Source organism: Enterococcus sp. DIV0436a, from assembly GCF_051711605.1.
Taxonomy (GTDB): Bacteria; Bacillota; Bacilli; order Lactobacillales; family Enterococcaceae; genus Enterococcus_B; species Enterococcus_B faecium.
In genome coordinates, this window is record NZ_JBIONA010000001.1 from 695,686 (window position 1) to 926,371 (window position 230,686).

Annotated in this window: 212 protein-coding genes, 2 tRNA genes, 25 pseudogenes, 1 riboswitch and 2 other annotated features (2 of these 242 running past the window's edge); of the genes and pseudogenes, 178 read left to right on the forward strand and 61 right to left on the reverse strand. The window is 36.7% G+C overall.

Annotated features, from left to right (window positions below):
- Window positions 1-107, reverse strand: partial view of an IS30 family transposase gene (locus IGL15_RS03240; protein ID WP_002333767.1) — the 5' end (the start) only. The gene continues 847 nt to the left of window position 1, outside the view; the window shows 107 of its 954 coding nt (coding positions 1-107); its start codon is at window positions 105-107; the stop codon falls past the left edge of the window.
- Window positions 108-253: 146 nt separating this feature from the next.
- On the opposite strand from IGL15_RS03240, the gene IGL15_RS03245 reads away from it, so the two are divergent.
- The 8 genes from IGL15_RS03245 (at window position 254) to IGL15_RS03280 (ending at window position 7,564) form a co-directional block, all read left to right on the forward strand.
- On the forward strand, window positions 254-958 hold the full coding sequence (locus IGL15_RS03245; RefSeq protein ID WP_002336879.1) for a Crp/Fnr family transcriptional regulator: 705 nt from the start codon (window positions 254-256) through the stop codon (window positions 956-958).
- A gap of 227 nt (window positions 959-1,185) precedes the next feature.
- Window positions 1,186-1,524, forward strand: a complete 339-nt coding sequence (locus IGL15_RS03250) for a hypothetical protein (RefSeq protein WP_002300938.1) — start codon at window positions 1,186-1,188, stop codon at window positions 1,522-1,524.
- Window positions 1,509-2,363 (forward strand): prolipoprotein diacylglyceryl transferase, encoded by an 855-nt coding sequence (lgt, locus tag IGL15_RS03255; protein WP_002300937.1) that lies wholly within the window; start codon window positions 1,509-1,511, stop codon window positions 2,361-2,363. The genes IGL15_RS03250 and lgt (IGL15_RS03255) overlap by 16 nt, the downstream gene beginning before the upstream one ends.
- Window positions 2,364-2,509: 146 nt before the next feature.
- A complete protein-coding gene (locus tag IGL15_RS03260; RefSeq protein WP_002301447.1) occupies window positions 2,510-2,743 on the forward strand; it encodes a heavy-metal-associated domain-containing protein in 234 nt (77 codons plus the stop codon).
- A gap of 197 nt (window positions 2,744-2,940) precedes the next feature.
- Window positions 2,941-4,845, forward strand: coding sequence for a heavy metal translocating P-type ATPase (locus IGL15_RS03265; protein ID WP_096705483.1), 1,905 nt, complete (start codon window positions 2,941-2,943; stop codon window positions 4,843-4,845).
- Between the two features lie 310 nt (window positions 4,846-5,155).
- Window positions 5,156-5,518, forward strand: coding sequence for an ArsR/SmtB family transcription factor (locus IGL15_RS03270; protein WP_002341318.1), 363 nt, complete (start codon window positions 5,156-5,158; stop codon window positions 5,516-5,518).
- A 16-nt stretch (window positions 5,519-5,534) separates the two neighbouring features.
- On the forward strand, window positions 5,535-6,152 hold the full coding sequence (locus IGL15_RS03275) for a CadD family cadmium resistance transporter (protein ID WP_047389834.1): 618 nt from the start codon (window positions 5,535-5,537) through the stop codon (window positions 6,150-6,152).
- A gap of 249 nt (window positions 6,153-6,401) precedes the next feature.
- A protein-coding gene (locus tag IGL15_RS03280; RefSeq protein WP_086956687.1) for an IS3 family transposase occupies window positions 6,402-7,564 on the forward strand; the annotation gives its coding sequence in 2 pieces (ribosomal slippage) (window positions 6,402-6,678 and window positions 6,678-7,564; 1,164 coding nt in all).
- A gap of 478 nt (window positions 7,565-8,042) precedes the next feature.
- On the opposite strand, the gene IGL15_RS03285 is transcribed toward IGL15_RS03280, so the two are convergent.
- The gene (locus IGL15_RS03285; RefSeq protein ID WP_002307637.1) at window positions 8,043-8,579 is read right to left on the reverse strand and encodes a class A sortase; all 537 of its coding nucleotides are present in this window, start codon (window positions 8,577-8,579) and stop codon (window positions 8,043-8,045) included.
- 154 nt (window positions 8,580-8,733) lie between these two features.
- Entirely contained in the window at window positions 8,734-10,233 is a 1,500-nt protein-coding gene (locus tag IGL15_RS03290) for a peptidoglycan DD-metalloendopeptidase family protein (RefSeq protein WP_096705372.1), read from the reverse strand.
- A gap of 271 nt (window positions 10,234-10,504) precedes the next feature.
- Between IGL15_RS03290 and IGL15_RS03295 the strand changes: the two genes are divergently transcribed.
- The 3 genes from IGL15_RS03295 (at window position 10,505) to IGL15_RS03305 (ending at window position 14,635) form a co-directional block, all read left to right on the forward strand.
- Window positions 10,505-10,912, forward strand: coding sequence for a NusG domain II-containing protein (locus IGL15_RS03295; RefSeq protein WP_002307641.1), 408 nt, complete (start codon window positions 10,505-10,507; stop codon window positions 10,910-10,912).
- A gap of 178 nt (window positions 10,913-11,090) precedes the next feature.
- Entirely contained in the window at window positions 11,091-12,374 is a 1,284-nt protein-coding gene (locus tag IGL15_RS03300) for a type II restriction endonuclease (protein WP_096705371.1), read from the forward strand.
- 710 nt (window positions 12,375-13,084) lie between these two features.
- A complete protein-coding gene (locus tag IGL15_RS03305) occupies window positions 13,085-14,635 on the forward strand; it encodes an IS1182 family transposase (RefSeq protein ID WP_002328849.1) in 1,551 nt (516 codons plus the stop codon).
- Window positions 14,636-14,748: 113 nt separating this feature from the next.
- Here IGL15_RS03305 and IGL15_RS03310 read toward each other — a convergent pair whose 3' ends face one another.
- From IGL15_RS03310 to lgt (IGL15_RS03320), 3 genes are read right to left on the reverse strand one after another with little or no spacing between them, the layout of a single operon-like run.
- A complete protein-coding gene (locus IGL15_RS03310) occupies window positions 14,749-14,934 on the reverse strand; it encodes a DUF2933 domain-containing protein (RefSeq protein WP_002307645.1) in 186 nt (61 codons plus the stop codon).
- Window positions 14,931-15,155: a DUF2933 domain-containing protein gene (locus tag IGL15_RS03315; RefSeq protein ID WP_002307648.1), complete on the reverse strand. Its 225-nt coding sequence runs from the start codon at window positions 15,153-15,155 to the stop codon at window positions 14,931-14,933. Before IGL15_RS03315 ends, IGL15_RS03310 begins: the two co-directional genes overlap by 4 nt.
- Window positions 15,139-15,942 carry a prolipoprotein diacylglyceryl transferase gene (gene lgt / locus IGL15_RS03320; protein ID WP_002328340.1) on the reverse strand — a complete coding sequence of 268 codons (804 nt, stop codon included), beginning with the start codon at window positions 15,940-15,942 and terminating at the stop codon, window positions 15,139-15,141. Before lgt (IGL15_RS03320) ends, IGL15_RS03315 begins: the two co-directional genes overlap by 17 nt.
- Before the next feature lie 155 nt (window positions 15,943-16,097).
- Between lgt (IGL15_RS03320) and IGL15_RS03325 the strand changes: the two genes are divergently transcribed.
- The 3 genes from IGL15_RS03325 to IGL15_RS03335 are packed head-to-tail and all read left to right on the forward strand — an operon-like array spanning window position 16,098 to window position 19,527.
- Window positions 16,098-16,712, forward strand: coding sequence for a TIGR01906 family membrane protein (locus IGL15_RS03325; RefSeq protein ID WP_002319974.1), 615 nt, complete (start codon window positions 16,098-16,100; stop codon window positions 16,710-16,712).
- A 15-nt stretch (window positions 16,713-16,727) separates the two neighbouring features.
- Window positions 16,728-17,093, forward strand: a complete 366-nt coding sequence (locus tag IGL15_RS03330) for a BlaI/MecI/CopY family transcriptional regulator (protein WP_002307652.1) — start codon at window positions 16,728-16,730, stop codon at window positions 17,091-17,093.
- The gene (locus IGL15_RS03335) at window positions 17,077-19,527 is read left to right on the forward strand and encodes a heavy metal translocating P-type ATPase (protein WP_096705370.1); all 2,451 of its coding nucleotides are present in this window, start codon (window positions 17,077-17,079) and stop codon (window positions 19,525-19,527) included. Before IGL15_RS03330 ends, IGL15_RS03335 begins: the two co-directional genes overlap by 17 nt.
- Window positions 19,528-20,092: 565 nt before the next feature.
- On the opposite strand, the pseudogene IGL15_RS03340 reads toward IGL15_RS03335, so the two are convergent.
- Window positions 20,093-20,212: pseudogene (locus IGL15_RS03340) on the reverse strand (transposase); the annotation flags it as partial.
- 181 nt (window positions 20,213-20,393) lie between these two features.
- On the opposite strand from IGL15_RS03340, the gene IGL15_RS03345 reads away from it, so the two are divergent.
- Together IGL15_RS03345 and IGL15_RS03350 are read left to right on the forward strand one after the other, a co-directional pair.
- Window positions 20,394-20,591, forward strand: a complete 198-nt coding sequence (locus IGL15_RS03345; RefSeq protein WP_002346517.1) for a heavy-metal-associated domain-containing protein — start codon at window positions 20,394-20,396, stop codon at window positions 20,589-20,591.
- 65 nt (window positions 20,592-20,656) lie between these two features.
- On the forward strand, window positions 20,657-21,616 hold the full coding sequence (locus tag IGL15_RS03350; RefSeq protein ID WP_002324287.1) for an IS30-like element IS6770 family transposase: 960 nt from the start codon (window positions 20,657-20,659) through the stop codon (window positions 21,614-21,616).
- A gap of 96 nt (window positions 21,617-21,712) precedes the next feature.
- Here the strand turns inward: IGL15_RS03350 and IGL15_RS03355 are convergent, their stop codons facing one another.
- Window positions 21,713-22,621 (reverse strand): IS982-like element ISEfm1 family transposase, encoded by a 909-nt coding sequence (locus IGL15_RS03355; RefSeq protein WP_002295743.1) that lies wholly within the window; start codon window positions 22,619-22,621, stop codon window positions 21,713-21,715.
- 123 nt (window positions 22,622-22,744) lie between these two features.
- On the opposite strand from IGL15_RS03355, the gene IGL15_RS03360 reads away from it, so the two are divergent.
- The 5 genes from IGL15_RS03360 to IGL15_RS03380 are packed head-to-tail and all read left to right on the forward strand — an operon-like array spanning window position 22,745 to window position 27,268.
- Window positions 22,745-24,328 (forward strand): multicopper oxidase family protein, encoded by a 1,584-nt coding sequence (locus IGL15_RS03360; RefSeq protein ID WP_002375819.1) that lies wholly within the window; start codon window positions 22,745-22,747, stop codon window positions 24,326-24,328.
- A 27-nt stretch (window positions 24,329-24,355) separates the two neighbouring features.
- Entirely contained in the window at window positions 24,356-25,036 is a 681-nt protein-coding gene (locus tag IGL15_RS03365; RefSeq protein WP_002294790.1) for a response regulator transcription factor, read from the forward strand.
- Window positions 25,036-26,430, forward strand: a complete 1,395-nt coding sequence (locus IGL15_RS03370) for a sensor histidine kinase (protein ID WP_002307657.1) — start codon at window positions 25,036-25,038, stop codon at window positions 26,428-26,430. Before IGL15_RS03365 ends, IGL15_RS03370 begins: the two co-directional genes overlap by 1 nt.
- 14 nt (window positions 26,431-26,444) lie before the next feature.
- Window positions 26,445-26,651 (forward strand): hypothetical protein, encoded by a 207-nt coding sequence (locus tag IGL15_RS03375; RefSeq protein WP_002307659.1) that lies wholly within the window; start codon window positions 26,445-26,447, stop codon window positions 26,649-26,651.
- A 20-nt stretch (window positions 26,652-26,671) separates the two neighbouring features.
- On the forward strand, window positions 26,672-27,268 hold the full coding sequence (locus IGL15_RS03380; RefSeq protein WP_079993992.1) for a YdhK family protein: 597 nt from the start codon (window positions 26,672-26,674) through the stop codon (window positions 27,266-27,268).
- Between the two features lie 105 nt (window positions 27,269-27,373).
- Here IGL15_RS03380 and IGL15_RS03385 read toward each other — a convergent pair.
- A protein-coding gene (locus tag IGL15_RS03385; RefSeq protein WP_094850654.1) for an IS3 family transposase occupies window positions 27,374-28,500 on the reverse strand; the annotation gives its coding sequence in 2 pieces (ribosomal slippage) (window positions 27,374-28,272 and window positions 28,272-28,500; 1,128 coding nt in all).
- Window positions 28,501-28,577: 77 nt separating this feature from the next.
- Here IGL15_RS03385 and IGL15_RS03390 point away from each other — a divergent pair.
- The 12 genes and pseudogenes from IGL15_RS03390 to IGL15_RS03445 all read left to right on the forward strand — a co-directional run.
- Window positions 28,578-29,576, forward strand: a pseudogene (locus IGL15_RS03390) (heavy metal translocating P-type ATPase); the annotation flags it as partial.
- Window positions 29,577-29,660: 84 nt separating this feature from the next.
- Window positions 29,661-29,867: a copper chaperone TcrZ gene (gene tcrZ / locus IGL15_RS03395; RefSeq protein ID WP_002335389.1), complete on the forward strand. Its 207-nt coding sequence runs from the start codon at window positions 29,661-29,663 to the stop codon at window positions 29,865-29,867.
- Window positions 29,868-30,005: 138 nt separating this feature from the next.
- Window positions 30,006-32,138 (forward strand): copper-translocating P-type ATPase TcrB, encoded by a 2,133-nt coding sequence (gene tcrB / locus IGL15_RS03400; RefSeq protein ID WP_002346660.1) that lies wholly within the window; start codon window positions 30,006-30,008, stop codon window positions 32,136-32,138.
- A gap of 224 nt (window positions 32,139-32,362) precedes the next feature.
- A complete protein-coding gene (locus IGL15_RS03405) occupies window positions 32,363-33,043 on the forward strand; it encodes an IS6-like element IS1216 family transposase (RefSeq protein WP_002346958.1) in 681 nt (226 codons plus the stop codon).
- A gap of 53 nt (window positions 33,044-33,096) precedes the next feature.
- Window positions 33,097-33,210, forward strand: a pseudogene (locus IGL15_RS03410) (Txe/YoeB family addiction module toxin); the annotation flags it as partial.
- A 76-nt stretch (window positions 33,211-33,286) separates the two neighbouring features.
- A complete protein-coding gene (locus IGL15_RS03415; protein WP_002292678.1) occupies window positions 33,287-33,616 on the forward strand; it encodes an AbrB/MazE/SpoVT family DNA-binding domain-containing protein in 330 nt (109 codons plus the stop codon).
- The gene (locus IGL15_RS03420) at window positions 33,606-33,893 is read left to right on the forward strand and encodes a type II toxin-antitoxin system RelE/ParE family toxin (RefSeq protein ID WP_002311051.1); all 288 of its coding nucleotides are present in this window, start codon (window positions 33,606-33,608) and stop codon (window positions 33,891-33,893) included. Before IGL15_RS03415 ends, IGL15_RS03420 begins: the two co-directional genes overlap by 11 nt.
- 285 nt (window positions 33,894-34,178) lie before the next feature.
- A complete protein-coding gene (locus IGL15_RS03425; RefSeq protein WP_002292680.1) occupies window positions 34,179-35,036 on the forward strand; it encodes a ParA family protein in 858 nt (285 codons plus the stop codon).
- Window positions 35,037-35,585 (forward strand): hypothetical protein, encoded by a 549-nt coding sequence (locus tag IGL15_RS03430; RefSeq protein WP_002292681.1) that lies wholly within the window; start codon window positions 35,037-35,039, stop codon window positions 35,583-35,585.
- Between the two features lie 373 nt (window positions 35,586-35,958).
- A pseudogene (locus IGL15_RS03435) lies at window positions 35,959-36,174 on the forward strand (thermophilic serine proteinase); the annotation flags it as partial.
- A gap of 186 nt (window positions 36,175-36,360) precedes the next feature.
- Window positions 36,361-37,712: pseudogene (locus IGL15_RS03440) on the forward strand (S8 family serine peptidase).
- Window positions 37,685-38,194 (forward strand): annotated as a pseudogene (locus IGL15_RS03445) (IS30 family transposase); the annotation flags it as partial. The pseudogenes IGL15_RS03440 and IGL15_RS03445, both read left to right, overlap by 28 nt.
- Before the next feature lie 11 nt (window positions 38,195-38,205).
- Here the strand turns inward: IGL15_RS03445 and IGL15_RS03450 are convergent.
- The 3 genes and pseudogenes from IGL15_RS03450 to IGL15_RS03460 all read right to left on the reverse strand — a co-directional run.
- Window positions 38,206-38,604, reverse strand: a pseudogene (locus tag IGL15_RS03450) (transposase); the annotation flags it as partial.
- A gap of 362 nt (window positions 38,605-38,966) precedes the next feature.
- Window positions 38,967-39,338 (reverse strand): annotated as a pseudogene (locus IGL15_RS03455) (transposase); the annotation flags it as partial.
- Window positions 39,339-39,374: 36 nt separating this feature from the next.
- A complete protein-coding gene (locus IGL15_RS03460; RefSeq protein ID WP_043921381.1) occupies window positions 39,375-40,742 on the reverse strand; it encodes an ISL3 family transposase in 1,368 nt (455 codons plus the stop codon).
- A 157-nt stretch (window positions 40,743-40,899) separates the two neighbouring features.
- On the opposite strand from IGL15_RS03460, the gene IGL15_RS03465 reads away from it, so the two are divergent.
- On the forward strand, window positions 40,900-41,166 hold the full coding sequence (locus tag IGL15_RS03465; protein ID WP_002328812.1) for a hypothetical protein: 267 nt from the start codon (window positions 40,900-40,902) through the stop codon (window positions 41,164-41,166).
- A 130-nt stretch (window positions 41,167-41,296) separates the two neighbouring features.
- On the opposite strand, the gene vat(E) is transcribed toward IGL15_RS03465, so the two are convergent.
- The gene (vat(E), locus tag IGL15_RS03470; protein WP_089143697.1) at window positions 41,297-41,941 is read right to left on the reverse strand and encodes a streptogramin A O-acetyltransferase Vat(E); all 645 of its coding nucleotides are present in this window, start codon (window positions 41,939-41,941) and stop codon (window positions 41,297-41,299) included.
- A gap of 110 nt (window positions 41,942-42,051) precedes the next feature.
- Complete coding sequence (locus IGL15_RS03475) at window positions 42,052-43,227, reverse strand: IS256-like element IS1310 family transposase (RefSeq protein WP_002328814.1); 1,176 nt, start codon at window positions 43,225-43,227, stop codon at window positions 42,052-42,054.
- Window positions 43,228-43,338: 111 nt separating this feature from the next.
- On the opposite strand from IGL15_RS03475, the pseudogene IGL15_RS03480 reads away from it, so the two are divergent.
- The 5 genes and pseudogenes from IGL15_RS03480 to IGL15_RS03500 all read left to right on the forward strand — a co-directional run.
- Window positions 43,339-43,986: pseudogene (locus IGL15_RS03480) on the forward strand (conjugal transfer protein); the annotation flags it as partial.
- 313 nt (window positions 43,987-44,299) lie between these two features.
- Window positions 44,300-44,347: pseudogene (locus tag IGL15_RS03485) on the forward strand (hypothetical protein); the annotation flags it as partial.
- Window positions 44,348-44,362: 15 nt separating this feature from the next.
- Window positions 44,363-46,282: a tetracycline resistance ribosomal protection protein Tet(M) gene (tet(M), locus tag IGL15_RS03490; protein ID WP_000691727.1), complete on the forward strand. Its 1,920-nt coding sequence runs from the start codon at window positions 44,363-44,365 to the stop codon at window positions 46,280-46,282.
- A gap of 162 nt (window positions 46,283-46,444) precedes the next feature.
- Window positions 46,445-47,374, forward strand: coding sequence for an IS30-like element ISLpl1 family transposase (locus IGL15_RS03495; protein WP_002328816.1), 930 nt, complete (start codon window positions 46,445-46,447; stop codon window positions 47,372-47,374).
- Between the two features lie 73 nt (window positions 47,375-47,447).
- Window positions 47,448-47,609 (forward strand): cysteine-rich KTR domain-containing protein, encoded by a 162-nt coding sequence (locus tag IGL15_RS03500; protein ID WP_096709348.1) that lies wholly within the window; start codon window positions 47,448-47,450, stop codon window positions 47,607-47,609.
- Here the strand turns inward: IGL15_RS03500 and IGL15_RS03505 are convergent.
- The 3 genes and pseudogenes from IGL15_RS03505 to IGL15_RS03515 form a co-directional block, all read right to left on the reverse strand.
- A complete protein-coding gene (locus IGL15_RS03505) occupies window positions 47,606-48,973 on the reverse strand; it encodes an ISL3 family transposase (RefSeq protein WP_043921381.1) in 1,368 nt (455 codons plus the stop codon). The two genes, IGL15_RS03500 and IGL15_RS03505, sit on opposite strands and share 4 nt — an antisense overlap.
- Before the next feature lie 104 nt (window positions 48,974-49,077).
- Window positions 49,078-49,887: pseudogene (locus tag IGL15_RS03510) on the reverse strand (IS256-like element IS256 family transposase); the annotation flags it as partial.
- A 268-nt stretch (window positions 49,888-50,155) separates the two neighbouring features.
- Window positions 50,156-50,941, reverse strand: coding sequence for a SinI family restriction endonuclease (locus tag IGL15_RS03515; RefSeq protein WP_002326540.1), 786 nt, complete (start codon window positions 50,939-50,941; stop codon window positions 50,156-50,158).
- 124 nt (window positions 50,942-51,065) lie between these two features.
- Between IGL15_RS03515 and IGL15_RS03520 the strand changes: the two genes are divergently transcribed.
- Both IGL15_RS03520 and IGL15_RS03525 read left to right on the forward strand, forming a co-directional pair.
- On the forward strand, window positions 51,066-52,661 hold the full coding sequence (locus IGL15_RS03520) for a type I restriction-modification system subunit M (RefSeq protein WP_010718348.1): 1,596 nt from the start codon (window positions 51,066-51,068) through the stop codon (window positions 52,659-52,661).
- Window positions 52,651-53,505: pseudogene (locus IGL15_RS03525) on the forward strand (restriction endonuclease subunit S); the annotation flags it as partial. The gene IGL15_RS03520 and the pseudogene IGL15_RS03525, both read left to right, overlap by 11 nt.
- A gap of 565 nt (window positions 53,506-54,070) precedes the next feature.
- Here the strand turns inward: IGL15_RS03525 and IGL15_RS03530 are convergent.
- Window positions 54,071-54,595, reverse strand: a pseudogene (locus tag IGL15_RS03530) (recombinase family protein); the annotation flags it as partial.
- An 86-nt stretch (window positions 54,596-54,681) separates the two neighbouring features.
- On the opposite strand from IGL15_RS03530, the gene IGL15_RS03535 reads away from it, so the two are divergent.
- Window positions 54,682-55,838 (forward strand): IS3 family transposase gene (locus tag IGL15_RS03535; RefSeq protein ID WP_096541010.1). Its coding sequence is split into 2 segments (ribosomal slippage): window positions 54,682-54,961 and window positions 54,961-55,838, totalling 1,158 coding nucleotides; the frame shifts between segments, so codons are not numbered across the junction.
- A gap of 138 nt (window positions 55,839-55,976) precedes the next feature.
- Here IGL15_RS03535 and IGL15_RS03540 read toward each other — a convergent pair.
- The 8 genes and pseudogenes from IGL15_RS03540 to IGL15_RS03575 form a co-directional block, all read right to left on the reverse strand.
- Window positions 55,977-56,552, reverse strand: a pseudogene (locus tag IGL15_RS03540) (recombinase family protein); the annotation flags it as partial.
- Window positions 56,553-56,586: 34 nt separating this feature from the next.
- Window positions 56,587-56,748, reverse strand: coding sequence for a hypothetical protein (locus IGL15_RS03545; protein ID WP_002326548.1), 162 nt, complete (start codon window positions 56,746-56,748; stop codon window positions 56,587-56,589).
- Between the two features lie 569 nt (window positions 56,749-57,317).
- Window positions 57,318-57,740 carry an RNA polymerase sigma factor gene (locus IGL15_RS03550; protein ID WP_002326549.1) on the reverse strand — a complete coding sequence of 141 codons (423 nt, stop codon included), beginning with the start codon at window positions 57,738-57,740 and terminating at the stop codon, window positions 57,318-57,320.
- Window positions 57,741-58,165: 425 nt separating this feature from the next.
- On the reverse strand, window positions 58,166-58,996 hold the full coding sequence (bcrD, locus tag IGL15_RS03555; RefSeq protein WP_104765563.1) for a bacitracin resistance undecaprenyl-diphosphatase BcrD: 831 nt from the start codon (window positions 58,994-58,996) through the stop codon (window positions 58,166-58,168).
- Window positions 58,996-59,745, reverse strand: coding sequence for an ABC transporter permease (locus tag IGL15_RS03560; protein ID WP_000933358.1), 750 nt, complete (start codon window positions 59,743-59,745; stop codon window positions 58,996-58,998). The genes bcrD and IGL15_RS03560 overlap by 1 nt, the downstream gene beginning before the upstream one ends.
- Window positions 59,738-60,655 (reverse strand): bacitracin ABC transporter ATP-binding protein BcrA, encoded by a 918-nt coding sequence (bcrA, locus tag IGL15_RS03565; protein WP_104765562.1) that lies wholly within the window; start codon window positions 60,653-60,655, stop codon window positions 59,738-59,740. Before bcrA ends, IGL15_RS03560 begins: the two co-directional genes overlap by 8 nt.
- Before the next feature lie 182 nt (window positions 60,656-60,837).
- A complete protein-coding gene (bcrR, locus tag IGL15_RS03570) occupies window positions 60,838-61,452 on the reverse strand; it encodes a bacitracin resistance transcriptional activator BcrR (RefSeq protein WP_000395511.1) in 615 nt (204 codons plus the stop codon).
- Window positions 61,442-61,768, reverse strand: coding sequence for a DNA-binding protein (locus tag IGL15_RS03575; protein ID WP_002367753.1), 327 nt, complete (start codon window positions 61,766-61,768; stop codon window positions 61,442-61,444). Before IGL15_RS03575 ends, bcrR begins: the two co-directional genes overlap by 11 nt.
- 229 nt (window positions 61,769-61,997) lie before the next feature.
- Between IGL15_RS03575 and tnpA (IGL15_RS03580) the strand changes: the two genes are divergently transcribed.
- From tnpA (IGL15_RS03580) to IGL15_RS03620, 9 genes and pseudogenes are all read left to right on the forward strand, one after another.
- Window positions 61,998-62,402 carry an IS200/IS605-like element ISEfa4 family transposase gene (gene tnpA / locus IGL15_RS03580; protein WP_002287522.1) on the forward strand — a complete coding sequence of 135 codons (405 nt, stop codon included), beginning with the start codon at window positions 61,998-62,000 and terminating at the stop codon, window positions 62,400-62,402.
- Between the two features lie 16 nt (window positions 62,403-62,418).
- The gene (gene tnpB / locus IGL15_RS03585) at window positions 62,419-63,567 is read left to right on the forward strand and encodes an IS200/IS605 family element RNA-guided endonuclease TnpB (protein ID WP_002287525.1); all 1,149 of its coding nucleotides are present in this window, start codon (window positions 62,419-62,421) and stop codon (window positions 63,565-63,567) included.
- A 176-nt stretch (window positions 63,568-63,743) separates the two neighbouring features.
- Window positions 63,744-64,055 carry a helix-turn-helix domain-containing protein gene (locus tag IGL15_RS03590; RefSeq protein ID WP_425277603.1) on the forward strand — a complete coding sequence of 104 codons (312 nt, stop codon included), beginning with the start codon at window positions 63,744-63,746 and terminating at the stop codon, window positions 64,053-64,055.
- Window positions 64,012-64,236, forward strand: coding sequence for a hypothetical protein (locus IGL15_RS03595; RefSeq protein WP_243199930.1), 225 nt, complete (start codon window positions 64,012-64,014; stop codon window positions 64,234-64,236). The genes IGL15_RS03590 and IGL15_RS03595 overlap by 44 nt, the downstream gene beginning before the upstream one ends.
- A gap of 206 nt (window positions 64,237-64,442) precedes the next feature.
- A pseudogene (locus tag IGL15_RS03600) lies at window positions 64,443-64,739 on the forward strand (restriction endonuclease subunit S); the annotation flags it as partial.
- Between the two features lie 28 nt (window positions 64,740-64,767).
- Complete coding sequence (locus IGL15_RS03605) at window positions 64,768-65,745, forward strand: toll/interleukin-1 receptor domain-containing protein (protein ID WP_002326554.1); 978 nt, start codon at window positions 64,768-64,770, stop codon at window positions 65,743-65,745.
- A gap of 180 nt (window positions 65,746-65,925) precedes the next feature.
- The gene (locus IGL15_RS03610) at window positions 65,926-66,759 is read left to right on the forward strand and encodes a GIY-YIG nuclease family protein (RefSeq protein WP_002326555.1); all 834 of its coding nucleotides are present in this window, start codon (window positions 65,926-65,928) and stop codon (window positions 66,757-66,759) included.
- Between the two features lie 5 nt (window positions 66,760-66,764).
- Window positions 66,765-67,355: a site-specific integrase gene (locus tag IGL15_RS03615; RefSeq protein WP_002326556.1), complete on the forward strand. Its 591-nt coding sequence runs from the start codon at window positions 66,765-66,767 to the stop codon at window positions 67,353-67,355.
- A gap of 118 nt (window positions 67,356-67,473) precedes the next feature.
- Window positions 67,474-68,154, forward strand: a pseudogene (locus IGL15_RS03620) (IS6-like element ISS1N family transposase).
- A gap of 55 nt (window positions 68,155-68,209) precedes the next feature.
- On the opposite strand, the pseudogene IGL15_RS03625 reads toward IGL15_RS03620, so the two are convergent.
- Window positions 68,210-69,170, reverse strand: a pseudogene (locus tag IGL15_RS03625) (IS256 family transposase); the annotation flags it as partial.
- A 129-nt stretch (window positions 69,171-69,299) separates the two neighbouring features.
- Between IGL15_RS03625 and folE the strand changes: the two are divergent.
- From folE to IGL15_RS03640, 3 genes are all read left to right on the forward strand, one after another.
- The gene (folE, locus tag IGL15_RS03630) at window positions 69,300-69,959 is read left to right on the forward strand and encodes a GTP cyclohydrolase I FolE (RefSeq protein WP_002295193.1); all 660 of its coding nucleotides are present in this window, start codon (window positions 69,300-69,302) and stop codon (window positions 69,957-69,959) included.
- A 13-nt stretch (window positions 69,960-69,972) separates the two neighbouring features.
- Window positions 69,973-70,917 carry an SDR family oxidoreductase gene (locus tag IGL15_RS03635; protein ID WP_002326559.1) on the forward strand — a complete coding sequence of 315 codons (945 nt, stop codon included), beginning with the start codon at window positions 69,973-69,975 and terminating at the stop codon, window positions 70,915-70,917.
- 179 nt (window positions 70,918-71,096) lie between these two features.
- Window positions 71,097-72,266, forward strand: coding sequence for an IS256 family transposase (locus IGL15_RS03640; protein ID WP_002343733.1), 1,170 nt, complete (start codon window positions 71,097-71,099; stop codon window positions 72,264-72,266).
- Between the two features lie 120 nt (window positions 72,267-72,386).
- Here the strand turns inward: IGL15_RS03640 and IGL15_RS03645 are convergent, their stop codons facing one another.
- The gene (locus tag IGL15_RS03645; protein WP_002324630.1) at window positions 72,387-73,577 is read right to left on the reverse strand and encodes an IS256-like element ISLgar5 family transposase; all 1,191 of its coding nucleotides are present in this window, start codon (window positions 73,575-73,577) and stop codon (window positions 72,387-72,389) included.
- A gap of 146 nt (window positions 73,578-73,723) precedes the next feature.
- Here IGL15_RS03645 and IGL15_RS03650 point away from each other — a divergent pair, with 146 nt between their 5' ends.
- The gene (locus IGL15_RS03650; RefSeq protein WP_002336899.1) at window positions 73,724-74,812 is read left to right on the forward strand and encodes a hypothetical protein; all 1,089 of its coding nucleotides are present in this window, start codon (window positions 73,724-73,726) and stop codon (window positions 74,810-74,812) included.
- Between the two features lie 725 nt (window positions 74,813-75,537).
- Window positions 75,538-76,035 (forward strand): annotated as a pseudogene (locus IGL15_RS03655) (peptidylprolyl isomerase); the annotation flags it as partial.
- A 123-nt stretch (window positions 76,036-76,158) separates the two neighbouring features.
- On the opposite strand, the gene IGL15_RS03660 reads toward IGL15_RS03655, so the two are convergent.
- From IGL15_RS03660 to tnpA (IGL15_RS03670), 3 genes are all read right to left on the reverse strand, one after another.
- Complete coding sequence (locus IGL15_RS03660; protein ID WP_016251538.1) at window positions 76,159-77,019, reverse strand: aldose 1-epimerase; 861 nt, start codon at window positions 77,017-77,019, stop codon at window positions 76,159-76,161.
- Window positions 77,020-77,163: 144 nt separating this feature from the next.
- Window positions 77,164-78,312 (reverse strand): IS200/IS605 family element RNA-guided endonuclease TnpB, encoded by a 1,149-nt coding sequence (gene tnpB, locus IGL15_RS03665; protein ID WP_002323589.1) that lies wholly within the window; start codon window positions 78,310-78,312, stop codon window positions 77,164-77,166.
- A 16-nt stretch (window positions 78,313-78,328) separates the two neighbouring features.
- Entirely contained in the window at window positions 78,329-78,733 is a 405-nt protein-coding gene (gene tnpA / locus IGL15_RS03670; protein ID WP_002287522.1) for an IS200/IS605-like element ISEfa4 family transposase, read from the reverse strand.
- 358 nt (window positions 78,734-79,091) lie between these two features.
- Between tnpA (IGL15_RS03670) and IGL15_RS03675 the strand changes: the two genes are divergently transcribed.
- On the forward strand, window positions 79,092-79,346 hold the full coding sequence (locus IGL15_RS03675; RefSeq protein WP_002323399.1) for an AbrB/MazE/SpoVT family DNA-binding domain-containing protein: 255 nt from the start codon (window positions 79,092-79,094) through the stop codon (window positions 79,344-79,346).
- Window positions 79,347-79,664: a type II toxin-antitoxin system RelE/ParE family toxin gene (locus IGL15_RS03680; protein WP_002290394.1), complete on the forward strand. Its 318-nt coding sequence runs from the start codon at window positions 79,347-79,349 to the stop codon at window positions 79,662-79,664.
- A 633-nt stretch (window positions 79,665-80,297) separates the two neighbouring features.
- Here IGL15_RS03680 and IGL15_RS03685 read toward each other — a convergent pair.
- The gene (locus tag IGL15_RS03685) at window positions 80,298-81,206 is read right to left on the reverse strand and encodes an IS982-like element ISEfm1 family transposase (protein ID WP_002326174.1); all 909 of its coding nucleotides are present in this window, start codon (window positions 81,204-81,206) and stop codon (window positions 80,298-80,300) included.
- A 218-nt stretch (window positions 81,207-81,424) separates the two neighbouring features.
- Here IGL15_RS03685 and IGL15_RS03690 point away from each other — a divergent pair, with 218 nt between their 5' ends.
- Window positions 81,425-82,795, forward strand: a complete 1,371-nt coding sequence (locus IGL15_RS03690; RefSeq protein ID WP_002324486.1) for a DUF4357 domain-containing protein — start codon at window positions 81,425-81,427, stop codon at window positions 82,793-82,795.
- A 20-nt stretch (window positions 82,796-82,815) separates the two neighbouring features.
- Complete coding sequence (locus IGL15_RS03695) at window positions 82,816-83,100, forward strand: YjcQ family protein (RefSeq protein ID WP_002303603.1); 285 nt, start codon at window positions 82,816-82,818, stop codon at window positions 83,098-83,100.
- 275 nt (window positions 83,101-83,375) lie between these two features.
- Here IGL15_RS03695 and IGL15_RS03700 read toward each other — a convergent pair.
- The 4 genes and pseudogenes from IGL15_RS03700 to IGL15_RS03715 form a co-directional block, all read right to left on the reverse strand.
- Window positions 83,376-83,939: pseudogene (locus IGL15_RS03700) on the reverse strand (IS30 family transposase); the annotation flags it as partial.
- Window positions 83,940-84,221: 282 nt separating this feature from the next.
- Window positions 84,222-84,419, reverse strand: coding sequence for a cold-shock protein (locus IGL15_RS03705; protein WP_002293041.1), 198 nt, complete (start codon window positions 84,417-84,419; stop codon window positions 84,222-84,224).
- A gap of 195 nt (window positions 84,420-84,614) precedes the next feature.
- Window positions 84,615-85,568: an IS30 family transposase gene (locus IGL15_RS03710; protein WP_010722054.1), complete on the reverse strand. Its 954-nt coding sequence runs from the start codon at window positions 85,566-85,568 to the stop codon at window positions 84,615-84,617.
- A gap of 161 nt (window positions 85,569-85,729) precedes the next feature.
- A complete protein-coding gene (locus IGL15_RS03715; protein ID WP_001015311.1) occupies window positions 85,730-86,410 on the reverse strand; it encodes an IS6-like element IS1216 family transposase in 681 nt (226 codons plus the stop codon).
- 409 nt (window positions 86,411-86,819) lie between these two features.
- Between IGL15_RS03715 and IGL15_RS03720 the strand changes: the two are divergent.
- From IGL15_RS03720 to IGL15_RS03765, 10 genes and pseudogenes are all read left to right on the forward strand, one after another.
- Window positions 86,820-88,190: pseudogene (locus IGL15_RS03720) on the forward strand (primase C-terminal domain-containing protein); the annotation flags it as partial.
- 251 nt (window positions 88,191-88,441) lie between these two features.
- Window positions 88,442-88,858, forward strand: a complete 417-nt coding sequence (locus IGL15_RS03725; RefSeq protein WP_000323438.1) for a recombinase — start codon at window positions 88,442-88,444, stop codon at window positions 88,856-88,858.
- A 1-nt stretch (window position 88,859) separates the two neighbouring features.
- Window positions 88,860-90,422: a recombinase family protein gene (locus IGL15_RS03730; protein ID WP_000136908.1), complete on the forward strand. Its 1,563-nt coding sequence runs from the start codon at window positions 88,860-88,862 to the stop codon at window positions 90,420-90,422.
- A 142-nt stretch (window positions 90,423-90,564) separates the two neighbouring features.
- Window positions 90,565-90,789, forward strand: coding sequence for a helix-turn-helix domain-containing protein (locus IGL15_RS03735; protein ID WP_000205227.1), 225 nt, complete (start codon window positions 90,565-90,567; stop codon window positions 90,787-90,789).
- A 14-nt stretch (window positions 90,790-90,803) separates the two neighbouring features.
- Window positions 90,804-91,673, forward strand: coding sequence for a nucleotidyltransferase domain-containing protein (locus IGL15_RS03740; RefSeq protein ID WP_000233000.1), 870 nt, complete (start codon window positions 90,804-90,806; stop codon window positions 91,671-91,673).
- Complete coding sequence (locus tag IGL15_RS03745; RefSeq protein ID WP_000662263.1) at window positions 91,654-92,388, forward strand: class I SAM-dependent methyltransferase; 735 nt, start codon at window positions 91,654-91,656, stop codon at window positions 92,386-92,388. Before IGL15_RS03740 ends, IGL15_RS03745 begins: the two co-directional genes overlap by 20 nt.
- Before the next feature lie 32 nt (window positions 92,389-92,420).
- Window positions 92,421-93,284 (forward strand): aminoglycoside nucleotidyltransferase ANT(6)-Ia, encoded by an 864-nt coding sequence (locus tag IGL15_RS03750; RefSeq protein WP_002294505.1) that lies wholly within the window; start codon window positions 92,421-92,423, stop codon window positions 93,282-93,284.
- A 43-nt stretch (window positions 93,285-93,327) separates the two neighbouring features.
- Complete coding sequence (locus IGL15_RS03755) at window positions 93,328-93,855, forward strand: phosphoribosyltransferase family protein (protein WP_002294507.1); 528 nt, start codon at window positions 93,328-93,330, stop codon at window positions 93,853-93,855.
- A gap of 131 nt (window positions 93,856-93,986) precedes the next feature.
- A complete protein-coding gene (locus IGL15_RS03760) occupies window positions 93,987-94,796 on the forward strand; it encodes an ANT(9) family aminoglycoside nucleotidyltransferase Spw (protein ID WP_002294509.1) in 810 nt (269 codons plus the stop codon).
- A 178-nt stretch (window positions 94,797-94,974) separates the two neighbouring features.
- Window positions 94,975-95,265, forward strand: coding sequence for a hypothetical protein (locus tag IGL15_RS03765; RefSeq protein WP_010733534.1), 291 nt, complete (start codon window positions 94,975-94,977; stop codon window positions 95,263-95,265).
- Between the two features lie 50 nt (window positions 95,266-95,315).
- Here IGL15_RS03765 and IGL15_RS03770 read toward each other — a convergent pair whose 3' ends face one another.
- Window positions 95,316-95,774, reverse strand: coding sequence for a hypothetical protein (locus IGL15_RS03770; protein WP_002325145.1), 459 nt, complete (start codon window positions 95,772-95,774; stop codon window positions 95,316-95,318).
- Window positions 95,775-95,841: 67 nt separating this feature from the next.
- On the opposite strand from IGL15_RS03770, the gene IGL15_RS03775 reads away from it, so the two are divergent.
- From IGL15_RS03775 to IGL15_RS03850, 16 genes and pseudogenes are all read left to right on the forward strand, one after another.
- Window positions 95,842-96,420, forward strand: coding sequence for a recombinase zinc beta ribbon domain-containing protein (locus IGL15_RS03775; protein WP_088186203.1), 579 nt, complete (start codon window positions 95,842-95,844; stop codon window positions 96,418-96,420).
- Between the two features lie 442 nt (window positions 96,421-96,862).
- Complete coding sequence (gene lsa(E), locus IGL15_RS03780; RefSeq protein ID WP_002294513.1) at window positions 96,863-98,347, forward strand: ABC-F type ribosomal protection protein Lsa(E); 1,485 nt, start codon at window positions 96,863-96,865, stop codon at window positions 98,345-98,347.
- 53 nt (window positions 98,348-98,400) lie between these two features.
- Window positions 98,401-99,204 carry a lincosamide nucleotidyltransferase Lnu(B) gene (lnu(B), locus tag IGL15_RS03785; protein WP_002294514.1) on the forward strand — a complete coding sequence of 268 codons (804 nt, stop codon included), beginning with the start codon at window positions 98,401-98,403 and terminating at the stop codon, window positions 99,202-99,204.
- Window positions 99,205-99,984: 780 nt separating this feature from the next.
- Window positions 99,985-100,713, forward strand: a pseudogene (locus IGL15_RS03790) (recombinase zinc beta ribbon domain-containing protein); the annotation flags it as partial.
- Between the two features lie 142 nt (window positions 100,714-100,855).
- On the forward strand, window positions 100,856-101,080 hold the full coding sequence (locus IGL15_RS03795; RefSeq protein WP_002303393.1) for a helix-turn-helix domain-containing protein: 225 nt from the start codon (window positions 100,856-100,858) through the stop codon (window positions 101,078-101,080).
- Between the two features lie 14 nt (window positions 101,081-101,094).
- Window positions 101,095-101,964, forward strand: a complete 870-nt coding sequence (locus IGL15_RS03800; protein WP_002303392.1) for a nucleotidyltransferase domain-containing protein — start codon at window positions 101,095-101,097, stop codon at window positions 101,962-101,964.
- Window positions 101,945-102,679 carry a class I SAM-dependent methyltransferase gene (locus tag IGL15_RS03805; protein ID WP_000662263.1) on the forward strand — a complete coding sequence of 245 codons (735 nt, stop codon included), beginning with the start codon at window positions 101,945-101,947 and terminating at the stop codon, window positions 102,677-102,679. The genes IGL15_RS03800 and IGL15_RS03805 overlap by 20 nt, the downstream gene beginning before the upstream one ends.
- 32 nt (window positions 102,680-102,711) lie before the next feature.
- Window positions 102,712-103,575 carry an aminoglycoside nucleotidyltransferase ANT(6)-Ia gene (locus IGL15_RS03810; protein ID WP_002294505.1) on the forward strand — a complete coding sequence of 288 codons (864 nt, stop codon included), beginning with the start codon at window positions 102,712-102,714 and terminating at the stop codon, window positions 103,573-103,575.
- Between the two features lie 43 nt (window positions 103,576-103,618).
- Window positions 103,619-104,146: a phosphoribosyltransferase family protein gene (locus IGL15_RS03815; RefSeq protein ID WP_002294507.1), complete on the forward strand. Its 528-nt coding sequence runs from the start codon at window positions 103,619-103,621 to the stop codon at window positions 104,144-104,146.
- A gap of 227 nt (window positions 104,147-104,373) precedes the next feature.
- The gene (locus IGL15_RS03820) at window positions 104,374-105,693 is read left to right on the forward strand and encodes an IS1380-like element ISSsu5 family transposase (RefSeq protein ID WP_002338419.1); all 1,320 of its coding nucleotides are present in this window, start codon (window positions 104,374-104,376) and stop codon (window positions 105,691-105,693) included.
- 151 nt (window positions 105,694-105,844) lie between these two features.
- A complete protein-coding gene (locus tag IGL15_RS03825; RefSeq protein ID WP_226061412.1) occupies window positions 105,845-107,371 on the forward strand; it encodes a type IA DNA topoisomerase in 1,527 nt (508 codons plus the stop codon).
- Window positions 107,372-107,473: 102 nt separating this feature from the next.
- Window positions 107,474-108,370 (forward strand): ParA family protein, encoded by an 897-nt coding sequence (locus IGL15_RS03830; protein WP_002387620.1) that lies wholly within the window; start codon window positions 107,474-107,476, stop codon window positions 108,368-108,370.
- A 91-nt stretch (window positions 108,371-108,461) separates the two neighbouring features.
- Window positions 108,462-108,677 (forward strand): peptide-binding protein, encoded by a 216-nt coding sequence (locus tag IGL15_RS03835; protein ID WP_001835296.1) that lies wholly within the window; start codon window positions 108,462-108,464, stop codon window positions 108,675-108,677.
- Between the two features lie 16 nt (window positions 108,678-108,693).
- Window positions 108,694-108,966 (forward strand): antitoxin, encoded by a 273-nt coding sequence (locus IGL15_RS03840; protein ID WP_005237730.1) that lies wholly within the window; start codon window positions 108,694-108,696, stop codon window positions 108,964-108,966.
- 1 nt (window position 108,967) lies between these two features.
- Window positions 108,968-109,831, forward strand: coding sequence for a zeta toxin family protein (locus tag IGL15_RS03845; protein WP_104765522.1), 864 nt, complete (start codon window positions 108,968-108,970; stop codon window positions 109,829-109,831).
- 130 nt (window positions 109,832-109,961) lie between these two features.
- Window positions 109,962-110,450, forward strand: a complete 489-nt coding sequence (locus tag IGL15_RS03850; protein ID WP_074603863.1) for a molecular chaperone DnaJ — start codon at window positions 109,962-109,964, stop codon at window positions 110,448-110,450.
- Between the two features lie 84 nt (window positions 110,451-110,534).
- On the opposite strand, the gene IGL15_RS03855 is transcribed toward IGL15_RS03850, so the two are convergent.
- Entirely contained in the window at window positions 110,535-111,131 is a 597-nt protein-coding gene (locus IGL15_RS03855; protein WP_002326773.1) for a TetR/AcrR family transcriptional regulator, read from the reverse strand.
- A gap of 311 nt (window positions 111,132-111,442) precedes the next feature.
- Here IGL15_RS03855 and narA point away from each other — a divergent pair, with 311 nt between their 5' ends.
- Window positions 111,443-112,324 (forward strand): ionophore ABC transporter ATP-binding subunit NarA, encoded by an 882-nt coding sequence (narA, locus tag IGL15_RS03860; RefSeq protein WP_074626908.1) that lies wholly within the window; start codon window positions 111,443-111,445, stop codon window positions 112,322-112,324.
- 23 nt (window positions 112,325-112,347) lie between these two features.
- Window positions 112,348-113,961 (forward strand): ionophore ABC transporter permease subunit NarB, encoded by a 1,614-nt coding sequence (gene narB, locus IGL15_RS03865; RefSeq protein WP_104765523.1) that lies wholly within the window; start codon window positions 112,348-112,350, stop codon window positions 113,959-113,961.
- Window positions 113,962-114,032: 71 nt separating this feature from the next.
- On the opposite strand, the pseudogene IGL15_RS03870 reads toward narB, so the two are convergent.
- Together IGL15_RS03870 and IGL15_RS03875 are read right to left on the reverse strand one after the other, a co-directional pair.
- Window positions 114,033-114,545, reverse strand: a pseudogene (locus IGL15_RS03870) (IS30 family transposase); the annotation flags it as partial.
- A gap of 199 nt (window positions 114,546-114,744) precedes the next feature.
- Window positions 114,745-115,425, reverse strand: coding sequence for an IS6-like element IS1216 family transposase (locus IGL15_RS03875; protein WP_438766636.1), 681 nt, complete (start codon window positions 115,423-115,425; stop codon window positions 114,745-114,747).
- Between the two features lie 75 nt (window positions 115,426-115,500).
- Between IGL15_RS03875 and IGL15_RS03880 the strand changes: the two are divergent.
- The 11 genes and pseudogenes from IGL15_RS03880 to IGL15_RS03930 all read left to right on the forward strand — a co-directional run.
- Window positions 115,501-116,742 (forward strand): annotated as a pseudogene (locus tag IGL15_RS03880) (PRD domain-containing protein); the annotation flags it as partial.
- Between the two features lie 64 nt (window positions 116,743-116,806).
- A complete protein-coding gene (locus IGL15_RS03885) occupies window positions 116,807-117,307 on the forward strand; it encodes a PTS sugar transporter subunit IIA (RefSeq protein ID WP_256664972.1) in 501 nt (166 codons plus the stop codon).
- Between the two features lie 11 nt (window positions 117,308-117,318).
- Window positions 117,319-117,813, forward strand: a complete 495-nt coding sequence (locus IGL15_RS03890; protein ID WP_002287026.1) for a PTS sugar transporter subunit IIB — start codon at window positions 117,319-117,321, stop codon at window positions 117,811-117,813.
- 20 nt (window positions 117,814-117,833) lie between these two features.
- Window positions 117,834-118,643: a PTS sugar transporter subunit IIC gene (locus IGL15_RS03895; protein ID WP_002287024.1), complete on the forward strand. Its 810-nt coding sequence runs from the start codon at window positions 117,834-117,836 to the stop codon at window positions 118,641-118,643.
- Entirely contained in the window at window positions 118,640-119,461 is an 822-nt protein-coding gene (locus IGL15_RS03900; RefSeq protein WP_002287022.1) for a PTS system mannose/fructose/sorbose family transporter subunit IID, read from the forward strand. Before IGL15_RS03895 ends, IGL15_RS03900 begins: the two co-directional genes overlap by 4 nt.
- A 50-nt stretch (window positions 119,462-119,511) precedes the next feature.
- Window positions 119,512-121,611: a glycoside hydrolase gene (locus IGL15_RS03905; RefSeq protein ID WP_002287021.1), complete on the forward strand. Its 2,100-nt coding sequence runs from the start codon at window positions 119,512-119,514 to the stop codon at window positions 121,609-121,611.
- The gene (locus IGL15_RS03910) at window positions 121,608-122,726 is read left to right on the forward strand and encodes a glycoside hydrolase family 172 protein (protein ID WP_002287020.1); all 1,119 of its coding nucleotides are present in this window, start codon (window positions 121,608-121,610) and stop codon (window positions 122,724-122,726) included. Before IGL15_RS03905 ends, IGL15_RS03910 begins: the two co-directional genes overlap by 4 nt.
- 38 nt (window positions 122,727-122,764) lie before the next feature.
- Window positions 122,765-123,643, forward strand: a complete 879-nt coding sequence (locus IGL15_RS03915) for an ROK family protein (protein ID WP_002304270.1) — start codon at window positions 122,765-122,767, stop codon at window positions 123,641-123,643.
- A 145-nt stretch (window positions 123,644-123,788) separates the two neighbouring features.
- The gene (locus tag IGL15_RS03920) at window positions 123,789-123,986 is read left to right on the forward strand and encodes an accessory gene regulator B family protein (protein WP_071868827.1); all 198 of its coding nucleotides are present in this window, start codon (window positions 123,789-123,791) and stop codon (window positions 123,984-123,986) included.
- A pseudogene (locus tag IGL15_RS03925) lies at window positions 123,970-124,199 on the forward strand (hypothetical protein). The gene IGL15_RS03920 and the pseudogene IGL15_RS03925 overlap by 17 nt, the downstream one beginning before the upstream one ends.
- Before the next feature lie 243 nt (window positions 124,200-124,442).
- Window positions 124,443-124,634, forward strand: coding sequence for a hypothetical protein (locus IGL15_RS03930; RefSeq protein WP_002304272.1), 192 nt, complete (start codon window positions 124,443-124,445; stop codon window positions 124,632-124,634).
- A 373-nt stretch (window positions 124,635-125,007) separates the two neighbouring features.
- Here the strand turns inward: IGL15_RS03930 and IGL15_RS03935 are convergent, their stop codons facing one another.
- A complete protein-coding gene (locus tag IGL15_RS03935; protein WP_002300745.1) occupies window positions 125,008-125,820 on the reverse strand; it encodes a helix-turn-helix domain-containing protein in 813 nt (270 codons plus the stop codon).
- Between the two features lie 161 nt (window positions 125,821-125,981).
- On the opposite strand from IGL15_RS03935, the gene IGL15_RS03940 reads away from it, so the two are divergent.
- The 5 genes from IGL15_RS03940 (at window position 125,982) to IGL15_RS03960 (ending at window position 131,741) form a co-directional block, all read left to right on the forward strand.
- Window positions 125,982-127,214, forward strand: coding sequence for a replication initiation factor domain-containing protein (locus tag IGL15_RS03940; RefSeq protein WP_002300746.1), 1,233 nt, complete (start codon window positions 125,982-125,984; stop codon window positions 127,212-127,214).
- A 141-nt stretch (window positions 127,215-127,355) separates the two neighbouring features.
- Window positions 127,356-127,559: a DUF3173 domain-containing protein gene (locus IGL15_RS03945; protein WP_002296936.1), complete on the forward strand. Its 204-nt coding sequence runs from the start codon at window positions 127,356-127,358 to the stop codon at window positions 127,557-127,559.
- Between the two features lie 59 nt (window positions 127,560-127,618).
- Window positions 127,619-128,821 carry a site-specific integrase gene (locus tag IGL15_RS03950; protein WP_002287015.1) on the forward strand — a complete coding sequence of 401 codons (1,203 nt, stop codon included), beginning with the start codon at window positions 127,619-127,621 and terminating at the stop codon, window positions 128,819-128,821.
- 361 nt (window positions 128,822-129,182) lie between these two features.
- Window positions 129,183-129,410 (forward strand) — a binding site (T-box leader).
- A gap of 59 nt (window positions 129,411-129,469) precedes the next feature.
- Window positions 129,470-130,600, forward strand: a complete 1,131-nt coding sequence (locus tag IGL15_RS03955; RefSeq protein WP_002287014.1) for a 5-methyltetrahydropteroyltriglutamate--homocysteine S-methyltransferase — start codon at window positions 129,470-129,472, stop codon at window positions 130,598-130,600.
- 187 nt (window positions 130,601-130,787) lie between these two features.
- The gene (locus tag IGL15_RS03960) at window positions 130,788-131,741 is read left to right on the forward strand and encodes an IS30 family transposase (protein ID WP_000222572.1); all 954 of its coding nucleotides are present in this window, start codon (window positions 130,788-130,790) and stop codon (window positions 131,739-131,741) included.
- A gap of 576 nt (window positions 131,742-132,317) precedes the next feature.
- Here IGL15_RS03960 and IGL15_RS03965 read toward each other — a convergent pair.
- Together IGL15_RS03965 and IGL15_RS03970 are read right to left on the reverse strand one after the other, a co-directional pair.
- Window positions 132,318-133,931: an FAD-dependent oxidoreductase gene (locus tag IGL15_RS03965; RefSeq protein WP_002300747.1), complete on the reverse strand. Its 1,614-nt coding sequence runs from the start codon at window positions 133,929-133,931 to the stop codon at window positions 132,318-132,320.
- 140 nt (window positions 133,932-134,071) lie between these two features.
- On the reverse strand, window positions 134,072-134,980 hold the full coding sequence (locus tag IGL15_RS03970) for a helix-turn-helix transcriptional regulator (protein WP_104765534.1): 909 nt from the start codon (window positions 134,978-134,980) through the stop codon (window positions 134,072-134,074).
- Between the two features lie 182 nt (window positions 134,981-135,162).
- Here IGL15_RS03970 and IGL15_RS03975 point away from each other — a divergent pair, with 182 nt between their 5' ends.
- The 6 genes from IGL15_RS03975 (at window position 135,163) to IGL15_RS04000 (ending at window position 142,567) form a co-directional block, all read left to right on the forward strand.
- Window positions 135,163-136,287 (forward strand): ABC transporter substrate-binding protein, encoded by a 1,125-nt coding sequence (locus IGL15_RS03975; RefSeq protein ID WP_104765533.1) that lies wholly within the window; start codon window positions 135,163-135,165, stop codon window positions 136,285-136,287.
- Between the two features lie 226 nt (window positions 136,288-136,513).
- The gene (locus tag IGL15_RS03980) at window positions 136,514-137,431 is read left to right on the forward strand and encodes a carbohydrate ABC transporter permease (RefSeq protein WP_002287755.1); all 918 of its coding nucleotides are present in this window, start codon (window positions 136,514-136,516) and stop codon (window positions 137,429-137,431) included.
- Window positions 137,424-138,257 carry a carbohydrate ABC transporter permease gene (locus IGL15_RS03985; protein WP_002287754.1) on the forward strand — a complete coding sequence of 278 codons (834 nt, stop codon included), beginning with the start codon at window positions 137,424-137,426 and terminating at the stop codon, window positions 138,255-138,257. Before IGL15_RS03980 ends, IGL15_RS03985 begins: the two co-directional genes overlap by 8 nt.
- Before the next feature lie 82 nt (window positions 138,258-138,339).
- Window positions 138,340-139,458 carry a glycoside hydrolase family 88 protein gene (locus IGL15_RS03990; RefSeq protein ID WP_002287753.1) on the forward strand — a complete coding sequence of 373 codons (1,119 nt, stop codon included), beginning with the start codon at window positions 138,340-138,342 and terminating at the stop codon, window positions 139,456-139,458.
- A gap of 20 nt (window positions 139,459-139,478) precedes the next feature.
- Complete coding sequence (locus tag IGL15_RS03995) at window positions 139,479-141,350, forward strand: DUF2264 domain-containing protein (RefSeq protein WP_258077713.1); 1,872 nt, start codon at window positions 139,479-139,481, stop codon at window positions 141,348-141,350.
- Window positions 141,344-142,567, forward strand: coding sequence for a glycoside hydrolase family 88 protein (locus IGL15_RS04000; protein WP_002321414.1), 1,224 nt, complete (start codon window positions 141,344-141,346; stop codon window positions 142,565-142,567). Before IGL15_RS03995 ends, IGL15_RS04000 begins: the two co-directional genes overlap by 7 nt.
- A gap of 85 nt (window positions 142,568-142,652) precedes the next feature.
- Here IGL15_RS04000 and IGL15_RS04005 read toward each other — a convergent pair whose 3' ends face one another.
- A complete protein-coding gene (locus IGL15_RS04005) occupies window positions 142,653-144,587 on the reverse strand; it encodes an ABC-F family ATP-binding cassette domain-containing protein (protein WP_002287747.1) in 1,935 nt (644 codons plus the stop codon).
- Window positions 144,588-144,812: 225 nt separating this feature from the next.
- Between IGL15_RS04005 and IGL15_RS04010 the strand changes: the two genes are divergently transcribed.
- Window positions 144,813-145,469: a redox-sensing transcriptional repressor Rex gene (locus IGL15_RS04010; protein ID WP_002287746.1), complete on the forward strand. Its 657-nt coding sequence runs from the start codon at window positions 144,813-144,815 to the stop codon at window positions 145,467-145,469.
- Window positions 145,470-145,542: 73 nt separating this feature from the next.
- Here the strand turns inward: IGL15_RS04010 and IGL15_RS04015 are convergent, their stop codons facing one another.
- Window positions 145,543-145,896, reverse strand: coding sequence for a thioredoxin family protein (locus tag IGL15_RS04015; protein ID WP_002287745.1), 354 nt, complete (start codon window positions 145,894-145,896; stop codon window positions 145,543-145,545).
- Between the two features lie 192 nt (window positions 145,897-146,088).
- On the opposite strand from IGL15_RS04015, the gene IGL15_RS04020 reads away from it, so the two are divergent.
- The 5 genes from IGL15_RS04020 (at window position 146,089) to IGL15_RS04040 (ending at window position 151,381) form a co-directional block, all read left to right on the forward strand.
- A complete protein-coding gene (locus tag IGL15_RS04020; RefSeq protein WP_002287744.1) occupies window positions 146,089-147,018 on the forward strand; it encodes a permease in 930 nt (309 codons plus the stop codon).
- Window positions 147,019-147,028: 10 nt separating this feature from the next.
- Window positions 147,029-147,865, forward strand: a complete 837-nt coding sequence (locus IGL15_RS04025; protein WP_002287743.1) for a TIGR03943 family putative permease subunit — start codon at window positions 147,029-147,031, stop codon at window positions 147,863-147,865.
- Window positions 147,866-148,112: 247 nt separating this feature from the next.
- A complete protein-coding gene (locus IGL15_RS04030) occupies window positions 148,113-148,889 on the forward strand; it encodes a LytR/AlgR family response regulator transcription factor (protein WP_002287742.1) in 777 nt (258 codons plus the stop codon).
- A 175-nt stretch (window positions 148,890-149,064) separates the two neighbouring features.
- Window positions 149,065-149,808, forward strand: a complete 744-nt coding sequence (locus IGL15_RS04035) for an ABC transporter ATP-binding protein (protein ID WP_002300761.1) — start codon at window positions 149,065-149,067, stop codon at window positions 149,806-149,808.
- Entirely contained in the window at window positions 149,801-151,381 is a 1,581-nt protein-coding gene (locus IGL15_RS04040) for a hypothetical protein (RefSeq protein WP_002300762.1), read from the forward strand. The genes IGL15_RS04035 and IGL15_RS04040 overlap by 8 nt, the downstream gene beginning before the upstream one ends.
- Before the next feature lie 250 nt (window positions 151,382-151,631).
- Here IGL15_RS04040 and IGL15_RS04045 read toward each other — a convergent pair whose 3' ends face one another.
- Both IGL15_RS04045 and IGL15_RS04050 read right to left on the reverse strand, forming a co-directional pair.
- On the reverse strand, window positions 151,632-152,111 hold the full coding sequence (locus tag IGL15_RS04045; RefSeq protein ID WP_002289868.1) for a threonine/serine exporter family protein: 480 nt from the start codon (window positions 152,109-152,111) through the stop codon (window positions 151,632-151,634).
- Window positions 152,112-152,126: 15 nt separating this feature from the next.
- A complete protein-coding gene (locus IGL15_RS04050; RefSeq protein ID WP_002289867.1) occupies window positions 152,127-152,879 on the reverse strand; it encodes a threonine/serine exporter family protein in 753 nt (250 codons plus the stop codon).
- Between the two features lie 116 nt (window positions 152,880-152,995).
- Between IGL15_RS04050 and IGL15_RS04055 the strand changes: the two genes are divergently transcribed.
- The 5 genes from IGL15_RS04055 (at window position 152,996) to IGL15_RS04075 (ending at window position 155,431) form a co-directional block, all read left to right on the forward strand.
- Window positions 152,996-153,066, forward strand: a tRNA-Gly gene (locus tag IGL15_RS04055).
- Window positions 153,067-153,426: 360 nt separating this feature from the next.
- Entirely contained in the window at window positions 153,427-154,152 is a 726-nt protein-coding gene (locus IGL15_RS04060; RefSeq protein WP_002300763.1) for a DNA/RNA non-specific endonuclease, read from the forward strand.
- Window positions 154,153-154,406: 254 nt separating this feature from the next.
- A complete protein-coding gene (locus IGL15_RS04065) occupies window positions 154,407-154,673 on the forward strand; it encodes an IreB family regulatory phosphoprotein (protein WP_002290885.1) in 267 nt (88 codons plus the stop codon).
- Complete coding sequence (gene ruvX / locus IGL15_RS04070) at window positions 154,670-155,101, forward strand: Holliday junction resolvase RuvX (RefSeq protein WP_104765531.1); 432 nt, start codon at window positions 154,670-154,672, stop codon at window positions 155,099-155,101. Before IGL15_RS04065 ends, ruvX begins: the two co-directional genes overlap by 4 nt.
- Window positions 155,102-155,125: 24 nt before the next feature.
- Complete coding sequence (locus IGL15_RS04075) at window positions 155,126-155,431, forward strand: DUF1292 domain-containing protein (RefSeq protein ID WP_002290887.1); 306 nt, start codon at window positions 155,126-155,128, stop codon at window positions 155,429-155,431.
- A gap of 84 nt (window positions 155,432-155,515) precedes the next feature.
- On the opposite strand, the gene IGL15_RS04080 is transcribed toward IGL15_RS04075, so the two are convergent.
- Both IGL15_RS04080 and IGL15_RS04085 read right to left on the reverse strand, forming a co-directional pair.
- Window positions 155,516-156,661, reverse strand: a complete 1,146-nt coding sequence (locus IGL15_RS04080) for a site-specific integrase (RefSeq protein ID WP_010729031.1) — start codon at window positions 156,659-156,661, stop codon at window positions 155,516-155,518.
- Window positions 156,662-156,714: 53 nt separating this feature from the next.
- Window positions 156,715-157,446, reverse strand: coding sequence for a helix-turn-helix domain-containing protein (locus IGL15_RS04085; protein WP_010729032.1), 732 nt, complete (start codon window positions 157,444-157,446; stop codon window positions 156,715-156,717).
- 156 nt (window positions 157,447-157,602) lie between these two features.
- On the opposite strand from IGL15_RS04085, the gene IGL15_RS04090 reads away from it, so the two are divergent.
- The 11 genes from IGL15_RS04090 (at window position 157,603) to IGL15_RS04140 (ending at window position 168,036) form a co-directional block, all read left to right on the forward strand.
- Complete coding sequence (locus IGL15_RS04090; protein ID WP_010729033.1) at window positions 157,603-157,809, forward strand: helix-turn-helix transcriptional regulator; 207 nt, start codon at window positions 157,603-157,605, stop codon at window positions 157,807-157,809.
- A 50-nt stretch (window positions 157,810-157,859) separates the two neighbouring features.
- Window positions 157,860-158,141, forward strand: a complete 282-nt coding sequence (locus tag IGL15_RS04095; protein ID WP_104765530.1) for a helix-turn-helix domain-containing protein — start codon at window positions 157,860-157,862, stop codon at window positions 158,139-158,141.
- A gap of 203 nt (window positions 158,142-158,344) precedes the next feature.
- Window positions 158,345-159,358 (forward strand): replication initiator protein A, encoded by a 1,014-nt coding sequence (locus IGL15_RS04100; protein ID WP_104765529.1) that lies wholly within the window; start codon window positions 158,345-158,347, stop codon window positions 159,356-159,358.
- A gap of 75 nt (window positions 159,359-159,433) precedes the next feature.
- Window positions 159,434-159,652 (forward strand): hypothetical protein, encoded by a 219-nt coding sequence (locus IGL15_RS04105; RefSeq protein WP_025481104.1) that lies wholly within the window; start codon window positions 159,434-159,436, stop codon window positions 159,650-159,652.
- On the forward strand, window positions 159,639-162,329 hold the full coding sequence (locus IGL15_RS04110; protein WP_081186238.1) for a pLS20_p028 family conjugation system transmembrane protein: 2,691 nt from the start codon (window positions 159,639-159,641) through the stop codon (window positions 162,327-162,329). Before IGL15_RS04105 ends, IGL15_RS04110 begins: the two co-directional genes overlap by 14 nt.
- 13 nt (window positions 162,330-162,342) lie before the next feature.
- Complete coding sequence (locus tag IGL15_RS04115; RefSeq protein ID WP_002331596.1) at window positions 162,343-162,540, forward strand: hypothetical protein; 198 nt, start codon at window positions 162,343-162,345, stop codon at window positions 162,538-162,540.
- 3 nt (window positions 162,541-162,543) lie between these two features.
- Window positions 162,544-163,155: a plasmid mobilization protein gene (locus tag IGL15_RS04120; protein ID WP_081186237.1), complete on the forward strand. Its 612-nt coding sequence runs from the start codon at window positions 162,544-162,546 to the stop codon at window positions 163,153-163,155.
- Window positions 163,140-164,531: a relaxase/mobilization nuclease domain-containing protein gene (locus IGL15_RS04125; RefSeq protein WP_002321375.1), complete on the forward strand. Its 1,392-nt coding sequence runs from the start codon at window positions 163,140-163,142 to the stop codon at window positions 164,529-164,531. Before IGL15_RS04120 ends, IGL15_RS04125 begins: the two co-directional genes overlap by 16 nt.
- A 167-nt stretch (window positions 164,532-164,698) precedes the next feature.
- A complete protein-coding gene (locus IGL15_RS04130) occupies window positions 164,699-165,697 on the forward strand; it encodes a hypothetical protein (protein ID WP_104765528.1) in 999 nt (332 codons plus the stop codon).
- Window positions 165,698-166,700: 1,003 nt separating this feature from the next.
- Window positions 166,701-167,537, forward strand: a complete 837-nt coding sequence (locus IGL15_RS04135; protein ID WP_005874373.1) for a sulfite exporter TauE/SafE family protein — start codon at window positions 166,701-166,703, stop codon at window positions 167,535-167,537.
- Between the two features lie 64 nt (window positions 167,538-167,601).
- On the forward strand, window positions 167,602-168,036 hold the full coding sequence (locus IGL15_RS04140; RefSeq protein ID WP_002306155.1) for a GNAT family N-acetyltransferase: 435 nt from the start codon (window positions 167,602-167,604) through the stop codon (window positions 168,034-168,036).
- A gap of 67 nt (window positions 168,037-168,103) precedes the next feature.
- On the opposite strand, the gene IGL15_RS04145 is transcribed toward IGL15_RS04140, so the two are convergent.
- On the reverse strand, window positions 168,104-169,426 hold the full coding sequence (locus IGL15_RS04145) for a 2-hydroxycarboxylate transporter family protein (protein ID WP_002301062.1): 1,323 nt from the start codon (window positions 169,424-169,426) through the stop codon (window positions 168,104-168,106).
- A gap of 153 nt (window positions 169,427-169,579) precedes the next feature.
- On the reverse strand, window positions 169,580-171,220 hold the full coding sequence (locus tag IGL15_RS04150) for a malolactic enzyme (protein ID WP_002301064.1): 1,641 nt from the start codon (window positions 171,218-171,220) through the stop codon (window positions 169,580-169,582).
- Between the two features lie 329 nt (window positions 171,221-171,549).
- Between IGL15_RS04150 and IGL15_RS04155 the strand changes: the two genes are divergently transcribed.
- The 12 genes and pseudogenes from IGL15_RS04155 to IGL15_RS04210 all read left to right on the forward strand — a co-directional run bounded on the left by IGL15_RS04155 (window position 171,550) and on the right by IGL15_RS04210 (window position 185,220).
- Entirely contained in the window at window positions 171,550-172,020 is a 471-nt protein-coding gene (locus tag IGL15_RS04155; protein WP_002301065.1) for a DUF4809 family protein, read from the forward strand.
- A 383-nt stretch (window positions 172,021-172,403) separates the two neighbouring features.
- Window positions 172,404-173,507 carry an alpha-hydroxy-acid oxidizing protein gene (locus tag IGL15_RS04160; protein WP_002301066.1) on the forward strand — a complete coding sequence of 368 codons (1,104 nt, stop codon included), beginning with the start codon at window positions 172,404-172,406 and terminating at the stop codon, window positions 173,505-173,507.
- A gap of 284 nt (window positions 173,508-173,791) precedes the next feature.
- Complete coding sequence (locus tag IGL15_RS04165) at window positions 173,792-174,472, forward strand: WxL domain-containing protein (protein WP_002301067.1); 681 nt, start codon at window positions 173,792-173,794, stop codon at window positions 174,470-174,472.
- 89 nt (window positions 174,473-174,561) lie between these two features.
- Window positions 174,562-175,596 (forward strand): DUF916 and DUF3324 domain-containing protein, encoded by a 1,035-nt coding sequence (locus tag IGL15_RS04170; RefSeq protein ID WP_104765527.1) that lies wholly within the window; start codon window positions 174,562-174,564, stop codon window positions 175,594-175,596.
- A 13-nt stretch (window positions 175,597-175,609) separates the two neighbouring features.
- Window positions 175,610-175,945, forward strand: a complete 336-nt coding sequence (locus tag IGL15_RS04175) for a hypothetical protein (protein ID WP_002301068.1) — start codon at window positions 175,610-175,612, stop codon at window positions 175,943-175,945.
- Window positions 175,929-178,408: pseudogene (locus IGL15_RS04180) on the forward strand (hypothetical protein). The gene IGL15_RS04175 and the pseudogene IGL15_RS04180 overlap by 17 nt, the downstream one beginning before the upstream one ends.
- 55 nt (window positions 178,409-178,463) lie before the next feature.
- Entirely contained in the window at window positions 178,464-180,023 is a 1,560-nt protein-coding gene (locus IGL15_RS04185) for a helix-turn-helix domain-containing protein (RefSeq protein WP_025477608.1), read from the forward strand.
- On the forward strand, window positions 180,020-181,384 hold the full coding sequence (locus IGL15_RS04190; protein ID WP_002331581.1) for an NAD(P)/FAD-dependent oxidoreductase: 1,365 nt from the start codon (window positions 180,020-180,022) through the stop codon (window positions 181,382-181,384). The genes IGL15_RS04185 and IGL15_RS04190 overlap by 4 nt, the downstream gene beginning before the upstream one ends.
- Before the next feature lie 171 nt (window positions 181,385-181,555).
- Complete coding sequence (locus tag IGL15_RS04195) at window positions 181,556-182,626, forward strand: ABC transporter permease (protein ID WP_002296464.1); 1,071 nt, start codon at window positions 181,556-181,558, stop codon at window positions 182,624-182,626.
- 14 nt (window positions 182,627-182,640) lie between these two features.
- Entirely contained in the window at window positions 182,641-183,309 is a 669-nt protein-coding gene (locus IGL15_RS04200; RefSeq protein ID WP_002295078.1) for an ABC transporter ATP-binding protein, read from the forward strand.
- Window positions 183,310-183,328: 19 nt separating this feature from the next.
- Window positions 183,329-183,907 carry a TetR/AcrR family transcriptional regulator gene (locus IGL15_RS04205; protein ID WP_002341642.1) on the forward strand — a complete coding sequence of 193 codons (579 nt, stop codon included), beginning with the start codon at window positions 183,329-183,331 and terminating at the stop codon, window positions 183,905-183,907.
- A 401-nt stretch (window positions 183,908-184,308) separates the two neighbouring features.
- Window positions 184,309-185,220 carry an N-acetylmuramoyl-L-alanine amidase family protein gene (locus tag IGL15_RS04210; protein ID WP_002300433.1) on the forward strand — a complete coding sequence of 304 codons (912 nt, stop codon included), beginning with the start codon at window positions 184,309-184,311 and terminating at the stop codon, window positions 185,218-185,220.
- Between the two features lie 87 nt (window positions 185,221-185,307).
- Here IGL15_RS04210 and rnhC read toward each other — a convergent pair whose 3' ends face one another.
- Window positions 185,308-186,225, reverse strand: coding sequence for a ribonuclease HIII (rnhC, locus tag IGL15_RS04215; RefSeq protein WP_002296459.1), 918 nt, complete (start codon window positions 186,223-186,225; stop codon window positions 185,308-185,310).
- Between the two features lie 201 nt (window positions 186,226-186,426).
- Here rnhC and zapA point away from each other — a divergent pair, with 201 nt between their 5' ends.
- The 8 genes from zapA to IGL15_RS04255 all read left to right on the forward strand — a co-directional run bounded on the left by zapA (window position 186,427) and on the right by IGL15_RS04255 (window position 196,665).
- A complete protein-coding gene (gene zapA, locus IGL15_RS04220) occupies window positions 186,427-186,864 on the forward strand; it encodes a cell division protein ZapA (protein WP_002295087.1) in 438 nt (145 codons plus the stop codon).
- A 58-nt stretch (window positions 186,865-186,922) separates the two neighbouring features.
- Complete coding sequence (locus IGL15_RS04225) at window positions 186,923-187,471, forward strand: CvpA family protein (protein WP_002295088.1); 549 nt, start codon at window positions 186,923-186,925, stop codon at window positions 187,469-187,471.
- Between the two features lie 114 nt (window positions 187,472-187,585).
- Complete coding sequence (locus IGL15_RS04230) at window positions 187,586-189,946, forward strand: endonuclease MutS2 (RefSeq protein WP_002341640.1); 2,361 nt, start codon at window positions 187,586-187,588, stop codon at window positions 189,944-189,946.
- Between the two features lie 86 nt (window positions 189,947-190,032).
- Window positions 190,033-190,347, forward strand: a complete 315-nt coding sequence (gene trxA, locus IGL15_RS04235; RefSeq protein WP_002290803.1) for a thioredoxin — start codon at window positions 190,033-190,035, stop codon at window positions 190,345-190,347.
- Window positions 190,348-190,528: 181 nt separating this feature from the next.
- On the forward strand, window positions 190,529-192,307 hold the full coding sequence (gene uvrC, locus IGL15_RS04240) for an excinuclease ABC subunit UvrC (RefSeq protein WP_002295090.1): 1,779 nt from the start codon (window positions 190,529-190,531) through the stop codon (window positions 192,305-192,307).
- Window positions 192,308-192,451: 144 nt separating this feature from the next.
- Window positions 192,452-193,351 (forward strand): ABC transporter ATP-binding protein, encoded by a 900-nt coding sequence (locus IGL15_RS04245; RefSeq protein WP_002295091.1) that lies wholly within the window; start codon window positions 192,452-192,454, stop codon window positions 193,349-193,351.
- Entirely contained in the window at window positions 193,344-194,606 is a 1,263-nt protein-coding gene (locus tag IGL15_RS04250; RefSeq protein WP_002296456.1) for an ABC transporter permease, read from the forward strand. The genes IGL15_RS04245 and IGL15_RS04250 overlap by 8 nt, the downstream gene beginning before the upstream one ends.
- Before the next feature lie 160 nt (window positions 194,607-194,766).
- A complete protein-coding gene (locus IGL15_RS04255) occupies window positions 194,767-196,665 on the forward strand; it encodes a fructose-bisphosphatase class III (protein WP_002295093.1) in 1,899 nt (632 codons plus the stop codon).
- 329 nt (window positions 196,666-196,994) lie between these two features.
- Here IGL15_RS04255 and IGL15_RS04260 read toward each other — a convergent pair whose 3' ends face one another.
- Window positions 196,995-197,714 carry a gamma-glutamyl-gamma-aminobutyrate hydrolase family protein gene (locus IGL15_RS04260; RefSeq protein WP_002300438.1) on the reverse strand — a complete coding sequence of 240 codons (720 nt, stop codon included), beginning with the start codon at window positions 197,712-197,714 and terminating at the stop codon, window positions 196,995-196,997.
- A 189-nt stretch (window positions 197,715-197,903) separates the two neighbouring features.
- Window positions 197,904-197,951: a sequence feature (sodium ion sensor (DUF1646 type); this cis-regulatory element may regulate processes involved in with the transportation of sodium ions), on the forward strand.
- A gap of 99 nt (window positions 197,952-198,050) precedes the next feature.
- On the opposite strand from IGL15_RS04260, the gene IGL15_RS04265 reads away from it, so the two are divergent.
- Genes IGL15_RS04265 through IGL15_RS04310 form a run of 10 tightly spaced genes read left to right on the forward strand, consistent with a single transcriptional unit; the run spans window position 198,051 to window position 207,968 of the window.
- Window positions 198,051-198,383: a hypothetical protein gene (locus IGL15_RS04265; protein WP_002349065.1), complete on the forward strand. Its 333-nt coding sequence runs from the start codon at window positions 198,051-198,053 to the stop codon at window positions 198,381-198,383.
- Window positions 198,370-200,373: a V-type ATP synthase subunit I gene (locus IGL15_RS04270; protein WP_002295096.1), complete on the forward strand. Its 2,004-nt coding sequence runs from the start codon at window positions 198,370-198,372 to the stop codon at window positions 200,371-200,373. Before IGL15_RS04265 ends, IGL15_RS04270 begins: the two co-directional genes overlap by 14 nt.
- Before the next feature lie 18 nt (window positions 200,374-200,391).
- On the forward strand, window positions 200,392-200,862 hold the full coding sequence (locus IGL15_RS04275) for a V-type ATP synthase subunit K (RefSeq protein WP_002292848.1): 471 nt from the start codon (window positions 200,392-200,394) through the stop codon (window positions 200,860-200,862).
- A gap of 20 nt (window positions 200,863-200,882) precedes the next feature.
- The gene (locus IGL15_RS04280; protein ID WP_002295097.1) at window positions 200,883-201,467 is read left to right on the forward strand and encodes a V-type sodium ATP synthase subunit E; all 585 of its coding nucleotides are present in this window, start codon (window positions 200,883-200,885) and stop codon (window positions 201,465-201,467) included.
- Window positions 201,468-201,481: 14 nt separating this feature from the next.
- Window positions 201,482-202,468 carry a V-type ATPase subunit gene (locus IGL15_RS04285; protein ID WP_002295099.1) on the forward strand — a complete coding sequence of 329 codons (987 nt, stop codon included), beginning with the start codon at window positions 201,482-201,484 and terminating at the stop codon, window positions 202,466-202,468.
- A complete protein-coding gene (locus tag IGL15_RS04290) occupies window positions 202,458-202,769 on the forward strand; it encodes a V-type ATP synthase subunit F (protein WP_002292844.1) in 312 nt (103 codons plus the stop codon). The genes IGL15_RS04285 and IGL15_RS04290 overlap by 11 nt, the downstream gene beginning before the upstream one ends.
- Before the next feature lie 21 nt (window positions 202,770-202,790).
- Window positions 202,791-204,572, forward strand: coding sequence for a V-type ATP synthase subunit A (locus tag IGL15_RS04295; RefSeq protein WP_002295101.1), 1,782 nt, complete (start codon window positions 202,791-202,793; stop codon window positions 204,570-204,572).
- On the forward strand, window positions 204,565-205,941 hold the full coding sequence (locus IGL15_RS04300; protein WP_002292842.1) for a V-type ATP synthase subunit B: 1,377 nt from the start codon (window positions 204,565-204,567) through the stop codon (window positions 205,939-205,941). Before IGL15_RS04295 ends, IGL15_RS04300 begins: the two co-directional genes overlap by 8 nt.
- A 6-nt stretch (window positions 205,942-205,947) precedes the next feature.
- On the forward strand, window positions 205,948-206,583 hold the full coding sequence (locus IGL15_RS04305; RefSeq protein WP_002295103.1) for a V-type ATP synthase subunit D: 636 nt from the start codon (window positions 205,948-205,950) through the stop codon (window positions 206,581-206,583).
- Window positions 206,584-206,612: 29 nt separating this feature from the next.
- Entirely contained in the window at window positions 206,613-207,968 is a 1,356-nt protein-coding gene (locus tag IGL15_RS04310; RefSeq protein ID WP_002295106.1) for a TrkH family potassium uptake protein, read from the forward strand.
- 191 nt (window positions 207,969-208,159) lie between these two features.
- On the opposite strand, the gene IGL15_RS04315 is transcribed toward IGL15_RS04310, so the two are convergent.
- Window positions 208,160-209,554, reverse strand: coding sequence for a PLP-dependent aminotransferase family protein (locus IGL15_RS04315; RefSeq protein ID WP_002296450.1), 1,395 nt, complete (start codon window positions 209,552-209,554; stop codon window positions 208,160-208,162).
- Window positions 209,555-209,645: 91 nt separating this feature from the next.
- On the opposite strand from IGL15_RS04315, the gene IGL15_RS04320 reads away from it, so the two are divergent.
- On the forward strand, window positions 209,646-210,617 hold the full coding sequence (locus IGL15_RS04320) for an ornithine cyclodeaminase family protein (RefSeq protein WP_002296449.1): 972 nt from the start codon (window positions 209,646-209,648) through the stop codon (window positions 210,615-210,617).
- Window positions 210,614-211,396 carry a PhzF family phenazine biosynthesis protein gene (locus IGL15_RS04325; RefSeq protein WP_002295114.1) on the forward strand — a complete coding sequence of 261 codons (783 nt, stop codon included), beginning with the start codon at window positions 210,614-210,616 and terminating at the stop codon, window positions 211,394-211,396. The genes IGL15_RS04320 and IGL15_RS04325 overlap by 4 nt, the downstream gene beginning before the upstream one ends.
- Window positions 211,397-211,564: 168 nt before the next feature.
- Here IGL15_RS04325 and gloA read toward each other — a convergent pair whose 3' ends face one another.
- Window positions 211,565-211,936, reverse strand: a complete 372-nt coding sequence (gene gloA, locus IGL15_RS04330; RefSeq protein WP_002295115.1) for a lactoylglutathione lyase — start codon at window positions 211,934-211,936, stop codon at window positions 211,565-211,567.
- 133 nt (window positions 211,937-212,069) lie between these two features.
- Between gloA and IGL15_RS04335 the strand changes: the two genes are divergently transcribed.
- Complete coding sequence (locus IGL15_RS04335; protein WP_002295117.1) at window positions 212,070-212,513, forward strand: NUDIX domain-containing protein; 444 nt, start codon at window positions 212,070-212,072, stop codon at window positions 212,511-212,513.
- Between the two features lie 42 nt (window positions 212,514-212,555).
- Here IGL15_RS04335 and yidA read toward each other — a convergent pair whose 3' ends face one another.
- The 3 genes from yidA to IGL15_RS04350 are packed head-to-tail and all read right to left on the reverse strand — an operon-like array spanning window position 212,556 to window position 215,565.
- Window positions 212,556-213,365: a sugar-phosphatase gene (yidA, locus tag IGL15_RS04340; RefSeq protein ID WP_002295119.1), complete on the reverse strand. Its 810-nt coding sequence runs from the start codon at window positions 213,363-213,365 to the stop codon at window positions 212,556-212,558.
- Between the two features lie 18 nt (window positions 213,366-213,383).
- The gene (locus IGL15_RS04345) at window positions 213,384-214,751 is read right to left on the reverse strand and encodes an HD domain-containing protein (RefSeq protein WP_002295121.1); all 1,368 of its coding nucleotides are present in this window, start codon (window positions 214,749-214,751) and stop codon (window positions 213,384-213,386) included.
- Complete coding sequence (locus tag IGL15_RS04350; protein ID WP_002295123.1) at window positions 214,735-215,565, reverse strand: lipoate--protein ligase family protein; 831 nt, start codon at window positions 215,563-215,565, stop codon at window positions 214,735-214,737. Before IGL15_RS04350 ends, IGL15_RS04345 begins: the two co-directional genes overlap by 17 nt.
- A 162-nt stretch (window positions 215,566-215,727) precedes the next feature.
- Here IGL15_RS04350 and IGL15_RS04355 point away from each other — a divergent pair, with 162 nt between their 5' ends.
- The 5 genes from IGL15_RS04355 to IGL15_RS04375 all read left to right on the forward strand — a co-directional run bounded on the left by IGL15_RS04355 (window position 215,728) and on the right by IGL15_RS04375 (window position 219,443).
- Complete coding sequence (locus tag IGL15_RS04355; protein WP_002295125.1) at window positions 215,728-216,165, forward strand: DUF1934 domain-containing protein; 438 nt, start codon at window positions 215,728-215,730, stop codon at window positions 216,163-216,165.
- Between the two features lie 75 nt (window positions 216,166-216,240).
- Window positions 216,241-216,861, forward strand: a complete 621-nt coding sequence (rpoE, locus tag IGL15_RS04360) for a DNA-directed RNA polymerase subunit delta (RefSeq protein WP_002292825.1) — start codon at window positions 216,241-216,243, stop codon at window positions 216,859-216,861.
- A 188-nt stretch (window positions 216,862-217,049) separates the two neighbouring features.
- A complete protein-coding gene (locus tag IGL15_RS04365; protein WP_002295126.1) occupies window positions 217,050-217,556 on the forward strand; it encodes an RNA polymerase sigma factor in 507 nt (168 codons plus the stop codon).
- A 16-nt stretch (window positions 217,557-217,572) separates the two neighbouring features.
- A complete protein-coding gene (locus IGL15_RS04370; protein ID WP_104765422.1) occupies window positions 217,573-218,472 on the forward strand; it encodes an RsiV family protein in 900 nt (299 codons plus the stop codon).
- 86 nt (window positions 218,473-218,558) lie between these two features.
- Entirely contained in the window at window positions 218,559-219,443 is an 885-nt protein-coding gene (locus IGL15_RS04375; protein WP_002295129.1) for a polysaccharide deacetylase family protein, read from the forward strand.
- Window positions 219,444-219,634: 191 nt separating this feature from the next.
- On the opposite strand, the gene IGL15_RS04380 is transcribed toward IGL15_RS04375, so the two are convergent.
- A tRNA-Arg gene (locus tag IGL15_RS04380) sits at window positions 219,635-219,706 on the reverse strand.
- Window positions 219,707-219,765: 59 nt separating this feature from the next.
- Between IGL15_RS04380 and rpoN the strand changes: the two genes are divergently transcribed.
- The 7 genes from rpoN (at window position 219,766) to IGL15_RS04415 (ending at window position 228,493) form a co-directional block, all read left to right on the forward strand.
- Window positions 219,766-221,100 carry an RNA polymerase factor sigma-54 gene (gene rpoN, locus IGL15_RS04385; protein ID WP_002295132.1) on the forward strand — a complete coding sequence of 445 codons (1,335 nt, stop codon included), beginning with the start codon at window positions 219,766-219,768 and terminating at the stop codon, window positions 221,098-221,100.
- Window positions 221,101-221,248: 148 nt separating this feature from the next.
- Complete coding sequence (locus IGL15_RS04390; RefSeq protein WP_002321448.1) at window positions 221,249-222,340, forward strand: sugar-binding transcriptional regulator; 1,092 nt, start codon at window positions 221,249-221,251, stop codon at window positions 222,338-222,340.
- Window positions 222,341-222,380: 40 nt separating this feature from the next.
- The gene (gap, locus tag IGL15_RS04395; RefSeq protein WP_002292818.1) at window positions 222,381-223,382 is read left to right on the forward strand and encodes a type I glyceraldehyde-3-phosphate dehydrogenase; all 1,002 of its coding nucleotides are present in this window, start codon (window positions 222,381-222,383) and stop codon (window positions 223,380-223,382) included.
- Window positions 223,383-223,491: 109 nt separating this feature from the next.
- Complete coding sequence (locus IGL15_RS04400) at window positions 223,492-224,682, forward strand: phosphoglycerate kinase (protein ID WP_002295135.1); 1,191 nt, start codon at window positions 223,492-223,494, stop codon at window positions 224,680-224,682.
- 103 nt (window positions 224,683-224,785) lie between these two features.
- Window positions 224,786-225,541 (forward strand): triose-phosphate isomerase, encoded by a 756-nt coding sequence (tpiA, locus tag IGL15_RS04405; protein WP_002292815.1) that lies wholly within the window; start codon window positions 224,786-224,788, stop codon window positions 225,539-225,541.
- Between the two features lie 115 nt (window positions 225,542-225,656).
- A complete protein-coding gene (eno, locus tag IGL15_RS04410; protein ID WP_002292812.1) occupies window positions 225,657-226,955 on the forward strand; it encodes a phosphopyruvate hydratase in 1,299 nt (432 codons plus the stop codon).
- A 398-nt stretch (window positions 226,956-227,353) separates the two neighbouring features.
- A complete protein-coding gene (locus IGL15_RS04415) occupies window positions 227,354-228,493 on the forward strand; it encodes an ArgE/DapE family deacylase (RefSeq protein WP_002295137.1) in 1,140 nt (379 codons plus the stop codon).
- Window positions 228,494-228,559: 66 nt separating this feature from the next.
- Here the strand turns inward: IGL15_RS04415 and IGL15_RS04420 are convergent, their stop codons facing one another.
- Both IGL15_RS04420 and IGL15_RS04425 read right to left on the reverse strand, forming a co-directional pair.
- Window positions 228,560-229,135 (reverse strand): ECF transporter S component, encoded by a 576-nt coding sequence (locus tag IGL15_RS04420; protein WP_002289479.1) that lies wholly within the window; start codon window positions 229,133-229,135, stop codon window positions 228,560-228,562.
- Between the two features lie 4 nt (window positions 229,136-229,139).
- Window positions 229,140-230,114, reverse strand: a complete 975-nt coding sequence (locus IGL15_RS04425; RefSeq protein ID WP_002296444.1) for a nucleoside hydrolase — start codon at window positions 230,112-230,114, stop codon at window positions 229,140-229,142.
- 23 nt (window positions 230,115-230,137) lie between these two features.
- Window positions 230,138-230,182: riboswitch (PreQ1 riboswitch) on the reverse strand.
- A gap of 214 nt (window positions 230,183-230,396) precedes the next feature.
- Between IGL15_RS04425 and IGL15_RS04430 the strand changes: the two genes are divergently transcribed.
- On the forward strand, window positions 230,397-230,686 hold the 5' end (the start) of the coding sequence (locus IGL15_RS04430; protein WP_002289477.1) for an alpha/beta hydrolase. The gene runs 679 nt beyond the window's last position; 290 of the gene's 969 nt are visible here — the first part of the coding sequence; its start codon is at window positions 230,397-230,399; its stop codon lies beyond the right edge, outside the window.

Consider the following 230,686-nt stretch of genomic DNA (forward strand, 5'->3'; position numbering starts at 1 on the left):
TGGCGTCCACGTTTAAGCTGCTTCGCAACGATAGCAACCGGAGTTTCTTGATGAAAATATGCTTCTATCATTACAAGCTCGTTTGGTGTAAGATGGGTATAAGTCATTTGTGTTCACTCTCCTTGTATGCTTTAGCGGGTATTATAATTTGAGTGTAACATAAATGGCTTTTTTATTTGTCTCGCTTAATTATACAAACGGCGTATAATAAAAGCAGCGAATATAAACAAAATAAATAAAGGGGGAGAATGAATTGACTAAACATACCCATCATGAAATTGGCGACCACGCAGCCTGTATCCGCTTGGTTCCAATATTCAATCACTTAGAGGATAGCGCGATGAATTACATTGCTGAAAAAGCCCACACGAAACAGTATCGAAAAGGAGAGTTTCTGTTTCGTTCACAAGAAAAAGAGGATACTTTATATATTATCAATCGTGGGAAAATCCGTATTTATCGATTGGCAGACTCTGGCAAAGAGCAGCTAGTGCGGATCTTGAACCCTGGTGATTTCACCGGAGAATGGACCTTGTTCAACCCGGATGCAGTACACGAGGAATATGCCGAAGCAACCCGAGATACCGTTGTCTGTATGATTCAGCAAAAAGATGTCCAAGATTTTCTGGAACAATACCCAGCTATTTCTTTAAAACTATTGGCGGAAATGTCTAAACGGTTAGAAAGTTCAGAACGTCAAACGACACAAGTAGCCGTGGAGAGTGTCATTACCCGTTTAGTTTTGTTTTTGGCAGAAAATGTGGAACCTGAAATGGGCAACTCTCCCACCATCACCCTGCCGATGGCAAAAAAGGACATTGCTTCCTATTTAGGAACGACACCTGAGACCATCAGTCGCAAATTTGGAGAATTGGAGGACGAAGGATTGATTCAACAGCTGTCTGGGAAAAGGATCAAGATTCAGGATTTAGATGATTTATTGCTTTACAGCGAATAATCGGACACACTTTTTTCTACACGTTGGTGTTCTGTCGCTCTTCATTAACAACGGGACAGAACTCAGTGCTTTTGCTTCCATCTGTCCGTTTTTGGCTTTTTTAAGACAGAACGACCTTCATTCATTGGAAAAATAAAAGCACAAACATGATAACCCTCAAGTTTTTTTGTTTTATTTTTCTTTAAGATAGGGTTGTCGAACAAAACGTAAAAATAAGTAGGGTGAATGTGCATTGTTTTTGGGTGATAGTTGCCATCACGTTGTCAGCAGCGGGGGCATTCTTTGTCGTCCCTTTCACCAAGAACACGATTGGCGGCGAAGCAAAAACGTCTAACGTTGTTGAGGCAGATAGGTTAGCTATGGAAAAAGAAGAGGAAGTTGTAAAAGGAGCCGGCGTAATCGGACACGGAAAAGTGGCGTATTACGAAGCGAGTGACCAGGGAGATAAAAGTGTATTCACTGTTTGGTTTCCATGGAGCTTAGCCGGAATCTTGTTCAGCATCACCATGACTAGAATGACGAGAAAAATTGAAGAAATGGAGCAAATAGAATGGGATTCGTATTAGGCGTTTTGAATCCCCATGTGGTGGAGATTGGTTCTGTTGTGATTCATTGGTATGGAGTCATTATTGCAGCGGGCATATTAGCGGCTCTCCAGTTGAGCACCAAGGAAGCAAAGAAAAAAGGACTGGAAGAGGATACCGTTATCGATATGGCCTTATGGGCAATTCCGATTGGACTCCTCGGCGCTCGGCTTTATTATGTGTTATTTGAACTTGGTTATTATCTGCAAAATCCAGGACAAATCCTTGCGATTTGGAATGGCGGCATTGCGATTTATGGGGGATTGATTGCAGGAGGGGGTACGCTATATTGGTATGCAAAGAAAAAAGGTACTTCTTTGGCACTCGTTCTTGATATTTTAGCGCCCAATGTATTGTTAGCCCAGTCCATTGGTCGTTGGGGCAATTTTATGAATCAGGAAGCTCATGGTGGGCCGGTTACTCGTCAATTCTTGGAAAATCTTTATTTACCTGAATTTATCATTGAACAAATGAATATGAATGGTACCTACTACCATCCGACTTTTTTATACGAGTCATTGTGGAGTTTGTTGGGCTTTGTCCTCATCGTCACTATACGGAACCGAAAACAGCTTTTGCGTCAAGGAGAAGTCGCTTTGAGTTACGTTTTGTGGTACTCAGTGGGTCGGTTCTTCATTGAAGGTATGCGAACGGACAGTTTATGGATTGGCGAGTGGATCCGCGTTTCGCAAGCCTTGTCTCTGGCCCTGTTTATTGGCGCGATTGTAGTATGGTTTATACGCAGACAAGATTATCCACCAATTTCTTATTATTCTGATGGCAATAAGGGGCAGAAAAAGACTATTAAGATGGTGAATTGAGCAAAAAGATAAAAAGAAGTGCAAAACTTGATATGCGTCAATTTTCGTTTGCTAAAAGTGAGCTATACTACAGTTGTAAAGAGGAAAAGGCAGTGTTCATTAATCTGCTGCCGATAAAATAAAAACACATAAAGGAGATAGGAATTATGGAAAAAGCTATATTGCAATTAGAAACGTTGTCTTGTCCAAGTTGTATGCAAAAAATTGAAGGTGCCGTGAAATCAGTTAACGGTATTGATAAAGACAGCATTAAAGTATTATTCAACTCCAGCAAAGTCAAAACCAATTTTGATTCAGCTGTCACTTCGATTGAAGAGATTCAAAAAGCTATCGAAAACGTAGGCTATCCGGTTCTTAAAGCAAAAGTCAAGGCCGTTTAACAGATTAAATGAACTAGGCAATTCTGGAAGAAAAGCTATTTTTCCAGGATTGCTTTTTTTGTTGCAATCCGATTCGAGGTGCTTAGAAACGATAAAAGAGAACTTTCTAAACTTGATGTCAGTCAATTAATTACTTAGGCAATTATCTTATACTGTGTTTATCAATAAAAGAGAAATTAAATTTGGAGGGAAAAAGCATGCAACAATATATATTAAGCAAGAAAAATGTTATCACCGTCATCAGTGGATTGTTAATCGTACTCGGTTTCTTCAGTCACTTTGTTTTAGAAAACGTAGGACTTTCAGAGTGGTCTTTGATCATCGCCTCTGTCTTTGGGATTACGCCAATTGCCATTCAAGCGTTTCAAGCAATGAAAGTCAAAGTCATCAGTATTGATGTCTTAGTCAGTATTGCAGCGATTGGTGCGCTTTTTATTCAAAATTATGAAGAATCGGCTATTGTCACGTTCTTATTCTTATTCGGACACTACTTGGAACAACGAACATTGAACCAAACGCGATCTGCTATCAAAGAATTGACTGAAATGGCACCCGAAAGCGCCTTGAAACAAATGGATAATGGCGAATTTGAAGAAGTAGAAGTGGATGATATAGATGAAGGGGATATCTTGCTCGTTAAAACGGGTGCGAAAGTTCCAGTAGATGGCATAGTCCTTACGGGTGAAGGGCATATCAATGAAGCTAGCATTACAGGTGAAGCTATTCCGGTCAACAAGCTAGCTGATGCAGAAGTTTTTGCAGGAACCATTTTAGAAAACGGAACGATTCAAATCAGAGCTGACCGAGTTGGTGAGGACACCACATTTGGAAAAATTATTGAACTCGTGGAAGAAGCACAAGATTCTAAATCCGAAGCGGAACGGTTCATTGATCGCTTTTCTAAATACTACACACCAGCTGTCTTGGTTCTGGCAATTGTTGTATGGGCGTTCAGTCAAAATATTGAGTTAGCAATCACCATCTTGGTTCTAGGTTGCCCAGGCGCATTAGTTATCGGAGTGCCTGTCTCAAACGTTGCCGGTATTGGGAATGGTGCTCGTAACGGTGTTCTTTTAAAAGGGAGTGAAGTCATTCAAGACTTCAGTAATGTGGATACAATTGTATTTGATAAGACAGGTACTTTAACTGTCGGAAACCCAACCGTTGCAGCGACTGAACTGTATGAAAAAGATCCTGCTGAAACGCTTGGCTATCTGGCCAGTGTGGAACGGGAATCAGATCATCCATTAGCAAAAGCGGTCTTAAATCAAATTGGAGAAACAAACTTTTATCCTGTTGAAGGAACTGAAGTTGTGAAAGGCGGCGGAATCGTTTCAAGTGTAGCTGGACATAGAGTGGCTGTTGGGAATGTGGCCTTGATGGAAAAAGAAAATGTCACTCTCAGCAAAAAAGTGCAAAAAGATGTCAAACGGTTTGAACAACAAGGGAACTCTCTCGTTTTGACAGCGGTCGACGGTGAATTAAAAGTACTGATGGGCATTCGCGATCAAGTCCGTCCGGGTGTGAAAGCTAATTTGCAGGAATTAAAAGACTTGGGCGTGAAAAATCTAGTCGTTCTTTCAGGAGATAACCAAGGAACCGTTGATGTGGTCGCCGGCGAACTTGGTTTGACCGAAGCTCACGGCCACATGTTGCCGGAAGACAAATCGGCTTATATCGGAAAACTTCAACAACGTGGTCAAATTGTAGCCTTTGTTGGAGATGGCGTTAACGATAGTCCGTCCTTAGCTTTAGCAGACATTGGAATCGCAATGGGAAGCGGAACGGACGTAGCGATTGAAACATCCGATGTCGTTTTAATGAACTCGAACTTCAGCAACTTGCCTCACGCATTAGGATTAGTAAAAGCCACCGCAAATAATATGAAACAAAATATCGTGATTTCAGTTGGAGTAGTGTTGGTCTTGTTGACCAGCGTCTTCTTCAGCGAATGGATGAATATGTCTATCGGAATGTTGGTTCATGAAGGTAGTATCTTGGTGGTAATTTTCAATGGCATGAGATTAATGAAGTATAAGTTGAAAGGTCGAAAAGAACAAAAAGAAGTATCAGCACCTGCAGAGAAAGTAAAAATATCTTAAGAATAAATTAGAAGAGGCTGAGACAATAGTCCATCCTTGAAATGACAAAAGTGGAAACTCAGATTTTTAAATCTGGGATTTTCCGCTTTTTTGAGTTCTTAAAAAAAAAATAAAAGTATAGAGTATGTTCTTTATAAAATTAATTTTCGTGTAAATGATTAAAAAATTTAATAATAAAATTTAAATTCCTATTAAGTTGTAACACATGAAATTGCTTATAATAGTGTATTGGAATTAAGGTAGATTGACAAACGAGTGATCAAATAGATATACTTCATTCAAACAATCGTTTGAATGTGAGGTGAGATGAATGGAAAAAGTTTGCCAAGTGACTATCGTACATAAAGAAAAAGTAAATGTAATAAAAAATAAATTGGATCAAAAAGATTTTTCAAACTTACTTGTGTTAGGGAAATGTTTCAGCGATTCTTCTAGAATTAAAATTTTCTATGCTTTAGAAACCTATAAGGAAATGTGTGTATGTGATTTAGCAGAAATACTTACTGCTAGTGTCGCTACAACGTCACACCATTTACGTTTTTTAAAAAAACATGGAATGGCAAAATCACGTCAAGATGGAAAAGTAGTTTATTACTCTTTAGCGAATGAAGACATCCTTTCCGCTATTCGTGTTTTTTTTAAGTTATCAGAAAATCTATCTATGAAATCTTAGTTTGGAGGAAGTTATTTTGTTACAAAGTATTTTTTCAGCTATCGCTGTTTATATTTCTACCAGTATTGATTATTTGTTTATCTTGCTCATTATCTTTTCTCAAAGCCACACACAAAAAGGTATTCGTCACATTTTTTGGGGTCAATATCTTGGAACAGGTATTTTGGTAGCCGTAAGTTTGTTTGCTGCTTATGTGCTAAATTTTATTCCGCAAGATTGGATCATTGGACTTCTTGGATTAATTCCAATTTATTTAGGTATTCGTGTCGCTGTGATAGGTGAAGAGGAGGAAGAAGAAGAGGAAGTCGTTGAAAAGTTAGAATCTAGAGGAACCAGTTGGTTATTTTGGACTGTCGCCTTAATAACCATTGCGTCAGGTGGCGATAATTTAGGCATTTATATTCCTTACTTTACTTCGTTAGCCTTTTCAGAAATTGTTATTACTTTAATCGTATTTGCTTTCTCTGTTGCAGTTCTTTGCTATGTCAGTTATAAATTAGCAAAAATTTCCTTTGTTTCCGAAACATTAGAAAAATATGAACGAATCATTGTTCCTATAGTGTTTATTGGTTTAGGAATTTATATATTGATCGAAAATGGTACGATTCAAACTTTATTAAGTTTATTTAATTAATAAATAGTTTGACTGTTAGCACAAAAAAAGACATCGATTAAATCTCGTTGTCTTTTTTTGTGCTAACAGATTGGCGCATTATCCAAATAGTATCATGCGATACATGAAATTAGATAAAATTATGTATCAAGAATCCTATCCCTATAGGGTTCTTTTTTTTTACTCCCCCTAAACTGGATAGGCTACAATTAACTAGACAGAAAAATTAAGGTGTGTAGACTAGAAGAAAACATACCAGGAGGAATTTTTATGTCTAAGAGAACACGAAGAACTTTTTCACAAGAATTCAAGCAACAAATCGTCAATCTTTACTTAGCTGGAAAGCCACGTGTAGAAATCATTCGAGAATATGAACTAACGGCTTCAGCATTTGACAAATGGGTAAAGCAATCTAAAACGAGTGGTTCATTCAAAGAAAAAGATAATCTTACGCCTGAACAAAAAGAATTGTTAGAACTACGTAAAAGAAACCAGCAATTAGAAATGGAAAATGATATTTTAAAGCAAGCAGCGCTGATATTCGGACGAAGAGACAAGTAATCGATGCGAATAAGCATCTTTACCCTATATCAGCGATGTGCAGAATATTAGGTCTATCACGTCAGTCCTATTATTATCAATCAAAACCAAAGAAAGACGAATCAGAACTTGAAGAAGTAGTCGCTGAAGAATTTATCCGCAGCCGAAAGGCCTACGGCTCAAGAAAAATAAAAAAAGCCTTATCAAAACGAGGCATTCAGATCAGCCGACGAAAAATTAGTAGAATCATGAAAAATAGAGGATTAAAATCGAGCTATACTGTTGCTTATTTTAAAGTACATCATTCTACTTGCAATGAAGCCAAAACGACAAACGTATTGAATCGTAAATTCTTAAGAGACAACCCATTAGAAGCGATCGTAACAGACTTGACTTATGTACGAGTCGGGAAAAAATGGAATTATGTCTGTTTCATTTTGGATCTGTTCAATCGAGAAATTCTCGGCTATTCTTGTGGAGAACATAAAGATGCCGTTCTAGTAAAAAAAGCATTTAGCCGTATCAAACAACCTCTGACAGAGGTTGAGATTTTTCATACTGATCGTGGAAAAGAGTTTGATAACCAAGCTATTGATGAATTATTAACAACTTTTGACATCAATCGATCATTGAGTCATAAAGGCTGTCCTTTTGATAATGCCGTAGCTGAATCAACTTATAAGTCGTTGAAAGTAGAATTTGTCTATCAATACACATTTGAAACCTTACAACAATTGGATTTGGAGTTATTTGACTATGTCAATTGGTGGAACCACCTTCGGTTGCACGGTACACTTGGCTACGAGACACCGGTTGGTTACCGTAACCAGAGATTGGCGCAGCGAATCCTTGATAATGAGCTCGGATGTGCTAACGCTAGCGAGGCAGTCTAACTTTAATTGTTAGCTCCTGCCGAAGATCGTCACATCCGAGGAGGCTCATTGTCAAGGACAATCGGAATAGCATACGGAAAGAAGTTCTGCACCTTATAAAATTTGTCAAAAAAACTGTTGCCATTCCAATATCAAGAAAACAGAGGATATTCCTTAGGAAAATCACAATCTAAATCTTCCCTAGAAACTATAGAATGACAAGGGGGATATAAGCAAATTCCTAAATGATTAAATAGGGTGCGTTACTAGTTAGCTCCATAGTAAGATTTTTTCAAAATTTTCTTGAGGTTGGATCAAAAAGGGCTCTTTTCAATTAGATTAAAGACACTCATACAAAATAGAGAAACGAACTTATAATCGCGTTCGTTTCCCTATTTAATTTATTATGACCATAAACCAATTTGAATTTAGAAAACACCTTCTTTCTTTAATAAAAAGTACTACTCGTAATCTGTCAGGATTGATAAGACTTTTTATATTAGCTAAATAAAGAATGGATATATTGATTAGCATTCTTAAATTCAACTGTATCGATCAGTGTACCTTGTACAATCAATCTCGTTACAGCAGCCAAATCTCCGCATGTAACAAGAGTGATCATATTTTTATTAGGAATATCATCAATGACTTCGACTCTTGATGGATCCACTTTTTCTTTAAAGGACACTTGGTAAATATAAATATTCTTTAAGTCTGTTACATATATTTTTTCTTTTAGAGAAATAAACTCTAATGGGGAAAATAAAATAGTTTTATCTTTAGCACTATGACTTGCTAAAGCGTAATTTCGTTTTCCCATCTGCTGATCTGGTTTCATTGTTCCAGCCCCAGAAAGAAGCGAGGTGTTGTCCAATCCGTTGTATATTGGTAAAGATAATTTTACATTGTGTATAGCGATACCACCTATTATAGGCAAATCATTATTCTTGAATTGTGCTTTTAATACTAACTCATTTGATATAGATTCAACAGAATCAAAATCAAAGTTTCCTTTCCTTTTCAGATTGTCTTCCAAATCTTTCTGTGAATAATTTGCTATGTCATATTGTGGACTTGTTTATTCAGTAAGTAAGATCGAATTTGGAAATTAAATATTAAAACTAAGCCTATAAGAAAAAGGCTAATTAGAAGTAAATTTAAAGAAAGATGCTTGATTTTTTTCATCATTTTTAGATTCCTAGAAATGGAGCAGGATCTACGAATCCAGACCAATTTGAGCTAGTCGCTATTCCAAAATGCAAATGAACTCCGGTTGAATTTCCTGTAGTTCCCATGGTACCGATGGTCTGTCCAGCACTCACTGATTTTCCTGGTGTAGCAATATAATTACTTAGGTGAAGGTAATATGAATAGTAACCATCTCCGTGATCAATAATAATGTAATTACCTGCGGATCCATCAAATGACGCCTGCACTACAGTTCCTGATCTTGATGCCATGATAGGCGTTGAAGAAGTTCCACCCATATCTATACCATCGTGAAAAGATCCAGAAAATCCAGTAGGATCAGCTCTTCCCCCAAATGGACTTGTGACGATAATGTTGGCTACGGGTGCGCCCCAACCAGAAGAACTAGGACTTTGAATCTGAGTATTATCGGAAGAACTATTGTTGTCTTGGTACTCATTTTGATTAACTGAGTTCGAATCTTGCTCCGAAGTTTCATCTGGTATCTGTTCTTCTTTCTGTGTATCAGTATTTTCTTGACCTATTCCTATGTCATTGGTATCGGCTAGTTGTGATACATCTTTTTCCTGATCTTTTATAATAGATGCGGCTTCTGCCTCTTGAGCTTTTAAAATAGCCGCAGCTTCTGCTTCTTTTCTCTTTTCCTCTGCTATAGCTTTAAGCTCTTTCTCCCTTCTTTTTTCAGCTTCTTGTTTTTGATTTTCAAATATAATAGATGCGGCTTCTGCCTCTTGAGCTTTTAAAATAGCCGCAGCTTCTGCTTCTTTTCTCTTTTCCTCTGCTATAGCTTTAAGCTCCTCCTCCCTTCTTTTTTCAGCTTCTTGTTTTTGATTTTCAAATTTTGCTTTTTCGGATTGCTCTGTCGCCAAAGAAGCGGATATCTCATTGATTTTTATACTTTGAGTTAATTTGGCTTCTATAAGGTCATTTTCTTTCTCTTCGAGAGATCGAGTTTCTTTTTCCGCATCTGTAACTTTTTTCTCAGCTTCTTTTTTTAATTCATCTAAATTTTCTTTATCATCTATCTGGGCCTGCATAATCTCATTACTAGCAGAAATAAGCTTAGTCATACCAATGGCTGCTGTGACTGCATCTGATAATGATTCGGCATTTACCATGACAGATATTATAGAGTCACTTTTTTGATTTACTTGTGCATTCCTAGCCTGCTCTTCGATAAGTTTATTCCTAAGGCGTATTCTTTCCTCAAGAGCAGTAATTTTCTGATTAATCTCGGTAAGTTTCTTCTCAGATGTGTTTTTTTCCACTAGCACTTTTTTATATTCTTTTTCTAGCTGAGTTATTTTGTTATCTAAATCAGTAAGATAATTTTCAGCTGATTCTTTATTTTTTACAATCGCTTCAATTTTATCATCTTTTTCTTTGATTTTTTCCTCTATAGTCTGTGCTTTAGCTAAGAGACCATTACTAAAAAATAGCGAAAACACAATGACAGAGGTAGATATAAATGTTTTTTTCAAATTGATTTTTCACTTCCCTTATTTTATTTGTGAAGAAACATTTTACATAATATTCTCCTCTCTATTTTATCGTTGCTACAGGTTCTACTAGGAACTGAAATTGGAATTACTATACAAAAAGTAATAGGACCCATATGCTATATTTCAATTTAGTAGACAGCTTCAAAATAACTAAAACTTATGGAGATTTTATGGAGCATATACATACCTACATAAAATTCACACAACTGTAAAGTATGATATCAAAAGTTAATACAGGAGAACGAATTTAGTGAATAAAACATTGAGACTCATGAAACCTTGGGACTATTTCATTATTACTGCGGTCATTATGGCATCATTCGTACCATATTTACTATTTGATACTAATAATGATGAAAATAATAATAGGGAAAGTACAGATGTAATTGCAGTTGTTAAAATAGATGGAGAAGTTGTAGACAAATTTAACTTATCACAAGTTAATGAGTCTTTTGAAAAAACATATTACCCTCAAAAAGGGAAATACAATATTATTGAAGTAGCTCCTGGAAAAATCAGGGTAAAAGAAGATAATAGTCCTGATCAAATTGCTGTTCGTACAGGCTGGATTAGTAGACCAGGGGAAATGAGTATATGTCTGCCTCATAAATTGATTGTTGAAATTTTAGGAGTAGAGGAGAATCCTTTAATTTATTAGTATGAACTAATAAGTACCACGAATCCTATTATAGAGACATGGACGGAGTAATCTAAGGAAAGACCGTTAACTAAAATCGCTAAAACCTGTTTACATGATTCTTCATTTAAGGTGGTTACGGAATTTTGCATATAGAAAGCCATATTAGAGCTAACGAGTTTATAAAATATTAATAGGGATGGTAGGTGTCATTACAGTGGATAATACTTATTTAACAGATGTGTTTAATCAATATAAATTACGCGAAAATTTACTGTATCAAACTTGGTTTGTCAAAAGTGAAAAACGTTTGAAAGCGTTTAAAAAAGTTAGGAAATACGTACAAGTACTTATCAAACATGTCAATAACGGAACGTTCCCAACAGATTTTAAAAATTCAGCCCTAGAGGACATAATGAATGTAATTGCAGAACAAACAGAAATTTTTAAAGGAGCCAAGCATGTATTTATGTGGAAACCTAAATTGAGAATTCCGGATATTTATGAAAATAGGGAAAATCAGTTAGCTTTTTCACTTTGTCTTGATCAAATTCTTAAAGCTAATCAAGAAATTAAAATGTTATTTGCTGTAAATATTCTAGCAGAAAAGAAAATCAGAGGGCTTGGTCCAGCTGTCGCAAACATTTTATATTTTCTAGAACCTACCATTTTCCCTCCTTTTAACACAGCTATTGTAAATGGATATAATTATCTTACGGGCTCGAAAATTCGCTTAGGTAAATGGGAGGACTATTTTAAACTCCGTGATGGTATGATTGAACTCAACTGCTTAGGAGGACTTTTTTCGAAAGATTTGGGTGCTATCTCAGCTTTTTTATTTGATATTGGGAAACTAAATTATATTGTTCGCGAAAATGAAGAAGAGTATGTCAGAATTTCAGAAAGTAACACCCAGAAATTAATAAAACAGAAGTTGGAAAAAGAGGATGGCAAAAATGTGCACCAAAAAATCCAATATATCTTAGCTACTTTAGGTAATGAGATAGGTTATCATGCTTGGATTGCCTCAAACGATCATAATAGAATTGTAGATGGGAATCGCTTAGGAGATGTGTCTATACCTCTATTACCAGAAACAATCTATCAATTACCAAATCCGTTAAGTAGGACGATTGGTTTGATTGATGTTATTTGGTTTTCAAAAAATGGGGAACCGATATGTGCTTTTGAGGTTGAAAAATCGACGTCAATAATTTCTGGGATGAATCGAATGGATGATTTGTATTCGATTCATCAAGAAAATTTGATGATGTATATTGTCTCACCGGATCAACGTGAAGAGGAGATACGAGCACAATTTAATAGACCACATTATATGCGTAATCAAAATTTGCATGATCACTTACGATACATTCTATTTACAGATTTAGAGAAACATGCTAATTTTATGAAGAAATTTGGCAAAGATTTTACAATTTTAGCCCCGATATCTCATTATCCAAGTGGTGAACTAGTTCGGTAGTTATTCTGGACAAAGAAGTTGAAATTAATACGGTTAATTGTAGTATAAATAAGCATTTGGGCAGAATTGGAAATCAATCTTCCCTTTTTTTACGAGTAGCTTCCACATTTATAATGGCGCTCATTGCTATTGAATGTCTTAGTAACGTCCAGAAGAAAATCATCATATTAATGCTGCCCATGCTTCCATTTTAGTAACTTTTCGTTGAAGAAAATTGCGGATAGAGTGAATACTATCTATTCATAACCTAGAAATGTTATCTAAAAAGGTATTTTCCTTATATTCATCGAAGATAATGGTTTTATTTGCACTTAAAAAAGAAACAATAAATCTTACTTCTAGAATCCCCTGGTGTATGGACTACCCTATACACCAGGGGATGTTATGTACTCTTGGTGGAATGCAACGAGTGGATGGAATGATGATGATCATTTTCTTTGGTGTCAGAAATACATAAAGAAAGATTATAAACCACGCATGCCTTATTCGTTTTATAAAGAGTAAAGTTAGACTAAATATTTTGAGAGAATCAATTCTATTCTGAACCATGAATTTAGTGAATTTTAAAGGGACTGTGACATAAGTCCATAGAAGAAAACCGCAAGAAATGACGAGAAAGCGTTCATTTCTTGCGGTTTTTTGGGTAAAATAAAAAGGAGCACCGGTTCCCGCCAATGCACCATCATTTAATCCTGAAAGGACTAAACAAAATGTATACTAATTATAACATGAATCAACTCACTTTGGATCTATCTACTTCATTTTCTCCAAAAGAAAATCATGTCGCCGTTTTTATCCATGAACTGGTCGAAGCGCTTCAGATTAATGACCCCTATCTTTTTGGTCGACCAAGAGAATATGATTTAGGTGCCATGATGAAGGTGGTTCTTTTTGCGTATACGCGAGAAACCTTTACAAGTCGCAAGATTGAACGCTTAGCTGAAGAAAACCTATATGCTCGCTGGTTGACGCAAGAACGAGTTCCGACTTATCGAACTATCGCCCGTTTTTGTGTATCCAACGATGTACAGGAGTTGACCAATAAAGGTTTAGATCAGTTGACAGAGTATCTGCGTGCACGGAATCTGATTGATGATGCGTTGTTTATTGACGGGACCAAAATCTTGGCGGATGCGAATAAATACAGCTTTGTCTGGAAGAAAAATACGATCCGGTTCGATCAAATGAATCGCGAAAAATTGCTTACTATGATGACGGAACTAAAAGAAGCATATGCCCTGAAACAGATTCCCGAAGGGACGACCTTGACCGTAGACATGATAGATGAACTGTTAACACGGATGGAACTGCGTCTGGATGAACTAGAAAATGAAGTTGAGGCAACGAAACGTCTTTCGCCAAATCCAGCGAAACAACAACGGCGAACGTTGAAAAGCCAAGTACGCAAACTAAATGCAAAGCGAGAAAAACTTCTGGAACATCAAACGCAGTTTTCTATTTATGGGACTAGAAACAGTTATTCAAAAACCGATCATGATGCGACATTTATGCGCGTAAAAGAAGACCACATGAAAAATGGCCAACTTAAACCTGCGTATAACCTGCAGATCGCTACATGTAATCAATTTGTGCTCGGCTACGATGTCTTTCAAAACCCAACAGACACTAAAACACTGAAACCATTACTGGAAAAAATGAAGACTGCACAAAAGTCCCCTCATTATTTGGTCGCCGATGCAGGTTATGGTTCAGAAAGCAATTACCGCTATATAGAAGATGAACTTCCTCAGCATACTGCACTGATTCCTTATGGAACGATGTTTAAAGAACAAAGTAAGAAATGGCAGACAGATGACCGGAAAGTAATGAATTGGGTTTACGAGCCCAATGAGGACTTTTACATCGACCCCAAAGGGGTACGATTCAATTTTCATGCCTACCGTCAACGAACAGATGCGGATGGCTTTGTCCGAGATTTTAAAGAATACCAAGCAGAAAAAACGGATGCGAACCAAGCGCTCATTCCTGAAGCCTTAACCCCAAAGGGGAATCGTAGAAAGATCACTGTAAATCCGTCTTGGGAGTATCATAAAGAAAAACAAAAAGAACGGTTATCAACGCCTGACATTCAAAAAATATATGGGCGGAGAAAAGTCGACGTGGAAACAGTCTTCGGATTTATGCAGGCTTGTTCGGGCTTCACTCGCTACACGGTTCGAGGCTTAGAGAAAGTCAGAAAACAGACGGGTTTACTCATTACGGCAATCAATATGATGAAATTGACAAAAATAGGAACTTGAACTACTCAAAATGAATAAAAAAACAAGAAGCACTCGAAAAATCTCATGATTTCCAAGTGCTCCTTGTTTTTTGGAGAGCGTAACTAGGTAACTTATGTCACGCCTCCTTTAACTTATTTTAACCTTGACTTCAAATCGCTTAATTCACTACTTAAGATATCATTTTGCTCTTTTAAATTTTCAAGATCCTGTTTCAATTGTTCGTCATCTTTTTCATTATGCGATCCTGAGTGCATACCCCTCATCATAAATATCATCATTATCGGACATAATAAAAGTAATAACCACTGCATTGTCATCGCTCCTTAACTAAGTTCTTTAGAGTAGCAACTTCTTCTTTTAATTGCTCAGTTTGGATTTTTAAACTTGCTATATCATTTTCGGAACCAGTGTGTTTTGAATGATCTTCTCCATGCATATGATGATGCCCAGCATGTCCGTGCCCTTTATGCATAAACATCATTGAGATAGGGCAAATTAGTAGTAATAGTAGTGGTAAGAGATTAAGTAATGCTTCCATGTAAATCTTCCTCCTTAGATTTTTTGAGATAGATGTAAGTTAATATAGAGCCAATTAATAGGACTATGGACAGGACTTGAGCCATTCTCAAGTTTGCTGTTAGCATTAAACTGTCGGTCCGTAATCCTTCAATCCAGAATCTCCCGACGGAATATAGTGAAACATAAATTAAAAATATTTGCCCAAAGAACATTCTATTTCTAGACACCAGAAGCAAAATAATGAGTACTCCTATATTCCATAAAGACTCATATAAAAAAGTCGGATGATGGTAGGCCCCATCAATATACATTTGATCAATTATGAAAGATGGGAGTTTCAGAGATTGCAGGAACTCTATGTCTACAATTTCTCCATAGGCCTCTTGATTCATAAAATTTCCCCATCGTCCAATGATTTGTCCAATTACTATACTGGGAGAAACTACGTCAGCAACATTCCAAAAAGAAAGATTTTTCTTCTTGCAATAAATAACCCCTGTCAATACAGCACCAATTAATCCACCATGTATTGCTAGACCACCTTCCCAAATTTTTAAGATACTTAAAGGATCATCAATGTACAAAGGTAATTCAAAAAGTACATAGTATAATCTGGCCGATATAATAGAAACTGGCAATCCATATAACAACAGATCAACAATTGTATCCTCAGGCAATGCCGCACGCTTTGCTCTTCTATTAGCAACAAAATATCCGATTATGATCCCAAACACTATGAAAATGGCATACCAATAAATAGTAAATGGACCAAACGAAATAAATACTCTGTCGTAGGGTTCTCTCAAATTCTTCCCTCCTTCCTAATGAACTTGTTTTGACTATAGCAGGCTATTATGGAAATTTTATGTAGACTTTTTGACAGATACATTGGTACACATTTTCTACACAAGTTTTTTTATCATTATATTAAAAGGAGTGATCTAATATAAATATTAATTTAATGAAAAAAAGCATGCTATTTCTATTATTTTTTGTCTTTGCTTTATCCCTCGCGATTACATTGACAATCAACTTCCCTGGTTTGCTCAAAATCAATTTATTCTTTCAAAGCGATATAAATTTTCAAAACTGGAGTAGATCTCAAGTTAATCAAGATTTTAGAAATTTAATGGGCTATTTAAATAATCCTTTTCAAAAAGAATTGGTTTTTGATAATCTATACGTCTCAGATCGCGGTATAAACCATTTTAAAGATGTTAAATTTTTGTTCCAGCTTAACTATTCATTGCTTCTTTCTACGAGTAGCGTTCTTTTATACCTAAACAGGAAAAAATTAGTAACGCGTGATCAAGTCAGAGAAATCACTAGTTTAATCAAGTGGATGATAATATCAGTCTGTGTAATGGCACTTCTGTTTTTTGATAAAGCATTTGTGCTTTTTCATCAAGTATTTTTTGACAATGATGATTGGATGTTTGACTATCGTACAGATCCAATTATCAGTTTTTTACCGGAAACATTTTTCTTTTTATGCTTTTTATTAATTGTAACTATAAGTGTTTCTACTTTGACAACAATTCATCATTTGTTTAATAAAGAAGAACGTACTTTATGAATAGCCTAAGGAGGGATGGTCTTGGTCGAACACAAAATACAGGTATCGAATTCAGAGTTAGATGTTTTAAAGTTTATCTGGAGATATGAACCGGTAACATGTGGTTTAATAACACATGGAATGCAAGAGCGTAATAGTTGGCATCCCTCCACAACAAAAACGTTAATAAGAAGGTTGTTAGATAAAAATGTGATCACGTTTAACACTTCAAAAAACCAAAGATACTACACTTCACTGATTAAGAAGCAAGAATTTTTAGAAACCGAAATACAAAGGTTACTTTCTGGAATGGATGAAGGTTGTATCTCAGAAGTAAGCTACTATTTAAACGGATTGGTTAAACGTTCTGACACGGAGGAATTCAATGATTTCAAAATATAATCTTTATGGAATGACTTGTGCAGTTTGCGCAACAACAATAGAGAAAAAAATTCATGAGTTGGATGGAGTATATTTCGCTAAAGTTAACTTAACAACTGAGGTTCTAAAATTGGAATATGATGAAGGTGTTTTGTCTAATCATACAGTTATAACAGCTATTCAAGACATTGGTTATGACGCTGAGATTCGAAAAAAAACTGAGATAAAGGTATTTGGAATAAGTGGAATGACTTGTGTGTCCTGCGCTAACAAAATTGAAAATGTAGTTAAATCAATGACTTATGTCAAATATGCCAACGTAAATTTTGAAGCAGAAAAACTCTCGGTAATATCAACTGACCCTTCAGCGGTTGCAAAAATAAGTGATGTTGTCAAAATTCTTGGATATCAGCTATATGCTCTTTCTGAAGATGAGGAACAAGTAATATATAAAACAAAAGAACAAGAGCAACAGCAACAGAAGCTAAGGCGAAGATTTATCACGTCAATGCTATTTACAATTCCTATTATATATGTTGCTAGTGCAAATATACTTGAGTTACCCCTATTTGAAATAATTGATCCTACGACAAACCCTAGTTTTTTTTCGATGACGCAATTAATACTTACCGCTCCGGTTATATTGGCCAATAAAGACTATTATAAAATTGGATTTTCCTCACTCATGAAAAAACATCCGAAAATGGACACATTAATTGCTTTAGGTACAAGTATTGCTTTGTTATACGGCATCTTTGCAACAATACAGATTATATTGGGAAATTATCTCTATACAAAAGAGCTCTACTTTGGAGCATCAGCAGTGATATTAACGTTAATCAGACTAGAGAAATACCTAGAGTTGGTGACGAAAGATAAGACATCTGAAGCAATACAAAAATTAATGAGGATGACTCCCAAAACAGCGAAAACTATCAGACATAATAAGGAACAGACTGTTCCTATTGAATCAGTTTTAGTAGGAGATGTGATCATAGCAAAACCAGGAGAGCGTTTGCCACTGGATGGTATTGTAATAAGTGGTAAGTCTTTAGTTGATGAATCTATGCCTACAGGTGAAAATCTTCCTGTTGAAAAGAAAGCTAATGACCGAGTAATAGGACCCAGTAAAAATAAAAATGGCGTAATAAGATATGAAACAACTCATATTGGTAAAGACACCACTTTAGCTCAAATAAGCAAACTAGTGGATGATGCACAATCTTCGAAAGCTCCAATCGAAAAACTGGCTGATATCATTTCAAGTTACTTTGTATATATCATTATTGTAGTTGCGATTGGATCTAGTCTACTTTGGGTGCTATCTGGACAAAGTATTTCGTTTTCATTCTCAGTCTTAATTTCAGTTTTAGTTATAACATGTCCTTGTGCATTCGGTTTAGCTACACGGACAGCTATTATGGTCGGTATGGGAAAAGGCGCTGAAAATGGTATCTTAATTAAAAGTGGTGAAGCTTTAGAAACAACTCATCACGTAAAAACAATATTATTCGATAAAACTGGTACGATTACAAAAGGAAAACCTGTGGTAACAGATATAATACTTGCAGAAAATATGGATAGAAACTTTCTCTTGTTTTTAGCGGCCTCTGCTGAAAAAGCATCCGATCATCCGCTTGGGGAGGCAATTGTAAAAGAAGCCGAAATCGTGGGGATTGATCTGGTTGAACCTAGTATATTCGAATCTTTCTCTGGATTGGGCGTTAATGCTATATTGAAAGGTACCGAAGTAAGTTTAGGAAATGAAGAGTTCTTTAAGCAGTTGAATATAGACATTAGTAAATTTAAGTTAATTTCAGATAATTTAGTATCTAAAGGAAAGACACCAGTGTATATTGCAAATGATCGTATCTTTCTCGGAATAATTGCGATTGAAGACACTATAAAGCCAGCAAGTGCATTAGCAATTCAAAAGTTGAATAAACTTGGCCTCAATGTGGTTATGCTCACGGGTGATAATAAACTTACTGCACAGGCAATAGCTAATCAAGTTGGGATCACCAACGTTATTAGTGAGGTATTACCTCAAGAAAAGGCCTACTATGTTAAAATGTTGCAGTCAAAAGAACATAGGGTTGCAATGGTAGGTAATGGGATAAACGATGCACTTGCCCTCGCTCAAGCGGATATAGGTTTTGTGATGGGTTCTGGTACTGATATAGCGATGGAATCTGCGGATATAATATTGATGAACGACGATCTGCAATTGCTAATGTCCACGATTGATTTAAGCAAAAAAACAATTTGGAATATAAAGTCAAATTTGTACTGGGCATTTGCTTATAACATGTTAAGTGTTCCAATAGCGATGGGTGTTTTGAACATTTTTTGGAGGCCTTTATTAAGCCCGTTAATTGCAGGAGTTGCTATGAGTTTTAGCTCAATAACAGTACTTTTAAATTCACTTCGCTTAAAAAACTTCAAAGTCAAATAGGAAAGGTGATTGTCTTATGACTGAACATTTACAGCCCTTATTTATTAGTGGAATGGCTTGTCTAGGATGCGCCGGAGAAATTAAGTATGCATTAGAAAAGAATCCCTAATTTCTGTTAGGAAAGTAAATCTCGAAGAAGGTTTAGTAACTATTGCAACAAAGACAGATTTATCAATTAGCGTTATTAATCAATTGTTGAAAAATACGAATTATAAGGCATTATAAGTTTGGTGAATCATCACATTAAATATGTGAATTCTTATGGTAAGAAAGTTCCTCTATATTCTACTTTTTTCAAATTGAGATATATAGAAAAACCAGTTTTTTAAATTTATTCACTGCTTTTTGTGCATAAGTATATGTTGAATCCAATGGACGGATTTCTGAGAGGCATTTCATGTTTTTTTGAACTCAAAAATCCTTTGGAATCCCAATGTAGGTTTTTGGTATTAGTTGAAATGGATTTTCACTTGGTAGTAGAGGAGGGTAGAGAGGATTGTGAAATTCTTATGTAGAACAATTATTTATTTGAATAGGAGGAAGAACTATCCAAAATAGCAGTTCTAAACTTATATTTCATATTAGGATGCTTATCGAATATCATCATAGCACTTCTACCTGTTAGGATATTCATGAAACTCGAAACCTATGTTTTGGGCGCGATACTTAGCGATATATGTCCATGATATGCAATCATACACTAAACAAATCAATCTGTATCTATCCTATATTTAAAAGCTCTAAAACAAACTCTATACATGGTTTCTCCATAAATTTTCCTTATGATACTTGTAAGACAATTCTTAAAAGATTGATTAGATTAGTAAATCCAATATAGGCGACTTTTTTAAGAAAGAAGGAATTTTATGATGAAATATTTGCAAATAGTGGTTATTGACGGAATGAATTGCTCAAGGTGTGCATCAAAAGTAAGAAATGCTTTGGAAGCAGAGCCAACAGTCAGTGTAAAAATAGTTGATTTGGCTAGAGGTACAGTTACTTTCGATGCTGATTCAAAATTAACTTTAACATTCGCGAATTGTAAAATTAAGTTAGAAAAATAAAAAGGCATTTATGGTACACTCAAATTGTATTTCCGACGAAAGAAAACAAAGGAGTGTAACCATAAATGACCTACAAACATCTTACCATAGACGAACTGACAATGATAGAATCATATTATCTTCAACATAATAAGCCGGTTGAAATCGCTAACCGAATGGGACGTGCTATACAAACTATTTATAATGTAGTCAATAAGTTCAAGCAAGGCAAGACTGCTCTTGATTATTGGCACCAGTATAAAGAAAATAAGAAAAAATGTGGTAGAAAAGTCATTCAATTACCTGCTCATGAAGTAGATTACATTAAAGAGAAAGTCACTCTTGGTTGGACGCCTGACGTCATTATCGGGCGAAAAGAAAGGTCTGTTTCATGCGGTATGAGAACACTTTATCGTTTATTTTCTAAAGGAATATTTGATATTGACACACTACCGATGAGAGGTAAAAGAAAACCCAATGGCCATCAGGAAAAACGGGGAAAACAACAGTATCAGCGCTCAATCCATGATCGATCTGATAATTATCCTGATTTCAATTCTGAGTTTGGTCACCTTGAAGGTGATACGATCGTTGGCATTCATCATAAAAGTGCCGTCATTACTTTAGTTGAAAGATTATCTAAAGTCATTATCACGATTAAACCCAACGGCCGTAAGGCATTAGATATTGAAACTGCCCTTAATCAATGGTTTTCTCGCTTCCCTAAAAACTTCTTTAAATCTATTACGTTTGACTGTGGAAAAGAATTTTCTAACTGGAAAGCCATTAGTAACCAACATGATATTGATATATATTTTGCGGACCCTGGAACACCTTCTCAACGCCCATTAAACGAGAATTCTAACGGGATTCTGCGTCGTAATGGACTGCCGAAATCAATGGATTTTAGAAAAGTGAATCAGACATTTATTTCCAGTGTCAGCAATCAACGTAATCATATTCCAAGAAAATCATTGAATTACAGAACACCAATCGAAATATTTTTGAGCTATGTACAAGAAGCATTTTATTCTAGCTTAATTTGACAAATCATAATTCTTAAATCAACTACTAAAAAATACAAAGTATACTGTAACTAGGGATATATCTATATAAGTATAAACCCGTGGTGCTAGTTAATTTTAATATCCTAAAGAATATCTCAAAGTTCCTTCAAAACGTCGTTGTGCTCGACTTAATAGAACACTGTAAGCCAGTAATATGCTTTCAAATCTACTCTCTAGCCCTTTAACAGAACGTGAGTTGAAATTTTGACAACCTAATTTTTCTAAGGAAGAAAAAACAGTCTCAACTGTTTTTCTTTGTTTTCCAAGTAAGCTGTGGTCTAGTTTTTCTGATTTATCCATGTTTTTACGTGGCGGAACGGATATAGTAATGCCCTTAAGGGCAAGCTTTTCATGGATTTTATGGCTAATATATCCTTTGTCCCCTAGGATATTGGGAAGATTCGCTTCTTCCGATAAAGTCTCTAACACTTTCACGTCATGGACACCTGGATTCGTGATTGAGTAAGTAATCGGAAAGCCAGTCTTAGTAACGATCATATGAATTTTAAGACCATAAAAATAAGATTTTTTTGTTGAGTTATAGCCAACTTTGGCTATTTGATTCAATAGTTTTGCTTGTCTATTTCTAACTGGTTTACATAATGGACTAGGAAAACTATCTATAATTCCGACTAGTTCACCTTTGGTGAGCTTCTTGATGAAAAAGTATCGAATAATCTTGATAGTGTAAGCTAAGTTTGAACTTAAGCGAGTGAATCGACTCCTACTAGGAAAGTCACCATTAGGAAATAAGACGGAACAAACCGCTCTATACGTGGCTCTTTGGCTAGTATAGCCATTAATTATGCCCCATATAACACAAGCAATAATCACTGTATCGCGTTGCTTCAGTTGATCAGTATTTCTTCGGTTTTTAATCTTATCTGGTACACAATTGTGGTATATGTTAGAAACAGTTCTCATAATTTCCTTGAATGTTATAAAAGTATCTGTATAATGTTCAGTATATTTTGATGAACGCATATGTAGTCCTCATTTCTTGGGAGTTTTGAGACTACTATATGCGTTTTTTTGTTGATTTACCAACATGTTTAGACATTTTCCTCTAGGAAAAAATTAACTAGCACCACGGGTAAGTATAAGTATATGTGGGGGAATCAACACAAAATCTCCACATATTTTTTTTATGGTAACTACATAATAGATATGGGAGATGATGGGTTGAAGAATAATAAATATATTTGGTTAGCAGCAACAATATCAATGTTGACCCTAGGCGGTGTTTTCATATTGATTCAACAGCAGAACAAGGAGGAGCATGCTGAAGTTGTCTTTCAAGAAGAACAACGACAAATCTCAAGTAGAATGTCCAATATGATGGGGGATAATCAAGAAGCTGATTTGAAGGTAGTACACCAAACGGAGAGACAACTATTGATTCCCCCTGTTCTTGAACCATCTTCAAAAAGCAAAGAAAATGTGATATATGATATAGTTGCTCAAAACGGAGAAGTTCAAATAATGGATGGAGAAAAAACTGAAACATTAGGCTATAACGGGGATTTTTTAGGACCAGTTATTAGACTGAAAAAAGGTCAAAAAGTTACTATCAATACAAACAATAATCTTGATGCTAGCACATCTTTTCATTGGCACGGTTTGAAAGTAGCTTCTGATGCAGATGGAGGTCCACATCAGATTATAGAAGCAGGACAGAAAAAAAGTGTAACATTCGAGGTTGATCAAGAAGCTTCTACACTCTGGTTTCATCCCCATCCGGAAGGAGAAACAGCATCTCAAGTTTATAAGGGTTTAGCAGGTTTGATGTATATTGATGATGACAACTCAAAATCATTAGATTTACCTTCCAAATATGGTGTCGACGACATTCCCTTGATTGTGCAAGATAAATCTTTCAGCTCCACTAATCAAATTAACTATGAAAATGATTTTAACTCTGATGGAACAAAAGGGGAGACGTTGCTTACTAATGGCACTATCAATCCATATATTGAGATAAAAAACCGATGGATGAGGTATAGAATTGTTAATGGATCTAATTCAAGAAACTTCACTTTTACTTTGGATAAAGATGAATCATTCTACCAAATTGCTACAGATGGTGGTTTTCTGAATACTTCTGTTAAACTTAGTAAACTACTTTTAGCCCCCGGGGAAAGGGCAGAAATATTAGTGGATACTCAGAATTATAAAAAAGGTGAGGTAATTCATTTACTAGCAAATAATTTGGTTGCCTTGACAATGAGAATTGAGAATACGATAGAAAACAAAGAGTTTACTCCCTCTGATAGTCTAAATACTATTAGTACTTTAGATGAAAAGAAATTGGAAGATTTAGCAAGACAAAGTATTAATTTAAGAGGAATGTCTCACATGGTAAACATCAACAATAAGCAATTTGATATGGAAAGAATAGATTTATATAAAAAATTAGGTACTCAAGAGATTTGGGAAGTTAACAATATTAGTAGTATGATGGGAGGCATGATTCATCCGTTCCATATCCATGGTGTTCAGTTTCAAATTTTATCTAGAGATGGAAATCAGCCCGCACTAAACGAGCAAGGATGGAAAGATACTGTGCTGGTAAATCCGGATGAAACAGTAGAACTTCTTGTGAAATTCGACCGTGAAGGTATTTTCATGTATCATTGTCATATATTAGAACATGAAGAGTATGGAATGATGGGACAAATGGAAATTAAATAGAAAATAATTTAAGAAGGATGATTGTCTATGAAAATTCTTATTGTGGACGATGAAGAAAAAATATTAGAAATTATTGATGCCTATCTAGTTGCTAATCATTATTCAGTTTATAAAGCAATAAGTGGCGCAATGGCATTGGAAAAGTTCGAGAAAAATAATCCTGATTTAGTTGTGTTAGATTTAATGCTTCCGGATACTGATGGATTGACTGTGTGTAGAAAAATCAGAGAAGTATCAAATGTACCAATTATAATGTTAACAGCTAAGTCTGATGAGGATGATATTCTTACTGGTCTCAAGTTAGGTGCCGATGACTATATGATTAAACCATTTAGTCCCAAAGAATTAGTTGCGAGAATACAAACTGTATTGCGCAGAACTGAGACCTTATCAAATCCTAATAAGCTTTCTTCAAGTAATGGGGAATTGATAGTATATCCTGAAAGTCGCCAAGTTTATCTACATCAAGTGGAATTAAACCTCACAACAACTGAATTTGATATTCTACACGCCCTAATATCCACACCTAATAAAGTCTTTTCTCGTAGTGATTTGATAGAGAAAGTTAAGGGAATAGAATTTGATGGACTAGATAGGAGCATCGATTCTCATATAAAAAACTTAAGACATAAAATTGAGAATGATGCTAAATCACCTATGTATATTTTGACAGTCCATGGTACAGGATATAGATTTGGTGGCCACTAATGAGAAAAAGAACGATAAAAACTCAATTAGTTCTTTCCTTTTTAGCAATCGCAACATTAATAATAGGATCGATTAGTTTAGTCGCATTAAGTTTGACGAACAATCATTTTAGTAAATACGTAGAAGAGCGACAAGAAGATTTGTTGAATCAGTATGTATATACAATTGATTTATTGTGGTTAAATAGTGGAGAAACATGGAACAGCGAGGAACTTGCAGCACTTTCTGAGAAAGCATTAGAAAATAATATTTATTTTTCTATAGAAGACGAACAAGGCAACATGGTTTGGGAACTTAAAGGAAAAAATTTGAAGTCAGCACAGGACAAACTGAAAAAAAATGCCTTGAAAGTTTCTGAGAAAAAAAGTGTGAAACTAGACGAAACAATAGAAGCGAAAAAGAAGTTAATTAATGATGGAAACGAGTTTGGAAAAGTAACGTTTTATTATTTCGGACCTTTTGCTTATACTGAGCACGATGCCTTGTTTATCTCCAGTATGAAACAAAGTTTAATGTATGTTGCTATTGCAGCTCTTCTTGTATCATTTATACTTGCTTCGTGGATCTCTGCTAGATTAGGATTACCACTAAAGCATGTAAGCGACTTTACACATAAATTAACCCGTGGGGAATATGCTGATAAAATCCCACAAGAAACTTCAATTATTGAAATTAATTCCTTGATTGATTCCCTAAATGATTTAAGTAATCAGTTGGAGAAACAGCATGGACTTCGAAAAAGATTAACTACTGATATTTCACATGAATTAAGAACTCCATTAGCTACCCTTAAAGGCAATGTGGAAGGAATGATTGACGGAGTCTGGAAAATAACTCCCGAGCGCCTACAATCTTGTTATGATGAAATAGATCGTCTAACTCGTTTAATTGGAAATATAGAAGTAATCAACAAAATTGAAGCAAAATATGATCATTTAAATAAAACTGAGTTTAACATATATAAGTTGATTGAATCCGTTATTGAAAATTTCGCCAGCAAAATTGAGTCAAAAAACCTTCATGTTGAAATCCAAGGGGATAACATCAATATATCTGCAGATAAAGATAAAATGAACCAAGTTGTTATCAATCTTTTGAATAATGCTATTAAATTTACGCAAAAGGAGGGAACCATTAAGTTTTCTATAAGTAAAAATAAAGACCATGTTCTTTTAATTGTTGAAGACAACGGCATCGGTATAGAAAAAGATCAGCAACTTCATATTTTTGATAGATTTTATATGGCTGACCCCTCCAGAAGTAGAGCTTTAGGGGGGCAAGGTATCGGATTAGCTATTGTAAAGAGCGTTGTTGAAGCGCATAAAGGTAGTATAACTGTAAAAAGTAAATTAGGTCTAGGAACTAAATTTGTTATAAAGTTACCATTTCAATAAAGGAGGAGAGTTATTTGTTTCAAAAACAGATAAAAATTGCTAAACTAGTATGTGAATGTTGGGCAAAAAAAATATTTTTTCAACTGATTTCGATAGATAGTGTCGAAAAAGTTCATTTAGATATCTTATCAAATTCTGTAGTAATCTTTTCTAAGAAGGACTTATCAATAGCTACAATTAAAAAAGAAGTTTTTGGATTACAAATTTATGAGATGACCTAAATGTGATTAATTAAAGGAGGATGAAGACAGTGAAAAAGATGATAAAATTAGTATTTGCAAGTCTTGGAATTATTGTATTTTTAGGAGCGTGTAGCAATCAAAGTGAATCGAATAATTCTAAAAGCACAAACGAGGAATCGACTTCTACAGCGTCTAGTGAAATGAATAGTATGGAGGGAATGAATCACGAAGGTATGGTTCCTTCTTCAATGAAAGATGCTGCGAACCCTAAATTCCCGGTGGGAAGTAATGTTATACTGCTAGGCGATCATATGGAAGGGATGAAAGGTGCAAATGCTCAAGTTGTAGGGGCCTTTGATACTACAATGTATGAAGTAAGCTATGAGCCAAAAACTGGGGGACCAATGGTTAACAATCATCGATGGGTAGTACAAGAAGAGTTAAAAAATACTGAGACTGTAGCAAATGAGGGCGATACTGTTATCTTGAATGCCGATCACATGGATGGGATGATGGGAGCTGAAGCAAAAGTAGATAAATCTATTACAGGAACTGTTTACGTTGTTAATTACACTCCAACCGATGGTCAAGAAGAAGTTAAGAATCATATGTGGGTAACTGAAGATGAGATGGAATATGACGAAAATAATGAGTAATTTTATATACTAAACCAATGAAAATTTAGGGCTCTTTGTCAAATGATGTTGGTAAAGAGAAATTGGATTTGAGTCAATATCTTGGACACATTTTAGTAGAGACGGTTAAGCCATTTTTTCTTTTGCTAATTCTTCAAATTCCTGTGGGGTTAGATAGTGAATCGAGCTATGGATTCGATTTCGGTTATAAAATCCTTCAATGTAGCTAAATAGCGCTCGATTTGCTTCTTCAAAATCTGAGTAGCTAGTCGTGTAGACTTCTTCTTTTTTCAATGAGGCATGGAAAGATTCGATTCCAGCATTATCATAAGGTGTTCCTTTTCTACTATAAGAATGCCTTATTTTGTTGGTTTTAAGCCATTGTTCCACTTCTCTTGCTGTGTATTGGCTGCCCAAGTCAGTGTGTAGAATCATTCCTTCTGGAATGTGATAATGTATTTTTGCTTTATTCAATGTTTGAATGACACAATCCACAGTCATTCGTTTTGAAAATGTATAACTAATAATTTTTTTCGTGTGTAAATCCATGATTGAAGATAAGTAACACCAACCATTTTTCTTAGTAGGAATGTACGTAATGTCAGCTGCCCATTTCTCACAGATCGTTTCAGTAGAAAAGTCCTGATTTAAGAGATTCTCTTTTGAAATGATCGGTTTATTAGACCTTTGAGGTCTATATTTTTTAACTACAATCGACCTTAAATTTAATTGTTTCATTAGCTTTTGGACATGTTTAAGAGATACTGAAATCCCTTCTTTTAATAAAACTTGATGGATCTTTGTGGCACCATAGCGTTGTTTATTCGTAAAAAAAATTGTTGAAATCTTCTTTTTCAACTTATTATTTCTGATTTCTGTAGCTGTCAACGGTTTATTCTTATAAAAATAATAGACACTTCTAGGGATTTCTAATAACCGACACAACAAAGAAACAGTGTAATCCTTACACCATTTTTCAATAAATTGAACAAGCGAATTTAGGTTTTCCGAGAGAATATGGCTGCGGCTTTTTTTAAGATTTCAAGTTCCTCATTTAAACGAGCATTTTCTTTTCTCAGTTCAGCTACTTCTTTTCCAGTCAGTCCTGTGGACTGATCAGGTAAATATAAATTCTTCCATTTGTAAATCGTTGCTTCAGATAAGCCATATTCTTTCGCTAACCCTCGAACAGAACGTCCAGTTTGATTCAGTTCAACAATCATTTGTTTAAAATTTTCTTCATATCGGGTCATAAAAATTCATCCTCTCGTAGATAAGTTTAATTTATTCTTGTCTCTACGAAAAGCTGTCTAAGATTTGATACTAACACCAAAGTGGTGAGGCGTTAGAAACCACTCATAATTTAGACACGATTGTATTTGATAAAACAGGGACACTGACAGAAGGTAAACCTATCGTGACGGATATTTTGGTAACTCCTCTTATTACTAAAGAAAATCTTTTATATTATGCAGCTTCTGGTGAAACAGGTTCTGAACACCCATTAGGCGAAGCCATCGTACAAAAATCAAAAGAAGAGAACATGACATTAGCTAAACCAGATCATTTTGAAGCGATTCCTGGACACGGGATTCGAGTTGAAATTGAGGGCAAAGATATGTACATTGGAAACCGTAAACTGATGCTAGAGCAAAAGATTGATTTATCAAGCATGGAAAAAGAATCCAATCGTTTAGCAGACGAAGGAAAAACACCGATGTATCTCTCTGTTGATGGAGAACTAGCTGGAATTATCGCAGTAGCTGACACACTCAAGGAAAATAGTATGAAGGCTGTTAAAGAACTTAGAAGACGCGGTGTTGAAGTAATCATGATTACTGGAGATAACAAACGTACAGCCAAAGCGATTGCTAAGCAAGTGGGTATAGACAGTGTATTAAGTGAAGTATTACCTGAAGATAAAGCAGAGGAAGTCAAAAAACTACAAGAGGCAGGCAAGAAGGTAGCGATGGTTGGAGACGGCATTAACGATGCACCCGCATTAGCTCAAGCAGATATCGGTATTGCAGTTGGATCAGGTACAGACGTGGCGATTGAATCGGCTGATATTGTCCTTATGCGTAATGATTTAACCGCTGTATTGACTGCGATTGATTTAAGTCATGCAACGCTACGAAACATTAAACAAAACTTGTTCTGGGCTTTTGCTTACAACCTTGTAGGTATTCCAGTCGCGATGGGTCTCTTGTATATTTTTGGCGGACCATTGATGAATCCAATGTTTGCGGCAGTCGCCATGAGTTTCAGCTCCGTATCGGTCTTGCTCAATGCTTTACGGTTAAGACGATTCAAACCAGCAGTTGTTTAGAAAACACGTAGCTTATCTGGGATTTAAACTTCTTCCTATTCTAATAATAGGAGAAGATAAAAAAATAAAAAGGGGAATAGAATAATGAAAAAAGAAGTCTTATTAGATGGCGTAAAATGTGCAGGTTGTGCCAATACAGTGCAAGAAAAATTTTCAGCTATTGAAGGGGTTGAATCTGTAGAGGTTGATTTAGCGACTAAAAAAGCAGTACTTGAAAGTCAAACAGAGATTGATACCGAAACGCTCAATGCTGCTTTAGCAGAAACTAACTATTCAGTATTAAGTGTATAAAGTACGAATACCATTTATTCATAGATAGTAGATAGAGATAAAATATAGAACCCTTTTCATGAGAATTATATGCAGTGTTAGATGAGAAAGTTCTAAAATTTTAAAATCAGTCTCTAATATAATAAGGAGGAATTAAAAATGAGGAATAACAAAAAGCATTCGTCACATAGTCATCATAATCACGGCGACATGGATCACTCAAAACACGACCATAATGAAATGGAACATAGTCAGATGGATCACAGCAAGATGAATCATAGTGCGATGGATCACAGCAAGATGAATCATAGTCAGATGGATCACAGTGAAATGGATCATGGCGCAATGGGAGGGCATGCCCACCACCATCACGGTAGCTTTAAGGAGATTTTCTTGAAGTCACTCCCATTAGGAATTGCAATCTTACTCATTACTCCTATGATGGATATTCAGTTGCCTTTCCAAATCATCTTTCCTTATGCAGACGTTGTAGCAGCTGTATTGGCAACAATTCTATACATTTATGGCGGAAAACCATTCTACATGGGTGCGAAAGATGAGTTTAATTCAAAAGCTCCAGGCATGATGTCCTTGATTACTTTGGGAATAACGGTTTCTTATGCCTATAGTGTTTACGCAGTGGCCGCTCGATATGTAACTGGAGAACATGTCATGGACTTCTTCTTTGAGTTTGCAACGTTAATTTTAATCATGTTATTAGGACACTGGATTGAAATGAAGGCATTGGGTGAAGCAGGGGACGCGCAAAAAGCATTGGCTGAGTTGGTGCCGAAAGATGCTCATGTTGTTTTAGAAGACGATTCGATTGAGACGCGCCCTGTGTCTGAACTTCAGGTTGGAGATGTTATCCGTGTTCAAGCAGGAGAAAATGTTCCAGCTGATGGTATCATTATTCGCGGAGAATCCCGTGTAAACGAAGCGCTTGTGACTGGGGAATCGAAACCAATTGAAAAAAATCCCGGAGATGAGGTCATCGGTGGATCAACCAATGGTGGCGGAGTCCTCTATGTGGAAATAAAGCAGACGGGCGATAAGTCCTTCATTTCTCAGGTTCAGGCATTAATCAGTCAAGCTCAAGGCCAATCTTCTCGAGCAGAAAATCTTGCACAAAAAGTTGCAGGATGGCTCTTTTATATTGCGGTTATTGTAGCGCTTATTGCCCTTGTTATATGGATGATTATCGCTGATGTACCAACGGCAGTTATTTTTACAGTCACCACATTAGTTATTGCTTGCCCGCATGCCCTGGGTCTGGCTATTCCATTGGTGACTGCTCGTAGTACCAGCTTAGGGGCCAGTCGGGGATTATTAGTGAAAGACCGGGACGCTTTGGAGTTGACTACAAACGCAGATGTTATGGTTTTAGATAAAACTGGAACTTTAACAACTGGTGAGTTTAAAGTATTAGATGTTGAACTCTTTAATGATAAATATACGAAAGATGAAATCGTTGCCTTATTGTCAGGTATCGAAGGTGGATCTAGTCACCCTATCGCTCAGTCAATTATTAGTTACGCAGAACAGCAAGGGATACGTCCAGTAAGTTTTGATTCGATTGATGTTATTTCTGGCGCTGGTGTAGAAGGTCAAGCTAACGGACATCGTTATCAATTAATCAGTCAAAAAGCATATAGACGTAATCTGGATATGGATATTCCAAAAGGAGCAACCCTCAGTGTCTTAGTAGAAAACGACGAAGCAATCGGTGCTGTAGCTTTAGGGGATGAATTAAAACCGACAAGTAAAGACTTAATACAAGCCCTTAAAAAGAACAAGATTCAGCCGATTATGGCAACGGGTGACAATGAAAAAGCGGCTCAAGGAACTGCAGAAATTTTAGGTATTGATTATCTAGCTAATCAATCTCCTCAAGATAAATATGAATTAGTTGAAAAACTTAAAGCAGAAGGAAAGAAAGTTATCATGGTCGGTGACGGGGTCAACGATGCACCTTCTCTTGCATTAGCAGACGTTGGTATAGCTGTTGGTGCCGGAACTCAAGTAGCATTGGATTCAGCCGATGTCATCTTGACACAGTCAGACCCTGGCGATATTGAATCCTTTATCGAGTTGGCTCAGAAGACCACACGTAAGATGAAAGAAAATCTTGTTTGGGGAGCAGGGTATAACTTTATCGCGATCCCAATAGCTGCAGGAATACTAGCACCAATTGGCATAACATTAAGTCCAGCAGTCGGTGCCGTCTTGATGTCACTTTCGACTGTAATTGTTGCCATCAATGCTATGACATTGAAATTAGATCCAAAATAAACAGTTATTTGGCACATGAAATAATTGAATGACCTTATCGTGTAAAAATACAATAGTTTCACAGGAAAGGAAGAGATGAAATGATTTAAAAAATCATCTCTTCCTTTTTTAGTTTATAAGGAGGAAAAATTATGAGGCTAGTCCTTTTAGGGTTCTGTTGCAAAGTTTTAAATCTACTATCAAATAAGGTAGAATAATAGAAAAAGATAGCAGGAGGAATGACGATGAATCATTTTAAAGGAAAGCAATTTCAGCAGGATGTGATTATTGTAGCCGTGGGATACTATCTTCGTTATAACCTTAGCTATCGTGAAGTTCAAGAAATCTTATATGATCGTGGCATTAACGTTTCTCATACGACGATTTATCGTTGGGTGCAAGAATATGGCAAACTACTCTATCAAATTTGGAAAAAGAAAAATAAAAAATCCTTTTATTCATGGAAAATGGATGAAACGTACATCAAAATTAAAGGAAAATGGCATTATTTGTATCGAGCCATCGGTGCAGATGGTTTAACCTTGGATATTTGGTTACGTAAAAAACGGGACACACAAGCAGCCTATGCTTTTCTTAAGCGGTTAGTGAAGCAGTTTGATGAACCGAAGGTTGTAGTCACAGATAGAGCCCCCTCTATTACAAGTGCCTTTAAGAAACTAAAAGAATACGGCTTTTATCAAGGGACAGAACATCGTACCATTAAATACCTGAATAATTTGATTGAACAAGACCATCGTCCAGTAAAGAGACGCAATAAATTCTATCGAAGTTTACGCACTGCCTCTACCACGATTAAAGGCATGGAAGCCATTCGAGGATTATATAAGAAAACCCGAAAAGAAGGCACTCTCTTCGGGTTTTCGGTCTGTACTGAAATCAAGGTATTATTGGGAATCCCAGCTTAAATCATAGATACCGTAAGGGATTTTATTCTTTATTTAAAACTTTGCAACAGAACCAAGGTAGGTATTTTAGAAGATTGAATAGACAACACCGGGTTGTTTATAAGGTAGATGAAGATGTACACGTGGTTGAAATTTATTCAGCAAGGACGCATTACGAGTCACAGTAATTACTTGTAAATACATTATCTCGTGGTATAATGTATTTACTAAGTAATTACATACTGTTAGAAATGAGGGATTTAAATGATTACAAAAACAAGAAAACAAGGCAATTCAATCATGTTGACAGTACCTAAAGATTTTAATGTTCCTAATGGAGTCGAAGTTGAAGCAAAGTTGGTAGAGAATGGTATTCTTTATGAATTTGTTGAACCACAAAAAGAATTTTATGATTTTAGCGAAGATATTTTGTCTGATATAATTGCAGAAGGCTACGATAAAGATGAGATTCTTGTAGAATTTAAGAATAGAAAAAACAAAATGCATTCTTCCTTTAGAGATATTGCTGAAGATACACTTACTAATTCTAAAGTAATGACTAAAGAGGAGTTGGCAACAGAAATTGGCTTATGAAATCGTTCCTTCAAAACATGTCATTAAGTATTTAAAAAAGCTAAAAGAGAAGCCATTGAAAGAAAAATTTTTGAATTTAATTTATGATGAAATTGCGATTGATCCATATAAGGGTGAACAAAAAACTGGGGGTTTATCAGGTATTTGGTCTAGTGGGTTCAAATATGCGGGCACAACATATAGAGTAGCTTACGAGATTATAGAAAACAAGGTTATTCCAGTATTGTTATGTGGAACGCATGAAAACTTTTATGAACAGTTGAAAAAATTAATCTAGTGATTTGTTGTCGTTCTTAAGAAGGACGGCTTCTTTTTTATCGAAAATCTGATTCGTCTACATGACTAAAGTCGCGAGTATTCTCTGCTTCTCGATAAATTAAATAACGTCATTACTTTGAGGAAAGCTATAAATCAATATATTTCAGCTTTTCCTTATTTATGTACTACCTTTTACTTATTAATTATAAGGTAGTACATATATATCTTTTTTTTGGTAGTAACTAAAAATAAATATGTTATAATAGTATCAAATGAATATTGCTAAAAGAAAAGAGGTAGGAACGTGGTAGCGAAGAAATATGTAATCGGTAATTTTAAAGGTGGCGTAGGTAAAAGCACGTGCGCGCAAATGTTAGGGTTTGAATCAGCAGTTAATGAAGGAAAAAGAACCTTGATAATTGACTTGGATATGCAAGGAAATACTTCTGATGTGATGAACTTAACGCATATGAACTTCACTAACGAAGAAGGAGGCGGAGAAGGTGAACCGATTGTTTACGAAAATACTGTGACTGACGTGTTGATAAACAATCTTCCACCTAAAGAGGCCGTCTATAAAGTAATCAATAACCTCTATATACTTCCAGCAGACATGTCCTTTGAAATGTATGATGATTGGATCAAAGACCAATATAATGATTCATTATCCCAATTCAAATATATGAAAGAAAAGCTAGAACCATTATTTGATGAGTTTGACGTCATCTATTTAGATGTTCCACCTTCTATTTCTGTATATAGTAAATCCGCGATGTACATTGCGGACTGGGCAATCGTCGTCTTGCAGACCCAAGTAAAATCGATGAGAAATGCGATGCAATATCTTGAGTATATGGACTTTTTTGTGAAAGAATTTGATACAAATTTATATGTTGCTGGTGTTATTCCTTTCATGTTGGAAAGCGGTGACGCAGTAGATCAGGAAATGTATAAACAAGCCCAAGAGATTTATGGGGAACATTTGATTAAAAATGTTGTACTCAAAAATGCGCGCTTAAAACGATACGACGGATCAGGTATTACGATGGAGAAGACAAAGAAAGGTCTCTTAAAACAATGGGATCGCAAAAGCCACGAATTATTTATCAGTATTTTGAAAGAATTGGAAGAACACGAGAATTGGTATGCGGAGGTGGAGTAATTGGCTGACATCAAAGGACTTGATATTTTTGGGAACAACAAAGGACTCGCCAAAATAAAAAAAGAAGCAGAAGCAAAGAAAAAGCAGCAAGCAATTACACCATCTGAAAATAAGCAATTAGAAGTGCACCAAGTTCAAGAAATAAAAACTTCCTCCAATGTTGAAAGACAGAGTAGAGGAAGAACAAAAAAAGTTGGCGCACCAATCAGAAAGTTTGATAAGGTTTATTCTACCAAGCATCCTTTAAAACTGTCGACTTTGTTAAATGCGACTTCCAGAGTTTTAGTAGAAAAGTATGAGACTAATATGACAAGAGATGAATTGCTTAGAAAAGCTTTAGATGAGTATATTAAACAGAATCTTACGCAAGAAGATAAGCAAGATTTGTTTAATGACGTGGTGAAAGAACTAGACTTGTTCAGAGAAAAATATCCAATTGTTCCAGAATTAGATGATCGTGGAGAAATAATAAGAACTACCAGTCAGATAAAACAAGATACCGAAGACTCACTGCGCAAAGGGTGGGGAATGAATAATAAAGTTAGATAATAATCAAAGAAGAACTAAGTAACTACCTTTAAACGGTAGTTACTTAGTTCTTCTTTGATTTGCGTGAAATAGAGAGGATTTATTTTTCTGGTTACGTGATTAAAAAATCCAAAAAATGAGCATAGGAACGGTTATGATTTTAGGGTGTGTTTTAATGAGATATTGTAATTTCATTAACAAGTGTATGATAATCTGTTGTTGAGTTAGTAAATAAGTAATAGAGCTAACTCTAAAATAAAACTATTAGGAGGAGATGTAGGTGAAAAAGTTTAAAAAGAAAATATATTTAGGATTGGTTGTTGGGGTGAGTATGTTTGGGTTCATGGCTCATACTAAACAAGTAACTGCAGATACTAACCAAAAAGAAAGGATTATGAGCCAATTAGATGACTCTCAAATAGAGTATGTACCCAATGAGCTAATTGTCAGTTTAAAGGCTACACAAAGAATTTTAACAGAGAAAAATAAACCGCAAAATTTATTGGGTGTAAAAGTTATGGTGGAAAAAGATTTGACTCTTAGGACAAATGAAAGCGATTATAATAAGCGAGATCAAGTATTATTAGTGAAATTGAACGAAGAAATTAGTGTGGAAGAGGCAGTAAGAACATTTAATGCTTCTGATATGGTCAATTATGCAGAGCCAAACTATGTGGTTGAACTAGAGCCGTTGAATGATGTTGAGGAGCCAAATACAACTGATTCTTTAGGAAATCGATCAATTATTCTTAACGATCCTAATTGGAGTAAACAAGCTAATTTAAGAGAGATTAGCATGCCATCCGCTTGGGAAGAAACCAAGGGTTCTAAGGATGTGAAGGTAGCGGTCATTGATTCAGGAATTGATTATCAACATGAAGATCTTTCTGGAAATGTAGATGAAAGTTTGAGATACGATTTTTTTGACGATGATACAGATCCTATGGATACTATGGGACATGGACACATATTGCCGGGATTATTGGTGCTCAAACAAACAACGAATTAGGTGTTGCTGGAATAAATTGGGATGTTACGATGGTACCTATACGTGTATTTGGTAGTAGTGGAGGTACCAGTTTGGCAATCTTAACTGAAGCTATTAATTATGCATCCCAAAAAGGGTTTCCAATTATCAATTTTAGTATAGGTAGTGTTGTTTATAGCAGTACAGAAGAAGCAATTAAAAACTATCCTGGATTATTCGTAGCAGCAGCTGGAAATAATGGGATAGATATGACTGATAAACCTTTTTACCCAGCTTCTTTGGATATACCTAATATTATTACTGTAGGAAATTCTAGTGGTTATGAACGAAGTTCTGATTCAAATTATAGTAAAACAGGTGTTGATTTATTCGCTAGAGGGTTTCGTGTTTTTAGTACATTTCTAGGAAGTAAATACACGTATATGTCAGGTACCTCGATGGCAACACCTCATGTCACTGGTAGTGCTGCATTAGCATTGTCACTAGATCCTGATCTATCTACTGATGAATTAAAAAAAATCATTTTAAATAGTGTTGATTCATTTTATGAACTATCTGATTTATGTCTTACAGGGGGAAGACTAAATACGAATAATGTCGTACGACAAGTAACGGGTAAACTTACTGCATCTAATATCACATTAAGATTAAATAGTGAATGGTCAGATGAAATTGCTAAAGAGATGTGTCACGTTCACTGGATTGACCAGTCAGGAAATGATTTGACGGATCAAGTGGTTGTTCTAAAAAACGAAGTGGATACATCTAACTTTGGCGATTACGAAGTAGTATTTGCATCACCTGATTTAACAGATCAAATCTCAGTTACAGTGACCGTACCTCGATTACGTAAACTTACGCTAGGAAAAGAAACAGCAACCATTGATATTGGTTCCGCATGGGATAGTGTCATAGCCATTAATACTTTTCAAGTGAAAGCTATAGATGATTTTGGGAATGATGTTACAAATCAAGTACAGGTTACTATTAATGCTGATATAGATACAATTAATTCAATTCAAGCAGTGATTAAGTTTGAAGTTCCAGAATTAGGCTTAGCCCAAATTGGTAGACTGAATATTACTGCAAAAAATAGTACAATCAATGGATTGAATGAAGTTAGCATCGAGCACGTAAAAAAGATTATGTCGTTTTCGTAGAAGAATTTGGACATTTAGAGGGTGATACGATTGTCGGCATCCACCATAAAAGTGTCGTCATCACACTCGTTGAGCGACTTTCAAAAGCCATTATCGCCTTGAAACCAGAAGGCCGTAAGGCAGTTGATATTGAAAATTCGATTAATGAATGGCTTCAATCCGTACCCAAAAATCTTTTCAAATCAATTACCTTTGATTGTGGAAAAGAATTCTCTAATTGGAAAAGTATTAGTAATACGAATGATATTGATATTTATTTCGCAGACCCAGGAACGCCTTCCCAACGGGGATTAAATGAACATTCAAACGGACTCCTCCGAAAAGATGGACTACCAAAAGAAATGGACTTCAACCAAGTCAATCAAGGATTCATCTCATCCGTTGCGTCCAAAAGAAACCATATCCCTAGAAAATCACTAAATTACCAAACACCATTAGAAGTTTTTTTGAGTTACGTAAATGGAAAGTTTTGTCTCGCTTAATTTGACAAATAATAACCATTTGGTTTTCGTTTTCCTTGCATCGGTAAATGTAAAACATTGAATTCTCCCGTCTTAAACCGGCGATAGAGGGTACTTACTGAACAAGAGAAGGTTCGCTCTGCACGGCCAATAATGACGTCTGGGGTCCAACCCTCAGTTGATCTTTTTGCAATGTATTCTTTTTCCTCAGCAGGAAAAATGATTTCGGTTCTCCCACAACGTCGCTTATTTTCTTTGTATTGTTCAAGGTATTCAAGTGCTGTTCCACCACATTTGAGAAAGTTATAGACATTGTAAATTGTTTGGCGTCCACGTTTAAGCTGCTTCGCAACGATAGCAACCGGAGTTTCTTGATGAAAATATGCTTCTATCATTACAAGCTCGTTTGGTGTAAGATGGGTATAAGTCATTTATGTTCACTCTCCTTGTATGCTTTAGCGGGTATTACAATTTGAGTGTAACATAAATGGCTTTTTTATTTGTCTCGCTTAATTATACAAACGGCGAGAATATCGACAAGACTAGGATATTTTTTTATATATGCATATCCTTGTGGTGCAGTAACTCCTAAATTTTTTAAATTAGACAGACTTATTGGTAAAAGTATTTCTTCTAGGTGGATAATTTCGTAAGCATATTTTCCCTTTTAAACTAATTGTTCAAACTCATCGTCTCCTAAAAAGTAGTGTTGATTTTTCTTAAGTTTAGTAATTGGATTTTTTAGTCAAGTCCAGACTCCTGTGTAAAATGCTATACAATGTTTTTACCATTTCTACTTATCAAAATTGATGTATTTTCTTGAAGAATAAATCCATTCATCATGCAGGTCCATAAGAACGGCTCCAATTAAGCGATTGGCTGATGTTTGATTGGGGAAGATGCGAATAATCTTTTCTCTTCTGCGTACTTCTTGATTCAGTCGTTCAATTAGATTGGTACTCTTTAGTCGATTGTGGGAATTTCCTTGTACGGTATATTGAAAGGCGTCTTCGAATCCATCATCCAATGATGCGCAAGCTTTTGAATATTTTGGTTGATCGATATAATCATGAATCAATCGATTTTTAGCCTCACGCGCTAAGTTAATATCTGTGAACTTAAAAATTCCTTTAACAGCTTCTCTGAAAGATCTTGAATTTTTTTGGTTCAGTATAAATTCTTGTGTAAACGGCTGTGAGATTTAGGATGCCTTTCGGGATATTTCCATTAATCGCAGAAAGAAGTATTCATCATCTGGATACCCATAACCCTTACGTCTCTCAGTCTTGATCTTATTGTTGATACCCTCAAGTTTGCCAGTTGATATCCCGTATTTGGCGAACGTGTAGATCCCTCTCAAATGGTTATTTAAGAGACGCGCAAACCAAATAAAGTGGCTATTCTCAGTTGCCTTGCAGATGTCTATGATCCCTTCAAGTCTAACGCACATTTCCACCTCGTCATGTGAGTTGTATGCCTGGTCTAGCAAGTCTTTGACGAGGTCTATTGTGAAGAAGAGCTTGTTTTCTTCCAACAGCTCGTCATACCATGCTTCATTACCGCCATAAGCCTTTATTTCTGGTGTATTGAATATTTCACCAGCAGTAGACACTAGCTTGCCTTGACGGGCATCCTCGTCCTTCTGAACTAATGTGGACCTCTTAGACATCAAGATGTAACGTGAGTTCTTAAGCAACTTAGCAGCCTCTGGAGAGCCTTCTTCAGCCAGCCGTCTTTGTTCATCCTTTCTGATCTCTGAAACCACTTTATCGTTGAAATTCTTGATAATGTGGAAGCGATCATAGACGATGTCTAGCTTGGGATAGCGCCCTTTAAAAGCTTCTTCGAAGTCTGAATTCATGTCGCAAGCCACCGCCTCAACTTTTGACATCCACTCATCGCCAACATGATCCATAAACTCGAAAACAACGGCTTTCTTCTTGCCATGGGCTAAGTAGAGAATATACCCTGTTTCCCAGTCTATGATTGCGGTGGCGTACTTATGGCCATCGTGGAGCTTAAACTCATCAATGGCTAAGTATTTTGCCTGCCTTTCAGGTTTTATGAGTGTCTTGCCATCAGTTGTAAATTTAGACAGTAGAAGAGACTTGTGAATTGACTTTACAGTCATCTTGTCCAAGCCAGTAAGCCAAGCCACTGCCTTTAGAGTAAGGCCATAGCTTAACAGTTTCTCAGTGTATTCTTTTAAAGGTTTGGTGATGCGATAACCATCAGCTTTAAAAGGGATAGACTGGCTTCTAGTGTTGAATTGGCAATCAATGTTAAGACAACGAAAACGTGCATAGGACACTCTGATATTGGTGTGTACTCCACCAATAGCGACGTGCTTAAGGGTAGATTCTAAAGACCCATTTTTAACTAGTTTTCTTGAGCAATTAGGACAGAAGGTATCACCACGCTCATCTAGCTTTCCTACAAAGGTTAATCCACCTTCATTTTGAATTGGCTCGCCAACTTGAATAAAGTCGGTAAGACCAGAATTAAAGGATAAGACACCTTTGTTAGGCATAACATCTTGAGTAGTAACTGACAGTTCTGTATAATTCATAGTAAGAAGGGCTCCCCATGTTTTTGTCGTTATTAACATTGTAAGGGACAACCCTTCTTTTTTTGTTATCTAATTTCTATTTACACAAGAATTTATACTGAACCAAAATTATTAGTGTTAACATAATATACGCTGAATTAATTATGGGGGTGTAATTATGTTAGGGATTATTTTTATTGTAGTTTCAATCGCCTCTCTGATTCTTGAGAAATATGTGCTAGGTAACAATTCACATGTTTGGTTAGGCGCAATTATTCCATTTTTAGCAATTGCCTTTATCGTTGGAATGATGCTCACTAATAACATGAAATTCGATGTTTTCAATATAATATTGGCTGTCGTTTATGTTTCACTAAGCTTTATTTTCTGGGGACAGGGAAGTGACCTTTATCATCAGAAGGTCGTAAATAAAATATACGAGTAGAGTACCGCCAGAGGTGGCTAGTGTATTTTTTACTGGTATATCATATCTATTATTAATAAATTGGATTCACTAAATAGTAAAGGCCGTGTAAACAATCATTCTTGGATTGCTTGCACGGCCTTTTTTGCTTTTATTTTTCCATTAAACTGTTTATCAATTCAACTGTGGGCGTTGTTTGCATTAGTTTAGGAACATTAACAGTTATCCATTCAACATCTTTATTCCACCATGCCAGGTTTTCTAATGCTTGAATAACTTCTGGTTCAAATCTTGGTTTGATGAGTTGAATTGGATTGCCACCGACAATTGTATATGGAGCGACGTCTTTTGTTACGACACTATTTGCTCCGATAATGGCACCGTCACCTATTTTTACGCCTGGTAGGACGGTCACATTTTGCCCAAACCACACGTCATTTCCGACTACAGTATCACCTTTCAACGGCAAATCAGTCAGTTCAGGAGTATATTTCTGCCAATCGCCACCCAAAATATTAAATGGATAAGTTGAAATACCTTTCATTACGTGATTGGCACCGTTCATAATAAATTCAATACCACTGGCGATAGAACAGAATTTACCGATGATTAATTTGTCGCCTAGAAATTCATAGTGATGGGTAACGTGTTTCTCAAAATCGGTGGGATTTACTGGGTCATCATAATAGGTGTAGTCCCCAATTTCAATATTGGGACTTTTGATCACGTTCTTGATAAAGACAACCTCTTTGATGGCTGGATTGGGATAAATTGCATTTGCGTCAGGTATGGTCATGTTAGTACCTCCGAATTGAGTTATTTGATTTTAATTATAGTCTAGAAGATTGGTAGCGTCAAGAATCTTGTGTAAATGAAATGCCTTCGTACATATAATATGTAACTAACTCAAATAAATGATGCTTCCAAGGTGTCCTGGAGTCCTTTAAAGCCTCGGTGGATCCGCTTCAGAGACTTCTCGTTATAAGCATTAAACTGAGAAACCAGGAATCGATCCAGTGAATCTTCCGTTGGAAATTGTTCTTTGCGGTGGGTGGTGCGCTTGAGATGCTTGTTAAAGTTCTCAATCAAGTTAGTGGAGTAGAGTGATTGCCGAATGGCTGGTGGAAAGTCCATGAAAGTGAGCAGATTCGGCATTTTAAGCAGATCTTTGATTAACTTGGGATAGGTACGATGCCAGTTGTTGGCGAACTCATTCAGTTTCAGTTCGGCTGCTTCACGATTGGCAGCCCAATGAACTTGTTTAAAGTCATTGATCACGGCCTTACGGTCTTTCACCCGAACTTTGTTTATCAAATTACGCCCAACATGAACCAGGCAACGTTGTCGTTTAGCTTTGGGAAAATGCCGATTTAAACCTTCATCCAAACCAACTAACCCATCGGCCACAAACAACAGCACATCTTTGACACCTTGCTTAATCAGGGTTCCCAGTAATTCAGTCCAGATCCCAGTTGATTCCGTCGGCGCCACTTGGTAGTTCAGCACTTCTTTCGTACCATCTGGACGAATGCCAATCGCAATATGAACCGCTTCTTTTTGAACGGTATCCCGCTTTAACGGCAAGTAAGTGGCATCTAAGAAGATAGCCGCATATTGTGAAGCCAGTCGACGTTGCTGGAAAGCTTGAACCTGTTCATTGACGGCTTTAGTCATGTTGGAAACCGTGGCTTTGGAGTAGTGAGCACCGTACATATTCTCAATGAGTTCGGCAATTTCAGCAGTGGTAATTCCCTTGGTATACAACTGAATAACCGTTGTTTCTAAATTATCACTGTGCCGACCGTAGGCTGGCAAGGTATGATTTTCAAACCGGCCATTGCGATCTCGAGGAATGGTTAAGTTAAGTTGGCCGTACTTCGTATCAAACGAGCGCTCATAACTGCCGTTGCGGTTATTACCAGTGTTAATCCCAGCGTATGAGTAGCGTTCGTAACCCAAAAACTCTGCCAATTCAGTTTGAAGCAGCTGGTTGATGGCGATTTCAAGGTGGTGACGAAAAACTTCGTCCAAATCTTGTTTTTGGGCTAGTGCAGCGATAATTTCTGTGGTAAGTTCATTCATGGGGAATGCCTCCTGTGATGTTTTCTGTGGTTACTAAATATCATAAGGGAAGGCATTCCCTATTTCTATACAATTTAGAAATCTTTTGTGCGTTTACACAAGATATTTTACGCTCTCCAATCCCAAGAAGCCATTGATAAACGAAATGAGAAATTGACCCATTATTTGACGGAAGAATTGCAGGTATTAAATGAAGAAATGATTCGTAAGGATATTCCTACTAGTTCTAGTGTGAACGATATACAGGTGTGGCAGGTTTCTCAAGTGAATGAGAACACCTTTGAGGTACTGTTTTCTGTTGAACAAGTTATTACCGAAGACAAAGACAAGGAAACTATATCGTCTAGCTTTCATGTGGTTGTCCATATAGATGAATCAGATAATATGGTTATTATCAAAAATCCGACAATGAGTAAGAAACCTCAAAAATCGGACTACCAACCCAAACAGCTAGAAAGTGACCATACAGTAGATACAGAAACGATGGACGAAATCATTAGCTTTTTAGAAACGTTCTTCCAGCTCTATCCTACCGCCACAGAAAAAGAATTGACTTACTATGTAAGTAATCATGTGTTACCTATGATTAACAAGGAATATGTTTTCGAGGAATTGGTGAATCCTATCTTTACCAGAAAAGATAACCAAGTAATCGTGAATGTCGCTGTGAAATATTTAGATCAAGAAACAAAGGCAACCCAAATCTCGCAATTTGAGTTGATATTAGAAAAACAAGATAATTGGAAGATTGTAAAATAACAAATATTGGTACATGATTACAGATACTTTGTAATCATGTACTCTTTTTGATAAAAAATTGGAGATTCCTTTACAAATATGCTCTTACGTGCTATTATTTAAGTGACTATTTAAAAGGAGTTAATAAATATGCGGCAAGGTATTCTTAAATAAACTGTCAATTTGATAGCAGGAACAAATAATTAGATGTCCTTTTTTAGGAGGGCTTAGTTTTTTGTACCCAGTTTAAGAATACCTTTATCATGTGATTCTAAAGTATCCAGAGAATATCTGTATGCTTTGTATACCTATGGTTATGCATAAAAATCCCAGTGATAAAAGTATTTATCACTGGGATTTTTATGCCCTTTTGGGTTTTTGAATGGAGGAAAATCACATGAAAATTATTAATATTGGAGTTTTAGCTCATGTTGATGCAGGAAAAACTACCTTAACAGAAAGCTTATTATATAACAGTGGAGCGATTACAGAATTAGGAAGCGTGGACAAAGGTACAACGAGGACGGATAATACGCTTTTAGAACGTCAGAGAGGAATTACAATTCAGACAGGAATAACCTCTTTTCAGTGGGAAAATACGAAGGTGAACATCATAGACACGCCAGGACATATGGATTTCTTAGCAGAAGTATATCGTTCATTATCAGTTTTAGATGGGGCAATTCTACTGATTTCTGCAAAAGATGGCGTACAAGCACAAACTCGTATATTATTTCATGCACTTAGGAAAATGGGGATTCCCACAATCTTTTTTATCAATAAGATTGACCAAAATGGAATTGATTTATCAACGGTTTATCAGGATATTAAAGAGAAACTTTCTGCCGAAATTGTAATCAAACAGAAGGTAGAACTGTATCCTAATATGTGTGTGACGAACTTTACCGAATCTGAACAATGGGATACGGTAATAGAGGGAAACGATGACCTTTTAGAGAAATATATGTCCGGTAAATCATTAGAAGCATTGGAACTCGAACAAGAGGAAAGCATAAGATTTCATAATTGTTCCCTGTTCCCTGTTTATCACGGAAGTGCAAAAAACAATATAGGGATTGATAACCTTATAGAAGTGATTACGAATAAATTTTATTCATCAACACATCGAGGTCCGTCTGAACTTTGCGGAAATGTTTTCAAAATTGAATATACAAAAAAAAGACAACGTCTTGCATATATACGCCTTTATAGTGGAGTACTACATTTACGAGATTCGGTTAGAGTATCAGAAAAAGAAAAAATAAAAGTTACAGAAATGTATACTTCAATAAATGGTGAATTATGTAAGATTGATAGAGCTTATTCTGGAGAAATTGTTATTTTGCAAAATGAGTTTTTGAAGTTAAATAGTGTTCTTGGAGATACAAAACTATTGCCACAGAGAAAAAAGATTGAAAATCCGCACCCTCTACTACAAACAACTGTTGAACCGAGTAAACCTGAACAGAGAGAAATGTTGCTTGATGCCCTTTTGGAAATCTCAGATAGTGATCCGCTTCTACGATATTACGTGGATTCTACGACACATGAAATTATACTTTCTTTCTTAGGGAAAGTACAAATGGAAGTGATTAGTGCACTGTTGCAAGAAAAGTATCATGTGGAGATAGAACTAAAAGAGCCTACAGTCATTTATATGGAGAGACCGTTAAAAAATGCAGAATATACCATTCACATCGAAGTGCCGCCAAATCCTTTCTGGGCTTCCATTGGTTTATCTGTATCACCGCTTCCGTTGGGAAGTGGAATGCAGTATGAGAGCTCGGTTTCTCTTGGATACTTAAATCAATCATTTCAAAATGCAGTTATGGAAGGGATACGCTATGGTTGCGAACAAGGATTATATGGTTGGAATGTGACGGATTGTAAAATCTGTTTTAAGTATGGCTTATACTATAGCCCTGTTAGTACCCCAGCAGATTTTCGGATGCTTGCTCCTATTGTATTGGAACAAGTCTTAAAAAAAGCTGGAACAGAATTGTTAGAGCCATATCTTAGTTTTAAAATTTATGCGCCACAGGAATATCTTTCACGAGCATACAACGATGCTCCTAAATATTGTGCGAACATCGTAGACACTCAATTGAAAAATAATGAGGTCATTCTTAGTGGAGAAATCCCTGCTCGGTGTATTCAAGAATATCGTAGTGATTTAACTTTCTTTACAAATGGACGTAGTGTTTGTTTAACAGAGTTAAAAGGGTACCATGTTACTACCGGTGAACCTGTTTGCCAGCCCCGTCGTCCAAATAGTCGGATAGATAAAGTACGATATATGTTCAATAAAATAACTTAGTGTATTTTATGTTGTTATATAAATATGGTTTCTTATTAAATAAGATGAAATATTCTTTAATATGGTAGATTGTAAAATTAATCCGAACGCTGTTCGGACAAAAAAGATCAGCTTCCTTTAAAATGGTGTTTACCACAAACCCATCTTTTAGGAGCTGATCTTTTGTCTAGTATAACCTATTCCGAACGAATTAAAATCGAAACCTTTTGTGAACTAGGGCTGTCCAATATCCAAATGGGCGTTCGGCTGAACCGATCACCGTCAACAATTTCTTATGAATTATCTCGATGTCAACCCTATCAGGCTGAATTAGCACAAACAGATGCCGAATACAAGCGATCACGATGTGGTCGGAAAACTAAGCTGAGCGATGAGTTAAAGCAAAAAATTCTCAACCATTTACGTCTAAGCTGGTCACCAGGAATGATTGCTCACGAATTTAAACTAGCTACTAAATCTATTTATAATTGGCTAAATCAGGGGAGAATTGGTTTCTCCTTGAATGATCTACCTGAACATGGCGTACGCCAACGGCGTAACGTTGACCAACGATCCAAATATAATCAATCTTTGGGGCGATCAATTGAACAGCGTCCCATGATGATTAATCAACGTAATCGCATCGGCGATTTTGAACTAGATACAGTCGTTGGTCCTCGTGGGCATAGTAAGGCAGTTTTATTAACTTTAATCGATCGAAAATCACGGTTCCTTTGGGCATACCGGTTAAAAGATCGGACGACAGCGACTGTTAATGAAGCACTAACTAAGTTCCTAACCACTTTTAATGGTCCGGTGCACAGCTTTACTGTGGACCGTGGCACTGAGTTTAGTGGGCTAGTATCACTTGAATCACAATATGGTATTAAGACCTATTACTGCCATGCTTATACGCCAGCTGAACGTGGTAGTAATGAACGCTTTAATCGGAATTTACGTTATTTTTATCCTAAAGGGACTCGTTTTGAGCACATTAGTGCTCAAGATTTAACGACGACGTTACTCCAAATTAACCAGCGACCGCTTAAAATACTCGACTGGCAAACACCGTATCAGGTTATGCTGACAAATTTGTCCAAAAATTTGGATTAAATTTGCAATCTACCATATAGATTTGAATTAAAGTGGAAAGGAGGAGATTGTTATTATAAACTACAAGTGGATATTGTGTCCTATTTGTGGAAATAAAACAAGACTACGAATACGAGTGGATACTATACTTAAAAATTTCCCTTTATACTGCCCCAAATGTAAGAACGAAACTTTAATTAATGTTCAAAAAATGAGGTTCAGTATAAATTCTTGTGTAAACGGCTGTGAGATTTAGGATGCCTTTCGGGATATTTCCATTAATCGCAGAAAGAAGTATTCATCATCTGGATACCCATAACCCTTACGTCTCTCAGTCTTGATCTTATTGTTGATACCCTCAAGTTTGCCAGTTGATATCCCGTATTTGGCGAACGTGTAGATCCCTCTCAAATGGTTATTTAAGAGACGCGCAAACCAAATAAAGTGGCTATTCTCAGTTGCCTTGCAGATGTCTATGATCCCTTCAAGTCTAACGCACATTTCCACCTCGTCATGTGAGTTGTATGCCTGGTCTAGCAAGTCTTTGACGAGGTCTATTGTGAAGAAGAGCTTGTTTTCTTCCAACAGCTCGTCATACCATGCTTCATTACCGCCATAAGCCTTTATTTCTGGTGTATTGAATATTTCACCAGCAGTAGACACTAGCTTGCCTTGACGGGCATCCTCGTCCTTCTGAACTAATGTGGACCTCTTAGACATCAAGATGTAACGTGAGTTCTTAAGCAACTTAGCAGCCTCTGGAGAGCCTTCTTCAGCCAGCCGTCTTTGTTCATCCTTTCTGATCTCTGAAACCACTTTATCGTTGAAATTCTTGATAATGTGGAAGCGATCATAGACGATGTCTAGCTTGGGATAGCGCCCTTTAAAAGCTTCTTCGAAGTCTGAATTCATGTCGCAAGCCACCGCCTCAACTTTTGACATCCACTCATCGCCAACATGATCCATAAACTCGAAAACAACGGCTTTCTTCTTGCCATGGGCTAAGTAGAGAATATACCCTGTTTCCCAGTCTATGATTGCGGTGGCGTACTTATGGCCATCGTGGAGCTTAAACTCATCAATGGCTAAGTATTTTGCCTGCCTTTCAGGTTTTATGAGTGTCTTGCCATCAGTTGTAAATTTAGACAGTAGAAGAGACTTGTGAATTGACTTTACAGTCATCTTGTCCAAGCCAGTAAGCCAAGCCACTGCCTTTAGAGTAAGGCCATAGCTTAACAGTTTCTCAGTGTATTCTTTTAAAGGTTTGGTGATGCGATAACCATCAGCTTTAAAAGGGATAGACTGGCTTCTAGTGTTGAATTGGCAATCAATGTTAAGACAACGAAAACGTGCATAGGACACTCTGATATTGGTGTGTACTCCACCAATAGCGACGTGCTTAAGGGTAGATTCTAAAGACCCATTTTTAACTAGTTTTCTTGAGCAATTAGGACAGAAGGTATCACCACGCTCATCTAGCTTTCCTACAAAGGTTAATCCACCTTCATTTTGAATTGGCTCGCCAACTTGAATAAAGTCGGTAAGACCAGAATTAAAGGATAAGACACCTTTGTTAGGCATAACATCTTGAGTAGTAACTGACAGTTCTGTATAATTCATAGTAAGAAGGGCTCCCCATGTTTTTGTCGTTATTAACATTGTAAGGGACAACCCTTCTTTTTTTGTTATCTAATTTCTATTTACACAAGAATTTATACTGAACCATTTTTTTTAGGAATGGTGGTAAAGATATTTCTTAGGAAGTGAACTTGGCATCTTTGCCAACTTACGTTGGTGAAGGATTTTCTAATGGCAGAGACTAATCCTTTGTGCGCATCAGAAATAACGAGTTCCGTACCTTGTAAACCGCGTTCTTTTAGGTATTCAAAAAATGTTGTCCAGGTCTCTTCGCTTTCGCCACTTTGAATCATGAAGCCGATAATTTCACGGTCGCCATCTTTGGTTATTCCAATCGCTATATGACAGCTTTTTGAGAGTACTCGATTTTCTTCTCGTACTTTTATATAGAGTACATCGGTCATTAAGTAAGGATAATTTTTTTCTGATAATAAACGATTCTGCCACTCGTTAACCATAGGTTCTAGCTGTTCTGTTAAGCTAGAAACGAAGGACTTAGAGACGGATTTACCACAAAGTTCTTCCACAATTTTTGATACTTTACGAGTTGAAACGCCTGATACATACATTTCCAACATTGAAGCCATGAGGGCTTTTTCGTTTCGTTGATAACGTTCAAACACTGTGGGTGAAAAATGGCCATCACGTGTTCTGGGTACTTTTAATTCTAGCGTGCCTACACGTGTCGTAAAGCTGCGCTCATAATAGCCATTTCGTTGACTTTGTCGGTTTTCTGTTCGTTCATATTCTTTTGCTTGAATATATTCTGTTCGTTGATTTTCCATTAGTTGATTAAATACCGTTGTTAAAATATTTTTAGAAACGTCATCCTTTACAGAATATTCAATAATGCTTTGAATCTCTTCGCTTTTCAGTGTAAAATGTACTTGGGTCATGTAAAAGTCCTCCTGGGTATGTTTTTGTCGTTAAAAACATTGTACCGTAAAAGGACTGTTATATGGCCTTTTTACTTTTACACAATTATACGGACTTTATCGATTTTTTACAATCAATTTATACTTTAAAGCTTTGGTGGGGATTGTTTCGTAAATCCAAAAGATATTATAAGGATCTGAGGTAAGATAGAAATTTCTAAATTCAAAGTTTTTTTGTTTGTTTATAATTTTTTCCATGTATCGTGGATAGATACTAATAAGGATATTGTTAGTCATCGAGTGTCCATAATTCTCGTGTGGATTTTTCATTAATATAAGCTAAATAACTATTTTCAGTTAACTTAGCTGCCAGTTCCTTACTAGCTTCAGTCATTTCTATTAATGCTTTCCAATTGGGGATAGGGCTATCCAAACCAGAAATTTTTGTCGACTTATTTAAACGATTCCATTTTCTAATTGTTGTTCCTACTCTTATAGCTGAACTCGAACTGCTTTCTGTATTGTATTTATTTTTCACTTGTAAAAGAATTGGTGAGGTTCCTAAATAACAGAAATCAACAGCTCGATATACAGAGCCGGCGCACCAAATCCAACCTTCAGGTTCTAACACTTCGGCTAAATATTCCTCTAAAATACTTCCGTTCATGTTCTCAGCGCTCATATATAAAAAATGTCCACGCAAGTAGTCATTCAATACTTTTTGATCATCAATATTAGCATTTGCTGCTACTCTAGTAGTTAAAGCAGCATCTTTTTCGCCAAATGTTTTAAGAGGTTTTTTTAATGCTGGGTTATTCCTATCCCTGATGTATTTATTACACCATTTTGTTAAGTAAATTTTTGCCATAATTAATGGATTATCACTATCAGGTACTGATATACCAGTGAACAAACTTGGTCCATTGTTGAGTGCAAAATAAAAAAGTTCTTTTAAATTTTTATGATACTTACTATCTTCAACGTCATCGATAACTTCATCAAAAATAATGGATGCCGGTTCTGTGGTTAAACCTTCATTTAAGATTGATTCAAAAGTTCTATTTTTGTTAGGCATATACGTCACGTAGCTTGTTATCAAGAATAAGATTCTTTCTATTTTTTTTGCTTTTTCTAAAAGGGAGTATGCTAAAATAAGAGGGTATATAGCAACTTTAAATAAGAGATAGGAGTGTATCTTTTTGGGTGCAGAATTAAATCAAAAATTATTTAGTGCGGCAGATAATCTCCGTAGTAAAATGGATGCGTCAGAATATAAAAATTATTTATTGGGACTGATTTTCTATAAATATTTATCCGACCGTTTGTTGGAACAAGTGGTTCTTTTAGCAGATGAATCCTTAGAGGAATATGACACAGTAAGCAAACAAACAATGTTGTATCGTGAATTACTTTCAGATGAAGAATCAAAAGAAGACCTGATTGCCACAATCGTTGATATTTTGGGGTATTCGATCTCACCAGAGTATCTTTTCAACGTCTTAGCGGATCAAGCAAAACAAGCAACGTTCCAATTGAATGATTTAAATAAAGCCTTTGTGCAATTGTCTTCTACTTATAACCAATTTAATGGGTTATTTGATGATGTGGATCTCCAATCAAAAAAACTAGGAACAGATGAGCAACAACGAAATGTCACGATTACCGAAGTTATCAAGAAATTAAACGACGTAGATGTTTTAGGACACGATGGGGACGTGATCGGGGATGCGTATGAATTTCTGATCAGTCAATTTGCTTCAGAAGCAGGGAAGAAAGCCGGAGAATTTTACACACCTCATATGGTTTCTGATATGATGGCACAAATCGTAACGTTGGATCAAAAAGAACGACGATTCTTTAGTGTCTTTGACCCAACCATGGGTTCAGGTTCATTGATGTTAAACGTACGTAACTACTTAACTCACCCAGATAATGTTAAATATCATGGGCAAGAATTAAATACAACGACATACAATCTAGCAAAAATGAACTTGATTTTACATGGGGTAGATGCCGAAGAAATGAATCTCCGCAATGGGGATACGCTGAATAAGGACTGGCCAACAGATGAACCTTACACATTTGATGCAGTAGTGATGAACCCACCTTATTCGGCTAATTGGTCAGCAGATACGACTTTCTTAGATGATTCTCGGTTTAATCGTTATGGAAAATTAGCGCCAAAATCCAAAGCAGATTTTGCGTTTCTTCTTCATGGGTTCTATCATTTGAAGGAAACAGGTACCATGGCCATCGTCTTACCACACGGAGTTTTATTCCGTGGCGCTGCAGAAGGGGTCATTCGTCAAAAATTATTAGAAGACGGCAGTATTTATGCCGTGATCGGTATGCCTGCGAACTTGTTTTTTGGTACATCGATTCCAACGACAGTGATTGTATTGAAAAAGAACCGCCAAACTCGAGATGTATTATTCATTGACGCTAGTCGAGAATTTGTCAAAGGAAAAAATCAGAATAAATTATCGGAAGAAAACATTCAAAAAATCCTCGAAACCTACGCTGAAAGAAAAGATGTCGAGAAATACGCTCATTTGGCAACCTTTGATGAAATCAAAGAAAATGACTATAACTTAAATATCCCACGCTATGTAGATACGTTCGAAGAAGAAGAACCAATTGATATGGTTCATGTCGGAAATGACATCAAGAAGATACGACAAGAACAGCAAGTGCTAGAAAAAGAACTCTTGGAAGCACTCTCTTCTTTGCAAACAACACCTGAAAATGAAGCGTGGTTGCAAGGTGCGTTGGAGGTATTCAAACATGAGCAATGATACGCAACCAGAAATTCGGTTTCCTGGATTTACGGATGATTGGGAAGAGCGTAAGTTGGGAGACGAAGTTCGAATAGTGATGGGACAGTCTCCTAATTCAGAAAATTATACTGATGATCCTAATGATTATATTCTTGTGCAAGGTAATGCTGACATGAAAAATGGTCGTGTTTTCCCGAGAGTATGGACAACTCAAGTTACTAAACAAGCTGAAAAAGATGATCTCATTCTAAGTGTCCGAGCACCGGTTGGAGATATTGGTAAAACAGCTTATGACGTGGTTATTGGTCGAGGTGTTGCTGCCATAAAAGGTAATGAATTTATATTTCAGAATCTTGGTAAAATGAAGTCCGACGGGTATTGGACTAGATATAGCACTGGATCAACATTTGAAAGTATTAATTCTACTGATATTAAAGAAGCTATAATAAGTGTCCCTACAATTGAGGAACAAAACAAAATCGGTTCATTCTTCAAGCAGCTGGATAACACTATCGCCCTTCATCAACGTAAGTTAGATTTGCTGAAGGAAACGAAAAAAGGATTCTTACAAAAAATGTTCCCTAAAAACGGAGCAAAAGTGCCAGAAATCCGTTTTCCAGGATTTACGGAAGATTGGGAAGAGCGTAAGTTGGGTGATATAGCTCCCTTACGTGGCGGTTTTGCATTCAAAAGCTCTAAATTCAGGAACACTGGTGTGCCAATTGTTAGAATTTCAAATATTCTTTCCAGCGGGGAGGTAGGTGGAGATTTTGCATATTATGATGAACAGGATAAGGATGACAAATATATTCTTCCAGATAAATCAGCAGTCCTAGCCATGTCAGGTGCAACAACAGGTAAGGAATAAAGTAGTGACACTTTATAACACCAGAGACGGTAGTACTTTTGTCCCACAAAAACCAACAAACATCTCCACCGTCTTTATAAACAGGAAAATTAAATAAAATAGACTTTAGAGGCAAATCAGCCTCGTCACATGGGAAAATCTCTATTTCTTTGATTAACGAAGAAATTAGGGATTTTTTCTCTTCATCATTGATTTTGTCATACACTTTATCAAAGTTTGCCAATAGGGTGTAGATATTTTCTAATGTAATAGCATCTTGCTCTACAGCTTTGCGACGTAGCTTGACATCTTCAATTTTTTCTTCTAATTCTATGATAATATCATACAGACCATCAAGTCTGAATGTCATATCGTTAATTTTACGTTCTCTAAAACGAGTATCTTCCGGTAGGCTGTCTATTTCATTCTCAAGGCGACTTTTATTTAAATCTACTTCTCGAAGTTTAGCTTCATAGTTTTTTAGCCCTCTGTTTAAAGTAGACGTATCAATTTCTTTGCCTATTTTTGATTTGATTTCTGTCGCAAAATCTTGATTTTTAATTAGCTCTCTGATTGCTTCAATGACGAGTGGCTCAATATCAGTCTTTTTGAGCATTGACTTATACTCGCAGGTTTTTCCTCTGGCTGTCCGAGCCTTGCTGCACACATAATAATAAACCTCTTTATATGTACCGTCCTTGTTTGTCCAAGCGTGTTTATTGGTGTACATCGGGCCGCCACATTTAGGGCATTTTAGAATACCGCTTAACAAATGGGCTCTATCTCGACCAATTTTAGATGGAGATTTTACACCTGTGATTTCCCGTTTTTCATGTGCTTGATTCCAAAGTTCTTCATCTATGATAGCGTCATGTTGCCCATCTGCAATAATGTAATCATCTTGACGTACTTGGCGATATTCATTTTTAGTACCTTTGACCTTTTCTCTTGTTCGTCTGCCAAAAGCAATTTTTCCACAGTACACAGGATTGTCAAGAATCATCCTAACGAAATGTGTACTCCATTGTGAAAGTGTACCGTTATCACGTTTTACCTTTTCTACGCCTTGAAGGTTAAGGTATTTCGCAATTTTATTAAAACCCATATTGTCATTTTGGATAGGCTACAATAAACTAGACAGAAAAGATAAGGTGTGTAAACTATAAGAAAACACACTGGAGGAATCATGTTATGTCGCAAAGAAGAGAACGCAGAACATATACGCAAGAATTTAAACAACAAATGGTCGATTTACTAAACTCTGGAAAACCAAGGGCCGACATCATCAGAGAATATGAACTAACACCATCGTCTTTTGACAAATGGGTCCGTCAGGCAAAAAAGACAGGTTCATTCAAAGAAGCCGATAATCTGACCCCAACGGAAAAAGAGCTTATAGCCTTACGCAAACGAAACCAACAACTTGAGATGGAGAATGATATTTTAAAGCAAGCAGCGCTGATATTCGGACGAAAAGACAAGTGATTGATGCAAACAAGCATACATATTCCATATCAGCGATGTGTAAATTATTAAATATTTCCCGTCAAACGTATTACTACAAAACAAAGAAAAAGCCGAGTGAAGCTGCGCTTGAAGCCGCCGTAACAGAAGAATTCAATCGTAGCCGCAAGAACTATGGTACGCGGAAAATCAAAGCTGCTCTGGCAAAACGTGATATCCTAGTTAGTCGTCGCAAAATCAGTCAAATCATGAACAGACGAGGTTTGAAATCAAATTATACAAAAGCAAATTATCGAAAGCATACATCGAATGTAAATCACTCCGATATTGGCAATACCTTGGATCGTGCCTTCACTGAACGTGAACCTTTGGAAGCAATCATCACAGATCTGACTTATGTAAGAGCTGGCACAACGTGGTGTTATGTTTGTTTCATTATTGATTTATTCAATCGTGAGATCATTGGTCATTCCTGTGGTCCGAACAAAGATGCAGCGTTGGTCAAAAGTGCTTTCCAAAGTATCTCCCATCCTTTGACTGAAGTCAAAATCTTCCATACAGATCGTGGGAAAGAATTTGATAATAAACTGATTGATACGATCTTAGAGACATTTGACATCGAACGATCACTGAGCAAGAAAGGCTGTCCTTATGATAATGCAGTGGCAGAATCAACCTATAAATCATTTAAAGTAGAATTTGTTTATCCGAATACATTTGACACATTGAATCAACTCAAACTACAATTATTTGATTACGTCAATTGGTGGAATTATCTTCGGTTACATGGTTCTTTGGGGTATGAGACACCAATCGGCATTCGAAATCTGAGATTGGCGGAGCGAATCCTTGATAATGAGCATGGATGTGGTAGCGTTGCGTAGTGGCAGATACATTTAATCGTTGCTTCGCCACGGTTGTTCCACGTCCATGGTGACTCGTTGTCAAGGACAATCGGATTAGATAACAAGCACCTGATTTTTACACTTTATAATTTTTGTCAAAAAAAGTATTGCCATTCCATTTACATATTTATCAAAGATGATTCGTATCGCTTCGGCTTCATTTTCTTGGATATAAAGTTGCTTATCTTTGAGGTAGTAGCCATAAGGGGCAAAACCACCATTCCAACCGCCTTGACGGGCTTTTTCTTTTCGTCCGTTCATGGTTTGTTCTATGATGTTTTCACGCTCTATTTCAGCAACAGCAGACAATACAGATATTAAAAGTTTCCCGCTTGTCTGTGATGAGTCAATCCCTTCTTCAATGCAAATCAAATTTACACCAAAGGATTGAACGTGTTCTAAAGAGTTTAAAATGTCGGCTGCATTTCTGCCAAAGCGAGATAGCTTATAAACTAAGATATACTCAATTTCCAGCCCGTTTTCAATATCGAATAACATTTGCTTAAATGCAGGTCTGCCATCTATAGATTTTCCGGATTTTCCAGCATCCTCATAAATATTTACAATCTCCATTTCTTCTCTATCTGCAAATCGTTTTAAGCTATTTTTCTGACCATCTAAACTAAAACCGTCAACTTGCATTTCTGTACTTACACGAGGATAAAGTACACATTTTTTCCCACTCCTATTCATAGTCATACCTCCAATAAATTATTGGAAAACATCTTTACTTAGCACTATTTATCTCATTTAAAACCTCTGCACCATGTTTTTCAATAATTTGCGAAAGCACATTGATGAAATCTTGATATGCTTTTGTTTTTGTACGAACTTCATCAGGTGTAGTGGTTGTAGCAGTATTTTCAGATATGCTGTTGATATTTTCCATTCGCAATCACCTCCAAGTGTATCGCTTATATAGATTATAAGCAGTTATTTCATTTATGAAAAGTTTGTCACCATAGTTAAAAATGCAAAACCAACCGCACTGTAAATTTATAGTGCGATTGGTTTTTGATTACATCATATTGTCGTATTTGCCACGCACCCCGACAAAGGGGATATTTTGAGTTGCTGTTGGCACAGCTATCATAGCCCCATGATACCGTAGCTCGTCCTTTCAAAAGCCACGCATACCGTAGGAACTCCCTCCGTTTTAATCGTATTGAGGGCTAAACGTATCGAAGTATCATTATCCCTTATGTGGGTCATTGCGGACGAGTGTGCCACACTCGGTCTAACAGTCCATTTATCGCTCGGGCGGTAGTATAATCACCTCCCCATACCGCTGTTATGGCGATGTCTGTTAAGTCGCTTTGCCTTTCGGCTCACATAAGTAATGTACTCAAAATATCGTATATTCAGTTGTCAAGGAACAATTATGCTGTTTGGTATATAAGAGAAAAAAACTTCCTCTTATATACCTTTAGAAAAAGAGGGGTAAACGACGTGGGTAGATTAGAAATTATTTTTCAAATACTTTTCTAAACTACATAGTCCTCTGCGGATTGCATCTTTTACGCTACTTGCTGATGTACCCTCTGCCTTGGCAATAGCTGCTTTGCTCATTCCTAAAAAGTAGTGAGCATAAATACGTTTTGCCTGCTTATCCGGCAGGGTGGCAATGGCAGCATGGAGCTGTTCGGTTGTGAGCTTACGCTCGTAAATCTCATCGGGTGAGAGGGAAACAAACAAGGCAGTATGTTCAATACCGTCACCACGGTCAAGAGAGTAGTAGGCTTTATGGTAGCGTATGCGGCTTTGGTAGGCTTGCTCTGCCTTGCGATATTCTTCAAAGATGTTAAATACCTCATCGGGAATGTCAATATATGTGTCCACAGTTATGTGGGAATAGTAATCTTTCAAGTTTATTTTTTTCATGGTTGTACCATCCTTTCAAATTTTGGTTTAGTGCGAATTTGAAAGGACGGTGGGGGTGAACGACACCGGGGGTCTATATACGCAAAAATGCCAGACTGAAATTCATAAAATCTCAATCGGGCATAGGTGTATTTGTTTCGTATTATGTAGTTTTTATTTTCGTGTTCTTGCCCGTAATCGTCCCACAATGTGGTAAGGATTTTTTTGATAAATTACCAAGTGTTAGGGCAAAAGAAAACACGGCGATACCTCCTTGGATACCGCCGTGTTCCTATCAGTCGTCATTGGTTTGTGTAAACGCAAAGAAACGGCGGCTCTGAAAATCAAAGCCACCGTTTCATAGGCGTGAAAATATGTCTGCTGTACGACGGCTTTTTTCTTTTGCCGTCGTGCGGCAGATTATTGCTTATGGAATTGTTTTTCTATCACATTACTGTTATAAGTACAACAAGTATACCAAGCACAATTCGATACCAACCAAACACCTTAAAATCATGTTTTTTGATAAAGTTCATTAGGAATTTAATTACTAAGACAGATACCGCAAATGCCACAGCCATACCGAGAACAAGAGCGAGCAGTTCTGCACTTGTAAAATCAAACCCGAATTTTAACAGCTTAAAAGCACTTGCTCCAAGCATAGTAGGTACTGCGAGGAAAAAAGTAAACTCTGCTGCTGCCACTCGTGAAACTCCTATGAGTAAAGCACCTATAATCGTTGCTCCCGACCGTGATGTGCCGGGTATAAGTGATAACACTTGAAATGCCCCTATCAAGATTGCTGTTTTATAGCTGATGTCAGAAAGTGCCATAGTAGTAGGAGTACGCTTTTTATTCCAATTTTCTATGAGAATGAATAACAAACCATAAAAGATTAACATGATTGAAATCACAATGGGGGTTTGGAGGTAAGCATCCAAATAATCATCAAATAGAATCCCCATAATAGCTGACGGTACACAAGCTACCGCAACCTTGAACCACAACGAGAAAGTATCCTTTTTAACAATTGACTGTGCTTTGTTCTTAAATTGAAAGGGAAACATCTTGTTCCAAAACATTACAACCACTGCGAGTATAGCTCCAAGTTGAATAACAACAAAAAACATTTCTTTAAATGCTTCGCTCATATTAAGTGTGATAAATTTGTCCGCAAGAATCATATGTCCTGTGCTGCTGATAGGTAGCCACTCAGTAATACCCTCAACAATTCCAAGAAAAATAACTTTTAAAATTTCTATAAAATCAAGTACCATTATTTCAAATCCTCCTTTTTAAAATGATGAAAGGTCATAAGAAAACCAACTGCTGATACAAGAATAATAATAGATACAGACAGCAGTGTAGGATAGCCGGTACTCTGAAGTTTACCCTGCACCAAGAAATAGGTGGCTGTCCACGGATACAACGCTCCCCATTCTTGATTTGAAAGTGCGGCACTTCCCATGACAATCACGGCAGAGCCAATCATCGGGGCGACAAATCCTTTTGTTTTCATAGCAACAAACACAAAAGGAGAAACTGTTAAAAACATCAGGATACTGCCAAACAAAAACTTGGGGAGCCATACTATTGCCACTAGTAAGCTATATCCCTCCAATGTAAAGACAGCGTGATATAGCCCACAAGCGATAAATATACCTGCCCATGTTACAAGGGTGAGCATAACAATCCAAAGAAGCAGGGTGCAAAATTTTCCAATTAATAGTTTTGTCCTTGAAATGGGTATGGGCAATATGGTTTTGAGTGTGCTTTCTGTGTACTCTCTGCTAAACAAGTAAGCTGCAATTGCCACATATATCATAATGTTTACCAGCAGCATGATATACAGTACACTGTCGCTGTATATGTCAGACAAGGTAAAGATAATCTCCGGCTTATCAAAATGTGTTTGCAAGGCTTCTATTAACATCAAAAGTGGGGTAGATAATACCCCTGCCACACTAATTAGCACCATTTTTGAACGCTTTAGTTTTAATAATTCACAAGAAATAAGATTAAGCAATACCGCCACCTCCAATCAGTTTAGAAAAGTAGTCCTCTAAGTTTTCCTCACTATCATCTATCCTTGTCACGAGCAGTCCATTTCGTGCAAATTCTCGATTGATTTCTCCAACACTTTGGCTAAAGTCATAAATTCTCACCGTACCGTCCTGCACTGTAAAATCCGTCATGTGGTAGTGGCTTTCTAAAATCTTTCCAGCTATCTCACTGTCAGATAAATCAAATTGAATGTATTTTCGATTCCTTTTGTGAAGCTCGGATATATTCACTTCCTCTACTAAATGCCCCTCGTGCATAACGCCGATAATATCTGCTATCTGTTCAATCTCGCTTAAAACATGGCTTGAGATAAAAATGGTAATGCCATGATTGTGACTAAGTTCAGATAACAATGAGCGTATTTCAACTATTCCAATGGGGTCAAGTCCGTTAATCGGTTCGTCAAGTATTAAAAGCTCCGGCTCGTGCATAATGGCGGCGGCAATACCAAGCCGTTGCTTCATTCCGAGGGAATAATCGGAAAAGACTTTTCTTTTCTCTTTATGCAGCCCCACAACTTCAAGAGCTTTTTCTACTCCACTTTTAGATACTCCCCCTCGCAGTTTAGCGAGAATTTGCAAATTCTCATACCCTGTTAAATTACTGTAAAATCCCGGTGTTTCGATAATAGAGCCTACTTTGCTATAAAGGGTATGGATATTTTCCTTATAGTTTGTGCCAAACAAGCGTACCGTTCCCTCCGTTGGGAAAGCAAGCTGCAACATCATTTTCATTGCTGTGGTTTTGCCTGCTCCGTTTCTGCCGAGCAAACCATAAATTTTGCCCGTTGGCACATGAAGATTGACCTTATCGACAACGGTGGCTGTTCCGTATCGCTTCGTAAGATTTTCTGTTTCAATGATATAATCCATATTTGATTTTCCTTTCCGTTGGTTGCTGTTCTTGTTTTCACTGACCACAATCTTATTATCACAGGAGCTATATCAAAAGCCAAGAAACCTACCGTCACATCGCCTACATCTATCATGTCAACATGAAAAAAAGACCCGACACTTATCGTGTCAGAGCCTATTTCAAGGGATTTATATCGTTTTTACTTTGTTCCGTTCTGCTTAATCCAAACAACTATTTTTGCGACAAACAGCAGAAACATAAGTGCTGTTATATATGGTTCTCTTGCTGCTGCTAAGAAACAGATAGCCAAAGCAGTGAGTCCAAGGGAGCATTTTGTAGCAATGCCGCCCCATGTTTCTTTATCTAAATGGGTAAGTATTATTTTAGCAATCCCTATTACAATCAAGGCGGCAAAAGCACTCCAGTAGACTGCAAGATTGAATGGTGTGGTGGCTGTAAATGATAGTAGATTGACCGCATAAACATAACCGCCAACAGAGTTTCCATATAACGGAAGAAATATAAACGCAACTGCCATCATATCCAATATTCCATAAATATAGTTGTAAATCTTTTTCAAGTTGGAACGATTTTCAGTTTCGGCAAGTGTAATCAGTTCTTCGCCCGATAGTAGTTCATCTATGGTCACAGAAAAGAATTTAGAAATACACTTGAGCGACTCAATGTTAGGGTAACCCTTGCCGCTTTCCCATTTTGAAATGGCTGTTCTTGATACATATAATTGCTCCGCAAGTTGTTCCTGCGTTAAGTTCTTTCCAGTCCTAAGCTGTTGTAGCTTTTCATTAAATTCCATGATTCTCCTCCTGTTTGTTCCTTGTTTTCATACGTCCATCAACGGGTTTTTCTGCATCTTTTGGTATCATCCATGCACGACCAAATTTTTCAGTTCCGTCAATGCGATTTTCCTCACATAATTTTTGTATCCGTCTTTCCGATATGCCCCATTTTTCAGAAGCGGCTTTCACAGAAATGTAATCCATAATATCAACTTCCTTTCGCAAAGAGTATATAATTATTATATACGGAATGACGAATAATAGCAAGTTTCTCTCCACTAATACGAAATTATACACTACTAAACATAAAATCATACTTCGTTCAAATATCATCACCCGAAATGTACAATGATATAGGGTGATATTAAAATGTACCAAGATGAAAGAAAACTTGATTTTAACAGAATTAGGCAGAAGTCGCCCATCCTCTATAGGTGGGTGATGAATGCCGTTCGGTATGAGGGTTACCGTTGGTAACTCGAAGACCGACAACTAAGGCGTATTGCCTTTTTATTTTGTCCCATGTTACAATCAGTCTATACAAGAAATGAGTTGATATAACATGGAATTAGATACAAATAATCATTCAGTATTTCTTCTTTATTACCACCTTGTTTTAGTAACGAAATATCGTAGACAAGTGATTGATGATGAAATATCTGATTATGCCAAAACTACTTTTGAAAGAATTTCAGAATCGTATCACATTACTTTAGTGGAGTGGAATCATGATAAAGACCACGTTCATATTATGTTCAAAGCTCAACCTAAAACAGAATTGACAAAATTCATCAATGCCTATAAAAGTGCCAGCTCAAGATTGATAAAACGTGACTTTCCAAGAGTCAAACAATTTCTTTGGAAAGAAATGTTCTGGTCTAAAAGCTTTTGTCTTCTGACAACTGGTGGCGCACCAATTGATGTGATTAAGAAGTATATCCAAAATCAAGGAAACAATCATAAATAGAAAGTAGGTGAACTTTATGGAACAACTAAAAGCATACAAATTCAGAATCTATCCAACAGAGGAACAAGAAATCTTCTTTGCCAAATCTTTTGGTTGTGTCCGTAAGGTCTACAATCTAATGCTTGATGACCGAAAAAAGGCGTATGAAGAAGTTAAAAATGATTCTTCTAAAAAAATGACTTTTCCGACACCAGCTAAATACAAGAAAGAATTTCCGTTTTTGAAAGAAATTGATAGCCTTGCTTTAGCCAATGCCCAACTTAATTTAGATAAAGCATACAAGAATTTTTTTCGGGATAAATCCGTTGGATTTCCACGTTTCAAAAGTAAGAAAAATCCTGTTCAGAGTTATACAACGAATAATCAAAATGGTACAGTTGCTTTGATTGATAGTAAATTCATCAAAGTTCCTAAATTGAAGTCATTAGTAAGAATTAAGCTTCATAGACAACCAAAAGGGATTATCAAATCTGCTACAATATCACGTCATTCTAGCGGTAAATACTATATTTCTTTGTTGTGTAAAGAAGAAATTATCGAATTACCTAAAACTAATTCCACAATTGGTATTGACTTAGGTATTATGGACTTTGCGATTCTTTCTGATGGACAAAAAATTGATAATAATAAATTCACGTCCAAAATGGAAAAGAAACTAAAGCGTGAACAACGCAAATTGTCTAGGCGTGCTTTATTGGCTAAAAATAAAGGTACCAATCTATTTGAAGCTAAAAATTATCAAAAACAAAAACGCAAAGTAGCTAGATTGCATGAAAAAGTAATGAATCAACGTACTGATTTTCTGAATAAGTTGAGTACAGAAATGATCAAAAATCACGATATTATCTGTATTGAAGACTTAAACACAAAAGGTATGTTGCGAAATCATAAATTAGCTAAAAGTATTTCTGATGTTTCTTGGTCAAAGTTTGTGACTAAATTACAATACAAGGCTGACTGGTATGGACGAAAAATCATCAAAGTAGATAAATGGTTTCCGTCTAGTCAGATTTGTTCAGAGTGCGGACATAAAGATGGCAAGAAATCTCTTGAAATTCGAGAATGGACTTGTCCTGTTTGTCATACTCATCATGATCGTGATATCAATGCTAGTATCAATATTCTGACCGAAGGTCTAAGACTACATTCTATGGGATTGGCTTAGATCCAATCATCAAGAACCGTAGGAACTACGGGGATAGCTTGGTAAATAAGAGACACCGCTGTTAGTAAAGAAATACGCTATCAAGTATGCTCTATTCCCAAGAAGCTCCCACTTCAAGCGTTAAGAACCGTCAGGTTTAGCTAAGTGGTGAGTAGTTCACGCCGTTAGGTATAGCGATAAAAAAAGCTCGGGAAGCAAAAGGGTGGACACAGGAATATCTTGCCCAACTGGTAGACCTTACGCCACGCTCTATTATGTATATAGAGAACAGGGGGCAGCACCCAAGGCTTAACAAATTTTATCTCATTACTACCTTGCTTGACATCTCTGTAGACCAGTTCTTTTTTCCATGCAATGAAGATGGCGACAACAATCGCCGCAAACAAGTTGATGTACTGTTGAATGATATGGAAGAAAAGGAGCTTATCGTGATGGAAGCAGGACTTGTTGCTCTATATGACCGACCATCAAGCAGAGATGGAATTTGAAGATGGTGTCGATAACGTCAAGATTAGCGGTCTGAAATTCTTTACCGCAAAAGACGGACAAAACACAATCCCTGAATTGATGGCAATGTCTGGCGTGACCTATCAGAAACCTAATGAACAGATAGATTTATTGATGGTAGCAGACCCTTCTACTGATGTAATAATCGAGGAGGATGAGTGAAATGCCAAAGAAATTAGATATTTTTGTTGAGAAAGTTTTTGTTCCATTCATTAGCTCAATTTGTCTAGATAAGCGATTAGAATCACATATCAAACGCTAAAAGTATAGACTCTCACTATAAAGGTGGGGGTCTTTTTTGCGGAAACATTTTTTTACCACCCCACCCTTACACTTTGTGAGTGCTTTAATATCCTTATCAAAACCAGCGAGTTGGTTATTTTCAGTCTGTAGAAAATATTGACTACGGGTTTATTTCCACAATCGTCCGTTCAGAATTATTCATGATGCAACTTGATTCTGTTCTAGTTTCAGGCGCTCAGCCAAATGTATTGTCAAAAGAAATTGATTCGTTTAATTTTATGATTCCCATATTAGTTCAGGAACAACAAAAAATCGGTTCATTCTTTAAACAGCTAGATGACACTATCGCTCTTCATCAACGGAAATTAGATTTATTGAAAGAACAGAAAAAAGGCTTTTTACAAAAAATGTTTGCAAAGTGATTATTAATTACATAAGGAGGGTGTAGAAGTGTTGAATAAGTCTATTTTTATTTCATATGCTTGGGAAAAAGACGAGCCACTAGACAAGAAAGTTAAAAATTTTTCACAATGGTTAGCAATTTATTTGCAATCTTGGGGGTTTCGAGTCCATCTTGATGTATTGGAAAACCACCCTGGAACTAAACTTGATGAATTCATGAAGAACGGTATTGATAGTTCTCACTTTGTTATTTGTATTTGTACGCAAACTTATTTAAAAAAAATAAGCGATTCAGCAACCGGCGTATATAACGAAATAGAATTAATAAAAAAACAAGCTAAAAGTCCATTTATAATTGCCATAATTGATATCGAATCATTTACTGATCTGCCCGATTTTTTTGAAGGAAAGTATATCAGTCAATTAAAATTCGATACACCGTTTTCGCAGGAGAATAAAAAAGGACTATTTGAATTAATATCAACTATACGTGACGAACTATTTCTAAATATCAAGGTGGAAACAAAACCTGATGCTCAAGACAGAATTGAAAGGTACTATAATAGTGTTGAAAAAATAAAATTTTTGAATGATTCAGCCAATTTAATGAATTTCAAACCACAATCAGAAGGCGAAATCTCTTTTCAGTACCTACTTAACGGCGGAGACTTTAAATTAGGTATTTCACCAATGGAATTTATAACTCATTGGACAAGTGCAGGAAGTGATACAATTTACTCCTATAAAAAAGTCAATAAGATGATGAGAATTCATAACTTTGAAAATTTTGACAGAATAAATAAACCCGCTGATATTGACTTTGATAAAGTAGTTGATATTAATTGGGGTGCATCATTGAGAGAAGGAGACGGGATCGTATGGATCAATGATAAAAACTATCTAGCGATAGGTAAAATAATTCAAATTTATTTGGATTCCGAAGATGAATATAAAAGTATGGTAACTCTTGCTTATAAGATTTTAAACCCAATTGATCTGACGGACGATTTCATCGATAGCAAATAGCCTATATATTTATTGGCGCTCATAAATATATAAAACAAAAGATTCTATATTTTTACAGGGTCTATAATCAGATAATAACTCCTATAAAAAACTATTAAAACAGTCCTTTTAATCTAACTGTCAGATTAAAGGGGCTGTTTATTTATTTTAATGATATAATAACCCTAAAAGGAGGACGTTATGCCATACCATATATTTATTAATCGAGAATCTGGAAATGATAATATTTCTGTTTTTTATGATGAACCTACTTTTGTAGTTATTGCCAATAAAGACGATTTACCAGCAATTCAATTAATTGAGGAATCTCAAAAACCAGGTATATATATATTACTAGGAGATAATAAACGTTATGTAGGTCAAGCCTCTAATTCTATTTTTTCTAGGTTACAACAACACAATACAAATAAACCATGGTGGAACAAATTAATATTTTTTGGACGTGAAGATGGGCATCTATCTAAAGCACAACTAGATCTTTTAGAACGTTTAATCATTGAAAAAATGAATACTGCTAATATTGATTTAGATAATAGCACTCAAGGAAATAAAAGCTATATTGATAAATTAAGCAAATTTTCAGCTCTGTCATTATGGAATAAGATTGATAAACTATTGAATGATGTTGCCAATATCGATTTATTTGATTCAGAACACATTCAAACTGAAGATAATAGTGACAACTCAACTCTAAATAGTCATATATCAATCATATTTGGAGAATCATTATATACTGGGAAATCATATAGAGATGTATTTACGCAATTAGTTTCTAATTTAGTATTATCCGCAGAGTTGGATAAATTGATTCCTTTAATGAGTCCTAATGAACCCACTACAGTACAAATACTTGGCAATAGAGAACATATATCAGCTAAAGGGGCGAAGTTGACTAAACCAATAGAACTAACTAAATACCATATGTATGTTAATTTTTCAAAAATAGGCTTATACAATCAAATCAAAAAATTAGCTGAACTGACTGGGAAAAAAGTTATATTTGAAAGGTGGTAATTCATATGGTTCAACAGATTGTTTTACCTATCAAAGATTCAAATATCTTAAAAATGGTTCAAGATACACTCCTTGATAGCTTTCATGCTGGACGTCGTAACTATACGATATTCCAAGTGGGGAAAGCCACTCTCTTAAGGGTAAGTGATGTCATGAAACTTAAAAAATCAGATGTCTTTAATCCTGATGGAACGGTTAAACAAACCGCTTTTATTCATGATCAAAAAACAGGAAAAGCGAATACGTTATATTTGAAACCAGTACAACAAGATTTATTAATTTATCATGATTGGCTGGTCCAACAAAATCTTAATTCTGAGTGGTTGTTTCCCTCAACGACTCACCCAGACCGTCACATCACCGAGAAGCAATTTTATAAGGTCATGGCACGTGTTGGTGATCTTTTAGGAATCAACTATCTAGGGACGCATACCATGCGTAAAACAGGCGCTTATCGTGTTTATACGCAGTCGAATTATAATATTGGTTTAGTCATGCATTTATTAAACCATTCAAGCGAAGCCATGACTTTAACCTATCTTGGGTTAGATCAAGCCAGTCGAGAAACGATGTTAGACCAAATAGATTTTGGATAATGTTTTTTATTTAAAAAGAGGGACAATCATTATGTTAAAAAATTAGGTTCTGTTGCAAAGTTTTCCAAAAAATCTATTTTAGTGTAAAATTGAGAAAAAAGACAGAGAGGACAGAGTAATGAATCATTTTAAAGGCAAACAATTCAAAAAAGACGTCATTATTGTCGCTGTTGGTTACTACCTGCGTTACAATCTAAGCTATCGTGAAGTTCAGGAATTGTTATATGATCGTGGAATAAATGTTTGTCATACTACGATTTATCGTTGGGTACAAGAGTACAGCAAAGTCCTCTATTATCTTTGGAAGAAGAAAAATAGACAATCCTTCTATTCATGGAAAATGGACGAAACCTATATCAAAATTAAGGGACGTTGGCATTATCTTTATCGTGCAATTGATGCGGACGGCTTAACCTTAGATATCTGGTTACGAAAGAAACGGGATACGCAAGCAGCCTATGCTTTCTTAAAACGACTCCATAAACAGTTTGGTGAGCCGAAAGCAATTGTGACCGATAAAGCACCTTCTCTTGGCTCCGCCTTTAGAAAGTTACAGAGTGTGGGTTTATATACTAAGACAGAGCACTGAACTGTGAAGTATCTTAACAATTTAATAGAACAAGACCATCGACCTATTAAACGACGAAATAAATTTTATCAAAGTCTCCGTACAGCCTCTTCCACGATTAAGGGCATGGAGACCATTCGAGGAATATATAAAAAGAACCGAAGAAATGGAACGCTCTTCGGCTTTTCGGTGTCTACTGAAATCAAGGTATTAATGGGAATAACAGCCTAAGATATTTGGAGTTCAGAGAGGGCGCGTTTGATTTTCAAACTTCGCAACAGAACCCTTTAGGAAATTGAGTGAAGGTCAAGAGATTTTCGGTCTCTTGAAGAGAATAGGTCATCCTGGGATAACGTTTCTGCCACTTGTCAATAAAAGTTTGAATCATTTCTTTACCTTCTTGAGTAGTACTGGCGTGATGAATTTTTTTGAAATCACTGGCTACTTCTTGACGATCAGAAATACGAACTTTTCCCATAATGTTTCGATTAATGTGCACTAGGCAACGTTGAAATTTTGCCTGAGGGTAATTTCTTTCGCAGGTATTTTGAATAGCAGTCATGCCATCGGCAACAAATGAGTTGGACGTCAGTTAAGCCCCGAGAAACAAGACTACCTAGCAACTCTGACCATGCAATATCTGATTCCTGTGGGGCAATAAGATAGTCCAAAATTTCTTTCTCACCAGAAGAAGTAATTCCTAAGGCAATGTGTACTGCTTCTTTTTGAACAGCATCACGTCTTAACGGAATATACGTCGCGTCTAGAAATAGACAAACATATTGCGAATGAAAAATAGGACGAGAATGAAAAGCAGTCACTTGTTCGTCCACCATTTTGGTGATGTTAGAAATAGTAGTTGGACTATAATGTGAGCCATACATTTTTTCAATTAAATCAGCAATTTCTCTAGTGGTAATGCCTTTTTCATAGAGCTGAATGATGGTTGTTTCTAAACTATCAATACGATGAGTGTATGGAGGAATCAACGATTGATGAAACTCTCCTTTTCTGTCCCTAGGGACACGGACATTGATTTGACCAAACTGTGTGTCTAGTCGTCTGGTGTAATCGCCATTGCGATAGTTTCCGTTATTAAAGCGCACATAAGGATCATATCCTAAAATAGCAGTAAGTTCGCTTTCTAAAAGAGAATTCATTGTACTTTCAAGTTGATTGCGAAAAACTTCTGTTAAATTGGTATTTTCTAGTAGTGCTTGAGCGATTTCTTTGTTAAACTGATTCATAGGGAAGACCTCCGTTTGATTTGGTTTAGTTGCTTTAATCATACGAATAAGGTCTTCCTTTTTCAATACCCTAATTTACACAAACTATTTTACGCTCTCAAATCATCAGTAACTAAGGAGACATGACAAATGATGATGAATGAAGATTATAATGAAGACCGCTATAGCGAAGAAAATTTATTAGAAAGTAATTTTCCCAACTTAAATAAAAATTCTTCCCAATTTCAAGAAAAACTAGAAGATGTTCATGAAATAGAGAACGCCTTAAAAACCTTAATGACCTTGTGTGGACAAGACGAAAAAAATCCTGATTTAGATAAAACACCGTTTAGAGTAGTCAAAGCTTTTCTAGAATATACGACAGGTTACAGGGAAGACCCAGCTTCTCATTTAGAAAAAACCTTTGATATTACCCAAAATGATCCGATTATTGTGAAAGATATAGAATTTTATTCCATGTGTGAACACCATTTTGCTCCTTTTTTTGGAGTGGCTCATGTGGCTTACATTCCTAATAAAAAAGTAACAGGATTATCTAAAATTGCTCGAGTAGTAGAAGGTTACGCCAGACGTTTTCAAGTGCAAGAAAGATTGACCAATCAAATTGCCGATGCTATTGAGTCAGTTTTAGAACCACGTGGTGTAATGGTGGCGATTGAAGCGAAACATTTATGCGTTTCAAGTCGCGGGGCAAAAAAAGAAGAAGCGAAAACTTTTACCCTAGTAAGCCGGGGTGTCTATCGGGACAATCCTGCGTTACGTTCAGAGTTTATGATGGCCATTAAGTGAGGAGGTAGGGAAGTTGATTAATAAAGTTGTCTTTATTACAGGAGGAACAAGAGGAATTGGGAGACAAATAGCCCTTATTTTTGCGAAAGCTGGGTATCAACTTGCCTTAAATTATCACCATAATCAAAAAATAGCCCAAGAATTTCAGCAAGAATTAATGACTTCTTTTTCCACCACTGTCCGCCTTTATCCAGGAGATATTGGAAGGGAAGAGGAAGTAGTGAACATGACTGAAAAAATTTATCAAGATTTTGGTCAGTTAGATATTCTAATTTTAAATGCTGGTCCATTTATTCATGAAGAAATTAAATTAAAAGACTATACCACGGATCAATGGCTGCACATGATGAATACTAATTTAAATAGTTTCTTCTATTTAATGAAGGCAATTCTTCCACATATGGAAAGGCAAAACTGGGGACGGATTGTTACGTTAGGTTACGATCAAATTGAACGAGTGACTGGTTGGCCTCAAAGAGGAGCATACAGTGCAGCAAAAACAGGGGTGGCAGCTGCCGTTAGAACTCTAGCAGTGGAAGAAAAAGAATTTAATATTACAGTAAATATGGTTTGCCCCGGAGATATTAAAGCCCAGTGGAAAGAAGCAAGCATTGAAGAAGCTGAAAAGGAACAATTAAGTGAACAGGCAAAAAAAGAAAAATTCATTGAAGGTACTAGAAAAGAAAAATTTCTTGAAGAAGTCAAAAAGGAAAAGGCCCCTGAAGAAGCTGAACAGGAAAAATCCGTTGAAAAAACTGAAAAACTCAACAAAGTAAAAAGAACCGACACTATCTCAAGTGCTTTTGAAAATGCCAACTCTAAAAGAAAAGCCACGGGTGAAGATGTGGCGCAGACGATTTACTTTCTCTGTCAAGATAGTGCTGAATATTTAACAGGGAATATTTTAAATCTAGCTGGAGGAGAAAATATTATTGCTCGAAAAATGACTGAAAAATAGCCTTATTTTTGATGGAATTTTTCCTCTTTAGAAGATACTTGAGTTTTGGTATAATCAAGGTAACATGGTGTTTAACTTTTGAGAGCGTAAAATAGTTTGTGTAAATTAGGGTATTGAAAAAGGAAGACCTTATTCGTATGATTAAAGCGACTAAACCAAATCAAACGGAGGTCTTCCCTATGAATCAGTTTAACAAAGAAATCGCTCAAGCACTACTAGAAAATACCAATTTAACAGAAGTTTTTCGCAATCAACTTGAAAGTACAATGAATTCTCTTTTAGAAAGCGAACTTACTGCTATTTTAGGATATGATCCTTATGTGCGCTTTAATAACGGAAACTATCGCAATGGCGATTACACCAGACGACTAGACACACAGTTTGGTCAAATCAATGTCCGTGTCCCTAGGGACAGAAAAGGAGAGTTTCATCAATCGTTGATTCCTCCATACACTCATCGTATTGATAGTTTAGAAACAACCATCATTCAGCTCTATGAAAAAGGCATTACCACTAGAGAAATTGCTGATTTAATTGAAAAAATGTATGGCTCACATTATAGTCCAACTACTATTTCTAACATCACCAAAATGGTGGACGAACAAGTGACTGCTTTTCATTCTCGTCCTATTTTTCATTCGCAATATGTTTGTCTATTTCTAGACGCGACGTATATTCCGTTAAGACGTGATGCTGTTCAAAAAGAAGCAGTACACATTGCCTTAGGAATTACTTCTTCTGGTGAGAAAGAAATTTTGGACTATCTTATTGCCCCACAGGAATCAGATATTGCATGGTCAGAGTTGCTAGGTAGTCTTGTTTCTCGGGGCTTAACTGACGTCCAACTCATTGTTGTCGATGGCATGACTGCTATTCAAAATACCTGCGAAAGAAATTACCCTCAGGCAAAATTTCAACGTTGCCTAGTGCACATTAATCGAAACATTATGGGAAAAGTTCGTATTTCTGATCGTCAAGAAGTAGCCAGTGATTTCAAAAAAATTCATCACGCCAGTACTACTCAAGAAGGTAAAGAAATGATTCAAACTTTTATTGACAAGTGGCAGAAACGTTATCCCAGGATGACCCATTCTCTTCAAGAGACCGAAAATCTCTTGACCTTCACTCAATTTCCTAAAGCAATTCGAGGTACTATCTATTCCACTAATATTATTGAATCGTTCAATAAACAGTTGAAAAGAAAAACCAAAGTTAAGGAACAATTTCCTAACGAAGAAGCCCTTGACCGTTTTCTTGTTACACAAATGGTCGCATACAATAATAAAAAAGCTGGTAGAGCACACAAAGGTTTCAAACAATGCCAAGACACATTGGATTCAATGTTTTAAGCGACTAATCAAACTGAATAAGGCTTAATTAATAAATTTACACAAACTTCTTGACACACCCAAAAACGAGGGAGCGTCAATAATTTTGTGTAAATGATTCTTCCCTACTGCAGATTGTTTCTAATTCTCAATCAGTTGGCTTAGCATTTGTTCAAGTTCGCCTTCGGCCTGTTGAAAGCCTTTATGACTGCGACCTAGGAATTTTTGGTTGTAAGTATCAAAAGACGAGACTAAGAAACGTTCCATCGACTCTTCGTTTTGGAACTGTTCCTTGCGGTGGCTGTATTTCTTGATTTGCTTATTAAAGGATTCAATCAAGTTCGTAGAATAAATACTCTTGCGTATGGCCAAGGGGAAATCATAGAAAGTGAGCAAGTGATCGTTCGAAAGAATCGATTCAACCACTTTTGGATAGCTGGTTTTCCATTTTTCCGCAAAAGCACCACGTGCTTCCAACGCCACCTCTTTAGATGAGGCTTGATACACCATTTTAAAATCATCACAGACTTCCTTACGATCATCGACACGCACTTTGTGACTGATATTACGGGAAACGTGTACACAACAATGTTGAAAACGAGCTTTGGGATAGAACCGACTAATCGCTCCTACCATCCCCTTTAAGCCATCCGTGATGAACAGGAGGACATTTTTCAAACCGCGCTCTTGAAGGTCCAATAAAATTTCCTCCCAAATCGTGATGGATTCAGTCGGTGCAATCGCATAGCTCAATACTTCCTTTGATCCGTCCGGGCGAATGCCAACTGCGATATGAATAGCTTCCTTGGCGACGGTTTTCCGCTTTAACGGAATATACGTTGCGTCCATATAAATAGCAGCATAACGGTCATGAAGCTCCCGCCCTTTAAACGCCGTTACCTCTTCTGTAAATGATTTTGTTATATTGGACATGGTTTGGGGCGTGTAGTGATGCCCATACATTTTCTCAATCAAGTCTGCGATTTCCGACATGGTAATACCTTTTCGGAAGAGGTGAATGACGGTCTCCTCTAACGTGTCATTCGTCCGTCTATAAGCAGGAACAGTCTGTTGCTTGAACTCACCATTGCGGTCGCGCGGAATCTGGAGATGAAGTTCCCCATACTCGGTCTTGACCGTACGGTCATAGGAGCCGTTACGAGAATTACCCGTGTTAAAACCAATGCGATCATACTTTTCGTAATCTAGGAAAGCCGTTAACTCCGTTTTGAGAAGCGTATTGACTGCTTTCTCCAAATGGACACGGAATAATTCATTCAAATCGCCTTTGTTCGCTAGAGTCTTTAGAATTTCTGTAGTAAAATCGTTCATAGGGAAGTCCTCTCTTCTGTGAATGTGTTGTGGTAACTCTATTCTACAGAAGGGACTTCCTTTTTTCTATTTACACAAAATATTTTACACTCTCAATTTTATGAAAAGATGTTATAATTAACTAAAAAATAATAGGGAGAAAACACATGTACTCAAAGAATTGGAAAAAAAAGTTAGTGATGGGTGTTATGGTAGGGTCTATTTTTGTTTTTGCAGGTTGTTCAGCTTCGACAGACAAAAGTAAAACGGCTACTTCAGAAACAAAAACTGCTGAAGTAGTAAAAAGTAAAATGAAACAAATAGAAAAAAATGTAGAGAAAATTTTAGCCGAAAAAGATAAAGATACAAAACTGTCGGAGTACAAAAAATTTGTTACTGAATCCAGTGCTTACTCTAAGTCAGATAAAACGGAGAAAAAAATTACTAATACCTATACAGAATCTATTAAGAAGATCAAAACAAATTTTAAAGAACAAGACGATAAAGACTTAAAAGAGAATACACTAGATAATCTTGAAGAAGCAACTGAAAATGATCTTTCTCAAAAAGTAAATACATTAGATGAACTCAAAAAATGGGTACAAAAAGAGAGTACTGATGTATATAGCCAAGCGGAAGTAGATTCATTAATCAAAAAAATTGACGATACAATTACCACATATAAAAACCAACTAGAGAAAATAAAAATTGATAATCAGGAGGCTACATCAACAGAGACTACAACAGAAAGTAGTGAGGTAGCTACTTTACAAGAAAATGTTTCCGAAGAACCACAAGTGGTCCACACGAATTTATTAAATTCTATTGAAGAAGCAGCTCAATATCTGGGACAAAAACTTCCACAATCGGGCGGTTCAGATGCATTTGAAAATGGGCAACAAAATTCTGATGGCTCGTTTACTTTTCATTATCAACTACATGGAGGTCCAGAAGGTATCACTTGGAATATCATTACAGTGAATAATAATGGTGAGATTATCCAAGATGATTATTTCAAAACTGTACCCAATGAAGCAACAAACAATAATGTCTCTACACTTAGTCAAGCAGCTATTTCAGAGTTAGAAGCTGCTCAACTTGCAATAGCTAAACACAATGAGTTAGGTAGACCTAATGCAACTGATGCCGGAAGCGAAACTACAGCAGACGGATATTATTTTTATTATATGGCCGATGGAACTGATCAGATGTATAAATATTTTGTAAGTAATTCTGGTCAAGTTCAAGCAGAATAACATTGAGTTATAATGATATTATCAGATGAACTGTATCATAAATTTTTAACGTGAAATGTTTGTAATATCAATTGGAGAATGGTATATGGATTTACTAAAAGATAATAACTGTTATTTTTTAGTAAATTCATACTATTTAGAAAAGAATAATTTGCTGAATACTTGTAAACTATGTGTGATACTTATCTTATATGGATATAGACTCGTGGTGCTAGTTAATTTCAGCTTATTATAAACCAACATTTTCATTTTATAAAAACGACTAAAAACAGAATTTCTGAGTAAAATTTCAAAAGTAAAAATAGTGATATTATGCTCTTGTTCCTAGATTCAATAATTAACTAGCACCACGAGTTTATAAAATTGGCAATAAAATTTTAATCATATTATTTGTTACAAAGCATCTTTTTATCAAAAAAAGTCGGGGCTGGTTGCCAATGCTGAGAAGAGTAAAATCAGCCGTCCGAATGGAACAAAATTTTTGGTTTTTTGCTTTGATAAATACGCAAAGAAATATCAATTAAAGGCGTGGGAAAAGAACTATAGTTGAAATTTCATCTACCTATCTATAATAATTCTATCTTTATTAATTAGTTTAATAACTTTTATATACTCATTTACACGTTATTTAATAAGAGACCACGGTTAAATAAAAATAGATTATATAATAAGAAGGAATTAAGAGACATTTTTAATTTATTCCGAAAAGTGAAAAATAAATTTCTAAAAAACATATCAAATTGATCGATGAAAATCTAAAAACAGATTGAAAATCTTTTCATGCAGAAGATATGAAGAAAGCTGTTGATAAGGGAGACGATTTCTCTAAATTAGCCAAAGACAATAAAGTAAAAGAAGATAGCGAAAAACGGAAAAGTGAAGCTTGATTCAACTAATACAACTATTCTGGTGACAGTCAAAGAAGCATCCTTTAAGTTGAAAGACGGCCAAATTTCTGATGTGATCACTTTCACCAATGATTCAACTTATGATCCATAAATACTATGTAATCAAAAATGGTAAAAAATTAGAATAAAGGCAACGGAATGGATAAATACAAAAAACAATTGAAAGAAATTACTACTGAAACGAAATTGAGCAACAATGAATTTCAAAATAAAGTAGTCGATAAAATATTGAAAGACGCTAATGTAAAAATTAAAGACAAAAACTTTGAAAATGCTTTGAGTACGTCGAAAGTCATTTGTGCTCACTCCTTATAATTCTTTGGTAGGAACTATTTTGAGTGTAGCACAAATGACTTTTTTAGTTGTCTAGCTTAATTTTACAATCGGCGTAAATAAAAATCTCTTCTTTTCTGAGCTATTCGTAATCAAAACAAGCAACTATTGAGTATTTGCTATCTGTTCATTCGGTAAAATAGTAAACTGATAGGTCGTATGGTTGACCTTTTCTTGACCAGGGTACAAAGCGATCGAACCGAGTTCAGGTAAATGGACTAGATCCGGAAATTCTTGTGGCTCGATGGCTAAACTATAGTTTGAATGCATATGTTTCCCGTTGATCATAAAATCAGCTTCAAAACCAGTCGTAGAAAATAATACCACACTTCTATTTGTTGTTGCTATAGACAACTGGCGTCCAGATTGTTTTTCTGAAAGACACAGCACCTTTTTTGAACGTTTCGGTGTAGTAAGAACAAAAACGTCATCAAGTCCTTCTGGATAAGCGTTGAGAATTTCTTCGATTGTATGTGGTTTCTTGAAATTGATCGGTAAATCCGCTTGAGTGATTTGTTCGCCTGTTGGTAGTTTATCTTCATCTAATACCAATAGACTTTCTGCTTGGACAGCCAGTTCATGTGTATCAATGTTACATTTACCATTCCCAGAAAGGTTGAAATAGGCATGATTGGTTGGATTGCAGATCGTCTCGACGGGACTGTTCGTTTTTGTGATCATTTCCAGGCTATTCGCAGTTAGCTGATACGTGATCGTTGCTGTGATAGGACCAGGATAATCGGAAAAAGTGTCTTGTAAATAAAAGACAACGCCGATCGACTGTGGATTTTTGAACACTTCGACATCCCAATATTGGAAAGACCATCCATTTGTTCCTCCGTGGATATGGTGGTTGCCGGCGTTTTTTTCAAGTTGATGATTTCCCCATGTAGCATTTCGGATTCTGCCTGCTACGGGACCGACTGTGGCTCCAAAGAAACTTTCATCGGGTGAACTACTCACCACTTAGCTAAACCTGACGGTTCTTAACGCTTGAAGTGGGAGCTTCTTGGGAATAGAGCATACTTGATAGCGTATTTCTTTACTAACAGCGGTGTCTCTTATTTACCAAGCTATCCCCGTAGTTCCTACGGTTCTTGATGATTGGATCTAAGCCAATCCCATAGAATGTAGTCTTAGACCTTCGGTCAGAATATTGATACTAGCATTGATATCACGATCATGATGAGTATGACAAACAGGACAAGTCCATTCTCGAATTTCAAGAGATTTCTTGCCATCTTTATGTCCGCACTCTGAACAAATCTGACTAGACGGAAACCATTTATCTACTTTGATGATTTTTCGTCCATACCAGTCAGCCTTGTATTGTAATTTAGTCACAAACTTTGACCAAGAAACATCAGAAATACTTTTAGCTAATTTATGATTTCGCAACATACCTTTTGTGTTTAAGTCTTCAATACAGATAATATCGTGATTTTTGATCATTTCTGTACTCAACTTATTCAGAAAATCAGTACGTTGATTCATTACTTTTTCATGCAATCTAGCTACTTTGCGTTTTTGTTTTTGATAATTTTTAGCTTCAAATAGATTGGTACCTTTATTTTTAGCCAATAAAGCACGCCTAGACAATTTGCGTTGTTCACGCTTTAGTTTCTTTTCCATTTTGGACGTGAATTTATTATTATCAATTTTTTGTCCATCAGAAAGAATCGCAAAGTCCATAATACCTAAGTCAATACCAATTGTGGAATTAGTTTTAGGTAATTCGATAATTTCTTCTTTACACAACAAAGAAATATAGTATTTACCGCTAGAATGACGTGATATTGTAGCAGATTTGATAATCCCTTTTGGTTGTCTATGAAGCTTAATTCTTACTAATGACTTCAATTTAGGAACTTTGATGAATTTACTATCAATCAAAGCAATTGTACCATTTTGATTATTCGTTGTATAACTCTGAACAGGATTTTTCTTACTTTTGAAACGTGGAAATCCAACGGATTTATCCCGAAAAAAATTCTTGTATGCTTTATCTAAATTAAGTTGGGCATTGGCTAAAGCAAGGCTATCAATTTCTTTCAAAAACGGAAATTCTTTCTTGTATTTAGCTGGTGTCGGAAAAGTCATTTTTTTAGAAGAATCATTTTTAACTTCTTCATACGCCTTTTTTCGGTCATCAAGCATTAGATTGTAGACCTTACGGACACAACCAAAAGATTTGGCAAAGAAGATTTCTTGTTCCTCTGTTGGATAGATTCTGAATTTGTATGCTTTTAGTTGTTCCATAAAGTTCACCTACTTTCTATTTATGATTGTTTCCTTGATTTTGGATATACTTCTTAATCACATCAATTGGTGCGCCACCAGTTGTCAGAAGACAAAAGCTTTTAGACCAGAACATTTCTTTCCAAAGAAATTGTTTGACTCTTGGAAAGTCACGTTTTATCAATCTTGAGCTGGCACTTTTATAGGCATTGATGAATTTTGTCAATTCTGTTTTAGGTTGAGCTTTGAACATAATATGAACGTGGTCTTTATCATGATTCCACTCCACTAAAGTAATGTGATACGATTCTGAAATTCTTTCAAAAGTAGTTTTGGCATAATCAGATATTTCATCATCAATCACTTGTCTACGATATTTCGTTACTAAAACAAGGTGGTAATAAAGAAGAAATACTGAATGATTATTTGTATCTAATTCCATGTTATATCAACTCATTTCTTGTATAGACTGATTGTAACATGGGACAAAATAAAAAGGCAATACGCCTTAGTTGTCGGTCTTCGAGTTACCAACGGTAACCCTCATACCGAACGGCATTCATCACCCACCTATAGAGGATGGGCGACTTCTGCCTAATTCTGTTAAATGGATGTTAACGGAAGTGTATGGTGAGTAGTTCACTCGTATTTTGATATCGTTTGTATATGTTTTCAGCGTTCTAAGTGGCTTATTTTGTCCAATAATAATATGGAGTGGAATCCCTTAAGAAACACCGTTGGCAATTGTTGTTATAACATGTTATAATTTATTCATCAAAAACTAAAAGGAGTGTGATAACATGGGAAAAGAACTAAAGGTTAGAAAGATCGGCAATAGCGTGGGAGTGATCCTTCCAAGCTCTCTTGGATTAAAAAGCGGAGACATTATCCAAGCCAAACAAGAAGGCAACTTATTCATATTAGATACTACTCAAATAGCAAAAGAACACGATCGCAAATTGATTGAAGAAAGTTTCCAAGACTTTGAGAAAGGTTTAACAGTTTCAGAAATTGAAATGGTAAAAGCTTTCGGAAAATACGGCTGGAGTGAATAGATGAAAGAGTACACGCTAGTTTATTCTAAAAGTTTTCAGACCAGCCTTGAAACGATAATAGAAGAATGGGAAAATGAGCTTGCTCTTTCTCCAGCCAGCATAAAAAGATTTGTAGGTGCGATCCAGAAGGCTTTAGAACTAACCAAAAATTTTCCAACTATGCATGAGGAAGTTTCCGAAATCTATGGAATGGATATCCCAACATATCGGATCGTGATCGGCAAAAGCTATGCCTTATTTTATCGGATCGACCATGAAAAAAAAGAGATACTTGTAGGACGTATTTTCCAATCTAAACAAATGAAACTAGGCTTTTAACAATAATTAGGAAAAAGTCGCTCATCCTCTACAGGTGGGTGATTAATGCCGCTCGATATGGTTGTTAACCGTCGGTTACTCGAAGATTGATATATAAGACTTAGTACCTTTTTATTTTGCTCCATGTTATGGCCGAAGGTCTAAAGATACAATCATTAGTCTAGAGAAAAATTAAGAACCGTAGGAACTACGGGGATCGCTTGGTGAATAAGAGACACTGCTATTAGTGAAAAAATAAGATATCAAGTACGCTCTATTCCCAAAAATTTCGTGACTTTACTCATGAGAGGTTCAAGTAGTATATTTTTAATCAAAATTGACGTAACTTTTAATAAATACTACCTAAATAAGGTAGTATTTATTTTTGTGTTTTAAAAGAGGAAGTCCAATATATCTATGGGAAACTTCTTAAATATTATGTTGGTACATGAAAATATACTTCCCTGCTAGACTATTTACAACATTTTACTTTGTACGTATTCTTGTTTTAAAAGGAATGGGATAAAATATAGGTACAATAACTATTTGATGCTAAATATAATTAATGGAGGAGAGATAGTGAACATACTTAATGAAAAAAGATATGTATGGTTTGCTGGTAAAAAATATATTAACCCGTGGTGCTAGTTAATTTTAATATCCTAAAGAATATCTCAAAGTTCCTTCAAAACGTCGTTGTGCTCGACTTAATAGAACACTGTAAGCCAGTAATATGCTTTCAAATCTACTCTCTAGCCCTTTAACAGAACGTGAGTTGAAATTTTGACAACCTAATTTTTCTAAGGAAGAAAAAACAGTCTCAACTGTTTTTCTTTGTTTTCCAAGTAAGCTGTGGTCTAGTTTTTCTGATTTATCCATGTTTTTACGTGGCGGAACGGATATAGTAATGCCCTTAAGGGCAAGCTTTTCATGGATTTTATGGCTAATATATCCTTTGTCCCCTAGGATATTGGGAAGATTCGCTTCTTCCGATAAAGTCTCTAACACTTTCACGTCATGGACACCTGGATTCGTGATTGAGTAAGTAATCGGAAAGCCAGTCTTAGTAACGATCATATGAATTTTAAGACCATAAAAATAAGATTTTTTTGTTGAGTTATAGCCAACTTTGGCTATTTGATTCAATAGTTTTGCTTGTCTATTTCTAACTGGTTTACATAATTGACTAGGAAAACTATCTATAATTCCGACTAGTTCACCTTTGGTGAGCTTCTTGATGAAAAAGTATCGAATAATCTTGATAGTGTAAGCTAAGTTTGAACTTAAGCGAGTGAATCGACTCCTACTAGGAAAGTCACCATTAAGAAATAAGACGGAACAAACCGCTCTATACGTGGCTCTTTGGCTAGTATAGCCATTAATTATGCCCCATATAACACAAGCAATAATCACTGTATCGCGTTGCTTCAGTTGATCAGTATTTCTTCGGTTTTTAATCTTATCTGGTACACAATTGTGGTATATGTTAGAAACAGTTCTCATAATTTCCTTGAATGTTATAAAAGTATCTGTATAATGTTCAGTATATTTTGATGAACGCATATGTAGTCCTCATTTCTTGGGAGTTTTGAGACTACTATATGCGTTTTTTGTTGATTTACCAACATGTTTAGACATTTTCCTCTAGGAAAAAATTAACTAGCACCACGCGTATTGTTTATATTAAATTAGATGACCGTGATAATGCACAGCAAATTTTTGAAAGTATCAATTCTACCGGTGAAAGATTGACTGCCTCGGATTTGATTCGAAACTTCATCATGATGGATAAATCTAATGAAGAGCAGACTACGCTTTATACTAAATATTGGCGTAGGTTGGAAGAAGTCTTTGATAATTCTAAAGGAATGGAAGACTTTTTCAGATACTACCTTGCTGCAATAACTGGGGAGTATTCAGCAAAGCATATTCTTTATCAAGCATTCAAAGACTATTGGCATAAAGAGCGCGATGTATCAAGTGATGCCGAATTGCTCCAAAAATTAGTGCGATATGCTGGTTATTTTGCGAGACTTTACTATAACAAACCTGAAGGAAAATACTCAGAAGTATTGAGCGATTTCCAAAGTATGGAAAGTATGATGCCTGCACCTTTTGTTTTGGGATTATCTGAATGGTACTATCATGACCAATTTATCACTGAAGACCAATATATTGATGCGATTAAGGTAGTGAATGATTATCAGCTTAGGAGATATTTTAATGGGGATGATACAAGCAGAGTGTCAAAAGCATTTCCTTCATATTTGAAAAGTGTTAGGAAGTACGCTAAAGCTAATGGATATGAAAATATCGTTGATATTGTAATTTATGTTCTTGTTACTAGAAATCAATCAAATAATATGGCACTTCCATCTGACAAGGCATTGAAATCTAATCTATTGAATGCCAATGCTTATGCGATGAGATTGGCCCGTTGGTTACTTGAAAAAATAGAGAATCGAGAAAATTCAGCAACACTTGATATGAGTAACTTGTCCATTGAACACATCATGCCACAGACTAGTACTTCATATTGGGAAGAGAAGGCTGGTACATCGGGGGAAGAATACACAGGATTAGTAAATACCATTGGTAATTTAACACTCGTTACAAATCCTGATAATTCGGCCGCGGGAAATAAAGACTTTGAGACCAAAAAGAAAATCTTTGAAGATACCCTTCATATTCGTATGAATAAAGATTTGTACGAATTGACTGAGTGGACATCATCGGATATTTCTGCCAGAAGTGAAGCTCTAATCAATGAACTGATTACTATGTATCCCTATTTGAGATCGTCGGGCGACTATGAACACGATGGGAATAGGGAAATTTTCTTAGAGGCGCAAGGAATAAAAGCAACTGGGTATTTGAACGAAGACGAGACCGTGATTATACATTCAGGTTCAGAAATTTATTCTAAGATTAAAGATATTGCATCTGATTCGCTAGATGAAACTCGCCAAGAGCTGTTGGATAATGGAATCATTGAAGAAACAATTGGGGGACTACAATTTGTTCAAGATTACACTGCCTCATCTGTTTCGAATGCAGCAGCTCTGCTATTAGGGGGTAGCCGGAATGGTTGGGACTACTGGAAATATGATAACGGAATAAGTATTAATGATTCGCTAAGAAATAAGAAATAGAGCATAGAGGTGGTGTTAGGTTGGATAAGAACAAACTAAGATATGCAATTCTTAAATTGCGTGATGAAAAAAAGAATCCTTTTATTGAGCTTAAAGGGCAAGTTCCAGAAGAAGATATTTTAGAACAAACTAAATTTCTTTCGCGCAATGGCTTACTAGAATCCATGGTTTGGGCGGATAACACTGTTCATATCTGGGGGAGTGTTTCTCTGGAAGGGGAAAAATATTTAGTTGAAAACTCAGGTCTTGCTAAGGCGTATGCATTGGCAAAAGAAGTTAAAAATTGGATTCCATTTTGGGGCTAAGATAAGTTTTTAAACGGAGAAGGTAGCAAATCATAATTGGTTTGTTGCCTTTTTTGATTGCCCAAAAAGAAAAATGACAAAGTATAGAGATAAATGACATAGTACACGGGAAAAATGACATTGTATCACCGACAACGTCTAAATAGATGTTGATATATATACGTTCCGTACAAATAATTATAAAAATTTAAATGATTTGAGTAGAAGTATCAGTGAATATCTCAAGGGGAATAGCTATCTCAAGATTCGATTTTCACATATTATTATTTGTCAAATTAAGCGAGACAAAACTTTCCATTTACGTAACTCAAAAAAACTTCTAATGGTGTTTGGTAATTTAGTGATTTTCTAGGGATATGGTTTCTTTTGGACGCAACGGATGAGATGAATCCTTGATTGACTTGGTTGAAGTCCATTTCTTTTGGTAGTCCATCTTTTCGGAGGAGTCCGTTTGAATGTTCATTTAATCCCCGTTGGGAAGGCGTTCCTGGGTCTGCGAAATAAATATCAATATCATTCGTATTACTAATACTTTTCCAATTAGAGAATTCTTTTCCACAATCAAAGGTAATTGATTTGAAAAGATTTTTGGGTACGGATTGAAGCCATTCATTAATCGAATTTTCAATATCAACTGCCTTACGGCCTTCTGGTTTCAAGGCGATAATGGCTTTTGAAAGTCGCTCAACGAGCGTGATGACGGCACTTTTATGGTGGATGCCGACAATCGTATCACCCTCTAAATGTCCAAATTCTTCTTCGAAAACGACATAATCTTTTTTACGCTCAGAAATATTTCTTTTGAATGCCTGTTTTCCACGTTTTTCCTTATAACCATTTCATTGTGATCCACCTCTTTTGTTTATTAGTTTAAACCATCAAACCATTTTTAATAAAATATGTAAATTCCTTTGCTCAAAAAAGTAGCTTCTTTACGATTCGACAATTTCAAATAAAGCAGGTAAAAACTGGCTGTCAGAAAATAGCCAAACTGAAGCAAAAAATAATGTTAAAATTAATTAATGAACGAAAAAAATCCCTCACCTAATATTACGGTGAGGAATTTTTTCTACCGACATAAACAAAAAAACCACCTCATATGAGGCGGTTAACGTTCAACATTATTTTACGATATTTACTGCTTGAGGACCACGTTGTCCTTCTTCAATATCATAAGTAACTGCTTGGCCTTCATCTAAAGACTTAAAGCCTTCTCCTTGGATTGCTGAGAAATGAGCGAATACGTCATTTCCATCTTCACCAGTGATGAAACCAAAACCTTTATCTGAGTTAAACCATTTTACTGTACCGTTATTCATATATATTTCCTCCTGATACGTATATAATACGTGTTTTATTGCAATTAATATTACTTGGTAAAAGGAGTTTTTATAGTGTGAATATATCGCTCAGATTACGTTTCAAATTAGATTACTTATTTACTATAACACGGATGTAATGCTAACACAAGGATAATCACTCGATATACGGTTTAAATATTATTATTTGTCAAATTAAGCGAGACAAAACTTTCCATTTACGTAACTCAAAAAAACTTCTAATGGTGTTTGGTAATTTAGTGATTTTCTAGGGATATGGTTTCTTTTGGACGCAACGGATGAGATGAATCCTTGATTGACTTGGTTGAAGTCCATTTCTTTTGGTAGTCCATCTTTTCGGAGGAGTCCGTTTGAATGTTCATTTAATCCCCGTTGGGAAGGCGTTCCTGGGTCTGCGAAATAAATATCAATATCATTCGTATTACTAATACTTTTCCAATTAGAGAATTCTTTTCCACAATCAAAGGTAATTGATTTGAAAAGATTTTTGGGTACGGATTGAAGCCATTCATTAATCGAATTTTCAATATCAACTGCCTTACGGCCTTCTGGTTTCAAGACGATAATGGCTTTTGAAAGTCGCTCAACGAGTGCGATGACGGCACTTTTATGGTGGATGCCGACAATCGTATCACCCTCTAAATGTCCAAATTCTTCTTCGAAAACGACATAATCTTTTTTACGCTCAGAAATATTTCTTTTGAATGCCTGTTTTCCACGTTTTTCCTTATAACCATTTGGTTTTCGTTTTCCTTGCATCGGTAAATGTAAAACATTGAATTCTCCCGTCTTAAACCGGCGATAGAGGGTACTTACTGAACAAGAGAAGGTTCGCTCTGCACGGCCAATAATGACGTCTGGGGTCCAACCTTCAGTTGATCTTTTTGCAATGTATTCTTTTTCCTCAGCAGGAAAAATGATTTCGGTTCTCCCACAACGTCGCTTATTTTCTTTGTATTGTTCAAAGTATTCAAGTGCTGTTCCACCACATTTGAGAAAGTTATAGACATTGTAAATTGTTTGGCGTCCACGTTTAAGCTGCTTCGCAACGATGGCAACCGGAGTTTCTTGATGAAAATATGCTTCTATCATTACAAGCTCGTTTGGTGTAAGATGGGTATAAGTCATTTATGTTCACTCTCCTTGTATGCTTTAGCGGGTATTACAATTTGAGTGTAACATAAATGGCTTTTTTATTTGTCTCGCTTAATTATACAAACGGCGTTTTATAAAGCGGTTCTGTTGCAAAGTTTTAAATAAAGAATAAAATCCCTTACGGTATCTATGATTTAAGCTGGGATTCCCAATAATACCTTGATTTCAGTACAGACCGAAAACCCGAAGAGAGTGCCTTCTTTTCGGGTTTTCTTATATAATCCTCGAATGGCTTCCATGCCTTTAATCGTGGTAGAGGCAGTGCGTAAACTTCGATAGAATTTATTGCGTCTCTTTACTGGACGATGGTCTTGTTCAATCAAATTATTCAGGTATTTAATGGTACGATGTTCTGTCCCTTGATAAAAGCCGTATTCTTTTAGTTTCTTAAAGGCACTTGTAATAGAGGGGGCTTTATCTGTGACTACAACCTTCGGTTCATCAAACTGCTTCACTAACCGCTTAAGAAAAGCATAGGCTGCTTGTGTGTCCCGTTTTTTACGTAACCAAATATCCAAGGTTAAACCATCTGCATCGATGGCTCGATACAAATAATGCCATTTTCCTTTAATTTTGATGTACGTTTCATCCATTTTCCATGAATAAAAGGATTTTTTATTTTTCTTTTTCCAAATTTGATAGAGTAGTTTGCCATATTCTTGCACCCAACGATAAATCGTCGTATGAGAAACGTTAATGCCACGATCATATAAGATTTCTTGAACTTCACGATAGCTAAGGTTATAACGAAGATAGTAGCCCACGGCTACAATAATCACATCCTGCTGAAATTGCTTTCCTTTAAAATGATTCATCGTCATTCCTCCTGCTATCTTTTTCTATTATTCTACCTTATTTGATAGTAGATTTAAAACTTTGCAACAGAACCTATAACGAAACAACGAACTGAATAAAGAATACAAAAAAAGAGCCACGACCAACTTATTTTCCGCCAAGAAAATAAGTTGCGAGCCTTAATTGATTACCACCAATCAATTAAAGAAGTCGAGACCCAAAATTTGGTAAAGTATTTAATTACTTTATTAATCAGATACTTAAATATCTGTAAACCCATTATATCGGGTTTTTGAGGGGATTTCAAGTCTTTAAGAAGATACCAGGCAATCAATTAAGAAAAACTTAGTTGATTGCCTTTTTTGTTGTGATTCAACTTTGATCGTAGCTTCTAACTAATTAATTTTCGTAAGAAAGGAGAACAGCTGAATGAATATCCCTTTTGTTGTAGAAACTGTGCTTCATGACGGCTTGTTAAAGTACAAATTTAAAAATAGTAAAATTCGCTCAATCACTACCAAGCCAGGTAAAAGCAAAGGGGCTATTTTTGCGTATCGCTCAAAAAAAAGCATGATTGGCGGACGTGGCGTTGTTCTAACTTCCGAAGAAGCGATTCACGAAAATCAAGATACATTTACGCATTGGACACCAAACGTTTATCGTTATGGTACGTATGCAGACGAAAACCGTTCATACACTAAAGGACATTCTGAAAACAATTTAAGACAAATCAATACCTTCTTTATTGATTTTGATATTCACACGGAAAAAGAAACTATTTCAGCAAGCGATATTTTAACAACAGCTATTGATTTAGGTTTTATGCCTACGTTAATTATCAAATCTGATAAAGGTTATCAAGCATATTTTGTTTTAGAAACGCCAGTCTATGTGACTTCAAAATCAGAATTTAAATCTGTCAAAGCAGCCAAAATAATCTCGCAAAATATCCGTGAATATTTTGGAAAGTCTTTGCCAGTTGATCTAACGTGCAATCATTTTGGGATTGCTCGTATACCAAGAACGGACAATGTCGAATTTTTTGATCCCAATTACCGTTATTCTTTCAAAGAATGGCAAGATTGGTCTTTCAAACAAACAGATAATAAGGGCTTTACTCGTTCAAGTCTAATGGTTTTAAGCGGTACAGAAGGCAAAAAACAAGTAGATGAACCCTGGTTTAATCTCTTATTGCACGAAACGAAATTTTCAGGAGAAAAGGGTTTAGTAGGGCGTAATAGCGTTATGTTTACCCTCTCTTTAGCCTACTTTAGTTCAGGCTATTCAATCGAAACGTGCGAATATAATATGTTTGAGTTTAATAATCGATTAGATCAACCCTTAGAAGAAAAAGAAGTGATCAAACTTGTTAGAAGTGCCTACTCAGAAAACTATCAAGGGGCTAATAGGGAATACATTACCATTCTTTGCAAAGCTTGGGTATCAAGTGATTTAACCAGTAAAGATTTATTTGTCCGTCAAGGGTGGTTTAAATTCAAGAAAAAAAGAAGTGAACGTCAACGTGTTCATTTGTCAGAATGGAAAGAAGATTTAATGGCTTATATTAGCGAAAAAAGCGATGTATACAAGCCTTATTTAGTGACGACCAAAAAAGAGATTAGAGAAGCGCTAGGCATTCCTGAACGTACGCTAGATAAGCTATTGAAGGTATTAAAAGCGAATCAAGAAATCTTCTTTAAGATTAAATCAGGAAGAAATGGTGGCATTCAACTTGCTAGTGTTAAATCATTGTTGCTATCGATCATTAAAGTAAAAAAAGAAGAAAAAGAAAGCTATATAATGTTTTAGATAGTGAGATTAAAAATCTTACTACCGAAAAAACAAACCTGGTAACGAACTCTGCGAGTGGGGTTTTGCGAGCAAACGAGATAAAGGACCTCATTAATTATGTGTCAGCAGATAATTTTAATGGTGACTACACGGAAGAACTATTTGAAGAATTTGTAGTGAACATCATTGTAAATTCCAGGGATGAGCTGACATTCAATTTGAAATGCGGTCTTTCCCTGAAAGAAAAGGTGGTGAGATAAATGGCATATATTCCATATGGATACAAAATTCAAGATGGAGTGGTTACTGTCGATGAAAAGGCAGCAGGTCAAGTAAAGGTATTCTTTGAGAAATACATATCAGGACTATCCCTTACAGTGGCTGGCGAACAGGCAGGTATTGAAAAGACACATTCTGTGATGGGGCGCATTTTGAAAAACGTCAACTACCTTGGAAATGATACGTATCCAGCAATTATTGATAAAGAGATATTTGATAAAGCTGAAGAAGTTAGAGATAAACGTGCAAAGGATTTAGGACGAGTGGTAGAGCTTGCCGCTTTCACCTCTCCCCCTCCCAAAGAACGATTCAAAATGAAAAAGGCAGATAATAAGATGCCAGTGGATCCTTTTGAACGAGCAGAATACTTATACAGTCTGATAGAAAGCGAGGAATAAAGTGACAGAGAAAAATATAATGGTTATTCCTGCTCGTAAAAGAGTAGGAAGTACAGCCGCAAAAGAAAAGATAAAGAAACTTCGTGTTGCTGCCTATTGCCGTGTTTCTACAGAAACAGAAGAACAAAATTCTAGCTATGAGGTTCAGGTCTCACACTATACAGAGTTTATAAAGAAAAATAATGAATGGGAGTTTGCTGGCATCTTTGCAGATGATGGTATCTCTGGTACGAACACTAAAAAGCGTGACGAATTTAATCGCATGATTGCAGAGTGTATGGACGGTAACATCGACATGGTTATTACAAAATCCATCAGCCGATTTGCGCGTAACACCCTAGACTGCCTTCAATACATTAGACAGCTCAAGGATAAGAACATATCAGTTTATTTTGAGAAAGAGAACATCAACACCACGGATGCCAAAGGTGAGGTTTTGCTGACTATTATGGCATCTTTGGCACAGCAGGAAAGCCAGAGCCTTTCACAAAACGTTAAGCTTGGGCTACAGTACCGATACCAACAAGGAAAGGTGCAGGTCAACCATAAGCGATTTATGGGCTACACGAAAGATGAAGATGGAAATTTAACTATTGTCCCCGAAGAAGCTGAGATTATCAAACGCATCTACCGAGAATACCTTGAGGGTCAGAGTCTAGTGGGCATTGGTCGAGCCCTTGAAAAGGATGGTATTTTAACAGCAGCGGGAAAACCAAGATGGCGACCAGAATCAGTTAAGAAGATACTTCAAAACGAAAAATACATCGGAGATGCCCTTCTGCAAAAGACTGTCACAGTAGATTTTCTGACCAAGAAACGAGTGAAAAATGAAGGGCATGTTCCCCAATATTATGTTGAAAATAGCCATGAAGCGATTATTCCTAAAGAGTTATTTTTGCAGGCGCAAGAAGAAATTCATCGGAGAAGCAATATCTACACAGGAGAAGGCAAGAACAAAAGAATTTACAGTAGCAAGTACGCTTTAAGTGCCATCACCTTCTGTGGAGATTGTGGCGATATTTATAGACGGGTCTATTGGAATATCCACGGAAGAAAAGAATTTGTCTGGCGATGCGTGACTAGAATCGAGCAAGGTCCTGAAGTTTGTAAGAACCGAACCGTAAAAGAAGATGAACTTTATGGTGCAGTAATGACTGCGATTAATAAGCTACTTGCAGGTGGGAACAATATGATAAAGACACTGGAAGAGAATATTCATGCTGTGATTGGCGAAACCACAGAATACCAAATTTCAGAGATTAACAACTCACTAGAGGAAAAACAAAAAGAACTAATCAAGCTGGCGAACAAGGGTCAAGACTATGACCACTTAGCAGATGAGATTGATGAGCTGAGAGACAAGCGACAGATCCTTTTAGTAGAAGATGCCTCCCTCAGTGGCGAGAACGAGCGAATCAATGAGCTGATTGAATTTATCCGCAAGAACAAATTCCGCACCTTAGAATATGATGATAAGCTTGTAAGGAAGATAATCCAGAGCGTTACAGTCTATGAAGGCCACTTCGTCATAGCCTTCAAATCTGGCATCGAAATGGAAATATGAAAACCAGAAGTAAATAGCCCATGACTCTACAGTAGAGTTGTGGGTTTTCTTTTGCTTGCTGATTATAATAATATTTTAATAACTATTGTGTTTATCAACCAAATGGTTTATAATATTCTTAGCGTAAACTTGGAGGTGCTGTATGACTACGGCAGAAATGATTAAAGAACTGTGTGAGCAAATGAATATAAGTGTTTCCGAACTTGCTAGACGTATTGGCCAGACTCCACAGAATTTCAATAAAAAATTACAACGAGAAACAGTAACCTTGGATGAGTTGAAGGCCATTGCTGATGTGCTAGGTGTCAAGTTTGTGCAGGCATTTATTTTACCAGATGGAGAAGAAATAAAAATATCTAACGAATAAAGGAGGATGTTTATATGGTAGGTAATGTTATTCAAATAGTAACAGAGAAATTATCATCTTTGCCTTTTATAGAAGGCATCGTATTAGGGGGCTCACGTGCAAGAGGCACCCATACAGAAAATTCTGATATAGATATCGGAATCTATTACAATTCAGACTCATTTGACCTGACAGCGATTAATCAAATTGCTACAGAATTGGATGATAAAAATAGAAACAACCTTGTTGTGCCTCCCGGAGCGTGGGGTGATTGGATTAATGGCGGCGGATGGTTATTTATAAATGGGTATCATGTTGACTTGATTTTACGTGATATAAAACGGGTAGAACAAATAATCAAAGATACGGAGCAAGGAATTGTTACTGCCAATTATCAGACCGGGCATCCCCATGGTTATATAAGTGCAATGTATCGTGGAGAATTAGCGATTAGTAAAATACTATATGCTAAGAACGAAAGCTTATGCGAATTAAAAAAGCAGGCAGAAATTTACCCTACTGCTCTAAAGAAAAGCTTGATGAACTTTTTTATATTTGAAGCTGAATTCTCTTTAATGTTTGTAAAAGCAAATGCGGGGGTAGAGGATAAATATTATATTGCAGGCCATGTTTTTCGTATTATTTCATGCTTAAATCAAGTACTATTTGCATGTAATAATGCTTATTGCATTAACGAAAAGAAAGCTATAAAACTGCTTGAAACTTTTGAATATAAACCTGAAAAATATGCCGAAAGAGTTAATCATATTTTTGAAGTACTCGGTCTTTCTCTTTTTGAATGCTACGATATGACCGAGAAACTTTATAAAGAAGTGAATGAAATTGTATCGGAGATAAATAACTTTTTAAACGAGGAGAGTTCAGATGAAAGAAAACAAATATGATGATAATATATTTTTTCAAAAATACAGTCAAATGAGTCGCTCGCAGAAAGGACTGGCTGGTGCGGGAGAATGGGAGACTTTGAAAAAGATGCTACCTGATTTTAAGGGTAAGCGTGTGCTTGATTTAGGATGCGGCTATGGATGGCACTGTATATATGCGATGGAAAACGGTGCTTCCTCTGTAGTAGGTGTTGATATTTCTCATAAAATGCTCGAAGTAGCAAAAGGAAAAACCCATTTTCCACAGATTGAATATGAATGCTGTGCCATAGAAGATGTGGATTTCCCAGAGGAGAGCTTTGATGTAATACTAAGTTCGCTTGCGTTTCATTATGTAGCAGACTATGAGAATTTAATAAAAAAGATATATAGGATGCTGAAGGCTGGTGGCAATTTAGTTTTTACAGTTGAACATCCTGTTTTTACTGCTCATGGAACACAAGACTGGTATTATAACGAAAAAGGAGAAATACTGCATTTCCCGGTGGACAATTATTATTATGAGGGCAAACGGACAGCTATGTTTTTGGAAGAAAAGGTTACAAAATATCATAGAACACTGACCACATATCTAAATACACTGCTTTCAAATAGTTTTATAATAAATCAGATTGTGGAGCCACAGCCGCCAGAGAACATGATGGATATTCCGGGGATGGCGGATGAAATGCGACGCCCAATGATGCTGATTGTATCGGCAAAAAAGAAGATGTAATAATATAGAAAAAATAAACGAGGAGTATGTAAATGAGATCAGAAAAAGAAATGATGGATTTAGTACTTTCTTTAGCAGAACAGGATGAACGTATTCGAATTGTGACCCTTGAGGGGTCACGCGCAAATATTAATATACCTAAAGATGAATTTCAGGATTATGATATTACATATTTTGTAAGTGATATAGAACCGTTTATATCTAATGATGACTGGCTTAATCAATTTGGGAATATAATAATGATGCAAAAGCCGGAGGATATGGAATTATTCCCACCTGAAGAAAAGGGATTTTCCTATCTTATGCTATTTGATGATTACAATAAAATTGATCTTACCTTATTGCCCTTGGAAGAGTTAGATAATTACCTAAAGGGCGATAAATTAATAAAGGTTCTAATTGATAAAGATTGTAGAATTAAAAGGGACATAGTTCCGACTGATATAGATTATCATGTAAGAAAGCCAAGCGCAAGGGAGTATGATGATTGCTGCAATGAATTTTGGAATGTAACACCTTATGTTATTAAAGGATTGTGCCGCAAAGAGATACTGTTTGCAATCGATCATCTGAACCAGATTCTACGGTTTGAACTACTTAGGATGATGTCGTGGAAGGTTGGGATAAAGACAGAATTTTCATTAAGTGTTGGGAAAAATTATAAGTATATTAACAAATACATTGATGAAGATCTATGGAATAGATTATTATCTACATATCGCATGGATTCCTATGAAAATATTTGGAAGTCATTATTTATATGCCACCAATTGTTCAGGGAAGTGTCCAAAGAGGTAGCAGAACTACTGGGGTTTGATTATCCAGAGTATGGTAAGAACATAACAAGATATACCGAGGACATGTATAAAAAATATGTTGAAAATGACTATTTTTAAAGATTAGCAAAGATTATTAACCATAAGCAAGGGGTGTAAATGTATGGAAAGTACTGATGTTATAAATGAAATTAGAGGTATATTACCTCGTAACTCAATTGGAAAATATGATTTACTAACTATTTTTACACATAAAACCGTTTTTGATAAAATTGTAAAAGTACTATCATTGGATTTTCAAAATAAAGTAGATTATGTGGCTGCCCCAGAAGCAATTGGATGGATACTAGGCACTGCCATAGCCAAAGAACTTGGAGTGGGGTTTATTGGAGTAAGAAAAGGTGATAAGCTGCCATACGCAAAAGAAGAGATTATTTCGACACATTTTACCGACTATTCAGGTCAAGATAAAAGCTTTGAAATATCTAAGAGTTCTATTGTGAGGAACAAAAGAGTTTTGATTGTAGATGATTGGATAGAGACAGGTTCTCAAATGAAGGCTTTAATAGCTTTGTTAGAGAAATTGGATTGCAGCATTATTGGGTTGGCTACTATTGGGATTGATATAAATGAGGTTACTCAAAAATGGATAGACAGCAGTTTTGTAGCTTATATTGGCTCAAACATATAATAAACCGAAAGAAAATCTTGAATCAAAATTTTGGATGGCGTTAATTTACAATACAACGAAAGATGTTTACTCTTTTTTTATAAATTTTAAGAGGCGTTAAAAAACAGTTTTCAGACGAAAGGAGATCGAAGTTGAGTATAGATTTAAGTAACAAAAAAATTCCGAAAGAAGCAATTCAAGCATTAAAAACTATAGCGGAACTACTTGATAATATGTTAATTGGGGTGTATTTGTATGGTTCGGCAGTAATGGGTGGTTTACGTATGAATAGCGATGTAGATATTTTGGTAATAACAAATCAAAGTTTATCTGAAAAAACTCGAAGGAATCTTACAAATAGGTTAATGCTTATATCTGGGAAAATAGGAAACATAAAAGATATGAGGCCTCTTGAAGTTACGGTCATAAATCAAAAGGATATTGTCCCTTGGCATTTCCCCCCCAAATATGAATTTATGTATGGCGAGTGGCTAAGAGAGCAGTTTGAAAAGGGAGAAATTCCTGAGTCGACTTATGATCCGGATTTAGCAATACTTTTAGCACAACTAAGAAAAAATAGTATTAACCTTTTGGGACCAAAGGCAACAGAAGTAATTGAGCCTGTGCCAATGACAGATATTCGAAAAGCAATTAAAGAATCGTTGCCCGGGTTGATAGCTAGCATTAACGGTGACGAACGCAATGTGATTTTAACTTTAGCCAGAATGTGGCTGACAGCATCTACTGGTGAAATTCGCTCAAAAGATCTGGCAGCTGAATGGGCGATACCTCAATTACCCGATGAGCATGCTACTTTACTCAACAAAGCGAGAGAGGCTTATTTAGGAGAGTGTGTTGACAAGTGGGAAGGAATGGAATCTGAGGTGGCTGAACTCGTTAATCATATGAAAAAGTCTATAGAGTCTTCCCTTAATATCCAATTACCTTTTCGAATAGTTTAAATATAACAAAGACTAGTTGTTAATGTGCATTATTGATTGCTTCGATATGTTCCCCCATATATCAGTTTCTTAAAAAATAATCAAAATACCGTTGATACGTTCCCGCGAACGAAAGGGTTAAAAATCAGCTTAAGACATCAATGCCATCAACTCGAGCCACGTTGAGACGTGTGTTTTATTGTCCCACAAAAGTGCAGACGATTTTATCAGTGTAAAAATGGAGTACGCAGACGACCGAAAAATCCAGCCAGATCGTATCACCTACAGGCTTATTCAGGAGTATATCGAAGAAAAGTACGGCTTCAAAGTTCACACTGCAAACATTGCAGAGGTCAAAAGAAACTTAGGCCTGCCGATGTACGACGCACCAAACGCAGTTGAAGAACTAAAACGCCCATATAAACCAGCACCAGAATATAAAGTAGAAGCTATTAAAGACGCATTAAGGCACTTCAAGGTCATAGATTAAAGTAAAGTACCCTTTCAGCAGATCATTACTGTTGAGAGGGTCTTACTTTTTCAGAAGCCGGCCAATGTAAGGATAGCCCTACAAGATTGCGGGTCTTTCTCTTCGAGCCATGTTTCCAGATTGCTTATAGCGATATCCTTTTGAATATGGATGCTCTCTTCAAATCGATATTCGATTGCACATGTAAGGATATCAACAGGTTCATCAAGAACCTTACCGCCAAGAACTGGGTATTCGTCAATTACAATCCAGTCAGGTGGGAGACCATCAAAGAGAGCCTGCGGATACAATTCCCTAAAGTGAATCTCAATTTCCATAGCTTCGATCTCACCTTGTTCTTTATCTGGGTAACAAGTGGCATAAGATACATCGAAGCCTCTAGTGAGCAGCATCTGAACGACATTGATGAGTTCAATATCAACAGGAATGGTCTTATCGGCGCATTTACAACAAGGCTTCGACCAAATTTCACTGTATAGCTCTAAACATCGTGGACACATCGTCATCATACAATCACTTCCTTCACCAGTTTATAGAAAGTAGTTCTTTTAAGATTAAGTGCCTGCATAGTTGCAGTTGCAGTTTGCTCGCCAGTGCGGTGATATTTACCGCCGGGTACACTGGAATAACCGAGGTTACAAGTCTATTGTTTGGAGATGCGTCAGCCGTTTGGAGGAAAAAGGATCTGAATGTACTGCCCCTACCATAAACGAGGAAACATTGCAGACAGCAGTGGTCAAGGCTATTAACGAACTTTTGGCTAACAAAGAACCCTTCCTCCAGGCGTTGCAGAAAAACATAGCTACTATACTTAATGAAGAAAATGATAATGCCACCAATGATATTGATAGCAAATTGGAAGAATTACAACAACAGCTTCTTATCCAAGCAAAATCCAAGAATGACTATGAAGATGTGGCTGATGAAATCTACCACCTTCGAGAATTGAAGCAAAATGCACTTGTTGAAAATGCAGAGCGTGAAGGAAAAAGGCAACGAATCGCTGAAATGACTGATTTCTTTAATGAACAATCCTGTGAGTTAGAGGAATATGATGAGCAGTTAGTAAGGAGGCTTATAGAAAAAGTTACGGTATTTCATGATAAGTTCGCCGTTGAATTCAAATCAGGAGTCGAGATTGATGTAGAAGGGTAATCTTTAGAAAGAGAACAGAAGAATTATATTGGATTTTTAAAGATAATATGATATAATAAAACGACTTGGAGGTGGAAGAATGTATAACTTTTCTTGCTAATTATATGATGCATAATAAGATATTTAAAGAAACGGCTATAGAACCGTTTGTTTTGTTATGCAAATTGCAAGAAAGTTAAGTATTCTACACTCAATAATACATTACAGTAACCTTATGTTATGTATAACAAAAGGTAATAATAGTATTTGTTTTTGAGCCGTAAGAATTTACTTTCTTGCGGCTTTTAATATTTGTAAAAGAAAGGAAGATAAACGTGATAGACAATGATACTATGTCATTCATGACAAAATCCTTGCAGAGTTGGATAACATTATAGAGTAATTAATGCCGAAAACCGACTTTGCTTATAAAATTTTTATAATGTAAAGGAGGAAGAAATATATGTCCTTAATAAATGTTTCAAATCTAACTTTTTCATATGAAGGAAGTTATGACAATATTTTTGAAAATGTAAGTTTTCAGATAGATACAGATTGGAAACTCGGTTTTATTGGAAGAAACGGACGCGGTAAAACTACTTTCTTAAATTTACTGCTTGGCAAATATGCGTATTCCGGCAATATAAGTTCTACAGTTAAGTTTGAGTATTTTCCTTATGATGTGGAAGATAAGAGTCTATATACAATTGAAGTAATGAAGAGTATTTGTACGGAATGTATGGATTGGGAGATTTTTCGTGAAATATCATTGCTTGATGTTCAAGAAGATGCTTTATATCGTCCGTTTAATACATTGTCAAATGGTGAGCAAACGAAGGTCCTTCTTGCAGCTTTATTCCTTACAGCGAGTTGTTTCCTGCTTATTGATGAACCTACAAACCATCTTGACATCGATGCACGTAATGTAGTGCAAAACTATTTGAAACGCAAGAAGGGGTTTATTTTGGTATCTCATGATAGAAGCTTACTTGATCAATGTGTTGACCATATACTATCTATCAATAAAACGAATATCGAAATCCAAAAGGGAAATTTTACTTCTTGGTGGGAGAACAAAACGTTACAAGATAATTTTGAACTGGCAGAAAACAAGAAACTCCTTAAAGAAATAGGAAGGTTGTCTTATGCAGCAAAACGTAGTTCAAACTGGTCAAATAAAGTAGAAAAAAGTAAATATGGAACAACAAATTCTGGTTCAAAACTGGATAAGGGTTATGTTGGACATAAGGCTGCAAAAGCGATGAAACGTGCCAAAAATATTGAGTCAAGACATCAGGAAGCCGTTTTACAAAAATCAGAACTGCTCCACAACATTGAACAATATGATGACTTAAAAATTTCACCACTTGAATTTCACAAAGAGTGCTTAATAGAAGCGAATGATTTATCATTGTCTTATGGAGATAAAGAAGTATGCAGTAATCTTAATTTCAGAGTCAATATTGGTGATAGAGTTGCCATTATCGGAAAAAATGGGAGTGGTAAGTCTAGTATCCTAAAATTGATTAATGGAGATGATATTAAATTTACCGGAAATTTTATGCTAGCAAGTGGACTAAAAATTTCTTATATTTCGCAAGATACTTCATATTTAAAAGGTAATCTATCTGAATTTGCCTATAATAATAAGATCGATGAAACTCTATTTAAAACGATTCTTCGTAAACTGGATTTTAATAGAGAGCAGTTTGATAAGAACATGGTGGATTTTAGTGCTGGTCAGAAAAAGAAAGTACTAATTGCTAAAAGCCTTTGTGAAAGTGCACATTTGTATATATGGGATGAGCCATTGAACTATATTGATATTTTTTCACGTATCCAAATTGAAAAAATGATTTTGGAATATTGTCCTACACTATTGTTTGTGGAGCATGATGATGCTTTTTGCAATAACATTTGTACGAAAAATATTAATTTAGGTTTGTAGAGATTTTGAGTTGCCACAATAACTAAAAGATATTTACATGAAAGGGTGAAGAAATGTTAAAACAAAAAGAATTAATTGCAAACGTTAAGAATCTTACTGAGTCAGATGAACGAATTACAGCTTGTATGATGTATGGATCGTTTACCAAAGGAGAAGGTGACCAATACTCTGATATAGAGTTCTATATATTTTTGAAAGATAGTATAACCTCGAACTTTGATTCATCCAACTGGTTGTTTGACGTAGCTCCGTACTTGATGCTTTATAAAAATGAGTACGGAACAGAGGTAGTTATTTTTGATAATCTTATACGTGGGGAATTTCATTTCCTTTCTGAAAAAGATATGAACATAATCCCCTCGTTTAAAGATTCAGGTTATATTCCTGATACGAAGGCTATGCTTATTTACGATGAAACAGGGCAATTAGAAAATTATTTATCAGAGATAAGTGGTGCAAGACCAAATAGACTTACTGAAGAAAATGCTAATTTTTTGTTGTGTAATTTCTCTAATCTATGGTTGATGGGAATCAACGTTCTAAAAAGAGGAGAATATGCTCGTTCATTAGAACTCTTATCACAACTTCAAAAAAATACACTACAACTTATACGTATGGCAGAAAAAAATGCTGATAATTGGCTAAACATGAGTAAAAACCTTGAAAAAGAAATTAGCCTTGAAAATTATAAAAAATTTGCAAAGACCACTGCTCGATTAGATAAGGTAGAATTATTTGAAGCCTATAAAAATTCTTTGCTATTAGTTATGGATTTGCAAAGTCACCTTATTGAACAATACAACTTAAAAGTTACACATGACATTTTAGAAAGATTGTTGAATTACATTAGTGAATAGGAGAGTAACGTTATTCACAGTATTGGGTACTGAAAATTAACAGCATACCTCAGTTTTTCAAAAAACAGCGAAGCCTATGGATATGTTCCCGTCTACCGATAGTGCAAAAAGTGTCGTGGATATGTTTCCGAGAACGGACATACACAAATGACATTCATTCTGTCCTCTCAATCCATGTGGAAGCAGTATGTCTGTTAACAAGAAAATAATTATTGTTCGTCCTGACGAGTTGTTAGACTCGAAAAGGATAAACATCATTTTTAGAACCGGTAGCCGATTTTTGGCTAGCGGTTTTTTGGGCTCTTTGGCAAATAGTGGTGATTGAATCTCGCGCTATCCTATGGAAAACCGCCTTGTGTGAGGGGCTGCGAGACCGCTTCGATCCTAGAATTGCTGAAGCACGAATCTAGCGTCACTCACATTTCATCTTTTGACGTAGCTGAGACAAGGTGTTTTTCTTCGATCCGCTAGTGGTTAATCTCTTTTTGGTGCAAATATGGTTTAGAATTTCTTTGCATGGCTTAAGGGAGTGGAGAATCGGATATTAGTAGGATTTACATCCACAGATAAAAATAGGCTTGATTTTAACAGCGAAACTAAAATACCCTACTTAAATGAAGTGATAGATTAGATGTTGGGTTGTTAGGAGATGCTTAAAAATCCTATGCAATCAATAGTTTTTAGTGTTTGTTGACTTGATCCCTAAATCGCCTGAGTACTAAACGTTGAGTGTGTCTGCTTACTGTCACTAGCCAGTAAGTGAGACTGTAGTTAATCTCTCATTTTCCCCAGTATTATGTTGAAAATAGCCATGAAGCGATTATTTCTAAAGAGTTATTTTTGCAGGCTCAAGAAGAAATTTATCGGAGAAGTAATATCTACACAGGAGAAGGCAAGAACAAAAGAATTTATAGTAGCAAGTACGCTTTAAGTGCCATCACCTTCTGTGGATATTGTGGCGATATTTATAGGAGAACCTATTGGAATATTCATGGCAGAAAAGAATTTGTCTGGCGATGCGTGACTAGAATCGAGCAGGGTCCCGAGGTATGTAAGAACCGAACCGTAAAAGAAGATGAACTCTATGGTGCGGTAATGACCGCAATTAATAAGCTACTTGCTGGTGGCAACAATATGATAAAGACACTGGAAGAAAATATTCATGCTGTGATTGGAGAAACCACAGAATACCAAATTTCAGAGATTAATACCCTACTAGATGAAAAACAAAAAGAACTAATCAAGCTGGCCAATAAAGGTCAAGATTATGAATACCTGGTAGATGAGATCGATGAGATGCGAGATAAGCGTCAGACTCTTTTAGTAGAAGATGCCTCCCTCAGTGGCGAGAACGAGCGCATCAATGAGTTGATTGAATTTATCCGCAAGAACAAATTCCGCACCTTAGAATATGATGATAAGCTTGTAAGGAAGATAATCCAGAACGTTAAGGTCTATGAAGACCACTTCGTCATAGCCTTCAAACCAGGTATCGAAATGGAAATATGAAAACCAGAAGTAAATAGCCCATGACTCTGAAGTAGAGTTGTGGGTTTTCTTTTAATTGCTGATTATAATAATATTTTAATGACTATTGCATTTATCAACCAAATGGTTTATGTTATTCTTAGCATAAACTTGGAGGTGCTGTATGACTACGGCAGAAATGATTAAAGAACTGTGTGAGCAAATGAATATAAGTGTTTCCGAACTTGCTAGACGTATTGGCCAGACTCCACAGAATTTCAATAAAAAATTACAACGAGAAACAGTAACCTTGGATGAGTTGAAGGCCATTGCTGATGTGCTAGGTGTCAAGTTTGTGCAGGCATTTATTTTACCAGATGGAGATGAAATAAAAATATCTAACGAATAAAGGAGGATGTTTATATGGTAGGTAATGTTATTCAAATAGTAACAGAGAAATTATCATCTTTGCCTTTTATAGAAGGCATTGTATTAGGGGGCTCACGTGCAAGAAGCACCCATACAGAAAATTCTGATATAGATATCGGAATCTATTACAATTCAGACTCATTTGACCTGACAGCGATTAATCAAATTGCTACAGAGTTGGATGATGAGAATAGAAACAACCTTGTTGTACCTCCCGGAGCGTGGGGTGATTGGGTTAATGGCGGTGGATGGTTAGTTATAAACGGGTGTCATGTTGACTTGATATTACGTGATATAAAACGGGTGGAACAAATAATCAAAGATACGGAGCAAGGAATTGTTACTGCCAATTATCAGACCGGGCATCCCCATGGTTATATAAGTGCTATGTATCGTGGAGAATTAGCGATTAGTAAAATACTATATGCTAAGAACGAAAGCTTATGCGAATTAAAAAAGCAGGCAGAAATTTACCCTACTGCTCTAAAGAAAAGCTTGATGAACTTTTTTATATTTGAAGCTGAATTCTCTTTAATGTTTGTAAAAGCAAATGCGGGGGCAGAGGATAAATATTATATTGCAGGCCATGTTTTTCGTATTATTTCATGCTTAAATCAAGTACTATTTGCATGTAATAATGCTTATTGCATTAACGAAAAGAAAGCTATAAAACTGCTTGAAACTTTTGAATATAAACCTGAAAAATATGCCGAAAGAGTTAATCATATTTTTGAAGTACTCGGTCTTTCTCTTTTTGAATGCTACGACATGACCGAGAAACTTTATAAAGAAGTGAATGAAATTGTATCGGAGATAAATAACTTTTTAAACGAGGAGAGTTCAGATGAAAGAAAACAAATATGATGATAATATATTTTTTCAAAAATACAGTCAAATGAGTCGCTCGCAGAAAGGACTGGCTGGTGCGGGAGAATGGGAGACTTTGAAAAAGATGCTACCTGATTTTAAGGGTAAGCGTGTGCTTGATTTAGGATGCGGCTATGGATGGCACTGTATATATGCGATGGAAAACGGTGCTTCCTCTGTAGTAGGTGTTGATATTTCTCATAAAATGCTCGAAGTAGCAAAAGGAAAAACCCATTTTCCACAGATTGAATATGAATGCTGTGCCATAGAAGATGTGGATTTCCCAGAGGAGAGCTTTGATGTAATACTAAGTTCGCTTGCGTTTCATTATGTAGCAGACTATGAGAATTTAATAAAAAAGATATATAGGATGCTGAAGGCTGGTGGCAATTTAGTTTTTACAGTTGAACATCCTGTTTTTACTGCTCATGGAACACAAGACTGGTATTATAACGAAAAAGGAGAAATACTGCATTTCCCGGTGGACAATTATTATTATGAGGGCAAACGGACAGCTATGTTTTTGGAAGAAAAGGTTACAAAATATCATAGAACACTGACCACATATCTAAATACACTGCTTTCAAATAGTTTTATAATAAATCAGATTGTGGAGCCACAGCCGCCAGAGAACATGATGGATATTCCGGGGATGGCGGATGAAATGCGACGCCCAATGATGCTGATTGTATCGGCAAAAAAGAAGATGTAATAATATAGAAAAAATAAACGAGGAGTATGTAAATGAGATCAGAAAAAGAAATGATGGATTTAGTACTTTCTTTAGCAGAACAGGATGAACGTATTCGAATTGTGACCCTTGAGGGGTCACGCGCAAATATTAATATACCTAAAGATGAATTTCAGGATTATGATATTACATATTTTGTAAGTGATATAGAACCGTTTATATCTAATGATGACTGGCTTAATCAATTTGGGAATATAATAATGATGCAAAAGCCGGAGGATATGGAATTATTCCCACCTGAAGAAAAGGGATTTTCCTATCTTATGCTATTTGATGATTACAATAAAATTGATCTTACCTTATTGCCCTTGGAAGAGTTAGATAATTACCTAAAGGGCGATAAATTAATAAAGGTTCTAATTGATAAAGATTGTAGAATTAAAAGGGACATAGTTCCGACTGATATAGATTATCATGTAAGAAAGCCAAGCGCAAGGGAGTATGATGATTGCTGCAATGAATTTTGGAATGTAACACCTTATGTTATTAAAGGATTGTGCCGCAAAGAGATACTGTTTGCAATCGATCATCTGAACCAGATTCTACGGTTTGAACTACTTAGGATGATGTCGTGGAAGGTTGGGATAAAGACAGAATTTTCATTAAGTGTTGGGAAAAATTATAAGTATATTAACAAATACATTGATGAAGATCTATGGAATAGATTATTATCTACATATCGCATGGATTCCTATGAAAATATTTGGAAGTCATTATTTATATGCCACCAATTGTTCAGGGAAGTGTCCAAAGAGGTAGCAGAACTACTGGGGTTTGATTATCCAGAGTATGGTAAGAACATAACAAGATATACCGAGGACATGTATAAAAAATATGTTGAAAATGACTATTTTTAAAGATTAGCAAAGATTATTAACCATAAGCAAGGGGTGTAAATGTATGGAAAGTACTGATGTTATAAATGAAATTAGAGGTATATTACCTCGTAACTCAATTGGAAAATATGATTTACTAACTATTTTTACACATAAAACCGTTTTTGATAAAATTGTAAAAGTACTATCATTGGATTTTCAAAATAAAGTAGATTATGTGGCTGCCCCAGAAGCAATTGGATGGATACTAGGCACTGCCATAGCCAAAGAACTTGGAGTGGGGTTTATTGGAGTAAGAAAAGGTGATAAGCTGCCATACGCAAAAGAAGAGATTATTTCGACACATTTTACCGACTATTCAGGTCAAGATAAAAGCTTTGAAATATCTAAGAGTTCTATTGTGAGGAACAAAAGAGTTTTGATTGTAGATGATTGGATAGAGACAGGTTCTCAAATGAAGGCTTTAATAGCTTTGTTAGAGAAATTGGATTGCAGCATTATTGGGTTGGCTACTATTGGGATTGATATAAATGAGGTTACTCAAAAATGGATAGACAGCAGTTTTGTAGCTTATATTGGCTCAAACATATAATAAACCGAAAGAAAATCTTGAATCAAAATTTTGGATGGCGTTAATTTACAATACAACGAAAGATGTTTACCCTGAATAATTCATACTTTTTAATTGAAACCGTCTGAAACTGCCTAACGGCAGTCTGATAATTACTTTTTTAGTTTCACCCCTTAAGTGATGAAAAAAGAACCCCATTCTGCTATGGTAAAGGTGACGAAACCAACCATAAGAAAGGAGTTCTTCTCATGACTAGCTTACACAAAAATCAAGTTAAATTCAATTCAAATATCACTATTTCACATACCGGTGGTCGTCTATCAAGTGATTCGGGGTTAGTCCTGGTTAAAGAATTAATGAATACCTTCGGCTTTTCGCACTTAGCTAAACAATGGCTCCATATTACAGATCATCGGGCTTATTTTACCCATGATAACTTAGCGATATTGGAACAGCTTATTATGCAATTAATTGCTGGTTACTCGGCAGACTCATCAGCTAATCTATTAAGACGGGATCCTGTCTTTCAAGCTGTACTCGGTAAAAAACAGTTGGCATCACAATCCTCAATCTCACGGTTTCTGGATCGTTTCACCGAGGAGAACATCGATCAACTCCAAGCATTAAATCAGTCATTGATTGATAAAGCACGTTTAATTCGCAATGACACCGAGTTAATCATTGATGTCGATTCCACACATTCGGATACCTTTGGACGCCAAGAACAAACAGATTATAATGCCCATTATCAAACCTACGGCTATCACCCATTAGTTGCCTTTGATGGACTGACCGGAGATTTCTTAAAAGCTGAACTGCGTTCAGGCAATCAGTACACATCTAAAGGGGTAAAAGCCTTTATCAACCCGCTTTTACACCACTACAAGAGCACGTTACCTCATACCGAGATATTGGTTCGGGGTGACAGCGGCTTCGCCACACCAGAGGTGTATGAGTCTTGTGAAGCAACTGAAAGCCAGTACGTTATCCGATTAAAGAGCAATCGGAGGTTAAGTCAGTTAGCTGAACATTCTGTTCTTTACGGGGACAATCAAGAATGGGAAGAGCGAGAAGTGCAGTATTTTTCACTACCTTATCAAGCACAATCCTGGTCGAAACCTCGTCGTGTCTGTATACGCTCCGTCCGTGAAGGAGGAGAATTGCTATTTCATCATGCGTTTATTGTGACTAATCTATCCGACAATGTCTCGCCTGAAGTCATATTTTCTCTTTACGGCAAGCGAGGAACAATGGAAAATTTCATCAAAGAAGCGAAAGGTGGCTTTTACTTCGATAAAACAGATAGCCCGCGTTTCTTAGAAAATCATGTCAGAATGATGATCAGTGTCCTTGCATACAACCTCGTTAATTTTTTAAAAAGCATTGGTTTTGATAAAGTGAACCAGGGCATGACGATTCATTCCATCCGGCTGATATTGCTTAAAGTAGCCGGTAAACTTGTTCAGACTGGGAGACAGGTCTATCTCAAACTGTCAAGTTATCATGTGTATCAAACTGAATTTTATAAGGTTTTTGAACGCCTGCGGCGATCCAAACAATGGATTTAGACTAGTTATCACACAAATTTTTTAACCGATTCTTTTTCAAGGGATTCGTCTGCCCTTAAATAGACAAATAATTTTTATTATGATCTTCTTCCGTAGGCATCCTGTTCGAAAACACATTATTTTGGAAGAAAGTATCTGCCTAATTTAAAAATTGGCAATTTGTTCAAAAAAACAGGTTAAATTTAGAGCTATGAATTATTCAGGTTTTTTCGAGGTGGAAGCTAGTATAAAAGTAAACCAAGGGTCGTTTAAGGGCGTTCTAAGCCCCACACAGCGTTTTAAGAGCCAAGAGGAACTTTTATCCTTTGTTTCTTCTAAACAAGCTAAAATAGGCAATCAAGAGGGGATAATTGCTGATGTTCAAACCAAAGAGAAGAAAACGAATAGTCCGAGTTTGTTTTCTTTAAGTAGTTTACAATCAAAAGTCAATCAGCTTTATAAAGCGACAGCAAGCCAAACTTTAAAAGCTATGCAAGGACTGTATGAAGCAAAATTATTGAGTTATCCAAGAACAGATACACCATTTATTACAGAGAACGAATTTGCTTATTTAAAAGCAAATTTTGGCAAATATAGCGGTTTTTTAGGACTTGATCTCGAAATGGTTCAAACAGAGCCTAGAAAGCGTTATGTGGACGGTAGTAAGGTACAGGAACACCACGCCATTATCCCAACAAAACAAGTACCTACCGAATCTGCATTAGCAAAAATGGACGATTTACAACGAAAAATATATGCTTTAGTCGTTAAAACGACCGTTGCCATGTTTTTACCTGATTACTTGTATGAAGAAACCAAGATACAAACGAAAGTAGCTGATTTGCTGTTTCAATCGATCGGAAAGACACCAAAACAAGAAGGTTGGAAAATTCTTTTCAAACAACAAACCAAAGAAGAAAAAGAGGACGTTCAAACGTTACCCTTGGTTATCATTGGAGAACATGCCGAGGTTGACGTTAAGAGTGCCGAAAAAGAAACACAACCACCGAAAGCTTTTACAGAGGGTACATTATTAACTGCTATGAAAACCGCTAATAAAACGGTTGATGATGAAGAAGCAATCAAGATTTTACAAGAAGTCGAGGGGATCGGAACAGAAGCGACAAGAGCAAGTATTATTGAAGCGTTAAAACAAAAAGAATATATCCAAGTGATTAAGAATAAGCTTGTTGTAACTGAAAAAGGAAAATTATTGTGCCAGGCAGTTGAAAGTCAGCACCTTTTAACGAGTGCTGAAATGACGGCTAAATGGGAAACGTATTTAAAAAAAATCGGTAAAAGAGAAGGCAATCAAGAAAACTTTATTAATAATATCAAGAAGTTTATCGTTCATTTACTGGAAGCTGTACCTAACGATATAGAAAAACTAAATTTTTCTGATTACCAGGTACAGAAAGAAAAAGAAGCTGAAAAAAGTATTGTAGGAAAATGTCCTAAGTGTGGTAACAATATTGTATTAAAAAAATCGTTTTATGGTTGTTCAAATTATCCTGAATGTAAGTTTACTTTAGCTGAACATTTTAGAAAGAAAAAACTAACCAAAACGAATGTAAAAGAATTACTGGAGGGAAAAGAAACCCTGGTAAAAGGAATCAAAAACAAAGAGAAAAAGCCCTACAATGCCGTTGTAAAAATCGGAGAAAAGGGATATATTGATTTTATCTCTTTCTCAAAATAAACATAAAAGCCCTTTAAACAGGGCTTTTATATATTAATCACAAATCACTTATCACAAATCACAAGTGATTAATCACAAATCACTTGTGATTTGTGATTCCTAATGATACAATATTACTATACAAAAAAAGAATGGGGCGTAGTTATGGAGAAGGAAGAACTAAAAATACTTGAAGAATTAAGACGTATTTTAAACAGTAAAAATGAAGCAATTGTTATCTTAAACAATTATTTTAAAGGTGGTGTTGGAAAGTCAAAATTATCGACTATGTTTGCTTACTTGACAGACAAATTTAATTTAAAAGTTTTAATGATCGATAAGGACTTACAAGCAACATTGACAAAAGACTTAGCAAAAACATTTAAGGTAGAATTGCCACGTGTCAATTTTTATGAAGGACTGAAAAATGGAAACTTGGCTTCTTCTATTATTCATTTGACTGATAATTTAGACTTGATTCCTGGCACGTTTGATTTGATGTTACTGCCAAAATTAACTCGCTCATGGACGTTTGAAAACGAAAGTAGATTGCTTGCTACTCTTTTAGCACCTTTAAAAAGTGACTATGATCTCATTATTATTGATACTGTACCAACGCCAAGCGTTTATACAAATAATGCAATCGTGGCAAGTGATTACGTTATGATCCCTTTACAAGCAGAAGAAGAAAGTACAAACAACATTCAAAACTATATTTCCTATTTGATTGATTTACAAGAACAATTTAACCCTGGACTAGATATGATCGGTTTTGTTCCTTATTTAGTTGATACGGACAGCGCAACGATAAAATCAAACCTGGAAGAACTGTACAAGCAACATAAAGAAGATAACTTGGTTTTCCAAAATATTATCAAGCGAAGTAATAAAGTAAGTACCTGGTCTAAAAACGGAATTACAGAACACAAAGGCTATGACAAAAAAGTTTTATCCATGTATGAGAACGTATTTTTTGAAATGCTTGAGCGAATTATTCAATTAGAAAACGAAAAAGAATAGAATCACAAATCACAAGTGATTAATCACAAATCACTTGTGATTTGTGATTGTTGATGATAAAATAAGAATAAGAAGAAATAGAAAGAAGTGAGTGATTGTGGGAAATTTAGGCGCACAAAAAGCAAAACGAAATGATACACCAATCAGTGCAAAAAAAGATATAATGGGAGATAAGACGGTTCGTGTTCGTGCTGACTTGCACCATATCATAAAAATCGAAACAGCAAAGAATGGCGGAAACGTAAAAGAAGTTATGGATCAAGCCTTAGAAGAATATATACGGAAATATTTACCTGACAAACTTTAAAAGGAGTGAAAATGAAATGGCAGTTACGTATGAAAAAACATTTGAAATAGAGATCATTAACGAATTATCGGCAAGTGTTTATAATCGGGTATTAAATTATGTTTTGAATCATGAATTAAATAAAAATGACTCTCAATTATTGGAAGTCAATTTATTAAACCAATTAAAGCTTGCAAAACGTGTAAATCTTTTTGAATATTCTTTAGAAGAATTACAAGCCGTTCATGAGTATTGGCGGTCAATGAATCGTTACTCAAAACAAGTTTTGAATAAAGAGAAAGTGGCTTAATATGGCAAATATAGTCAATTTTACTGACAAACAGTTTGAGAATCGCTTAAATGATAATTTAGAAGAATTGGTTCAAGGAAAAAAAGCGGTTGAATCGCCAACCGCTTTTTTACTTGGTGGGCAACCAGGGTCAGGAAAAACCAGTTTGCGATCAGAAATTTTTGAAGAAACACAAGGGAATGTTGTTGTCATTGATAATGATACCTTCAAACAACAGCACCCTAATTTTGATGAATTAGTGAAACTTTATGAAAAAGACGTAGTAAAACACGTTACCCCTTATTCGAATCGCATGACAGAAGCGATTATAAGCCGTTTGAGCGATCAAGGGTATAATTTGGTGATTGAAGGTACTGGACGAACAACAGACGTTCCCATTCAAACTGCAACAATGCTTCAAGCCAAAGGTTATGAAACAAAAATGTATGTCATGGCAGTACCTAAAATCAACTCATATTTAGGAACAATTGAACGGTATGAAACTATGTATGCAGATGATCCAATGACAGCCAGGGCAACACCAAAACAAGCGCATGATATTGTTGTCAAAAACTTACCGACCAATTTAGAAACCCTTCATAAAACGGGCTTATTTAGCGATATAAGGCTTTATAATAGAGAAGGAGTGAAACTCTATTCAAGCTTAGAAACGCCTTCCATTAGTCCGAAAGAGACCTTAGAAAGAGAATTAAATCGTAAAGTATCAGGGAAAGAAATTCAACCGACTTTGGAGAGAATAGAGCAAAAAATGGTTCAAAATCAACACCAAGAAACCCCTGAATTTAAAGCAATTCAACAAAAATTGGAAAGCTTGCAGCCACCTACACCACCAATACCCAAAACACCTAAACTTCCAGGACTTTAAACCTTAAAAAAGGAAAAGAGTAGTTACCAAAAAACGGTAACTACTCTTTTTTTATAAAAACATTTCCTCAAACGCCTAACAAAAATGGTTGTCAAAAAGCCAAAAATCAAAAAGAAAAGGAATGATAAAAATGAAATACATTAAAAATGTTGAAACATTGGAAGAATTGAAAAAAGCCTACAAAAAGTTAGCTTTTAAGTTACATCCCGATTGTGGCGGAAATGAAGAAGAAATGAAAATTTTGAACAATGAATATGACGAACTGTTTAGCAAACTTAAAAACACTCATAAGAATAAAGAAGGTAAAACTTACACCAAAGAAACAACAGAAACACCCGAACAGTTTAAGGATATTATTAATAAATTGTTCAATCTAAAAATGGACGGCGTAGCAATCGAAGTAGTAGGAACATTTATATGGCTAACAGGTAATACAAAACCATATAAAGAAGATATAAAAGCCCTAGAATTCCGATATTCACCTAAAAAATATGCTTGGTATAAAGCCCCTAAAGATTACAAAAAAAGAAGCCGACTACGATCAATCTGTGAGAAGCGGCTGTCTCTGAGACAATTGCATCACATTTTAGTTGTGAATATGTATCTCAAATACACCTAGCAGATGAATCGATTCTGATTTGTATGCATACATTTTATTTTTTTGTGGATTCGGCGAGTATTTCTTCTTTTGTTGTTCGTAAAACTATTGTCTCGGAGCGATTCCTTTTACCAACAGCTCAGTCCATTCCGCTGTATAAGGCAGGATTTTCTCATAAATCTGCGGATTAGAGATGCCTTCGATCATGGCTTGAAAATACAACATCAAAAATTCATCTGAATATTTTAAATCGACTTTTCCTTCTTTACGCCCGCGATGGAATAGATCCAACATAATGCCAAAACTTTGCTTTGTATAAGCTTCCATCATTCGGGTAAAGCCGCTGTCTTCTTTTTTAGTGTAATAGCTCATTAAATCTAAGTAAAATTGTTTATTGATTTTTTCGAGGTAATCGATTTTATTTTGACTCATGGCGATCAAGGTTTCTTCAAATGATGCATTTTTCTCCATGATTTTTTTAGCTTTTTCCCCCATTTCATCCATTGACCGGATAAAGACTTCATGAATGAGCTTTTCTTTGCTGCCAAAATATTTAAAAATAGAAGTTTTTCCTACATTGGCCTTTTTGGCCACAGCATCGATCGTTAAATTCTCGATTCCCGTATCTGTATTCATCAGATCAAAAGCAGCTCGTAAAACTTTTTTCTTTTTTTCTTCTGTTCTTCGTTCAAAACCATCCATTAAAAATGCCTACTTTCTATAAAAAAAGAACTTTTTGTTTATTGTAGTTTAAAACTAACTTCGTATATATTATATAGGAAAGAATACGAACTAACAATGGAATTGCAGGTTTAAATTTAAAATTATTTTTATTGACTGTTAAAATAAAAAAGAATATTATTGGAGTTGTAAAAGAGTTTTGGTTTGAAACAAAGTATAAAAGGGTATTTTATGAACGATACATATTGTATTAGTTCATAAAAAAGGTGCGTTTTGTTCAGAATGGAAAGCTCGTTATAAAATCATGTCAAAAGAAAAAGGAGTTATGTACCATGACAGAAATTGTAAAAGTACAAGGCTTGCAAAAAAAATTTGGTAAATTACAGGCGTTGAAAGATGTCTCATTCACAGTAAACGCCGGTGAAGTTGTTGGTTTTATCGGACCAAATGGAGCAGGAAAGTCAACGACGATCCGTACACTGCTAGGAATCATCAACCGAGACGAAGGAGATGTCCAAATATTCGGAAAAGATGTTTGGAAAGATAGTCTAGAAATCCATAAACGAATTTCGTATGTTCCTGGAGATGTTGCTCTTTGGGGCAGCCTGACTGGTGGAGAGATCATTGATCTATTTATCAAACTTCATGGCGGCGGGAGCAAAGCAAAGCGCGATTATTTAATCAAACGATTTGAACTTGATCCAAAGAAAAAAGCCAAAGGTTACTCTAAAGGAAATCGTCAAAAAGTCGGTTTGATTGCTGCACTTTCAGTTGAATCTGATCTGTATATTTTAGATGAACCGACTTCAGGACTAGATCCATTGATGGAAGCAGTATTCCAAGAAGAAGTAGAAAAAATCAAAAATGATGGCAAAGCGATTCTATTATCTTCACATATTTTAAGTGAAGTTGAACGATTAGCAGATAAAGTAGCAATCATTCGACGTGGAGAAGTAGTTGAAACAGGTACATTAGATGAATTGCGTCATTTGACTCGCTCAACAGTTACATTGGTGACAAAAGGCGATATTGAGAAACTTGCGACGCTCTCTGGCGTGCATGATTTTGTTCAAAAAGACGGCAAAGCGACTTTTTCTGCTGACAATGAAGCGATAAATACGATTCTGACCGAGGCAACCAAATTAGGTGTGACAAAAATCGAATCTGTACCGCCAACGCTTGAAGATTTATTCATGCGTCACTACGAAGGCTGATTGTCGGAACGGAGGAAAAGAAAATGAATGAAAAATTTGCCCGTTGGAACGTATTGTTCATTCAATACGTGAAACGCGATTGGAAAAAAATAATTGTTTGGGTTTTAGGTTTGGGTTTGTTCTCAGGAGCATATGTACCAGCATTTGAAGAGATTGCTAAAGGACAAGGCCTTTTAGGGATGTTTGAAACGATGCAAAATCCAGCGATGATCTCGATGGTTGGACCTACACCAATCAAAATAGGTACGGATTATACTTTAGGAGCGATGTATGCTCAAGAGATGTTGCTGTTTTGCGGATTGTTCGCAATGATTATCTCAGCACTCCATGTGGTGAGCCACACGCGAAAAGAAGAAGAATTAGGTTTGACTGAATTGGTTCGCTCATTTCGAGTAGGACGACAAGCCAATTCATTAGCTGTTATCAATGAGATGCTGTTGATCAATCTTTTATTAGGTCTTTTAATCGGCGGACTCATGATGAGTTTTGGTGTAAAAACGATTGATGCCGAAGGAGCTTTCTTGTTCGGAGGATCAATTGCATTGGCGGGAATTATCGGTGGTGTATTGGCACTTGTGATGTCGCAGATTATGGCGACTTCTACTGGAGCAACCGGCTCGACATTAAGTCTTATAGGACTTTTGTATATTGTGCGCGCTGGAACAGATGTGTCTAATCTTGATCTATCAATGTTCAATCCAATGGGATGGATTTACTTGACCTATCCTTTCACAAAAAATAACTGGCTACCATTATTATTTGCTTTGATTTTTAGTCTTGTTTTTACCGTACTTGCGTTTGTGTTGGAAGAACATCGCGACATGGGCGCAGGTTATCTTCCTGAACGAGAAGGACGTGCGACGGCGAAGAAATCACTACTTTCTGTACCTGGTTTGTTTTTCAAGATTAATAAAGGAGTAATGATTGGTTGGATGATCGCATTTGTGGTTATGGGAGCTGCGTATGGCTCCATTTATGGAGACATGCAAGTCTTTCTTGGCGGAAATGAACTGATGAAACAAATGTTCACTCAATCTGGCGTTTCCATTGAAGAATCCTTTACGGCAACGATCATGATGGTAATGATTGGATTAGTCACAATCTTGCCAATCGCGGTGGTCAATAAATTATTTGCAGAAGAAACAAGACTGCATCTGAGTCAACTGTATGTAACGAAGATTACGCGAGGCCAATTATATTGGACAACGATATTTTTAGCTATTTTTGCTGGAGTCGTAGGCATTGGCTTAGCATCAGCGGGATTAGGTGGAACGGCGATTTCTGCGATGAAAAATGAATCGACTATGGATCTGACCGATTTCTTAGCTGCTGGATACAATTTTCTCCCTTCCATCTTATTTTATATTGGTTTGGCTGCTTTAGCGTTAGGCTGGTTGCCAAAATTTGGAAAAGTAATCTATGCTTATCTAGGCTATTCCTTTGCTTTGAATTATTTCGGCGGAATCTTAGATTTGCCGGATTGGTTCTCAAAAACTGCAATTCAAAGTTGGATTCCACGCTTACCGATGGAAAAATTTGATGGAACGATTTTTGCAGTAATTACTGTTATCAGTATCGTCTTCTTATTTGTCGGCTATTTAGGATACAAACGCCGTGATATGGTAGAAGGCGCTTAAAAATTGAATTTCTAAAAAACCGTTCATATTTACGAAAGTCGATTTGAGCGGTTTTTTTATGGCTTCAATTGTCAAATTAAGTGCAACGATTCATTAAAAAATACTTCATAAGGGGTTTTCCAATTTAGACATTTCCGTGGTCGCGTGTTTAATTTATTCGCCCATTCTTGAATTTGACTATCGAAAATACCTGAAATATCTTCACCTTTGGGTGAATATTCTCGTAATAAACCATTAGTATTTTCGTTTGTACCACGTTGCCATGGAGCATGTGGATCTGGAAAATACACTTTAGTGCCATTTAATTCTAGCGTTATTCGACTATGTTGGGAGAATTCTTTTCCTCTATCGGGTGTAACGGTTTTACATTTATCTTCTCCTACATTTCTTAGTAGATTGATCATACAATCAACCACATTTTTAGAGATTTTCTTTTCAACTTTACCAAGTAGGGAGAAACGAGATCTACGATCGACTAGAGTTACAATACGAGCCCTACCTGTTTTACCGGCTACAGTATCAGCTTCCCAATTACCAATCTCAAGGCGCTCATTGGCAGCAGATGGCCTTTCATGGATCTTATTGTATGCAGATGATCCAATGACAGCTAGGGCACCACCAAAACAAGCGCATGATATTGTTGTCAAAACCTACCGACCAATTTAGAAACCCTTCATAAAACGGGCTTATTTAGCGATATAAGGCTTTACAATAGAGAAGGAGTGAAACGGTTCTGTTGCAAAGTTTTAAATAAAGAATAAAATCCCTTACGGTATCTATGATTTAAGCTGGGATTCCCAATAATACCTTGATTTCAGTACAGACCGAAAACCCGAAGAGAGTGCCTTCTCTTCGGGTTTTCTTATATAATCCTCGAATGGCTTCCATGCCTTTAATCGTGGTAGAGGCAGTGCGTAAACTTCGATAGAATTTATTGCGTCTCTTTACTGGACGATGGTCTTGTTCAATCAAATTATTCAGGTATTTAATGGTACGATGTTCTGTCCCTTGATAAAAGCCGTATTCTTTTAGTTTCTTAAAGGCACTTGTAATAGAGGGGGCTTTATCTGTGACTACAACCTTCGGTTCATCAAACTGCTTCACTAACCGCTTAAGAAAAGCATAGGCTGCTTGTGTGTCCCGTTTTTTACGTAACCAAATATCCAAGGTTAAACCATCTGCATCGATGGCTCGATACAAATAATGCCATTTTCCTTTAATTTTGATGTACGTTTCATCCATTTTCCATGAATAAAAGGATTTTTTATTTTTCTTTTTCCAAATTTGATAGAGTAGTTTGCCATATTCTTGCACCCAACGATAAATCGTCGTATGAGAAACGTTAATGCCACGATCATATAAGATTTCTTGAACTTCACGATAGCTAAGGTTATAACGAAGATAGTAGCCCACGGCTACAATAATCACATCCTGCTGAAATTGCTTTCCTTTAAAATGATTCATCGTCATTCCTCCTGCTATCTTTTTCTATTATTCTACCTTATTTGATAGTAGATTTAAAACTTTGCAACAGAACCGACAGACTTAACCGGGATAAATCGTACATTAGCTGCAAATCTACCTCGGACGACTTACTTATGTAATCAGTTCTTGGAGCATTTACCACCGCTCTCAGAAAAGGACGAGAACTTTCTAAGACTGCTTATTGTCGTGACTTTATCTGATTATGTAGATGAATCCATCGAGCTGAAGGGCCTGTTGCTTGCTCACGGAGATAGTACGGCTAGCAGCATTCAAGCAGTAGTGAATCAATTATGCGGCAATTATGTTTTTGAAGCGTTGGATATGCCAGTAGAGAGTAATGTGTCAGAGATTGTCGAATCGACAAGGAATTTCGTGAAACGGCAAGTGAATACAGATAGTCTAGTGCTGATCGTAGATATGGGCTCTTTAAATCAAATTTACACACAGATCAAGAACGATTTAAAAGGGGAGTTACTTCTTCTGAATAATTTGACGACTTCCATTGCACTTGATATTGGCTTGAAGATGACGATGAATGCGCCATTTAAACAGATTGCGGAGGATGCAGCAGACAAGTATTCAATCAATGTTCAATACTTTGAAGGCTTTTCTCAAAGTAGCAACATTATCATTTCCTGTATGTCGGGTTTGGGGATTTCGGACAAATTGAAAGATGTTTTTCGTCATCATTTATCGGATGAATCCATCGAAGTTTTCACGAAGGACTACAGAGAACTACGTGAATTAATCGACCAAAATGATGAAACTTATTTTGACAAGACAAAATTGGTCATCACGACTTCGGATCTTCCACGTTCCTTTTCAATTCCTAATATTAATGTTTATGACATCTTAGACGGTGATGGAGCAGCCAATTTGGAGCATATTTTGAGTCCTGAAATGAAGCCGGCAGAATTTAACCGCTTGATTCAGGAGCTAGTAAAATTCTTTTCGTTGGAAGGAATTGCGGACCGTTTGAACTTTCTGAACCCAACGATCGTGATGAGTGAAGTGGAAACAGTCATTTCTAAATATGAAAATTACTATCATTTCACTTTAAATGGCCGTGTAAAACTAAATCTCTATATGCATACGGCATTGATGATGGAACGTTTATTCTTGGCTCGGACAGAAAAATCTGAAGAACCGAATTATGATTTGAAACCAGATGAAGATGAATTTTATTATGTTTCTAGAAGTATTTTTCAATCAATGGAGATGAAATATAATTTTAAAGTCAATGCTTATGAGCTTTCGCTGCTCTATGAATTATTAGGACCGTATATTCAAAAATAAAGTGTCTAAAAAAGTGTCTAATCTGTTTTTTTTAGGTTAGACACTTTTTTTAATGTGAATTAACGTGATTAAACCAATGTTTTTAAAAGTTGGCACAGGAATTGCTTATATAAAAGTGAACAGAAAGAAAGGAATTAACCATATGAAGAAAATTCTAATAGCGACTCACGGTCACTTAGCTTCAGGCTTTCTTAGCAGTATTCAATTACTGACGGGGAAGGTTCAAGAGATTACGGTGATTAATGCTTATGTGGATGAGTGTGATTTTGAACAGGAGTTGAATGTATTTGTAAACCAGGTGAACGAGCAGGATCAGATTTTTGTTTTTACCGATTTATTTGGCGGAAGTGTCAATCAGAAGATTACCAAAACCTTTTTGGAGAAAGAGATTGCTGTAACTATTTTGTCTGGCTTTAATCTGCCAATTCTGCTCGAAATAGTATTGGCAACCAAGGAATTAACAAAGGAGGATATTCAGGAACTGGTAAATAAATGCCAACAGGAATTAAAGATGACCATTCTTGATGAGGTACATGTAGTAAATGAAGAGGAAGATTTTTTTTAGGAGGAAGAAAAATGATTAAAGCAGTGCGAATTGATGAACGATTAATTCATGGACAAGTAGCGATGACTTGGACAAAGAGTCTAAATTTAACCGGGTTAGTAGTAGCAAGCGATGAGGCGGCTACCAACGATATTCAAAAGATGACATTGAAGATGGCTGCACCATCGAATGTCAAAGTCATTATTAAAACAGTTGATGACGCGATTCATTTGTTAAAAGATCCGCGGGCGAAGGACATGCGCTTGATGGTTTTAGTCCCTAATGTCAAAGATGCGGTAAAAGTTGCGAAAGCTTTCCCAACGGAAATCGAATTAATGAACGTGGGGAATGCTGGGAAAATGACACCGCCATCGGAAGATAAGAAAACCTTATCAAAGGAAGTGATGTTAACGACGTCAGAAATTCAAGACTTAAAAGAATTAGTTGAACTTTATCCAGATACCGTTTTTCAGCCTACACCGGCGATGGAAAAACGTTCAGCTATCTCTATTTTGAGTGATTTTTAGAAAAAGGAAGGAGAAAAATTATGTATGATGCATTTGTAGTCGCTTTGGCCGTTTTTATTGGAGTTGCTGGACATGAAATGTTCGGGATGTCCATGCTGAGTCGTCCGATTGTTGTTGCTCCGTTAGCAGGAGCGTTGATGGGGGATTTGCAGACGGGGTTGATTGTCGGGGCGTCACTAGAAGCCATCTTTATGGGTGTCGTCAATATCGGAATCTCTAGTACGGCGGAGCCTTCTTTGGCTGCTGGGCTGGCTACAGCGTTCGCAATCAAAATGGGAGGAAACGTGGATGCGATTATTCCCATTGTCTTTCCACTAGCAGTATTAGGATTACAGTTAATGAATATGATTTTTTCTTTTGTATGTGGACCGATGGCTGCTAAATTTTTCAAATTTGCAAAATCTGGTGATCAAAAAGGAATCATCAATCTGCACTTCTTTATGTGGTTTGTCCACTATGCGCTTTATGCTCTTATTCCATTCTTTGCCGTTTTATTTGGAGCAGATGTTGTCAAAAGCGTCTTGGATAATATTCCAGAGGTCATCATGAACGGATTAACAGTCGCTGGAAATCTGCTGCCGGCAGTTGGGATGGCGATGCTGTTACGGATGCTTTGGAGTAAAAATATTGCTGTGTGGTTTTTCTTTGGGGCCGTTGTTATGGCGTATCTCGAGTTACCATTGATTGCAATTGCCGCAGTTGGAACGATTATTGCAATTGTTATAGCCCAAAGAGATCTACAACTAAAAAATATATCTGTTCATGCAGTTCAAAGCGATGCTGCTGTAAATGCAACGCTTGACCAAGAAGAGGAGGATTTCTTTCAATGAAATTAGCTGATGGAATTTCTAAAGATGAGAAAAAATTGGTTCGGAAGATGTTTTGGCGCTCGATGACTATGTATGCTTCGGTGAATCCGGTGACGATGGGCGGCGGTGGTTTCGCCTATTCTATGATGCCCTTCATTAATCATTTCTACAAAAGTGAAGAAGATCGAGCTGCGGCGCTGGAACGTCATACACAGTATTTTTCGACGACCATTCCTTGCGCGTCCTTTGTCATGGGGATTGCGGCATCGATGGAGAAGGAAAATTCTGAAAAAGCTGGTTTTGACGTGGAAAGTATCAACGCGATCAAAACGAGTTTGATGGGACCATTGGCTGGAATTGGCGATTCATTGTTCTGGGGAGTTTGGCGTGTCGTTACCGCGGGACTAGCGATCAACTTAGCCAATGCCGGAAATATTTTGGCACCAATTATCTTTTTAGTTATGTTCAATATACCTAATTACTTGATGCGATACTATGGCGGCGTTTTAGGCTATTCATTAGGCTCTAAATATATTGAAAAGCTGTATGCGAACGGGTTAATTGAAATTCTGACAAAAGCTGCTAGTATCTTGGGTCTGATCATGGTAGGTGCAATGACGATCAGTATGGTCAAATTCAATACCGTTTTGAGCTTTTCAATGAAGGGCGAAGAACTAATGAATGTCCAAGAAATCCTCGATAGTATTTTTAAAGGAATTGTACCGTTATTGGTAACATTGAGCTGTTTCAAATTACTAGATAAAAAAGTCGGCGTCATCAAAATTATTTTTGGAATGGTCGTCTTGGGAATTTTATTGTCATTACTTGGAATCGCATAGTAGGAAGCTGCAGCTACTAGGCTGCAGTTTTTTTAGCAAGGAGGGAAAAGATGACTATTAATGAAGTAATTTATTCACCCAAACACCCATTTTTTAATGCTGAGTTAAACGACGGAAATGTGACTACTTCAAACGAATACAGCTACTATCGGAATATTCCTGATGTAAAGGGATTGACCTTCGATGTAAGTAATCAAAAGACATTAGCAAACCTTGATGTTTGCGGGACGATTCAAACGTTGACCTTTTATCGAGAAAATTTACTAACTGAGGAAAAACCAGGTGTTTGGGTCAATAAACAGCTCTCTCAAACCAATTCGTTATCCTTAAAGGTTGAAGTAAACGGGATTGTCTACCATTTGTCAGAATCGGATCATCGTATTGAAGTCGATGTGATTCAAGACTGTTTGCCTAGATATATTCATCATTATTCGACGTTTAAGGTCATTGTAGTATCCTTTGCTCCCATACTGGCTAATAAGCGTTTAAGTATGCTTGTTCAACAGGTTTACATTGTGAATGAAACACACGAAAGCCTTCAAGTTTCAGTGAAAGATGTGCCTTCGTATCAAGAGAAGTATTCGGATCAGCAAAATGTGTTGATTTCTCAAAAAGGAAATAAGGACACGATCGCACAACAGGAAGTGGCAAGCTTCGCCATTGCTTTTGTGGACCCAAATGCTTTTGAAGAAGTAATGACTTTTCAGGAATCTGATATCGAAAAATGGCTGAAGGAAACATTGAACTATTTTGCTCAGCTATTTGGGCAGCTGTCAATGCCAAACGATAGAGTTGTCCATCTCTATCGTCGTGCACTTTATCAAAGCTTTTCTAGTTTCGGTATGAATCGACAGGGACAGGTCGTCGGCAGCAATTGGGGCAGCTATCCTGCTACTAATCGAATTTGGAATAAGGATATGTATTACGCATCATTGCCATTCACCATGTTTGAACCGGAGTTATGTCAAAAAACGGTTCTATGGTTTGATCAATATGGCGTTAAGTTTCCTGGTTCAAAATTTACAGGAGGTATCAATCATTCTCTGAGTAATTCGTTATCCAGTGCGTTACTGGCTAGTCTTTATTTTGAACATACTGGGGATACAAAATTCTTTGAGCGGTGTCCGCAGGTTCTACTGAATGCTTCAAGAATTATTGAGGACATATTAGCTCAACGTCGGTCAGGGGAACCAATGCTTTTTCCATCTGTTTGGTTATCAGACGCCTTTGCACTTGGAAAGTATCATACCGGCAGCAATCTTTGTCTTTGGAAGGCCTGTATTGGACTTGCAGAAATTTTTGAAGCCCTAGAACAACTGAGTCTTAGCAAGCGATACAAAAACATTGCCTGTAAACTAAAGGAATCAATTTGTAAACAAATGACTATCGATGGTCCTTTTGGTGAGCAATTTTTGGAGGGAATCGGTGATGAGGAGAAAACAACCTATTCAGTGAAGCACTATCAAAAACCGATTCTTGAGCAAGGGTTAATCTTTTTAAGTGATGTGATTGTGGATGGAAAAATTAATTTATTGATGCATGATGGAGAAGAATCAGACACTACGTTGATGCCTTTTTATCAATTTTTAGATAATAAAGATCATTTATATCAGAACACCATGGCCTTTTCTGCTAGTTCTTTCAATCCAACCTATAGCGAGGAAATCAAAGGCATCACTTGGGGATTAGAATCCGGCGCCACTTTTCCTGGCTTTATCACTGTTTTAATGAGCGAGCTGCACAACCCTCAAGCTTTCGTAACCCGATTAGAAGAACTAATTTGTTTGGCAGATTTAGACGGTTCGTGGTGGTGGTGGCCGTATCGCTTAGAGGCTCAACAAGGAGAAGTCGTGCGAGACTTTGGCTGCGGCAAATGCGGCTGGGCATCGGGTCTTTTTGTCAGCCTAATGATCAGTCAATATTTCGGATTGAAATTCAAAAAAGGAGTATTGCAAATTGATCCTGTTGATAATTTAACGTTTTCTTGGAAGAATTTGAAGTTCGGTCAAGCCTTCATTTCGATTGAATGTACGCAATCCGAGTTGAGTATTTCAAATTTGTCAGAAAAGCCATTGAAAATAAGTGATACGAAAAAAATTCTTCACGTAGAAAAGGGAAAAACGATTCACATTCAAAGGAGAAAAAGATGAGTATACTAAAAAATATTACCCAATTTAAAAAAATCCAGAGTCGAGCAATCACTCCCGAAAATCCAACAGGCGAGAAAGGTAAAGCTGCGATGTTGCCAAGCGAGCTAGGACCAAGCCGCAAAGGTCGTGGCGCAATTCCGCTGACTTCTGGTGAAGAAACTGTGATTGCGGATATTACTGGAACGGGAATAATTCGTCATATGTGGATGACGATTCGTGATCGAACAGAATTTGGCAGTTTTGTTTTACGTGATTTAATCTTAAGAATTTATTGGGATGGGTCGGATAGCCCTGCTGTTGAAAGTCCTTTAGGGGATTTCTTTTGTAATGGGTTTGGAGAGCGTTGCGAGGTGAACTCGTTGCCGATAGTGGTTAATCCTACAGGGGGCTTTAATTCCTATTTCGAAATGCCTTTCCAAACATCCGCTAAAATTACGATCGAGAATTTACATCCGAAGGATATGTCCTCATTTTTTTATACGATAAATTACGCTTTGGTGGACGAATTGGAAGAAAATAGCCTATATTTTCACGCAAATTGGCATCGGGAACGCATTACCAAATTACAGGAGGATTATAAGTTAATTGATCGATTAAAGGGTCAAGGCTATTACGTGGGTACTTACCTTGCGCTTACCTGCCTAGAACGTTATTGGTGGGGCGAAGGCGAGTTTAAATTCTACATTGATGGGGATAGTGAGTATCCGACCGTAACCTCAACAGGTTCAGAAGATTATTTTGGCGGGGCGTGGGCCTTTCATGAGTACGATGAGTTCGGACGTCCACATGCGAAAAACTATTCAACAGCCTTTTTAGGGTATCCTTACCAATCAAATAGAGATGCCACAAGAGATCGTTTTGAAACGGGAAAATTGAATGCCGTTCATGCCTTTGGTGACGACGCAATGCCACGACATGGTCTTTATCGTTGGCATCTTCAAGACCCCATCTGTTTTACCGAAGATTTATCGGTCACTTTACAACAAATCGGCAACGATGATGTTCGCTTATTTGAGCGGCAAGACGATGTTGCTAGTGTCGCTTACTGGTATTCAACAGAAGCTTCAGGAAATACTAAACGTCATTTCACTGATCGAGAACGCTTGCCGCGTTAATGAAGTGTTTTTCACATATTCGAAGGGAGGAACCTATGATGATATATGGGGCAATTGAAGCTGGAGGGACTAAATTTGTCTGTGCAGTCGGTACTGAGGAATTAACGATTTTGGAAAGAGTCAGTTTTCCCACAACAACTCCAGTTGAAACAATGAAGCAGGTCATTGATTTTTTTAAACCTTTTAAGGAACAATTGGCAGGCATCGGGGTCGGCTGCTTTGGTCCAATTGATATTCAATGCAAATCAACGAGTTTCGGTCATATCACATCAACACCAAAACTTGCTTGGCAAAATTTCAATTTTGTAGGAACGCTAAAGCAATATTTCAATATTCCGATTGAATGGACAACAGATGTCAATGCGGCTTGCTATGGTGAATATGTTGCTGGTTCTGGCAAAGGGTTAGCAGGTGTTGCATACTTCACTGTGGGAACAGGTATCGGAGGTGGTGCCTTGTTCAATGGGACTTTCGTGGAAGGGTTCAGTCATCCGGAAATGGGGCATATGTTGATCAAGCGACATCCAAAGGACAATTTTTCAGGAAACTGTCCCTTCCACCAAGATTGTTTAGAGGGGATGGCAGCAGGACCAGCGATTGAAAAACGGTTGGGTGTAAAAGGCCAGAATTTATTGGCTGACGATTCGTTTTGGCAGATTGAAGCCTTTTACCTTGCCCAATGTGCATACAATACAACACTGATGTTTTCGCCAGATAGAATTATTTTTGGCGGTGGTGTAATGAAACAAGAACACATGAAGAAAAAAGTTCAGGATAAATTTGTTGAGCTTATAAATGGATATGTTGAAATACCACCAATTGATAGCTACATTATTACGCCCGAATTAGGTGATAATGCCGGAATAATCGGCGGATTAGCATTGGCCAGAAAAGCGGTAAGAAATAAGCAACCATAATTAATGAATGTTTCATTGATACTCATGTCAAAAGTATTTAACCGAGTAATCAAATGATCAAATGAAGTTGGATAAAGCGAAAATGAATTCAAATAAAAAGGCTCTAAGTCAAATCGTGTTGTTTTCATTAAATCACTGAAAGGAAATGCTTCTGCGTTTCCTTTTTTCTTTTTGTTGTGCGCTGTATACCTTGAGGATATTCACTGGTGGCGTACACTTAAATAGTAATATATTGTGTTACTTTATGTCTGTGGTAATAGTTATAGTTGCTTACCAATGTATGTTCATTTTTCGAAATGTTGACTTCATAATCCTTGGCTTAATGTTTGAATTTTTTTGGTGATAGATTTTTTCAGCCGTATAAAATAAATCGTAATTCTATTATAGAGAGTTGTGATTATAAAAAGATAGCAAGAAAAAAAAGAAAGTTTCTATACATTTTAAATATTTTATTCCTATTTCTATTGCTAAAAAAGTAGAAATTCTATATTTACCTTTAACTCTCGCTTCTCTTGCAAATGTAGTTAGCATTTTAATCGATAATAAACTCAGGTAGTTATATTACCTTGTAATGATTGATAATTTTGTCACTTCTATTTTTTTGCAATAAATTTTTTATTTTAGTGAAAAATAAGAAACTATTTCTTTGAAGGCGATAAGTTAGAAAAATATTATTGTAGTCTTTTCTTTATTAGGAATCATCACTGTTGTATCTTATTACCTTTTCTGTTTTTCTTATTAGAGAAAAATAATTTGAGAGGTAGATAGTTTTTATTGGAGGAAGTAATTATGTATATTTTTGAAACAAAAATTTTTCATTGCAATAATTGCAACAAAGAAATTTCATCGGGGGAAGAGGTTTGGACAAAAATGGAAATTTCCGCCAAAAGTAACTGCTCCTCAACTGAAATCAATTAAAGAACTAGAATTTGAGAATGCACTGGTAATTTGTATGACATGTACTGATGAAGTATTTCGAAAACATTTTTAAAGGTTGAGATGTATATAGATTTAACCAATCATTTATCTCTCTCGGAAAAGGAATATTAACTAACCAGCGGGTTATCAAAAATAGGTAGGAAAACTGTACTTAATGGCTTATTTCGCGCTGATTATGAGAATATCAGTCTGTTTGATTAATTTTTAGGGTTCAAAATACAGAGACAAACTCCAGGTCGGGTTTCGCCACAAGCGAATTACCCGATCTGGAGTTTTGTCTATTGCAGGAAGGCGTAGCCGGACTGCAGGAATAAAGCCCCCGGTTCTAACAGGGGGCTAACAAAGAACAGGAAACTGTGACAACTACCCATTGGGGAGTGTCCTAGCAGTATTTTCTTTGTCACGTGCTTATCAATCTTGTCACCTCATTTTGATGATGGATACGCTGCATTTAACAGGCGTTCTTTCTCGACTTCCATCACGAATGGTAGATAAAGATATTGCTGTTCTAGTAGATATTGATTGTCCTCTGTGTACTGATAAGAAGCGGTTTCTTCTGAATAGACCAACGGGGCAATTCGCACATCGCTGGTCAATTGATTAATTGAGTATAGAAGGATGGCTTTCTCACCTAGTTCCTTGGGTAAATGTTTCCCAAAATAGGAATAGGATTCTTGATTTGCTAAATAGACGAGTATGCGATCCACACTAAAGTTGGAGAAGGTAAAGGGCATCATGTGCAGAATATGATTTTGATTATCATGTTGCAAATAGAGCTGGGCTTCCTTACCAAAATTAGTTGAACCAAGATAAAGCTGCTTTTTTTCATCGATACATTGGAAAGTAAACTGGTCTTGTTCAGTTGGTGGAATGAGATTTGTAATAAAAAATTCAATCATTCGATCCATTTCTTTTTCACTAACAAGGTCAGCGTGTTTGATTTCGTCTACTATGAGACCTTCAATCTTAGGATCAAGCTTACCTGCCTTTTTTTGGAGCATTTCTAAAATGTATTGATTCTCTTGATCACCATACAAAAGATATTCATTGGTGACATGACCTATCTCTGCGATTTGGTGAAGGGTTTCGGTTTTTGGAAGGTTGATCCCACGTTCCCAGTTATTGACTGTACTTCGCGGTAAATCACCAATTAGTTTGCCAAATTTCTCCATACTCAACTTTAATTCTTGGCGAATCTGCCGAATTCGATTGCCGACTGCTTGCTTGTCTATCTCCATGAAAACTCCTCCTCAGGATAAGTTCTTAAATTTAGTATACGTGTGTACTTAAAAAAGTCAAAACATATTGACTTAAAATAAATACAGGCGTACAATAAAAATGTACTTAAAATAAGTTCAATAGGTTCTTTGACAAGTAAATAGCAGAAGGAGGTTTGTCTATGAACCAAGTTAATCAACATGATCTCGGTGAAGCCATTCGAGTTTCTCGAGAAGAAAGGGGGTGGACACAACGATATTTAGCAGAAAAAGTGGGGATTTCGAGATCGTTATTATCGAAAGTAGAAAAAGGAACGAGACAATTAAGTGAAGAAAAATTGAATCTTGTGTTGGATAGTTTGCAAGAAGAGGTCGTTCCAGTTAACCGTGTTTTGATTGATTATCTAACCATTCACTTTTTCTCGAATCAACATTTAAAGCTAATTGAAGAGATTATTGAAATGCCCATTGAACGTTTTGAGGAACTGGATTATGCGCCAAAGGGCTATATTGGCCAATACGTGTGGAATCAAGTAATCACGATTCGGTATTCCATTGACGATGCGGTTAAAGGAACTGTGATGGAGTTTTCAGGTCAAGGCTGTAAACACTTAGCAAGATGGCTAAAAACACGAAAAACAAATTGGCAACAGTTTTTTCGTAAGGTATTAGATTATCAGGGGAACTTTACACGGATTGATTTTACTTTAGATGATTTTGTGGGGAGTCTCAGCATTCCAGAACTTAAGCATAAGGTAATACTAGGCCATGTGTGGACCACTTTTCAAGTGAGTGAATCTCATGGCGGTACGGATATCATAAACAATGAATCAAATGGTGAGACCTTGTATTTAGGCTCAAAGAAGAGTCAGTGTCGTTTTTGCTTTTATCAGAAGGACCATGAACAACGGAAGCGACGAGGAATTCCTTTAGAAGAGGCAAAAGTAAAGAATCGCTTTGAACTACGGTATCGAAAAGAGAAAGCGCAAAGCTTGGCAAAGATTATTTCAAAAACCCATGATTTAACCAAACTGTTCTTTGAGTTACTTAATGGAGCAATTTGTTTTTATGACCGTGATCCAAATGATCTAGGTGCAAAAGTTGATGCCAAATGGGCAGCCTTTATTAGCAATTATGGCGCAATCACCATTTCTTTAGATACAATTCCTCAAAGTTTTGAGAAAACTATGAGTTGGTTAATTCATGGTGTTTCACCATCATTAGTTTTTATTGCACAGGTCGATCAAACGTTTCATTCTTCCTTGTTGCCTTTGATTATTGAACAAGGAGAAATGAATCCAAGACAGATCAAACTTCTCCAAAATATGAAGGCAGACCCGGAGTATTATCAGGAGGAGGTTGAGTATTATGAACGAAAATTACAAAGTATATCAAATGAGAAAACAAGCTACTAAAAAAGCAAAGTACTGCTTACACAACAAGTTGTGCAACGTACTCCGCCTCGACAAGACGAGTATAACACAACCATCGAATGAGAAACAATAGATTATAAAGAGGATTATTTTAAAAGGAGTAAAGAATCAGGAGGTGAGAGAATGGAAACAAAATGTGATTTCATGGTAAATCGTGCAATTTTGATAGAGATGGGCTTTAAACCTAGTCAAGCTGCACGAATGATTAAAGAGAGCAAGGCATATCTTGCAAGGATTGAAGGTATTGATTTTTATAATAATCGCCAAGTTGGTGTGGTGCCATCCCGAGTAATTGAACATCTTTTTCACATTCAAGTTGCGGAATAAACAGTACAAGCGCGGTACTATTAAAGTAGCTTTTCTCAAGTACAGGGAGGAATGGAACGATGCCAAAAATTAAAAATATTTACCAAGATAAAAAGACAAAAAAATGGTTCTTCCGAGCATATCTAGGTATAGATGAAAATGGAAGAAAGGTTCAGAAGACTAAACGAGGTTATGCTTCACAAAAAGATGCCAAAATTGCTTATGACAAGTACATGGAAACACATGATTTTAACAAGACAATTCCTAATCAACTGTGTTCTACCAATCAAATGACTTTCGAAGAGTTTTACAAGGATAGGTTTGTAAAATGGTACGAGAGACAGGTCAAAAGTCAAACATATGAGAATGCGCAATTCATTTTCGAAAAGCGTATGCAGTTTTTCTATCATTTTCGTGTTCGAGATATTACAAGTCACGATATTGAGGATTGGTTATTTGAACTAAGCCAGACAGAGTCACGTAATTCACGGAAAAAAGTTAATGGCGAAACGTTATCAAAATCTTATATCAATCGGATTCGAGGGCACCTAAAAATTGTATTGGATCGGGCTGTTAAAGAGGGGGTGATTGCTAAAAATCCCGTTGAAGATGTTTCTTCGCTTCCTTCTGAGAATAAGAAAGTTGAGTTTTGGGAACACAGTGAGTTTCAAAAAGTGATGAATGAATTGAAGGATGATAAGATTCAAACCCACCATCGGAAGATTGTGTATGAAATGCTCTTTTATACTGGCATTCGGATTGGAGAACTTGAAGCTTTGTCTTGGTCGAATGTAGATTTTGAGAAAAACACGATAACGATTGAGAAGACATTGATTTATAATACAAAAGATGATTGGTACTTTTCGACTCCCAAAACTAAATGTGCTTATCGAACGATTGGGTTGGGGAAGAAGCTTTCCTTAAAACTCAGACAGTGGTATGACTTGCAAAAACGTATTGGAAATTTTGAATATGTTGCTCAGTTGGACGGAACATTTACGCCACCTTATTCTTTTGCGAACTGGTTAAAAGAAGCTGCTAAAAAAGCGGGTGTCAAACCGATTAAGCTTCACGCGCTACGACATTCTCATGTTGCATTTCTAATTGAGCAGAATATTCAACCGCTATCTATTCAAGAACGATTGGGCCATGCGAATATTCAAATCACTTTAGGAACTTACGGTCACTTATATGCAAAGTCAGATCAACAAGTGGTAAGTGCGATTGATAATGTTCAAGAGGGCGCTATTCTTTCAAAAAATGACAATTTATTACCAGTCTGAGTTTTCCACGGTTCTACCATAAGACAAATAAATGCTTTTGCACCAGTGTTTTCAGTCGAATTGCTCCTGTTCAAGATGTATCGGAAATAGCGAGAAAATAAGCAAATTTGCATAACTATAATAAAAAGGACTTAGTTTTGATGGGAAATTTTTCAAAATTAAGTCCTTTTTTATGTGGTTGAAACGGGTATGATCATTTTAAGGAAGTGATCTAAGATGAAAGGACGACTGAACAATTATCATATTAGAAAAGCTTTATTGTATTCCACAAACAAATTACTAAGAATAACAAATTAGTTTTTGTTTGTTCTTATTCCCTATTGACTTTTCTTTCAAACATGCTATTCTAATTTTATTCTAATAGTATCCGATGAGAAGGAAAGTAGACAGAAAATGGTTCAAGAGAGGCTTTGGTTGGTGTAAAAAGCTAGAAGTTGACTGTCGAAAATGGCCTTAGAGGATTTTTTGTCGAAAGGTAGGCAAAAACGAACAGTCTTTCGTTACCAAGACCACTGATTTTATTGTCAGGCTGAGAGAAAGAATGTTTTTTCTGAAAAAAGGTGGTACCACGAGTATAATCGTCCTTTTACTAGTATTTGCTAGTAAAAGGATTTTTTTTTACAAAAAACAAAGAAAAGAGTGAGTGAAATGAGCAAAAATAGACCATTTACAGTAGATCATGTCGGAAGTTTCTTACGCCCGCAATCGATCAAAGAAGCAAGAAAAAAAGTTCAAGAAGGCTTACTTTCAAAAGAAGAACTTCGTGCAATCGAAGACCAGGAAATAAAAAAATTAGTGGAAGACCAAAAAGCAGTCGGCATCAAAGGAATTACAGATGGTGAATTTCGGCGTGGATTTTGGCATCTTGATTTTTTAGAAGAACTAAATGGTATCGAAGGCTATGTTCCAGAAACTGGATATAATCAAACATTCCACGGAAAAGCAGCACCAGCTTATAATATTCGGGTAGTAGATAAATTATCTTTCAATCCAAATCACCCATTTTTAAAAGATTTTGCTTTTCTGAAAGAAGTAGTGGAAACAGATGATACTTTTGTTGCAAAAGCAACGATCCCTAGTCCCACGATGATTTTACGACAAGAGATCCTATCTAATGATGGTTCTTCAAAAATCAAGGAGATTTATCCTGATCTATCTGATTTTTATGAGGACTTGTCCTCTACTTACAAAGCAGCGATTCATGCTTTTTATGAAAAAGGTTGCCGTTACCTGCAATTCGATGATACAAATTGGGCGTTTCTAGCTGATCAAACTAAAAGAGAAGCACTTCTTCAAAAAGGAATTGATCCGAAAGAAATGGCCCATATTTGTACAGAGATTATCAATAACGCACTGGAAGACAAACCAGAAGATTTGACGATCACAACACATATCTGCCGCGGGAATCACGCTTCTTCTTGGCTGTTTTCCGGTGGATATGAACCCATTGCAGAAGAGTTGTTTTCAACAAATTATGATGGTTTCTTTTTGGAATACGATTCTGACCGAGCAGGAGATTTTACTCCTTTAAGACATTGGAGTAACAAAGAAAGTAAAGTTGTTTTAGGATTAGTTACTTCTAAGTTTCCAGATTTGGAAGATACGGAGAAAATAAAAGAACGAATAAAAGAAGCACAACAATTTGTACCATTGGAAAATCTAAGTATCAGTCCTCAATGTGGGTTTGCTTCAACAGAAGAAGGAAACCATTTAACAGAAGAAGAACAATGGAAGAAAATCCAATTATTGCAGCAAGTCGCAAAAGAAGTTTGGCTATAAAAATGTGAGGCTTGGCAAAAAAAAGCGTCCCAAAAAGTCGGCTTTTCATGGAGTGGAGAAATCCACTCTTTTTTATTTACCTTTTATATTACGCCGTTTGTATAATTAAGCGAGACAAATAAAAAAGCCATTTATGTTACACTCAAATTGTAATACCCGCTAAAGCATACAAGGAGAGTGAACATAAATGACTTATACCCATCTTACACCAAACGAGCTTGTAATGATAGAAGCATATTTTCATCAAGAAACTCCGGTTGCTATCGTTGCGAAGCAGCTTAAACGTGGACGCCAAACAATTTACAATGTCTATAACTTTCTCAAATGTGGTGGAACAGCACTTGAATACTTTGAACAATACAAAGAAAATAAGCGACGTTGTGGGAGAACCGAAATCATTTTTCCTGCTGAGGAAAAAGAATACATTGAAAAAAGATCAACTGAAGGTTGGACCCCAGACGTCATTATTGGCCGTGCAGAGCGAACCTTCTCTTGTTCAGTAAGTACCCTCTATCGCCGGTTTAAGACGGGAGAATTCAATGTTTTACATTTACCGATGCAAGGAAAACGAAAACCAAATGGTTATAAGGAAAAACGTGGAAAACAGGCATTCAAAAGAAATATTTCTGAACGTAAAAAAGATTATGTCGTTTTCGAAGAAGAATTTGGACATTTAGAGGGTGATACGATTGTCGGCATCCACCATAAAAGTGCCGTCATCACACTCGTTGAGCGACTTTCAAAAGCCATTATCGCCTTGAAACCAGAAGGCCGTAAGGCAGTTGATATTGAAAATTCGATTAATGAATGGCTTCAATCCGTACCCAAAAATCTTTTCAAATCAATTACCTTTGATTGTGGAAAAGAATTCTCTAATTGGAAAAGTATTAGTAATACGAATGATATTGATATTTATTTCGCAGACCCAGGAACGCCTTCCCAACGGGGATTAAATGAACATTCAAACGGACTCCTCCGAAAAGATGGACTACCAAAAGAAATGGAATTCAACCAAGTCAATCAAGGATTCATCTCATCCGTTGCGTCCAAAAGAAACCATATCCCTAGAAAATCACTAAATTACCAAACACCATTAGAAGTTTTTTTGAGTTACGTAAATGGAAAGTTTTGTCTCGCTTAATTTGACAAATAATATTATTTATTTGTTAAATAAATAGGAACAAAAAAATTAAATTATTTAATACACACATTAGGGATCATTCATTGAAGGATTAGAAGACAACGAGGATGGCGAAAAATATGATTACAATAGAAAAGTCGTTCTAAACCAATCAGTTCCTAGTATCACACAACGCAAGCCAGTCGATTTGGTGAGATTAGAGGAGTGAAAGCAAACTTTATTATATAAGAAAAAATATTCGAAAGGGATGCTAGTTTAGGTACTAGTGCTGATAGATTAATATGATGCCTCGTAATATTAGGCGTAGTTACTCTAGAGACATCACTATGGACTATGATTTGTCTCAGAGTCACAACATGTTTTTTTATGAAAAGAAACAGCTAAAATAATTAAATTGCGCAATGTTTAAACTTTCTTAAACTATAACCTAATAAATGTGAAGAAATAATGCACAATTTCTTCACATTTATCTTCTATTCTATATACATACCAACCAACAACCCTATATACTTTTTCATTTTTACTCCTCAAGTAAAAATAACTCCTAGACCGCGGCTACCCACCGCGGTCGTTTTTTTATTCTTCAATCAAAATCGCTTTGATACCCAAACCTGCCAAGATTCGGGCAGAAGTATAAGTATTCAATCCTCTTCTGAAAGTAATGTAAACTTTTTTATCTTTTGGGATTTCATTGATTCGATCTCGTAACTCATTCATTGGAATATTTTTTGTTGCCGAGATACTGCCAGAAGGTGCTTTATTAGGTTCACGTATATCTAAAAAGAACGCTTCTTTCAAATCGTTTTCGGGTATATCACTTGCTTTGATCGTTTCTACGATATTCGTCATTTGATTGATTGCGACATAACCAGCTATATTCAACGGGTCACGGGTAGTAGAATACGGTGGAGAGTAAGGCAACTCCAAATCAGGCAAATCAAAGACTGTCAAGTTTCCGGTGATTGCTACAGAAAGTTCTCCCATCCGTTTATCGACACCTTTTTCTCCAAATGCTTGTCCACCTAAAATACGACCGCTATCTGCATCAAAAATCAGCTTTAGATTTAATCTTGTAGCTTCTGGATAGAAATAGGCATGGTCAAAGGGAGTGATAAAAACAGTTTTATAATTTGTTATGCCTGATGCTTTTAATGCATGTTCTGTCATTCCCGCATAACTTGCTGTATGATCAAAGATTTTTGCGACACCTGCACCAATATATCCGCGATAGCGCATAGGCGTACCATTTAAAATATCTGCCAGCATATGTCCTTGACGATTGGCCGCACTGGAAAGCATACTTTGGATCGGCTGACCAGTCACTACACTAGTCGTTTCGATAATATCGCCAATCGCATAGATGTCCGGCAGATTGGTTTGTAACTGGTCATCAACAATGATCTGACCTGTATCTGATAATTGTATGCCGGTTGCTTTCACCACTTCATTATTCGGAGAAACACCAACAGCAAAAATTAGCATATCAGCAGAAAGGACGGAGCCATCTGATAATACTATTTCTCGACCTTTATCACGGATCTCAGTAACTCTTGTTTCTAAATGAACGGCTAATCCTTCTTTCAGCAATTTGTCATAAACTAAATTAGCAATTTCTGGATCATAAGGGAAAGCGACTTGTGGCAATTGATCGATTAAAGTCACGTCTAAGCCGCGATGCTTGAAATTCTCAGCTAATTCCAGACCCATAACACCTGCACCAAGAATGACGACATGTTGTGGATTTTTTTCTTCAAGGAACGATTTGATTCGATCCGCATCCGTCACACTACGGAGGACAAAGCCGTTTTCTGCTTCAAAAACTCCGGGAATATCCGGATAATCTGGTCTAGCACCAGAAGAGATGATCAACTTATCGTAATCTGTTTTTATTTCTTCATTTGTGGATAGGTCTTTAACTGTTAATCGCTTAGTAGAAGGATCGATTGCTGTTACTTCGTGTTTAGTAAAGACATCGATGTTGTTTTTTGTTTTCAATATTTCTGGTGTACGTTCGATCAGCGAGTCACGGTCAGTGATCACACCTCCTAAATAATAAGGCAAAGCACAACTTGCATAAGAAATATTTTCTCCGCGTTCATAGATAATGATTTCGTGCGCTTCATTCAATCGACGGAAACGAGTGGCAAATGAAGGACCGCCAGCTACACCGCCAATGACAACAACTTTCATAAAAACATCTCCTTTTCTACGTTGATCGTACTATGTTATGGTAAAAAACAGCAAATAATTGTGCCGGAAAATTATTGTTTATTTTGAATAGACAGAAAATATAGAGAAATAATTTGTGGATAAAACCTAAAAATTTTTTTCTATTTTAAGGATAGATAATACTTTGAAGGGGATAACCCTGTATATTTTTTAAAAGCTGAAGAAAAATGATGGATCGAATGAAATCCTAATATATCTGCAATTTCTGTATAGGTTAATTCATTTTCTAGCACGAGACGTTTTGCTTTTTCCATTTTTAGTTCTTTAAAATAGCTAATAACACTTTTTCCAGTCACTTTTCTAAAATGTTTTTTTAAGCTGGCTGGACTGATAAAAAAAATTTGGGCTAATTGTTCAAGCAAAAAATTTTCTGAAAGATGTTCTTCTAAATATCGTATGATTGGATCAACTAATTCATCTGAATAAAGAATATGCTTTTTTTTAGGAATGACTTTCTCATTTGAAGGTATTGTCAATAAAGCAAGTTCCTGTTGATAATGCCTTGATAAGGAAGACAATTGAATTTTTTGCAGACAATAAGTAACTAATAAGGAAAGCAAATGAATGCTCATCTGTTGGCATAGTATGAAAAAAGAATTGATTTCCTGATCATAGGAAATAGCTGGCTTACTATGTTTTAGATAATCAATTTTGAACTGTTCATTTTTCAGAAAAGTAATGATAGATGTTATTTCTTGATCTATAGAAAAAGATTGTCCCGTAATATGTGCTAATAATTGCTCATCAAAATAAAACTGGATAATGATAAAAGTTTGTGTTTCCTTTTGAGTAGAAAAGATTTGGACTTCTTGCTGTTTATCAATGAATAAAAGGGAAGGATTATCTAGTTCTATAGATTTATGTGCAAATTCAGCATATAAATTAGCGCTTTCATTTATTAGTAGTCGAAAATAGGGAGCAGCAGATAAATGAAGATGGGTATCTATGGAATAGGTTAGTGTTTTTTTGACAAGATTGGAGGATTGGTTGTTTGTTAACAAAAGAACCACTTTCCTTTCTCTTTTTATATAAAAAGCTTTCTATTTATAATTAATGACTATTATAACAAAAATGAAAAGCCAAAACGACAAGTAAAATATTTTTTTATATAAATATTTGTGTTACTAATTCCGTTAATATACATAAGTGAAAGCGTTTTATATAAGAACTTGAAAAGAAAGAAGGGATAGACATGAAAAAAAGATACAAATTGGTGATAGCTTTGCTAAACATTACCCTATTATTCAGCTTAAGTGCATGTGGAAAAACTAACGAAGAAGTAACAGCAAACATCGCAGATCCAATGATAAAAAAAGCCACTACATTAGAAGTATATGTCGCAAACGGCAAACTGACAAACTATGTTGAAAATGCTGCAAAAATCTATAACAGCAAAACTGGAGCAAATATTGACTTAAAAATTGTGAATGTAGCTTCGGGAACAGCAACAGTACAAATGATCACCCCAAAATTGGTAACACACGAAGATATGCCGGATATTATCTCCATGGCAGACACTTCAGCAGCAGGTGTGCTGGAAAAATTTCAAGATGCTTTTTATAGTGCTGATGAATATGGATTTTATGACAAATATGGCGATCAGTTTTATGATCAAAAATTGAATATTTTGCGTCAACAAACGAGTAATGAAACGATTATTCCTTGGGCTAGTGATTTTACCCCAGCACTTTGTTATTATCAACCAAAAAAATTTGCTGAAATAGGTGTAGATTTTGAAGAAATCAGTTCTTGGGAAGAATATATCCAGGTGGCAAAAGCATTAAAAGAAAAAACTGGTAGTTTTGGAATTGCCTTGCCAGAATCTGGGGACCAAGAATTGTTTATCAACATGCTAGCCCAGCAGAATCAATCTTTGCTTGATGAAGAAGGAAATATCCGTCTGAATACTAAAGAAGCGAAACATGCTGCAAAGTTAATCAAAGAAATGATCGACTCAGATATTGTACATTTCTACGGTGCACAAGATGCTGAGAAAGCATTTCAAGAATCTGCAATGTTTGTTGCTGGCGGCTGGTATGCTACGAATATGTCTTTGAATTTTCCTGATGCATCTGACAAATGGCGCATGGCTCCACTGATTCCTTTTTCAAAAGAAAATCCAGGAAAAGGTGCAGTATCAGGAGGATCAAGTTTTTATGTCCCTAAAGATGCCAAAAATCCACAAGTGGCACAACAATTTCTTACATTTATGCTGACAGATGAAGAATGCTTAGCCAACGCACTGGAGCTGGGCGTGGCTACATCTAACTCATTGGCCTATCAAACAGAAGCAGCTGAGAAAAAGTTTGACTACTAAGGAGGACAAAAATACTATGAACTATTGAATAAAATCAATGAAAATACATCAAATACTGTTTTACCAGCCACTTATTCAGATGCTACGTCTTATTTGACTACCGCTGCATATAACTATTGGCAAACAGGTGATTTTGAAAATTCATATCTAAAAGAAGCAGAAAATTTTGCTCATAAGTACGGCGTAAAATTAACTGGTGATTAAAAAATATTAGGAGGACTTAACGATGATGCAATCTTCGTTACCAAGCAAGACAATAAAGAACAGCAAGAAAAAAGCAACAGATACGTCTCATAAAAAAAGTGCTTATGGATTGGTCACACCTTTTGTTATTTTCTTTATTGTGACGATTTTGATTCCCATCATTATCTCGTTTGCTTTTAGTTTTATGAAAATTGGCTACTCATTTGAATTTGTTGGATTTGACAATTATCTAGCTATCTTCCGAGATCCATTGTTTATTAAATCTTACACGAATGTTTTGATTATCATGGCAGGATCAATTCCAATAACGATGCTATTAGCTATTTACTTTGCTGTTTTATTGAATTCAGCACAGTTAAAAGGAAAAGGATTTTTTAGAACTGTCTATTATATTCCAACCATTACATCAACGGTGGCTGTAGCTTCCGTATTCATGACTTTTTTCAATCCGACTGGGTTATTCAATGGATTTTTGAATGCGCTAGGAATTAACGGTGTACAGTGGTTAACAAATCCTTTTTGGATACGAATATCAATGATCATCACGATGATTTGGCTTAGTGTAGGATATAACACTATTTTATTTTTAGCTGGTCTTCAAGGGATTTCTAAAGAGATATACGAAAGTGCTGAAATAGATGGAGCATCGAAATTTCGGCAATTCTTTTTATTAACGATCCCCATGCTAAAGCCAATCATTTTAATGGCCACAGTTTTAGCCACTATCAATGGCTTGGGTAATTTCAATATCCCAAATATATTCTTTGGGACTTCCAATGGACCAGAAAATTCAGCTTTGGTCGTAGGAGTCAATTTATATAAAACAAGTTTTGAAATGGTTGATTTTGGAAAAGCCTCTGCTATTGCCTGGACGATGGTGTTTGTATCTGTTATATTATCGGCTATTCAATTTAAATTCGGAGGTGATAAAAATGACTAAACAAAAGATACAAAGCAGAATTTTTACGTACGTCATTATTGTGTTTGGTGCCTTAATATTTTTGATGCCATATTTATATATGATTGTAGCTTCAACGCAAAGTAATCAAGAAATTTTAAGTGGCGGAATCAATTTCAAGTTTGGGGATATGCTATTAAAAAACTGGCAAGCCATCATGGCGAGATATAATTATCCCTTGATTATTTGGAATTCGATTGTTATTGCTGTAATCAGTACAGTTTTAGCTACAGCCAGTTCTACAATGGCGGGTTATGCATTAGCAAAGTATCGTTTTATGGGGAATAAACTGTTGTTCAATACAGTTATGCTATCTAGGATGGTGCCTTTTTTTACCACATTGATTCCTTTATTTTACATTATGAGTCGTTTAGGATTATCGAATACTTATGCAGGTGTGATCATCCCTTCGATTGCCAGTACAACTTCAGTGTTTATGATGCGACAATATAGCAGTCAATTTCCTACAGCACTGATGGAGGCTGCCAGAATCGATGGTGCCAATGAGTGGGTGATTTTTACGAAAATCGCTGTACCGATTTTATCACCTACGATTATTACTAGTGGTTTACTTATCTTTATGGGAAGTTGGAATCAATATCTATTTCCATTAGTCATGCTTTCAGATAAAGATAAATATACGGTTCCCTTAATTATCAAAAATATGACGGTTTCTAGTACAGGTGAGCCAATTAATTATGGCGCAATTATGCTAATTTTAGCAACTTCAGTGATCCCAATGGTCTTGATTTATGTGTGGGCGCAGTCTAAATTTAAGGAGAATGACATTGGAGCTGCAAATAAGTAAAAAAAATAACGAATGTTAACCATCTAGTTCGTTCTAGGAGCAACTCCACATTCATAAAAATTAAAAGAATGGCGGGATATCCATGAATGAACAGACGAAGGAATGGTCAAGAAAAATTTTGAATGTAGCTTCTGAAAAGATAGATGCGGAATTAGACAGAATGGGGAATAAAATTCCATATATTTCTTACAACGGAAAATATACAGACGTAATAAAGGACAGAGGAATCGACTGGTGGACCAATGGTTTTTGGAGTGGTATTTTATGGCAGCTCTTTCACAAGACAAAACGAGAAAAGTTCAAAGAGGCAGCAATACAACAAGAACAATTATTAGAATCTGCCCTGTACCATTTTTCAGACGTTCATCATGATGTAGGTTTTTTATTCTTACCATCGGCTATTGCACATTATCAACAGTCTCAAAACAAACATAGTCGACAACTAGGGTTACATGCAGCTACGGTACTTGCTGGACGCTATAATATTTCAGGGAACTATTTAGTAGCATGGAATGACCATAAACCTGGTTGGATGATTATTGATAGTATGATGAATTTACCATTACTGTATTGGGCTTCGAGGGAAACTGGTGATCCGAGGTTCTCTAAAATTGCTCGGCAGCATGCAGATACAACAGCTAAGTATCTAGTGAGGAAAGATGGATCAACCGGGCATATCGCAGAATTTGATGCAGAATCAGGGAAATATATTCGGTTACTTGGCGGGCAAGGATACAATGAGAATTCTTGTTGGAGCAGAGGAAATGCATGGGCTTTATATGGATTCGCGTTAAGTTATCGTTACACAAAAAATCCGTACTATCTAGCTATAGCAGAAAAGATAGCAGTAAATTTTATTCAGAAAATCGAAAAAACTGGTTATATTCCTCTCATTGATTTTGCTGTAAAAGATTCGAATATTGATACCAGTGCTGGAGTATGCGCTGCATGCGGTCTTCTGGAATTAGCAGGATATGTTTCCTCTGTACGATCAAAAATGTATCATGAAGCTGCTATCAATATACTCCAAAAGACAGAAAAGCACTATGCAAATTGGAATATGGATGAAGATGGGATCATTGGAGGCGGAGCAGAAGCATACCATAGAGAACTGACTTATAATGTGCCACTGATCTATTCTGATTATTTTTTTATTGAAGGCTTACTTCGATTAGAACAGTCGGAATTAGCTATTTGGTAGTAAAAAGAGGAGAAAATACAATGAAACATCCAGTACCACTATTAAGGACCAGACAGGATTACTTTGACTTATTTAAAAAGATAAATCAACCACTCCAGCCGTTTTATCGAGCAAGTGGCGCACAAATTGATTATATACATCAAGGGGTAGGATATGGAAATAAAATTGCAGGAATGGAAGGATTCTCTCGGGTTTTATGGGGAGCGGGGCCCGCAATTGACCAATTAGATGAACGATGGTTGAAATTAATTCTATCAGGAATAAAAGCTGGAACAGATCCTTCCAATCCCGATTATTGGGGAGAAATACATGAAAGAGACCAGCGTATGGTAGAAATGCCCGCAATGTTATTAGCGTTATATCATCATGAACAATTATTATGGAAAAAATTAGATACAGGAGAAAAAAGCCAGATTATTCATTGGTTCTCGCAAATTTTTGAATATGAATGTGCAGATGGTAATTGGCAATTTTTTAAGATAATTGTCGGAACAATTATCCAAAAATTTGGTTATCCAGTTAAAGAATCAGCACTGAAAGAAGCATTTGATAATATAGAAAATTGTTATCTTCAAAATGGCTGGTATCGAGACAGTTCAAGAGGTCGCCAAGATTATTATAATCCTTTTGCATTTCATTATTATGGTTTGATTTATAGCGTACTAGAACCAGAAAAGCCCATTAGCCAGATATATAAGAACCGAGCTATTGATTTTTCTAGAGACTATATTCATTTTTTTGCGGAAGATGGTGCAAATGTGCCTTTTGGTCGAAGCATGATTTATCGTTTTGCAGTTTCAAGCTTTTGGTCAGCTATGTTGTGGGCCGATCTTTTGCCTTTTAAATTAGGTGAAATCAAGGGGTTAGTCAATCGGAATATAAGATGGTGGATGCAAAAAGAAATATTTGATGAAAAAGGTATCCTGAATATTGGTTATACCTACCCTCAATTGACATTGACTGAACCCTATAATAGTACGTTATCTCCATTATGGCTGAATAAGATTTTTTTATTGTTGGCGCTACCTGAAGACCATGAGTATTGGACGGCTAAAGAAATGCCTATGCCTATTCGTGAAGGAACTAAACTTCTTTCAGAAGCCAATTTGCTCATACAACATGATAATGGACATACATTTTTTTTGAATGCGGGACAATTAGGGCCAAATTTCCATACATTGACCAATGAAAAATATTTAAAATTTGCTTATTCTAGTCAATTTGGTTTTTCGATACCGCGAGCGAATCAATTGAAAGCAGAAATGGCAATGGATTCAATGCTAGGGATTCAGCGAGCGGACACATATATCACGACCAGTTTTAAGAATGAGAGCATCAAAACCTATGGACAGTTCATCGTTCGAAATAATGTACGAGACATTGTATGTAAGAAAGAGGTACTTGCCTCTACATGGGAACCTACTTTACAGGCAAAAATCAGAACTTGGCTTATTCCTTTTGAAGGCTGGCAGATTCGCGTACACAAAGTAGAATTAGATACAGAATATGTTCTATATGAGACAGGGTTTGCTATTGAATGTTCTCCTGAGAAAGAAGGAATAATCATAGAAGAAGACAAGGAAAACTATAGGGTGAGTGAAGCTGGCTTTTCAGGTATTATCTGTTTAAGTGACGATACTATTAAACGAAAATCCACAGCTATTATGGGTTTGCCCAATACAAACTTGATGACATGGGAAAACACTTTTATTCCTGGATTAGAGGGTACATTTGGAAAAGGAACCCATTGGCTCGGAACAGGAGTGGTTGCTCATCAAGATCGGGATTATAGTTTAGAAGTATGGAACAATCGTCCCAAAATTGATTTTGATGGGACAACCGGGCTAACTATCCAAAATAAAAACAATAAAAAAAGACTAAAATTATGCTAAAGGCTGGTGGGGAAATGCTTGATAAAGTGATGTTTGAAGAGATAATACATCCAGAAAAATGGATAAATGAATGTTATAAAGAATTAATGGAAAAAGAATGGAATAATGAGATCGAGCGTTGTCGCAGACACACGGAGAGGTTAATCAAACGTATCAGTAACAGTCAGTATCAATTCCCAAGCGAGTGTCCTATAAAAGGACGTTATCCATTAAGAGACAATATTGGTTGGACAGAAGGATTTTGGACAGGAATTAATTGGTTGTTATTTGAGAAGACGGGTGATCCTTTATTTCAACAAACAGCTGAAAAAGCAGATATAGATTTTATCCACAGGATTGACTGTCAAATTATCACTAATCATCACGATCTTGGTTTTTTGTATTCTTTATCAACCGTAGCAGATTATAAAATAACGGGAAATCGAAAAATGAAGGAAGCTTCAATTGATGCTGCAGAAACATTACTTCAGCGTTTTTGGGAGAAGGCAGGAGTTATACAAGCTTGGGGAGATCCTAGTGATCCTTCACAACAAGGTAGAATGATCATGGATTGTTGCATGAATCTTCCATTATTGTATTGGGCGAGTGAAGAAACTGGAAATCAAAAATATAAAAAAGCTGCTCAGGCTCATATTCAAAATGCAGCAGATTATTTAGTAAGAGAAGATGGTTCAACTTATCATACATTTTATATGGATGTCAAAGATGGAAAACCAAGATATGGAAGTACGCATCAAGGTTATAGTGATAATTCCTGTTGGGCTAGAGGCCAAGCATGGGGGATTTACGGTTTTGCATTAAGTTATCGTTATTTGAAAGAACAAAAATATTTTGATTTAAGCAAAATATTAGCCAATTATTTTATGAATCGGTTGCCAGAAGATACCATTTGTTATTGGGATTTGATCTTTGATGATTCTAGCAGAGAAGAAAAAGATACATCTAGTATGGTGATCATGGTTTGTGGATTATTAGAATTAATAGAATCAGGTCTATTAGACAAAACAGAAAAGAACTTATACCAGTCTGCTGTTTGGAAAATTATGCGACAATTGAAAGAAAGATATGCTACAACGGAAGAAGAAGATGGCTTTTTAACACAGTCTGTTTATAATAAGCCCAAAAATAATGGGGTAAATACACCTTGTATTTGGGGTGATTACTATTATTTAGAAGCTTTAGTGAGAATGACTAGTAATTGGTCTTCTTATTGGTGAAAAAGGTAAATATGGAATTTTTGTTTGATAAAATAAAAAAAGAAAAACCAAAACAGCATGAATGGTTTCTGTTTTGGTTTTTTCGTTAATTTTCATATTCTTCTAATTCCAAGCTTAGTTCTTCCCATTCCGTCAATTTTGTTTCTTGATCTTGTCTAGCAGCTTCTAAATCTTGGTTCAGCTCATTGAGTTTTACGTGATCTTCCAGGTTTTCTGGCGCGACCATTTCTTGTTCCAACTGATCGATCCATTCATCGATCCGCGCCATTTCTTCTTCAACCTGAGTAATTTTTCGTTGAAGGCTACGGATAAGCTTTTGCTGTTCTTTGCTTTGGTAATAATCAGATTTGTTCGTGGGAGCAGGAGCAGATTCTGGCTCATCTTGTGCCAACAATTCGGCGATTTCTTCTTCTTCCTGCTTTTTCTCTAAATAATAATCATAGTCTCCTAGATAGACTTTGCTGCCATTTTCAGAGAGTTCGACGACTTTTGTCGCGATCCGATTGATGAAATATCGGTCATGGGAAACAAAAAGCAGTGTGCCGTCATAATCGATCAATGCATTTTCTAATACTTCTTTGTTGTCAATATCTAAATGGTTTGTTGGTTCATCCAAAATCAAAAAATTTTCTTTGTTCATCGCTAACTTGGCTAAAGCAACCCGTGCTTTTTCACCGCCACTTAGCAGAGGGATTGGTTTTTCTACATCTTCGCCAGAAAATAAGAAAGCACCTAAAGCACTTCGGATCTCTTTTTCTGGAGTGGTAGGATGCTCATCCCACAATTCTGCTAGGATCGTCTTGTTTGTATGCAGATCAGCTTGACCTTGATCGTAATAGCCGATGGTGACATTTGTCCCTAGCGTTTCTTTTCCACGGATAAAAGGGATCTGGTGAATGATTGATTTCAGCAACGTCGATTTCCCGATACCATTCGGACCTACTAGAGCAATCGCTTCTTGACGACGGATATCTAGATTGATTGGTTCAGATAAGGTGACATTATCATATCCGATAGCGGCATCTTCGATTTGCAAGACTACATTTCCAGAAGGCTTTTCTATACTGAATAGAAAGTTTGCTTGTTTTTCATCCCCTTGAGGACGATCCAGCCGGTCCATTTTTTCTAATGTCTTTCTGCGGCTTTGCGCTCGTTTTGTGGTAGAGGCGCGAACAAGGTTCCGAGCAACGAAGTCTTCTAATTTATGGATTTCTGTTTGCTGCTTTTCATAAGCCTTCCATTCACTTGCTAACTGTTCTGCTTTCAAATCTAGATATTTCGAATAGTTACCTTTGTAATGGCGCATTTTTCTTCTGCTTAATTCATAGACTTCATTGACTACTTTATCTAAAAAATAACGGTCATGGGAAACAATCAATAATGCACCAGTATAGCTTTGCAGATAATTCTCAAGCCAGGAAAGTGTCTCGATATCTAAATGGTTCGTTGGTTCATCTAGAATCAAAATGTCAGGGTGTTGCAAAAGCATGCGAGCTAAAGCTAAACGTGTGCGCTGTCCGCCTGATAAAGTATCGATTTTCTGATCATAAAATGAAGAATCGAATTTAAACCCATGCAATACGGAACGAATTTCATTTTCATAACCATAGCCGTTTCGATCTGAAAAATCGTGTTGCAGCCGGTCGTATTCTTTTAAATAAGAACTATAAGCAGGTGTGTCTGGCGTACCTTCGCTAATGAAAATCTCTAGCTCGCGCATCCGCTCTTCCATTTGTCTAACTTGTTCAAAAGCTTTCAGCATCTCGTTCCAAACTGTTTCATTGGAATCAAGTCCTGTGTCCTGAGCGAGGTATCCGAGAGTCGCTGTTTTATTTTTAGCGATCTTTCCTTCATCAGGTGCTTCAATTCCAGCAATGATCTTTAATAAAGTCGATTTTCCAGCGCCATTTCTGCCAACTAAAGCGACACGAGCGCCTGTACTGATTTCTAAATGTATGTTTTCAAATAAGACTTCTGCACCAAAATGGCGAGCAATCTGATTGGCTTGTAATAATATCATGGAATCCTCTTTTCTACTTTGTGAATTCTCCTCAAATAAAAAACTATTTTTCAATTAGTAGTCTACCATAAATTCCATTATACTGCGAGATTTGCAGAAATGATAAATAAATGAATAAAGAATAAAATTTCACAATATCTGAGCAATGGAATTGATTTTTTCCTATAAATACTGCTATGATGGAGAAATCAAAGATGTAATTAGACAATACGTGGAGGTCATTTCGTGAAAGATCATATTATTCCAAAGGCGACAGCTAAAAGACTGCCTTTGTATTATCGCTATTTAAGGATTTTAAATAATGCTGGAAAGAAAAAAGTGTCTTCAACTGAATTAAGTGAAGCCGTTCAAGTAGATAGTGCAACGATCCGTCGAGATTTTTCTTATTTTGGCGAATTAGGAAAACGTGGGTATGGTTATGATGTAGAAGATCTTATGCACTTTTTTGCAAAGACATTAAACGACGATCAATTGACAAATGTTGCGCTGATCGGTGTAGGGAACTTGGGAAGTGCTTTACTAAAATACAAATTCCATCAAAGTAATAGCATACGTATCAGTTGTGCTTTTGATGTGAATGAGGAAATCGTTGGGCGCATCGTAGACGGTATCCCCGTTTATCCAATGGAAGATATGTCAGAACAAATCAAGATCCAACAAATCGAAGTAGCAATTTTAACGATACCCGCTGAAAGAGCACAAGAAGTAGTCAATCAGTTAACGGAAGCAGGAATCAAAGGAATCTTGAACTTTACCGCTGCTCGATTGAATGCTCCGTCAGATGTATTGATCCAAAATGTTGATTTGACGAATGAATTGCAAACCTTGATCTATTTCTTGCATTCTGACGCAAATGCGCATTCCGAAAATACAGCAGAATAAAAATAAAAAGCGATTGAACAAATGAAGGCAAAACTTTCACTTGTTCAATCGCTTTTTTCTGTTTGGACAACGATTATTTTGTTCGGAAGATTTCTTCATAAGAAAGGGAATCATCTTCTGCTGTCAGTTCATCTAGTAGATAACGGATTTTTTTAAAGTCGATGAACCGTGCTTGCCGAAAGACTTCTTTTCCTTGATGAAAAATCAGGACAACTGGCGCAGTCAGCACTTCAAATTTACTAGCTACTTCTGGTGTTTCAAATGCATCCAAATGAAGTGCCGGAATATCATAATGTGTGAGAAGTTCCTCTAGTCGTGGACGAACAGCGTGACAAACACTGCAATTAGGCATCGAAAGATAAATGACGGCAACGGATGACTGTTGCAGTATGTCTTGAACTTCAGTCAAGTTAGTGGTTTGTTTCATTTTTATTCTCCCTTTTATGATAGAAGTGATATGTATGAGACCTTAATTTAATGGGAATAACAGAAAAAGTCAATTGAAGTGCTTTGGTAAAAAATAAGAGTTGTGTAAAAATTTACAGAGCAACTTGTTTTTTTTTGAATAAAAGCGTATATTTGCAAAGCGAATGAACTAGAAATAAAAAGGAGGAAACTCATGTTTTCTTTTATTCCAAATTCGGTTTTGCAGATGAGTACGATTTTCTTATCGATCGTTATTGAAGCATTACCTTTCGTATTATTAGGCTGTCTTATCTCAGGCGCCTTACAAGTATTTTTGACCCCAGAACGTGTGAAGAGATGGCTTCCTGAAAATCGTATCTTCTCTATTTTTACTGGTTCGATCTTAGGATTTTTCTTTCCTTCATGTGAATGCGGCATCGTACCGATCGTTCATCAATTTGTTAAAAAAGGCGTACCAGTTCACACAGCGTTTGCTTTTATGCTGACTGCTCCGATCATCAATCCAATCGTGATTTTTTCCACTTTTATCGCATTTGGCAATTCTTGGCAGATGGCAAGCTGGCGGGTGATAGGCAGCTTTTTTGTTGCCCTTGTGATTGGTGTCTGGCTTGCCTATTTTCAAAAAGACGCTGTATTGAAAGAAAAAATCACGTCTAAAGTAGCAGAAAATCACCATCATCATGTCCATGAAGAAGAACAAAGTGAGAAGAATGAACCAAAAAATCAGCTGATCCATCAAACTGGGCATGTGTTGACACATTCAATCGACGAATTTTTTGATACAGGTCGTTATTTGATCATTGGCGGATTAATCGCAGCTGCGATGCAGACTTATTTACCAACTAGAATTATGCTAACGCTCGGCTCAACAAAGATTTTAGCCATTATCATCATGCTGTTATTGGCCTTTACGATGTCTCTTTGCTCAGAAGCAGATGCGTTTATAGGATCTTCTTTGTTAAGTCTGTTCGGCACAGCACCTGTAGCTGCCTTTTTGGTCTTTGGCCCAATGGTCGATATCAAAAATCTACTGATGATGAAACGATATTTTACAGGACGCTTTATTTTATCGCTGATCGGACTGATTGCCCTTAGCGTTATTGGATTCACATTATTTATTTAGGAGGGAAAATATGCTGCGGTTTTTGATTTTATCTGGGTATTTCGAATTGATGATGTACTTGCAAGTTTCTGGCAAACTCGATCAATATATCAATGTCCATTATCGCTACTTAGCTATTCTTTCAATGATTTTATCTGCTCTTTTGGCTTTAGTTCAGCTGTATTTGTGGGTCAAAAACGGAAAAGCAGAAGAAAAGGCACACGAGCACGATCATGACCATGGGTTGTCAAAACCTTATCAACGTGGAATCGCTTATGTACTGCTAGCTTTGCCAGTAATCGTGGGGACGTTGTTTCCAACAGTTAGTCTCGACACTACGATCGTAGAAGCCAAAGGATTTAATTTCCCAGTAAGTAAAGAATCAGTAGGGGATCCGGAGATGCAGACACAATACTTAAAGCCGGATACCAGTATTTATTTCAACAAATCAGACTACTTAGACCAAATGAATGAGTTGAAAGAAAAGTATGGGGATAAGCAAACTATCAAGATCACAGATGAAAACTATTTAGAAGTTATGGAGCTAATTTATAATTACCCTAGCGAATTCATTGGCAAAAAAATCAGCTATGAAGGATTTGTTTACCAAACACCGAACGATAGCAATACAGATATCTTCTTGTTCCGATTCGGCATTATCCATTGTGTGGCAGATTCAGGAGTCTTTGGTTTGTTGACGCATATGCCGGAAGGAGTAACGGTTAAAAATGATGAATGGTATAAAATAGAAGGAACCATCCAATCAGACTATTATCAACCATTCAAGCGTGAAATCCCATCTGTAGTTGTTACAAACGCTGAGAAAGTCTCTGCTCCGAAAAATCAGTATGTGTATCGTTCTTTTTAAAAGAACAAAATAAATAAACATAGCTCAGACAGCTGACACGCAAGGACGTCGGTTGTCTGGCTTTTTTTGCATGATGTATTCATTTGTTTGATATTTATTTTAGAAGCAGCATCCTGAAAGTATTTGATATCGGTTTCAAAGGTGTTGGAAAAGATTGTGAAGAGAATTACAATTTATTCCTAACATGTATGTTGAAAAGTTGTATGAAATGATTTTGATAGTAAAATATCGAGTGGAGGTACTTTTTATGGTAACGCGTATATTTATTTTGGATGATAGTTTGGTTTTTGAAAAAATGCTAGTAGAAATTTTGGAAGAATCCAGAATTTTATTAAGTCCTTGGAAATTTGAGATCGTTCAGGGATTGAACGTTATACAATTTGTTGAATTCATTAAAAATAATGAAATCTATTCCTCAGATATTTTTTTCCTAGACATCGATTTGAACGCCTATTATAGCGGTATCGAACTAGGCGAAATGCTTAGAGAAAAGAATGAAAAGTGTAAAATTGTTTATCTAACGTCTCATCCGAATAAAGCAATAACTGTTATTAATCGAAAGATTACGCCTAGTGGTTATTTGATAAAAGAATTCACTTATGAAAAAAATAAAAAAAGCATCCAAAGTTACTTATTGAAAGAAAAAGAAAACTATCCTGTTCAACATGCTACGAAAAAAAGGTGGACAACTGTCCGTTATGGTAATAGCGATCACTATATCCATTACGATGAAATCCTTTATCTAATGAGCATGCCAGGTTATAAAAATAAAATAGGCCTAGTATTGAAAGATGAAGAGATTCTCGTAAACGGCACAATTAAAAAATATAAAAAATCACTCGAATATGAGTATTTATGTAAAGATTTAAAAGCTTATATCATTAATACTGAAAACATCACATCTATTAGCAGAGTAAACGAAATAGTAACATTTGCAAATGGAGAACAACTAGAGATGGGAAAGAGAAGTATTGATAAACTAAAGAATTTTATGCAAGAAAAGATAGAAAATGAATCATTTTAAAGAAAACAAAGACTCATATCTTACCTGTTAGAAGAGTGTTTTCCTGTAGAAGAGAACAACCCAAGTAGCAGCCTAGTCGTTTCTATCCTTTTTTGTTATGCACTCTTTTTGACATTTACTCCACCAATAACGAAGGGTACAATAAAAAGTAATAACAAACAAAAGGAGTACTGAAATGATTGAATTCATCAATATAAGTAAAAGTTACGGGAAAAAACAAGCATTAAAAGACTTGTCTCTCTCGATAAGACAAGGGGAAATTTTTGGATTTTTAGGACATAATGGTGCCGGAAAATCAACTACGATTAAAAGTTTAGTTAGTATTATTGAACCATCATCGGGAACGATTTTAGTAGATGGAATGAAATTGACGGAAAATCGCTTGAGTATCAAACAAAAAATCGGTTATGTGCCTGATTCACCAGATATTTTTTTACAATTGACGGCTGGAGAATATTGGGACTTGATTTCAGCTGCCTATGAATTAGACACACAAAAAAAAGAAAAGCGTTTAGCAGAATTGACAGCGCTTTTTGATATGTATAGTCATCAAAATGAAACAATCGCAAGTTTTTCACATGGAATGCGTCAAAAAACGATTTTGATCGGCACGTTGCTGCCAGATCCAGATATTTGGGTATTGGATGAACCTTTGCAAGGACTTGATCCTCAAGCAGCATTTGATTTGAAAGAAATGATGAAGGCTCATGCCGCAAAAGGAAAAACGGTCATTTTTTCTACACATGTATTGGATACCGCACAACAGTTATGCGATAAACTGGCTATTTTGAAGAAAGGTGAATTGATTTATCAGGGGGCAGTTAGTGAATTATTGAATGGCTCACCTGATGAAACGCTAGAAAAGATTTATTTGAAAATGGCTGGAAGGCAAGCGACAGGAGATGGGCCGTATGTATAAGCGACAATTATTAGAATTAATTCGAGTTAATCTTTTATATGTTAATCCACAGCTCACGAATAAAGCAAGAGAGAAAGGAAAAAAGGGAAAGCGATTAACTATCTATCTTTTGTCTCAAAATCTTCTTTCAGGGCTGATTTTTTTACTGATTTACGGATTTGCTATGTTTGCTATGAACTTTGTTAAATTGCCAGGTTTCTTTACTTATTACGTGGCACTTTTTGGTATGTTAGGTTTAACTCAAAGTATATCAGTCATTTATAATATCTTTTTTGAAGGAAATGACCTGCAAGTATTTTTGCCTCTGCCTTTTGGACAAGGACAGGTTTTTTCAGCAAAGATTTTGGTAGTTGCTTTGACCATCATCCCTTTTGTTTTTCCGCTTCTAGTCATGTTTATTTTAACCGGATGGCGAGCTGATCTAGGGATTTTGCTTACTATCATTATCTCGATCCTTTTGTTTTCTCTATTTTTGATTATTCTTTTTTGTCTGGCTAGTTTGATTGTTTTTGGTTTGGCTCGAACAGCAGTGTTTAAAAAACATAGAAAAACAGTTTCTAGTATCTTGCTTGGCAGCTCGATGCTGATCGCATTTGCTGGAATCATGTGGATGAATCATCAAACGGGGACTATTGAAAATGAGTTAACAGATCGGCATCCGATTTCGATATTATTGCCATTCTATGATGCTGCCAGTCAGCCACTTTCTCAACAAGGTTTATTGGGTTGGGGAATACTAGCTATCACGGCTCTGGGATTTTTCCTTGCTGTAAAACAGCTGATAGTACCAAAGCTTACAGAGCAACTGACTGATTCAAACAGTGAGTTCAAAATAAAAAGAACCCATAAAAAGAACCAAAATGTGCATCAGCTTTTATTTAGTTACAATGCTCAATTAGTAAAAGAACCTAATTTGATTATGCAAGTTCTTTCTTCTTCCTTGTTAACTCCAATCATTTTTATTCTTGCTTTTGCCCTAGGAGGCGAAATAAAATTAACTGATTTAGATAATAAGTTAATCGGTGTTGTTTTCCTGGTAGGGATCGCATTGGCTTTCTTAACAGTTAATCAGACTTCTTTTATCAGTAATCTTATTTCTTTGGATCAAGAAAATTTTCTGTTTATCCGTTCTTTGCCAATCTCTATGAACCAATATTTAAAAGAAAAGTTCAGATTCGGATGGATATTGCAGAGTTTTTTAACTGGTGGGATCGCATTATTAAGCGGACTGTCTTTTCGGCTGCCTTTGTTTTTTATCCCTAGCTTGCTATTTGGTTCTTTATTCGGCTGCTACTTATTGTCACTACGTTATTTCGCTAGAGATTATCGGTTGCTGCTGCTGAACTGGACCAATATTAATCAATTATTTAACAGAGGTTCAGGAAGTTTGGGTTTAGTCGCAACTATGATGGGTTCATTGATCATCAGTATTATTCTTATCGTCTTATACGGAATGTTGGCTTTGTTTTATCCATTTTGGTTAGTGAATATTCCTGTGATCGGTTTAGTTCTAATACTTTCCGCTCTATGGATCGTTTATTATCAACGAACGTTTTGGAAAAAATTTGAATAAAGAAGAGGGGCCGTGACAAAAATCATGTCGCAGCCCCTTTTTTACAGATAGAGGGTGTTCAAAAGTCAGTTTCTCAGTATTAAGTCAATTTTATGTAAAAATGTGAGAAGCTATTTTTACAAAACTTTTTTTAATACTCATAATTACTTCTTATTGCTCCTGCGGTTACTTGTCGCAATGTTTGTGAGATATTTTGTCATCGCTCAAGGCTGAACGTCTCTTTCACAACCTTTTCTTTGTTACACTTCGTTTATTTAAAAAGCCGTTTTTTTCGTTTCATCATGATTGCGTCACGCTTTACTTTGAAATTACGGATGTTATGGTTAAAGACTTCTGATAATACAAGACCTAAAGCGATTGCTCCAGCAATCATAATTGCTTGGACCGCATAATGAGCCGCTTCTCGATAGGATTCAGTAACGAGATTCCGAACCGCTTGATAAGCTAAACCACCAGGGACTAGAGGAACCATCCCGGGAATATTGAAAATCGTTACGGGCATTTTCAAACGTTTAGAGAAAAGATCGCTGATGAATGCTACTCCTAAAGAACCAAGCAATGAACCAAAAGCAGCAGATCCGCCTATTTGAACACAGATCCAGTAGATCATCCAGCCAAAAGCACCAGAAAGACCACAACAAATCAATGAACGCCTAGGTACATTTGTAATAACGGCAAATGCCGCAGTCGCTAAAAAACTAAAAGAAAACTGAATAAATATCGTCCCCATACTTGTGTTCCTTTCCTAATAAAAAAGCTGGAAAATAAAAGCAATCGCAAAACCGATCATCGTAGCAGTCATCATCGCTTCTGTTCCACGAGAAACTCCTGAGACATAATGTCCAGCTAGCAAATCACGGATAGCGTTCGTAATTTGAACTCCAGGAACTAAAGGCATCACACATCCGATAATGATTAGATCCTGATTGCTTCCTAAGCCAAAACGTACGCTGTAGATAGCGGCTATGCCAATCAATAAAGAAGATAAAAATTCCGATAAAAATTTGATTCTAAAAAATTTCAAACTATATAGATAAGCTGCGTATCCCAATCCTCCAATGACTAAAGTCACAGGTAAATCGGTCATCTTTCCGCCAAATAACACCATAATTGTTCCACTGATCACTGCCGCGCTAACGATTTGCAACCAGACAGGAAAGAAAGAACGGTCTCGGTCGATTGCTTGCAGTTCGCAGTAAAGTTCTTCTAATGTTAGCTCTGAAGCAACATATTTACGTGAAAGATCATTTACTTTTACTACTTTTTCTAAATTAATCGAACGGTTGGTAATTTGTTCCATCCGGATGGTCGAGGTACGATCAAGACCAATAAAGAGACCGGTTTGAGTGACATAGCTGACCAAACGGAAATTTCCAGAAGCTAAAGCAATTCGACTCATCGTATCTTCTACCCGATACATCTCCGCATTGCTTTCCATCATGATTTTCCCAGCGAGTAAACAAGTGTCCAGCAACAGATCTAATTCTTTTCCCGTCATAGCATCTTCTCCAATAATTGATTGATTAGTTTTATTTTACTACAAAACATACCAGAAGCGTAAAGAATAAAAAAACTTGAGGAAGGAATAAAAGAGGCGTATACTGTTTTTGTATTGCGGGTGTAGTTTAGTGGTAAAATCCCAGCTTCCCAAGCTGATGTCGCGGGTTCGATTCCCGTCACCCGCTTAAAATAGGTTGTGAAAAAGCTGCTCTGCAACAAGTAATAAGAACAGCCAAGCAAAAACAACTTCTTATGTTTTTAACTTGGATGGACTTATTACCGCAGATGCAAGCTTTTGCGCACCGTTTACCAAGCGGTTGTGAAATCAGTGTATTGTCTTGAGTATGAAGAAAATTTTTGAATAATAATAAATACCTTACAGATAGAGTGGTGACTGATTAGAGACGAGGAATCCGTCTCTTTTTTGTATTTTTAAGCCATCTTAAAACAGGTTTTATTTTTTGCTGTTTCTATCTCTTTCTAGTATTTATTTATAGGGGAACATATGTTAAGATTTAGGGAGCTGTTAGTAAAGGAGTAAAGAAATGAGCAAAAAAACAACCAAGGCGATCGTGGGGATCGTCGCTGCTGTGATTGCAGGGGCATTCGGTGTTTCCACCACACAAAAAGATTCAGATATCTTTCAGCAGATTACAACTATTTTTGATTCCACACCACAAGCTTCTCAAGTAGCGGATGTGCCAGAATATGATGGAAAACATCAAGAAATAGAAATCAATGGGAATCAGCCGGAATTTACAAAAGAGGATCTTAGCCTTTCCAAAGGGACATGGGAAAGCTATTCAAATATTGATAAATTGAACAGAGTAGGACAAGCCAATGCTATGCTTGGAAAAGATTTGTTCCCTACTGAAAAGAGAGAGCCTTTGTATATTGACCCGACAGGTTGGAAACAAAAGAAATTAAGTGACGGGCAATGGTTATATAATCGCAGCCATTTAATTGGTTTCCAGCTGACTGGTCAAAATAACAACATTAAAAACTTGATGACAGGGACACGTTCGTTGAATGCTCCCTACATGCTTGCTCACGAAAATGATATTGCGGCATATATCAAAGAAACAAATCATCATGTACGCTACCGTGTCACTCCTCATTTTGAGGGGGATGAACTGGTAGCCAGGGGAGTGCAATTGGAAGCAGAAAGCATTGAAGACAAAAAAATTGAATTCAATGTCTTTATCTACAATGTTCAAGATGGCTACACGATCAATTATGAGACAGGACAAGCAACAAAAACAAAAAATTAGTAGCAGCTATTCGAATTTTTTATGAATATTATGAAAAAATTGTGTAAAAACATACATTCAAAGAAATATAGCGTATACTTTATGAAAAGAGTACTTTTGATAAAGCTACAGAAAAAAGGAAAAAAACATACAAATAGTGTTTCTTAATTTATTCGGAAGTTTGGAATATTTGTTTGTAGTTTTCCCTTTCTTCGAGTAAAATAAGGTTGTAGAAGGTAAGCTGGAATTACCTTGCGGGAAAGAGGTGTAGAATCATGGGTTTTACAGATGAAACCGTACGTTTTGGTTTTGACGATAGTCGCAAAAAAGAAGTGAGCGAAACATTAGCGATTGTTTATCGGGCTTTGGAAGAAAAAGGCTACAATCCAATCAATCAGATTGTCGGCTACTTGCTTTCTGGAGACCCGGCCTACATTCCTCGTTATCGTGATGCTCGAAATTTGATTCGCCGTCACGAACGCGATGAGATCATGGAAGTAATTGTCAAGGACTACCTCTCAAATCATGGAGTGAATTTATGAGAGTAATGGGCTTGGATGTCGGTTCTAAGACAGTAGGTGTTGCTATCAGTGACCCCTTGGGCTGGACAGCTCAAGGAGTAGAGATCATTCGGATCAATGAAGCAGAAGAAGAGTTTGGCTTTGATCGGTTGAAGGAATTAGTAGCACAATATGAAGTAGACCGGTTTGTAGTTGGATTACCTAAAAATATGAACAATTCCATCGGACCAAGGGCAGAGGCTTCCATGTCATACGGAGAAAAGATCAAAGAACTATTCTCCTTGCCAGTTGATTATCAAGATGAACGATTAACCACTGTTCAGGCAGAACGTATGCTAGTAGAGCAGGCAAATACTTCAAGAGCCAAACGAAAAAAAGTCATCGATAAATTAGCAGCTGTGATGATCTTACAAAATTATTTAGACGGCTCAGGTAAGCAATTATTTTAATAATAAAAGAAAAGAGGTAATCTTATGACAGAACATAACCATTCCCACGACCATGAAGGACACGAACACATCACATTGGTGGATGACCAAGGAAATGAAACATTATATGAAATCCTACTAACAGTTGACGGACAAGAAGAATTTGGACGTAACTATGTTCTTTTATATCCTGCTGGTGTTTCAGAAGATGAAGATGTAGAATTACAAGCTTATGCATACATCGAAAACGAAGATGGAACAGAAGGCGAGTTAGAACAAATCGAAACAGACGCAGAATGGGACATGATTGAAGAAGTATTCAATACATTCATGGCGGAAGAAGAAGAATAAGCTGTAAATGATAGCTGAACCCTTGGTAGATAAGGGTTCAGCTTTTTTTTGTTTTGAATTGAATACGGGATTGAATACGTTCCGCTAGAAATTTAGGTGCTCTGCAAGCTTTTCAACGGTTTTTTCTTTGGTTTCTTTAGTTAGATGAGCATAGGTATCCATTGTTAATTTGATTGATGAGTGTCTAAGGCGTTCTTGAACTTCCTTCATGGAGACTCCCGACTCTAACAGCATACTAGCATGAGTGTGTCTGGTTACATGGTTACCTAGAAATGGAATACCAGAATTCTTGCAGATTGTGATCATACGAGAATAGATAGCGTGTTTAGTAATGATTTCTTTGTAGATTCCACAAAAAATCATTGTTGGATCAGTAATCCCGAGGGTTAACATATATCTTTTTTGATTGATTTGCCATTTCTTTAGCCAATTAATGGTTTTATTGTCTAAAGATAGGGAACCATAGCTATTTCTCGTTTTTGGACTTGAAATTTTGTACCCATATTTTGTTTGGCTTAAGGTTTTGTTTATAGTGACGGTGTTTGAATCAAAGTCAATATCTGACCAGTCTAAGGCTAAAGCCTCACTGATTCGACAGCCACTAAAAAATAGAAAGCGCAGTAAAGTTTTATCGTACTCTGCCCTATACGTACTTCTTTTGGATTCCAAATATTGAAATAAGGTTTCTAATTGATCTCGTGAATAAATTTTGACAGTATCCTTCTTTTTTTCAACATTTCTGTTGGGCATGATTACGAGCTCACAGGGATTTTTAGTGATCAGCCCTAGAGTCATTGCGTATTTGAAAATACGGCTTACGGTAGAATGTAGGACTTTATATTGATCTGTTGTTTTAGCCCACTGATTCAATATCTTCTGAACATGTTTTGTAGTAATTTCTTTAATTCTAAACTGCCCATATTTTGGAAGAATCCATTTATTAAACTTGATCTCAATTTTTAATTGAGTGACTTCTTTTACAGTAGTTTTATAGCTTTCATACCAGAGATCATACACTTCTTGGAAAGTTTCGTTCGTTTCCCTTTTAAGTCCATTCTCTTCAAAGTCTACAAGTAGTCTATTAAGCTCTATTTGAGCTTCTTTTTTTGTTTTAAAATTTCTACGTGTAGTACGGACTTCTTTACCAGTTAGCGGGCTGATTCCAAGGTATGTTTGAAACATCCAAGCTTTGGTTCCGTCTTTCTTTTCATATTGTTTAATTGTTGCCATTGTTTTTCCTCCTATCAGTTGCGTGGCGTGCTTTTGATAGGAAAATGTAATCTTTATTCTTCTATATCATATTGATTTTGAAAATATTTTTTTTTGTTGAATGTAGTTGTTTTTATTTCATCAATAAAAGATGTTAATTCTTTTAAATAATTTAATAAATCTTCATCGTTACCTGCGTTTGTAGATTTGATTTCGCTATCAATTAAACCAAATGCAACACCTAAATAATTGAATACCTCATAATTGATACTTTTAAGACTTTTCTGTCTGTTTGAAAGTTTTTCATCAAGACAAATATATATGAAACCCAGGATGAGTTGGTCATCTGATTTATCAGTTTGCAAGAGTTTTTTATATACATCATCTATAATCATTTCTACAAAGTTATCTTTTAAAGAAGGTGATTTATCTAGACTATATGTTTTCGATACTGCTAAAAATAAGTCATATAGACCAAGCCTATCTCTGTCTTTACCGAAATCTTTGAATTTGTTATGGAAGGTACCGTTGTCAAAAAAAATCTCATTGAATAAATACTTGATATATTTCTTAGTTTTTTGAGAATTACCTGTCAGTAGATATTCAGTAGAAACACCACCAAGTTTAGCAATACTTAGTAGCCGCGCTTTGTTGGGTATGTTCTTTCCTTTTTCCCATCTAGAAACATTGCTTTTGCTTGCGGGAGGTGTCAGATTTTCGCCAAATTCTTCAAGGGTATACCCTAAAGAAACACGTATTTCTTGTATTCGTTTTCCAATTTCAGGATTAATGTTTTTATCAAACAAAATGGTTTCACCACCTTCATCTATTCTATTCTACAGTTTACACTACATTCTCATATAATGAAATGAAAAAGTAGATAAAAGTTGAATTTTACGTTGCGGTATGAATAAATATATGTTATTCTTTTAGTGACGAAAAGTTGAAAAGAAGGAGGAGTCATGAAGCCTAAAGATTTTAGAAAGTTTTGTGGATTATCACAATCTGAACTTGCTGAAAAATATGGCATTTCAGTACAAGCGGTAAGAAACAAAGAAAGCGGTAAAACAAACTATTCTCCAGAAGAAATGATTATTTTGAAGTATCTTGTGAAAGAAAAAGGAATTGAAAATATCACAATTGATCAAATTTTTTTTAATGAAAAGTGACGAAAAGTTGAATTTGACTACATGTGGTCAAATTAGTGGGGGCAAAGAAAATGAAATCTGAGATTCAAGTTATTCTGCCATGGGATTTAGATCAAGAATTGCGAAGATATTTCTATCGAGTTGCAAAAGAAGCAGTAGATCAAGTTCGAATTGAAACATCTCTAAGCAAAGAAGTTTTTAGATTGGGAGAAGCTTGTAAGTATTTAAGCTGTAGCAGAAGTACATTAAAAAAATTTATCAGAGAGAAAGGTTTAAAAGTAAGCATAATCGGAGATTGTCAATTTATTAGAAAAGAAGAATTAGCAAGGTTTATCAAAGAATATGAAGTATAAAAAGTTGCGTGGCGTGCTTTTGATAGAAAAAAGGAAGTGTTTGTTTGAATAATGATGAAGTATAGAAAATATAAAAATACTTTGAAAAAAATTAAAAGGAGTGTTCCCGACAGTTTGGCGACCACAGGAAACACTCGACAATAAAGTTCTAAGAAAACTTTATTTGACTACATTTTAACATTTATTAGAAAGAAGAGGAATAAATGGAAGAAATAGATAAATTAATTGCTCAGTATGCATACTCAAAAGATGACGTATATGCTGAAAAATACTTGAAGTATCCGATTTTTTTAGATAAACATAAAAAATATAAGAAGATGAAACAAAGTACAAAAAAAGTTTATATGTATTTGAAAAAACAAAATGAATATTCTTTAGAGAATTCAAAAGTTGACAGCAAAGAAAGAATTTTTTTGATTTTTGCTATAGAAAAAATAGCTGAAAAATCTTGTTTAACAAAGAAAACGGTAATAAGCGCTTTGAGAGAGCTAGAAGAATATAAATTAATTACGATTAAAAAAAATGGATTTAACAAAAAAACTGGGAAGAATAATCCAAATTTTTATTATTTATTGAAACCAGAATTCAGCGAAGGAGATTTCTACAAAAAAAAGTGCATTGAGGAAAATTTACACCTTCCGACAAATCAACATTACAGTCCAAGTGAAAAAAATACACCTTCCGACAAATCAACATTCAATGGTGATAAGTCATTCCCGCTTTCAGGTGAAAAATTTTCACAAGAACTTAATCATTCTTCTAAAGATTTTAAAGATTTTAAAGAATCTCAAAATGCTGACTTTATTGATTCACTTTCAGTTGAAAATAAAAAATTAGATGAAATATTAATTGAATCATTAATTGAAAAAGAATGGCTTTTTCAGGTATGGGGGGATAATATTGTAAACTGTCTGAAATTAGTGGGTAATAACGATTACAGTCAATTTTATGACTGGTATAAAAAATTCAAATATGCGATTAAATCTGCTGAAAAAGAACAAAAAATTCAACTGAAAATTATCTATGAAATCTGTAATAACAAGTATTTTGTAGATTATGTTAGAGAACAGCTATCAATGACTTTACGTGACTTGATACGAAGAGCAAAAACAGATCACCGTATCAAACAAAAAGACGATTATATCTTTGCTTCTCTAAAAAATAAAGCGTTAGAACTAATTGAATTGCAAATCAGTGAAGGAATAGATAAGCAATAAGAATAGAATTGAGTCAAATGAAGTGGAGGGGTATCTCCGCTTCATTTGAGAACTTTGAATATAGGAGGGGTTATTTTGATTGAAAATCGTTTAATAGATCAAGTTTGGTGTCTAGATCAAAATACAGATAATCTCGAATTAATCGAGACTATTTGCTTCAACACTATAGTTCTCGATTTAAGATCTGAAAATGACAATTGTGTAACTCATATCATAATTGACAGAAAAACAGCTCAGAAGCTCTCTGAGAGTCTCAGAAAATGGGCTGAGGGAGGTAATAATGAAAATAGTTAAAGAAAAGATTGCCAGTAGAAAAATACACTGGTTAGCTTTGAGCATACTTGTTTTAATGTTTATCGTTGTTTTCACCGGTAATGTTGTCCAAGCAAGCATTTTCAATTGGTTTGATGACACGGAAAGTCAAACTGAATTTTTGAATAATCCTGTCTATCAATCGTATTTAAAAAAATATAACGGAAATTTTTACAGTCAGTTTGGATTGTGGATAGGGTGGTCTGTTATAAAATCGATGTTTGCAATTGTAGATGGTATTCAAAATATGATTCCCGAAGTGTTAGATTTGTTTAGCTTTATTGAAAGTACGGGAATGAATAAAGTTTATCAATCGGTCTTAAGTACAGTTGTTATTGGTTTAATGATACTTTCACTGATGTTTGTTGGTTACAAAATGATTACTGGAAAAGGAACAGTGGATTTAAAATCGGTTGGAATGAACGTAGTGATGTCTGTAGCATTAATTCTTTTAATGCCGACTTTGATTGGATCAACAGAAAAACTTTCAGGAATAATGTTTGCAAAGACTCTTTATAATGACGCAACTAGTATCAATAATCAAGATGGCGGTGTAGCATGGTCATTGATTGAGCAGGGAGTGACAGATTTGGCATATATTAATAAGACAGAGCAATATTCGACAATTGATAAAACAAATGACCGAAATAATCTAACAAAAGAAAATTTCTGGAAAACGGATCTTACGCAAGTATTGACAGATAATGTAATTGATAAAATGGAAAAAGAGAACCCAACAGCTGATAATCTGCGTTATGAATTAGTTGAAAATTCTGATAATGAATTTGTTGCTACTAAATTTTCAGATAATTTTTTATCAACCTTTGTTGATGGTATCAAATCAGGATATTATCGCTATCAAGCGAACCTGTGGGGAATTTCTTTTGGATTGATTGCTTTAGCGGTAGCGTATGTTTTTAGTGCTTTCATTATAATTACAGCAATACTCGAGTTAGCATTTAAACGTGTACTCGGAGTTTTAGTATTTGCTACTGACTTAGAAACAGGACAGCGTTCAAAAGTTGTTCTATCAGATATTCTACAGTGCTATTTGACTATAGGCTTTCAAGGATTTGGACTATCCATGTTTGCTATGTTTATCAATTTTCTGAACTCAGGACAAGGTATCTCAACAAATATTTTTATAAAAACAATTGCTTATATCTGTGCCGTTTTTGTTTTAATCAAAGGCAGTGGAACAGTCATGAGATACTTTGGTGTTGATATTGGACTCAAAGAAGGCTATGGGCAACTTGCTTCTGCTTTTGGTATGGGCGCAATGCTGTTTAGAAAAGGATCAAATGGATTTAATCGTGCCAAAGGAAGCGGAAACGGAAATGGATCAGACAGCGGAGAAGGAGAAGATCGAAAACCAGAAAAGAATTTCGGTGAAACTCTATCAAAAAAAGCTGGCAAAACTGGAAGAGCTTTGGGATATGCCCATGAACGTGGATTATCAGGTTTAGCTTCAGATGGAGCTACAATGGCTAGTGAAAGAGCAACAAAACCATTTAAGAGTATGCGTGATATGGCTAATGATACTAAGAATAAGTTCAAAGAAGGTTTAGATGATGGTACAGTGTCCGCTATTAATAAAAATAGCAAACCTATGTTAGCTAAAAATAAAGAAGATGAAACTGGAAAATATGCTGATTCCATGCCAACACGTCTTTCGGATAGAAAAGATGGTGCTAAGGTTGAAAATGCCGATAGAATTATGTCTAGTTCTGAACGTATGCGTGAAGCAATGAAAAATAATGCTGAATCGAATAATAATCCTGTAAGTGCAATTCAGCAAAAAGTCCAACAAGATATTGAAGAACGTAAAAATGCTATGCACGGTCAAGCTAAGTCTGCTGAAGAATTAATTAATCAGAAGCGACAGGAAGCGAAATACACGCCTGAAGCAATGAATCGTGAGGAAATGTTAAGGAAACGTGTAGAAGGGCGTACAGGCGCTAATATGGACGAAAAAGAAGCGTTGACCAAAGAAAGAATCCAAGAAGCTAAAAATTCAAATACCGGATTAGAAAAATTGGTCAAAGAAAATCTACAAAATTCTACAAGTAGTCAAGGTGGCCGATCAGTAGATGTCCGAGAAAATATTCAAGGTTCATTGAATGGTCATGTCGGACGGAATGTTGATGTAAGAGAGAATTTACAAAGTTCTTCAAATGGTCAAGGTACTAAGACAATTGATGTTCGAGAAAATCTGCAAAGTAGTAGTACAAGTCAACCAAAAACAGTAGATGTTCGAGAAAATGTACAAAATTCTACAAGTAGTCAAGACTTTAAATCAGTGGATGTCCGAGAGAACGTGCAAAGTAGCAGTGCAAGTCAACCAAAAACAGTAGATGTCCGAGAAAATGTACAAAGTTCTACAAGTAGTCAAGGATTCAAAACAGTAGATGTTCGGGAGAACGTTCAAAAAGATAGTGGAGAAATGAAAGAAAAAACACAAAAAATCAATATCGTTGAAGACAGAAAGTCAGCGAAAAGATTTGATTCAAATCATGAAACAGTGATTATTGATAGTGAAATCCGTGAAAATGATAAGGGATCAAAACCAAGACGAAGATTCACCTATGAAGACAACGAGTTATTCAGAGATACACTTAATGATCCTAATCCACTTTTCGATAGTTTACTTAAAAAATAAAGAGGTGATTTTCATGCAATTAATTCTACAGATTAGTACACATGATTTCTTAGAACTTGACGAATTATGTGAATCAGTAAAGAAAGCAACAAATGAAAAAATCACGGTCACTAATTATATTGAACTGATGATTCAAGAAGAATTAAAGATGAAAAATGAAATAGAGAGCAATTTCAAATGTTGCTCTCTAGAAAAAAATGTGAGGGGATAATCAATGGATGATAAACAAAAAATGTACGAAAAAAATCGCAAACATAGTGAGGCCTTAAATTTTCGTGTCGATAAAAAGACTTATCTTGAACTGACATTGATTGCAAAACAAAGGGGAATTTCTAGAGCAGACGTTTGCCGTGAGCGGTTAAAGGGACTCAAATATGAACCGCCGTTGTTAGCTGAAGATGATAGGGTAGTTTTAACCAAACAGTTAAATCAAATTGGTAACAATTTGAATCAAGCGGTAAAGGCATTAAATATCATTGCTAAATATTTTAGAGAAGAATCTGAAGATAAAAAAGAAAAGAGCCTACATTTTAGTTTTGATGCTAGCCGTTACAACATTTTTAAAGATGAACTTGCGAATAGCATAGCAAAAAAGTTGATGATTAGTTATCCAGATGACATTTTTTTGGAGTCCAATCGGAGTGCCCCCTCTTTTTTTAAATTATCAAAAGTAGAAAAAGAATATTTCGAATATTGGATAGAAAAGCAAACTAGACCGGGTACGAAAGAAGAGTATTCCCAAAAAGTTGATCGGAATTTAATTCACTCAATTCAGATTATTGCAAGTTTAAAAGATGAGGTGAAACAACTTTGGGAGCTACTATAACATCGAAAGGACGCAAGAAAAATTTATCCTCGCTATTACAATATGCAGCTAATCCTTCAAAAAAAGAAAAATGTGTTGCAGTCTCAGGAATAAATTGTAGTGATGATAGTGAGGAAGCACTGCAAGAAATGAATTTAGTACGTACCAAGATGAATAAATCTAAAGATATAGCACAAGCGTTTCATGTTATTCATTCGTTTGATAAGAGTACTTCTAAAGAGTTAAGTATTGATAAAATGCACGAAATAGCTGTCGAATTTGCAGAGAAAGCTTTTCCAAATTCGCAAATCATTGTTGCAAGTCACAATGATAAAGATCATTTTCATAGTCATCTTGTCATTAATAATATTAACATGGAAACATGTAAAAGGTTGCGTATTGACCCTAAAGATTTAGAACTAATGCGAAAAATTAACGATCAAGTCCTCAATGAACATGGTCTTGAATCAGTGAATAATGAGTACTATGAAAACTTAGAAAAGAGAACCAATCTTTATTCAAACGATCCTTCTAAGATGAAATATGGAAAAATTAATTATCAAGAGTTTGTGCAAAATGCGATCGAAGCAACGTTGGAAAAATGCGAAGTGAATTCTTTTGAAGATTTTTCGGATCATTTGGCAAAAGAATATAACATTGAAGTTTATCAATTTTCAAAAACAAATAACAAACTTGGCTATGTTCTTTACAAACAAGGTGTAAATTTCTATGAGCGTAGAGGTGAGTTAATTACTTTAGGAAGAGATAAACAATCTAGAAAAGAAAAAAGTCAGTATGTCGAACGTACTTTTAGTGCAAGAAAGTTAGGGAAAAGATATTCATTTGAATCTGTTTCTGAACAACTTGAAAAGAATTTAGAAGAATCACATATAAAAAATTTTTTTAATATGGAAAGAGAGCAAGTTATGTCGCTAATTAGTGGAGTAAATTACAAAACTGGTGAGTTAAATGTACCTTTTGTGGAATTAGATTCCATCGCACAAAAGCAATTTAGCGACCGTGAAGGCGATGAAAAATTCATTAAATATGATGACTTCTTGCGAGAGGTAGACAAGCATTTTGTAAATACAATGTCTTTAGAAGATGATCAAGAATACACGATTAAACTTCATACGGATGTGAATCCTCAAACTTTACGTAGTGCGAAAAGTAAAACAATTTCTATTAAAAAGACTGATCAGAAAGAGTTATTTCTACCGGCAAAGGGTTTTGAAAATTGTTCTCATACACCTTCTGCTAAACAGATTCACTATCAAATCAGTCGCATAATGAATGACGATGTAAAAATGTATCGTGCTAAAAAGGATTATGAATTCACACAACAAATGATTGAAAATCAGCAAAAAAGGCAACAAAATTTTGAAATGGAATTCTGAATGGGCTTGTTAGTGGACTTTCCAGTTTTTTGCCTATGAAGAGTTGCTTGGAAAGAAGCAGTTTTTAGGACATACGCCAGCTACCCATAACTATCTTCAATTATTCTTCTTTTAAAGAAAACCAAAAAATCATTATCCTATATCTTACAACTTTTGGAATGGGATTTTTGAAAATATTCGATATAGGCACTACAGTATTATTTTTGGTAGTTAGTAGTTTTCTGTTTTTAGAAATCTTAACTCAAGATGATTTTAAAATGAAAATAATAACTAAAGTAAGGTATAAGTTACTAGATTACCTATTTTTAATCATTTTTCAATATGGGGTTATCTATGTTATTCTGTCTATTTTACTAACTAGTTTTAAACTAAGTTATTATGTGTCCTCGATAAGTTACTATCCTTTTGAGAATGTAAAAATTTTCTTTCAATGTATCTCTATTTTATTATTTATAACTGGAATCGTAAAAATTACTTCTGAAAAGTTCAAAATAAAAAATATAAATGAACTTATTAGTGTATTTATGCCTTCTATTAATATGGTTCCATTTGATAAAATTGATCATGAGATATTTAATATGTTGATCGATATGGAGGATAAAACTTTCAGAATTCGAGCGAATACCTACAATTTTTTTTCACTTGAGTTTTTAGGATACAAATTAGGTCAGTTTAAGCAAATTAAGACGATAGCTCAAAAGTATCAAAAGACAATAGTTTATGTAAAAGCTACACGACATATTAGAGGATACTCTACTATAGAAATGCAGTTGATACGCTCTATTGGAATTATGTATGGTTATAACATAACTATTACTCGGAAAATATATGAGATGATTTATACTACTATTTTTCTGAAGAGTCTCAGAAATTATTATGTTAAAAATACTTATGCAAACCACACTAGATACAAAGATTTTTTAATATATACTTATCTAAGAAATGTCAATACAAAAATTGGGAATAAATATTATCCGAGAATTATAGATTTTATTGGTGATAATGAAGAAACTTGGTCAAAGGAAAAATGTTATATAGCTTTTTCAGGATTGCCACACAGGGCTATTAACTCAGAAAATATTCTCAGTATTCATCCAGATATTATAGAAAAGTATCAATTGAATAAAGAGAAGATATTGAAGTCGATGGATGAAACGGAAATATGATTTTTTATAGAGTATGGGATTAGATAAGCTACTCCAAAATAGTCATACAATACCTTCTTGTATTTTTGTCAAAAAAAGGGTTACCGTTCCGGAGTTTTAAAATCTTATAAATTCCAAAAAAGTTTGAACAGATGCTTGATGTAGCTAACAGTAATTTTTTAAAGATCATTGCGGAGAAAAATTATGATAAATATTTAGAAAGAATAAACGTAAAAAATTTAATAACAGGATTTAGTATCTAAGTATTCTCCATAAATATCTATCAAAAGCACGCCACGCAACTTGAATACGTTTTTGAATACGATTAGAAGACCAATCAAGATGAATTATCATCAATAAAGTGATTAGCTCTAGTCAAAAATCGTTGAAATACCAACTATCTTCAATTATCTTTGATGAACTTAACTTCATGGCTGAAGAAGAAGAATAGAACAAAAGAATGAATTAATAAGATATAAAAAAAGGGATTGTGACAAACGTCTTGTCACAATCCCTTTTTCCAAATAAACGATGTTCAATCAGCTGCCCCTCGGCATTCGCTCGAAAAACGGCGAAATATGAAGAACTATTTTGCCATTTGTTTCTCTAATAATCAGGTCAAAACGTTGACTTCACAGTCTCTTCCTTAAACGGTGTTCTCCTGCCAACTCCTCGGTCACAAGTCACAATATTCAACAAACATGAGAAGCTGTTTTTTGAAATTGTTCCTTGTGACTCAAAGCTGAACGGCAGGCTCACGACCTCTTTCTTAAACGGTGTTCAAAAGCTTGCATCTGCGGTAATAAGTTCAACCAAACGAAAAATATGAGGAGCTATTTTTGTTTGGCTGTTCTTATTACTTGATGCAGGACAGCTTTTTCACAACCTCTTTTCGTTTAGTACTACATTTCCTTAAAAAGTAGAAAAGCTTTCGAAGCCTCGTTTGTTTCTTTTACTGTATAATATAAGCAAAGAGTAAAAATCGCTAAAAGATATAAATAAGAGAAAGGATATACAAGATGATATGATTGGTCTGATTTATTTTGTGGTGATCGTTCTGGCAAATACAGTTGGCGCTATTTCCGGCATGGGCGGAGGCGTGTTGATCAAACCGATTCTTGATCTTATCGGTGCCCATTCTATTGCAGGTATTTCTTTTTACTCAACGGTTGCGGTATTCACGATGTCTATTGTTTCGACAGTGCGACAAGTATCAAGTGGGAAATCGCTGAATTGGCAGATTGTCGGTTGGGTATCTGGTGGAGCTGTAGTTGGAGGAATAGCCGGTAACATTGTATTCGAAGTTTTTTTACGGTTGTTTGAAAATGAAAAGCATGTGCAGCTGATCCAAATTTTCTTGACGGTATTGACCTTGGTTTTTGCGTTCTTCTACACCAAGCATCATCAGCCAAAATTTCATCTAACGTCATGGATTTGGTATCTTATATGTGGGGGGATCTTGGGCTTTTTAGCTAGCTTTTTAGGTATCGGTGGTGGACCCATCAATGTTTCATTACTGATGCTGATGTTTGCCTTGCCAATAAAAGAAGCAACGCTGTATTCTCTATCTACGATTTTCTTTTCTCAACTGGCTAAATTAGTAACGATTGCTTTAACAAGTGGCTTTATGCGCTTTGATTTATCTATGTTGTTTTATATTTTCCCCGCTGCTGTTATTGGAGGTTTGTGGGGAGCAAAATTTAGCAGGATTTTGTCTCCAAAAAAAGTGACCTTTATTTTTCAAGTAATTGTCCTCGTGGTTCTTTTGGTCAATTGTTACAATGCCTTTGTCATCTTACAAACATTAGGAGAATCTAGACTAACGCAAGTCAAAATCACTGAAACATATTGTTTTAAATGAAAAAAAGAGTATACTATGATAAAAAAATTCATTTTAAAAAATCAGAAATTGGCTGGTGATTTGGATGTTACGGGAAATGCGTTTAGAAGATGCAGAAGCACTACGTGAAATCAATGCGGATCAATTAGGGTATGATATACCATTAACCGTTACGGTGAGACAAATGAAGAAACTGCTTAAGGAGCCAGAGAAAAATTTTTTCTTGGTTTATGAAGATCCTACTTCTAAAAAAGCAGCTGGCTATGTACAAGCGGAGTCCTATGAATCGATTTTTAGCGATCCAATGTTCAATATTATGGCACTTGCTGTGTCTAAATATGCTGAAAAAAGAGGCATCGGAAAGGCTTTGATGACTGGCGTAGAAGAAGAAGCGAAAAAACGAGGAATAACGGCAATAAGGCTTAATTCTGCAGAATACAGAGTAGAAGCACACCAATTTTATGAACACATCGGTTATCATTCCGATAAAATGCAAAAAAGATTTTTGAAAATCTTGTAAATCTTTATCAAAAAAATACCCGATCATCAAGCCGATACTTGATGATCAGGTATTTTTGTTTTTTTGACTAAGAAAGTAATTGCATCAAGAAACCAGAGATGATCAAAACGATGGCACCACCAAGTCGATTGCCCATTTGAGCAAAAGCAATAAGTTCCATCCGATTAGCTGCAGATAAGACGGCTACATTTCCTGTTCCGCCCATCGAGTTGTTGCATAAGCCAGCAGTAATAGTTGATTCAATTGGATATAAACCAAACAAACGACCGACAAATCCTGAAACAACTGAAATCGCGATAACACTTGTCAGACATAAGACAACAAATTGCCATGTCAAAGCAGAAGCTAATACATTCAGATTCAACAACGCAATACCGATACCGGCAAGAACAGCTGCTGTCAAGTTTTTGACAATCAAGTTATTGAACATGATAGCTGCATCTTCATAATATTCTGGTAATAGGTTGGCGATTTTACAGATGACAACGATAATGATCATAAATGCGTATGCATGGACTTTAGGAACAAAATAGTTACCAATTTGTCCTAAGATGAAGAAAGTCAATGATACCATCAAACCAACACCTAACTGTGGAATGGAAGGTTTCACAGTTCGAGGTTTTCCATCGCCAAGATCGCCTTTTTCCATTAATTTACCATTGCCGTTGAATTTTGGCATTGATTGTCCAGCACGAGCAACTAATGCTGCACCGATGATAGCTAAGACATTTGTCATTGCTGTAGCAGGAATCAGGCGGGAAATGATAGAAGAAGCATCCGTACCTAAAACATTTGCATAAATCGTTGATAAAGGAACGGCTCCGGCTCCAACACCACCAGCCATCGCAGGTAATGAGATGTATAAAACGGAATTTGCAAAACCATTTCCGATAAGCATGCCCACGAGTCCTACGGCAAAAAAGGAGACGACCATTGAAATAAGTGCAACGGGAATAAAACGAACAGAAGCTTTCATCAATAGATTACGGTTCATACCAAGGATGCTACCAGTAATCAAGGCAGCAATATAAAAGTCCAAAAAGCCCATATTGCTGACAAAGTTTTCTGTGGATTTCACTACATATTCAGGTAAGATCCCAAATGTAGCAATCGCAGCAGAAGCGAAGATCGCAAAAACGGAACCACCACCCAAATAACTTTTGACGATAGGGATTTTTGTCCCGATAAAATGAAATAAATTACCGAAAATAACCAAAACTGCGATTGGTCCAATCATATTCGTCGGTAATTTCCCTAAAGCCATTGCAATGATCAGGACAAGGACCATGATCAAATAAAGTGGCAAACTTACGCCGGTGATTTTTGTGGACCAAAAACCTTCTTTTTTCTTTTCCTCAACTGCAGTTGCAGTTGTTGTTTTTTGTGCCATTTTTACAGATCCTTTCTTATTCTGTATCATATGAAAAAAGCCAAAGAAAAGCGGCAAAAGAGCAGGAGTTGGCTGGCCGCTGTTTTGCCGCAGTCGCTTTTTTCTTTTTAGACGTCATACAAAGTTTCTGTATGTTCTTTTACTATAACGATCTTAATCTTCTAAAGATTTATATTCAGGAACCCATTTAGCAGATTCAACTGCTTCTTTGATATCCGTGATTTCTTCACGATTCAAGTTTTGTGCGACAACTGATTTTGCGACAGTTTCAGCAATCGTTTGAGAAAATTCAGTGATTTTTGCTACTGGAGGCAAGATAGCTGCTCCTGGTTTTGTTACATCAACGATTCCGCCTAATGCTCGACTAGCTTGAGAAATGATTTCAGCATTTACTCGTGTAGCTGTTGAAGCAATCAAACCAAGTCCTAAACCTGGGTACATCAAAGCATTATTTGCTTGACCGATTTGGTAAGTTACACCATTATATTCAACATCAGCAGCAGGGATACCTGTTCCAACTAATGCTTTTCCGTCCGTCCATTCTATTAAATCTTTTGCTTTTGCTTCTGCCAATTTTGTTGGATTAGACAAAGGCATGATGATCGGACGTGGTGTATGAGCAGCCATTTCTTTCACGATTTCTTCAGTGAATGCTCCAGGTTGGGTAGAAGTACCAATCATGATTGTCGGATGGATCGCTTTTACAACTGCTTCTAAGTTTGTCAATTCATCAGCATTAATGAATTCTGAGCGTTTGCGAGCGAATGGGATTTGACCAGGAGTCAATCCTTCTGTATCTTCAAACAATAAACCTTGTTTATCTACTTGATAGAAATGTTGGCGTGCTTCTTCTTCAGGTACACCTTGACGGATCATTTCATCTAAAAGGATGTTTGCGATACCCACACCAGCAGTACCAGCACCAAATGTCAAAATTATTTGGTCTTTCAATTGTTCACCGGATATATTCAATCCGCCTAATACACCTGCTAGGACAACAATTCCTGTACCTTGGATATCGTCGTTGAAAGTAGTGATTTGATCTTCGTATTTTTCTAAGATCGCTGCAGCATTTCCTCGTCCAAAATCTTCCCAATGCAACAACAATTCTGGGAATAATTCGGTAGCTGATTGAACGAATTGATCGATGAATTCATAGTAAGTTTCGCCTTCTACACGAGCATGACGATTGCCTAAGTATAAGGGATTATTCAATAATTCTTCATTATTAGTACCAGCGTCGATCGATACAGGCAAAACTTGTGCTGGATTAATACCAGCAGCAGCAGTATAGACCATCAATTTGCCGATAGCGATGTCAACACCGTTCACACCCCAGTCGCCCATACCTAAGATTCCTTCTGCATCAGTCACAACAATCAAACGAATGTCTCGTCCATCTGCCGCGTTCTTCAAACTTGCTTTGATGTTTTCTGGTTCGTCGATTGAAAGGAATGCAGCATCTTGCGGTTTCAAGAAAATTTCGTTGTATTGTTCGATTGAATCCGCGACGACAGGATCATAAACGACAGGCATGAATTCAACTAAATGTTCGCCCATCAATTTATAAAACAACGTCCGATTCGTATTGAATAGATTCATTAAGAAGATACGTTTTTCCAAATCTGTTTGTTTGCTTAAGTATTGACCATAAGCTTGAACAGATTGTTGTTCCAGTGTTTGGACAGTACTTGGAAGCATACCAGTGATTCCATATTTTGCCCGTTCTTCTTTTGTAAAAGCTGTTCCTTTATTTAGAAAAGGATTATTTAATAAGTTTAACCCTGTAAGCATGAATGATTCCTCCTAAGTTTTAATACAAACGAAGTATAGAAGTCAGATGATGATATAGTCAAAAAGAGCAGGTATGATAAATTTTATTTATATGTAATATAGCCAAAAGAAATCAAAATAGCAGTATTTGTTCTTTTTATATCGACAATCCTTGCTTGAATACTATGCGTATCTCTTATATGCTAGAGAAAGAAAAGTAGAAGAATAAGGGATAGATGGAATGGATAAATAGGATTTCTGAGGAAAAAAGCACATGATAGCGTTGATAGGAGTCACCTATGTCAGGTGATAAAAATACATAAGTAGAAAATTAAGAGGAGGAACAGAAAATGCAAGAAGTTCAATTGATCAGAAAAAGCGAACTATCAGAAGGCGGTTGCAATGCATGTGGCGTAGTAGAAGCGACAAGCTATACATTAAAATTAGATTCCAATCAAGCAATAATCTCTGAACTGACAGTAGGCGGTCTTGTGGACAGTCTGGCGCTTGCTGAAGGTTTTACTGGAGAAGATATTTATGAGATGTTTTCAGAAGTCCGTCAGTTAAAAAAAGGAGAAAAATGCATAGAGGTTCATCATGAGAGCCCGAATGTGAGGTTCAAACGTGGTGATAATGAGATGATCTTCAAGAATCATGTGTCTGATCACACTGAACTATATGAAATCGTGAATCAAATACTGACTGGGCTTTTTGAATTAGGACCTTATGAGTTCAAGGAAGAAAACGGTAATCCAAAATTAAATGAAGAATGGCAAGAAACGATTGAAACACAAAGAAACAATCCACACTTATTTCAATAGTCTTCCACAGTATTTCGTAAAAATGTTGATGAAAAAGAAACACCGTGAATCAGAGGTTGTGAAAAAGTCGCTTAGTTTCGAGTAGTAAGAAAAATTTTGTGAAAATGGCTTTCCACATTTTTGCATAAATTTGACTTAATACCGAGAAAATGGCTTTTGAACACCGTTTATTCAAAAAAAGGGACTTTGACACGAATTTTGTCAAAGTCCCATCGGTTTTTTATCTATTTTTATTACAATCATTTCTTCCAGAGTAGTGACATCTGGAATGGCCGAAATGTAAACAGATTATTTGCCTGTATCAATGTCGAAGAGTAATATAAAAAAGTGTAAACGCTATCATATTGTTCGTCATTCAATTTTTATAGAGAGAAGGCATTGAGATGGAAAAAACATATCAAGCAGGTACAAATGAAGGAATAGTAGATTTTATCAATATGGAAGATTTAGAAATCGCGGCTTCACAAGTGATTCCAGCTGGTGGTTATGGTTACATCAGCAGTGGTGCTGGCGACTTATTTACTTATCAAGAAAATGAACGGGCATTCAATCATCGTCTGATTATTCCTCATGTATTAAGAGATATAGAATTACCCGATACAACTACACATTTTGACGAAGAAACGCTGACTGCACCAATCATCATGGCACCAGTTGCTGCTCATGGCTTAGCTCATGTGAAGGCGGAGAAAGCTTCTGCAAAAGGTGTAGCAGATTTTGGGACGATCTATACAGCAAGTTCTTACGCTTCTTGTACTTTAGAAGAGATAAGAGAAGCAGGCGGGGAGAAAGCACCGCAATGGTTTCAATTTTATATGAGCAAAGATAATGGAATCAATTTGGATATTCTTGAAGTGGCCAAGCGTAATGGAGCAAAAGCAATCGTATTGACAGCGGATGCAACAGTTGGCGGAAACCGTGAAACAGACCGCAGAAATGGGTTTACCTTCCCGCTGCCAATGCCGATCGTTCAGGCTTATCAATCAGGAGTAGGCCAAACGATGGATGCTGTATATAAATCTTCCAAACAAAAACTTAGTCCAAAAGATGTAGAATTTATCGCTGCTCATTCTGATTTGCCAGTCTACGTGAAAGGTGTTCAATCAGAAGAAGATGTCTATCGATCATTAGAATCTGGTGCTGGTGGAATTTGGGTATCTAACCATGGTGGCCGTCAATTAGATGGGGGTCCTGCTGCGTTTGATTCGTTGCAATATGTGGCAGAAGCAGTAGATAAACGTGTACCAATCGTGTTTGACAGCGGTGTACGACGCGGACAACATGTTTTCAAAGCAATCGCATCAGGTGCCGATCTTGTTGCTATTGGCAGACCCGTTATTTATGGATTGTCTTTAGGAGGAAGTACAGGAGTCCATCAAGTGTTTGATTTCTTTAAAACAGAATTGGAAATGGTCATGCAATTAGCTGGAACACAAACAGTAGAAGATATCAAAAAAATAAAATTGCGTGAGAATCGTTTTATTTAAGAAATAAATGACGAAAACAAATAGGAGTGCGGCAGATGATGCCGTACTCCTATTTTTATAGTTCAAGGATGTCACTAATAGAATAATTTGAAACGAAAAAATAAAATTGAAATATTTTTTCATACTTAATAAAAAAGGAAGAATATTCATGTAAACGATTTTATTGTTTTTTTCTCTTTTATACAAAAAGGGTCATAATTTCAAGTAAGCGGATGAATTCATGAGGATTTTTTGCATACTGTCTCTACTATACTTAGGTCACTAAGAAAAAGGAGTGATTTATTATGAAAAAGAACATGATTGGGACATTATTACTTTCAACACTTCTTCTAGGCGGCTTGGCAACACCAGCTTTTGCTGAGGGTCAAGCGACTTCAAAAGGAGACATTACCTTTACTGAACCAACAAATACCGTGGAGCCTCTTAACCCTACTGACCCTTCAAAACCAGTAGAGCCAGCAGATCCGGAAAATCCAGCAACTGGCCAGACAGGTCCTTTAACACTGGATGTAGTTCCCGAATTGCCATTTGGTACACACGAGATTGAAAGCGGAACAAAAATGTATCAAGTAGACGCTTCAAAAAACGATACACCTTATCTCCAAGTATCAGATCGTCGAGGTGTAGGTGCAGATGGCCAAGCACAAGGGTGGAACGTGACAGTTTCGGTTTCAGATTTTGTAAACGGTTCACAAGTTTTGCAAGGCGCTGAATTAGATTTTGGAACATCCATTGTTAAAAGTACGTCAGATAACGAATCCACTGGACCAACTAGTCAAACTGTAACTGGGTTGAGTAAAGCAAGTGCAGCGACACCAATATTTACAGCAGCAAAAGATCAAGGTCTGGGAACATGGCTTTCTGTTTATGATCCAGCAAATATCACACTGAAAGTGCCGAAAGCAGCAGCTGGAACATTCACGGCTGATTTGACTTGGAACCTCGTGGCTGGCCCAGTAGCATAGAGTATGAAATAAATTCAACAAACTGCGGTGAAAATACTATAGGTGAAGGATTTTTTACCGCAGTTGTTGTTGAAAGGATGTGGTGGACAATGAATCAAAGTAAACGACTGTTTGTTTCGTTTTTTTCTATTTTAAGTCTATTTTTCATTTTTCCGTCAATCAGCCAAGCAAAGGATTCAGCAGGAGACTTTGGAATCAAACCGGTATTTCCAGAGAACCAAATAGATAAAGCAATCGGTTATTTTGATTTATTAGTGGCACCGGAACAAAATCAGACACTAGAAGTAATTATCAGCAATTCTTCAGATGAAGAACGAACATTTGAGGTCTCTGTCAATCCGGCGGTAACGAGTGATGGTGGAACGATCGATTATAGTCAAAAAAACCCAACGTTAGATGAGACATTGCCGTTTGATGTCCGTGACGTTTTGCTCATTGCGAAAAAGGAAATCAATGTATCAGCACATGCAGAAACAACTGTACCTATAGAAGTGAAAATCCCAGCAAAAAGCTTTAAGGGACGTGTATTAGCGGGTATTCATGTTTCACCTAAAGAAGAAGCTGAAACAGAAAATGCTACAGAAGGAGCACAAATCAAAAATCGTATTGCTTATAATCTCGCAGTCGTTTTACAAGAAAGTCAAGAGACGATAGAACCGGATCTGAAACTTTTATCAGGAGATTTGGACGAGGTCAACGCAAAGCCAACTGTTCAGCTTCGTTTCCAAAATCCTCAGCCTAGGATTATCAGCAATTTGATATTTACGAGCAAGATCTTTTATGAAAATCAGCTTTATATTGAAAACACCTCTAATGCATTTTTAGTTGCACCAAATTCGAATTTTCACTTGAATCTTGATTTAGCTGGTGATAAAGCAAAAGCCGGCGATTACCGCGCAGAAATCATAGCAAAATCAGGCGACAGTAATGAATGGCGATTTACACAAAACTTTACGATCAAAAAAGAAAAAGCACAAAAAGTAAATGAAAATTCCGTTTTTGCAGTACAAGAACAATCTTACCCATGGCTTTATGCAGGATTGGTTGCTGCAGTTCTAGTGTTATGGTTGATTTTGCTGTTTTTGTGGGTCCACAAGAAAAAGAAAAAAGGAGAAACAACATGATGAGGTGATTTCGTTGAAAACATCGATCTTATTGGGAGGGATTATTGCAAGTTTGCTGTTCTTCAGCTGGCAAGAGCCAGTCCAAGCAGATACCAAAAGTTCAGGTACGATTACATTTTATGATCTAAGTCCAGTTCCGCATCCAAGTGGTTCAGTCAATGGCGCATCAAAACAGCAGACACAGCTACCGATTTATAAAGAATCTAATCAACATGGCGTATTCCCGGAGACGAATGAAGAAAAGATCCGTTTTCTTTATTTGATCATTGGTATAGAATTATGGCTTCTTGCGTGGTTGTTGTTATGGAGAAGAAAGGAAAAGGAGGATGAACATGTTGCTACAAAATAAATTTTCATTTTTTCGCTCCTTCTTTTTTACTTCGCTTTTTGTTTTAAGTATATTTATCTTTTCACCTTCGGCAGAAGCTGTTGGAGCAACGCCTCCTGCCATTTCTTATGATCCATACACGTATGAAAATATCGTACCTCCAAATGGTGGACGTAGTGCAGTCAATGGCGGGAAGCTTGTCCAACTAACTGGGGCTAACCAATTGCCTAAATTGACTGCTACTTATTTGAACGATGGTTCAAATGATCCTTGGAAAGGTGGCACGGTCCGTTTTCATTGGGAAAGCCATGTGAAACTAACAAATTTACTTGATTTGGTGAATATCACTGCACAAGGATTTGCATTTGTGGCGATCATCAATTTGCCGGAACATGTATCAAGCAGTGATGTATTAAAAGCAATTGACTGGAACAACGCCTACTTGTATATTGCCGGTGCCCCCATCAAGGTTACTAGCGGAAGTTTATTATCAGCAGGAAGCCATACCTTGCGTTTTGGGATGGGGTCGTGGGATACAAATACTCTATTGGCAGATATTATTGCTATTATTACGCGAGGCGAATTCAACGTGGACGATATCCCGCTTCAATTTGATGTTACAGCTAATGTCGCGAAGATGACAGAAAACGGAGATAAATATGATACGAGTCCAAACAAAATTTTGACCAAGGGTAAATTACAACCTTCTATGTCTAAAAAGGCCGTTTTTTCTGTTGATTTTTATGATTCGAATAATATTATCCAAGATCGTATGTTCAATTCGATTTTAGCTCCAGCTGCAGGTAGATTTTATCCTAAATTAACTGGCGGAAACTTGAATCCAGGAGCATATGCATTTTCTGCAAGTGCAGAGATAAATACGTGGAATAGTTACATCTCACCAAGTGATTCAACAGGAAAATATAATACATTTGCTGATACCACAGAATACGTGGATGGAAATAACCAGAACCTTCCAGGCTCTACCAATAGTCGGACATTGACGATGGGGCTGACTGAAGGACGTTTTGATCAGTTGCCATTTAGTCGCTTTGATCGCGTAGTCAACTATTTTACAGGAAAAAACGTTACACAAGGAGCAATACTGACTCATACTCCAGCAAGCACAAGTGGATTGAATCAGACAGCCAATATCGTGTACAGTGGGAAAGATGCGCAAGGCGGATTGCTTTCTCCTGTTGCTTTAAAGGTATTGGAGCAGTACAAGCTAGACGGAACGGTTTTACCAACAAACTTAACAGCCGATAGTCAGTGGGGAAAGCTCCTTTCTTCTGCATCGTACCAAGTCACGGCCAATTGGTCAGCAACTGAACTAAAAAAGGGTTCGATCCATTACAGGCTTTATTCGAAAGGAACCCAAAAATTAGCGACAGGATGGACAGATCAACTTTTCCAAACGATCCAATCAAATAACGGGGGTGTAAATACAGCTACTTCTACACTACCTGCATTGGCTTCAGGGCAATATTATTTTGATTATCGCTTGGTGGACGATGTACTTACTAACATGTATCCGTCTTTTGCGTACAAATGGCAGTCTGAACAAGCTGGAATCACCACTCTTCCTCAAATAACAGTGGCTAATTTTCCATCTGTGAGTGCAGATAGTCAGCTAAAAAACCTTAGCAGACAACCTGAGACAGGAGATCCCCTGTCTGCTCTATCAGGAGATACGATTCAAGAAAATGTGACATTCACGTTAACAAAATCTGGGGATGCGATAACCGACAAAAAATCACGATCTCACTTCCTGAAAATACTACTTATATCAATGGTTCCTTAAAATTAAATGGTACAACTATCGCAGATACCGGCATTAAACAAGGAGTTTCTGTCCCAGCAGATCTATTGAGCAAAATAGGAGATACCATTCATCTTACTTACAACTATCAATTAAATACTGTAGATACTTCTGTACAATCCGTCAGCATACTGACAAAGGCAGCTGTACTTTCCAGCAATATTACATTAGCAGATGGTGCTAAGCTTCCTAACCCAGTTGTCCAAACATCTGCTAAAACAATTCTTGTCCCCAAACAAGAATTAACATTAGTTAATGTACCAGATGATTTTACATTTGGTAACGATCTCCCCAAACCGTTGAAGACAAGTTATTATGAAGCAAAAGGCGATTTTTCTTTTGATGTGCGGGATACTCGGCTTCCAAGCACGTCTCCTTGGCAACTGACAGGTACATTGACTTCTTTATTTAAGAATGATCAAGGTCAAGAATTAAGCGGAACAAAATTATACTTCAATCATTCTGGATCAAAGCAATTGATTCAGCAAGGTCAAAACACGTTGATTTATGAGAGTGATGGAACAGCTAAAGGAGAGGTTCTCGTTGACTTTCCCGATACCGATGGTTTACTCTTAGAGGTAAATAGCAGTACGAATGCTCAACCTGGCGCAACGTATCAAGGCATGGTCACATGGGAACTGACAGCTGGGCCAACCAGCTAAGTGATTAGAATTTGTATGGATCTGTGATAACTGTCACAGATCCTCTTTTTCAAGGATGAGAAGGAAACTTCTGCTGTTAAAATCAGAAATGCTTGGAGGAGTGGACTTGGAACTTTTCAGTTTGCTTGAAAAAAATGAACAACGGCAAATCAAACTTTTCCAACTTTTATTAGAGGAAAAAGGAGAGGTTTCCGTTAATAACGTACTTACCCGCTTATCAGTTGATCGGGCTACCTTGAAAGAAGATCTGTTTTATTTACAAGCTAACTTGGAAAATATCAAACAATTGGAAATTGTTATCCAAGAAGGGAATATTTTATTAATCAGACATGGAAATATAGCAGCAGTCGATGTTTATTATCATTGTTACTTGCGCTATTCTACAAAATATCAGATACTTCTTTATCTGTTGGAAAATGGCTCATTTGATCGGCAGAAACTTGTCATGGAACTTAATATCAGTTCGGCTACTTTGTCTCGCAGAGTGAAGGAATTAAATGATTCTTTAAATGAGTTTCATCTGAAAATAAAAAGCGGGCGGCTGACCGGTCCAGAAAGTCAAATTCGTTATTTTTATTTCCAATTATTTTGGTTTGGACGTCCCTATCTTGAAAACAAAAAAGAATACAGTGATTTATCAGGAAACACTTTTTTAGATCTGCTGCAAAAAGAGTTTAGTTTTGCTATTACAGAAGAAGGACGATTGAAATTTGAAATATGGCTTTCCATTATGAAGAAGCGAATGCGCTGTACGAAAAAATCCAAACCAGATTATAGCAATCTTCCTGTTGGATTGTTTCAAACGACACAATTTTTATTGGACCTCCATACATTTTTGACCCGTTACTTCTTTCAATATGCCTTTCCTTGGAATCAAAATGAAACGTTGGTTTTTTATCTCTTCATGATCAGTAACTTTACATTAGATACACATAACTCGCATGTCCAGGAGTTTTTGATAAGCGAAAAATACAAAGACGACGTAGTAGCTCAATTGAATCGAACGTTTAAACAATCGATAGAAGAATATTTCTCTTTTTATGTTTTTCCAGAAGAGATTTCGCAAAAGATTGCGTTGACAGTGATGCAAAACCACGCTCATTTTGCCTATTTTAGAGGATGGATGAATATTTTTGGCCAAGAAGGATTAAAACAGCGGTTAACTGAAGTAGAAGATAAACAATTCCTGGTTTTATGTGAAAGATTGGTCAGACAAACATTTGCTATTGTTGATTTTACTGAAGTAGACGAGGAAAATGCCCGCTTTGAATTATTTGCTCGCTATGCATCTATTTTTCGGACGCTGATCAAGCAGTTAGAATTACGTCTGCAAATTGCTTATGATCTTCCTTATGAAAGGCTAATGGCGGATATCGTGAAAGAAATCATCCAGGAACAATTGCTGAATACGTTCAAATATGATTTAGTCGAATACGAGAAAGAAAAGCAGTATGATATCATTTTGACTAGCCAATTGAAAGAGTACCCGTCACAGAAGTCCGCTAAAGTTTTTGTATTCACTAGCAACGAATATAATTATGATTTCCCCTATTTGAACCAATTTTTAAAAGAATGTTATTTAGAAAAATTGAATTTAAGGATGAATAAAACATGAAAATCGTGATCATTGGTGCTTCCCATGCAGGCATCACAGCTGCCCTAAATCTAAGAAAACTTCAACCGAAAGCAGAAGTTTTACTGATCGATGAAGATCATAAAGATGGACTAGGCTATGTTTCAAATGGAATCAACCTTTATTTAAAAGGAAAGATACGTAGTTTAGCTGAAGTTGCCCATAACATGCGGACTCTTCAAGAAAGTGGGGCAAAACTGATCACCGAATGGAGAGTAACTGAACTTGATCCAGACAAACATCAGCTCATCCTCGCATCCAAAGAAGGAAAAAACGAGACCATAACCTATGATAAATTAATCGTAGCGACAGGTTCCTCTCCTGTCACCTTGTATAAACAAATTGAAGCTGAAAATGTCTACACCTATAAAAATCTAGTGCAATCTAAGCAAGTACTTGCCGCTTTAAAAGAAGCAAAAGAAGTAGTGATCTTCGGTGCTGGTTACATTGGATTGGAATTAGCAGATGCTTTGAGAAATAAAGGATACATTATTCATCTAGTTGATTATATGCCGAATGTTTTATCAAGATATTTCGATAAGGATATGATCAACAGTTTTCAAAATCAGCTGCAAACTAAGCAAATAAATTTTTATCCAAATGAATTCTTGATCGATTGGAAAAAATCAGAAGAGAAAGTAGTATCCGTACAACTTCTGTCTCAAACAATAAAGGCAGATATGGTCATTTTTTCTGCCCAAACTCGTCCTAATACGACATTGTTAAAAGAAAAAGTGGCTTTGTATGAGGATGAGACTGTGATAGTCAATGAATATCTGCAGACAAGTGATCCGGACATCTATGCGATTGGAGATATCGTCCCAGTCAGTTTTGACAAAAATAAACGGCATCTCTTTTTACCTTTAGTTACTCGAGCTGTACATATGGCAAGAGCAGTAGCGCTAACTTTGAGTGGTCAGCCAACCGCTTACGACCTCAGACAAAAGATAACAGCAGCAGTCATTATAGACTACTTTTTAGGAACTGTAGGGCTGACAGAAGATGAAGCGCCATTCTTGGAACAAAATACCGGTTCGTGTTCAGGAGAATTTGATCTATTTCCACAATACGATGAAGAAAATAAAACAGTAAATGCAAAGCTGATCTACCATCCGGATACATTAGAAATAATTGGCGGACAGCTGATAAGCCAAGAATTCTTATTATCAGATTTGAACCTGCTTGCGGATATCGTGAAACACAAAACTACGATTCCACAGCTAGCAGTTGAGGATTTTGGATTTCTGTCTGAATATACCCCTCGTTTTCACTACCTTAATGAGTTAGCTTTTAAAGTACTAGCTAAAAGAGCAAATAGCAATAGAGTAGATAAAAGACTGTGAGAAATATCACGGTCTTTTATTGTGTGGGGATATAATAAATATTAATCAATCGAGAATAAAAAAATTCATATAATGAAATAGCGGAAGAATTTTTTGAGCTTAATATTCGCCAAAAATTTATCAAGTGATAAAATTGTTGTATAAAATGATTATTTCAGGAGGAGGAGTTAAATGTTTTTAGCATTAAATGAAATTATGCATTCAAAGTTACGTTATGCGTTAGTTGCAGGGGTGATGTTTTTGATTGCCTACCTGGTATTTTTTTTGACTGGGTTAGCTTATGGCTTAGCTCAAGATAATCGAACAGCAGTCGACAAGTGGGAGGCAGATTCGATTGTGCTTTCGAAAGATGCAAATTCAAATCTAGGGATGTCCATGATTACTAAGAAGATAGCAGAAGAAGTCGAAGGTGGGAAAGTGGCGTATCTTGCCCAAACACCTGGAGTCGTGACTAGTAAAGACAGTACAGAAGAAGGAAAAATCAATGTTAGCTTCTTCGGTATCGATAAAAATCAATTCATCATGCCCAATCTTGTTGAAGGAAAAGCTTTTGATAACGATGATGAGGCAGTAGGCGATATTAGTTTGAAAGAAGAATATGGTCTAGCCGTAGGAGATACAGTTAAGTTATCTGGTAGTGACAAGACGTTTAAACTAACTGGCTTTACGGATCATGCCAAATTCAATGTCTCACCAGTTCTCTATACAACCATCAATGCTTACCAAGAGATCCGCTTCGAAAAAGAAGATACAAGTGAAAATGCACGGATTAACGCAATAGTTGTCAGAGGTAAAATCAGTAATTTACCTGAAGATTTAGAACAGATCAAAATTTCTAAATTCATCAATGAATTACCTGGATATAATGCGCAAGTATTGACTTTTGGATTTATGATCGGATTTTTGATCGTTATTGCGGCTATTGTGATCGGGATTTTCATTTATGTACTGACGATGCAAAAGATTAATATCTTTGGTGTAATGAAAGCACAAGGGATCACAGGAGGATTTATTGCGCGTTCTGTAGTGGCACAAACATTTATTTTATCATTTGTTGGTATTCTTCTTGGTCTATTAGGAACAGTGGGAACATCCCTTGTTCTACCTGATGCGGTTCCATTCCAAAGCAATTGGCTGTTTTTTGGCGTCATTAGCTTGTTGATGCTGGTAGTAGCTGTGTTAGGCGCACTATTTTCTGTTCGGACAATCGTAAAAATCGATCCGTTGAAGGCAATTGGATAAGAAGGAGGAAGAACATGAAAGCAATAGAATTTAAAGAAGTAGAAAAAAGTTTCCAAGATGGCGACCAAGTAGTTAAAGCATTGAAAGAAACAACCATGAGTATCGATAAAGGGGAATTTGTTGCAATCATCGGTCCTTCTGGTTCAGGTAAAAGTACTTTTTTGACTTTGGCAGGCGGATTGCAGACGCCTAGCAGTGGCTCTGTATTTATCAATGATCAAGAATTCAGTAATCAAAAAGAAAGTGAACGCGTTAAACTACGTTTTAAAGAAATTGGCTTTATTTTGCAAGCTTCCAATCTGGTTCCTTTTCTGACAGTAAAAAAGCAGTTATTATTAGTAGATAAGATCAAACATGAACATCGTCAAAAAGAAGCAAACGAATTATTTGAGCAGCTTGGCGTGGATAAGTTGATCAACAAGTATCCAGAAGAACTATCTGGTGGAGAACGGCAAAGGGTCGCAATCGCTCGTGCATTGTACAATGATCCGTCCATTATTCTAGCAGATGAACCAACTGCTAGTTTGGATTCAGAAAAGGCACGAGAAGTAGTCGATATCTTGGCAAAAGAATCAAAAGACAAAAATAAAGCAACAATCATGGTTACTCACGATACACGGCTGATTGACAAATGCGATAGAATATTTATGATGGAAGATGGTGTATTGAAAGAAAAAGAATAACCAAAAAGCAGGTGGAAAAATGATCCATCGATACAACAAAGATACACAGCAAAAAATTTTGAAAGAAGCGACTGACTTGTTTATGTCCAAGGGATATCTCGGCACTTCAACAAGAGAGATCGCACAAAAAGTTGGGATCACCCAGCCCAATCTCTATCATTATTTCGGTGATAAAGAAAAACTATATACGGCAGTTTTAGAAAACCACTTAAAAGATGTTGGAAAAGCTTTGAGAGAAATCGTTCAAACAAGCGAAACGGGATTTCAAGTGACCTTGACAAAAATGGCGCAGTTTTTGATTGAGACACATCTGATCGATTTGTTTCTGATGCTTCACGATCTTGAAAGCAATCTTTCAAAGGAAACAAGAGATCATCTTTTCTTTCTATGGAAGAAAAATTATCGTGAACCTTTTGAAGAAATCTTTTCAGCAAACCAATCTGTGCTAAGAAATGGGATTTCAAAAGAAATCGCAGCAAGGCATTTTTTCTTAGTGTTAGCACCTTACATCACCCGGTCGAAAAGACCTGTGGAAGAACCGCTAAATGTGGCGCAATTGATCGATTTATATTTGAATGGTGTATTAGGAGAAGCGTAAAGCTGTTATATAGGGAGAAAAATAGTTAGGTGAAGAAGCAAGATATGACGAAGATCGTTATATCTTGCTTTTTTATATAGGTAGTTTTTCATAAATACAAATTTGTTATTCTCTCATGATTATCAGGGTATATTTTTATTTATTATGTCGGTGTTCCAGGAAGTGTTTTAATTTAATAACGAAGAAATTAATTGTTTGTAGAATGAAGGAAACTATTTATTGGGTAGATGAATCACCACGAATAGTCAAAAGGAGATTTCAGGATATGCCAAAAATGAAAAAAATCATTTTAGCAGTAATGTTATTTTCTACGGTTATATCTTTTACAGCCCCTTTTTTGCGTACTTAAGCTGATTTTAAGTTTTGGCCCTTAGTCTGGATCTACGAGGTGAGAGTCAAGAATGAAAAAAATAATTGGAGCTTTTGTATTTGCAATCATTATCATTATTATCTGTTTTCAAATAGATGTTTTTGGTCAAAAAAAGATAGTTGGGCAAACGGTCAGCAGCACGAACAGTACGGTTACAAAGGCAAAGGAATCATCTGATGACACAGAACAAGAGACATTAGTCAAAATCGGAAAAAATGACCGTACACTATATACAGATGACTCGCTAACTACCCCACTTGCAACTATAAACGGCGGAGAGCTGACGGAGTTTCTTTCTGAAACAAAAAATGCTTATCAAATCAAGACAAATGATGGCTATACTGGATATTTAGCCCTCGAAGATGGAACCAAAGTCACAAAGAATATACAAACAAAACCGGAAGAGCTATCTGATGCAGTGATTGTATTAGATCCTGGGCATGGAGGAAATGATACTGGGGCATTAAGCAATGATGAACAAACAGAAGAAAAAGATATAACATTAAGTACAGCCATAAAAGTAAAAAAGGTGCTAGAGGATGCTGGAGCAACGGTTTATTTGACCCATACTACAGATGAATTAGTACAGCTTGGAGATATATGCGACTACAGTGAAGAAAAAAAGGCAGATGTCTTTATCAGTTTACACGCAGACTCTACGGAATATGCGAATGAAGCAACTGGAATCACGACATATTATTACTATGGACAAGAGGAAACATTAGCACAGACAATTGCTGACTCCTTCACTGATCTGCCTCTGGATTCAAGAGGAATCTCCACTGGGAACTATCAAGTTCTTCGAGAAAATCTTCAACCTTCTATTTTAATCGAGATGGGTTATATGAATAATGATAGTGATTTAAAGGAATTAGTAACAGACAGTTATCAGCAGCAGATTGCTGCAAGTTTGACACAAGCATTGACCACTTATTTTCAGTAATAAATAAGCCCAGCCAAACAAAAATAGCTCCTCATATTTTTCGTTTGGCCGGGCTTATTATCGCAGATGCAAGCTTTTGAACACCGTTTATTTTTTTAGTAGCTTCAAAGCTTTTTCTGTATTTGCAAAGTGAAGTTTGGCATATTTTTCAAGCATAGGCATGCCGCCTTTCTCCAATAGTTTTGCCGCTACTTGGTCAGATTTCGTTCCAGCTCCTGATGGAAGGGTGATTCCAGCTTCAGCTGATGCTTTGTGTAACTCTTCCAAAAAGCTGGCACGACTGATGATAGAAGCAGCAGCAACAGCTAAATGATATTGTTCTCCTTTAGTAACGAAGTACAGTTTTTCTTGTAATTGATTTTTTTCTAAACGCGCATATTTTTTAAAATTTGCTTCCGGCGTAAACTGATCGATCAAAATCGCTTCTGGTTTTTCTGGCTCGATTTTTTTTAGCAGCAAATGGATCGCTTGATTGTGCAAAGCGACTTTCATCCGAACGGCATTGTATTTTGGTTGGATCTCATTGTATTTTTCTGGAGATAAGACAAGCAGTTTATAGGGGATGGTTTTTTTTAAGATGTCAGCAAGCTGGATGATTTGGCTATCTTTTAACTCTTTTGAATCTCTAACACCAAGTTTACGTAATTCTGCAAGCTGATCACGTTTCACATAAGCAGCACATACTGTTAGCGGACCGAAATAGCTGCCATTTCCGACCTCATCACTACCTAAAACGGATAATTGACTGATATTTTTTGGCAAAGAAGAGGCTGTTTTTGCTGGCTTGGCTTGTTTATCCTGTGCCTCCCCCCATTTATCAGCTTCTATTGCTGCATTCGTACCTTGAAACATCACTTTTCCGGATGTATAAGCGGTAATGGTCGTCCCGTCTTTTTTTGCAGCAAAGCTAGTATAAGGAATCTGTTTATTTAACAAATAAGAGCGATAGTATGCTTTCATTTGACTAAGTTGGTCGTTTGTTGCTTTGATAATGACGTTGCTCATAAAATTCTCCTCGTTTTTATACATAAAACTATACCGCAACTCACGACTTTTCGTTTTCTAAGAGATTGCGAGACATAGCATTTTTTTAAAGTTTATCATATAATAGTTAAGTATGTGAAAAATATTTGTGGAGAACGGTGAAAGAACCAACTTCATGGTACACTAAATAAAACTTTCATCAAATAGGAGGAAATGATTCGTATGGCGCACGAAAAAACACGCTACAAAGCGGTGATTGCCAACCAAACATATACTATTATCGGACGGGAAACCAAGCATCATATGGATATCGTAACGAAGCTGATCAATGAACAGTTAGCAGAATTGAAACAATTATCACCACAAATGGATAATGAACAAGCAGCAATCTTGATGGCTGTCAATGCGCTTTCGGATCAATTGAAGAAACAAGAAAGAATCTTGGAGCTGGAAGAAGAAACAGCAGAATTAAAGAAAAAAATGATCAAATTTACAGAGCTTGAAAATCGTGTGAAACGCATTGAAGCAATCGAGAACGAAGCTCGGGAAGTATTGAAAGAAAATGGTCAAGCAGATCATACCATTAAAAATCATGTGGAAGCACAACAGATTTTAAACGAGAAACGAAAAGGACAAATTAAACAAAAATCTTCTAATTAAGATCCTTTTATCAAAATAAGAAAAATTTAAAAAAAGTTAGAAGAGAAAGGAACGTAGCATGCTGAGTTTGCTGATTTTATTTTTATTGCTAATTGCGTTTTTTTCTGGAGCACGTCGCGGGTTTGCTTTGCAAATCATATTCGCGATTGGATATGTATTGTCATTTATTGCTGCCCAGCATTTTTACAAACCATTAGCAAGTCATTTGGAATTATACATTCCATACCCAGCTGTCACGCCAACATCAAAGTTAGCATTTTTTGATCAGGTATTTGCCTTTCACCTAGATGAAGCTTTTTATGCAGGAACTGCTTTTCTGATTATTTTGCTAATTGGCTGGCTGCTTACCCGATTTGTGGGGGTTTTTGTCCATGGATTGACGTATGTGCCGATCTTGAGACAGGTAGACTGGATTGCAGGAGGCATCCTGTCACTAATCATGGCTTACGTTACTATATTTTTGATTTTGCAGTTACTTGCCTTTGTTCCATTAGATGTGGTCCAAAATCAATTCGGCGAGCATAGTTTCGCTCGCTTTATCGTTGAGAGAACGCCATTTCTTACCAACAAGATGTATGAGCTTTGGGTAACGAATATTTTGAATTAAGGAAAATAGTGCTGGAAAATATTTCGTTTTTTGTACAGAGTAGATTATTTAAGAAGGCTGCGTAGCGTATGTCCGGCACAGCTCTTTTTTCATAGTGAAAGATAAGGTGATAAAATGAATAACCGAATCCTTGAAACATTGGAATTTGAAAAAGTCAAACAGATGGTCAGACAATTTGTAGTGACTGCACAAGGAAAAGAAGAACTGGCAGAATTGGTACCAGTGAGCGAGGAACAAACGATCACAAACTGGCTTCAAGAAACTGAGGATGGATTGAAAGTGCAACGTCTGCGAGGCGGGATCCCTATACCTAAACTTGAAAATATCCGTCCCCATATGAAACGGATTGAGATCGGAGCAGACTTGAATGGAGTGGAGCTTGCACAAGTTTCCAGAGTATTGTCTACGACAAGCGAATTGAATCGTTTCATTGATGATCTTTATGACAGTGAAATCGAATTTGCACGTTTGTATATGTGGGCAGATCAGTTAGTCACGATCCCTGTTTTGAGCCGCCGTTTAAAGGAAGCAATCGATGAAGACGGACGCGTGACTGATGACGCTTCTCCTGAGTTAAAGAGCATAAGACAGAACATTCGGCGAAGTGAACAAGCTGTTCGTGAACAGTTAGATGGGATCGTCCGTGGGAAAAATGCAAAGTATTTAAGTGATGCGATCATCACCATGCGAAATGACCGCTACGTTATCCCAGTCAAACAAGAATACCGCGGTGTATTTGGCGGTGTAGTCCACGATCAAAGTGCTTCAGGACAGACTTTATTTATTGAACCAAAACAAGTGGTGGATTTGAATAATCGTTTGCGTCAATACCAAATCGCTGAACGAAATGAGATTCAACGTATTTTAAGTGAACTTTCTGCTGAACTTGTTCCCCATCGTCAAGAAATCATCCACAATGCTTATGTGATTGGTAAAATGGATCTGATGAATGCAAAAGCACGATTTGGTAAAGAAGTAAAAGCTATCGTGCCGGGAATCAGTGAAGACAATCATGTCGTCTTGAAACAAGCAAGACATCCACTGATCGATCAGGAAAAAGTAGTTTCTAATGACATCACAATCGGAAAAGACTATCAAGCCATCGTCATTACAGGACCTAACACAGGTGGGAAAACGATCACGTTGAAGACTTTAGGTCTGTTACAACTGATGGGGCAAGCAGGATTACCGATTCCTGCAGGTGAAGAAAGTCAAATCGGTATTTTTGAGGAAGTATTTGCGGATATAGGAGACGAACAGTCGATTGAGCAAAGTCTATCGACCTTTTCTTCTCATATGACGAACACTGTAGATATTTTATCAAAAGTCAATGAAAAAAGTCTGGTATTATTTGACGAGCTCGGTGCAGGAACAGATCCGCAAGAAGGTGCTGCTCTAGCAATCGCAATCTTAGATGATCTTGGTAAAAAGTCTGCTTATGTGATGGCAACAACGCATTATCCTGAATTGAAAGTTTATGGATATAATCGGGCAAATACGATTAATGCCAGCATGGAGTTTGATGTGGATACATTAAGTCCAACGTATCGTTTGCTGATTGGCGTTCCTGGACGAAGCAATGCGTTTGAAATCTCTAGCCGATTAGGTCTTGATACAGAAGTTATTGATGAAGCGAAGCAGTTGATGAATGATGAGAGCCAAGATTTAAACGAAATGATCACAGATTTAGAGAATCGCCGGAAAATGGCAGAGACCGAATATCTGGAAATGCGTCATTTTGTTTCTGAGGCACAAGAACTTCACGATGATTTGAAAGAAGCTTACAGCTATTTCTTTGAAGAACGTGAAAAAGAAATGGAAAAAGCAAAGAAAAAAGCAAATGAAGTCGTGTCAGAGGCGGAAGAAAAAGCAGAAAAAATCATTGCTGATATTCGTAAAATGCAACAGCAGATTGGGCAAGGAAATGTGAAAGAGCATCAGTTGATCGATGCAAAGACCCAATTAGCAAATCTACATCAAGAAGAAACTTTGAAGAAAAATAAAGTATTGAAGAAGGCGAAAGAACAAAAAACGTTGAAACCGGGAGACGAAGTGTTGGTTACGACTTACGGCCAAAGAGGGACGCTTTTACGTAAAAACGGGAATCAGTGGCAAGTAGAAATCGGTATATTAAAAATGAATGTGTCCGAAGACGAGCTGACGCCTGTTGCTCCTCAAAAAGAGCCGACACAACGAGTTATCCATGCTGTACGATCTGAATCTAGTAGTCACGTGCCGAATCAATTGGACCTTCGAGGAAAACGATACGAAGAAGCGCTAAGTGAGGTAGATCAATATTTGGATTCTGCCATTCTAGCTGGTTATCCTCAAGTGACTATTGTCCACGGAAAAGGAACAGGCGCACTTCGCAAGGGAATTACTGATTATCTTAAAAACCATCGGAGCGTCAAAAGCTTTGAGTTTGCACCGGCAAACCAAGGCGGAAATGGTGCGACAATTGTTAAATTTAAGTAAAGCTTACTAAAGGTAAGCAGATGGTTCGCTATCCAAGTATAGAAATGCTATACTAGTCATAGATTTTAAAAATGGAGGTCTTTGATATGTCACAAGTAATTACAGATAAGACATTTAATGAAGAAACAGATAAAGGACTTGTATTGATTGATTTTTGGGCAACTTGGTGTGGTCCATGTCGTATGCAAGCACCGATTTTGGATCAGTTGGAACAAGAATATGATGAAGAAGAATTCAGAATTGCTAAAATGGATGTGGATGAAAATCCAGAAACTCCTCAACAATTCGGTATCATGAGCATTCCAACATTAATGTTGAAAAAAGATGGTCAAGTAGTAGAAAAAGCTGTTGGTGTTCATTCAAAAGAACAACTACGTCAAATGATCGATCAATATTTATAAAAACTTACAGCAAAAATAAGCTGAGGGTGGGACTGAATCCAGTTCCGTCCTCGGTTTTTTTGCGGTTGAGTTAAGGTTATTCAAATTAATATTTTTTGAGTATAATTACGTTGTCAGGCTGGATTGTTTTTTTGACAGACATGCTATAATAACTTTAATTGAATATGAAGGGGAGTACCAGATGAACGAACGAATCAAAAACAAATTAGCTTTACTTCCTGATCAGCCCGGCTGTTACTTGATGAAAGATAAAAATGGAACGATCATTTATGTCGGCAAAGCCAAAATATTAAAAAATCGTGTCCGCTCATATTTTACTGGTAGCCATAATACGAAAACGGAACGGCTTGTTAGTGAAATCGAAGACTTTGAATACATCGTTACAGAATCGAATATCGAAGCATTGCTCTTAGAGATCAATCTGATAAAGAAAAATGATCCTAAATACAACATTATGTTAAAGGATGATAAAACCTATCCTTTCCTTAAGATAACGAATGAAAAATATCCCCGTTTGGTGATTACTCGTAAGGTACTAAAAGACAAAGCACTGTATTTTGGACCATATCCCGATGTCGGTGCGGCGAATGAGACAAAGAAGATCCTCGATCGATTATTTCCTCTGAGAAAATGCAAACCTAGTCAGACGAAGGAGCCTTGTCTTTACTATCATTTGGGACAATGCCTGTGTCCTTACTATTTCGACGTAGATCCGAAAGTCTATACGAAAATCGTTGATGAAGTGAAAAACTTTTTAAACGGAGGACACGAAAAAATCGAGTCAGAGATCCATCAGAAAATGGAAAAAGCTGCTGAAAACATGGAGTTTGAAAAAGCTGCAGAATACCGAGACCAGATCCGTGCCATTGAGACAATCATGACTCGCCAAAAAATGACAAATACTGATTTACTGGATCGAGATGTATTTGGTTATGCGATTGATAAAGGATGGATGTGTGTCCAAGTGTTTTTCGTAAGACAAGGAAAGCTAATTGAACGAGATGTTTCAATGTTTCCTTTCTATAACGAAGCAGAAGAAGATTTCTTGACTTACCTCGGTCAGTTTTATCAGGAAAATGAGCATTTCATTCCTAAAGAAGTCTTGATTCCTGATACGATCGACAAGCCCAGTGTAGAAGCTTTGTTAGCTACGAAAGTGCTGCAACCAAAACGAGGAGAAAAGAAAAAATTAGTTGAATTGGCGAGTAAGAATGCCTCAGTTGCTTTGAATGAACGGTTTGATCTGATTGCCAGAAAACAGGAACGGACGATCGGAGCAGTTGAACGTTTAGGAAACGCGATGAATATCCCGACCCCAATACGTATCGAGTCTTTTGATAACTCTAATATCATGGGGACGAATCCTGTGGCTGCGATGGTCGTATTCATTGATGGAAAACCGGCAAGAAAAGAATATCGGAAATATAAAATAAAAACAGTCAACGGACCGGATGATTATGCATCAATGAGAGAAGTCATCTATCGCAGATATTCGCGAGTGATTCGCGAAGGGTTGCCTTTACCTGATTTGATCTTGATCGATGGAGGAAAAGGACAAGTAGATGTGGCAAAAGATGTCTTAGAAAATCAATTAGGAATCGATATTCCTATTGCTGGCATGGCAAAAAACGATAAACATAAAACAAATGAGTTGCTATTCGGTACAGATTTGGCTGTAGTACCGCTTGAGCGAAATTCACCAGAGTTTTTCTTACTCCAGCGAATCCAAGATGAAGTCCATCGATTCGCAATCACTTTCCATCGGCAGCTACGCAGTAAAAACAGTTTTGCTTCCCGATTAGATGAAATTGAAGGGTTAGGACCAAAACGAAAAAAAATGCTGCTTAAAGAGTTCAAATCGTTGAAAAATATCACAGCAGCCACGACAGAAGAATTACAAGAAATCGGACTGCCGAAAAATGTCGCACAAAACGTATTTGATAAATTACATCAGGAATGAGGAAAGGGCACTTTACAAAGAAAGTAAAGTGTCCTATCATTTTATGTACAACAAAAAGAGCGTTTACGTTTTGTTGGTAAATAATAAATCGCTTACGTCTGGTGTCTAAGGATATATGTGATTTCTTGAAGAAGGAGTGAAGAAATGTTAGAAGTCAAGGATCTTGTTAAAACTTTTGGGAACTACACAGCTGTCGATCATGTCTCTTTCCAAATCCCCGATGGAAAAATCATGGGGCTAATTGGCCAAAACGGGGCTGGGAAGACAACGACTTTTCGTTTGATCTTGGATTTTTTGACACAAGACCAAGGAGAAGTGTTATGGAATGGCCATCATCTTGGGGAGAAAGATTATGATGTCATCGGTTATCTTCCGGAGGAACGGGGACTTTATCCGAAAGTAACGATTCAAGACCAACTGCTTTATTTTGCAGAACTTAGAGGGAAATCAAGAAAAGAGATTGAACCAAAAATCGACTTTTGGATGGAAAAATTTCAGGTAAAAGGGAAAAAGACGGATAAAGTAAAATCTTTGTCTAAAGGAAATCAGCAAAAAGTCCAGCTGATCGCCACGTTAATCCATGAACCTAAATTGATCATTTTGGATGAGCCATTCAGCGGGTTAGATCCGGTAAATGCTGAATTGCTAAAAGATGGAATATTGGAATTGAAAAAACATGGTTCATGTGTCATTTTTTCTAGCCACAATATGGATAATGTAGAAAAAATCTGCGATCATTTGATCATGTTGCGAAACGGAAAAATGGTTTTGAATGGAAAAGTACATGAGATTCGTGAATCATTTGGCCGTACGAAGTTATTCTTGGAATCTGGTTTAAGCCAACAGGAAGTAGAAGAAATCGAAGGCGTGAAAAAAGTGATCCTTCATGAAGACAATACGTTAGAGATTACCTTAGAAGATCCTGAAGCTGGGAAAGAAATCTTTACTCGTGCGACTCAGTTCGGCTACATTCCTATGTTTAACCAGCAACCGCCAACTTTGGAAGAGATTTTCAAATTGAAAGCAGGTGAAATCGATGCGTAAGTTTTGGATTATTACCAAAGATGTCTATTTAAAAAATGTTAAGTCGATTTCTTTCTTGATCATGATATTAGTCCCTTTTATCATGCTGGGTATCATTTATGTAGCAGGAAACTTTGCTCAACAAAATAGTGATGTCAATAAAATCGGCGTATTGGCTGATAATGAGCAAATCAGTCAGCAAATGAGCCAAGTCAAAACAGATGATTTTGAGTTCAAAGCAGTTGATTCTGAAGAAAAAGCACAAAAAGAGCTTTCGGAAGAAAAAATCGATGCGTATTTAGTAGTCTCAACTGAGAATGATAAGATAAATGGGATGCTTTATAGCGAAAATTCATTAGGACAAAGTACACAACTACTGATACAACAACAACTGACTGGCTTGCAATCGATGCTTCGAGCGAGTCAATTAGGCATTTCACCAGAAGAAGTAGCTAGCTTGAGCCAACAAGCAAGTTTGACTCGACAAAAAGTCAATTTTGATTCAAAAGGAAAAATGACAGTCGGAGAAGATAACTCGACAGTCCAATACGTCGTAAGTTATGTAGCAACGATTGTCTTGTTCATTATTATTTTGACGTATGCGCAGATCATTGCACAAGAGATCGCTTCTGAAAAAGGCACGCGGATCATGGAAGTGATCCTGTCCAGTACGACTGCACAAAAGCATTTTTACGGAAAATTAACAGGTGTTTTACTTGTTGCATTAACGCAAATGGCATTATACGGTATTATTTTTGGTATAGGATACAGTCAATTCAAAGATATGGAAATGGTCAAAAATATATTAGACGGTATCTCATTGGATAACTTGATTGGACCATTCTTGTGGTATTCTCTTCTATTCATGATCTTTGGCATTTTGATTTTTTCTGTTTTAGCAGCTTTATGTGGCTCTTTGGTCAACAAAGCAGAAGATACAGCAAAAGCAATTTTGCCAGTGACTTATCTATCTCTAGGCGGATACATGCTTGGATTGATACTAGGAGCTTCAGATCCAAACAATATCGTTATTCGGATCACTTCGTATATTCCATTCTTATCTTCATATATTATGCCGGTTCGCTTAGCAAATGAGACAGTCGGTATGGGTGGAGCATTGATTTCCTTGTTGGTACTTGTAGCCGTAACATTCTTATTGATGATCTTGTCTGCAAACATGTACAAATCGAATGTACTCGTTTATAGCGAAGGCGGATTATGGAGTTCATTGAAACAATCGATTTCAATTATGAGGAATGAACGAAAAAAAGCATAAAACAATCCTAAAATACAGAAGGAAGCTGGACATCTATTGTTCCCAGCTTCTTTTTGTATAGACCTATTTTATTTATTTTACTATATTGGATATATATTCATTGAAAATAGTGTATAACAACTTTATAATATTGAGTATACCAATTTTTGGAGGCGTTTTAATGGACCGTTATTTAGATTTACTTTCAGAAAAATTCCCCTCAACGGAGGATGTCATCACGGAAATCATCAATCTCGAAGCAATTTTGCAGCTTCCAAAAGGAACAGAGTTATTTTTGAGTGATATACATGGCGAATTTCCTGCTTTTGATCATATTCTGCGTATCGGTTCAGGAAATCTTAAAGAAAAGATCAAAGACCTTTTTTCTGAACAAATGACGGAAACGGATATCAGCCAATTCACTATTTTTACGGCTTATCCAGAATATGCATTAACGACTGATTGGTACAAAGAACAAGATAAATCGCAGCTGATCCATCATTTGATCGATCTTTTACGGTTTACGACAGTCAAATATACCCGGTCAAAAGTTCGAAAAGGATTGCCGAAAGAATATAGCTATATCATTGAGGAACTCTTGTATATCGATGACCGTATCAATGGAAAAAAAGACTATGTAAAAAAAATCATTGAACAACTTGTTTTGATGAAGGAAGAAGAAAAATTTTTAACGAAACTTGCACAGACGATCCAAAAATCTGTCATCGATCATTTGCATATCGTTGGAGATATTTTTGACCGAGGAACTCAAGCAGCCAAAGTGATGGATCGAATCATGGATTTTTCTTCTGTAGATATCCAATGGGGAAATCATGATATTTTGTGGATTGGTGCGTATTGCGGCTCTGAGGCATGTTTACTGACACTTTTACGGATTGCAGCACGCTATAATTATTTATTTGAATTAGAGAAAGAATATGGGTTGAATTTACGTCCATTGTTTTCTTTTGCTCATCAAACTTATCAGAAGAATCCAGTATTTGCGCCTAAAAACAGTAAAAATCTATCCGAAAGAGAGCAAGAAGAATTAGAAAAAATCCATCAGGCACTTTCTATCCTTCAATTCAAATCAGAACATCAGTTATTGGATCGTCGACCTGAATTTAAAATGGACGATCGTAAATTGCTGGAAAAAATCGACTATGAAGCATCAACGATTGATTTAGAAGGTCAGCTCTATGAGTTGAAAGGAACTTGTTTTCAAACGATCCAGCCAGATGATCCAAAAAAATTCTTGGAAGAGGAACAAAAAGTGATTGATAGTTTGATGTATTCATTCCAGCACTCTTTGAGAATGCAAAAACATATGACGTTTTTGATCGAAAAAGGGGGAATGTATCTCACGAACAATCAGCATGTGCTGTTTCATGGCTGTATACCTGTAGACGAGAAGGGACAGCTCTTAGCATTTGAATTAGACCAATCTTATCGCGGAAAAGAACTGCTGGGCTTTTTTGAAAAACAGATAACTGAAAGCGCAAAAGATCTGACTGCAAAAGAAGATTTAGCAACCGATTTGATTTGGTATGCGTGGAGTGGGCCATTTTCGCCTTTATTCGGCAAGAGTAAAATGGCGACTTTTGAACGTTATTTTCTCACAGAGCCTCATACGCACGTCGAGAAAAGCAATCCTTATTATCACTTGCGAGATGAAGAGTGGTTCAGTGAAAAAATTTTAGCAGAATTCGACACAAAAGAAGAAGGGTCAGCAATCATTAATGGGCACACGCCAGTAAAAGTAAAAAAAGGGGAGTCACCGATCAAAGCAAATGGAAAAGTATTTGTCATTGACGGAGGTTTATCCAAAGCTTATCAAAAAACGACAGGAATTGCCGGTTATTCACTATTATGCAATTCTTATGGTTTCCAAATCGTGACACATTATCCGTTTTTGCCTATTGAACAACAATTTGCAAAAAAATCCGACCAAACAAATGTGAAAAAAGTAATCGAACAGCAACTACCACGCAAACTCAATCGTGATACAACAAAAGGTATGGAACTGCAGCAGCAGATTACCCAGCTCAAAAGGCTGTTGGACTATCGAAAGGACGATTGAGAAGAATTCCAGTGAACATTGTTCCATAGACTGGAGACTGAGACAAAAGTCGTGTCGCAGTCTCTTTTTCCGGATAAACGGTGTTCTTCTGCCAACTCCTCGGTCACAAGTCACACTATTCAACAAACATGAAAAGCTGTTTTTTGAAATTGCTCCTTGTGACTCAGAGTTGAACGGCAGGCTCACGACCTCTTGGTATAAACGGTGTTCAAAAGCCAGTTTCTCGGTATTAAGCCAAATTTATGCAAAAATGTGAAAAGCCATTTTCACAAAATTTTTCTTAATACTCGAAACTAAACAGCTTTTTCACAACCCCCTCAGAAAGTCTATTAAAATTCATTCACAAAGAAATCGAATAAGCGCTGTTCAGATGGATGTACACGGTGGGTAAGTTCCGGATGCCATTGAACACCGAGGATTTTATGCATATCATCTTTGCTTTGAACCGCTTCAACGAGTCCATCGTTAGAAAAAGCGATGGCTTTTAATAAAGGTGAAAGATCTTTGACTGCCTGATGATGGTAAGAATTCACAAAATATGGATCGGGGAGAAGGTTGCTTAACAAACTGTCTGAAACAATCTTGACTTCGTGAGTCGTAAATTGCGGGGCAGTGGGCTGTTGTTCATGTTTTACTGACCACTTTGGATATAATGAAAGATCTTGATAAAGTGTACCTTCCAAAACGACATTCAATAGTTGGAGTCCCCGGCAGACTGCAAAAATTGGTTTTCTTTGTTTCAATGCTTCCAAGATCAGTGCCTGTTCAAATTGGTCTCGTTGAATATTTGTTTCCGTTAGCTTTGGATGAGGATCTTCCATGTAAAGTTGTGGACTGACATCTTGACCACCTGCAAGAATAAGTTTGTCGATTTGTCCAATCAGTTGAGGAGCTGAATCTGGAGACATGACTGGCAGAATAAGAGGCAATCCTTGAGCATCTAAAACTGCATCCACGAATCCTTGCGGTGTATAGCTCACTTGATTTCCTTGGAAAGTATCTGTTGCTCGAATCAGTTGATTTCCGGCAATGCCGATGATTGGTTTCATTTGTATTCCCCCTAAAGTAGACTTATTGTAACAAGGATTTAAAAAAAATTAAACTATGTAAGACTTGCCCCTATACTTATCTGTTCTTGCTGTGTTACTATCTGTAAAGAGAAATTTCGTGTGAAATTCATGACGATAGTTGAAAATATTGCTTAATTTGTTATAATAAAAAGTAAGCAGAAATAAAAAGGTTGGGCGTAAGCTTCAAGGATCTAGTTCTTCAAGGGGTGAGAAGGACATTTTATTGAAGGGGCCTGCCTATACTAAGTTATCTTTAGAGGTACATACTTTCAATGAAAAAAGAAAGCATGTACCTCTTTTTTAAATCGAAAGGAAGTGAAGCAAGTGTTAGAAGCTTTGGAACAAATCCGAAAAGCAGAAGAAGAAAATGAAAAGCGTGCTCAAACACTGCGGCAGCAGCTGAAGATCTATGCAACAGAAAAAGAGCAGGAATTGGAAACGATCCAAACAAACTATCGACAACAACTAAAACAGTTGGTGGAAGAAAAAGAACAATTTGAAATACAAGAATTAGAAAAAGAAAAAATGAAATTGAAAGCAGAAGCAGACAAGGTGCAAGCAACTTTGAAAGATCAATATCAAAAGCATCAGAGTCAAGCGATCGGTGCGATCATTGAAAGGGTGAAAGAAACTTATGGCCGTCACTAAGATGGAAAAAGTGACCCTCATTTCAGATAAAAGAAATCAGGAGAGGATTTTACAAGCAGTACAAGGAATCCAAAACGTTGAAATCCGGGATCTGTATCAAAATAGAACAAACAACCAGTGGGTGGAGAAGTATTTTCCAGATACCACGATTATTGATAAAGAAGCAAAATTAAGCGCTTTAGGTAATCGGTTGAAAGACATCCAAGAAGCTATCCAATTCATACAACACCACGGCGATAGCCGTCAAAAGAAACTCCATTTGAAACGTCAAGAACTTTCCTTACAAGATTTGGAAGCCAATTATTCCGAAGAAAATTTCATAAATAAATTGAAAGAAGTCCTTGATTTAAAAGAAAAGTGGGAACAACTAACTGAAGAACGTGATCGTTTAGAAGAAGAGGAAGAATGGCTTCTTCATTGGCAACAGCTGGATATTGCTCCAAGTATGTATGCAAGTAAGACGACCATTTTTGAGATGGGGACTGTGAGTGCAGCAAATTTTGAAAGTTTCAAGGAAGAACTGAGTAAGCTTGATGACGTTTATATGGAAGAAATAGATTATACGCCAAAACAAGTTTATCTTTCGTATGTTGCTTTAAAAAAATCAGTTGCTGTTATAGAAGAAATTGCTGGGAAATACGGGTTCAATAAAGAAACGTATCCTTATGAACAAAATCCTAAAGAAAAACTGCAAGAGACCAAGCAGCAATTATCCATTGTTCACGAGCAGCAAAAGAAGATAACGACAGCGTTAGGTCAGTGCAGTGGCTATATCCAAGAATTTGAATGGGTAGAAGAAGTCACACTTGCCGTTGCAGAACGAGAAAAAATAAAAGAACGGTTTATCCATGCGACTTATCTGATCGTTTTGCAAGGTTGGGTAGATGCAGAAGAAAAACAGAATTTGCTGCATGTGTTAAACGAAACCGTATCAGAAGAAGATATATACGTCAGTTTCGAAACACCAAACTCAGAAGAGATTCAGCAGGAAGTCCCTACTAAATTGAAAAACCATCCGCTTGTCGAACCTTTTGAATTGCTGACTGAAATGTACAGTCTGCCAAAATATGAAGAAGTAGATCCAACACCTTGGATGACACCATTTTATCTTGTCTTCTTCGGGATGATGGTCGCAGATGTTGGTTATGGTTTGCTGATGCTCATTGGGACAATACTAGCTCAAAAACTACTTGTTCTACCACGCGGGATGAAACGTTTCGTAAAATTCTTTGAGATTCTCTCGATACCATCGATCATCTGGGGATTGATCTACAGTTCATTTTTCGGACAGTCATTACCAAAAGAACTGTTTGGCATCCGCTTGCCTTTCCCAATCCTATCTACGACGGATGACGTCAATACGATTTTGATTTTATCCGTGATTTTCGGTCTGATACAGATTTTGGTTGGATTATTTGTGGCAGCAAAGGAAAATATCAGGAGAAAAGATTACTTGAGTGCTGTCAGTGATGGATTTGCCTGGCAAGGGATCCTAATTGGGATCGTTATTGCGTTGGTTGGTGCCATGTTGATAAAAAATACAGCATTTGTTTACCTTGGCGCTGGGCTATCGATCATTGCTGCCTTATGTATCTTGATCGTTCCGATTATCCAAACGCCGTCTAAAGTCAAAGGTGCTGCCAAAGGTGCGTATAATCTTTACGGACTGACCGGCTATATCGGTGATTTAGTCAGTTATACACGTTTGATGGCATTGGGTATTTCAGGCGGAAGTATTGGAGCGGCATTCAATATGCTAGTTGCTTTCATGCCGCCAGCTGCTCGATTCAGTGTAGGGATCCTTTTGATCATCGCTTTACACGCACTGAATATGTTTTTGACACTGCTAAGTGCCTATGTCCATGGCGCACGATTGCAGTATGTCGAATTTTTTGGGAAGTTTTATACAGGAGGCGGACGTGCCTTTGATCCGCTGAAAACGGCGGAAAAATACGTCAACATCAATCACAAGAAAAAAAACAATAAATAATTGGAGGATTTTTATATAATGATGGATTACTTAATTAGTCAAAATGGTGGAATGGTATTTGCGGTATTAGCGATGGCAACAGCGACGATTTTTTCAGGGATCGGCTCAGCTAAAGGTGTTGGAATGACAGGTGAGGCAGCAGCAGCATTGACAACAAGTCAACCCGAAAAATTCGGGCAGGCTCTGATTCTGCAATTGCTTCCAGGTACGCAAGGTTTGTATGGATTCGTTATTGCCTTTTTGATTTTTATCAACTTAGGAAATGACATGTCAGTTGTACAAGGACTGAACTTTCTAGGTGCTTCTCTGCCGATTGCTTTTACAGGCTTGTTTTCAGGTATTGCCCAAGGAAAAGTCGCAGCGGCAGGTATTCAAATTTTAGCGAAAAAACCTGAACATGCTACAAAAGGAATCATTTTTGCTGCGATGGTTGAAACATACGCGATTTTAGGTTTCGTTATTTCCTTCCTATTAGTGTTGAATGCCTAAGCATAAAGGAGGAAAAGCAGATGAACGCCATTGAAAAAATCATCTCTCAGATGAACGAAGCAGCAGAGCAGGAAAGAGCGGCGTTAGAACAAGAAGAGCGAATGAAGATCGATCAAAACTTTGAACAAAAACGTACGCAAGTTGAAACAGAACATCAAAAACAAAAAGAAAAACAAATCGAATTACTCGAAAAAAAATACCGTCAGCTAAGGAATCGCCAGCAAGTAGAAGTACGACAAGAAAATTTGAATGCGAAGCAGGAATTTTTAAGACGATTGTTTGCAGATGCGGTAACTGAAATGGAAAATTGGGATGAATCTGAACAAATCCAGTTTATCAAAAATGCATTGTATTCATTACCTTTGACAGGAAAAGTAGCATTCATTGCTGGAGAAAAATCAGCAGCCTATCTTTCTCAGACGTTGTTGGATGAATGGAACAATGAACTTCCCTTTATGATGGTTTTAAGTGATGAAACTGTTGCTGATCAAGCGGGTTTTCTGATAAACGATCAAGGAGTTCAGTATAATTTTCTTTTCAGCAGCCTTGTACAAGATATCCAAGGAACGATGAGTTTTGAGATTGCCAATCAATTATTCGAATAAGGAGGGATCAGTGTATGGAATACCACGAACTAAATCCCTTGATTCGCGGAAGAGAGCTTGAACTTTTGTCCAATGAGACATTTGAACGGATGATTCAAACAAATTCTGTCGAAGCACTTGGTGAAATATTGAAATCCACGATTTACAGTCCATATATTTATGACGGATATGAATATGACTTCGAACAGAATCTTTTAAAGGAGCAGAGCCGTCTATTTCGCTGGTTAAAGGAATCAGCACCGGAGCCTGAAATCGTTTGGATCTATACGATGCGTTATACTTTCCATAATCTGAAGGTTTTGACAAAAGCTGAGATGACAAATCAAAATCTGGACCATTTGTATATCGACGATGGATTTTATTCATTAGAAACCTTGAAGGATGCCATTCATACGCAAGTTTCAAATGAACTTCCTGAAAGCATTATGGACAGTATACGAGAAGTACGTGATTATTTTGAAGAGTCTACCATTCTTCAGGGAATTGACGTGATTTATGATCGACAGTTTTTGACAGAGCAGCGACGGCTTGCCGATAAGCTAGGATATCAAGAATTGCTGACAGAAGTCATTGCTTTTATTGACTTGACCAATATCACAACGATGGCTCGAGGAATATTGCAGAAAAGAACATATGGGTTCATGACGACGGTACTTTCCAGCTCGGGAAGTATCGAAAAAGAAGTATTTTTGAACTTTGTAGATAAAGATATGGAAGATTACACGAATTTTCTATTAGAGACAGATTATGCTGATTTTCTGCGCCCTGTCATCCGTGAGGGAAATATTGATCTCGTAAAGCTTGAACAGTTGAAAGATGATTATCTAAGTTCATTGTATCAAGAAGCACAAACCCAGGCTTTCGGACCACTGCCACTACTAGCCTTTTTGAACGCAAAAGAGGTAGAAAGCAAAAACCTTCGTTTACTGGTTATCGGCAAAAGAAGCCATTTCGAATCAGAAACAATCAGAAAGCGGGTGAGACAAGTCTATGACGCATAAGATCGGTGTAGTTGGCGACAAAGATTCTGTTTTGCCATTCAAATTGTTTGGCTTTGATGTTCGTTATGGTACAACCAAGCAAACCGTTCGTCAGGCAATTGAAGAAATGGCAAAGAATGAGTATGGCGTGATTTATGTCACAGAGCAATGTGCAGCATTGAGCCCAGAAACGATCGAACGTTACAAGGAACAAATGATACCTGCTATCGTATTGATTCCCAATCATCAAGGATCATTAGGGATAGGGCTGGAAGAAATTCAAAAAAACGTAGAAAAAGCAGTAGGTCAAAATATCTTATAGTATGAAAAGGAGATAGAAATTTTGCAAATTGGAAAAATCATAAAAGTCTCCGGACCTCTTGTAATGGCTGAGAACATGTCTGATGCCAGTATCCAAGACATGTGTCTAGTGGGAGATCTAGGAGTTATCGGAGAAATTATCGAGATGCGTGGCGATGTGGCGTCTATTCAAGTATATGAAGAGACTTCTGGAATTGGTCCAGGCGAACCGGTTCGCTCTACTGGTGAAGCTTTATCTGTTGAATTAGGACCAGGGATCATTTCACAAATGTTTGACGGAATCCAACGGCCATTAGATACCTTTATGGAAATCACACAAAGTAATTTCTTAGGGCGCGGAGTTCAATTGCCCGCATTGGACCATGAGAAAAAATGGTGGTTCGAACCAACAGTAGAAGCCGGAGAAACGGTGAGTGCTGGAGATGTTATCGGGATCGTAGAAGAAACAAAAGTTATAAAACATAAAATCATGGTGCCAAATGGGATAAAAGGAACGATCAAAACAATCGAAAAAGGTTCATTCACTATTGATGAAACAGTATGTGTCATTGAAACCGAAAATGGTGACAAAAATTTGACGATGCTTCAAAAATGGCCAGTAAGACGTAGTCGGCCAATCAAAGAAAAATTAAACCCGGATGCACCCATGATCACTGGACAGCGAGTGATTGATACATTCTTCCCAGTGACAAAAGGAGGAGCAGCAGCTGTACCTGGTCCTTTTGGTGCAGGGAAAACAGTCGTTCAGCATCAAATTGCAAAATGGGCCGATGTGGACATGGTTGTCTATGTGGGATGTGGCGAGCGTGGAAATGAGATGACGGATGTTTTAAATGAATTCCCTGAATTGATTGACCCTAATACAGGAGAATCGTTGATGGAACGTACGGTATTGATTGCTAATACATCAAACATGCCAGTAGCAGCTCGAGAAGCTTCTATCTATACGGGAATCACAATTGCGGAATATTTCCGTGACATGGGTTATGACGTTGCTATCATGGCAGACTCCACTTCACGATGGGCAGAAGCACTTCGTGAGATGAGCGGACGTTTGGAAGAAATGCCTGGTGATGAAGGTTATCCAGCTTATCTTGGTTCACGGCTTGCGGAATACTATGAACGATCTGGAAGAGTCATTGCATTAGGATCAGAAGGTCGCGAAGGAAGTATAACCGCAATCAGTGCTGTATCCCCGTCTGGAGGGGATATTTCGGAACCAGTCACACAAAATACATTGCGGGTCGTAAAAGTATTCTGGGGTCTTGATTCCAGTTTAGCCCAAAAAAGACATTTTCCTTCGATCGATTGGATACAAAGCTATTCTCTTTATTCAACAGAAGTAGGGAAGTATATGGATCATATCCTTCAAGCTGACTGGGCATCCATGGTCACCGAGGGCATGCGTATTTTGCAGGAAGAACAGCAGCTGAATGAAATCGTGCGTTTGGTAGGGATTGATTCCCTTTCAGATAATGACCGTCTGACATTAGAAGTGGCAAAATCCATTCGTGAAGATTATTTGCAGCAAAATGCTTTTGATGATGTCGATACATTCACTTCAAGAGAGAAACAATTCAAAATGTTGAAGATGATCTTGACCTTTGGTGAAGAAGGACGCCGTGCGTTGTCGTTAGGTGCTTATTTAAGTGAGATCATGGACGGTACCGTATCGATTCGTGAAAGGATCGGACGAAGCAAATATATCCCGGAAACAGAATTAGAAAAACTAGATCAAATTATTGGTGAAATCAAGCAAACGATGCAAACGATCGTTTCAGAAGGAGGCATGAGCAATGATTAAAGAATATCGTACGATCGGTGAAGTCGTCGGTCCATTGATGGCGGTTGAAAAAGTTGCTGGTGTCAAATATGAAGAATTAATCGAAGTCCGTATGCAAAATGGCGAGATTCGTCGTGGACAAGTATTGGAAGTCCAAGAAGATAAAGCAATGGTCCAAATATTCGAAGGAACAAGTGGTATCAATTTACGTGACTCTTCTGTACGATTTTTAGGCCATCCTTTAGAACTAGGTGTATCGGAAGACATGATCGGTCGAGTATTCGATGGTTTGGGACGACCGAAAGATAACGGACCAGAGATCCTGCCTGAAAAGCATTTGGATATTAACGGAGAAGTAATCAATCCAGTAGCTCGGGATTATCCAGATGAGTTTATCCAAACAGGTATCTCTGCAATCGATCATTTGAATACATTAGTTCGTGGGCAAAAATTACCAGTATTTTCTGGCTCTGGTCTTCCTCATAAAGAATTAGCTGCTCAGATCGCGCGACAAGCAACGGTACTCGATTCATCAGATGATTTCGCCGTAGTCTTTGCTGCTATTGGAATCACTTTTGAAGAAGCTGAATTTTTCATGGAAGATTTTCGTCAAACGGGCGCAATCGACCGTTCTGTCATGTTTATGAATTTAGCAAACGACCCTGCAATCGAACGTATCGCTACTCCTCGTATGGCTTTGACTGCTGCAGAATATCTTGCTTATGAAAAGGGAATGCATGTTTTGGTTATCATGACAGACATGACCAACTATGCAGAGGCATTGCGAGAGATTTCTGCAGCACGGCGAGAAGTTCCAGGAAGAAGAGGATATCCTGGGTATCTTTACACGAACTTAGCTACTTTATTCGAACGAGCAGGAAGAATCCGCGGACTAAAAGGATCGGTTACTCAAATTCCGATTCTAACAATGCCAGAAGACGATAAAACTCATCCAATCCCTGACTTGACTGGTTATATTACAGAAGGACAGATCATCTTGACTAGAGAGCTTTACAAGAGTGGGATTCAGCCACCAATTGATGTACTCCCGTCTCTTTCGCGGTTAAAAGATAAGGGAACTGGACCCGGAAAGACAAGAGAAGACCATGCAGCTACGATGAATCAGCTTTTTGCAGCCTATGCACAAGGAAAACAGGCAAAAGAATTAGCCGTAGTTTTAGGTGAATCTGCTTTATCTGATGTAGACAAGATCTATGCGAAGTTTGCTGAGCGGTTTGAAAAAGAATATGTCAATCAAGGATTCTACACGAACCGTTCGATTACTGAAACACTTGATCTAGGGTGGGAACTGCTATCGATGTTGCCAAGAACCGAATTAAAACGAATCAAAGACGACATGCTGGACAAATATCTGCCAGAAGGGAAGTGAGTTCTGATGGCACGATTGAATGTGAATCCGACCCGCATGGAATTGACTCGATTGAAAAAACAGTTGACAACTGCCACAAGAGGGCATAAATTATTAAAAGATAAGCAAGATGAACTGATGCGTCAATTCATCCTGTTGATTCGAAAGAACAACCAGCTGCGTCAAGAAATGGAAGAGTCTATGACAGAAGCAATGTCTGATTTTGTATTGGCAAATGCTTCGATCACGGAACCTTTCATCGAAGAATTATTTGTTTTGCCGGCGGAAAACGTTGATTTGTCTATCGTAGACAAAAATATCATGAGTGTAAAAGTACCTGTGATGAATTTTGAATATGATGAACAGCTGACAGACACACCTTTGGAATACGGGTATTTGAATTCCAGTGCCGAACTGGATCGGTCAATCGATCGGTTTACTACCCTGCTTCCAAAACTTTTGGAACTGACAGAAATCGAAAAAACTTGTCAACTGATGGCGAGTGAAATCGAAAAGACACGTCGGCGAGTCAATGCATTAGAATATATGACGATCCCTCAATTAGAAGAAACGATCTATTATATTCGTATGAAGCTGGAAGAAAACGAGCGCGCAGAAGTAACAAGGTTGATCAAAGTAAAAAATATGGGTACCACTGACTAAGTGGTATCTTTTTTTAAAAGAGGAAAACGATGATTAAACAAAGCAAACAAATAAAGAAACGTTTGCCGGCTGTTCAGCTTCTCGCATTAGGATTTTTTCTCCTGATTTTAGTTGGCGGCGGCCTACTTACCCTACCATTTTTTAGTAATAGTGGGCATGGGACAAATTTTATCGATGCGCTTTTCACTGCAACTTCTGCTGTCTGTGTAACGGGATTGACAACATTGAATACAGCAGAGCATTGGAACAGTGCTGGTCAATTTTTGATCATGCTTTTGATTGAGATCGGCGGTCTTGGTTTTATGATGGTTCCGATTCTATGCTTTGCATTGATAAAGAAGAAAGTCAGTCTCAGCACACGTATTATATTAAAAGAAGCGCTGAATCTAGAAGAAGTATCAGGTGTGATGAAGCTCATGCTTTACATCCTAAAATTGGCCTTTGTGATCCAATTGATTGGTACGGTTGCTTTATCTTTTGTATTTGTGCCTGAATTTGGCTGGTTGAAAGGTATCTGGTACAGTTTGTTCCATGCAATCTCTAGTTTTTGTAATGCAGGGTTTGATTTGTTAGGAGACAGTTTAGCCAATCACCAGCAAAATGTTTATTTGATCATGGTGGTATCTGCTTTGATCATTTCTGGTGGGTTAGGCTTCATCGTATGGCGTGATTTACTGGAATATCATCAGAAAAAGAAGATGACGATTCATTCAAAAATCGCATTAACCGTTACAGGTACCCTTTTATTAGGCGGATTCGTTGTGTTCTTTTTCACAGAGCGCAATGGGGCAACGCTAGTGGAAGGGAATATGTTTCAACGATTGGCAAACACCTTTTTTATGAGTGTGACACCTAGAACGGCTGGATATTATTCAGTTGATTACCTCCATATGAGCCATGCAGGTCTGATTTTAACGATGTTTTTGATGTACATCGGCGGAACATCTGGGTCGACGGCCGGCGGATTGAAAACAACTACGTTAGGTGTGTTGCTGATCCAGATGCGTTCGATGTTGAAAGGACGTACGAGAGCGGAAGCATTTGGCCGTACCATCCGACAAGGCGCAGTGTTGCGGGCACTTACTTTATTTTTTGTTACGTTGACGTTGTGTGTAGTCGCCATCATGATTTTATCGGTGACTGAAACGATACCTAAAACTTCTGGCATCGAATATATTGCTTTTGAGGTCTTCTCTGCGTTTGGTACAGTAGGTCTTACGATGGGATTGACGCCAGACTTGACTGCAATAGGGAAATTGATCATTATAGCGCTTATGTACATTGGACGAGTTGGTGTATTGACTGTGGTCTTCTCTCTGATGACAAAAGCACAAAGAACACAATCAAAATACAAATATCCAGAAGAAAGTGTCATGATTGGATAATTTCATCTTCTGACAGAAACCTAGTGATTTAGTAAAATAAGAAAATAAAATAATTTTTCTTGCTTCTTGGATACTTTAAGTGCAAAATGTTCGTTTATTTTTTGAGGCACTACCCGTTGTTGAACCTCGGGTAGTGCCTCTTTTTTATTGAAAGGAATCAATAAGATTTGATTCCTTTATTTATCAATAGGTTATAATTCATATTTTTTTATTTTTTCTTTTACGATACTTAGTCCAGAAGCTAAAATTTCAAGGTTATTAGAGGATAGGGAAATTCGAACGAATGCATCTGGTTGCGCACGTGTAGTAAAGCGTCTGGAATGATAAAGTCGGATACCGTTAGCAAGAAAGTCATTCTCAATTATCTTAGGGTCAATCTCAGGATCAACTGGAAGAATTCGATAGTAAGGGACACGATTCGTTGGTTTTTCTACTTTGAAAAGAGAATCAAAAAGCTGATTGGCTCTTTTTGTAAGACTTAATTTAGTTTCTAAGATCCTATTTGCTTCATTTGAATGGAGGATTTGAGTGATGACTTCCACATCTAATCCAGAAGTTTTCACATTTATATTAAAAATTGCTTGTTCTATCTTGCTTTGGACATGTACTGGAACTACAAGATAAGCAACTCGCAATCCAGAACAAATAAATTTTGTCATTCCAGCTAAGTAGATTGTTTGGTTAGGTAATAAATTTTGGAAAGGAGGAATGATCGTATGTTGATAGTAAGTTGTTAAAAATGAATGGATATCATCTTCAATAACCCATAGACCTTCTTTTTCAATCACTTCGGCTAATTGCTCTCGTCTTTTGTGAGAGATTTGAAACCCTATAGGATTATTACAAGAAGGCATAAGAAAGACACCATGAATCTTCTTTTTTCTACATTCCTGAATCAATATATCAGGTCGCATTCCTTGCTCGTCAAAATCAATTGGAACGATCTCTAAATGATATAACTGAGCCAATTCAATGAAATTAGCGTATGTATATCGGTCTGTTGCTATTCTATCACCTGGAGAGAAAAGTGCAGAAAGTGTGATAGCCAATCCATTTTGAACACCGGAAACAATAGATAGAGATTCTAAGGACGGAATGACTCCTTGAGTTTTTAACCAATTTGCTGCAGTAGTCAATTGAAAATTTGTGCCTTTGGGATCTTGGTAATTAAGCAAACCAACAAGATTTGGGTTATTACTAGTTGATTGAATAAACGGGACAACGAATTTATTACATTCTTCAAAAGAACTAACCAGACCAAAATCAATGATATGTTCGGTTACTTCATTGGTAGAGATGGTGATGGACTCAAAGACATTGGGAGAAATAAATGTGCCACTTCCAATATTCGTATACAGCAAACCTTTCTCAATTCCATATTTATAAGCCTTGCCAACGGTAGTAAAATTTAAATCTAAATAATCAGCTAGCTCTCTTTGGGAGGGTAACTGAGTGTTTTTCTGTAATTTATTCTTTAAAATATCTTGTTCTAATTGTTGAATCAACGATCGATAATAAGGACGCTTCAATTTTTGTTTGTCTGGTCGCCAAGTTAACGGGTAATTGTCATAAGAATTAATAGGCATTTTCTCCACTCCTTAAAATTGTATACCATACAATTTTACCATTGATTGTATTGATTTTAGAAGTTAATCTTTTGTGAGGAGGGAATTGTCTATGAAAATTATTAATTTTGAGGAAGTAGTAGCTTCTTTTAGTTTTGAAGAAGCGATTCAAGTAATGAAAAAATGTTTTTTTGATTATGAAAGTGGTAAAATCAGCCAAAATCCTCGATTGGTGGAAATTTTACCTGACGGAAAAGGCAAAAATATGTTTGCGATGATGCCTGCTTATTTGGGGGAGAACAGATATTTTGGCACAAAAGTCATTACCGCTTTTCCGGATAATCATCAGTATCATTTACCTTCTCATTTAGGAGAGATTTTCTTGTTTGATGCTCAAAACGGACTACCCAAAGCATTGATAAACGCAAATGCAGTCACCTGGATTCGAACAGCTGCTGTATCTGCGCTGGCAACAGATTACTTAGCAAATCCGCATGCAGAAACACTTGCTTTAATTGGAGCTGGTCAACAAGCATTGTCGCATTTGACTGCGATTTCTACCATTCGTCCCATCACTACAGTGTTTGTTTACGATATTTTAGAAGAAAGACGAAATACTTTTATCGCTAAAGCTAAAAAACAGTATCCTAAAATAACGTTTATAAATGCAATATCAGTAGAAGATGCAGTACGTCCAGCGGAAATCATTTGTACGTTGACCTCTAGTAAAGAGGCATTTCTTCAAAAAGAGTGGGTAAGGGAAGACGCACATATCAATGCTGTGGGCACATTTACTCCTGATACAAGAGAGATAAGTACATCGTTGATGGAAACTTCTCAAATCTATGTAGATGATTACTCAGCTGCCTTAACAGAAAGCGGGGACCTGCTTATAGCCATGGCAGAAGGAGATTTAGAGGAATCTTGTATTGTTGGTACATTAGGCGAATTAGTTTCTGAGAAAAAAACATTTTATAAAGGAGAATCGAGGCCGACGATTTTCGACGCAGTTGGTCTAGCTATTGAAGATCTTTGTTGTGCAGAATATATTTATAACAAATTAGAGAAAGGGGCTTTAAAATGAACTTAGATTATTACGTAGTTGATGCATTTGCAGATGAGGTGTTCAAAGGAAATCCAGCAGCGGTTTATGTGCTAGAAGAATGGCTGCCAGAAGGTACGATGCAAAAAATTGCCATTGAAAACAATTTATCTGAAACAGCATTTACAGTGAAGAAAAACCAAGAATTTGAGCTTAGATGGTTTACGCCAGATCGAGAAATCGATCTTTGTGGTCACGCGACATTAGCAACAGCATTTGTTTTATTTAACTATTACAAAATACCTGATGAAACGATTAAATTTTCTACTCAAAGCGGTAATCTATTTGTGACAAGAATTAAAGATTATTATTACATGGATTTTCCTAGTATTATGCCGAAAAAAGTGCCGATATTGTCTGAATATGAAGAAGCGATTGGGGCTAAGATTAAAGAAGCCTACTTAGCACGTGATTTATTTTTCGTATTAGAAGATGAAAAAACGGTGGCTAAATTGCAGCCAGATTTTACAGCTATCAAAAATTTTGAATTAGGAATAGGAGTCATCGTGACAGCAGAAAGTGTGCAAAAAGACTTTGTTTCTAGAACCTTCTTTCCAAAATTAACAATCAATGAAGATCCAGTATGTGGATCAGCACATTCTAATCTTATTCCTTATTGGGCAGAAAGAATGAATAAAACAAAATTGTCAGCTTATCAAATGTCATCAAGGGGCGGGGATCTAGAATGTGAATTAAAAGAAGATCGTGTGATAATAGGAGGAAAAGCAGTTTTGTTTTCTAAAGGTACCTCGTTTATTTGATTTCTTTCAAATGAATTAAAAATAAATTGGTGGAGAGTGGCAACCTTATAGCTACAATGGTTGTTAAAAAAAGACGCAAACTTTTTCAATTTAATGAAAAGTTTGCGTCTCATTTTAATTATTGGTGTTTGTTTTTTATTCAATCAAGAGTAAAATGCCCCATACTAACTATCCTCGGATGACTTCGATTTTATAACCATCAGGGTCAATGACAAAGTAGTAAGAAGGCGCAGTGCCAGGTAATCCTTTTAAGTCAGTAATCTCAAGACCAGCAGCTTTATGTTGCTCGTGTAATTTTTCTAGATCATCAGCTGCTATAGCGATATGACCATAGCCGTCTCCTAGATCATACGCACCATGATCATAGTTGTAAGTCAACTCTAATTCATAGTCATCCCCAGGAAGTGTCAAATAAACAAGTGTAAATTTGTTTTCTGGAAAATCACGGCGGCGGCTTTCTTCAAAACCAAATGCCTTTTGATAAAATTCGATTGATGCTTCAAGATCTTTCACTCGAACACATGTGTGAGCCATTTTCATAGATTCATCTCTCCTTTTCCTTTTACTCAATCATAACAAAAAGAAGTAAGGAAATAGTTGATTTGTGCTTGTTCATGAGAAATTTCTCATGTAAAATGGATAGAAAATAAAACTGTTAAGGTGGAAACTATTCATGGATAAACCAATTTTTGGTGAAAAAAAGCAATTTGCTGATTATCAAACCCGTTATGCAGCATATATTGTCATAGAAAGAGATCAGCAGATTGCAGTAATCGAGGCTCCAAATGGTGCTTTTTTTCTTCCTGGCGGGGAAATTGAAGGAGAAGAGACGAAAGAAGAAGCGATTGTCCGTGAGCTGATAGAAGAAATGGGAATTGTGGCAGAAATTTCTTCTTATCTGGGAGAAGCTGATGAGTATTTTTACTCGAATTATCGTGCAACTTATTATTATAATCCAGGATATTTCTTTGTTGCTGATTCTTGGAAGCGTATAGGAGAACCAACTGAAAAGACCAATAAAATTTGGTGGGTGAGCCCTCAAGAAGCGCTTGTGAAATTGAAACGTGGTAGCCACCGATGGGCAGTCGAGAGATGGATCGAAAAAAATAAAAACTGAAAGAAAGCGAGTAGATCAGCTTTCTCTCAGTTTTTTTATTTATTACAGTACATATTTTTTGATTGCTTCAGCTACACCGTGCTCGTCGTTTGATGAAGTGATGACATTTGCTGCTTCTTTGACAAGAGAAACGGCATTTCCCATTGCTACTCCTAGACCAGCATATTCAATCATGGATAAGTCGTTCTCGTTATCTCCGATAGCCATGATTTCATCTTGATCAATACCAAGGTGCTGTGCGAGATTCGCAACTGCCGCACCTTTACTTGCTTCTTTATTTAGTACTTCGAAGTAATAGGGCGCACTTTTGACCGTTGTGTATTTATCACGGAAAGTTTGCGGTAAACGCGCAATTGCTGCATCTAAAATTTCTGGTTCGTCGATCATCATCATTTTGACGATGTTCATGTCTGGTGTCATTTCTTCAGGTGTTCGATATTTTAGCGGCATCTTGACTAAACTTGCTTCGTGGATCGTATAAGCGCTGATATCTCGATTAGGCGTGTAGATCGCTTTGTCATCGATCGAATGGAGATGACTGCCGACACGGCGTGCCATCACTTCGATCTCTAGGAAATCTTCATGTGTCAGTCCGTGACGGGCGATGATTTTACCTGATTTCGTTTGTTGTACGAGTGCCCCGTTATAAGTAATAACGTAATCATTATCTTGAAAAAGGTTCAACTCGTTTAACTGTTCCTGGACACCTGGTAAGGGACGGCCAGTGCATAAAACGATCGAAACACCTTTTGCAACAGCAGCGGCAATCGCTTCTTTTACTTCTTTTGTTACTTCTCTTTTCTCATTTAATAAAGTACCATCGATGTCGATAGCGACTAGTTTGATAGACATAATTTCCTCCAATATATTTTAATTTATTTCAATCAATGCGCCATTACGGATATGGCTGGCAAATTCTTGATAAGTTTCGTCAAATAAATCATAATGATCACGCAAGGACGGATCAACCATTTCTTTTGGAAAGAAAAATCGCTCATCTCCTTGTTCTTGTCCCGCTAATGCAGCAACAAGCTGACTAACCTGTGATAATTCTATCAAAGTTCCGTCATTTCGCAAAATCTCGATTTGTGTGCGATGTCTGCCTTGTTCTGGGCGATAAAAATCATAAGGTAGATCGTAGCTAGAATTCACAGCAGTGTAATAAACAGGATTATATCCGACCTTTTCTACTAACAAAGTGAGTTCTTGGACTAATTTTGAATCCCGGTTGCCAGAAAAAGTAGCAGATTTCAGTGGTTTACGATTCAAAAAACGTTTAGCTAAATCATTTAAAATAGGATCAGCAGATTCAGACCATTGAGTAAAGTAAGTGCCCAAGACCCCATCATCAAGTTTGAGGTATTCTTCTAAAGTAAAGCTTCCGTCAAGAAATGGCAGAAGTAATTGAGAATGGAGTTCAAAACTGCTGGCATCTTCTTGATACAACTCGTGTGCGCGATGAAGCAGATGCTCCAAAATTACTTCCATACCACGGGAAACAGGATGGAAGTACACTTGCACATACATTTGATATCGGCTAACGATATAATCTTCCACTGCATGCATGCCACTCATGGAAAAAGCGATCCCGCCTTCATAAGGACGAATCACACGTAATATTCGGGTAAGATCAAATGTTCCATATTCTGTTCCAGTGAAATAAGCATCCCGAAGCAAATAGTCCATTCGATCTGCATCGATCTGACTAGAAATCATTTGGACAACTTGTGGGTTGGGGTAAGTTTTTTGGATCACACTAGCTACCTTTTCAGGAAAACCTTCTTCTACTCGGTTAAGAATCTGATACACTTCTGTTTCTGGAGAAGTGATGATCTCTACAGTGATGGCTTCATGATTCGTATGGAAGATATGTTCAAATGTATGAGAGTAAGGACCATGACCGACATCATGCAACAGTGCCGCACATAAAGTCACCAGCCGTTCCTGATCATCCCAGCCTCCGTTGCCTATTTTTTCTTTTGAAAAATTTCGAGAAAAGATATCGCAGATTCGTCTTGAAATCTCATAAACGCCTAATGAATGAGTAAAACGGCTATGTTCTGCTCCGTGAAAAGTGAAAGAAGAAGTGCCTAATTGTTTAATGCGTCGTAGACGTTGGACTTCTTTCGAATTGATCAAATCTAAGATTACTTGATGCTGGACATGGATATAGTTATGGACTGGATCACGAAAAACTTTTTCCATAGGCAGCATTTGATATTTATAAGGGGTTGTCATAATGTAGCTCCTTTATGTTATTACGTTGTTCCATTCTCTGGATTTGGTTGTTCCATTGCTCCAGCTGGATTTCTTTTTTTAGCCAGTCGGTAGAATCCTGTAAATCACTTGCAGAATACAGCTTTTCAAAAGCTTTTGCAAATGCTTCTTTGACTTCTTTTACAAAAAGGGGTTGGTCAAGCAGTTCTTCAAGTGTTGCCATTGTAGCAGGATCCACTGCAGGATAGCCATTTGTACCAAAGTCTTCTTTTAAAGCAGATTGATAAAATCGCTTCATGACTTGCCCGCGTTTTTCCTGATTACCGTTGACACTTAAGTACATCATAACAGAAATCCCATTTTTGATCCGACGCTGAGCGATACCGGCAAATTTTTTGCCATGGATGCTTAAATCATAAGTTCCAGGACAATAAGAATGGGTGATTTCGAATGCTTGTATCGGTGCCTTTGGAAAAGCGTATTTAGTCAATAGGAGCATTTGCTCGTAAGCGTCATCTATGGTTATTTTTTTTGTGTCACTTTGGGGGAAAATCAAAGAAATATTCAAAATTCCTTCATCTGATACGATCCCTAATCCACCTGAATTTCTGATCACTGGAGCGTAACCTGCATCTTTCAGTGTTTGGATCCCGTCACTTAGAAAAGGAGTTCGAACATCCTTCATACCTAAGATGACTGTGCAGTCATATTGCCAGAAATGTAAAAAGATTTGCTGGTGTTCTTTAGAATATTCCGTTAATATATCTGTTAATGCAAAAGGGGAAAAGTCGTTTTTTTGATAAATGTGCTGATCTAGTCGAATCGCAGGGTTCATTCAACCGGCTCCTTTGTATAAATTCATATTTTCTACAATATTATACTCTAAAATCAAAGAGTTGTTTTGGAAAAAAGGTTTTCTGTAAAAATGGACAAGTTGGTTGACAAAACAAAAGAAACTAGGAACAATGTAGCTATGAGAAGTAAAGGAGAATGAATAATGGAATTATCACAAGGAACACCGATTTCAATCAAATTGCGTACAAAAGTAAAACAGCAAGGGGAAGTGCAAGATTTTTATTTTGATTTGAAAGGGCAAATGGTGACAATTGGCGATACGCTGTACATACGTTATAAAGAGATTCAGGAGGAGACGGGCGATGAGATTCCTGTAACGATCAAATTAGTTCCAGATGGTCATGTACAGCTGATCCGTGCAGGAGAAATGCGGATGCGTTTGAAATTTGGCTATAAAGAACGGTTAGAAACATCCTATCGAACACCATACGGTATGATCCAGATTGCTACTTTTACGAAAGAACTGCATGTTAGTTTGAAAGACCGTCCCACAGCAGGGAAGGTTCGAATCGATTATGATCTGTTCATGGGACCGGAAAAAATCGGCGAATATTATTTGACCTTGGATTTTACAGCGTAAATATAAAAGAAAAGTTTGATTTTTTGTGTCTGATTTTGTATGATAAGGAGTAGACTGTGAAAGGACGTGTCCTGATTGGAAATTAGTGTATTTGAAGGTGCAAACAAAAGCGAATTATCAATGATCGAAGTAGCACACGCGATCTTAGAACAACGTGGCGATGTCATGGATTTTTCTGATTTAGCTAACCAGATCCAAAACTATCTTGGGAAATCAGACAGTGAAATTCGTGATTCACTCGCACAATTTTATACTGACTTGAATATTGACGGCAGCTTTATCTCATTAGGGGATAATCGTTGGGGCTTGCGTTCATGGTATGCTATCGATTCGATCGATGAAGAAGTAAACCATGGAATGGACGAAGAGGATGAAGATACTCCACGTCGCCGTAAACGCAAGAAAGTCAACGCCTTTATCAATGATGATGAAGACGCGATCGATTACAATGACGATGACCCAGAAGATACAGATCTGACAGAAGAAGATGACGATGATCTGTTTGATGACGATGATGATGAAGATGAAGAAATCGCTGCTTATAATTCTGACTTGCAAGAAATCGGAGCAGATGACCCGACAGATGATGAAGAAGACTTGCCAGGAAATATCGAAGAAGATTTAAGTATCATAGACGAAGACGATGATGATGAAGATTATGAAGAGGAAGAATTTTCTGACTCTGAAAAAGAATAAACATTATTTTCTTACGAGAGGTTGTGACAGAGACGATCAGCCTATCAGAATAAGGAGGTGTGACACGATTTTTGTCACACCTTCTTTTTTGTATATAAAAATCCCAAGTAAATACATAAAAAATAAAAAAATTGAAACTTTTAGCGCACCTTGTACGTCATATTAAGTGAGGCAGAAAGGAGTGGAGAATGATTTTTACTGGATATAAGAAAAAACGGCAGATCGAAAAATACCGTCACCTGCTGAATGGACTCATCGAAACTGATTATCAAAAAATGTTCCGTATCACGATGAATTACGTACATGATAAAGAAGAGGCCTTAGATGTGATGCAAGATAGTTTTCATAAAGCCCTGAACTATTTTGAAAAAGAAAAAGAGATCGAGCATTTTAGTGCATGGTTTTATCGGATATTGATCCGCACGGCATTAGATAGTTGGCGCAGACAAAAAAGGACGCCTGTGGACTTATTTGAAATTCAAGATATCCCCCAACAGTTACCTTTAGAAACTTCCGTTGCAGAGCTCCATATGATTTTAGATAAAATAGACAGTCCGGAAAAAGAGATTCTGATCCTCTACTTTTTTGAAGGATTTCGTTTGAAAGAAATTGCGACTATCTTGGATATGAATGAAAACACAGTTAAAACGAAAATGTACCGCTCATTGAATGCTTTACGTCAAATCCTAGAATGAAGGAGAGAAGAGTGCCATGTATTCCCAAAAAGAAAATTTAAAAAAACTAAAGAAAACTTATAAAGAACAAGCAATTCCCAAAGGGCTTAAAGAGGAGATCCGCCAGCGTTTTATTATCGAAGAGCAATCATTTATAAAAGCAAAGCGGAGAAAGAGACGTCTCCAAGGGTTCGGAGTATCTTTGGCTATCGTAATGATTACAACAAGTAGCCTTCTTTTTAATAGTCAAGTTCGAAGCTTTGCAGAAGATTTACCCATCTTAGGATCAGTCATTGAATTGATCTTAGGCGAACGCTTTACTGATCGATCTGAAAAAATCGATATTCAGGTACCGAAGATCAATACACAAAATGAGAAAGAAAATAAAACAATTCATGGATTAAATCAAAAATACTTTCGCGAAGGACAAGCAGATTTTGAAAAAGCTGAAAAAGAATATGGAAATTTTGAAACGGATCATTACCAAGTTTTGGGAGATTATCAGAAAATCGTAGACGATAACCGGTTTCTCGTGATTGAAAGGCAGATCACCCAAACAGCAGCAGATAGCTATGTTGAAAAAAGATACGACACAATCGACAAGAAAAACAGTGTCCAGCTCTCACTTCCACTTTTATTCAAAGATGACACCTATCTATCTGTTTTGACAAAAGAAGTCAAACGGCAGATGGCCGAACAAGTCAAGGAAGATCCATCTAAGTACTATTGGACTGAGCAAGATATTCAAGAAGGGACGATAGAAAAACCAACACTTGTTACGCCTACACGAAGTTTTTATTTGAACAAAGAGCATCAATTAGTTTTGACTTTTTCTCAATACGAAATTGCTCCTGGTTATATGGGTACACCAGAATTTGTCATTCCTAAGTCCGTGACAAAAACGATTTTGGCATCGGAAGATTATTTGGATCATTAGACGAGAAGTAGTTGCGACTAGCAGTTTCAATTTTCAAGTAAGTACAAGTAAATAATAAGAAGAGAAAAAGAGAAAGAAGAGATATAGTGAAAAGAAATTATTTAGTTATCAGTATTATTGCTTTATCCGTGCTTTTGTTTTTCGAAATTACTTCGGTGGCCTCCTTGATCACCGAAGTAAAAGGACAAACACACTCTTCGGAGCATTCGTCACAATCTTTCAAACAATCAGAACAATCAACCATTAAAAGCCAATCAACTGAAACAGCTAACGTCAAAGAAGCCATTCAAGAATCAGCGGAAAAGGTACAAAGTCAGTCATCACAATCAACACAAGACAGTACAAAAACGAGCCGAGATCCGGCTGTCAAAAGCGTCGCAATCAGCTTTGATGATGGACCAGGAGCGACCACAACACCGCAGCTTCTGCGAATCTTAAAAGAAAAAAACGTGCATGCCACTTTTTTCGTCTTAGGAGAAAATACGGCGCAGCATCCTGAAATCGTGAAGCAGACAGCTGAAGCAGGGCACGAGATTGGCAATCACACATACGATCATCAGAATCTGGCCACTCTTTCTGCCCAGTCGATGACGGAGGAAGTGACGAAAGCAGACACTGAGATCAAAAAAGTCACTGGCAAAACCCCCACTTTTGTTCGTCCGCCCTATGGTTCTGTCACGAATGTAGGAGCAACGATCATCCAGCGACCGATCATCGAATGGTCTGTTGATTCAGAAGATTGGAAGACAAGAAATCCTGATTTGATTTTGCAGAAGATCCAAGCAACAGTATACGATGGGGCAATTATTTTATTCCATGATATCTATCCTGAAACGATTCGTGCCGTTCCTCAAGTGATCGATTATCTGAAAGAGCAAGGGTATCGCATCACGACAGTTGGGGATTTATTAGGGCATCCAACGGCTGTCGAGAACTATTATGGCAGAAACGATCATCGGCCAGTTCAGTAAGTGAGACAAGTATCTTTAATAAATAACACATTTTAATAAGTAGTTGAACACATAACTACCTTACTTGCAAAGGCTTAACAATATCTATACAGGTACAACAAAAAACTGTCCACCAATTTTCTTTGGCGGACAGTTTTCACTTAAAAATAAAGAAGCAACTATTCGTAAATTATGCTAAAATAGCAGTAGAACGCGTCCTGAGGGAATCGAACCCCCGTCTCAAGAACCGGAATCTTACGTGATATCCACTACACTAAGGACGCAAGCACTGGGATAATTGTAACTAAACAGATAAAAAATTACAAGGGGATTGGACAAAAAAATGAAATTTGAGCAAAATTTTTCACAAAAACAGCAGCAGACACAGAAACTAGCCATGACGCAACAGTTGCAACAGTCCATCCAAGTTTTACAATATAACAGTGAGGAGCTGTTGGCATTCGTTGAGAATCAAGCAATGGAAAATCCATTGGTGGAAGTTGTTGAGCCGGAATGGCAGCCAGATTACATAAAAGCTTCTTCATCTTCTTATGAAGGAGAAGAGACAAATTACCTAAATCAGATTCCTGATACAAAAGGGTCTTTATTTGATTCATTGATCGAACAAGTCCATTTGAATTACCGAGATACTTTTTTGAGGAAAATCGTTCTTTATCTTGTAGAATACATCGATTTGAACGGATTTTTGACGATTAGTTTAGAAGAAGCCGGAAAAGAGATTGGAGCTACGCCTATCCAAATGCTCGATGCGTTGACTCTGATTCAGCAATTAGAACCAGCTGGAGTAGGTGCACGTAGTTTGCAAGAATGTCTCATGCTTCAAACAGAACGAGATGATTATGCGCCGGAATTAGCTTATATCGTGTTGGAAGAATGTTTTGAGGAACTGGTGGAGCGAAAATGGAAAGAAATCGCACAACGTTTTTCTGTTGATCTACATGCTGTTCAGCAGATATTCGACTATTTACAAACGTTGAGTCCAAGCCCTGGCCGGATTTTCGACCGTAGCAGCGAATTGTACATTATTCCTGATGTCCGGGTATTAGTGGACGACGATAAAAATGTACAAGTTATCTCAAACCGAAAAAATCAGCCAAATATACGCTTTCAAGAGAGTTACTTCAAACAAATGTCACAACAAGCAGATAAAGAAACTGAAAATTATTTAAAAGAACGGAAACAGGAATTCGAATGGTTGAAGAAAACGATCCTACAACGTGGGGATACAATTTTGCGGGTTGCTCAAGTCATTGTTTCCCGGCAAAAAGCTTTCTTTATCGACAAGGAACGTCCAATCAAGCCTCTTACGTTAAAGGAAGTTGCAACTGAGATAGATGTGCATGAATCCACGGTCAGTCGTGCAGTCAACGGGAAATATTTGGAAACAGACTTCGGTGTATTTGAATTAAAAAAATTTTTCACTACACGAATTCCTACGAATAGTACAGAACAGACAGAAGACCTTTCAGCAGATACAGCGAAGAAAAAGCTGCAGGAATTAGTCGATCAAGAAGACAAAAACAAGCCGTTGTCTGACCAGAAATTGGTTGAATTGCTGAAAAAAGATGAGATAGCGATCTCAAGACGAACAGTAGCAAAATATCGTGATTTATTAGGAATCCCGAGTTCATCAAAAAGAAAACGTTATGATAACTAATCAGTCAAAAGACTAGAAAAAGTATTTCACTTTTTCTAGTCTTTTTAGTTGAAAAACGAGAGCAAAACTGTTAGACTTACAGTCGTGAGGTTGAGATTTCCCTTTATTGATGTGAAATTCGAATAGTTAATTTCTTTTTTTATCGTATATGGGTCGTTTTAAGTCTACATTGGACGTAAAGTGTCCAACTAAGGAGATCGCTATGCTGGATGAAATAAAAATGATTGAATCTGTTGCACCAGATATTATCGAAGTGTTGCAAGAACGCTATAAAATTTTACGAAATATCTATTGGATGCAGCCGATTGGACGTCGAAGTTTATCGGAAAGTATGGGGATCACAGAACGAGTATTGCGAACAGAAACAGATCTTTTGAAAAATCTGAATTTGATCGACACCTCAAAAAGCGGTATGACGCTGACAACTAAGGGCGAAGAAGTTTATCAAAGCCTTGAAAACTTCATGGATCAGCTTTTAGGTACGCATCAAACCGAACAACAGTTGGCAGAATATTTTGGTAACCAACGCTGTATCGTTGTTTCAGGAAACAGCGAAGAGCAGACCAAAGTGGCTGATGCATTCGGCGAAGCGCTGAGCGAAGCCCTAGACCGACTACTTCCAGAAGGCGAGAATATCATCGCTGTGATGGGAGGAACTACTATGGCTGTGGTAGCCGAACAATTGTCTAATCTGGAAAATAAGAAACGGCATAACCTGTTTGTCCCTGCAAGAGGCGGGATTGGTGAAGCGATAACTGTACAGGCAAATTCTGTCAGTGCAAGAATGGCTGCTAAAGCAAACGGTAACCACCGTGCACTTTATGTTCCGGAACAATTAAGTCTGGCAACTTACAATTCTTTACTCAATGAGCCATCTATCCAAGAAGTCTTAAACTTGATTAGTGAAGCGAATTGTGTTATTCATAGTATTGGGCGTGCATTACACATGGCAGCACGTCGTAAGATGACTGAAAAAGAATTAGTCATGCTGAAACAAGCAAATGCTGTTGCGGAATCTTTTGGCTACTTTTTCAATGAAAAAGGTGAAGTCGTTTATAAGGTCCCTAGAATCGGCATAGAATTGCAAGATTTGGAAAAAGTCCCGATCATCATGGCAATCGCGGGCGGAAAATCAAAAGCTAAAGCAATTCGAGCTTATATGAAAAATGCACCAAAACAAACGTGGCTCATCACTGATGAAGCTGCTGCAAATGAGATTTTAAAAGGGGTAACCCTTTAAAATAAATATTTTTTTGATTTTCATAAGGAGGAAATCTTAAATGACAGTTAAAGTAGGTATTAATGGTTTTGGACGTATTGGACGTCTAGCATTCCGTCGTATCCAAGATGTAGATGGAATCGAAGTAGTAGCAATCAACGACTTGACAGATGCTAAAATGTTGGCACACTTGTTAAAATACGACACAACTCAAGGACGTTTCAACGGAACAGTTGAAGTTCATGAAGGTTCATTCAACGTAAACGGAAAAGAAGTTAAAGTATTAGCTAACCGCAACCCAGAAGAATTACCATGGGGCGAACTAGGCGTAGATATCGTTCTAGAATGTACTGGTTTCTTCACTTCTAAATCAGCAGCTGAAAAACATTTAACAGCTGGTGCTAAACGCGTTGTTATCTCTGCTCCTGGCGGAAACGATGTTCCAACAATCGTTTATAACACAAACCACGAAACATTAACTGGTAAAGAAACAGTTATCTCAGGTGCTTCATGTACTACTAACTGTTTAGCTCCTATGGCTAAAACATTGAACGACAAATTTGGTGTTGTTGAAGGATTAATGACAACTATCCACGCTTACACAGGTGACCAAATGACTCTAGACGGACCTCATCCTAAAGGTGACTTCCGCCGTGCACGCGCTGCTGCTGCAAACATCGTTCCTAACTCAACAGGTGCTGCTAAAGCTATCGGTTTAGTAATTCCTGAATTGAACGGTAAATTAGACGGAGCTGCTCAACGTGTTCCTGTACCAACAGGTTCATTAACAGAATTAGTAACAGTTCTTGAAAAAGAAGTAACTGTTGACGAAATCAATGCAGCAATGAAAGAAGCTTCAAACGAATCTTACGGATACAACACAGACGAAATCGTTTCTTCAGATATCGTTGGTATGACTTACGGTTCATTATTTGATGCTACACAAACTAAAGTAATGACAGTTGGCGACAAACAATTAGTTAAAACTGTTGCTTGGTACGACAACGAAATGTCATACACTGCACAATTAGTACGTACTTTAGAATACTTCGCTAACTTATAAGATAGACAAACGTACAAGTGTAAATTATAGACATGTACATTTAAAAGCGGGGAAGCAATCGCGCTTCTTCCGCTTTTTTTGATAATAAGTTTATTCAGGAGGAAATAAAATGGCTAAGAAAACAGTGAAAGATATCGATTTAAAAGACAAAAAAGTTCTTGTCCGTGTTGACTTCAACGTTCCTTTGAAAGACGGCGTGATCACTGACGACACTCGTATCAAAGCAGCATTGCCAACAATCAACTACGTTCTAGAACAAGGCGGAAAAGCAATCCTTTTCTCTCACCTTGGACGTGTAAAAACAGAAGAAGATAAAGAAGGAAAATCTTTAGCTCCAGTTGCAAAACGTCTAGGCGAATTATTAGGTAAAGAAGTAACATTCGTACCTGAAACTCGCGGAGAACAATTAGAAGAAGCAATCCGCAACATGAATGACGGCGACGTTGTCGTATTCGAAAATACACGATTTGAAGATATTGACGGTAAAAAAGAAAGCAAAAATGATACAGAACTAGGTAAATACTGGGCTTCATTAGGCGATGTATTTGTTAACGATGCTTTCGGTACAGCTCACCGTGCACATGCTTCTAACGTAGGTATCGCTTCAACTGGTATCCCAACAGTTGCTGGATTCTTGATGGAAAAAGAAATCAAGTTCATCGGTGAAGCAGTAGAAGAACCAAAACGACCAATGATTGCAATCCTTGGTGGCGCAAAAGTTTCTGATAAAATCGGCGTAATCGAAAACTTGATTCCTAAAGCAGATAAAATCTTGATCGGTGGCGGAATGACTTACACATTCTACGAAGCAAAAGGAATCAAGATCGGTAACTCTCTAGTAGAAGCTGATAAAGTGGAACTAGCAAAAGAATTAATCGAAAAAGCAGGCGACAAACTTGTCTTGCCAATCGACAATGTCTGTGCACCAGAATTTTCAAATGATGTTGAAACACAAGTAATCGAAGGAGACATTCCTGATGGTTTGATGGCTTTAGACATCGGCCCAGCATCAGTAAAATTATTTGCTGATACATTACAAGGTGCAAAAACAGTTGTTTGGAACGGACCTATGGGTGTATTTGAAATGAGTAACTTTGCTAAAGGTACAATCGGTGTTTGTGAAGCAATCGCTAACTTAGAAGGCGCAACAACAATCATCGGTGGCGGAGACTCAGCCGCAGCAGCAGAACAATTAGGATTTGCTGACAAATTCACACACATCTCAACAGGTGGCGGCGCAAGCTTGGAATTGCTTGAAGGTAAAGAATTACCAGGACTAGCAGCAATCAACGATAAATAAACGACCAAGTTTGCTCAATTCTGACGAGTAATCGAACAAAAGGTGAAGGGAGTTTTCATGACTCCCTAGCCATTTTTCAATAAATTAAGGAGTGTGTTCCTCAATGCGTAAACCTATTATCGCAGGTAACTGGAAAATGAACAAAACTGCATCAGAAGCAAAAGAATTTGCTGAAGCAGTAAAAAACAAAATCCCTTCAAATGACAAAGTTGATTCAGTCATCGGATCTCCTGCATTATTCTTACAAGAATTAATGACATCAGCTGAAGGTACAGAACTAAAAATCTCAGCACAAAACTGCTACTGGGAAAACTCAGGTGCGTTCACTGGTGAAACTTCACCAGCAGCTCTTGCTGATCTAGGTGTTCATTATGTGATCATCGGACATTCAGAACGTCGTGAATATTTCCATGAAACAGACGAAGACATCAATAAAAAAGCGAAAGCTATCTTTGCAAATGGTATGACACCAATCCTATGCTGTGGCGAATCTTTAGAAACCTATGAAGCAGGCAAAACTGCTGAATGGATCGAAGGACAAATTACAGCTGGTTTAGCTGATCTTTCAGCTGAACAGGTGTCAAACATGGTTATTGCTTATGAACCAATCTGGGCAATCGGTACTGGTAAATCAGCTGACGCACAAATCGCTGACGAAATTTGTGGAGTTGTACGTCAAACAGTTGAAAAACTTTATGGAAAAGAAGTATCAGAAGCAGTTCGTATCCAATACGGCGGTTCTGTAAAACCAGAAAATATTGCTGAATACATGGCAAAAGAAAATGTTGACGGTGCTTTAGTCGGTGGCGCAAGCTTGCAAGCAGATTCATTCTTGTCATTGTTAGACGCTGTAAAATAATTGTTGAAAATTTGCGAAAAATGCAAGAAATGTTTGCACTAATGAGCAAAATTAACTAAAATCGTATATGAGGGAAATCCCTTAGGAAAAAACAAACTCAAAGGAGAGACAAAACATGTCAATTATTACTGATGTTTACGCTCGCGAGATCTTAGACTCACGTGGTAACCCAACAATCGAAGTAGAAGTATACACAGAAAGCGGAGCTTTTGGCCGCGGAATGGTTCCTTCAGGTGCTTCAACTGGTGAATACGAAGCAGTTGAATTACGTGACGGAGACAAAGCTCGTTATGGCGGTAAAGGTGTAACTAAAGCTGTCGACAACGTAAACAACATCATTGCTGAAGCAATCATTGGCTACGATGTTCGTGACCAAATGGCTATCGACAAAGCTATGATCGCTTTAGACGGAACTCCTAACAAAGGTAAATTAGGTGCGAACGCTATTTTAGGTGTTTCTATCGCTGTTGCACGTGCAGCTGCTGACTACCTAGAAGTACCTTTATACCACTACCTAGGCGGATTCAACACAAAAGTATTGCCAACACCAATGATGAACATCATCAACGGCGGATCACATGCTGATAACTCAATCGACTTCCAAGAATTCATGATCATGCCTGTTGGCGCTCCAACATTCAAAGAAGCTCTACGTATGGGTGCTGAAGTATTCCACGCATTAGCTTCAATCTTGAAAGCTCGCGGATTAGCAACTTCTGTTGGTGACGAAGGTGGATTTGCTCCAAACCTTGGTTCAAACGAAGAAGGTTTTGAAGTAATCATCGAAGCAATCGAAAAAGCTGGCTATGTACCTGGTAAAGACGTTGTTCTTGCTATGGATGCTGCTTCTTCAGAATTCTACGACAAAGAAAAAGGTGTTTACGTACTAGCTGATTCAGGCGAAGGCGAAAAAACAACTGACGAAATGATCAAATTCTACGAAGAATTAGTTTCTAAATATCCAATCATCTCAATCGAAGACGGATTAGACGAAAACGACTGGGACGGATTCAAGAAATTAACTGACGTATTAGGCGACAAAGTTCAATTAGTTGGTGACGACTTGTTCGTAACAAACACTCAAAAATTATCTGAAGGTATCGAAAAAGGAATTGCTAACTCAATCCTTATCAAAGTGAACCAAATCGGTACATTAACAGAAACTTTCGAAGCTATCGAAATGGCTAAAGAAGCTGGCTACACAGCAGTTGTATCTCACCGTTCTGGTGAAACAGAAGATTCAACAATCTCTGATATCGCTGTTGCAACAAACGCTGGCCAAATCAAAACTGGTTCTCTATCACGTACTGACCGTATTGCTAAATACAACCAATTACTACGTATCGAAGACCAACTTGGTGAAGTTGCAGAATACAAAGGTTTGAAATCTTTCTACAACTTAAAAAACAAATAATTCTTTTCTAATGAAGATACATGATCGACTATTGAAAGATAGTCGAGTATGATCACTTAGTTAAGTAATCGAACTCTCTACTTGCTGAAATATCAGCAGGTAGAGAGTTTTTTTGCAACTAGCTTCTGTATATGATGTTTACAAAGAATGGTACAAGAAAAGATCATCCTTGAAAAAGGAAAGCTAACAATAACTAGCATCATATAAGAGCTTTTAAGGATAGAACAGTAGAATAGGAATCTATGGGCAAGTCCTCTCGTATAAATAAAATAGGAGGGAAGTAGCAGCATATTTTTCATAAAGTGGCTCTCTTTCTTCATTTTTACTTTGGTTGCTCCTATTTGAAAATTCGAGCACACTCAAATACAATAAAAAGAAATGGCAAGGGAGAGGATTAGATGAAAAAAGAAGAAAAAATCGCGATTTTACAAGAGATCATCCGAATTAAATCAGTGAATGGAAACGAAGGTGAAGTAGCAGCCTATTTGAATAAGCTTTTGGCAAAGCATGACATAACAGGAGAGATTGTTTCTTACAGAGATGGTAGAGATAATTTGATTGCTCGTTACCAAAAGGGCCAATCAGGAAAAGTGTTAGGCCTATCTGGGCATATGGATGTCGTGGCGGCTGGTGATGAATCGTCTTGGACCTATGCACCCTTTGCAGCAGAAATCCATGGGAACCGTTTGTACGGACGTGGTGCTACAGATATGAAGAGTGGCTTGGCAGCAATGGTGATTGCCATGATCGAACTGAAAGAGTCAGGAAAACCATTTAACGGAACAGTCAAATTATTAGCCACTGTCGGAGAAGAAGTGGGTGAACTAGGTGGGGAACAGCTCACGAAAGCAGGCTATGTAGATGACTTAGATGCCTTGATCATCGGAGAGCCAACCAATTACAGTTTGATGTATACGCACATGGGATCAATCAACTATACAGTCACCTCGCACGGAAAAGAAGCGCATAGCTCTATGCCAGACCAAGGTTATAATGCAATCAATCACCTAAATGAATTCATTACGAAAGCAAATGCTGAAATGAATCACCTCGCTGAAACAATCGAGAATCCTGTCCTAGGAAAAACAATCCATAATGTTACATTGATCAGTGGCGGGAATCAAGTCAACAGCATCCCAAGCCATGCGCAGCTCCAAGGGAACATTCGATCGATTCCAGAATACCCAAATGATAAAATCATTGCATTGCTGCAATCAATCGTCAATGAATTGAATCAAGAGACAGACTATCATTTGGAATTGATGATCGATTACAACAAAATACCTGTCAAAGCTGATCCAGATTCTCCTTTGATTCATTGCATTCAGCAACAATTCAGCCAGCCATTACCTTTAGTTGGAGCGGCAGCAACAACGGATGCAGCCGAATTTACGAAAGCTAACCATTCCTTCGACTTTGTCGTCTTTGGGCCTGGTGTCGTTACTTTGCCTCATCAAGTAGATGAGTATGTTGAAATCGATAATTATTTGGATATGATCGAAAAATATCAAGGAATTATTTTATCCTACTTAGCGTAAGATTTTTTTTATAAATGAAAAAACAGAGCCAGATTAGCATTATTTTGCTAATCCAGCTCTGTTTATTTAGCCTATTTTTCTTTTTGAATATATCAAGCGTTGTGGCAACATAGTGATGACTAATGAAACAACGACGATAGACAACAAACGATCAAGGTAGTCTGTACCTGCCTGTACCAAGATCACACTTGTTGTCTGACTTAAACCTAACCCATGTAATAGCTGAACGATCATACTGGATCCTGAGGAGGTGATCCCGCCAAATAACTGAACGGTAATGATCGAAGAAACGATCGTTCCAGGTACCGACAAAATCAAAGCGAGTAATAACAGTTTCAAGCTGTTTTTATCTTTGCCGAGATATCTTGGCAAAATCAATCCAGCAAGCAAGCCTGTGAGAATTTGGATTGGCGAATAATACAGAGAAAAAATATCTGTAGTCACTCCACTTAAAATACCGCTGGACAATCCTGTCAGCATTCCAGGTACAGGCCCAAGCAATGCACCAGCAAAAATCGTTCCGATAGAATCGAGATAGATTGGCAAACGAAGCCATAAAGCAATCGTTCCTCCAATATAATTGATCCCAATACACAAAGCCATCACTGTAAGTACGCGAGTTGCCATTTTGTTTTTATTCATTTTGTTAGCCCATCTTTAACCTTTCCAAATCTTTCATAATCGTTTCTTCTTGTGCATTTAAAAGAACGGTTAAAAACTTTCGGAAAAAAAGACGAGTATCTACTTTTGTCATAATTTTACTGTTAGCAGGTTTCTGCCAAAATTCATAACGATCAACCAATGTTTGTCCACGACTTATTCCTTGAGTTTCCACAGCAGTGAAGCTTTTGAAACCTTCACAGATGGCCCCCTCGATAAAATAAGCAACAGCTAACGGATCATTGATGACACATCCTAAAATTCTTTCTTGTTTCCAGTGGAAGTCAAAATAAAAACGAGTGATCGCTTTTAGATACTCTCCCTCTTCAGGATTCATTTGACAGCAGTATTCGAGGATAGTCGGTGTCAAGACGATTTCTCTTGTCACATCTAACCCAACCATTTCTATCGTTTGTTTGAGATTCTCGAATACATAAGAAGCTGCTTCAGGATCACACCAGTAATTGTATTCAGCAACTGGTGAACAGTTACCATGGCTTTTGTAAGTTCCACCCATCGAGACAAAACGATCCATATGTTTCCCAATATTTGGGTTGACTTTCAAAGCAAAAGCGATATTGGTCAAAGGACCCAAAGCAATGACTGATGTATTTGTCTTTTCTTTGAAATAATCAGCCAAAAAATCAACGGCATGGAGAGGTTCTGCCTGTTTTCTCAAGATCATCGGGAAATTTGTTTCCCCTAAACCATCCATACCATGAGTGTCTTGTGCACTGATGAAAGGTTGCTTCAAAGGTTTTTCCATTCCTTGATAAACAGGAATGTCTAAACGATCACAGCGTTCCAGGCATTTCAGCACATTCTGCGTACCTATATCTGCAGGGACATTCCCACAAACTACGGTAATAGCAACTACTTCGATATCAGGGGATTTGACAGCTAATGATAAAGCTAAAGTGTCGTCGATCCCTGGATCGCAATCAATAATTACTTTTCGCATTATTTCCAGTCTCCTTTCTTTAGAGATACTTAGTTTTTTATTCTGGGAAGTTTCCGAACCAGTCCAAGACGAGCGTCTTGATTATAATGCACGAAATTAGTATACTGGCTTTTATTGCGAATGTAAATGCTCTCTTACAAGTAAATCTATTGAGGAGAACTTTAAGTAAATGATACAATGAAAAAGAAATGGAATTTACGTGTGCCGAAAATAAAGAATCCTATGGATCGGTACATTGGATAATAGATAGATTATAGTTTGGCAGAAAGCGGCGGGTGTACAATGGTTATTTTTTATTTCATTCTTATTCTGATAATTATAGGGATCAGTTACCATTTTCTTTCTTATTTTTATGCAAAGAAATTAGTAAGAGCGGGAGTACAGAGAGGATATGACTGGTATGAAGACACTGGTCATCGTTTGATGGACCCTGCTGCAGTCACGTCAGTAGAAAAAAAACGACAAAAATTAGAAGAAGAGTGTGAAAGCTTTTGGGAGCAGGGAACACCCAAAACAATCAAAAGTTATGACGGGTTGAAACTAGCTGGTCAGATGTTCATCCATCCAAATAA

Excerpts from the sequence above, each read along its gene's own strand:
- lgt (WP_002300937.1), top strand. The coding sequence starts at position 1,509 with ATGGGATTCGTATTAGGCGTTTTGAATCCCCATGTGGTGGAGATTGGT.
- IGL15_RS03260 (WP_002301447.1), top strand. The coding sequence starts at position 2,510 with ATGGAAAAAGCTATATTGCAATTAGAAACGTTGTCTTGTCCAAGTTGT.
- IGL15_RS03265 (WP_096705483.1), top strand. The coding sequence starts at position 2,941 with ATGCAACAATATATATTAAGCAAGAAAAATGTTATCACCGTCATCAGT.
- IGL15_RS03270 (WP_002341318.1), top strand. The coding sequence starts at position 5,156 with ATGGAAAAAGTTTGCCAAGTGACTATCGTACATAAAGAAAAAGTAAAT.
- IGL15_RS03300 (WP_096705371.1), top strand. The coding sequence starts at position 11,091 with ATGGTAGGTGTCATTACAGTGGATAATACTTATTTAACAGATGTGTTT.
- IGL15_RS03305 (WP_002328849.1), top strand. The coding sequence starts at position 13,085 with ATGTATACTAATTATAACATGAATCAACTCACTTTGGATCTATCTACT.
- IGL15_RS03310 (WP_002307645.1), bottom strand. The coding sequence starts at position 14,934 with ATGACAATGCAGTGGTTATTACTTTTATTATGTCCGATAATGATGATA.
- IGL15_RS03315 (WP_002307648.1), bottom strand. The coding sequence starts at position 15,155 with ATGGAAGCATTACTTAATCTCTTACCACTACTATTACTACTAATTTGC.
- IGL15_RS03325 (WP_002319974.1), top strand. The coding sequence starts at position 16,098 with ATGAAAAAAAGCATGCTATTTCTATTATTTTTTGTCTTTGCTTTATCC.
- IGL15_RS03330 (WP_002307652.1), top strand. The coding sequence starts at position 16,728 with ATGGTCTTGGTCGAACACAAAATACAGGTATCGAATTCAGAGTTAGAT.
- IGL15_RS03335 (WP_096705370.1), top strand. The coding sequence starts at position 17,077 with ATGATTTCAAAATATAATCTTTATGGAATGACTTGTGCAGTTTGCGCA.
- IGL15_RS03345 (WP_002346517.1), top strand. The coding sequence starts at position 20,394 with ATGATGAAATATTTGCAAATAGTGGTTATTGACGGAATGAATTGCTCA.
- IGL15_RS03350 (WP_002324287.1), top strand. The coding sequence starts at position 20,657 with ATGACCTACAAACATCTTACCATAGACGAACTGACAATGATAGAATCA.
- IGL15_RS03355 (WP_002295743.1), bottom strand. The coding sequence starts at position 22,621 with ATGCGTTCATCAAAATATACTGAACATTATACAGATACTTTTATAACA.
- IGL15_RS03360 (WP_002375819.1), top strand. The coding sequence starts at position 22,745 with ATGTGGGGGAATCAACACAAAATCTCCACATATTTTTTTTATGGTAAC.
- IGL15_RS03365 (WP_002294790.1), top strand. The coding sequence starts at position 24,356 with ATGAAAATTCTTATTGTGGACGATGAAGAAAAAATATTAGAAATTATT.
- IGL15_RS03370 (WP_002307657.1), top strand. The coding sequence starts at position 25,036 with ATGAGAAAAAGAACGATAAAAACTCAATTAGTTCTTTCCTTTTTAGCA.
- IGL15_RS03380 (WP_079993992.1), top strand. The coding sequence starts at position 26,672 with ATGAAGACAGTGAAAAAGATGATAAAATTAGTATTTGCAAGTCTTGGA.
- tcrZ (WP_002335389.1), top strand. The coding sequence starts at position 29,661 with ATGAAAAAAGAAGTCTTATTAGATGGCGTAAAATGTGCAGGTTGTGCC.
- tcrB (WP_002346660.1), top strand. The coding sequence starts at position 30,006 with ATGAGGAATAACAAAAAGCATTCGTCACATAGTCATCATAATCACGGC.
- IGL15_RS03405 (WP_002346958.1), top strand. The coding sequence starts at position 32,363 with ATGAATCATTTTAAAGGAAAGCAATTTCAGCAGGATGTGATTATTGTA.
- IGL15_RS03415 (WP_002292678.1), top strand. The coding sequence starts at position 33,287 with ATGATTACAAAAACAAGAAAACAAGGCAATTCAATCATGTTGACAGTA.
- IGL15_RS03460 (WP_043921381.1), bottom strand. The coding sequence starts at position 40,742 with ATGAATTATACAGAACTGTCAGTTACTACTCAAGATGTTATGCCTAAC.
- IGL15_RS03465 (WP_002328812.1), top strand. The coding sequence starts at position 40,900 with ATGTTAGGGATTATTTTTATTGTAGTTTCAATCGCCTCTCTGATTCTT.
- IGL15_RS03475 (WP_002328814.1), bottom strand. The coding sequence starts at position 43,227 with ATGAATGAACTTACCACAGAAATTATCGCTGCACTAGCCCAAAAACAA.
- IGL15_RS03505 (WP_043921381.1), bottom strand. The coding sequence starts at position 48,973 with ATGAATTATACAGAACTGTCAGTTACTACTCAAGATGTTATGCCTAAC.
- IGL15_RS03515 (WP_002326540.1), bottom strand. The coding sequence starts at position 50,941 with ATGCCTAACAAAAATAGAACTTTTGAATCAATCTTAAATGAAGGTTTA.
- IGL15_RS03545 (WP_002326548.1), bottom strand. The coding sequence starts at position 56,748 with ATGGAAAATATCAACAGCATATCTGAAAATACTGCTACAACCACTACA.
- IGL15_RS03550 (WP_002326549.1), bottom strand. The coding sequence starts at position 57,740 with ATGAAAAAAATAAACTTGAAAGATTACTATTCCCACATAACTGTGGAC.
- bcrD (WP_104765563.1), bottom strand. The coding sequence starts at position 58,996 with ATGGTACTTGATTTTATAGAAATTTTAAAAGTTATTTTTCTTGGAATT.
- bcrA (WP_104765562.1), bottom strand. The coding sequence starts at position 60,655 with ATGGATTATATCATTGAAACAGAAAATCTTACGAAGCGATACGGAACA.
- bcrR (WP_000395511.1), bottom strand. The coding sequence starts at position 61,452 with ATGGAATTTAATGAAAAGCTACAACAGCTTAGGACTGGAAAGAACTTA.
- IGL15_RS03575 (WP_002367753.1), bottom strand. The coding sequence starts at position 61,768 with ATGATATTTGAACGAAGTATGATTTTATGTTTAGTAGTGTATAATTTC.
- tnpA (WP_002287522.1), top strand. The coding sequence starts at position 61,998 with ATGGAATTAGATACAAATAATCATTCAGTATTTCTTCTTTATTACCAC.
- tnpB (WP_002287525.1), top strand. The coding sequence starts at position 62,419 with ATGGAACAACTAAAAGCATACAAATTCAGAATCTATCCAACAGAGGAA.
- IGL15_RS03610 (WP_002326555.1), top strand. The coding sequence starts at position 65,926 with ATGCCATACCATATATTTATTAATCGAGAATCTGGAAATGATAATATT.
- IGL15_RS03615 (WP_002326556.1), top strand. The coding sequence starts at position 66,765 with ATGGTTCAACAGATTGTTTTACCTATCAAAGATTCAAATATCTTAAAA.
- folE (WP_002295193.1), top strand. The coding sequence starts at position 69,300 with ATGATGATGAATGAAGATTATAATGAAGACCGCTATAGCGAAGAAAAT.
- IGL15_RS03640 (WP_002343733.1), top strand. The coding sequence starts at position 71,097 with ATGAATCAGTTTAACAAAGAAATCGCTCAAGCACTACTAGAAAATACC.
- IGL15_RS03645 (WP_002324630.1), bottom strand. The coding sequence starts at position 73,577 with ATGAACGATTTTACTACAGAAATTCTAAAGACTCTAGCGAACAAAGGC.
- IGL15_RS03650 (WP_002336899.1), top strand. The coding sequence starts at position 73,724 with ATGTACTCAAAGAATTGGAAAAAAAAGTTAGTGATGGGTGTTATGGTA.
- tnpB (WP_002323589.1), bottom strand. The coding sequence starts at position 78,312 with ATGGAACAACTAAAAGCATACAAATTCAGAATCTATCCAACAGAGGAA.
- tnpA (WP_002287522.1), bottom strand. The coding sequence starts at position 78,733 with ATGGAATTAGATACAAATAATCATTCAGTATTTCTTCTTTATTACCAC.
- IGL15_RS03675 (WP_002323399.1), top strand. The coding sequence starts at position 79,092 with ATGGGAAAAGAACTAAAGGTTAGAAAGATCGGCAATAGCGTGGGAGTG.
- IGL15_RS03680 (WP_002290394.1), top strand. The coding sequence starts at position 79,347 with ATGAAAGAGTACACGCTAGTTTATTCTAAAAGTTTTCAGACCAGCCTT.
- IGL15_RS03685 (WP_002326174.1), bottom strand. The coding sequence starts at position 81,206 with ATGCGTTCATCAAAATATACTGAACATTATACAGATACTTTTATAACA.
- IGL15_RS03690 (WP_002324486.1), top strand. The coding sequence starts at position 81,425 with ATGATGGATAAATCTAATGAAGAGCAGACTACGCTTTATACTAAATAT.
- IGL15_RS03705 (WP_002293041.1), bottom strand. The coding sequence starts at position 84,419 with ATGAATAACGGTACAGTAAAATGGTTTAACTCAGATAAAGGTTTTGGT.
- IGL15_RS03710 (WP_010722054.1), bottom strand. The coding sequence starts at position 85,568 with ATGACTTATACCCATCTTACACCAAACGAGCTTGTAATGATAGAAGCA.
- IGL15_RS03715 (WP_001015311.1), bottom strand. The coding sequence starts at position 86,410 with ATGAATCATTTTAAAGGAAAGCAATTTCAGCAGGATGTGATTATTGTA.
- IGL15_RS03725 (WP_000323438.1), top strand. The coding sequence starts at position 88,442 with ATGGCATATATTCCATATGGATACAAAATTCAAGATGGAGTGGTTACT.
- IGL15_RS03735 (WP_000205227.1), top strand. The coding sequence starts at position 90,565 with ATGACTACGGCAGAAATGATTAAAGAACTGTGTGAGCAAATGAATATA.
- IGL15_RS03740 (WP_000233000.1), top strand. The coding sequence starts at position 90,804 with ATGGTAGGTAATGTTATTCAAATAGTAACAGAGAAATTATCATCTTTG.
- IGL15_RS03745 (WP_000662263.1), top strand. The coding sequence starts at position 91,654 with ATGAAAGAAAACAAATATGATGATAATATATTTTTTCAAAAATACAGT.
- IGL15_RS03750 (WP_002294505.1), top strand. The coding sequence starts at position 92,421 with ATGAGATCAGAAAAAGAAATGATGGATTTAGTACTTTCTTTAGCAGAA.
- IGL15_RS03755 (WP_002294507.1), top strand. The coding sequence starts at position 93,328 with ATGGAAAGTACTGATGTTATAAATGAAATTAGAGGTATATTACCTCGT.
- IGL15_RS03770 (WP_002325145.1), bottom strand. The coding sequence starts at position 95,774 with ATGATGACGATGTGTCCACGATGTTTAGAGCTATACAGTGAAATTTGG.
- IGL15_RS03795 (WP_002303393.1), top strand. The coding sequence starts at position 100,856 with ATGACTACGGCAGAAATGATTAAAGAACTGTGTGAGCAAATGAATATA.
- IGL15_RS03800 (WP_002303392.1), top strand. The coding sequence starts at position 101,095 with ATGGTAGGTAATGTTATTCAAATAGTAACAGAGAAATTATCATCTTTG.
- IGL15_RS03805 (WP_000662263.1), top strand. The coding sequence starts at position 101,945 with ATGAAAGAAAACAAATATGATGATAATATATTTTTTCAAAAATACAGT.
- IGL15_RS03810 (WP_002294505.1), top strand. The coding sequence starts at position 102,712 with ATGAGATCAGAAAAAGAAATGATGGATTTAGTACTTTCTTTAGCAGAA.
- IGL15_RS03815 (WP_002294507.1), top strand. The coding sequence starts at position 103,619 with ATGGAAAGTACTGATGTTATAAATGAAATTAGAGGTATATTACCTCGT.
- IGL15_RS03820 (WP_002338419.1), top strand. The coding sequence starts at position 104,374 with ATGACTAGCTTACACAAAAATCAAGTTAAATTCAATTCAAATATCACT.
- IGL15_RS03830 (WP_002387620.1), top strand. The coding sequence starts at position 107,474 with ATGATACAATATTACTATACAAAAAAAGAATGGGGCGTAGTTATGGAG.
- IGL15_RS03840 (WP_005237730.1), top strand. The coding sequence starts at position 108,694 with ATGGCAGTTACGTATGAAAAAACATTTGAAATAGAGATCATTAACGAA.
- IGL15_RS03845 (WP_104765522.1), top strand. The coding sequence starts at position 108,968 with ATGGCAAATATAGTCAATTTTACTGACAAACAGTTTGAGAATCGCTTA.
- IGL15_RS03850 (WP_074603863.1), top strand. The coding sequence starts at position 109,962 with ATGAAATACATTAAAAATGTTGAAACATTGGAAGAATTGAAAAAAGCC.
- IGL15_RS03855 (WP_002326773.1), bottom strand. The coding sequence starts at position 111,131 with ATGGATGGTTTTGAACGAAGAACAGAAGAAAAAAAGAAAAAAGTTTTA.
- narA (WP_074626908.1), top strand. The coding sequence starts at position 111,443 with ATGACAGAAATTGTAAAAGTACAAGGCTTGCAAAAAAAATTTGGTAAA.
- narB (WP_104765523.1), top strand. The coding sequence starts at position 112,348 with ATGAATGAAAAATTTGCCCGTTGGAACGTATTGTTCATTCAATACGTG.
- IGL15_RS03875 (WP_438766636.1), bottom strand. The coding sequence starts at position 115,425 with ATGAATCATTTTAAAGGAAAGCAATTTCAGCAGGATGTGATTATTGTA.
- IGL15_RS03890 (WP_002287026.1), top strand. The coding sequence starts at position 117,319 with ATGATTAAAGCAGTGCGAATTGATGAACGATTAATTCATGGACAAGTA.
- IGL15_RS03895 (WP_002287024.1), top strand. The coding sequence starts at position 117,834 with ATGTATGATGCATTTGTAGTCGCTTTGGCCGTTTTTATTGGAGTTGCT.
- IGL15_RS03900 (WP_002287022.1), top strand. The coding sequence starts at position 118,640 with ATGAAATTAGCTGATGGAATTTCTAAAGATGAGAAAAAATTGGTTCGG.
- IGL15_RS03905 (WP_002287021.1), top strand. The coding sequence starts at position 119,512 with ATGACTATTAATGAAGTAATTTATTCACCCAAACACCCATTTTTTAAT.
- IGL15_RS03910 (WP_002287020.1), top strand. The coding sequence starts at position 121,608 with ATGAGTATACTAAAAAATATTACCCAATTTAAAAAAATCCAGAGTCGA.
- IGL15_RS03915 (WP_002304270.1), top strand. The coding sequence starts at position 122,765 with ATGATATATGGGGCAATTGAAGCTGGAGGGACTAAATTTGTCTGTGCA.
- IGL15_RS03920 (WP_071868827.1), top strand. The coding sequence starts at position 123,789 with ATGCTTCTGCGTTTCCTTTTTTCTTTTTGTTGTGCGCTGTATACCTTG.
- IGL15_RS03935 (WP_002300745.1), bottom strand. The coding sequence starts at position 125,820 with ATGGAGATAGACAAGCAAGCAGTCGGCAATCGAATTCGGCAGATTCGC.
- IGL15_RS03940 (WP_002300746.1), top strand. The coding sequence starts at position 125,982 with ATGAACCAAGTTAATCAACATGATCTCGGTGAAGCCATTCGAGTTTCT.
- IGL15_RS03945 (WP_002296936.1), top strand. The coding sequence starts at position 127,356 with ATGGAAACAAAATGTGATTTCATGGTAAATCGTGCAATTTTGATAGAG.
- IGL15_RS03950 (WP_002287015.1), top strand. The coding sequence starts at position 127,619 with ATGCCAAAAATTAAAAATATTTACCAAGATAAAAAGACAAAAAAATGG.
- IGL15_RS03955 (WP_002287014.1), top strand. The coding sequence starts at position 129,470 with ATGAGCAAAAATAGACCATTTACAGTAGATCATGTCGGAAGTTTCTTA.
- IGL15_RS03960 (WP_000222572.1), top strand. The coding sequence starts at position 130,788 with ATGACTTATACCCATCTTACACCAAACGAGCTTGTAATGATAGAAGCA.
- IGL15_RS03965 (WP_002300747.1), bottom strand. The coding sequence starts at position 133,931 with ATGAAAGTTGTTGTCATTGGCGGTGTAGCTGGCGGTCCTTCATTTGCC.
- IGL15_RS03975 (WP_104765533.1), top strand. The coding sequence starts at position 135,163 with ATGAAAAAAAGATACAAATTGGTGATAGCTTTGCTAAACATTACCCTA.
- IGL15_RS03980 (WP_002287755.1), top strand. The coding sequence starts at position 136,514 with ATGATGCAATCTTCGTTACCAAGCAAGACAATAAAGAACAGCAAGAAA.
- IGL15_RS03985 (WP_002287754.1), top strand. The coding sequence starts at position 137,424 with ATGACTAAACAAAAGATACAAAGCAGAATTTTTACGTACGTCATTATT.
- IGL15_RS03990 (WP_002287753.1), top strand. The coding sequence starts at position 138,340 with ATGAATGAACAGACGAAGGAATGGTCAAGAAAAATTTTGAATGTAGCT.
- IGL15_RS03995 (WP_258077713.1), top strand. The coding sequence starts at position 139,479 with ATGAAACATCCAGTACCACTATTAAGGACCAGACAGGATTACTTTGAC.
- IGL15_RS04000 (WP_002321414.1), top strand. The coding sequence starts at position 141,344 with ATGCTAAAGGCTGGTGGGGAAATGCTTGATAAAGTGATGTTTGAAGAG.
- IGL15_RS04005 (WP_002287747.1), bottom strand. The coding sequence starts at position 144,587 with ATGATATTATTACAAGCCAATCAGATTGCTCGCCATTTTGGTGCAGAA.
- IGL15_RS04015 (WP_002287745.1), bottom strand. The coding sequence starts at position 145,896 with ATGAAACAAACCACTAACTTGACTGAAGTTCAAGACATACTGCAACAG.
- IGL15_RS04020 (WP_002287744.1), top strand. The coding sequence starts at position 146,089 with ATGTTTTCTTTTATTCCAAATTCGGTTTTGCAGATGAGTACGATTTTC.
- IGL15_RS04025 (WP_002287743.1), top strand. The coding sequence starts at position 147,029 with ATGCTGCGGTTTTTGATTTTATCTGGGTATTTCGAATTGATGATGTAC.
- IGL15_RS04030 (WP_002287742.1), top strand. The coding sequence starts at position 148,113 with ATGGTAACGCGTATATTTATTTTGGATGATAGTTTGGTTTTTGAAAAA.
- IGL15_RS04035 (WP_002300761.1), top strand. The coding sequence starts at position 149,065 with ATGATTGAATTCATCAATATAAGTAAAAGTTACGGGAAAAAACAAGCA.
- IGL15_RS04040 (WP_002300762.1), top strand. The coding sequence starts at position 149,801 with ATGTATAAGCGACAATTATTAGAATTAATTCGAGTTAATCTTTTATAT.
- IGL15_RS04045 (WP_002289868.1), bottom strand. The coding sequence starts at position 152,111 with ATGGGGACGATATTTATTCAGTTTTCTTTTAGTTTTTTAGCGACTGCG.
- IGL15_RS04050 (WP_002289867.1), bottom strand. The coding sequence starts at position 152,879 with ATGACGGGAAAAGAATTAGATCTGTTGCTGGACACTTGTTTACTCGCT.
- IGL15_RS04060 (WP_002300763.1), top strand. The coding sequence starts at position 153,427 with ATGAGCAAAAAAACAACCAAGGCGATCGTGGGGATCGTCGCTGCTGTG.
- IGL15_RS04065 (WP_002290885.1), top strand. The coding sequence starts at position 154,407 with ATGGGTTTTACAGATGAAACCGTACGTTTTGGTTTTGACGATAGTCGC.
- ruvX (WP_104765531.1), top strand. The coding sequence starts at position 154,670 with ATGAGAGTAATGGGCTTGGATGTCGGTTCTAAGACAGTAGGTGTTGCT.
- IGL15_RS04075 (WP_002290887.1), top strand. The coding sequence starts at position 155,126 with ATGACAGAACATAACCATTCCCACGACCATGAAGGACACGAACACATC.
- IGL15_RS04080 (WP_010729031.1), bottom strand. The coding sequence starts at position 156,661 with ATGGCAACAATTAAACAATATGAAAAGAAAGACGGAACCAAAGCTTGG.
- IGL15_RS04090 (WP_010729033.1), top strand. The coding sequence starts at position 157,603 with ATGAAGCCTAAAGATTTTAGAAAGTTTTGTGGATTATCACAATCTGAA.
- IGL15_RS04095 (WP_104765530.1), top strand. The coding sequence starts at position 157,860 with ATGAAATCTGAGATTCAAGTTATTCTGCCATGGGATTTAGATCAAGAA.
- IGL15_RS04100 (WP_104765529.1), top strand. The coding sequence starts at position 158,345 with ATGGAAGAAATAGATAAATTAATTGCTCAGTATGCATACTCAAAAGAT.
- IGL15_RS04110 (WP_081186238.1), top strand. The coding sequence starts at position 159,639 with ATGAAAATAGTTAAAGAAAAGATTGCCAGTAGAAAAATACACTGGTTA.
- IGL15_RS04115 (WP_002331596.1), top strand. The coding sequence starts at position 162,343 with ATGCAATTAATTCTACAGATTAGTACACATGATTTCTTAGAACTTGAC.
- IGL15_RS04120 (WP_081186237.1), top strand. The coding sequence starts at position 162,544 with ATGGATGATAAACAAAAAATGTACGAAAAAAATCGCAAACATAGTGAG.
- IGL15_RS04135 (WP_005874373.1), top strand. The coding sequence starts at position 166,701 with ATGATTGGTCTGATTTATTTTGTGGTGATCGTTCTGGCAAATACAGTT.
- IGL15_RS04140 (WP_002306155.1), top strand. The coding sequence starts at position 167,602 with ATGTTACGGGAAATGCGTTTAGAAGATGCAGAAGCACTACGTGAAATC.
- IGL15_RS04145 (WP_002301062.1), bottom strand. The coding sequence starts at position 169,426 with ATGGCACAAAAAACAACAACTGCAACTGCAGTTGAGGAAAAGAAAAAA.
- IGL15_RS04150 (WP_002301064.1), bottom strand. The coding sequence starts at position 171,220 with ATGCTTACAGGGTTAAACTTATTAAATAATCCTTTTCTAAATAAAGGA.
- IGL15_RS04155 (WP_002301065.1), top strand. The coding sequence starts at position 171,550 with ATGCAAGAAGTTCAATTGATCAGAAAAAGCGAACTATCAGAAGGCGGT.
- IGL15_RS04160 (WP_002301066.1), top strand. The coding sequence starts at position 172,404 with ATGGAAAAAACATATCAAGCAGGTACAAATGAAGGAATAGTAGATTTT.
- IGL15_RS04165 (WP_002301067.1), top strand. The coding sequence starts at position 173,792 with ATGAAAAAGAACATGATTGGGACATTATTACTTTCAACACTTCTTCTA.
- IGL15_RS04170 (WP_104765527.1), top strand. The coding sequence starts at position 174,562 with ATGAATCAAAGTAAACGACTGTTTGTTTCGTTTTTTTCTATTTTAAGT.
- IGL15_RS04185 (WP_025477608.1), top strand. The coding sequence starts at position 178,464 with ATGAGAAGGAAACTTCTGCTGTTAAAATCAGAAATGCTTGGAGGAGTG.
- IGL15_RS04190 (WP_002331581.1), top strand. The coding sequence starts at position 180,020 with ATGAAAATCGTGATCATTGGTGCTTCCCATGCAGGCATCACAGCTGCC.
- IGL15_RS04195 (WP_002296464.1), top strand. The coding sequence starts at position 181,556 with ATGTTTTTAGCATTAAATGAAATTATGCATTCAAAGTTACGTTATGCG.
- IGL15_RS04200 (WP_002295078.1), top strand. The coding sequence starts at position 182,641 with ATGAAAGCAATAGAATTTAAAGAAGTAGAAAAAAGTTTCCAAGATGGC.
- IGL15_RS04205 (WP_002341642.1), top strand. The coding sequence starts at position 183,329 with ATGATCCATCGATACAACAAAGATACACAGCAAAAAATTTTGAAAGAA.
- IGL15_RS04210 (WP_002300433.1), top strand. The coding sequence starts at position 184,309 with ATGAAAAAAATAATTGGAGCTTTTGTATTTGCAATCATTATCATTATT.
- rnhC (WP_002296459.1), bottom strand. The coding sequence starts at position 186,225 with ATGAGCAACGTCATTATCAAAGCAACAAACGACCAACTTAGTCAAATG.
- zapA (WP_002295087.1), top strand. The coding sequence starts at position 186,427 with ATGGCGCACGAAAAAACACGCTACAAAGCGGTGATTGCCAACCAAACA.
- IGL15_RS04225 (WP_002295088.1), top strand. The coding sequence starts at position 186,923 with ATGCTGAGTTTGCTGATTTTATTTTTATTGCTAATTGCGTTTTTTTCT.
- IGL15_RS04230 (WP_002341640.1), top strand. The coding sequence starts at position 187,586 with ATGAATAACCGAATCCTTGAAACATTGGAATTTGAAAAAGTCAAACAG.
- trxA (WP_002290803.1), top strand. The coding sequence starts at position 190,033 with ATGTCACAAGTAATTACAGATAAGACATTTAATGAAGAAACAGATAAA.
- uvrC (WP_002295090.1), top strand. The coding sequence starts at position 190,529 with ATGAACGAACGAATCAAAAACAAATTAGCTTTACTTCCTGATCAGCCC.
- IGL15_RS04245 (WP_002295091.1), top strand. The coding sequence starts at position 192,452 with ATGTTAGAAGTCAAGGATCTTGTTAAAACTTTTGGGAACTACACAGCT.
- IGL15_RS04250 (WP_002296456.1), top strand. The coding sequence starts at position 193,344 with ATGCGTAAGTTTTGGATTATTACCAAAGATGTCTATTTAAAAAATGTT.
- IGL15_RS04255 (WP_002295093.1), top strand. The coding sequence starts at position 194,767 with ATGGACCGTTATTTAGATTTACTTTCAGAAAAATTCCCCTCAACGGAG.
- IGL15_RS04260 (WP_002300438.1), bottom strand. The coding sequence starts at position 197,714 with ATGAAACCAATCATCGGCATTGCCGGAAATCAACTGATTCGAGCAACA.
- IGL15_RS04270 (WP_002295096.1), top strand. The coding sequence starts at position 198,370 with ATGGCCGTCACTAAGATGGAAAAAGTGACCCTCATTTCAGATAAAAGA.
- IGL15_RS04275 (WP_002292848.1), top strand. The coding sequence starts at position 200,392 with ATGATGGATTACTTAATTAGTCAAAATGGTGGAATGGTATTTGCGGTA.
- IGL15_RS04280 (WP_002295097.1), top strand. The coding sequence starts at position 200,883 with ATGAACGCCATTGAAAAAATCATCTCTCAGATGAACGAAGCAGCAGAG.
- IGL15_RS04285 (WP_002295099.1), top strand. The coding sequence starts at position 201,482 with ATGGAATACCACGAACTAAATCCCTTGATTCGCGGAAGAGAGCTTGAA.
- IGL15_RS04290 (WP_002292844.1), top strand. The coding sequence starts at position 202,458 with ATGACGCATAAGATCGGTGTAGTTGGCGACAAAGATTCTGTTTTGCCA.
- IGL15_RS04300 (WP_002292842.1), top strand. The coding sequence starts at position 204,565 with ATGATTAAAGAATATCGTACGATCGGTGAAGTCGTCGGTCCATTGATG.
- IGL15_RS04305 (WP_002295103.1), top strand. The coding sequence starts at position 205,948 with ATGGCACGATTGAATGTGAATCCGACCCGCATGGAATTGACTCGATTG.
- IGL15_RS04310 (WP_002295106.1), top strand. The coding sequence starts at position 206,613 with ATGATTAAACAAAGCAAACAAATAAAGAAACGTTTGCCGGCTGTTCAG.
- IGL15_RS04315 (WP_002296450.1), bottom strand. The coding sequence starts at position 209,554 with ATGCCTATTAATTCTTATGACAATTACCCGTTAACTTGGCGACCAGAC.
- IGL15_RS04320 (WP_002296449.1), top strand. The coding sequence starts at position 209,646 with ATGAAAATTATTAATTTTGAGGAAGTAGTAGCTTCTTTTAGTTTTGAA.
- IGL15_RS04325 (WP_002295114.1), top strand. The coding sequence starts at position 210,614 with ATGAACTTAGATTATTACGTAGTTGATGCATTTGCAGATGAGGTGTTC.
- gloA (WP_002295115.1), bottom strand. The coding sequence starts at position 211,936 with ATGAAAATGGCTCACACATGTGTTCGAGTGAAAGATCTTGAAGCATCA.
- IGL15_RS04335 (WP_002295117.1), top strand. The coding sequence starts at position 212,070 with ATGGATAAACCAATTTTTGGTGAAAAAAAGCAATTTGCTGATTATCAA.
- yidA (WP_002295119.1), bottom strand. The coding sequence starts at position 213,365 with ATGTCTATCAAACTAGTCGCTATCGACATCGATGGTACTTTATTAAAT.
- IGL15_RS04345 (WP_002295121.1), bottom strand. The coding sequence starts at position 214,751 with ATGACAACCCCTTATAAATATCAAATGCTGCCTATGGAAAAAGTTTTT.
- IGL15_RS04350 (WP_002295123.1), bottom strand. The coding sequence starts at position 215,565 with ATGAACCCTGCGATTCGACTAGATCAGCACATTTATCAAAAAAACGAC.
- IGL15_RS04355 (WP_002295125.1), top strand. The coding sequence starts at position 215,728 with ATGGAATTATCACAAGGAACACCGATTTCAATCAAATTGCGTACAAAA.
- IGL15_RS04365 (WP_002295126.1), top strand. The coding sequence starts at position 217,050 with ATGATTTTTACTGGATATAAGAAAAAACGGCAGATCGAAAAATACCGT.
- IGL15_RS04370 (WP_104765422.1), top strand. The coding sequence starts at position 217,573 with ATGTATTCCCAAAAAGAAAATTTAAAAAAACTAAAGAAAACTTATAAA.
- rpoN (WP_002295132.1), top strand. The coding sequence starts at position 219,766 with ATGAAATTTGAGCAAAATTTTTCACAAAAACAGCAGCAGACACAGAAA.
- IGL15_RS04390 (WP_002321448.1), top strand. The coding sequence starts at position 221,249 with ATGGGTCGTTTTAAGTCTACATTGGACGTAAAGTGTCCAACTAAGGAG.
- gap (WP_002292818.1), top strand. The coding sequence starts at position 222,381 with ATGACAGTTAAAGTAGGTATTAATGGTTTTGGACGTATTGGACGTCTA.
- IGL15_RS04400 (WP_002295135.1), top strand. The coding sequence starts at position 223,492 with ATGGCTAAGAAAACAGTGAAAGATATCGATTTAAAAGACAAAAAAGTT.
- tpiA (WP_002292815.1), top strand. The coding sequence starts at position 224,786 with ATGCGTAAACCTATTATCGCAGGTAACTGGAAAATGAACAAAACTGCA.
- eno (WP_002292812.1), top strand. The coding sequence starts at position 225,657 with ATGTCAATTATTACTGATGTTTACGCTCGCGAGATCTTAGACTCACGT.
- IGL15_RS04415 (WP_002295137.1), top strand. The coding sequence starts at position 227,354 with ATGAAAAAAGAAGAAAAAATCGCGATTTTACAAGAGATCATCCGAATT.
- IGL15_RS04420 (WP_002289479.1), bottom strand. The coding sequence starts at position 229,135 with ATGAATAAAAACAAAATGGCAACTCGCGTACTTACAGTGATGGCTTTG.
- IGL15_RS04425 (WP_002296444.1), bottom strand. The coding sequence starts at position 230,114 with ATGCGAAAAGTAATTATTGATTGCGATCCAGGGATCGACGACACTTTA.